This window comes from Mycobacterium sp. SMC-14, from assembly GCF_046250075.1.
Classification (GTDB): Bacteria; Actinomycetota; Actinomycetes; order Mycobacteriales; family Mycobacteriaceae; genus Mycobacterium.
In genome coordinates this window covers 2,570,028-2,795,403 of sequence record NZ_CP176429.1, presented here as the reverse complement: position 1 = coordinate 2,795,403, position 225,376 = coordinate 2,570,028, and the positions used below count along the sequence as shown (strand labels likewise).

221 protein-coding genes, 4 tRNA genes and 2 pseudogenes (2 of these 227 only partly in view) are annotated in these 225,376 nt (G+C 67.9%); 153 read left to right on the top strand and 74 right to left on the bottom strand.

The genetic code is table 11. The features are described 5' to 3' along the window. The 9 genes from ACKY0W_RS13090 to ACKY0W_RS13050 form a co-directional block, all read left to right on the top strand. Window positions 1–459, top strand: partial view of a DMT family transporter gene (locus tag ACKY0W_RS13090; RefSeq protein WP_409434399.1) — the 3' portion only. 420 nt of this gene lie to the left of the window's left edge; 459 of the gene's 879 nt are visible here — the last part of the coding sequence; its start codon lies beyond the left edge, outside the window; it ends in the stop codon at window positions 457–459. Between the two features lie 57 nt (window positions 460–516). After that, complete coding sequence (locus tag ACKY0W_RS13085) at window positions 517–1,434, top strand: DMT family transporter (RefSeq protein WP_409434398.1); 918 nt, start codon at window positions 517–519, stop codon at window positions 1,432–1,434. Window positions 1,435–1,444: 10 nt separating this feature from the next. Further along, on the top strand, window positions 1,445–2,113 hold the full coding sequence (locus ACKY0W_RS13080; RefSeq protein WP_409434397.1) for a hypothetical protein: 669 nt from the start codon (window positions 1,445–1,447) through the stop codon (window positions 2,111–2,113). After that, window positions 2,110–3,015, top strand: a complete 906-nt coding sequence (gene miaA, locus ACKY0W_RS13075; RefSeq protein ID WP_409434396.1) for a tRNA (adenosine(37)-N6)-dimethylallyltransferase MiaA — start codon at window positions 2,110–2,112, stop codon at window positions 3,013–3,015. The genes ACKY0W_RS13080 and miaA overlap by 4 nt, the downstream gene beginning before the upstream one ends. A gap of 4 nt (window positions 3,016–3,019) precedes the next feature. Next, entirely contained in the window at window positions 3,020–3,898 is an 879-nt protein-coding gene (gene dapF / locus ACKY0W_RS13070; RefSeq protein WP_409434395.1) for a diaminopimelate epimerase, read from the top strand. Further along, window positions 3,895–5,316, top strand: coding sequence for a GTPase HflX (gene hflX, locus ACKY0W_RS13065; protein ID WP_409434394.1), 1,422 nt, complete (start codon window positions 3,895–3,897; stop codon window positions 5,314–5,316). Before dapF ends, hflX begins: the two co-directional genes overlap by 4 nt. A 213-nt stretch (window positions 5,317–5,529) precedes the next feature. Continuing rightward, complete coding sequence (locus ACKY0W_RS13060) at window positions 5,530–6,903, top strand: DEAD/DEAH box helicase (RefSeq protein WP_409434393.1); 1,374 nt, start codon at window positions 5,530–5,532, stop codon at window positions 6,901–6,903. A gap of 81 nt (window positions 6,904–6,984) precedes the next feature. After that, a complete protein-coding gene (locus ACKY0W_RS13055; RefSeq protein ID WP_406759111.1) occupies window positions 6,985–8,145 on the top strand; it encodes an acyl-CoA dehydrogenase family protein in 1,161 nt (386 codons plus the stop codon). Between the two features lie 280 nt (window positions 8,146–8,425). Further along, window positions 8,426–10,375, top strand: a complete 1,950-nt coding sequence (locus tag ACKY0W_RS13050; RefSeq protein ID WP_409437773.1) for an LGFP repeat-containing protein — start codon at window positions 8,426–8,428, stop codon at window positions 10,373–10,375. Here ACKY0W_RS13050 and ACKY0W_RS13045 read toward each other — a convergent pair whose 3' ends face one another. Together ACKY0W_RS13045 and lexA are read right to left on the bottom strand one after the other, a co-directional pair. Beyond that, on the bottom strand, window positions 10,376–10,825 hold the full coding sequence (locus ACKY0W_RS13045; protein WP_409434392.1) for a nuclear transport factor 2 family protein: 450 nt from the start codon (window positions 10,823–10,825) through the stop codon (window positions 10,376–10,378). Between the two features lie 2 nt (window positions 10,826–10,827). Next, the gene (gene lexA / locus ACKY0W_RS13040) at window positions 10,828–11,514 is read right to left on the bottom strand and encodes a transcriptional repressor LexA (protein WP_406781382.1); all 687 of its coding nucleotides are present in this window, start codon (window positions 11,512–11,514) and stop codon (window positions 10,828–10,830) included. Between the two features lie 213 nt (window positions 11,515–11,727). Here lexA and ACKY0W_RS13035 point away from each other — a divergent pair, with 213 nt between their 5' ends. The 3 genes from ACKY0W_RS13035 to ACKY0W_RS13025 all read left to right on the top strand — a co-directional run bounded on the left by ACKY0W_RS13035 (window position 11,728) and on the right by ACKY0W_RS13025 (window position 13,359). Further along, window positions 11,728–12,228: a LysM peptidoglycan-binding domain-containing protein gene (locus ACKY0W_RS13035; RefSeq protein WP_409434391.1), complete on the top strand. Its 501-nt coding sequence runs from the start codon at window positions 11,728–11,730 to the stop codon at window positions 12,226–12,228. A 145-nt stretch (window positions 12,229–12,373) separates the two neighbouring features. After that, window positions 12,374–12,838: a transcriptional regulator NrdR gene (gene nrdR / locus ACKY0W_RS13030; protein WP_406759107.1), complete on the top strand. Its 465-nt coding sequence runs from the start codon at window positions 12,374–12,376 to the stop codon at window positions 12,836–12,838. A 35-nt stretch (window positions 12,839–12,873) separates the two neighbouring features. Continuing rightward, window positions 12,874–13,359 (top strand): peroxynitrite isomerase, encoded by a 486-nt coding sequence (locus ACKY0W_RS13025; protein WP_409434390.1) that lies wholly within the window; start codon window positions 12,874–12,876, stop codon window positions 13,357–13,359. Between the two features lie 15 nt (window positions 13,360–13,374). Here ACKY0W_RS13025 and ACKY0W_RS13020 read toward each other — a convergent pair whose 3' ends face one another. Both ACKY0W_RS13020 and sthA read right to left on the bottom strand, forming a co-directional pair. Then, window positions 13,375–14,352, bottom strand: coding sequence for a proteasome assembly chaperone family protein (locus ACKY0W_RS13020; RefSeq protein ID WP_409434389.1), 978 nt, complete (start codon window positions 14,350–14,352; stop codon window positions 13,375–13,377). A gap of 174 nt (window positions 14,353–14,526) precedes the next feature. Continuing rightward, window positions 14,527–15,942, bottom strand: a complete 1,416-nt coding sequence (gene sthA / locus ACKY0W_RS13015) for a Si-specific NAD(P)(+) transhydrogenase (RefSeq protein WP_409437772.1) — start codon at window positions 15,940–15,942, stop codon at window positions 14,527–14,529. Between the two features lie 141 nt (window positions 15,943–16,083). Here sthA and ACKY0W_RS13010 point away from each other — a divergent pair, with 141 nt between their 5' ends. Beyond that, window positions 16,084–17,139, top strand: coding sequence for a DUF4192 domain-containing protein (locus ACKY0W_RS13010; protein ID WP_409434388.1), 1,056 nt, complete (start codon window positions 16,084–16,086; stop codon window positions 17,137–17,139). A 67-nt stretch (window positions 17,140–17,206) separates the two neighbouring features. On the opposite strand, the gene ACKY0W_RS13005 is transcribed toward ACKY0W_RS13010, so the two are convergent. The 3 genes from ACKY0W_RS13005 to ACKY0W_RS12995 all read right to left on the bottom strand — a co-directional run bounded on the left by ACKY0W_RS13005 (window position 17,207) and on the right by ACKY0W_RS12995 (window position 19,568). After that, window positions 17,207–17,899: a metal-dependent transcriptional regulator gene (locus ACKY0W_RS13005; RefSeq protein WP_406759102.1), complete on the bottom strand. Its 693-nt coding sequence runs from the start codon at window positions 17,897–17,899 to the stop codon at window positions 17,207–17,209. A gap of 149 nt (window positions 17,900–18,048) precedes the next feature. Further along, entirely contained in the window at window positions 18,049–19,014 is a 966-nt protein-coding gene (locus tag ACKY0W_RS13000; RefSeq protein WP_085263651.1) for a sigma-70 family RNA polymerase sigma factor, read from the bottom strand. A gap of 128 nt (window positions 19,015–19,142) precedes the next feature. Further along, a complete protein-coding gene (locus tag ACKY0W_RS12995) occupies window positions 19,143–19,568 on the bottom strand; it encodes a DUF3099 domain-containing protein (protein WP_409434387.1) in 426 nt (141 codons plus the stop codon). A gap of 65 nt (window positions 19,569–19,633) precedes the next feature. On the opposite strand from ACKY0W_RS12995, the gene ACKY0W_RS12990 reads away from it, so the two are divergent. Further along, window positions 19,634–19,873, top strand: a complete 240-nt coding sequence (locus ACKY0W_RS12990) for a DUF3039 domain-containing protein (RefSeq protein WP_036458716.1) — start codon at window positions 19,634–19,636, stop codon at window positions 19,871–19,873. Here ACKY0W_RS12990 and ACKY0W_RS12985 read toward each other — a convergent pair. After that, window positions 19,860–20,816: a YihY/virulence factor BrkB family protein gene (locus tag ACKY0W_RS12985; protein ID WP_409434386.1), complete on the bottom strand. Its 957-nt coding sequence runs from the start codon at window positions 20,814–20,816 to the stop codon at window positions 19,860–19,862. The genes ACKY0W_RS12990 and ACKY0W_RS12985 overlap by 14 nt on opposite strands. Window positions 20,817–20,891: 75 nt before the next feature. Continuing rightward, window positions 20,892–21,086, bottom strand: a complete 195-nt coding sequence (locus tag ACKY0W_RS12980) for a hypothetical protein (protein WP_046285837.1) — start codon at window positions 21,084–21,086, stop codon at window positions 20,892–20,894. Between the two features lie 119 nt (window positions 21,087–21,205). On the opposite strand from ACKY0W_RS12980, the gene ACKY0W_RS12975 reads away from it, so the two are divergent. Then, window positions 21,206–21,571, top strand: a complete 366-nt coding sequence (locus ACKY0W_RS12975) for a DUF952 domain-containing protein (RefSeq protein WP_409434385.1) — start codon at window positions 21,206–21,208, stop codon at window positions 21,569–21,571. On the opposite strand, the gene ACKY0W_RS12970 is transcribed toward ACKY0W_RS12975, so the two are convergent. The 5 genes from ACKY0W_RS12970 to cei form a co-directional block, all read right to left on the bottom strand. Continuing rightward, window positions 21,522–21,809 (bottom strand): hypothetical protein, encoded by a 288-nt coding sequence (locus ACKY0W_RS12970; protein ID WP_409434384.1) that lies wholly within the window; start codon window positions 21,807–21,809, stop codon window positions 21,522–21,524. The genes ACKY0W_RS12975 and ACKY0W_RS12970 overlap by 50 nt on opposite strands. 37 nt (window positions 21,810–21,846) lie before the next feature. Next, on the bottom strand, window positions 21,847–22,923 hold the full coding sequence (locus ACKY0W_RS12965; RefSeq protein ID WP_409434383.1) for a methyltransferase: 1,077 nt from the start codon (window positions 22,921–22,923) through the stop codon (window positions 21,847–21,849). Between the two features lie 9 nt (window positions 22,924–22,932). Next, window positions 22,933–24,423 carry an RNA polymerase sigma factor gene (locus ACKY0W_RS12960; protein ID WP_409434382.1) on the bottom strand — a complete coding sequence of 497 codons (1,491 nt, stop codon included), beginning with the start codon at window positions 24,421–24,423 and terminating at the stop codon, window positions 22,933–22,935. Between the two features lie 186 nt (window positions 24,424–24,609). After that, complete coding sequence (gene ppgK, locus ACKY0W_RS12955; RefSeq protein WP_409434381.1) at window positions 24,610–25,422, bottom strand: polyphosphate--glucose phosphotransferase; 813 nt, start codon at window positions 25,420–25,422, stop codon at window positions 24,610–24,612. Window positions 25,423–25,449: 27 nt separating this feature from the next. Beyond that, window positions 25,450–26,100, bottom strand: a complete 651-nt coding sequence (cei, locus tag ACKY0W_RS12950; protein ID WP_409434380.1) for an envelope integrity protein Cei — start codon at window positions 26,098–26,100, stop codon at window positions 25,450–25,452. Between the two features lie 170 nt (window positions 26,101–26,270). Here cei and ACKY0W_RS12945 point away from each other — a divergent pair, with 170 nt between their 5' ends. Then, the gene (locus tag ACKY0W_RS12945; protein ID WP_013829371.1) at window positions 26,271–26,573 is read left to right on the top strand and encodes a DUF4193 domain-containing protein; all 303 of its coding nucleotides are present in this window, start codon (window positions 26,271–26,273) and stop codon (window positions 26,571–26,573) included. 60 nt (window positions 26,574–26,633) lie between these two features. Here ACKY0W_RS12945 and ACKY0W_RS12940 read toward each other — a convergent pair whose 3' ends face one another. Next, window positions 26,634–27,119: a DUF3093 domain-containing protein gene (locus ACKY0W_RS12940; protein ID WP_409434379.1), complete on the bottom strand. Its 486-nt coding sequence runs from the start codon at window positions 27,117–27,119 to the stop codon at window positions 26,634–26,636. Between the two features lie 25 nt (window positions 27,120–27,144). Between ACKY0W_RS12940 and dut the strand changes: the two genes are divergently transcribed. Both dut and ACKY0W_RS12930 read left to right on the top strand, forming a co-directional pair. Next, window positions 27,145–27,609 (top strand): dUTP diphosphatase, encoded by a 465-nt coding sequence (gene dut / locus ACKY0W_RS12935; RefSeq protein WP_409434378.1) that lies wholly within the window; start codon window positions 27,145–27,147, stop codon window positions 27,607–27,609. Between the two features lie 39 nt (window positions 27,610–27,648). Next, on the top strand, window positions 27,649–28,461 hold the full coding sequence (locus ACKY0W_RS12930; RefSeq protein WP_409434377.1) for a DUF3710 domain-containing protein: 813 nt from the start codon (window positions 27,649–27,651) through the stop codon (window positions 28,459–28,461). Window positions 28,462–28,498: 37 nt separating this feature from the next. On the opposite strand, the gene ACKY0W_RS12925 is transcribed toward ACKY0W_RS12930, so the two are convergent. Next, window positions 28,499–29,200: an alpha/beta hydrolase gene (locus ACKY0W_RS12925; protein WP_409434376.1), complete on the bottom strand. Its 702-nt coding sequence runs from the start codon at window positions 29,198–29,200 to the stop codon at window positions 28,499–28,501. A gap of 111 nt (window positions 29,201–29,311) precedes the next feature. On the opposite strand from ACKY0W_RS12925, the gene ACKY0W_RS12920 reads away from it, so the two are divergent. Together ACKY0W_RS12920 and ACKY0W_RS12915 are read left to right on the top strand one after the other, a co-directional pair. Continuing rightward, a complete protein-coding gene (locus ACKY0W_RS12920; protein WP_024441567.1) occupies window positions 29,312–29,683 on the top strand; it encodes an OB-fold nucleic acid binding domain-containing protein in 372 nt (123 codons plus the stop codon). A gap of 28 nt (window positions 29,684–29,711) precedes the next feature. Then, window positions 29,712–30,386 (top strand): DUF3159 domain-containing protein, encoded by a 675-nt coding sequence (locus ACKY0W_RS12915; RefSeq protein WP_409434375.1) that lies wholly within the window; start codon window positions 29,712–29,714, stop codon window positions 30,384–30,386. Here ACKY0W_RS12915 and ACKY0W_RS12910 read toward each other — a convergent pair. After that, window positions 30,372–31,034, bottom strand: a complete 663-nt coding sequence (locus ACKY0W_RS12910; RefSeq protein ID WP_409434374.1) for a potassium channel family protein — start codon at window positions 31,032–31,034, stop codon at window positions 30,372–30,374. The two genes, ACKY0W_RS12915 and ACKY0W_RS12910, sit on opposite strands and share 15 nt — an antisense overlap. Further along, window positions 31,031–31,702 (bottom strand): potassium channel family protein, encoded by a 672-nt coding sequence (locus ACKY0W_RS12905; RefSeq protein WP_024441570.1) that lies wholly within the window; start codon window positions 31,700–31,702, stop codon window positions 31,031–31,033. The genes ACKY0W_RS12910 and ACKY0W_RS12905 overlap by 4 nt, the downstream gene beginning before the upstream one ends. A gap of 114 nt (window positions 31,703–31,816) precedes the next feature. Here ACKY0W_RS12905 and ACKY0W_RS12900 point away from each other — a divergent pair, with 114 nt between their 5' ends. Further along, window positions 31,817–33,808 (top strand): APC family permease, encoded by a 1,992-nt coding sequence (locus ACKY0W_RS12900; RefSeq protein ID WP_409434373.1) that lies wholly within the window; start codon window positions 31,817–31,819, stop codon window positions 33,806–33,808. 2 nt (window positions 33,809–33,810) lie between these two features. Then, window positions 33,811–34,986, top strand: coding sequence for a class I SAM-dependent RNA methyltransferase (locus ACKY0W_RS12895; protein WP_409434372.1), 1,176 nt, complete (start codon window positions 33,811–33,813; stop codon window positions 34,984–34,986). Between the two features lie 202 nt (window positions 34,987–35,188). Here the strand turns inward: ACKY0W_RS12895 and ACKY0W_RS12890 are convergent, their stop codons facing one another. Further along, window positions 35,189–36,478: an ArsB/NhaD family transporter gene (locus ACKY0W_RS12890; protein ID WP_409434371.1), complete on the bottom strand. Its 1,290-nt coding sequence runs from the start codon at window positions 36,476–36,478 to the stop codon at window positions 35,189–35,191. Window positions 36,479–36,486: 8 nt separating this feature from the next. After that, the gene (locus ACKY0W_RS12885) at window positions 36,487–36,930 is read right to left on the bottom strand and encodes a CBS domain-containing protein (protein WP_409434370.1); all 444 of its coding nucleotides are present in this window, start codon (window positions 36,928–36,930) and stop codon (window positions 36,487–36,489) included. Window positions 36,931–36,977: 47 nt separating this feature from the next. Between ACKY0W_RS12885 and dxs the strand changes: the two genes are divergently transcribed. Then, window positions 36,978–38,891: a 1-deoxy-D-xylulose-5-phosphate synthase gene (dxs, locus tag ACKY0W_RS12880; protein WP_409434369.1), complete on the top strand. Its 1,914-nt coding sequence runs from the start codon at window positions 36,978–36,980 to the stop codon at window positions 38,889–38,891. On the opposite strand, the gene ACKY0W_RS12875 is transcribed toward dxs, so the two are convergent. From ACKY0W_RS12875 to ACKY0W_RS12865, 3 genes are all read right to left on the bottom strand, one after another. Further along, a complete protein-coding gene (locus ACKY0W_RS12875) occupies window positions 38,888–39,304 on the bottom strand; it encodes a PACE efflux transporter (protein ID WP_409434368.1) in 417 nt (138 codons plus the stop codon). The two genes, dxs and ACKY0W_RS12875, sit on opposite strands and share 4 nt — an antisense overlap. Window positions 39,305–39,465: 161 nt before the next feature. Then, window positions 39,466–40,746, bottom strand: a complete 1,281-nt coding sequence (locus ACKY0W_RS12870) for an HRDC domain-containing protein (protein WP_409434367.1) — start codon at window positions 40,744–40,746, stop codon at window positions 39,466–39,468. 1 nt (window position 40,747) lies between these two features. Continuing rightward, window positions 40,748–41,329, bottom strand: coding sequence for a DUF3000 domain-containing protein (locus ACKY0W_RS12865; RefSeq protein WP_409434366.1), 582 nt, complete (start codon window positions 41,327–41,329; stop codon window positions 40,748–40,750). Between the two features lie 334 nt (window positions 41,330–41,663). On the opposite strand from ACKY0W_RS12865, the gene hemE reads away from it, so the two are divergent. Genes hemE through hemQ form a run of 3 tightly spaced genes read left to right on the top strand, consistent with a single transcriptional unit; the run spans window position 41,664 to window position 44,808 of the window. Further along, entirely contained in the window at window positions 41,664–42,713 is a 1,050-nt protein-coding gene (hemE, locus tag ACKY0W_RS12860) for a uroporphyrinogen decarboxylase (RefSeq protein ID WP_409434365.1), read from the top strand. Beyond that, the gene (locus tag ACKY0W_RS12855; protein ID WP_409434364.1) at window positions 42,710–44,071 is read left to right on the top strand and encodes a protoporphyrinogen oxidase; all 1,362 of its coding nucleotides are present in this window, start codon (window positions 42,710–42,712) and stop codon (window positions 44,069–44,071) included. Before hemE ends, ACKY0W_RS12855 begins: the two co-directional genes overlap by 4 nt. A 35-nt stretch (window positions 44,072–44,106) precedes the next feature. Continuing rightward, the gene (gene hemQ / locus ACKY0W_RS12850) at window positions 44,107–44,808 is read left to right on the top strand and encodes a hydrogen peroxide-dependent heme synthase (RefSeq protein WP_308483434.1); all 702 of its coding nucleotides are present in this window, start codon (window positions 44,107–44,109) and stop codon (window positions 44,806–44,808) included. A gap of 7 nt (window positions 44,809–44,815) precedes the next feature. On the opposite strand, the gene msrB is transcribed toward hemQ, so the two are convergent. From msrB to ACKY0W_RS12830, 4 genes are all read right to left on the bottom strand, one after another. Next, entirely contained in the window at window positions 44,816–45,226 is a 411-nt protein-coding gene (gene msrB / locus ACKY0W_RS12845) for a peptide-methionine (R)-S-oxide reductase MsrB (RefSeq protein ID WP_409434363.1), read from the bottom strand. Continuing rightward, window positions 45,223–46,497, bottom strand: a complete 1,275-nt coding sequence (gene aftC, locus ACKY0W_RS12840; RefSeq protein ID WP_409437771.1) for an arabinofuranan 3-O-arabinosyltransferase — start codon at window positions 46,495–46,497, stop codon at window positions 45,223–45,225. The genes msrB and aftC overlap by 4 nt, the downstream gene beginning before the upstream one ends. Before the next feature lie 69 nt (window positions 46,498–46,566). After that, window positions 46,567–48,150 carry an alpha/beta hydrolase gene (locus tag ACKY0W_RS12835; protein WP_409434362.1) on the bottom strand — a complete coding sequence of 528 codons (1,584 nt, stop codon included), beginning with the start codon at window positions 48,148–48,150 and terminating at the stop codon, window positions 46,567–46,569. A 10-nt stretch (window positions 48,151–48,160) separates the two neighbouring features. Beyond that, window positions 48,161–48,952 carry a pyrimidine reductase family protein gene (locus ACKY0W_RS12830; RefSeq protein WP_409434361.1) on the bottom strand — a complete coding sequence of 264 codons (792 nt, stop codon included), beginning with the start codon at window positions 48,950–48,952 and terminating at the stop codon, window positions 48,161–48,163. On the opposite strand from ACKY0W_RS12830, the gene zapE reads away from it, so the two are divergent. Continuing rightward, complete coding sequence (gene zapE, locus ACKY0W_RS12825) at window positions 48,951–50,042, top strand: cell division protein ZapE (protein ID WP_409434360.1); 1,092 nt, start codon at window positions 48,951–48,953, stop codon at window positions 50,040–50,042. The genes ACKY0W_RS12830 and zapE overlap by 2 nt on opposite strands. 113 nt (window positions 50,043–50,155) lie before the next feature. Here zapE and ACKY0W_RS12820 read toward each other — a convergent pair whose 3' ends face one another. The 3 genes from ACKY0W_RS12820 to ACKY0W_RS12810 all read right to left on the bottom strand — a co-directional run bounded on the left by ACKY0W_RS12820 (window position 50,156) and on the right by ACKY0W_RS12810 (window position 52,171). After that, window positions 50,156–50,692, bottom strand: coding sequence for a hypothetical protein (locus ACKY0W_RS12820; RefSeq protein WP_409437770.1), 537 nt, complete (start codon window positions 50,690–50,692; stop codon window positions 50,156–50,158). A 97-nt stretch (window positions 50,693–50,789) separates the two neighbouring features. Beyond that, window positions 50,790–51,536, bottom strand: coding sequence for a Clp protease N-terminal domain-containing protein (locus tag ACKY0W_RS12815; RefSeq protein ID WP_409434359.1), 747 nt, complete (start codon window positions 51,534–51,536; stop codon window positions 50,790–50,792). A 50-nt stretch (window positions 51,537–51,586) separates the two neighbouring features. Beyond that, window positions 51,587–52,171 (bottom strand): DUF4352 domain-containing protein, encoded by a 585-nt coding sequence (locus ACKY0W_RS12810; protein WP_409434358.1) that lies wholly within the window; start codon window positions 52,169–52,171, stop codon window positions 51,587–51,589. A gap of 185 nt (window positions 52,172–52,356) precedes the next feature. Between ACKY0W_RS12810 and ACKY0W_RS12805 the strand changes: the two genes are divergently transcribed. Next, complete coding sequence (locus tag ACKY0W_RS12805) at window positions 52,357–52,635, top strand: hypothetical protein (protein WP_409434357.1); 279 nt, start codon at window positions 52,357–52,359, stop codon at window positions 52,633–52,635. A gap of 65 nt (window positions 52,636–52,700) precedes the next feature. On the opposite strand, the gene ACKY0W_RS12800 is transcribed toward ACKY0W_RS12805, so the two are convergent. The 3 genes from ACKY0W_RS12800 to ACKY0W_RS12790 form a co-directional block, all read right to left on the bottom strand. After that, window positions 52,701–52,775 (bottom strand) — tRNA-Val (locus ACKY0W_RS12800). 17 nt (window positions 52,776–52,792) lie between these two features. Next, window positions 52,793–52,863, bottom strand: a tRNA-Cys gene (locus ACKY0W_RS12795). A 30-nt stretch (window positions 52,864–52,893) separates the two neighbouring features. Continuing rightward, window positions 52,894–52,966 (bottom strand) — tRNA-Gly (locus ACKY0W_RS12790). A gap of 158 nt (window positions 52,967–53,124) precedes the next feature. On the opposite strand from ACKY0W_RS12790, the gene ACKY0W_RS12785 reads away from it, so the two are divergent. Further along, window positions 53,125–53,196, top strand: a tRNA-Val gene (locus tag ACKY0W_RS12785). Between the two features lie 71 nt (window positions 53,197–53,267). Then, window positions 53,268–53,681 carry a hypothetical protein gene (locus ACKY0W_RS12780; RefSeq protein ID WP_409434356.1) on the top strand — a complete coding sequence of 138 codons (414 nt, stop codon included), beginning with the start codon at window positions 53,268–53,270 and terminating at the stop codon, window positions 53,679–53,681. Window positions 53,682–53,699: 18 nt separating this feature from the next. Here the strand turns inward: ACKY0W_RS12780 and ACKY0W_RS12775 are convergent. The 3 genes and pseudogenes from ACKY0W_RS12775 to ACKY0W_RS12765 form a co-directional block, all read right to left on the bottom strand. Continuing rightward, window positions 53,700–54,581: pseudogene (locus tag ACKY0W_RS12775) on the bottom strand (metal-dependent hydrolase). Between the two features lie 88 nt (window positions 54,582–54,669). Beyond that, window positions 54,670–55,290: a hypothetical protein gene (locus ACKY0W_RS12770; RefSeq protein ID WP_409434355.1), complete on the bottom strand. Its 621-nt coding sequence runs from the start codon at window positions 55,288–55,290 to the stop codon at window positions 54,670–54,672. 108 nt (window positions 55,291–55,398) lie between these two features. Continuing rightward, window positions 55,399–56,055, bottom strand: coding sequence for a DedA family protein (locus ACKY0W_RS12765; protein WP_406781394.1), 657 nt, complete (start codon window positions 56,053–56,055; stop codon window positions 55,399–55,401). A gap of 124 nt (window positions 56,056–56,179) precedes the next feature. Between ACKY0W_RS12765 and ACKY0W_RS12760 the strand changes: the two genes are divergently transcribed. Further along, window positions 56,180–57,847 carry an acyl-CoA synthetase gene (locus ACKY0W_RS12760; RefSeq protein ID WP_409434354.1) on the top strand — a complete coding sequence of 556 codons (1,668 nt, stop codon included), beginning with the start codon at window positions 56,180–56,182 and terminating at the stop codon, window positions 57,845–57,847. A gap of 18 nt (window positions 57,848–57,865) precedes the next feature. Here ACKY0W_RS12760 and ACKY0W_RS12755 read toward each other — a convergent pair whose 3' ends face one another. Beyond that, a complete protein-coding gene (locus ACKY0W_RS12755) occupies window positions 57,866–58,672 on the bottom strand; it encodes an enoyl-CoA hydratase/isomerase family protein (RefSeq protein ID WP_409434353.1) in 807 nt (268 codons plus the stop codon). Window positions 58,673–58,905: 233 nt separating this feature from the next. On the opposite strand from ACKY0W_RS12755, the gene fdxA reads away from it, so the two are divergent. The 5 genes from fdxA (at window position 58,906) to ACKY0W_RS12730 (ending at window position 61,731) form a co-directional block, all read left to right on the top strand. Next, entirely contained in the window at window positions 58,906–59,250 is a 345-nt protein-coding gene (gene fdxA, locus ACKY0W_RS12750) for a ferredoxin (protein ID WP_406759060.1), read from the top strand. Beyond that, window positions 59,247–59,981, top strand: coding sequence for a helix-turn-helix transcriptional regulator (locus ACKY0W_RS12745; RefSeq protein ID WP_409434352.1), 735 nt, complete (start codon window positions 59,247–59,249; stop codon window positions 59,979–59,981). The genes fdxA and ACKY0W_RS12745 overlap by 4 nt, the downstream gene beginning before the upstream one ends. Further along, window positions 59,978–60,403: a hypothetical protein gene (locus ACKY0W_RS12740; protein WP_409434351.1), complete on the top strand. Its 426-nt coding sequence runs from the start codon at window positions 59,978–59,980 to the stop codon at window positions 60,401–60,403. Before ACKY0W_RS12745 ends, ACKY0W_RS12740 begins: the two co-directional genes overlap by 4 nt. A gap of 33 nt (window positions 60,404–60,436) precedes the next feature. After that, window positions 60,437–60,775: a cupin domain-containing protein gene (locus ACKY0W_RS12735; protein WP_409434350.1), complete on the top strand. Its 339-nt coding sequence runs from the start codon at window positions 60,437–60,439 to the stop codon at window positions 60,773–60,775. 65 nt (window positions 60,776–60,840) lie between these two features. After that, window positions 60,841–61,731: an NAD(P)H-dependent flavin oxidoreductase gene (locus ACKY0W_RS12730; RefSeq protein ID WP_409437769.1), complete on the top strand. Its 891-nt coding sequence runs from the start codon at window positions 60,841–60,843 to the stop codon at window positions 61,729–61,731. 10 nt (window positions 61,732–61,741) lie between these two features. Here ACKY0W_RS12730 and ACKY0W_RS12725 read toward each other — a convergent pair whose 3' ends face one another. Beyond that, a complete protein-coding gene (locus ACKY0W_RS12725; protein WP_409434349.1) occupies window positions 61,742–62,245 on the bottom strand; it encodes a DUF1990 domain-containing protein in 504 nt (167 codons plus the stop codon). A gap of 64 nt (window positions 62,246–62,309) precedes the next feature. Between ACKY0W_RS12725 and ACKY0W_RS12720 the strand changes: the two genes are divergently transcribed. From ACKY0W_RS12720 to ACKY0W_RS12685, 8 genes are all read left to right on the top strand, one after another. Next, window positions 62,310–62,924, top strand: coding sequence for a PaaI family thioesterase (locus ACKY0W_RS12720; RefSeq protein ID WP_409434348.1), 615 nt, complete (start codon window positions 62,310–62,312; stop codon window positions 62,922–62,924). Window positions 62,925–63,015: 91 nt separating this feature from the next. After that, complete coding sequence (thrS, locus tag ACKY0W_RS12715) at window positions 63,016–65,103, top strand: threonine--tRNA ligase (RefSeq protein ID WP_409434347.1); 2,088 nt, start codon at window positions 63,016–63,018, stop codon at window positions 65,101–65,103. After that, window positions 65,100–65,672, top strand: a complete 573-nt coding sequence (locus ACKY0W_RS12710) for an HIT family protein (RefSeq protein ID WP_409434346.1) — start codon at window positions 65,100–65,102, stop codon at window positions 65,670–65,672. Before thrS ends, ACKY0W_RS12710 begins: the two co-directional genes overlap by 4 nt. Continuing rightward, window positions 65,669–66,343 carry a phosphatidylinositol phosphate synthase gene (gene pgsA / locus ACKY0W_RS12705; protein ID WP_409434345.1) on the top strand — a complete coding sequence of 225 codons (675 nt, stop codon included), beginning with the start codon at window positions 65,669–65,671 and terminating at the stop codon, window positions 66,341–66,343. Before ACKY0W_RS12710 ends, pgsA begins: the two co-directional genes overlap by 4 nt. A 17-nt stretch (window positions 66,344–66,360) precedes the next feature. Further along, window positions 66,361–67,284, top strand: a complete 924-nt coding sequence (locus tag ACKY0W_RS12700) for a phosphatidylinositol mannoside acyltransferase (RefSeq protein WP_409437768.1) — start codon at window positions 66,361–66,363, stop codon at window positions 67,282–67,284. Then, complete coding sequence (locus ACKY0W_RS12695) at window positions 67,284–68,408, top strand: glycosyltransferase family 4 protein (protein WP_409434344.1); 1,125 nt, start codon at window positions 67,284–67,286, stop codon at window positions 68,406–68,408. The genes ACKY0W_RS12700 and ACKY0W_RS12695 overlap by 1 nt, the downstream gene beginning before the upstream one ends. Then, entirely contained in the window at window positions 68,408–69,457 is a 1,050-nt protein-coding gene (locus ACKY0W_RS12690) for an NUDIX hydrolase (RefSeq protein WP_409434343.1), read from the top strand. Before ACKY0W_RS12695 ends, ACKY0W_RS12690 begins: the two co-directional genes overlap by 1 nt. A gap of 61 nt (window positions 69,458–69,518) precedes the next feature. Further along, entirely contained in the window at window positions 69,519–70,532 is a 1,014-nt protein-coding gene (locus ACKY0W_RS12685; protein WP_409434342.1) for an alcohol dehydrogenase catalytic domain-containing protein, read from the top strand. A gap of 21 nt (window positions 70,533–70,553) precedes the next feature. Here the strand turns inward: ACKY0W_RS12685 and ACKY0W_RS12680 are convergent, their stop codons facing one another. After that, window positions 70,554–71,342, bottom strand: a complete 789-nt coding sequence (locus ACKY0W_RS12680; protein ID WP_409434341.1) for a Coq4 family protein — start codon at window positions 71,340–71,342, stop codon at window positions 70,554–70,556. Window positions 71,343–71,436: 94 nt separating this feature from the next. Here ACKY0W_RS12680 and ACKY0W_RS12675 point away from each other — a divergent pair, with 94 nt between their 5' ends. The 6 genes from ACKY0W_RS12675 to ACKY0W_RS12650 all read left to right on the top strand — a co-directional run bounded on the left by ACKY0W_RS12675 (window position 71,437) and on the right by ACKY0W_RS12650 (window position 76,798). Further along, window positions 71,437–72,084, top strand: coding sequence for a helix-turn-helix domain-containing protein (locus ACKY0W_RS12675; RefSeq protein WP_406781399.1), 648 nt, complete (start codon window positions 71,437–71,439; stop codon window positions 72,082–72,084). A gap of 69 nt (window positions 72,085–72,153) precedes the next feature. Beyond that, complete coding sequence (gene pdxS, locus ACKY0W_RS12670) at window positions 72,154–73,071, top strand: pyridoxal 5'-phosphate synthase lyase subunit PdxS (protein WP_406759045.1); 918 nt, start codon at window positions 72,154–72,156, stop codon at window positions 73,069–73,071. Between the two features lie 42 nt (window positions 73,072–73,113). Beyond that, a complete protein-coding gene (gene tesB / locus ACKY0W_RS12665; RefSeq protein ID WP_409434340.1) occupies window positions 73,114–73,959 on the top strand; it encodes an acyl-CoA thioesterase II in 846 nt (281 codons plus the stop codon). After that, entirely contained in the window at window positions 73,956–74,552 is a 597-nt protein-coding gene (gene pdxT, locus ACKY0W_RS12660) for a pyridoxal 5'-phosphate synthase glutaminase subunit PdxT (protein WP_409434339.1), read from the top strand. The genes tesB and pdxT overlap by 4 nt, the downstream gene beginning before the upstream one ends. Window positions 74,553–74,628: 76 nt before the next feature. Beyond that, the gene (locus ACKY0W_RS12655) at window positions 74,629–75,990 is read left to right on the top strand and encodes an ABC1 kinase family protein (protein WP_406759042.1); all 1,362 of its coding nucleotides are present in this window, start codon (window positions 74,629–74,631) and stop codon (window positions 75,988–75,990) included. 52 nt (window positions 75,991–76,042) lie between these two features. Next, window positions 76,043–76,798, top strand: coding sequence for a YebC/PmpR family DNA-binding transcriptional regulator (locus tag ACKY0W_RS12650; protein WP_409434322.1), 756 nt, complete (start codon window positions 76,043–76,045; stop codon window positions 76,796–76,798). 22 nt (window positions 76,799–76,820) lie between these two features. Here the strand turns inward: ACKY0W_RS12650 and ACKY0W_RS12645 are convergent, their stop codons facing one another. Further along, window positions 76,821–77,432 (bottom strand): TetR/AcrR family transcriptional regulator, encoded by a 612-nt coding sequence (locus ACKY0W_RS12645; protein WP_409434338.1) that lies wholly within the window; start codon window positions 77,430–77,432, stop codon window positions 76,821–76,823. Between the two features lie 908 nt (window positions 77,433–78,340). Here ACKY0W_RS12645 and ACKY0W_RS12640 point away from each other — a divergent pair. From ACKY0W_RS12640 to ACKY0W_RS12580, 13 genes are all read left to right on the top strand, one after another. Continuing rightward, window positions 78,341–78,652: a PE family protein gene (locus ACKY0W_RS12640; protein WP_409434337.1), complete on the top strand. Its 312-nt coding sequence runs from the start codon at window positions 78,341–78,343 to the stop codon at window positions 78,650–78,652. Beyond that, window positions 78,649–80,229 carry a PPE domain-containing protein gene (locus ACKY0W_RS12635; RefSeq protein ID WP_409434336.1) on the top strand — a complete coding sequence of 527 codons (1,581 nt, stop codon included), beginning with the start codon at window positions 78,649–78,651 and terminating at the stop codon, window positions 80,227–80,229. The genes ACKY0W_RS12640 and ACKY0W_RS12635 overlap by 4 nt, the downstream gene beginning before the upstream one ends. A gap of 141 nt (window positions 80,230–80,370) precedes the next feature. Next, entirely contained in the window at window positions 80,371–81,954 is a 1,584-nt protein-coding gene (locus ACKY0W_RS12630; protein WP_409434335.1) for a PPE domain-containing protein, read from the top strand. A 45-nt stretch (window positions 81,955–81,999) separates the two neighbouring features. Then, a complete protein-coding gene (locus tag ACKY0W_RS12625; RefSeq protein WP_409434334.1) occupies window positions 82,000–82,293 on the top strand; it encodes a type VII secretion protein EsxS in 294 nt (97 codons plus the stop codon). A 17-nt stretch (window positions 82,294–82,310) separates the two neighbouring features. Further along, a complete protein-coding gene (locus ACKY0W_RS12620) occupies window positions 82,311–82,598 on the top strand; it encodes a WXG100 family type VII secretion target (RefSeq protein ID WP_409434333.1) in 288 nt (95 codons plus the stop codon). Between the two features lie 124 nt (window positions 82,599–82,722). Beyond that, window positions 82,723–83,688: a TauD/TfdA dioxygenase family protein gene (locus ACKY0W_RS12615; RefSeq protein WP_409434332.1), complete on the top strand. Its 966-nt coding sequence runs from the start codon at window positions 82,723–82,725 to the stop codon at window positions 83,686–83,688. Window positions 83,689–83,738: 50 nt separating this feature from the next. Then, window positions 83,739–85,580, top strand: coding sequence for a type VII secretion AAA-ATPase EccA (eccA, locus tag ACKY0W_RS12610; protein ID WP_409434331.1), 1,842 nt, complete (start codon window positions 83,739–83,741; stop codon window positions 85,578–85,580). Continuing rightward, window positions 85,577–87,196 carry a type VII secretion protein EccB gene (eccB, locus tag ACKY0W_RS12605; protein WP_409434330.1) on the top strand — a complete coding sequence of 540 codons (1,620 nt, stop codon included), beginning with the start codon at window positions 85,577–85,579 and terminating at the stop codon, window positions 87,194–87,196. Before eccA ends, eccB begins: the two co-directional genes overlap by 4 nt. Next, a complete protein-coding gene (gene eccCa / locus ACKY0W_RS12600; protein ID WP_409434329.1) occupies window positions 87,193–91,152 on the top strand; it encodes a type VII secretion protein EccCa in 3,960 nt (1,319 codons plus the stop codon). The genes eccB and eccCa overlap by 4 nt, the downstream gene beginning before the upstream one ends. 40 nt (window positions 91,153–91,192) lie before the next feature. After that, window positions 91,193–92,584 carry a type VII secretion integral membrane protein EccD gene (gene eccD / locus ACKY0W_RS12595; protein WP_409434328.1) on the top strand — a complete coding sequence of 464 codons (1,392 nt, stop codon included), beginning with the start codon at window positions 91,193–91,195 and terminating at the stop codon, window positions 92,582–92,584. Further along, window positions 92,581–93,999 (top strand): type VII secretion-associated serine protease mycosin, encoded by a 1,419-nt coding sequence (gene mycP / locus ACKY0W_RS12590; protein ID WP_409434327.1) that lies wholly within the window; start codon window positions 92,581–92,583, stop codon window positions 93,997–93,999. Before eccD ends, mycP begins: the two co-directional genes overlap by 4 nt. Then, window positions 93,996–94,991 (top strand): type VII secretion protein EccE, encoded by a 996-nt coding sequence (eccE, locus tag ACKY0W_RS12585; protein ID WP_409434326.1) that lies wholly within the window; start codon window positions 93,996–93,998, stop codon window positions 94,989–94,991. Before mycP ends, eccE begins: the two co-directional genes overlap by 4 nt. A 202-nt stretch (window positions 94,992–95,193) precedes the next feature. Continuing rightward, complete coding sequence (locus ACKY0W_RS12580) at window positions 95,194–95,946, top strand: LpqN/LpqT family lipoprotein (RefSeq protein ID WP_409434325.1); 753 nt, start codon at window positions 95,194–95,196, stop codon at window positions 95,944–95,946. On the opposite strand, the gene ACKY0W_RS12575 is transcribed toward ACKY0W_RS12580, so the two are convergent. Beyond that, entirely contained in the window at window positions 95,943–98,171 is a 2,229-nt protein-coding gene (locus ACKY0W_RS12575) for an arylsulfatase (protein ID WP_409434324.1), read from the bottom strand. The two genes, ACKY0W_RS12580 and ACKY0W_RS12575, sit on opposite strands and share 4 nt — an antisense overlap. A 140-nt stretch (window positions 98,172–98,311) precedes the next feature. After that, a complete protein-coding gene (locus ACKY0W_RS12570) occupies window positions 98,312–99,226 on the bottom strand; it encodes a bile acid:sodium symporter family protein (RefSeq protein WP_409434323.1) in 915 nt (304 codons plus the stop codon). Window positions 99,227–99,943: 717 nt separating this feature from the next. Between ACKY0W_RS12570 and ACKY0W_RS12565 the strand changes: the two genes are divergently transcribed. The 6 genes from ACKY0W_RS12565 (at window position 99,944) to ruvB (ending at window position 105,219) form a co-directional block, all read left to right on the top strand. Further along, window positions 99,944–100,699, top strand: coding sequence for a YebC/PmpR family DNA-binding transcriptional regulator (locus ACKY0W_RS12565; RefSeq protein ID WP_409434322.1), 756 nt, complete (start codon window positions 99,944–99,946; stop codon window positions 100,697–100,699). 11 nt (window positions 100,700–100,710) lie between these two features. Further along, window positions 100,711–101,520: a sulfotransferase family protein gene (locus ACKY0W_RS12560; RefSeq protein WP_409434321.1), complete on the top strand. Its 810-nt coding sequence runs from the start codon at window positions 100,711–100,713 to the stop codon at window positions 101,518–101,520. 26 nt (window positions 101,521–101,546) lie between these two features. Then, entirely contained in the window at window positions 101,547–102,911 is a 1,365-nt protein-coding gene (locus tag ACKY0W_RS12555) for a DUF2252 domain-containing protein (RefSeq protein ID WP_409434320.1), read from the top strand. Between the two features lie 105 nt (window positions 102,912–103,016). Continuing rightward, complete coding sequence (gene ruvC, locus ACKY0W_RS12550) at window positions 103,017–103,574, top strand: crossover junction endodeoxyribonuclease RuvC (RefSeq protein WP_409434319.1); 558 nt, start codon at window positions 103,017–103,019, stop codon at window positions 103,572–103,574. Further along, window positions 103,571–104,161, top strand: a complete 591-nt coding sequence (gene ruvA, locus ACKY0W_RS12545; RefSeq protein ID WP_406781411.1) for a Holliday junction branch migration protein RuvA — start codon at window positions 103,571–103,573, stop codon at window positions 104,159–104,161. The genes ruvC and ruvA overlap by 4 nt, the downstream gene beginning before the upstream one ends. After that, window positions 104,158–105,219: a Holliday junction branch migration DNA helicase RuvB gene (ruvB, locus tag ACKY0W_RS12540; RefSeq protein ID WP_409434318.1), complete on the top strand. Its 1,062-nt coding sequence runs from the start codon at window positions 104,158–104,160 to the stop codon at window positions 105,217–105,219. The genes ruvA and ruvB overlap by 4 nt, the downstream gene beginning before the upstream one ends. Before the next feature lie 6 nt (window positions 105,220–105,225). Here the strand turns inward: ruvB and gabT are convergent, their stop codons facing one another. Then, on the bottom strand, window positions 105,226–106,575 hold the full coding sequence (gabT, locus tag ACKY0W_RS12535) for a 4-aminobutyrate--2-oxoglutarate transaminase (RefSeq protein WP_409437767.1): 1,350 nt from the start codon (window positions 106,573–106,575) through the stop codon (window positions 105,226–105,228). Between the two features lie 41 nt (window positions 106,576–106,616). Beyond that, window positions 106,617–106,937: a hypothetical protein gene (locus ACKY0W_RS12530; RefSeq protein ID WP_406759245.1), complete on the bottom strand. Its 321-nt coding sequence runs from the start codon at window positions 106,935–106,937 to the stop codon at window positions 106,617–106,619. A gap of 181 nt (window positions 106,938–107,118) precedes the next feature. Between ACKY0W_RS12530 and yajC the strand changes: the two genes are divergently transcribed. The 6 genes from yajC to ACKY0W_RS12500 all read left to right on the top strand — a co-directional run bounded on the left by yajC (window position 107,119) and on the right by ACKY0W_RS12500 (window position 115,570). After that, window positions 107,119–107,427 (top strand): preprotein translocase subunit YajC, encoded by a 309-nt coding sequence (gene yajC / locus ACKY0W_RS12525; protein WP_406759246.1) that lies wholly within the window; start codon window positions 107,119–107,121, stop codon window positions 107,425–107,427. A 193-nt stretch (window positions 107,428–107,620) separates the two neighbouring features. Next, complete coding sequence (gene secD, locus ACKY0W_RS12520; RefSeq protein ID WP_409434317.1) at window positions 107,621–109,603, top strand: protein translocase subunit SecD; 1,983 nt, start codon at window positions 107,621–107,623, stop codon at window positions 109,601–109,603. 4 nt (window positions 109,604–109,607) lie between these two features. Continuing rightward, window positions 109,608–110,918 (top strand): protein translocase subunit SecF, encoded by a 1,311-nt coding sequence (gene secF / locus ACKY0W_RS12515; RefSeq protein WP_409434316.1) that lies wholly within the window; start codon window positions 109,608–109,610, stop codon window positions 110,916–110,918. 6 nt (window positions 110,919–110,924) lie between these two features. Next, on the top strand, window positions 110,925–112,583 hold the full coding sequence (locus ACKY0W_RS12510) for an ABC transporter substrate-binding protein (protein WP_409434315.1): 1,659 nt from the start codon (window positions 110,925–110,927) through the stop codon (window positions 112,581–112,583). Then, window positions 112,580–113,122 carry an adenine phosphoribosyltransferase gene (locus ACKY0W_RS12505; protein ID WP_409434314.1) on the top strand — a complete coding sequence of 181 codons (543 nt, stop codon included), beginning with the start codon at window positions 112,580–112,582 and terminating at the stop codon, window positions 113,120–113,122. Before ACKY0W_RS12510 ends, ACKY0W_RS12505 begins: the two co-directional genes overlap by 4 nt. 129 nt (window positions 113,123–113,251) lie before the next feature. Beyond that, window positions 113,252–115,570, top strand: a complete 2,319-nt coding sequence (locus tag ACKY0W_RS12500; protein ID WP_409437766.1) for a RelA/SpoT family protein — start codon at window positions 113,252–113,254, stop codon at window positions 115,568–115,570. Between the two features lie 98 nt (window positions 115,571–115,668). Here ACKY0W_RS12500 and ACKY0W_RS12495 read toward each other — a convergent pair whose 3' ends face one another. Continuing rightward, a complete protein-coding gene (locus ACKY0W_RS12495) occupies window positions 115,669–116,556 on the bottom strand; it encodes a peptidylprolyl isomerase (RefSeq protein WP_409434313.1) in 888 nt (295 codons plus the stop codon). Window positions 116,557–116,665: 109 nt separating this feature from the next. On the opposite strand from ACKY0W_RS12495, the gene ACKY0W_RS12490 reads away from it, so the two are divergent. The 4 genes from ACKY0W_RS12490 (at window position 116,666) to ACKY0W_RS12475 (ending at window position 120,223) form a co-directional block, all read left to right on the top strand. Beyond that, the gene (locus tag ACKY0W_RS12490; protein ID WP_406781415.1) at window positions 116,666–117,343 is read left to right on the top strand and encodes an MBL fold metallo-hydrolase; all 678 of its coding nucleotides are present in this window, start codon (window positions 116,666–116,668) and stop codon (window positions 117,341–117,343) included. Then, window positions 117,340–118,602, top strand: coding sequence for a histidine--tRNA ligase (hisS, locus tag ACKY0W_RS12485; protein ID WP_409434312.1), 1,263 nt, complete (start codon window positions 117,340–117,342; stop codon window positions 118,600–118,602). Before ACKY0W_RS12490 ends, hisS begins: the two co-directional genes overlap by 4 nt. Before the next feature lie 80 nt (window positions 118,603–118,682). Continuing rightward, the gene (locus ACKY0W_RS12480; RefSeq protein WP_409437765.1) at window positions 118,683–119,606 is read left to right on the top strand and encodes a hypothetical protein; all 924 of its coding nucleotides are present in this window, start codon (window positions 118,683–118,685) and stop codon (window positions 119,604–119,606) included. 62 nt (window positions 119,607–119,668) lie between these two features. Next, window positions 119,669–120,223, top strand: coding sequence for a hypothetical protein (locus tag ACKY0W_RS12475; protein WP_409434311.1), 555 nt, complete (start codon window positions 119,669–119,671; stop codon window positions 120,221–120,223). A gap of 10 nt (window positions 120,224–120,233) precedes the next feature. Here the strand turns inward: ACKY0W_RS12475 and ACKY0W_RS12470 are convergent, their stop codons facing one another. Next, window positions 120,234–120,575 (bottom strand): gamma-glutamylcyclotransferase family protein, encoded by a 342-nt coding sequence (locus tag ACKY0W_RS12470; protein WP_409434310.1) that lies wholly within the window; start codon window positions 120,573–120,575, stop codon window positions 120,234–120,236. Continuing rightward, window positions 120,572–121,093: a helix-turn-helix domain-containing protein gene (locus ACKY0W_RS12465; RefSeq protein ID WP_409434309.1), complete on the bottom strand. Its 522-nt coding sequence runs from the start codon at window positions 121,091–121,093 to the stop codon at window positions 120,572–120,574. The genes ACKY0W_RS12470 and ACKY0W_RS12465 overlap by 4 nt, the downstream gene beginning before the upstream one ends. Window positions 121,094–121,176: 83 nt before the next feature. Here ACKY0W_RS12465 and ACKY0W_RS12460 point away from each other — a divergent pair, with 83 nt between their 5' ends. Continuing rightward, entirely contained in the window at window positions 121,177–121,962 is a 786-nt protein-coding gene (locus ACKY0W_RS12460) for an aldolase (protein ID WP_409434308.1), read from the top strand. A 13-nt stretch (window positions 121,963–121,975) separates the two neighbouring features. Next, entirely contained in the window at window positions 121,976–122,848 is an 873-nt protein-coding gene (locus tag ACKY0W_RS12455; protein ID WP_409434307.1) for a dihydrodipicolinate synthase family protein, read from the top strand. A 7-nt stretch (window positions 122,849–122,855) separates the two neighbouring features. Here ACKY0W_RS12455 and ACKY0W_RS12450 read toward each other — a convergent pair whose 3' ends face one another. Then, window positions 122,856–123,731, bottom strand: coding sequence for a neutral zinc metallopeptidase (locus tag ACKY0W_RS12450; RefSeq protein ID WP_409434306.1), 876 nt, complete (start codon window positions 123,729–123,731; stop codon window positions 122,856–122,858). A 492-nt stretch (window positions 123,732–124,223) separates the two neighbouring features. Here ACKY0W_RS12450 and ACKY0W_RS12445 point away from each other — a divergent pair, with 492 nt between their 5' ends. The 4 genes from ACKY0W_RS12445 (at window position 124,224) to ACKY0W_RS12430 (ending at window position 126,405) form a co-directional block, all read left to right on the top strand. After that, window positions 124,224–124,523, top strand: a complete 300-nt coding sequence (locus ACKY0W_RS12445) for a PE family protein (protein WP_409434305.1) — start codon at window positions 124,224–124,226, stop codon at window positions 124,521–124,523. Window positions 124,524–124,537: 14 nt separating this feature from the next. Then, entirely contained in the window at window positions 124,538–125,728 is a 1,191-nt protein-coding gene (locus ACKY0W_RS12440) for a PPE family protein (protein ID WP_409434304.1), read from the top strand. Between the two features lie 81 nt (window positions 125,729–125,809). Beyond that, window positions 125,810–126,106 (top strand): WXG100 family type VII secretion target, encoded by a 297-nt coding sequence (locus tag ACKY0W_RS12435; protein ID WP_047317297.1) that lies wholly within the window; start codon window positions 125,810–125,812, stop codon window positions 126,104–126,106. A gap of 14 nt (window positions 126,107–126,120) precedes the next feature. Further along, window positions 126,121–126,405, top strand: coding sequence for a WXG100 family type VII secretion target (locus ACKY0W_RS12430; protein ID WP_047317298.1), 285 nt, complete (start codon window positions 126,121–126,123; stop codon window positions 126,403–126,405). 185 nt (window positions 126,406–126,590) lie between these two features. Here the strand turns inward: ACKY0W_RS12430 and ACKY0W_RS12425 are convergent, their stop codons facing one another. Further along, window positions 126,591–127,688, bottom strand: a complete 1,098-nt coding sequence (locus ACKY0W_RS12425) for a hypothetical protein (RefSeq protein ID WP_409434303.1) — start codon at window positions 127,686–127,688, stop codon at window positions 126,591–126,593. A 108-nt stretch (window positions 127,689–127,796) separates the two neighbouring features. On the opposite strand from ACKY0W_RS12425, the gene aspS reads away from it, so the two are divergent. Next, complete coding sequence (aspS, locus tag ACKY0W_RS12420) at window positions 127,797–129,566, top strand: aspartate--tRNA ligase (RefSeq protein WP_409434302.1); 1,770 nt, start codon at window positions 127,797–127,799, stop codon at window positions 129,564–129,566. Between the two features lie 46 nt (window positions 129,567–129,612). Next, window positions 129,613–130,026 (top strand): PaaI family thioesterase, encoded by a 414-nt coding sequence (locus ACKY0W_RS12415; protein ID WP_409434301.1) that lies wholly within the window; start codon window positions 129,613–129,615, stop codon window positions 130,024–130,026. Window positions 130,027–130,029: 3 nt separating this feature from the next. On the opposite strand, the gene ACKY0W_RS12410 is transcribed toward ACKY0W_RS12415, so the two are convergent. Then, entirely contained in the window at window positions 130,030–130,458 is a 429-nt protein-coding gene (locus ACKY0W_RS12410) for a transglycosylase family protein (protein WP_406759265.1), read from the bottom strand. A gap of 361 nt (window positions 130,459–130,819) precedes the next feature. Between ACKY0W_RS12410 and ACKY0W_RS12405 the strand changes: the two genes are divergently transcribed. Then, window positions 130,820–131,659: a DUF3097 domain-containing protein gene (locus ACKY0W_RS12405; RefSeq protein WP_409434300.1), complete on the top strand. Its 840-nt coding sequence runs from the start codon at window positions 130,820–130,822 to the stop codon at window positions 131,657–131,659. 6 nt (window positions 131,660–131,665) lie between these two features. Here the strand turns inward: ACKY0W_RS12405 and ACKY0W_RS12400 are convergent, their stop codons facing one another. Next, window positions 131,666–131,917, bottom strand: a complete 252-nt coding sequence (locus ACKY0W_RS12400; protein WP_409434299.1) for a type II toxin-antitoxin system RelE family toxin — start codon at window positions 131,915–131,917, stop codon at window positions 131,666–131,668. Next, window positions 131,914–132,186: a type II toxin-antitoxin system Phd/YefM family antitoxin gene (locus tag ACKY0W_RS12395; RefSeq protein ID WP_409434298.1), complete on the bottom strand. Its 273-nt coding sequence runs from the start codon at window positions 132,184–132,186 to the stop codon at window positions 131,914–131,916. Before ACKY0W_RS12395 ends, ACKY0W_RS12400 begins: the two co-directional genes overlap by 4 nt. A 90-nt stretch (window positions 132,187–132,276) precedes the next feature. Between ACKY0W_RS12395 and ACKY0W_RS12390 the strand changes: the two genes are divergently transcribed. Beyond that, the gene (locus ACKY0W_RS12390) at window positions 132,277–133,386 is read left to right on the top strand and encodes an NDMA-dependent alcohol dehydrogenase (RefSeq protein WP_409434297.1); all 1,110 of its coding nucleotides are present in this window, start codon (window positions 132,277–132,279) and stop codon (window positions 133,384–133,386) included. 50 nt (window positions 133,387–133,436) lie between these two features. Further along, window positions 133,437–134,774: a replication-associated recombination protein A gene (locus ACKY0W_RS12385; protein ID WP_409434296.1), complete on the top strand. Its 1,338-nt coding sequence runs from the start codon at window positions 133,437–133,439 to the stop codon at window positions 134,772–134,774. 1 nt (window position 134,775) lies between these two features. Here ACKY0W_RS12385 and ACKY0W_RS12380 read toward each other — a convergent pair whose 3' ends face one another. Then, window positions 134,776–135,834: a histidine phosphatase family protein gene (locus ACKY0W_RS12380; protein ID WP_409434295.1), complete on the bottom strand. Its 1,059-nt coding sequence runs from the start codon at window positions 135,832–135,834 to the stop codon at window positions 134,776–134,778. A gap of 135 nt (window positions 135,835–135,969) precedes the next feature. After that, entirely contained in the window at window positions 135,970–136,629 is a 660-nt protein-coding gene (locus tag ACKY0W_RS12375) for a GntR family transcriptional regulator (protein ID WP_409434294.1), read from the bottom strand. A 67-nt stretch (window positions 136,630–136,696) separates the two neighbouring features. Between ACKY0W_RS12375 and ACKY0W_RS12370 the strand changes: the two genes are divergently transcribed. The 3 genes from ACKY0W_RS12370 to ACKY0W_RS12360 are packed head-to-tail and all read left to right on the top strand — an operon-like array spanning window position 136,697 to window position 140,173. Further along, entirely contained in the window at window positions 136,697–138,052 is a 1,356-nt protein-coding gene (locus tag ACKY0W_RS12370; RefSeq protein WP_409434293.1) for an LLM class flavin-dependent oxidoreductase, read from the top strand. 8 nt (window positions 138,053–138,060) lie between these two features. Beyond that, entirely contained in the window at window positions 138,061–139,245 is a 1,185-nt protein-coding gene (locus ACKY0W_RS12365) for a CaiB/BaiF CoA transferase family protein (protein ID WP_409437764.1), read from the top strand. Between the two features lie 25 nt (window positions 139,246–139,270). Further along, window positions 139,271–140,173, top strand: coding sequence for an HpcH/HpaI aldolase/citrate lyase family protein (locus tag ACKY0W_RS12360; protein ID WP_409434292.1), 903 nt, complete (start codon window positions 139,271–139,273; stop codon window positions 140,171–140,173). Window positions 140,174–140,222: 49 nt separating this feature from the next. Here ACKY0W_RS12360 and ACKY0W_RS12355 read toward each other — a convergent pair whose 3' ends face one another. Continuing rightward, window positions 140,223–140,843, bottom strand: coding sequence for a hypothetical protein (locus ACKY0W_RS12355; protein WP_409434291.1), 621 nt, complete (start codon window positions 140,841–140,843; stop codon window positions 140,223–140,225). A gap of 215 nt (window positions 140,844–141,058) precedes the next feature. Between ACKY0W_RS12355 and ACKY0W_RS12350 the strand changes: the two genes are divergently transcribed. The 11 genes and pseudogenes from ACKY0W_RS12350 (at window position 141,059) to aroQ (ending at window position 151,368) form a co-directional block, all read left to right on the top strand. Continuing rightward, window positions 141,059–141,457, top strand: coding sequence for a secondary thiamine-phosphate synthase enzyme YjbQ (locus ACKY0W_RS12350; protein WP_409437763.1), 399 nt, complete (start codon window positions 141,059–141,061; stop codon window positions 141,455–141,457). 84 nt (window positions 141,458–141,541) lie between these two features. Continuing rightward, complete coding sequence (gene alaS, locus ACKY0W_RS12345) at window positions 141,542–144,235, top strand: alanine--tRNA ligase (protein WP_409434290.1); 2,694 nt, start codon at window positions 141,542–141,544, stop codon at window positions 144,233–144,235. Beyond that, window positions 144,232–144,765 carry a Holliday junction resolvase RuvX gene (ruvX, locus tag ACKY0W_RS12340; RefSeq protein ID WP_409434289.1) on the top strand — a complete coding sequence of 178 codons (534 nt, stop codon included), beginning with the start codon at window positions 144,232–144,234 and terminating at the stop codon, window positions 144,763–144,765. The genes alaS and ruvX overlap by 4 nt, the downstream gene beginning before the upstream one ends. A 76-nt stretch (window positions 144,766–144,841) precedes the next feature. Further along, a complete protein-coding gene (gene mltG, locus ACKY0W_RS12335; protein ID WP_409434288.1) occupies window positions 144,842–146,032 on the top strand; it encodes an endolytic transglycosylase MltG in 1,191 nt (396 codons plus the stop codon). Continuing rightward, window positions 146,010–146,846 carry a shikimate dehydrogenase gene (locus tag ACKY0W_RS12330; RefSeq protein ID WP_409434287.1) on the top strand — a complete coding sequence of 279 codons (837 nt, stop codon included), beginning with the start codon at window positions 146,010–146,012 and terminating at the stop codon, window positions 146,844–146,846. The genes mltG and ACKY0W_RS12330 overlap by 23 nt, the downstream gene beginning before the upstream one ends. A 10-nt stretch (window positions 146,847–146,856) precedes the next feature. After that, the gene (locus tag ACKY0W_RS12325) at window positions 146,857–147,285 is read left to right on the top strand and encodes a prepilin peptidase (protein WP_409434286.1); all 429 of its coding nucleotides are present in this window, start codon (window positions 146,857–146,859) and stop codon (window positions 147,283–147,285) included. A gap of 185 nt (window positions 147,286–147,470) precedes the next feature. After that, on the top strand, window positions 147,471–147,854 hold the full coding sequence (locus ACKY0W_RS12320) for a hypothetical protein (protein ID WP_406759277.1): 384 nt from the start codon (window positions 147,471–147,473) through the stop codon (window positions 147,852–147,854). 123 nt (window positions 147,855–147,977) lie between these two features. Then, complete coding sequence (gene aroC / locus ACKY0W_RS12315; protein WP_409434285.1) at window positions 147,978–149,195, top strand: chorismate synthase; 1,218 nt, start codon at window positions 147,978–147,980, stop codon at window positions 149,193–149,195. Between the two features lie 3 nt (window positions 149,196–149,198). Then, window positions 149,199–149,714 (top strand): annotated as a pseudogene (locus ACKY0W_RS12310) (shikimate kinase); the annotation flags it as partial. A 101-nt stretch (window positions 149,715–149,815) separates the two neighbouring features. Further along, a complete protein-coding gene (aroB, locus tag ACKY0W_RS12305) occupies window positions 149,816–150,922 on the top strand; it encodes a 3-dehydroquinate synthase (protein WP_409434284.1) in 1,107 nt (368 codons plus the stop codon). Beyond that, the gene (gene aroQ / locus ACKY0W_RS12300; RefSeq protein ID WP_406759280.1) at window positions 150,919–151,368 is read left to right on the top strand and encodes a type II 3-dehydroquinate dehydratase; all 450 of its coding nucleotides are present in this window, start codon (window positions 150,919–150,921) and stop codon (window positions 151,366–151,368) included. Before aroB ends, aroQ begins: the two co-directional genes overlap by 4 nt. Here the strand turns inward: aroQ and ACKY0W_RS12295 are convergent. Further along, window positions 151,329–152,051, bottom strand: coding sequence for a B-4DMT family transporter (locus tag ACKY0W_RS12295; protein ID WP_409434283.1), 723 nt, complete (start codon window positions 152,049–152,051; stop codon window positions 151,329–151,331). The two genes, aroQ and ACKY0W_RS12295, sit on opposite strands and share 40 nt — an antisense overlap. A gap of 33 nt (window positions 152,052–152,084) precedes the next feature. On the opposite strand from ACKY0W_RS12295, the gene ACKY0W_RS12290 reads away from it, so the two are divergent. From ACKY0W_RS12290 to ACKY0W_RS12230, 13 genes are all read left to right on the top strand, one after another. Then, window positions 152,085–153,188 carry a M24 family metallopeptidase gene (locus tag ACKY0W_RS12290; protein WP_409434282.1) on the top strand — a complete coding sequence of 368 codons (1,104 nt, stop codon included), beginning with the start codon at window positions 152,085–152,087 and terminating at the stop codon, window positions 153,186–153,188. A gap of 15 nt (window positions 153,189–153,203) precedes the next feature. After that, entirely contained in the window at window positions 153,204–153,767 is a 564-nt protein-coding gene (gene efp / locus ACKY0W_RS12285; RefSeq protein WP_024442176.1) for an elongation factor P, read from the top strand. A gap of 2 nt (window positions 153,768–153,769) precedes the next feature. Further along, window positions 153,770–154,327, top strand: a complete 558-nt coding sequence (gene nusB / locus ACKY0W_RS12280; protein ID WP_409434281.1) for a transcription antitermination factor NusB — start codon at window positions 153,770–153,772, stop codon at window positions 154,325–154,327. A gap of 40 nt (window positions 154,328–154,367) precedes the next feature. Then, window positions 154,368–157,106 (top strand): aminotransferase class I/II-fold pyridoxal phosphate-dependent enzyme, encoded by a 2,739-nt coding sequence (locus ACKY0W_RS12275; RefSeq protein WP_409434280.1) that lies wholly within the window; start codon window positions 154,368–154,370, stop codon window positions 157,104–157,106. Between the two features lie 172 nt (window positions 157,107–157,278). Beyond that, complete coding sequence (locus tag ACKY0W_RS12270; protein WP_409434279.1) at window positions 157,279–158,019, top strand: GntR family transcriptional regulator; 741 nt, start codon at window positions 157,279–157,281, stop codon at window positions 158,017–158,019. Next, on the top strand, window positions 158,016–158,243 hold the full coding sequence (locus ACKY0W_RS12265; RefSeq protein WP_406759286.1) for a ferredoxin family protein: 228 nt from the start codon (window positions 158,016–158,018) through the stop codon (window positions 158,241–158,243). Before ACKY0W_RS12270 ends, ACKY0W_RS12265 begins: the two co-directional genes overlap by 4 nt. Before the next feature lie 24 nt (window positions 158,244–158,267). Continuing rightward, the gene (locus ACKY0W_RS12260) at window positions 158,268–159,629 is read left to right on the top strand and encodes an ABC transporter substrate-binding protein (protein ID WP_409434278.1); all 1,362 of its coding nucleotides are present in this window, start codon (window positions 158,268–158,270) and stop codon (window positions 159,627–159,629) included. After that, window positions 159,626–160,474 carry an ABC transporter permease gene (locus ACKY0W_RS12255; protein ID WP_409434277.1) on the top strand — a complete coding sequence of 283 codons (849 nt, stop codon included), beginning with the start codon at window positions 159,626–159,628 and terminating at the stop codon, window positions 160,472–160,474. The genes ACKY0W_RS12260 and ACKY0W_RS12255 overlap by 4 nt, the downstream gene beginning before the upstream one ends. After that, window positions 160,471–161,202, top strand: coding sequence for an ABC transporter ATP-binding protein (locus tag ACKY0W_RS12250; RefSeq protein ID WP_409434276.1), 732 nt, complete (start codon window positions 160,471–160,473; stop codon window positions 161,200–161,202). The genes ACKY0W_RS12255 and ACKY0W_RS12250 overlap by 4 nt, the downstream gene beginning before the upstream one ends. After that, window positions 161,199–163,910 (top strand): fumarate reductase/succinate dehydrogenase flavoprotein subunit, encoded by a 2,712-nt coding sequence (locus tag ACKY0W_RS12245; RefSeq protein WP_409434275.1) that lies wholly within the window; start codon window positions 161,199–161,201, stop codon window positions 163,908–163,910. Before ACKY0W_RS12250 ends, ACKY0W_RS12245 begins: the two co-directional genes overlap by 4 nt. 6 nt (window positions 163,911–163,916) lie before the next feature. After that, window positions 163,917–164,495 carry a TetR/AcrR family transcriptional regulator gene (locus tag ACKY0W_RS12240; RefSeq protein WP_409434274.1) on the top strand — a complete coding sequence of 193 codons (579 nt, stop codon included), beginning with the start codon at window positions 163,917–163,919 and terminating at the stop codon, window positions 164,493–164,495. Between the two features lie 42 nt (window positions 164,496–164,537). Continuing rightward, window positions 164,538–165,689 carry an acyl-CoA dehydrogenase family protein gene (locus ACKY0W_RS12235; RefSeq protein ID WP_409437762.1) on the top strand — a complete coding sequence of 384 codons (1,152 nt, stop codon included), beginning with the start codon at window positions 164,538–164,540 and terminating at the stop codon, window positions 165,687–165,689. A 16-nt stretch (window positions 165,690–165,705) separates the two neighbouring features. Further along, window positions 165,706–166,344, top strand: coding sequence for an FMN-dependent NADH-azoreductase (locus ACKY0W_RS12230; RefSeq protein WP_409434273.1), 639 nt, complete (start codon window positions 165,706–165,708; stop codon window positions 166,342–166,344). A 164-nt stretch (window positions 166,345–166,508) separates the two neighbouring features. Here the strand turns inward: ACKY0W_RS12230 and ACKY0W_RS12225 are convergent, their stop codons facing one another. Then, window positions 166,509–167,711 carry a serine hydrolase domain-containing protein gene (locus ACKY0W_RS12225; RefSeq protein ID WP_409434272.1) on the bottom strand — a complete coding sequence of 401 codons (1,203 nt, stop codon included), beginning with the start codon at window positions 167,709–167,711 and terminating at the stop codon, window positions 166,509–166,511. Window positions 167,712–167,897: 186 nt separating this feature from the next. Here ACKY0W_RS12225 and pyrR point away from each other — a divergent pair, with 186 nt between their 5' ends. Genes pyrR through pyrF form a run of 7 tightly spaced genes read left to right on the top strand, consistent with a single transcriptional unit; the run spans window position 167,898 to window position 176,549 of the window. Continuing rightward, entirely contained in the window at window positions 167,898–168,470 is a 573-nt protein-coding gene (gene pyrR / locus ACKY0W_RS12220; RefSeq protein ID WP_409434271.1) for a bifunctional pyr operon transcriptional regulator/uracil phosphoribosyltransferase PyrR, read from the top strand. Next, on the top strand, window positions 168,467–169,447 hold the full coding sequence (locus ACKY0W_RS12215) for an aspartate carbamoyltransferase catalytic subunit (RefSeq protein WP_409434270.1): 981 nt from the start codon (window positions 168,467–168,469) through the stop codon (window positions 169,445–169,447). The genes pyrR and ACKY0W_RS12215 overlap by 4 nt, the downstream gene beginning before the upstream one ends. Further along, on the top strand, window positions 169,444–170,736 hold the full coding sequence (locus tag ACKY0W_RS12210; RefSeq protein WP_409434269.1) for a dihydroorotase: 1,293 nt from the start codon (window positions 169,444–169,446) through the stop codon (window positions 170,734–170,736). Before ACKY0W_RS12215 ends, ACKY0W_RS12210 begins: the two co-directional genes overlap by 4 nt. Next, window positions 170,733–171,251: a transporter gene (locus tag ACKY0W_RS12205; protein ID WP_409434268.1), complete on the top strand. Its 519-nt coding sequence runs from the start codon at window positions 170,733–170,735 to the stop codon at window positions 171,249–171,251. Before ACKY0W_RS12210 ends, ACKY0W_RS12205 begins: the two co-directional genes overlap by 4 nt. Continuing rightward, complete coding sequence (carA, locus tag ACKY0W_RS12200) at window positions 171,248–172,369, top strand: glutamine-hydrolyzing carbamoyl-phosphate synthase small subunit (RefSeq protein ID WP_409434267.1); 1,122 nt, start codon at window positions 171,248–171,250, stop codon at window positions 172,367–172,369. Before ACKY0W_RS12205 ends, carA begins: the two co-directional genes overlap by 4 nt. Beyond that, a complete protein-coding gene (carB, locus tag ACKY0W_RS12195) occupies window positions 172,369–175,713 on the top strand; it encodes a carbamoyl-phosphate synthase large subunit (protein ID WP_409434266.1) in 3,345 nt (1,114 codons plus the stop codon). The genes carA and carB overlap by 1 nt, the downstream gene beginning before the upstream one ends. A 2-nt stretch (window positions 175,714–175,715) precedes the next feature. After that, entirely contained in the window at window positions 175,716–176,549 is an 834-nt protein-coding gene (gene pyrF / locus ACKY0W_RS12190; protein ID WP_409437761.1) for an orotidine-5'-phosphate decarboxylase, read from the top strand. 61 nt (window positions 176,550–176,610) lie between these two features. Here the strand turns inward: pyrF and ACKY0W_RS12185 are convergent, their stop codons facing one another. Further along, window positions 176,611–177,045, bottom strand: coding sequence for a hypothetical protein (locus tag ACKY0W_RS12185; RefSeq protein WP_409434265.1), 435 nt, complete (start codon window positions 177,043–177,045; stop codon window positions 176,611–176,613). Window positions 177,046–177,818: 773 nt separating this feature from the next. Between ACKY0W_RS12185 and mihF the strand changes: the two genes are divergently transcribed. The 7 genes from mihF to metK all read left to right on the top strand — a co-directional run bounded on the left by mihF (window position 177,819) and on the right by metK (window position 183,879). Next, a complete protein-coding gene (gene mihF / locus ACKY0W_RS12180; protein WP_003932123.1) occupies window positions 177,819–178,136 on the top strand; it encodes an integration host factor, actinobacterial type in 318 nt (105 codons plus the stop codon). Window positions 178,137–178,143: 7 nt separating this feature from the next. Continuing rightward, window positions 178,144–178,746, top strand: a complete 603-nt coding sequence (gene gmk / locus ACKY0W_RS12175) for a guanylate kinase (protein ID WP_406781431.1) — start codon at window positions 178,144–178,146, stop codon at window positions 178,744–178,746. A gap of 69 nt (window positions 178,747–178,815) precedes the next feature. After that, a complete protein-coding gene (gene rpoZ, locus ACKY0W_RS12170; RefSeq protein ID WP_067972944.1) occupies window positions 178,816–179,136 on the top strand; it encodes a DNA-directed RNA polymerase subunit omega in 321 nt (106 codons plus the stop codon). Window positions 179,137–179,165: 29 nt separating this feature from the next. Next, window positions 179,166–180,413, top strand: coding sequence for a bifunctional phosphopantothenoylcysteine decarboxylase/phosphopantothenate--cysteine ligase CoaBC (coaBC, locus tag ACKY0W_RS12165; protein WP_409434264.1), 1,248 nt, complete (start codon window positions 179,166–179,168; stop codon window positions 180,411–180,413). 83 nt (window positions 180,414–180,496) lie between these two features. After that, window positions 180,497–181,855: a hydroxysqualene dehydroxylase HpnE gene (gene hpnE, locus ACKY0W_RS12160; protein ID WP_409434263.1), complete on the top strand. Its 1,359-nt coding sequence runs from the start codon at window positions 180,497–180,499 to the stop codon at window positions 181,853–181,855. Between the two features lie 26 nt (window positions 181,856–181,881). Continuing rightward, complete coding sequence (locus ACKY0W_RS12155) at window positions 181,882–182,466, top strand: TetR/AcrR family transcriptional regulator (RefSeq protein ID WP_409437760.1); 585 nt, start codon at window positions 181,882–181,884, stop codon at window positions 182,464–182,466. Window positions 182,467–182,667: 201 nt separating this feature from the next. Beyond that, window positions 182,668–183,879 (top strand): methionine adenosyltransferase, encoded by a 1,212-nt coding sequence (gene metK / locus ACKY0W_RS12150; RefSeq protein ID WP_406759304.1) that lies wholly within the window; start codon window positions 182,668–182,670, stop codon window positions 183,877–183,879. 75 nt (window positions 183,880–183,954) lie between these two features. Here the strand turns inward: metK and ACKY0W_RS12145 are convergent, their stop codons facing one another. From ACKY0W_RS12145 to ACKY0W_RS12135, 3 genes are all read right to left on the bottom strand, one after another. After that, entirely contained in the window at window positions 183,955–185,457 is a 1,503-nt protein-coding gene (locus ACKY0W_RS12145) for a flavin-containing monooxygenase (RefSeq protein WP_409434262.1), read from the bottom strand. Between the two features lie 69 nt (window positions 185,458–185,526). Further along, window positions 185,527–185,913 (bottom strand): VOC family protein, encoded by a 387-nt coding sequence (locus tag ACKY0W_RS12140; RefSeq protein ID WP_409434261.1) that lies wholly within the window; start codon window positions 185,911–185,913, stop codon window positions 185,527–185,529. Between the two features lie 4 nt (window positions 185,914–185,917). Beyond that, the gene (locus tag ACKY0W_RS12135) at window positions 185,918–186,844 is read right to left on the bottom strand and encodes an alpha/beta hydrolase (protein WP_409434260.1); all 927 of its coding nucleotides are present in this window, start codon (window positions 186,842–186,844) and stop codon (window positions 185,918–185,920) included. Here ACKY0W_RS12135 and ACKY0W_RS12130 point away from each other — a divergent pair. After that, a complete protein-coding gene (locus ACKY0W_RS12130; protein WP_409437759.1) occupies window positions 186,843–187,565 on the top strand; it encodes a lysoplasmalogenase in 723 nt (240 codons plus the stop codon). The two genes, ACKY0W_RS12135 and ACKY0W_RS12130, sit on opposite strands and share 2 nt — an antisense overlap. Before the next feature lie 13 nt (window positions 187,566–187,578). On the opposite strand, the gene ACKY0W_RS12125 is transcribed toward ACKY0W_RS12130, so the two are convergent. Further along, window positions 187,579–188,928, bottom strand: a complete 1,350-nt coding sequence (locus tag ACKY0W_RS12125; protein WP_409434259.1) for a DUF4226 domain-containing protein — start codon at window positions 188,926–188,928, stop codon at window positions 187,579–187,581. A 158-nt stretch (window positions 188,929–189,086) separates the two neighbouring features. Here ACKY0W_RS12125 and ACKY0W_RS12120 point away from each other — a divergent pair, with 158 nt between their 5' ends. After that, complete coding sequence (locus ACKY0W_RS12120) at window positions 189,087–191,030, top strand: primosomal protein N' (RefSeq protein ID WP_409437758.1); 1,944 nt, start codon at window positions 189,087–189,089, stop codon at window positions 191,028–191,030. Between the two features lie 19 nt (window positions 191,031–191,049). On the opposite strand, the gene ACKY0W_RS12115 is transcribed toward ACKY0W_RS12120, so the two are convergent. Continuing rightward, on the bottom strand, window positions 191,050–191,958 hold the full coding sequence (locus tag ACKY0W_RS12115) for a DUF732 domain-containing protein (protein ID WP_409434258.1): 909 nt from the start codon (window positions 191,956–191,958) through the stop codon (window positions 191,050–191,052). A 498-nt stretch (window positions 191,959–192,456) separates the two neighbouring features. Between ACKY0W_RS12115 and ACKY0W_RS12110 the strand changes: the two genes are divergently transcribed. The 6 genes from ACKY0W_RS12110 to ribD all read left to right on the top strand — a co-directional run bounded on the left by ACKY0W_RS12110 (window position 192,457) and on the right by ribD (window position 199,025). After that, a complete protein-coding gene (locus ACKY0W_RS12110; RefSeq protein WP_409434257.1) occupies window positions 192,457–193,341 on the top strand; it encodes a universal stress protein in 885 nt (294 codons plus the stop codon). Window positions 193,342–193,411: 70 nt separating this feature from the next. Continuing rightward, on the top strand, window positions 193,412–194,917 hold the full coding sequence (locus ACKY0W_RS12105) for an AAA family ATPase (protein WP_409434256.1): 1,506 nt from the start codon (window positions 193,412–193,414) through the stop codon (window positions 194,915–194,917). 9 nt (window positions 194,918–194,926) lie between these two features. After that, a complete protein-coding gene (gene fmt / locus ACKY0W_RS12100; protein WP_409434255.1) occupies window positions 194,927–195,859 on the top strand; it encodes a methionyl-tRNA formyltransferase in 933 nt (310 codons plus the stop codon). Next, window positions 195,856–197,262: an RsmB/NOP family class I SAM-dependent RNA methyltransferase gene (locus tag ACKY0W_RS12095; protein WP_409434254.1), complete on the top strand. Its 1,407-nt coding sequence runs from the start codon at window positions 195,856–195,858 to the stop codon at window positions 197,260–197,262. The genes fmt and ACKY0W_RS12095 overlap by 4 nt, the downstream gene beginning before the upstream one ends. A 4-nt stretch (window positions 197,263–197,266) precedes the next feature. Beyond that, window positions 197,267–197,944, top strand: coding sequence for a ribulose-phosphate 3-epimerase (gene rpe / locus ACKY0W_RS12090; RefSeq protein WP_409434253.1), 678 nt, complete (start codon window positions 197,267–197,269; stop codon window positions 197,942–197,944). 49 nt (window positions 197,945–197,993) lie between these two features. Then, window positions 197,994–199,025 carry a bifunctional diaminohydroxyphosphoribosylaminopyrimidine deaminase/5-amino-6-(5-phosphoribosylamino)uracil reductase RibD gene (gene ribD, locus ACKY0W_RS12085; protein ID WP_409434252.1) on the top strand — a complete coding sequence of 344 codons (1,032 nt, stop codon included), beginning with the start codon at window positions 197,994–197,996 and terminating at the stop codon, window positions 199,023–199,025. Between the two features lie 13 nt (window positions 199,026–199,038). On the opposite strand, the gene ACKY0W_RS12080 is transcribed toward ribD, so the two are convergent. Next, entirely contained in the window at window positions 199,039–200,577 is a 1,539-nt protein-coding gene (locus ACKY0W_RS12080) for an MFS transporter (RefSeq protein ID WP_409434251.1), read from the bottom strand. After that, a complete protein-coding gene (locus ACKY0W_RS12075) occupies window positions 200,577–201,275 on the bottom strand; it encodes an LppX_LprAFG lipoprotein (protein ID WP_409434250.1) in 699 nt (232 codons plus the stop codon). Before ACKY0W_RS12075 ends, ACKY0W_RS12080 begins: the two co-directional genes overlap by 1 nt. 215 nt (window positions 201,276–201,490) lie before the next feature. On the opposite strand from ACKY0W_RS12075, the gene ACKY0W_RS12070 reads away from it, so the two are divergent. From ACKY0W_RS12070 to whiA, 8 genes are all read left to right on the top strand, one after another. Next, entirely contained in the window at window positions 201,491–202,099 is a 609-nt protein-coding gene (locus ACKY0W_RS12070; protein WP_409434249.1) for a riboflavin synthase, read from the top strand. Between the two features lie 96 nt (window positions 202,100–202,195). After that, window positions 202,196–203,473, top strand: coding sequence for a bifunctional 3,4-dihydroxy-2-butanone-4-phosphate synthase/GTP cyclohydrolase II (locus tag ACKY0W_RS12065; protein WP_409434248.1), 1,278 nt, complete (start codon window positions 202,196–202,198; stop codon window positions 203,471–203,473). After that, window positions 203,474–203,956 (top strand): 6,7-dimethyl-8-ribityllumazine synthase, encoded by a 483-nt coding sequence (ribH, locus tag ACKY0W_RS12060; RefSeq protein ID WP_406759320.1) that lies wholly within the window; start codon window positions 203,474–203,476, stop codon window positions 203,954–203,956. Next, the gene (locus ACKY0W_RS12055) at window positions 203,953–204,432 is read left to right on the top strand and encodes a PH domain-containing protein (protein ID WP_409434247.1); all 480 of its coding nucleotides are present in this window, start codon (window positions 203,953–203,955) and stop codon (window positions 204,430–204,432) included. The genes ribH and ACKY0W_RS12055 overlap by 4 nt, the downstream gene beginning before the upstream one ends. An 84-nt stretch (window positions 204,433–204,516) precedes the next feature. Then, window positions 204,517–206,475 (top strand): excinuclease ABC subunit UvrC, encoded by a 1,959-nt coding sequence (gene uvrC, locus ACKY0W_RS12050; protein WP_409434246.1) that lies wholly within the window; start codon window positions 204,517–204,519, stop codon window positions 206,473–206,475. Continuing rightward, window positions 206,472–207,407, top strand: coding sequence for an RNase adapter RapZ (gene rapZ / locus ACKY0W_RS12045; RefSeq protein WP_409434245.1), 936 nt, complete (start codon window positions 206,472–206,474; stop codon window positions 207,405–207,407). Before uvrC ends, rapZ begins: the two co-directional genes overlap by 4 nt. Further along, window positions 207,404–208,483, top strand: coding sequence for a uridine diphosphate-N-acetylglucosamine-binding protein YvcK (gene yvcK, locus ACKY0W_RS12040; protein ID WP_409434244.1), 1,080 nt, complete (start codon window positions 207,404–207,406; stop codon window positions 208,481–208,483). Before rapZ ends, yvcK begins: the two co-directional genes overlap by 4 nt. Continuing rightward, the gene (whiA, locus tag ACKY0W_RS12035) at window positions 208,480–209,457 is read left to right on the top strand and encodes a DNA-binding protein WhiA (protein ID WP_024443533.1); all 978 of its coding nucleotides are present in this window, start codon (window positions 208,480–208,482) and stop codon (window positions 209,455–209,457) included. Before yvcK ends, whiA begins: the two co-directional genes overlap by 4 nt. A gap of 26 nt (window positions 209,458–209,483) precedes the next feature. On the opposite strand, the gene ACKY0W_RS12030 is transcribed toward whiA, so the two are convergent. Beyond that, entirely contained in the window at window positions 209,484–211,016 is a 1,533-nt protein-coding gene (locus ACKY0W_RS12030) for a glycosyltransferase family 39 protein (protein ID WP_409434243.1), read from the bottom strand. Window positions 211,017–211,221: 205 nt separating this feature from the next. Between ACKY0W_RS12030 and ACKY0W_RS12025 the strand changes: the two genes are divergently transcribed. Further along, window positions 211,222–213,000, top strand: coding sequence for a DUF3556 domain-containing protein (locus tag ACKY0W_RS12025; RefSeq protein ID WP_409434242.1), 1,779 nt, complete (start codon window positions 211,222–211,224; stop codon window positions 212,998–213,000). 50 nt (window positions 213,001–213,050) lie between these two features. Here ACKY0W_RS12025 and ACKY0W_RS12020 read toward each other — a convergent pair whose 3' ends face one another. After that, window positions 213,051–213,455, bottom strand: coding sequence for an STAS/SEC14 domain-containing protein (locus ACKY0W_RS12020; protein WP_409434241.1), 405 nt, complete (start codon window positions 213,453–213,455; stop codon window positions 213,051–213,053). A 114-nt stretch (window positions 213,456–213,569) separates the two neighbouring features. Here ACKY0W_RS12020 and gap point away from each other — a divergent pair, with 114 nt between their 5' ends. From gap to secG, 4 genes are read left to right on the top strand one after another with little or no spacing between them, the layout of a single operon-like run. Then, window positions 213,570–214,592, top strand: a complete 1,023-nt coding sequence (gap, locus tag ACKY0W_RS12015) for a type I glyceraldehyde-3-phosphate dehydrogenase (protein WP_406781444.1) — start codon at window positions 213,570–213,572, stop codon at window positions 214,590–214,592. Between the two features lie 7 nt (window positions 214,593–214,599). Continuing rightward, complete coding sequence (locus tag ACKY0W_RS12010; protein WP_409434240.1) at window positions 214,600–215,835, top strand: phosphoglycerate kinase; 1,236 nt, start codon at window positions 214,600–214,602, stop codon at window positions 215,833–215,835. After that, the gene (tpiA, locus tag ACKY0W_RS12005; RefSeq protein WP_046283014.1) at window positions 215,832–216,617 is read left to right on the top strand and encodes a triose-phosphate isomerase; all 786 of its coding nucleotides are present in this window, start codon (window positions 215,832–215,834) and stop codon (window positions 216,615–216,617) included. Before ACKY0W_RS12010 ends, tpiA begins: the two co-directional genes overlap by 4 nt. Before the next feature lie 43 nt (window positions 216,618–216,660). Then, window positions 216,661–216,894, top strand: coding sequence for a preprotein translocase subunit SecG (secG, locus tag ACKY0W_RS12000; RefSeq protein WP_308483296.1), 234 nt, complete (start codon window positions 216,661–216,663; stop codon window positions 216,892–216,894). A gap of 130 nt (window positions 216,895–217,024) precedes the next feature. On the opposite strand, the gene ACKY0W_RS11995 is transcribed toward secG, so the two are convergent. The 6 genes from ACKY0W_RS11995 to tkt are packed head-to-tail and all read right to left on the bottom strand — an operon-like array spanning window position 217,025 to window position 223,882. Next, window positions 217,025–217,423, bottom strand: coding sequence for an ATPase (locus ACKY0W_RS11995; protein WP_406781446.1), 399 nt, complete (start codon window positions 217,421–217,423; stop codon window positions 217,025–217,027). Next, entirely contained in the window at window positions 217,423–218,166 is a 744-nt protein-coding gene (pgl, locus tag ACKY0W_RS11990; protein ID WP_409434239.1) for a 6-phosphogluconolactonase, read from the bottom strand. The genes ACKY0W_RS11995 and pgl overlap by 1 nt, the downstream gene beginning before the upstream one ends. Next, window positions 218,163–219,074: a glucose-6-phosphate dehydrogenase assembly protein OpcA gene (opcA, locus tag ACKY0W_RS11985; protein WP_409434238.1), complete on the bottom strand. Its 912-nt coding sequence runs from the start codon at window positions 219,072–219,074 to the stop codon at window positions 218,163–218,165. Before opcA ends, pgl begins: the two co-directional genes overlap by 4 nt. A 1-nt stretch (window position 219,075) precedes the next feature. Beyond that, window positions 219,076–220,632, bottom strand: a complete 1,557-nt coding sequence (gene zwf, locus ACKY0W_RS11980; protein ID WP_409434237.1) for a glucose-6-phosphate dehydrogenase — start codon at window positions 220,630–220,632, stop codon at window positions 219,076–219,078. Between the two features lie 4 nt (window positions 220,633–220,636). Continuing rightward, window positions 220,637–221,749: a transaldolase gene (gene tal / locus ACKY0W_RS11975; protein WP_409434236.1), complete on the bottom strand. Its 1,113-nt coding sequence runs from the start codon at window positions 221,747–221,749 to the stop codon at window positions 220,637–220,639. Between the two features lie 33 nt (window positions 221,750–221,782). Continuing rightward, window positions 221,783–223,882, bottom strand: coding sequence for a transketolase (gene tkt, locus ACKY0W_RS11970; protein WP_409434235.1), 2,100 nt, complete (start codon window positions 223,880–223,882; stop codon window positions 221,783–221,785). Window positions 223,883–224,088: 206 nt separating this feature from the next. Here tkt and ACKY0W_RS11965 point away from each other — a divergent pair, with 206 nt between their 5' ends. Further along, window positions 224,089–225,012: a heme o synthase gene (locus ACKY0W_RS11965; RefSeq protein ID WP_409434234.1), complete on the top strand. Its 924-nt coding sequence runs from the start codon at window positions 224,089–224,091 to the stop codon at window positions 225,010–225,012. On the opposite strand, the gene ACKY0W_RS11960 is transcribed toward ACKY0W_RS11965, so the two are convergent. Beyond that, window positions 224,987–225,376, bottom strand: partial view of an NUDIX hydrolase gene (locus ACKY0W_RS11960; RefSeq protein ID WP_409434233.1) — the 3' portion only. The gene runs 111 nt beyond the window's last position; 390 of the gene's 501 nt are visible here — the last part of the coding sequence; its start codon lies off the right edge, out of view; it ends in the stop codon at window positions 224,987–224,989. The genes ACKY0W_RS11965 and ACKY0W_RS11960 overlap by 26 nt on opposite strands.

Sequence of the window (225,376 nt, the reverse complement as noted above, 5' to 3'; positions counted from 1 at the left end):
GTCGCCGTGCTGGCGCCGACGGTGTTGCTGTGTCTGATCGGGGCGCGGGCATACGCCGGGCGGGTGGCGGCCGTGCTGCTGGCTGCGGTGTCGGCCATCTCGTGGGGAATCTTCGCGGTGCTGACCAAGGGAGTGGTCGACCTGATCGGCCACGGCCCGCGAGCCTTGTTCGCCGCACCGGAGCTCTACGCCTGGTGTGCCGTCGCGCTGGCCGGCGCGGTGTACCAGCAGTCGTCGTTTCGGGCCGGCGCCCTGACGGCCTCGCTGCCGACGATCACGGTGCTGGAACCGGTGGTGGCCGCGACGCTGGGCATGGTCGTGCTCGGCGAGGTGCTCAAGCCCGACCGCGATGCGGTGTTCACCCTGGTCCTGGCAGTGGCCACGCTGGTCGCCGCGGTCGTGGCGCTCTCGCGTGATCAGGCGACCTCCGCCGGCGAGCCGGCTGTCGCCGTGGCGTAGCGGTTATCCAGCGGGAAGGTGAACAGCGGGTATCGTTTCCCGTCTGAGGAGGGGGTCATGTCGACAGGGAATTTCCTAGCGGCGTTGCTCGCGTTGTGCGCCGCGTTGGCGTCCGCGATCGGCGACGTGATCCGGCAGCGGTCGGCCCAGGAGATCACCGACCAGCAGGTGGGCCATCTGGAGCTGTTCTGGCTGTCGCTGCGCGACCCGCGGTGGTGGGGCGGCGGTGCAGCGGCGGTGGCCAACTACGCCCTGCAGGCGGTGGCGCTGGCGGTCGGCTCGGTGATGCTGGTGACCGGTTTGCAGGTGACCGCGCTGCTGTTCGCGCTGCCGATGTATGCCTGGCTGACTCATCGTCGGGTGACCAACTGGGAGTGGATGTGGGCCATCCTGCTGGCCGCGGCGCTGGCAGTGGTCGTGATCGTGGGGGATCCGACCGAAGGTAAGCAACACGCGCCGGCGGCTACCTGGATCATCGTGTCGGTGGTGCTGGCGGCGGGGCTGGTGGGTTGCGTGCTGGCCGCCCGGATCTACAAGGGCAAGCCGGCGGCGGCGGTGCTGCTGGCGGTGGTGGCCGGTACCTCGCTGGCGGTGTTCGCCTTGCTGACGAAGGTTCTCGTGGAGGTGCTCAAAGCCGACGGCTTCGCCGCGGTGCTGCGGGCGCCCGCATTGGCGCCCTGGCTGGTGGCGACGCTGGCCGGGATGATCTTCCAGCAGTCGGCGTTTCGTGCCGGTGCGCTGACCGCGTCTATGCCGACGATGACCGTGGCCAAACCGCTGGTGGCCAGTGCGCTGGGCGTGCTGCTGCTCAACGAGACCATTCAGGCCGGTGGGACAGAGGACGTCGCCGTGATCATCGGGGTGGTGCTGATCGTGATCGCCACGGCGGCACTGGCCCGCGGTGAGGCCGCCACCATCGTCGCTGATGCCGGCGCCGACCTGGCCGAGCCGGTGGCTGCGCCCACCACCAGCTAGTTTGGGTGCCGTGCTGGGACCGATCGCGATCATGCCGTCGGCGCCGGTGCTGGTGCCCGAGCTGGCCGGCACCGCCGTCGAAGCCGCCGAGTTGCGGGCCGCAGCGCTGGCCGCTGCCCAGGCGCTGCCGGCGCGCTGGGTGGTCCTGGGGGCCGGACCCGATGCGGTGTACGGACCCGACAGTGCCGGCAGCTTCGCCGGTTTCGGCGCCGACGTCGCGGTGGGGCTGGCACCGGGCGCCCAGCAGTGCGTTGATCTGCCGTTGTGCGCGTTGGTCGCCGGGTGGGTGCGCGGGCAGGTGGCGCCGGACGCCGAGGTGGTGGTGCACTCCTGCGCCGATCCGGGCGCGGCGCTGGAGGCCGGCCGCCGGGTACGCGCCGAGATCGACCACGCCGGTGAGCGCACCGGTGTGCTGGTGCTTGCCGACGGCGCCAACACCGTGACCCCGGCGGCGCCGGGGGGATACCAGCCGGTCGACGTCGAATGCCAGCGCGCCCTGGACGATGCGCTGGCCCGCGGCGACGCCGCAGCACTGACCGGGCTGGGCCCGCAGGTCGTCGGCCGGGCGGGTTTCGCGGCCCTGGCCGGGTTGGTCGGGACGGCACCGCACAGCGTCACAGAGCTCTACCGCGACGCCCCGTATGGGGTCGGCTACTTCGTGGGGGTCTGGCAGCCGTGAGGCCGATCGCGGTTGTCGGGCCTACCGGCACGGGCAAATCGCAACTGGCGCTGGACCTGGCCGCGCGATTGGGCGGCGAGATCGTGAACGCCGATGCCATGCAGCTCTACCGCGGCATGGACATCGGCACCGCAAAACTGCCGCCGGGGGAGCGTGGTGGCATCTCGCATCATCAACTCGACGTGCTCGACGTCGTGCAGACCGCGACGGTGGCCCGCTATCAACAGGCCGCGGCGGCCGACGTCGAGGCGATCATGGATCGTGGCGCGGTGCCGATCATCGTCGGCGGGTCGATGCTCTACCTGCAGGCCCTGCTCGACGACTGGTCGTTCCCGGCCACCGATCCGGTGGTGCGGGCCCGCTACGAGCAGCGGTTGGCCGAGGTCGGGGTTGCCGCCATGCATGCCGAGCTGGCCGGCGCCGACCCTGCTGCCGCCGCGGCGATCCTGCCCACCGACGGCAGGCGGATCGTGCGGGCCCTGGAAGTGGTGGAACTGACCGGAGCGCCGTTCGCCGCCTCTGCGCCGACCATCGGAGTGCCGCGCTGGGATACCGTGATCCTCGGATTAGACTGCGACACAGTCATTCTCGATGAGCGACTGGCCACCCGCACCGACACGATGTTCGCCCAGGGGCTGGTCGCCGAAGTCCAGCGGCTGCTGGAGTCGGGATTGCGGGACGGCGTCACCGCCGCCCGAGCGCTGGGCTACGCCCAAGTGATCGCTGATCTCGATGCCGGAGGCGACGGTGCGGGCGCGCGGGAACCGACGTTCATCGGAACCCGGCGCTATGTGCGCCGGCAGCGTTCCTGGTTCCGCCGCGACCACCGCACCCAATGGCTCGATGCCGCCGCCGGCGGCCTGCTCGACGCGGCGCTGACAGCGCTGCGGCACGTATCCTGAGCACATGCTTTTCGCCAAGGGCCACGGCACCCAGAACGACTTCGTGTTGTTGCCGGATCTGGACGTGGCCCTGGAGCTGACCCCTGCCGCGGTGGCCGCGCTGTGCGACCGCCGCCGCGGCCTGGGCGCCGACGGTCTGTTGCGGGTGACCACCGCCGGCGCGGCGGCCGACGCGGGGGTGCTTGACCAGCTGCCCGAAGGTGTGGGGCCCGGCGACTGGTTCATGGACTACCGCAACGCCGACGGCTCGGTGGCCGAGATGTGCGGCAATGGTGTCCGGGTGTTCGCGCACTATCTGCGCGCCGCGGGCCTGGAATCGGCCGACGAATTCGTCGTCGGCTCACTGGCTGGGCCGCGACCGGTGATCGTGCACCACGCCGACGACGTGCACGCCGAGGTGACCGTCGACATGGGCAAGCCGAACCTGCTGGGGAGCTCCGGACCGGCATTCGAGGCGCTGGTCGGCGGGCGGCGGTTCGCGGGCCTGGGCGTCGACGTTGGCAACCCGCACCTGGCCTGTGTGGATCCGGGGCTGTCCGATGCAGATCTGGCCGCCCTGGATGTCGGTGCGCCGGTGTCGTTCGACACCACGCAGTTTCCGAACGGGGTGAACGTGGAGATCCTGACCGCTGTCCACGACGGCGCGGTAGCGATGCGGGTGCATGAGCGCGGTGTCGGCGAGACCCGCTCGTGCGGCACCGGCACGGTGGCCGCCGCCGTGGCGGCCCTGGCGCATAGTGGGGCCTCGACCGGCACGCTGCGGGTCGACATCCCCGGCGGGCAGGTCTTCGTCACCGTCACCGACGCCGGCAGCTACCTGCGGGGGCCGTCGGAACTGGTGGCCCGCGGCGACATCGCACCGAGGTGGTGGGCGGCGCAGTGAGCTATCCCGACTCGAGGCCGCAGCCCAGCACCGGTGAGCTGAACCTCGACGACCGCGCAGCGCTGCGCCGCGTCGCCGGGCTGTCCACCGAACTCGCCGACATCTCCGAGGTCGAATACCGCCAACTGCGCCTGGAACGGGTGGTGCTGGTCGGCGTGTGGACCGACGGAACCGCCGCCGAGGCCGACGCCAGCATGGTGGAGCTGGCGGCGTTGGCCGAAACCGCCGGCTCGGAGGTGCTCGAGGGCCTGATCCAACGTCGAGATCGGCCCGACCCGTCGACCTACATCGGCTCCGGCAAGGCCCACGAGTTGCGGGAGATGGTGCTGGCCACCGGTGCCGACACCGTCATCTGCGATGGCGAGCTGTCGCCGGCGCAGCTGAACGCGCTGGAGAAAGCGGTCAAGGTCAAGGTGATCGACCGCACCGCCCTGATCCTGGACATCTTCGCCCAGCACGCCACCAGCGCCGAAGGCAAGGCGCAGGTGGCGCTGGCGCAGATGCAGTACATGCTGCCGCGGCTACGCGGCTGGGGTGAATCGATGTCACGGCAGGCCGGCGGGCGGGCCGGTGGCGCCGGCGGCGGGGTCGGCACCCGCGGTCCCGGTGAGACCAAGATCGAAACCGACCGGCGGCGGATCCGGGAACGGATGTCCAAGCTGCGCCGCGAGATCAAGGCGATGAAGCAGGTGCGCGACACCCAGCGCAGCCGGCGTCGGCACAGTGACGTCCCTTCGGTGGCGATCGTCGGCTACACCAACGCCGGCAAGTCCAGCCTGCTCAATGCCCTGACCGGCGCCGGCGTGCTGGTTCAGGATGCGCTCTTCGCCACGCTGGAACCCACCACGCGCCGTGGGCAATTCGACGACGACCGCCCCTTTGTGTTGACCGACACAGTCGGTTTCGTGCGGCATCTGCCCACCCAGTTGGTGGAGGCGTTCCGTTCCACCTTGGAGGAAGTCGCCGACGCTGACCTGCTGGTGCATGTGGTCGACGGCTCCGATCCGGCGCCACTGGCGCAGATCAGCGCGGTGCGCGAGGTGATCTCCGAGGTCATCGCCGAACACGATTCCGGACCGAGTGGTCAGCGTGCTCCGGAACTGTTGGTGGTCAACAAGATCGACGCCGCCGGTGATCTGGCGTTGGCCCAGCTGCGACGTGCCTTGCCCGAAGCGGTGTTCGTCTCAGCGCACACCGGTGAGGGCATCGACGCGCTGCGTCAACGGATGGCGCAGTCGGTGGCGCCCGTCGACACCGCAGTCGATGTCGTCATCCCTTACGGTCGTGGCGATTTGGTGGCCAGGGTGCATGAGCACGGTCGGGTACAGCAGGCCGAGCACGGCGAGGGCGGCACCCGAATCCGCGCGCGGGTTCCGGCGGCATTGGCGGCCAGTCTGCGGGAATTCGCCGCGTTTTAGGCATTGCCGCACCGGTGCGATAGGCTGGTGCTCACGCGTCGTGGAACGCTTACTCACCGCCGTCCGGCCCCTGGTGCCGATTCAGCTGGCGTGTGAAGCTCTTCTCGCGGCGAAAGTTATTGCCAACAGGCAATTTCGCCAACCCCTGTGTTGCAGACAGATGGGCGCCGTCGTGGCGCCTCTGCCGCACGGCCGATGCCGGAAAGGCATGTCATGACCACCAATTCATTCGCCGAACTCGGCGTGCCCTCTGCACTTGTCAGTGTGCTCGCCGATCGCGGCATTGCTGCTCCCTTCCCCATTCAGGTCGCGACCCTGCCGGACAGTCTGGCCGGCCGTGATGTGCTGGGCCGCGGCAAGACCGGCAGCGGCAAGACGCTGGCCTTCTCGCTGCCGCTGGTCGCACGGCTGGCCGGCGAGAAGCGCCACCGCGCCCGGCCCAGTGGCCTGGTACTGGCGCCCACCCGGGAGCTGGCCACCCAGATCACCGCAACCCTGGAACCGCTGGCGGCGGCGAGCGGCCTGAAGGTGACCACCATCTTCGGCGGGGTTTCGCAGAACCGTCAGGTGAGCGCGCTGGGCGCCGGTGTCGACATCGTGGTGGCCTGCCCGGGCCGGCTTGAGGACCTGATGAAGCAGCGGCTGATCACGCTGGACGCGGTACGGGTCTGCGTGCTGGATGAAGCCGATCACATGGCCGACCTCGGCTTCCTGCCCGGGGTCACCCGCATTCTGGCCGCCACTGCCGAAACCGGTCAGCGACTGCTGTTTTCGGCGACGCTGGACAACGGGGTCGACAAGCTGGTCCGGCGTTTCCTGCGCAATCCGGTGTCGCACTCCGTCGATGAACTCGATGCGCCTCCTCCGGCGATGACCCATCACGTGTTCCACGTCGCCGGCCTGCAGGACAAGAAGGACCTGGTGCAGTTGCTGGCGTCGGGCACTGGGCGGCGAATCCTGTTCTTGCGGACCAAGCATCAGGCCCGGAAGCTGGCCCGTCAGCTCACCGAGTCCGGTGTGCCGTCGGTGGACCTGCACGGCAACCTGTCGCAGCCCGCGCGCGAGCGCAATCTCGCGGCGTTCGCCGACGGTGACGTTCGGGTTCTGGTGGCCACCGACATCGCCGCCCGCGGCGTGCACGTCGACGAGGTCGAATTGGTGGTCCACGTGGACCCGCCCGCCGAGCACAAGGCGTACCTGCACCGTTCCGGGCGTACCGCACGCGCCGGCAGCGCCGGAGACGTCGTCACCGTCGTCCTGCCCGAGCAGCGCCGCGAGACCCAGGTGCTGTTGCGTCGCGCGGGCATCAGCGTCGCCCCGCAGCAGGTGGCGGCCGATTCCGCTTCGGTGCTCGAGTTGGTGGGGGAGGTGGCGCCGTTGCGGGCGCCCGCCCCGGTGGCCCCGAAGGTCGCCCCGCCGGCCCGCGCCAAGACTTCACCGGGCCAGACCTCACCGGGCCAGTCCGGCCGTCCGCGGCGCCGTCGTGGCGGCGGCAGCGGCGGTGCGCAGCCGGCCTCGCAGGCCGACGGCCGGCGCCGGCAGCGGGGCGGTACCGGAGCGCGTCGGCAAGGCGGGGTAGCGCGCTAGCGCCGACACCCACCACTGCGTCGCCCAACCATCCGGTTGGTCTATTCTCGTCGGAAAGATCAGTCGACCGGAGGTCAGGCAATGAGTGCCGCAATCAAGTACCAGCGAACCCTGTTCGAGGCCGAACACGAGCTGTTCCGGGAGTCGTTCCGCGCCTTCCTGGACCGCCACGCCGCGCCTTACCAGGAGGAGTGGGAGAAGGCCAAGATCGTCGACCGCTCCGTGTGGCTCGAAGCCGGCAAACAGGGTTTCTTGGGCATGGCGGTGCCCGAGGAGTACGGCGGCGGCGGCAACCCGGACTTCCGTTACAACACGATCATCACCGAGGAAGTCACCGCGGGGCGCTACAGCGGGCTGGGCTTCAGCCTGCACAACGACGTCTGCGCGCCGTATCTGCTGGAACTGTGCAACGAGGAGCAGAAGCAGCGCTGGCTGCCGAAGTTCTGCACCGGTGAGCTGATCACCGCGATCGCGATGACCGAGCCCGGCACCGGCAGTGACCTGCAGGGCATCAAGACCCGCGCGGTCAAGCACGGCGACCACTATGTGCTCAACGGTTCCAAGACGTTCATCACCAACGGCATTCACTCCGACCTGGTGATCGTCGTCGCCCAGACCGACCCCGACAAGGGCGCGCAGGGATTCTCCCTGCTGGTCGTGGAGCGCGGCATGGAGGGCTTCGAGCGAGGCCGTCACCTGGACAAGATCGGTCTGGACGCCCAGGACACCGCAGAGCTGTCGTTCACCGACGTGCACGTCCCGGTGGAGAACCTGCTCGGCGAGGAGGGCAAGGGCTTCATCTACCTGATGCAGAACCTGCCGCAGGAACGGATCTCGATCGCGATCATGGCCGCAGGGGCCATGGAGGCGGTGCTGGAGCAGACGATCCAGTACACCAAGGAGCGCAAGGCGTTCGGCAAGCCGATCGGCAGCTTCCAGAACAGCCGGTTCCTGCTGGCCGAGCTGGCCACCGAGGCCACCGTGGTGCGGATGATGGTCGACGAGTTCGTGAAGCTGCACCTGGACAAGAAGCTGACCGTCGAGCAGGCCGCGATGGCCAAGTGGTACTCCACCGAGAAGCAGGTGCACCTGATCGACCGCTGCCTGCAGCTGCACGGCGGATACGGCTACATGCGTGAATACCCGGTTGCGCGGGCTTATCTGGATGCCCGCGTTCAGACCATTTACGGCGGCACCACCGAGATCATGAAAGAGATCATCGGCCGCAGCCTCGGCGTCTAGCCGAGGCAATCGGGAACGATTTGGGCGCCCAGCGGGGCGCTGTCAGGGGCGCTACCAGCATGTTTGGTAGCGCCCCTCGTTCCGTTTACGGCAGCGGCTTTGGCATCAATTCAGCATCGGGTGGGTATCTGTTTCCGCAATATCGATGACATGGCTTCGAAATTCGGGCCGATTGCGGGAAAGTCTATGCCGGAAACATTTGCGTCGATAACGTCGATAATGATGCCTGGGAGGGCTGGTGACTAGTCGGAAAGATCGGTTCGGCAAGACGGCGGTGCGCATGGCGCTCGGCCTCGCGGCGACGGTCACCGTGCTCTTGTCGGTGCAGACCGCTGCGGCGACGCCCGACGGCGATGCCCACGACGCCATCACGGCGGCCTGGCAGGCCGCCGGGGGCGACGGGTCGCCGCTGGGTGCGCCCAAGGGTGACGTGCACCCCGCCGGCGTTGGGTTCGCCCAGGACTTCGCCGGTGGCACCATCTTCTTCACCCCCGAGACCGGCGCCAAGGCGATCTACGGCGCGATCCTGGACAAGTACGAAGCGCTGGGCGGCGCGGTCGACAACGGTCTCGGATTCCCCAGCAGCGACGAAGTGCCCGGCTTGGTCCCCGACAGTCGGGTGGCCATCTTGTCCGGTGCCGACAACCCGGTGATCTTCTGGACGCCCGAGCACGGCGCTCACGTGGTGCGTGGACCCATCAACGCAGGCTGGGACAAGCTGGGCAGCTCCACCGGTGCGCTCGGCGTCCCGGTCGAGGACGAGAGCTACGACGGCGCCGTGGTCACCCAGAAGTTCAGCGGCGGGACGCTGTCTTTCGACAGTGCGACCAGGACGTTCACCACGGTTCCGCCGGAATTGGCGGCGCAGCTGGCTGATCTGCAGGCCCAGGTTGACCCGACCGCGGCCATCGACCAGGCCTGGCGCACCGCCGGCGGGCCCGCCGGAGCCCTCGGGGCCAAGCAGGGCGACCAGTACCCCGTCGGTGACAACGGCGGCGTGGGACAGGACTTCGCGCACGGCAAGGTCTATTTCAGCCCGGTGACCGGAGCCAACGCGGTGGTAGGCGACGTGCTGGCCAAGTACGAGTCGTTGGGCGGTCCGGCCGGCAGCGACCTGGGTTTCCCGATCACCAGCACGGCTGACGGAGCGATCTCTGGCAGCAGATTCAATTCGTTCGCCGCCGACGACGAACCGGTGATCTTCTTCAGCCCCGACAACGGTGCCTTCGTGGTGCGCGGCGCGATGAAGGAGGCTTGGGACAAGCTCGACGGAGCCTCCGGAAAGCTGGGTACCCCGGTGGGTGATCAGACCGTCGAGGGCGATGTGGTGTCGCAGAAGTTCACCGGCGGGTCGATCGCCTGGAACCAGGCCACCAACACGTTCAGCACGGAACCGGCCGACCTGGCGCAATCGCTGTCGGGCCTGCAGATTCCCGGGGCGAACCTGCCTGATGGCAGCAAGTCCACCTCGAATGGCGCAACCACCGAGTCGCACTGGAACTGGATGTGGGTGCTGATCCCCGTTGTGGTGCTGGCGGTGCTGGGAGCACTCGCCGGGGCCGCGATGTGGTGGCAGCGGCGGCGGCCGGCCGCTGTGCTGCCGGGCGCACCGGTTGCCGTGCCGCCGCCGGTAGCCGACGACTACGACGACGATGACGAGCAGTGGGCCCACCATGACCGGCACGAAGACCACCGTGAGAACGAGGGCACGGTCCGGCTGCCCAGTCGGTACGGCGCCTCGCCGTATGCGGCCGAGCCCGAACTGCCTGTTTCGTCGATCCCGGATGCTCCGTGGCTGCACTACGGCGAGCACGAGGCCGAAGCGGAAGCCGACGACGATGACGACACCGACACCGCCCCCACCCGGGTGGTGACCGAGGACGAGTTCGGTACCGGGCGGCATGCCGTGGGCCACGGAGGTGCCGGGTCGGACCCGCGCGCGTTCGGCTCTGCCGCGGAGCCCCGCAGGTTCGGTGGCGGCGCGGACACGCGTACGTTCGGCGGCGCCGCGGAAACACGCACCTTCGGCATGGACGAATCGGTACATCCGGTGATGCACCTGCCGCTGGACGACCCCTATCAACAGCCGACCGGCTACCCGATCAAGGCGAACATCGGTTCGGGGCTCTACTACACCCCGCAGAACGCGCTGTATGACGACACCCTCGCCGAGATCTGGTTCGCCACCGAGGACGCGGCGCGGCTCAACGGCTTCACCAGGGCCGGCTGATCACTGCAGCGGCAGTGACGCATCTTCGCGTTGCGGGCGCGGCCCGAAGATGCGTCGCTGCTCTGCGGTGATGGGAACATCGTTGATGCTCGACTCGCGGCGGCTCATTCGGCCGTCCGTGGCGAACTCCCAGAGCTCGTTGCCGTAACTGCGCCACCACTGGCCGGCCGCGTCGCAGCATTCGTACTGATAGCGCACCGCAATTCGGTCGCCCTGGTAGCACCACAGCTCTTTGCGCAGCGCGTAGTCGCGTTCGGCGGCCCACTTGCGTCGCAGAAATTCCTCGATCTCCGCGCGCCCGGTGATGAACTCGTCGCGATTACGCCACACCGAGTCCTCGGTGTAGGCCAGCGCCACCCGCGCGGGATCCCGGGTGTTCCAGGCATCCTCGGCGGCCCGCACCTTCTGGCGCGCCGACTCCTCATCGAAAGGTGGGCACGGCGCGACCATGGTCAGATCTTGCGGATGACGGTCACGACCTTGCCCAGCACCACCGCGTCATTGCCCGGGATGGGGTCGAAGATGGGGTTATGCGGCATCAGCCAGACCTGGCCGCCGGTGCGTTTGAAGGTCTTGACGGTGGCTTCGCCATCGATCATCGCGGCCACGATGTCGCCGTTGTCGGCGACGTTCTGCTGACGCACCACCACCCAGTCGCCGTCGCAGATCGCGGCGTCCACCATCGATTCGCCGACCACCTTGAGCAAGAACAGTTCCCCTTCACCGACCAGCTCGCGGGGGAGTGGGAACACATCCTCGACGGCTTCCTCGGCCAGGATCGGCCCGCCGGCCGCGATCCGGCCCAGAACCGGAACGAACGTGGGCTCCGGCAGTGCATCCGAACCGGCGAACTCGGTGCGCTGCGCGGCCTCGGCGGCGCCGGCCAGGTCCTCCTGGCCACGCACGTCGACAGCGCGGGGACGGTTGGGGTCACGGCGCAGATAGCCCTTGCGCTCGAGCGTGCGCAGCTGGTGAGCAACCGAGGAGGTCGAGGTCAGCCCGACCGCGTCGCCGATCTCGCGGATGCTCGGCGGGTAACCCCGTTCGTTCACCGAAGCGCGGATGACGTTCAGGATCGTGCGCTGCCGGGCGGTCAGCGCTGAGTCCGGGCCCGCCGCGTTACTGCTGCTGTCACTCATGGGGGCGAATCTAGTCGCATAGCTGCGATTAATCAAACATGTGTTCGAGGTGTGTCGCGCGGACGTTCGAACTTATCCTCGAGTTGTCGGACCCCTTCGCTAATGTTTTCGACAACGATTCGATCACATGTTCGGACATCGAACATACAATCGATTAGTATTCGAACAGTCGAGCGAACAGGGTCGCCGACGCCGAGTGAGGGAGAACCGCACATGATGCTCATCGACACGATCGCTCCGTCGTTCGAGCCGGCCGAGAACGAGCGGACCCGGGCGCATCACGGTCCCCGGACGTCGGGTCGCGCCTACCCGATCCGGACCCAGCCGGCACGGCTGGCCCGGCAGCGGCCAGGCGGTGCCCCGTTGCGCCACCGCGGTTCCGGCGTGCTGATGTCACGTGCGCCGCACCGGCCGCAGCCCGTCAAGGCCATCACCCCGGCGACCACCGTCGTGCTGGCCCTGATCGCCGCCGGGATCACCGTGTGGCTCGGGCTGATCGCCCAATTCGGCGCGGCCGCGGCCGGCAGTACCTCCGCCGTGCCCGACCAGCTCGGTGTGGTGCGCGTCCAGAGCGGGGAGAGCTTGGCGCACCTGGCCGCCCGGGTGGCACCGGACGCACCGGCCGGACAGGTCATCGAGCGCATCCGCGAGCTGAACAGCCTGGAGTCGGTGGCCCTGGACGCCGGTCAGACGCTGATCGCGCCGTTGGGCTGAGGTCGCAGTGTCGGTTCGGCCGCCGCTTGCGGCCACTGCGGGGCGCCGCCGGCAACCCGCGCAGGTACGCTCGCAGTTGTCCCAGTGGCCCACGGTGTCTCAGTTGTCTGAAGACCCGGGTTCCCGGCACGGCGAAGGAGCGGCAATGCACTGCCCGTTTTGTCGCCATCCAGACTCCCGGGTGGTGGATTCCCGCGAGGCCGATGAAGGCCAGGCCATCCGCCGCCGTCGTTCCTGTCCGGAATGCGGCCGGCGGTTCTCCACCGTGGAAACCGCGGTGCTCGCGGTGGTCAAACGCAGTGGCGTGACCGAGCCGTTCAGCCGGGAGAAGGTCATGCGCGGGGTCCGCCGGGCCTGCCAGGGCCGCCAAGTCGATGACGACGCGCTGAACCTGCTGGCTCAGCAGGTGGAAGACGCTGTGCGAGCCGCGGGTTCTCCAGAGATTCCCAGTCACGAGGTGGGGCTGGCGATCCTGGGTCCGTTGCGCGAACTCGACGAAGTGGCCTATCTGCGATTCGCCTCGGTGTACCGGTCGTTTTCCTCGGCCGCCGACTTCGAGCGGGAGATCGAGGCCCTGCGCGAACATCGCGAGATGCCCAGCACCGGTTGAGCCGTGCGGGCCCCACCGCGCACTACGCTGGCGGCATGGCACCCGAGTTGCATCCGAACCTTGTGGAGCTGGCCCCGCTGTTGGGCACCTGGTCAGGCCGGGGGTCCGGGGTATATCCCACGATCGCGCCATTCGACTACCTCGAAGAGGTGGTGTTCTCGCATGTCGGTAAGCCTTTCCTGGTCTACGGACAGAAGACGAAGTCGCCCAACGAAGGACTGCCGCTGCATGCCGAAACCGGCTACCTGCGGGTTCCGCAGCCGGGCCAGATCGAATGGGTGCTGGCGCACCCTAGCGGCATCACTGAGATCGAGGTCGGCAACTACACGGTCACCGACGACGGCGTGGAACTGCAGATGTCCGCACCGACGATCGGACTCGCACCGACGGCCAAAGAAGTGACGGTGTTAGGCCGCCACTATCGCCTCGCCGGCGACGAGTTGTCCTACACGCTGGACATGGGTGCGGTCGGCCAACCCGCGCAGAACCATCTCACCGCCACGCTGCGTCGAACCGGGTAGCCCGCGGCACCGATCTCAGTCGTCGCCGTCGAGGTTCTTCTTCGCCTCCTGCGCCAGGAACCGCTCGAACTCGGCGCCGAGCTCGTCGGCGCTGGGCAGCTCCTCGTCGCGGGAGAGCAGCGAGCGATTCTCCTGGGCGGTGATGAAGGCGTCGTACTGGCGTTCCAGCGCTGTGACCACTTGGGCTACTTCGGCGCTCGCCTCGACCTGCTGGTCGATCTTGGTCCGGATCTCGGCCGCCGAGTCGCGCAGCTCGGCGAGCGGCAACTCCAGTGCGCCGGTCTGGGCGGCCTGCTTGAGCAGCGCCTCGGCGGCCTCGGGATAGTCCGTCTGGGCAACGTAATGCGGTACGTGCACGGTGAAACCGACGACCTCGTGGCCGTGCTGCGCCATCCGGTATTCCAGCAGGTTGGACGCGCTGCCGGGAACCTGAACCTCGGTGATCCACGGGGTGAATTCACTGATCAGGTCACGGTTGTTGGAGTGTGCGGTGAGCGTCACCGGCCGGGTGTGCGGAACGGCCATCGGGATCGTGCCCAAGCCGATGGTCCGGCGCACCCCGAGCTGCTCGGCCAGCAGCCGTACGGCGGTGATGAACCGCTCCCATTTCAGGTCGGGCTCCATGCCCGCCAGCAACAGAAACGGGGTACCTGCACTGTCCCGCAACGCGTGCAGGCTCAGCTCGGGCTCGGCGTAGTGGGTGAAGTGGTCGGACTTGAACGTCATCAGCGGTCGCCGCGACCGATAGTCGAGCAGGTCATCGATCGCGAATGACGCCACCAACTCACTGTCCAGCTTGCTCTTGAGGTGCTTGGCCGCCAGCCGGATCGCGTGGCCGGCGTCGGAGAAGCCTTCCAGGGCATGGATCAAGACCGGCCCCTCGCCGTCCGCCGACATCACCTGGGGTGCCGGAATCTCCAGCTCGTACATGCCGCTCTGCTCGGGCTGGTATTGCCAGCCCCGGTCGGGACCGTTGTCCGGGTAGTCGGCCATCGCCGTCGCCTCCTCATTGTGCAGATCGCAAGGGATCGCACCGTCTATTTTCCCCCACCGGGGGCCACGCCGGAAAACCGCGCGCGCATGTGGTGGACAACGTACGCGGGCGCCGGGGGATTCCACGGCGCTGACGGCGTTCGCTGAGCGGTGAAATGGCTCCCGGCGGAGCCGCTAGCCGCGGAATTGCTGCAGGGCACGCATTTTATTCATGACGTCCAATGCAGCGTTCTTGTATGCCTCGGAGAAGGTCGGATAGTTGAATACCGCGTCCACCAGGTATTCCACCGTTCCGCCGCACCCCATGACGGCCTGGCCGATGTGCACCATCTCGGTCGCGTTGGTGCCGAAGATGTGCACGCCGAGCAGCGTTAGATCGGTCGTCGACACCAGCAGCTTGAGCATTCCGTAGGAGTCACCGGCGATCTGTCCGCGGGCCAGCTCCCGATAGCGGGCCACGCCCACCTCGTAGGGGATCGCGCTGCGGGTGAGCTCCAATTCTGTTGCCCCCACGTAGGAGACCTCCGGGATCGAGTAGATCCCGATCGGCTGCAGGTCGGTGATCCCGTCGGTCGGCTCGCCGAAGGCATGGTAGGCGGCCAGCCGGCCCTGCTCCATCGAGGTTGCGGCCAGCGCGGGGAAGCCGATCACGTCGCCGACCGCGTAGATGTGATCCACCGACGTCTTGAACGTGGTATCGACGACGATGCGGCCGCGCTCGTCGCTGTGCAGACCGGCTTTGGTCAGATCGAGGTGGGCGGTGTGACCGTGGCGGCCGGCTGAGTACATCACCGTCTCGGCGGGGATCTGCTTACCGCTGGCCAAGGTGGTGACGGTGCCGCTCGAACTGACGTCCACGGCGGTCACCTCTTCGCCGAACCGGAAGGTGACGGCGAGGTCGCGCAGGTGAAAACGCAGGGCTTCGACCACCTCTGGATCGCAGAATTCCAGCATCGAGTCCCGTTTCTCCACCACGGTCACTCGTGTTCCCAACGCCGCGAACATCGACGCATACTCGATACCGATCACGCCGGCGCCGACTACCACCATTGACGCCGGAATGAACTTCAGATCGAGGATCCCGTCGGAGTCGAGTACGCGCTCCTCATCGAACGTGACCCCCGGCGGCCGAACGGGTTCTGTTCCGGTGGCGATGACGACGTAGTCGGCTGTGACGGTTGTGGTCTCGTTGCCGTTCTGTCCCTCGACCACGATCGTGTGGGGATCGATGAAACGCCCGTGGCCGACCAACAGGTCGACACGGTTGCGCATCAGTTGGTTACGTACGACCTCCACTTCCCTGCCGATCACATGTTGGGTGCGGGCGAGCAGATCGGCGGGGGTGATCTTGTCCTTGACCCGGTAGCTGGCTCCGTACAGGTCGCGCTGATTCATCCCGGTCAGGTAGATCACGGCCTCGCGCAGGGTCTTTGACGGAATGGTGCCGGTATTGACGCAGACCCCACCGATCATGCGGCCGCGTTCGACCAGGGCGACAGATTTGCCGAGTTTGGCCGACGCTATGGCGGCCTTCTGTCCGCCTGGGCCCGAGCCGATCACGATGACGTCGTATTCCCTCTTCGAATCCATGACACTGACACTTACGCGCTTTCGGCCGGTCGTGCATCTTGAAGGCTCATCGATGCACAGTTGCGGGTCCATCCACAATGCGAGGGCCTGTGCCGAGCTGGTGCGCCCTTGATGACGGTGACGGTCGTCACTGTTGCTGCCATGACGACCAAGCAACCGGAATTCACGCTGAATCGGCCCGGAGCACTTATCGCTGCGCTGCCGGCGATCCTAGGCTTCGTGCCGGAGAAATCCCTGATCCTGGTGTCGCTCGACGGGGGTGAACTGGGCTCGGTGCTGCGGGTCGATCTCTCGGAGGCGCTCGTGGACACCGTCGGCCGGCTCGCCGACGTCGCCGCGGCCGCCGCTCCGGCAGCGGCCATCGCGGTGATCGTCGACGCGGCGGGGGCGTGCTGCCCAGTCTGCAACGAGCAGCACCGCCGACTGGTCGCTGCGCTGGCCGAGAAGTTGTCGGGCCACGGCATCGTGCTGCTCGGTGCGCATGTGGTGGACCAGGTGGCCCATGGCGGGCGTTGGCGCTGTGCCGACGGCTGCGGCGTCGGTGGTCCGGTCGACGATCCGGAGGCCTCGCCGCTGGCAGCCGCAGCGGTGTTGGAGGGCAGGCGGCTGTATGCCCGGCGTGCCGACCTGCAGGCGGTGATCGCCCCCGATGACGCGGCACGCTGTGCCGCGGTGGCCGCGGAGATCGCCGACTGTTCGGCGCAGTGGGCGGTGGGGGAGAGCAACAGCGTGGATCGGGTCCGTCGCGACGTCGAGCAGGTGCTGGCCGCTCTCGTTGCGCTGGCGGGCGGTCGGGAACCGACCGTTGCGGAGCTGGCCCGGCTCGGTTGCCCGCTCGCCGACGTACGGGTCCGGGACACCCTGTGCGGGTTGGCAATCGGTGAACGCGCCGCCGACGCCGAGCGGCTCTGGTCGGTGTTGGCCCGGACCCTGCCCGAGCCGTGGCGAGCCGAGGCATTGGTGCTGCTGGCGTTCAGCGCCTACGCACGCGGAGACGGGCCGCTGGCCGGGGTCTCACTGGAGGCTGCCCTGCGCGGCGAGCCCGGACATCGGATGGCCGGCCTGCTCGATACCGCGTTGCAGTCGGGGCTGCGGCCGGAGCGCATCCGCGGACTGGCAGACACCGGCTATCGGCTGGCGCAGCAGATCGGGGTGCAGCTACCGCAGCGGCAGGGGTTCGGTCAGCAAGCCGGCTGAGCCGGCGGTTCAGCGAGGTTCGACGGAGGAGAGGCGAAGCTGGGACCTCCGCATGACGCGGTGGCCTTCAGACCTTCTGGACCTTGACGGCGTGTGCCATCTCGAAGGGCAGGCTCACGTCGGCATGGCCGGGGATCACGATGGTCACGCCGTCGTCGCCATCGGCCTGCACGGTCACCCTGGCGTTGGGCACCACGCCGGCTTCCTTCAGCCGAGTGATCAGGTCGATGTCGCCCTGGACGTGCTCGGTGAGCTGGCGCACCACCACTGCCACCGGCGAACCGGCCGGCAACTCGGTCAGCCGCACCAAGTCGGAATCCCAACCGGCGGAGCCGGCGCCGAAGCCGAGGTCGGGCAGGCCGGGGATGGGGTTGCCGAACGGCGATGTGGTCGGGTTGTCGAGTACTTGAACCAGGCGACGCTCGACGTCCTCGCTCATCACGTGTTCCCAGCGACAGGCCTCGGCATGCACTTCTTCCAGCGGCAAGCCGATGATGTCGACGAGCAGCCGCTCAGCCAGCCGGTGCTTGCGCATCACGGACACGGCCAGGGTGCGGCCCTTCTCGGTCAGTTCGAGGTGACGGTCGCCGGCCACTTTGAGCAGGCCGTCGCGTTCCATCCGGGACACCGTCTGGCTGACGGTCGGACCACTTTGTTCCAGTCGCTCGGCTATCCGCGCACGCAGCGGGGTGACACCCTCTTCCTCAAGGTCGTAGATCGTCCTGAGGTACATCTCGGTGGTATCAACCAGGTCATTCATTCCGCACCTTCCGTCGCAGCTGAGTCTACTTCGGCAGCCGAGTACACGGTTAGCGAGCGACGCTCGGCGCTGCGGCTACAACATAGCTCCGGCGGGCCACCGAGATCGGCGGCCCGCCGGAGCGGGGGACAGGCGGCCCGAAGCCGGCGTCAGCTGGCGTACGAGCGCAGCCGGTCGGCGCGCTCGCCATGGCGCAGTTTGGCCATCACCTCGCGCTCGATCTGGCGGACCCGCTCGCGAGACAGGCCGAACAACTTGCCGATCTGGTCCAACGTGCGGGGCTGGCCGTCGTCGAGGCCGAACCGCAGTCGGATTACCTGGTGCTCGCGCTCGTCGAGGGTGGCCAGCACGCTGCGGATGTCGGTGTGCAGCAGCTCCGAGATCACCGCGTTCTCTGCCGACATCGCCTCGGAGTCCTCGATGAAGTCGCCCAGCGGGGCCTCCTCGTCGGAGCCGACGGGCATGTCCAGGCTGACCGGGTCGCGGCTGTGCTCGAGCAGGTCGTTGATCTTCTCGGCCGGGATGCCGGATTCGGCGGCGAGTTCCTCGTCGGTGGCCTCGCGGCCCAGCTGCTGGTGCATCTCACGCTTGATCCGGGCCAGCTTGTTCACCTGTTCCACCAGGTGGACCGGCAGCCGGATGGTACGGCTCTGATCTGCCATCCCTCGGGTGATGGCCTGGCGGATCCACCAGGTCGCATAGGTGGAGAACTTGAAACCCTTTGCGTAGTCGAATTTCTCCATCGCGCGGATCAACCCCAGGTTGCCTTCCTGGATCAGGTCCAGAAGTGGCATGCCCCGCCCGGTGTAGCGCTTGGCCAGTGAGACCACCAGACGCAGGTTGGCTTCGAGCAGGTGCCGACGGGCGGCCTCGCCGTCTCGTACCACCGTCGCCAGTTCGCGCTTGCGCTTCTCGCCGAAGCGCTTGCGGGTGTCGAGCAGATGCTGGGCGTACAACCCTGCCTCGATCCGTTTGGCGAGCTCTACCTCGTCGGCGGCATTGAGCAATGCTGTCTTGCCGATTCCGTTGAGGTACACGCGCACCAGATCTGCGGCTGGGCTCTGCGCGTCCAGATCGCCGTCGATCCGACTGGTGGTGGCATCTGCCTTTGCCATTGCGGCCTCCCGTTGATCGGCTTCAGCTGTCACACGTGTCAACGCCCGACACGCGTGCAGAGTTCCCGGCCGATCGCGTTTCCACACCACCTGACGTGCGGAAATACGGCAATGACTTTGAGAATGTGCTAAGAACCGGTACCGTACGGCGCTTCGCCGGTGGTGTTGCCGCCCGAATCCGGGGGCATGCGCCGCTCCAGGGCGGGGCGGGTGCCGGTGGGGAACAGTGGCGTACGAGTGGGTGCCGCTTCATATCGGCGGGGTTCCTCGGCGCTGCGGGGAGGCCGGTCGTTGGCGATCAGCACCGCGATCCACGGCAGCGGTATCGACGCCACCAGGATCAGCAACGAAATCAGCCCGTTGTGCCATTGTCCATACGCGAGCGCAGCCAGGATCAGTGCAGGCACCCGGAACGCCATCAGGGTCAGGTACTTGCGTACCCGTTCGCGGTGCTGCTGCTCGAAGGACGGGGCGGCCGCAGTGATCAGGACCGGTCGGCCGTCGTCGTCGAAACCCAGCTCGGGGCCGTGCTTCATTACTCCACTGTCCCACACGAACGATTCGGTGGCACGAGGGGTTTTGGATCATCCCGGGTTCTGGGCACAATGGGGAGATGGGCATACAGACCGACACCCTCGAGCGCACCGATTCCGAGGAACGCGTCGATGACGGGACCGACGGCGATACCCCGAAGTATTTCCACTACGTCAAGAAGGACAAGATCGCCGAGAGCGCGGTCATGGGCACCCACGTGGTGGCGCTGTGCGGTGAGGTCTTCCCGGTGACCAAGTCGGCCAAGCCGGGCTCGCCGGTCTGCCCGGACTGCAAGAAGATCTACGCGACCCTCAAGCAGGCCTGACCGGATCGGTGGCGCCATCGTCGGGGTCGGTTCGGCCCCGCCCCGACACCACCCAGGTACGCAGCTGGTGCAGATGGGTAGCCTGCGCGGGCCACTCCTCTTGAACGGCCGCGTTCAGTTCGGCGCCCAGCATGATGGCGAAGCCGAGCAGGAACGCGAACAACAGGAACGCGATCGGCGTCGCCAGTGCCCCATAGGTGTAGCCGGTGCTGGTGATGTAGCGCAGGTAGATCCGCAGCCCCATCGTCGCCACCACGAACACCGTGGTGGCCAGCAGCGCGCCGAACACCAGCCGATGTGAGGGCAGCGGCTTGGGCAGCGACACCCGATAGAGCACGGTCACCGCCAGTAGCAGGCCCAACACCAGCGCCGGGTAGTAGCCGAACCGCAATACGTCGGTCCACTGCGCCGGCAGGTGCTCGGCGACCGCATGCGGACCCAGCGCGGCCAACGGTGCCGTGGCCACGGCGATCACCAGCATCGCGACATAGAGGCCCAGAGCAAAGAAGCGTTGGCGCACCGGATGCCGCAACGGAGTTTGATCGTGCGCTTCGACCACCGAGTCGACGAACGCCGAGATCGCCGAGGATCCGGCCCACAGCGAGATCACGAATCCCAGCGAGACCACTTCGCCGCGAGCATTGGCCACGATGTCCCGCACGGTCGGCTCGATGATCTCCACCACGACGTTCTTGGAGAAGAAACTGCTGGCCATGCCGATCAGCCGGTCCTGGATGGTGGCCAACGTGTCCGGCCCGAACAGCGGGGCTACGTAGGACAGGCTGCCCAGCATCCCCAGCAGCAGGGGTGGCAGCGACAACACCGACCAGAACCCCGCCTGCGCCGATTCGGCGAAGATCGAATCGTCCCAGCTCTTGACCAGGGTGCGACGTGCAATGCGGAGCAGGTGGTGACGGGAAGGTTTGGGGATCTGGTCATTCATGACCAGCCCAGCATTCCTGACGCGTGCTGCTATTGCACAATCGGCGCAGACGGGCGTGTTGCGTGCCGGCTCTGGTTACGCCTCAGTCGCTGCGCTGACCTGAATCACGGCCGCCAACTCGATCAGCTTGGCCTCGTGCTCGTTGGCGTGATGCTGGCAAAACAGAAGTTCGGCACCGGAGGGCAGCGTGGCTCGTACCCGTGCGGCAGCACCGCACCGGTCGCATCGATCAGCCCGAGTGAGTTCGGGACTGGTCAGAGTCGCGTTCATGGGCTCCTCCGTTCTCGCGGTTGTTCTCAAGTGTGTCAGACGCTTGCGCGTTCGGCGTTGTTCCCCGGTTCGGCTGTGTCGTGTCTCACCCCTGCGGTCGGTGCGGCAGGATCGGTGACATGACGCAGTTCGGTAACCCGTCCGATGCCCTGGTGCACCTGTGCAGCGCCGGCGACTGGGAGCAGGCGCAGGACTCCGGGGCGCTGCGTCCAGAGTCGTTGGACAGCGTGGGATTCGTGCACATGTCGACACCGCAACAGGTGCACCTGCCCGCGAATCGGCTGTACCGAGGCTGCACGGATCTGGTGTTGCTGCAGGTGGATCCGGCCAAAGTCGGTGCCCCGGTGCGCTGGGAGCCGGGCGTCCCGAGCGACCCGGAGGCGATGTTGTTCCCGCATCTGTACGGGCCGTTGCCCACCTCGGCGGTGACCGGTGTCAGTGATTATCGGCCCGGCCCGGACGGTGTGTTCGGCCCGGCCGGCTGAGGTTGATCGGGGTTGTCGGCTTGGCTGCGGACGCCCGGGTGAGTTCGCTACGGGCGAACGTGGTTTGCGCCTTGTTGATCAAAACAGCGGGCACTCGCGGCCATGCGGCGGCGACCGCGTTGATCGCCTCGAGCACAGCGGGATTCAGATCGGCCTCGGGCGGCACCCGGTGGCCGTGGGTGGCCGCGCGCTTCAACAACGCAGCGAAGGTCGCCGGTGACGCGTCATCCGTCGGCATGCTGGGCGATCCTACGCCGTAGCGCCGGGCACGGGTCCTAGACGGCCCGTGCCTCGACGATCGCCAGGGGGCTGGTGGTGGGCACCACCCGCTGCAGCTTGAATCCCGCCTGGGACAGCAGTTCGGCGTACTCCTGGCGGGTACGTTCCTGTCCACCGGCGGCAACCAGCATCTCCAGATCGAGCAACAGACCCAGGTGGGCGGGAGCGCCTTCGGGCAGCACCATCTCGAACAGCAGCACCTTGCCGCCGGGGGCGATGGCGGCCCGGACGTTGCGCAGAATCGCCAACGACTGCTCGTCGTCCCAGTCGTGGATGACGGTCTTGAGCAGATAGGTGTCGCCGCCGGCGGGGACCGAAGAGAAGAACGACCCGCCCTGGATGTCGCAGCGTGACGCCACATCCGCCACCGTCGCGTCGGCGCCGGCCACCACCTGCGGCAGGTCGAACAGCACGCCGCGGGCGTCGGGCGCCTGACGCAACACGGCAGCCAGCAGCGAGCCGTGACCGCCACCCACATCCACGATCAGCTTGCTTTTGCTGAAATCGTATGCAGGAACCGCGCTTTCGATAGCGACGGACGATGCTCCGGTCATGGCTTCGTTGAAGACCTGCGCCAGCTCGGGGTTGGTGTCGGTGTACTCAAAGAACGACATTCCGCGAACCTTGCTGACAGCGGTCTCACCCGTCCGTACCGAGTGCTCGAGGTTCGACCAGTGTTCGCGGTGCGCCGGGTGGCCGATGAACGTGACCATGGGGGCCACACTGTTCGGGTTGTCGGAGACCAGTGCTCGTCCGGTGCGGGTCAGCGCGAACCGGCCGTCGCGGCGCAGCTTGAGCACGGAGTTGCTGGCCAGTGCGCGCATCAGCCGGTAGGTGGCACCGGGGTTGGTGCCTACTCGCTGGGCGACCTCGTCGGCGGTCAGCGGACCGTTGGAGAGCACGTCGGCAATGCCCAGTCGCACCGCGGCGCTGAGCGCCTGGGTGAGCCATCCGCCGAACCCGAGCTCCATGATGGCTACGGGTGCCGGGACGGTGGCCTGGCGCAGCCGCTGCAGGCCACCACGAAACGCGTTGACGGCACTCAGTACTGCCGACGGAGGTGTCTTGGCCATGTCGGCGCGCTAGTCGAGGTAGTCGCGCAGGACCTGGGACCGGCTGGGGTGCCGGAGTTTCGACATCGTCTTCGACTCGATCTGACGGATGCGCTCCCGGGTGACGCCGTAAACCTGGCCGATCTCATCGAGCGTGCGCGGCTGGCCGTCGGTGAGGCCGAACCGCAGCCGCACCACGCCGGCTTCGCGCTCGGAGAGCGTCTCGAGGACCGACTGCAGCTGGTCCTGGAGCAGGGTGAACGAGACCGCGTCGACGGCGACCACGGCTTCACTGTCTTCGATGAAGTCGCCGAGCTGCGAGTCGCCCTCGTCGCCAATGGTCTGGTCCAGCGAGATGGGCTCCCGGGCGTACTGCTGGATCTCCAGCACCTTCTCCGGGGTGATGTCCATCTCCCGGGCGAGCTCCTCGGGGGTGGGTTCGCGGCCCAGGTCCTGCAGCAGCTCGCGCTGGATGCGGCCGAGCTTGTTGATCACCTCGACCATGTGCACCGGAATACGGATGGTGCGCGCCTGGTCGGCCATGGCGCGGGTGATGGCCTGGCGGATCCACCAGGTGGCGTAGGTGGAGAACTTGTAGCCCTTGGTGTAGTCGAACTTCTCCACCGCGCGGATCAGACCGAGGTTGCCCTCCTGGATCAGGTCCAGGAACGCCATTCCGCGGCCGGTGTAACGCTTGGCCAGCGACACCACCAGCCGCAGGTTGGCCTCGAGCAGATGGTTCTTGGCGCGGTCGCCGTCGCGGCAGATCCACGCCATGTCACGCCGGTAGGCAACCGCCAGCTTCTCGCCCTTTTCGGTGTGCTCGGCCATCTTCTGGGTGGCGAACAGGCCGGCCTCGATGCGCTTGGCCAGCTCGACTTCCTCTTCGGCGTTGAGCAGCGCCACCTTGCCGATCTGCTTGAGGTAGGCGCGCACCGAGTCGGCCGACGCGGTGAGCTCGGCGTCCTTGCGGGCCTGCCGCAGCGCTTCGGACTCCTCTTCGTCCCAGACGAAGTCGCCTGAGGCTTTGTCCTTCTCGCTGGGTTCGGCGATCTCGTCTTCTTCTTCGTCGGCCGCCCCGCCGGCCGCGACGGCTGCCGGGCCCGGCGCGGCGTCGTCGGAGTCGTCATCTTCCATGTCGTCGATGGCCAGGTCGGTGTCCTCGATGTCGCCCTCACCGGGCTCACCGTCCAGCTCGGTATCGGTGTCGAGATCCTCGGGCGCCAAGTCACCGTCGGCGTTCTTCGCGCCGGCCTTGGTGGCCTTGGCGGCCTTCTTCGCCGGGCCCCGGGTCGCGGGCTTGGCGGCGCCGTCAGCGGCAGTGCGGGCCGTCGACTTGGTGGCCTTCTTGGCGGGCGCTGCTGCCTTGGTGGCCTTGGCCGCGGTCCGCTTGGCGGGCGCTGCCCCGGCAGACTTTGCGGGAGCCTTGGCAGGCGACTTCACGGCGGCTTTGGCGGGCGCCTTGGTGGCGCTGCCCTTCTTGGGCTCCTCAGTCGCCGGTTGTGCCTTGCTCGCTGCCACGTCCACCCCTTCGGTCGGACTGACTTTCGGGTTGCAGCGTCGTGCGCAACCGAAAGTGTCGGGTATGTCGAATGTCGGCTCTATTTCAGTTGGTGATCAACTGGGATAGTCGCCGCTATCGGTTAGGCGGCCGCCGTCGACCATTGTAACGACAGGGCGGGGCAGTAATCGCCGAGCGGGCGTTATTCAGCGGGTCACGTCGGTCGACGACGCCATCGCGGCCCCGACAATCCCCGCGGTGTTCTGCAGTGTCGCGGCGACCACCGGAGTCCGGTTGCCCAGCAGCGGCACCCACCGATCGGCTTTGCGGCTGATGCCGCCGCCGACGATGATCAGGTCCGGGCAGAGCGCGTCCTCGACCGCCATCAGCACCATGGTCACCTGCTTGGCCCACTTCTCCATGGACCAGTTCCTGCGCTCCTTGACCGAGGCGGCGGCCCGGTGCTCGGCCTCTTTGCCACCCACCTCGATATGCCCGAGTTCGGTGTTGGGCAGCAGCTTTCCGTTGTGAATCACCGCCGAGCCGATTCCGGTACCGAAGGTGAGTAACACGACCACGCCGCTGTTGTTCTTGCCTGCCCCGAAGCGCTCCTCGGCGAGTCCGGCGGCGTCGGCGTCGTTGAGGATGACGACCCGCTGGCCATCGAGTTCGGCGGCGATCGCCTGCTGCGCGTTCATCCCGATCCAGGACTTGTCGACGTTGGCGGCGGTCTGCACCACGCCGTCGACCACCACGCCCGGATAGGTGACACCCAGCGGGCCGGTCCAGCCGAAGTCCCGGACCACCGCGGCGACGGTCTGGGCGACCAAGACCGGTGTGGCGGGGCTGGGTGTGGGCAGCTTGAACCGTTCACCGATCAGTGCGCCGGTGTCCAGATCGACGACGCCGCCCTTGATGCCACTGCCGCCGACGTCGACACCGAAGCCGCGTCGCTGCCGCCGTGCGCCGGCGATCGGACGGTCCTCGATCGGGGAAGGGGCGGGTTCGGTGCCGGTCATCGGATCTCCTCTTCGGCGATTCGGTCGTCAGCAGGTGCCGGAATGAATCTTGGTCAGCAGCGCAGGGTCGGGCAATCCGGTGGCGTCCGGACGCAGGCCGGCCAGCGCCGCCTCGATGTCGTCGCTGTGGGACAGGCTGACGAAGTCGCTGCCGACCGCCAGATCCACCGAATCGTCGGCACGGTCGTCGCGGAACAGTTCCGTGCACGGCGCCACCAGCCAGAGTGCCGCAGCGGCGGCTTGGCCCGCGGGGCCGAACCGGATCTGGCCCTGGCAGTCCAGCCGGTCCTCGGCGTAGACGGGGTCGTTGGCGGCGGTCGGCTGGGCGAAGCCGTCGTCGCGCAGCGCATCGGCGACGTCGGCGGCCTGCCCGGCACGGCCGCTGGCATTGAGGACCCGAGCTTTGATGTCGGCCAGCTTGGCCGGGGTGGTGCTGATCATCGCGGCGCGCGGCACCTGAGTGCCCAGCTTCGGCTGGTCCGGCTCGGACGGCGGTGGCGGGGCATTGCACACCGCGACTTCATGGACGTCGGCCGGGCGGGTGAGCGCCACCGTCCATGCCACGGCGGTCAACAGCGCCAGCGCGGCCAAGGCGTAAGCGGCCGGTCGGTTGTTGCGTCGCCGGAACGGCCGACCGTGTTTGTCGAACTCGGAACCGGTAGTGATTTGCGCGACCACGTACGCACTCTAGAGGGCGCCCGCGGGGGCGATGACCGTGGTCAGCAACCTAATGTGACGCAAATCACACTTGATCTGACGGCGATCCGGGCACGAATCATTTGGTGGATGCGTTCGACGCTGGTACAAAGCTCGCGCAGGGTTTCGAGGGGACTTGAGGGGAGAAGACCATGGCTACCGATTACGACGCCCCACGGCGCACCGAGACCGACGACGTTTCCGAGGATTCGTTGGAGGAACTCAAGGCGCGACGTAACGAGGCGCAGTCCGCTGTGGTCGACGTCGACGAGTCCGAATCGGCCGAGTCGTTCGAGCTGCCCGGCGCCGACCTGTCCGGCGAAGAGCTGTCGGTGCGTGTCGTTCCGAAGCAGGCCGACGAGTTCACCTGCTCGAGCTGTTTCCTGGTGCAGCACCGCAGCCGTCTGGCCAGTGAGAAGAACGGTGTGATGATCTGCACCGACTGCGCGGCCTGACCGGGCCCGTCCCGCTCGATCCTGCTTAGCTCGATGGCGACGACCCGCTAGCGATCATCGCTAGTTCTGCAATGCCGCCAGCATCCGCTGCGGATTGCGGCAGCTGACCAGCCAGTACGGCGTCGGGTCGTCGGGATCGTCGACGACGGCCAAGATCATCGGCCCCACCCACCCGCGATGGACGACGTATGCCGCCGGGTCGAGCTGGCGGCCCAATGCCGCGGATTTGGCTGACCGCGGGACCTCGGCGCAGCGTGCGATCGCGGTGGTGGGCAGGTGCGCGTCGCCGGCCCACAGCTGCGTTTCGCCGCCACTTTCGATAACGCGCACCTTGATGCGTCCCAGCCACAGCAGAGCGCCGACGGTGATCGCGAAGAACACCGCGAACGGCAGCCAGCCGGGCAGCGTGCGCAGGCCCAAGCGGACTTCGTAAGCCATCAGCCCGTTGCCCAAGAACCCCAGTGGCCACCACCACCACGGCACCCACAGCTGTTCGCTGTAGCGCACTGTTTGCGATGCCCGATGGTTCAGGCGCGATCCCGACATCCGGCTAAGAGTAGTCTTGCGCCTCGTGTCGCCCAGTCTTGCGGTTGTTCGCCTAGATCCGGATCTGCCCCTGCCGAACCGTGCTCACGCCGGTGATGCCGGCGTCGACCTCTGCAGCGCGATCGACGTCGAGCTGGCTCCGGGTCAGCGTGCGCTGGTACCCACCGGGATCGCGGTGGCAATTCCCTTCGGCATGGTCGGCCTTATCCACCCTCGATCGGGTTTGGCTGCGCGGGTGGGTCTTTCGATTGTCAACAGTCCCGGAACCGTCGATGCGGGCTATCGTGGTGAGATAAAGGTCTCGTTGATCAACCTTGACCCGGCGACGCCGATTGAGATCAGCCGCGGCGACCGGATCGCCCAGTTGCTGGTGCAGCGGGTCGAGCTTCCGGAACTGGTCGAGGTGGCCTCGTTCGACGAGGCCGGGCTGGAACCAACGACTCGTGGTTCCGGTGGACACGGGTCCTCGGGTGGGCACGCGAGCTTGTGATGGCTTGTGACGGCAGAGCGATGAAGATGGGCGGCTGTGATGGCATTCGGTAGGGGTAAAGGCAAAGGCGAGGCCGACGAGCCGACGAGCGCCGGGCCGGAAGCCTCCGGAGCAGCGGACGGGTTCGTGTCCGAGTCGGAGGAGCTGGACGGCCCCTTCGACATCGAAGATTTCGACGACCCCGCGGCGGCGGCGACGGCCCGACTCGACCTGGGTTCGGTGCTGGTGCCGATGCCGGCCGGCGCCCAGGTCCAGGTCGAATTGAGCGAGGCGGGAGTCCCTAGCGCGGTGTGGCTGGTGACGCCCAACGGCCGGTTCAACATCGCCGCCTATGCCGCGCCCAAGTCGGCGGGTCTGTGGCGTGAGGTGGCCGGTGAGCTGGCCGACGCGCTGCGCAGGGACAACGCGATGGTCAGCATCGTCGACGGTCCGTGGGGCCGGGAGGTGCTCGGTTCGGCGACCGGCGCGGTCCGGTTCATCGGTGTCGACGGCTACCGCTGGATGGTGCGCTGCGTGATCAACGGTCGGCCCGAGACCATCGACGTGCTCGCCCAGCAGGCGCGCGAGGCGCTGGCGGACACGGTCGTGCGGCGCGGCGACACGCCACTGCCGGTGCGTACCCCCTTGCCGGTGCGGCTGCCCGAGCCGATGGCCGAGCAGTTGCGCGCTGCCGCGGCACAGCAGGCCGCGGCGCAGCAAGCGGCGGCCGAGCAGGCCGCAGCCCAGCAGGCAGCCGCGCTGCAGCAGGCCGCCATGTTCGGCGGAGGCGGCGACGTACCGCCGGCGCCGGCCGCCCGCCGCAGCGTGGAGGGATCCGCGATGCAGCAGTTGCGCACTATCACCGGCGGTTAGCGAGGCTCGAATCGACCCCGGCAGCTAGCGAGGCCGCTCAGCCGGCGGCGATCGTCAGCGCGTTCACGCAGGCGGTGCCCAAGGCGGTCGGGTCGGCGCCGATCTGGTCCAGGGTGACGGTGCACAGCGCCGCGCGCGGGGCCGCGGCGGCCCATTCAGAGGCCGTCTGCAACGGATGAACTGCGTCGTCGACCGCCGCGGTCACGCCCATCGGCACTGCCAGGTTCGCCAGCTCGGCGTGCGTTGGTGCGAGGTAGGCCGCAGCCTCCTCGAGTGCGTCGGGAAGTTGCGGCCACTGCGCGGTCCACGATCGGGTCAACTCGTCACCCAGCCACGGCGGGCTCGATGCCCGCATCTGGGCCACCACCGCCGCCAGACCCTCGTTGCGCAACTGCTCGGCGCTGTAGCGTGCGGCATGGGCCGCCGGTGCGTCATCGGGGGCGCCGGTCCAGGCGGGCAGCGCGGCCAACACCCCGAGCACTCGCTCGGGATGGCGCAGGGCCCACGCGGCGGCTACCGCCGCACCGATCGACACCCCGCCAACGACGATCGGGCCGGACCGGGTGGCCGCTGCGTCCAGCGCCTCCAGATAGCCCTCAATGAGTCGGCCGGGCTCCGGGCGATGCGTGACCAATTCGGCACCCACCTGCTGCAACGGGCGGGAGAACGCTCGGCGGATGTAGTCGTCGTCGGAGCCGGTCCCCGGCAGCAGGACGGCCGTCGCGCCGCGCAGAACCATGCCACCTCTTGATCGTGTCGGGTGTTGTCAGCCACCCCGTAGGCAGGTCGTGTGGCATTAGGTATTCAACAGGTCTACCGTAGCGTGCGCATACGAGTAAGGGAGAGGGCAATGGCTGCTCCGAAAGGGTACCTGCGCCGGCTGACTCGGCGATTGACGGAAGACCCCGAGCTGCGTGACGTCGAAGAGTTGTCCGATGAGGCGCTCAACACCGGCGCGCAGCGGGCGATCGACTGCCAACGCGGCCAAGAGGTCACCATGGTCGGGGTACTGCGCAGCGTCGAAGCCAACGCCAAGGGCTGCGTGGGCGGCGTCCGCGCCGAGCTGTTCGACGGCACCGACACGGTCACGCTGGTGTGGCTGGGGCAGCGACGCATTCCCGGAATCGACTCCGGCCGCACCCTGCGGGTGCACGGCCGGCTGGGCAAACTCGAAAGCGGCTGCAAGGCCATCTACAACCCGCACTACGAAATCCAGCAGTGATCGCGCCTCCCATCGGGTCGGCGCAGCGATGAGCGAGGTCTACAGCGCCGAGGGCGCACAGGGGCCGCAGCGACTCCTGGAGCAGATCGGCGGGGTGGCCGGGGTGATCTACTCCTCGCTGCCGATCGTGGTGTTCGTGCCGGCCTCCAATCTCTTCGGACTGCGGGTCGCGGTGCTGGCGGCGCTGGGAGTGGCCGCGGCGGTGCTGGTGTGGCGCCTGATTCGCCGGCAATCCAGCCAGCCCGCCATATCCGGCTTCATCGGGGTGGCCGTCTGCGCCCTGATCGCGTATCGGACGGGCGACTCCAAGGCGTATTTCCTGCTCGGAATCTGGACGTCGCTGGTGTGGGCGGTGGTGTTCGCCGCCTCGATGGTGATCCGCCGGCCGGTGGTCGGCTACATCTGGTCGTGGGCCAGCGGCCAGCCCCAGGCCTGGCGTGAGCTGCGGTCGGCGATCTACGCCTACGATCTGGCGACACTGACCTGGGTGCTGGTCTTCGGCTCGCGTTTCGTGGTCCAGCGACTGCTTTACGACGCCGATCAGACCGGCTGGCTGGGAGTGACCCGCATCGCCATGGGCTGGCCGCTGACGGCGGTCGCGGCGGTGGTCACCTATCTGGCGGTCAAGTACGTGCAGCGTGCGCTGGATGAGCGGCCTGCCGAGGGCGAGGCCGAGCGCGAACCCCGGTCAGTGAGCCGGTAGCAGCAGCGCGCGCAGTTCGGTCTCGACGCCGTTGGACGCGACGAACAGCAGCTCGTCCCCGCCTTCCAGGGGTTCGTCGTCCTGGGGGACGATCACCCGTGTCCCGCGCAGGATCGTTACCAGCGCGGCGTCGCGGGGCAGGGTGAGCTTGCGTACCGGTTTGCCGCCCCACGGGGTGTCGTCGGGCAGGGTGATCTCCAGCAGATTGGCCTGGCCCTTGCGGAATTCCATCAACCGCACCAGGTCGCCGACTGCGACAGCCTCCTCAACCAGCGAGGCCAGCATGCGTGGCGTGGACACCGCGACGTCCACCCCCCAGGCATCGGTGAACAGCCACTCGTTGCGGGGATCATTGACCCGGGCCACCACCCGGGGCACCGCGAATTCGGTCTTGGCCAACAAGGACAGCACCACATTGGCCTTGTCATCGCCGGTCGCAGCGATCACCACATCGAAGGACTCCAGGTGCACCGACTCCAACAGGCTCAGCTCACAGGCGTCACCGAGATGCCACTGCGCATCGGCGATGTCCTCGGTGTCGACGTGCTCCGGGTTGCGCTCGATCAACGTCACCTGGTGATCGCTGTCGAGCAGCTCGCGTGCAATCGACCGTCCGACCGCGCCCGCGCCCGCCACCGCTACTTTCATTTGTCCAGATCCTCGCTGGGCGGCAGGGCGGCGATCGCGATCGCTTCGGCGACCCGGCCCGACACCGCGACGATGTACACCTGATCGCTGGCCTGGATCACCGTCTTGGGCTCGGGCAGGATGCCGGTGCCGAAGCGGATCAAGAACGCCACTCGGGCATTGGTGGCCGCCTCCAGATCGGTGACGGGGCGGCCGATCCAGTCCTCGTGCAGGACGACCTCGGCGACAGCGACCGTGCCGGTGGGGTCCCGCCACTTGGTGGTCTCGCTTTCCCGGGTCAGGGCGTCGAGCAGCCGGTCGGTGGTCCACGGCACGGTGGCGATGGTCGGGATGCCCAGACGTTCGTAGACCGCGGCCCGCTTGGCGTCGTAGATACGGGCGACCACCCGCGAAACGCCGAACGTCTCCCGGGCCAGCCGCGCCGCGATGATGTTGGAGTTGTCGCCCGAGGACACCGCGGCGAACGCAGCGGCCTCCTCGATGCCCGCTCGCAGCAGCACATCGCGATCAAAGCCCATACCGAGCACTCGCTCACCGTTGAACTCCGGGCTCAGGCGGTTGAACGCGGTGCTGTCGCGGTCGATGATGGCAACCTCGTGGCCGATCCGGGACAGCCCGTCGGCGAGTGAGGCACCCACCCGGCCGCAACCCATGACAACTACCCGCACGTGCTGTGTCCTTTCAGGCCCTCTGGGCCGACTTTCGGCTGGTTATCGACTGCGATAGTGCCCGTATTCGGTGAACGCTACCGCCAATGCCCGCCTGGCTTACCCTTGGCTCTCGTGTCGAAGATTTCCACCGCTGCGCGGCGCCTGGTTCTGGGCCGGCCCTTTCGCAGCGATCGGCTCAGCCACACGCTGCTGCCCAAACGCATCGCCCTGCCGGTGTTCGCCTCGGACGCGCTGTCCTCGGTGGCCTACGGACCTGAAGAAGTCTTTCTGGTGCTGTCGGTGGCGGGCCTCGCGGCCTATCGGATGACCCTGTGGGTCGGCCTGGCCGTCGCCTTCGTGTTCATCACCGTGGTGGCCTCCTACCGCCAGAATGTGCACGCCTACCCCTCCGGTGGTGGCGACTACGAGGTGGTCACCACCAACCTGGGCGCTACCGCAGGCCTGACTGTGGCCAGCGCGTTGATGGTGGATTACGTTCTGACGGTTGCGGTCTCGATCTCGGCGGGGATCGCCAACATCGGCTCGGCGATACCTTTCATCGCCGACCACAAGGTCGTGTTCGCGGTGGGCACCGTTGTCGTGGTGGCGGCAATCAATCTGCGAGGCATCCGCGAATCCGGTACCGCGTTCGCCTTCCCGACGTATGCGTTCATGATCGGCGTCTTCGCCATGCTGGGCTGGGGGCTCTTCCAGATCTTCGTGCTGGGCCACCCACTGCAGGCCGAGTCGGCGGCGTTCAAGATCCACTCCACCCAGGGTGAGGTGGTCGGGGTGGCCCTGGTGTTCCTGGTGGCGAAATCGTTCTCGTCGGGATGTGCCGCGCTGACCGGGGTGGAGGCGATCAGCAACGGCGTGCCGGCGTTCCGCAAACCCAAGTCGCGCAACGCGGCCACCACGCTGCTGATGTTGGGTGTGATCGCGGTGACCCTGATGATGGGCATCATCGTGCTGGCCCGCGAGACCGGAGTGAAGATCGCTGCGCGTCCGCACGAACAGCTGATCGGGGCGCCGGCGGACTACGACCAGAAGACCTTGCTGGCCCAGCTGGCCGAGACGGTGTTCCGGGGCTTTCCGCCGGGTCTGTGGATCATCGCCGGGGTGACGGCGCTGATCCTGGCGCTGGCCGCCAACACCGCGTTCAACGGTTTCCCGGTGCTGGGTTCGATCCTGGCGCAGGATCGCTACCTGCCGCGCCAGCTGCACACCCGTGGCGACCGGCTGGCCTTCTCCAACGGCATCGTGTTCCTGGCAGTGGTGGCCATCGCCTTCATCGTGGCGTTCGGGGCGGAGGTGACCGCACTGATCCAGCTCTACATCGTAGGGGTGTTCGTCTCCTTCACACTGAGTCAGATCGGCATGGTGAGGCACTGGAACCGGTTGCTGCGCAACGAAACCGACCTCCAAGCCCGAGTCAAGATGATGCGTTCCCGGGTGGTCAACACCATCGGGTTCGTCGCTACCGGAGCGGTGTTGGTCGTGGTGATCGCCACCAAGTTCGTGGCCGGCGCGTGGATTGCGATCGTCGCGATGTCGGTGCTGTTCGCCGTGATGAAAATGATCCGCCGGCACTACGACACCGTCAGCCAGGAGTTGGCCGAGCAGTCAGCCGCGCTGGACGACCAGGCGGTGCTGCCCAGCCGCAACCACGCCCTGGTCCTGGTGTCCAAGCTGCATCTGCCGACCCGCCGCGCGCTGGCCTACGCGCGGGCCACGCGACCTGACGCCCTGGAGGCGATCACGGTCAACGTCGATGACACCGAAACCCGCGCCCTGGTGCGCGAGTGGGAAGATAGCGAGATCACCGTCCCGCTCAAGGTGATTGCATCGCCGTATCGTGAGGTCACCCGGCCGGTGCTCGACTACGTCAAACGCATCAGCAAGGAGTCGCCGCGCACCGTGGTGACCGTCTACATCCCCGAATACGTGGTGGGCCACTGGTGGGAGCAGTTGCTGCACAACCAGAGTGCGCTGCGGCTCAAGACCCGCCTGTTGTTCATGCCGCAGGTCATGGTCACCTCGGTGCCTTGGCAGCTGGTCTCCTCGGAGCGGCGCAAAGTCATGGAGCCGCACCACGCGCCCGGCGACACCCGGAGAGGTTTTTAGCAGTGATCGATCAAGAGCTGACCCTGGTCACCGGGGCACCGGCGAACGGCGGCAGTTGTGTGGCCCGCCACGACGGCCGGGTCGTCTTCGTGCGGTATGCGCTGCCCGGTGAGCGGGTGCGAGTGCGGATCACCGCCGAGCGGGGCTCGTACTGGCACGGTGAATGTGTCGAGGTCCTCGAACCCGCGGCCGGCCGGATCGAGTCGCTGTGCCCGATCGCCGGGGTGCACGGTGCCGGCTGCTGCGACCTGGCGTTCGCCGACCCGGCCGCGGTACGCGCGATCAAAGGCGAGGTGGTCTCCAACCAGCTGGCCAGGCTCGGCGGCCACGAGTGGCGGGGCGAGGCCGAAGCGCTCGGCGACGACGGCCCGACCGGCTGGCGCAGTCGGGTCCGCCTGGAGGTGGGCGCCGATGGCCAGGCCGGGTTTCACCGCTATCACAGCGATGAACTGGTCACCGACCTGCGCTGCGGTCAGCTGCCGACCGGGATGACCAAAGGCCTGGCCGAACAGAGCTGGCGGCCCGGCGATCACGTGCACGTGGTGGCCGACGACGACGGGGTCCGCCACGTGGTCAGCACCGGACGTGAGCACCGCCCGGAGGTCGTCGAGGGCGACTACCACTCCACCCAGTGGGTGGGCCGGCGCCGCTGGCAGATCCCGGTGACCGCGTTCTGGCAGGCGCACCGCCGCGCGGCCGCGCTCTACAGCGCGCTGATCGCGGAGTGGGCGCAGCCCGACGCCGGAAGCATCGCCTGGGACCTCTACGGCGGGGCGGGGATCTTCGCCGCGGCGCTGGCCGAGCCGGTGGGGGAGTCCGGCCGGGTGATCAGCGTCGACACCTCGCGGGCCGCGACGGGGGCCGCGCGGGCGGCGCTGGCCGACCTGCCGCAGGTCTCGGTGCGCACCGACTCGGTGCGCCGGGTGTTGGGCGCAGAGCGCGCCGCGGCCGGCGTCGCGGTACTGGACCCGCCGCGCGCCGGGGCCGGCCGCGAGGTGATCGACCTGCTGGCCGCCGCGGAAGTGCCGCGGGTGGTGCACATCGGTTGCGAGGCGGCAGCCTTCGCTCGCGACATCGGCCTGTACCGCGGGCACGGGTACACCGTCGAGCAGATCCGGGTGTTCGACGCATTTCCACTGACCCATCACGTGGAGTGCGTGGCGCTGCTAACCCGCTGACTGCTGGCGCCAGCGCTCCAGCAACTCTGGGATCTCGGCAAGTAGGAACGTGTAGAAGTCCCGCATACGGGTGAGCCGATGGTGGGCCGGGTGGTCGTCTGCGGTGGCCCTATCTGCTGGGAGGGGTGATCTACAACCTGGCCATCGCGGTACCGCTATACCGCCGCTTCATTGCCAAGAACATCGGCATGTCGACCGAGACTCAGCCAAAGACGAAGTAGCGCAACCACAGGTAAACGGCAGACAACGTCACCGAGACGATGGTGACCAGAATGCCTTTGCGGGTGAACTCCCAGAATGAGATGGGATTGCCTGCGCGGCGGGCGATTCCGAGCATCACCACATTCGCGCTGGCACCGACGGCGGTCAGGTTGCCACCGAAGTCGGCACCCAGCGCCAGCGCCCACCACAGCGCGTCGGGGTGCAAGTTGGTGGGCAGGGTGGTGCTCAGCTCGGCCACGATCGGCGTCATGGTCGCGACGTAGGGAATGTTGTCGATGATCCCGGACACCGGCGCGGACACGCCCAGGATCCCCAATGTGGTCAGCAGTGCGTTGCCGCCGGTCAACTCGGCGGCGGCGTGGGCCAGGGCGGCGATGGCACCGGTGTCGACCAGGGCTCCGACCATCACGAACAGGCCGGCGAAGAACAGCAGTGTCTCCCATTCGACCCCGGCCAGGTAGTCCGAGCGCTCCATCTTGGAGATCACGATCAACACCCCGGCACCGAGCAATGCCACCACCGACGGTTCCAGGTGCAGCGCCCCGTGACCGAAAAACCCGGCGAAGACCGCGGTCAGCACCACACCGCACTTGATCAGCAGACCGCGGTCGCGGATCGCCTCGCGTTCCTCGAGGGCCATCACATCGGCGACCCGGTCGGCGTCGACGGTGAACGATCCCGGAAACAGCCACCGCAGCATGACGGTGAACACGATCAGCACGATGACCACAATCGGCAGCATGTGGACCAGAAATGCGTTGAAGGTCAACCCGGCCCGGCTGGCGATGATGATGTTGGGTGGATCGCCGACCAGGGTGGCGGCGCCCCCGATGTTGGAGGCGAACACCTCCGCCATCAGGAACGGCGCGGCGTTGATCTCGAGGCGGTCGCAGACCAGCAGCGTGACCGGGGCGATCAGCAGCACCGTGGTGACGTTGTCCAGCAGTGCCGACGCGACGGCGGTCACCAGCACCAGCAGGATCATGATTCGCAGCGGAGAACCGTTGGCGCGCTTGGCGGCCCAGATCGCGATGTATTCGAATACCCCGGTCTGGCGCAGCACGCTGACGATGATCATCATGCCCAGCAGCAGGAAGATGACGTCCCAGTCGATCCCGGTTGTGTGCGAGTAGAAGATGTCGTCGGACGAGATGACGGGCAGGATGACGACGGCGGCTGCGCCGGTCAGCGCCACCAGGGTCTTGTTGACCCGGTCGGCGGCGATGAACGCGTAGGCGATCAAGAAGACCGCTACGGCGAAATAGGCCATCCGCGGGATCAGACCTGCAGCGCTGTGGCCAGCAGACGCGACGCGGTTATCACGCCGTGCAGTTTACCGTTCTTGACGACGGCGACCAGCGGGCTGCGCAGCCGGGCCATGGTGGAGGCGACTTCGATCACGGTGTCGGCAGCGCCGGCGATCGGCACCTCCGGCAGGTGTTCGGGCAGCATGGCGCGCACCGCCTTGCCGCGCAGTTTCTCGGCGGAACTGTCGGCCATGGACTCGCTGAGCACCCCGGCCAGAGCGGGGTCGTCCTGGATGTAGCCCGGCACGATGAAGCGCACCACCTGGGAGGCCGGCAGCACCGCATACGGCTTTCCGGCGGCGTCGGTGACAACGATGCCGGGCAGTCGATGCTCGGCCAGCAATTTCGCAGCGGCCAAGGCGTCGGAGTCGATGGCCACCACCGGGAATTCCTCAGCGATCTGTTCGGCGTGCACATGACGACGATACGGTGGGTGCCCCCCGCCATGCGTAGACTGGCCGGATGCTTGAAGGGATCCGCGGCCCCGCCGATCTGCAGCACCTCACGCAGGCTCAGCTGACCGACCTGGCGGCGGAAATCCGTGAGTTTTTGATCCACAAGGTCGCCGCGACGGGCGGGCATCTGGGGCCCAACCTGGGTGTGGTGGAGCTGACCTTGGCGCTGCACCGGGTGTTCGATTCCCCACACGACCCGATCATCTTCGATACCGGGCACCAGGCCTACGTGCACAAGATGCTGACCGGGCGCTGCCCCGATTTCGACACCCTGCGCAAGAAGGGCGGGCTGTCGGGTTACCCGTCGCGCGCCGAGAGCGAGCACGACTGGGTGGAGTCCAGCCACGCCAGCTCGGCGCTGTCCTACGCCGATGGCCTGGCCAAGGCCTTCGAGCTGACCGGACACCGCAACCGGCATGTGGTGGCCGTCGTCGGCGACGGCGCCCTGACCGGTGGGATGTGTTGGGAGGCGCTCAACAACATCGCCGCCGGCAACCGCCCGGTGGTGATCGTGGTCAATGACAACGGCCGCAGCTATGCGCCCACCATCGGCGGGTTCGCCGACCACCTGGCCGCCCTGCGGCTGCAGCCTGCCTACGAGCGGCTGCTGGAGCGGGGCCGCACCGCAATCCGCGGCGTACCGGTCGTCGGGGAGCTCGGCTACCAAGTGATCCACAGCTTCAAAGCGGGCCTCAAAGATGCACTGGCGCCGCAGGCGCTCTTCACCGACCTGGGCCTGAAGTACCTGGGCCCGATCGACGGTCATGACGAGGCTGCGATGGAGTCCGCGCTGCGTCGCGCGCGGGGATTCGGCGGGCCGGTGATCGTGCACGTGGTCACCTGCAAGGGAAAGGGCTACGGCCCCGCCGAGAACGACGAGGCCGAGCAGATGCACGCCTGCGGGGTGATCGATCCGCTGACCGGCTACGCCACCGAAACCGCCGGGCGCGGCTGGACGGCGGTGTTCTCCGACGCACTCATCGAATACGGCACCAAGCGCCGTGACGTCGTCGCGATCACCGCTGCGATGCCCGGCCCCACGGGACTTGCGCCGTTCGGGCAGCGCTTTCCGGATCGGATGTTCGACGTTGGGATCGCCGAACAACACGCACTGACTTCCGCGGCCGGGCTGGCGATGGGCGGCCTGCACCCGGTGGTGGCGGTGTATTCGACATTCCTCAACCGCGCCTTCGACCAGCTGGTCATGGACGTCGCACTGCACAAGCTGCCGGTCACGCTGGTTTTGGACCGGTCCGGGATCACCGGGCCCGACGGGGCCAGTCACAACGGCATGTGGGACCTGTCGATCCTGGGGATCGTGCCCGGTATCCGGGTGGCCGCACCGCGTGACGGCATCCGGCTGCGTGAAGAGCTCGGCGAAGCGCTCGACGTCCATGACGGGCCCACCGCGTTGCGATTCCCGAAGGGGGATGTGGGCGAGGACATTCCCGCCATCGAGCGACGCTCCGGGGTGGATGTGCTGGCCGTCCCGGCCGACGGGTTGCCCCAAGACGTCCTGCTGGTCGCGGTCGGCGCGTTCGCGCCTATGGCGCTGGCGGTGGCCGACCGGCTGCACAACCAGGGCATCGGGGTGACGGTGATCGACCCGCGTTGGGTGCTCCCGGTGCCGCCGGTGCTCGTCGAGATGGCCGGCGCACACAAGCTGGTGATCACGTGCGAGGACAACGGCGTGGCCGGCGGTATCGGCTCGGCGGTCTCGGCGGCGCTGCGGCGTGCCGAGATCGACCTGCCCTGCCGCGACGTCGGTCTGCCGCAACGTTTCTACGACCACGCCTCGCGCGGTGAGCTGCTGGCCGAGGTCGGCCTGACCGCACAGGATGTGGCCCGCCAGATCACCGGCTGGGTGGCGGCGATGGGCGCCGCCAACTGCGTCGATGAAGTCAGCGAGCGGCTGGACTAGCTCACGCCGGAGATCGGCGGCCACATCACGTCGAACAACCAGGCGAACACGAACGTGTAGACCAGGAAGAACGCCAACAGGCCGATCTCGAGACCGAACGCCTGCACCAGCGACACCTTCAACAGCGCGGCCACGATCGGCAACAGCAGCACGACCAGGCCACCTTCGAAGCCGATAGCGTGCACGATCCGGCGACTCACCGTGCGAGTCGGGGAGTCCTGCCGCCGCTCCCATGCCTCGAACACGGTGGTCCAGACGTAGTTCCACACCACCGCGACGGTGGACGCCGCCACCGCCACGGCGCCTGAACTGCCGCCGCCGAACCCCAGGACGGTCAGGCCCAAGGTGGTCAGCGCGACGGCGACAAGCTCGTAGCTGACGACGTAGACGATCCGGCGAAAAATTGGTGACACGAGGTCCTCCCGGGAAAATCAACCATGGGAAGTCCTTGACGGTTCGCGTCCACGGTTTGCGTGACGTGAGAAGCACTGGCCGAACACGCAATACGGCTGCTCCCCGGGCAGTCTAGCAACAGCCGTGTCGCAGCCTCACGCGCAAGGCAGCGGCTCGCCGGTCAGTCAACAGTGCTGGGTGGAGCCGCGCCGCCGGGGGCCCCGAGGGCCGCCATCAGCGCCGGCACCGCCAGCGTACGTTGCCAGGGACGTGCGCCGCCGGAGGTCAGGAACTCCTCGATTACCACCGCTGCATCCGATGTTGCCGGTTTCCAGTCCCAGCACAGCCTGCGCACCAATTCGGGGGTGAGCAGGTTCTCGGTCGGTACGTGCACCTGTTCGGACACCGCACTCAGCGCGGCACGGGCTGCCTCCAGTCGAGCGGCGGCGTCGGGCTTGCGCCGCGCCCAGCGCGATGGCGGCGGTGGGCCGGTGGTGGATTCGCCGGCTTCCGGCGGTTCCGGGTTGTCGCGGGCCGCAGCCAGCGCGGCCAGCCAGGTCGCCGCGCTGCGGCGTTGTTTGGGCCCGCCGAAGACCGGCAGGGCGAGCAGCTCTTCGACGGTGGTCGGGTTGGCGATCGCCGCGGCGATGATCGCCGCATCAGGCAGGATCCGTCCGGGCGCGATGTCACGGCGTGCTGCGATCTGGTCGCGTACCGTCCAGAGCTCTCGGACGGCGGCCAGGCCGCGCCGATCGCGCACCTTGTGCATGCCCGAGGTGCGCCGCCAGCGGTCCCGGCGCGTGGTAGTGGTGAAGTCGGTGACCCGAAGGTGGTTGAACTCCTGTGCCGCCCAGTCGGTTTTGCCCTGCTCGGCCAGGACGTCGGCGACCGCCTGGCGCAGTTCGATGAGCACCTCGACATCGAGTGCCGCATAGTTGAGCCAGTCCGCGGGCAGCGGCCGCTTCGACCAGTCGGCGGCACCGTGCCCCTTGGCCAGACCCAGACCCAACAGTCGCTGCACCATCGCGGCCAGGTTGACCCGCTCGAAGCCGGCCAGCCGCCCGGCCAGTTCGGTGTCGTACAACGCCTTGGGCCACATGCCGACCTCGGCCAGACAGGCCAGGTCTTGGTCGGCGGCGTGCAGAATCCATTCGTCGTCGTCCAGCACCTCGGCAACCGGGCGCAGCAGGGCAGCCGGGTCCTCGCCGGCGCCGACCGGATCGATCAGGACGGTCCCGGCGCCGGCGCGACGGATCTGAATGAGGTAGGCCCGGTTGGAGTAGCGGAAGCCCGACGCCCGCTCGGCGTCTACCGCGAACGGGCCCCGACCGCCGGCCAGCAGATCGGCGGCGGCACCGATCTGCCTGGGGGTGACCGACACCTCCGGCACCCCATCGGCGGGATGCGGCAGCGGCGTCGGCTCGGGCTCTTCGGTGGCCGGTTCGGTGGTCTGCTCAGACATTTCAGACGCGGGTTCGCGAGCTCAGATCGGTGATCCCGACCGGTGGTAGGCCCGCGGCGTGTTCCAGAACCTCGCAGAACGCCTGGACGTGGCTGCCCAGCTCCGGGGTGGTCGCGGTCCACGACGCGCGCAGTTCCAACTGGTGTCCGCGCGGCGGGCCGGAGATGTCGCCGTACCGAACCGAGGTGGTGGCGGTGACGGTCCCGCCCAAGGCGGTGACGTGCTCGGTGCGGGCGCCCAGCGCCTCGACCAGCCAACTCCACGCGACCTCGGGCAGCAGCGGGTCGATCGCCTCGTGCGGATCCAGGTCGGCTTGGATGAAGGCGACCATCCGCATGGTGCCGTCCCATGCGACAGTGCCGTCGGGGTCGTAGAGCAGGATCAGCCGGCCGAAGGCGTCGCCGTCGGAGTCTTCCGGGATGACGTCGGTCTCGGGATGCTTGACCTCGGCGCCCAGCGCGTAGCTGTAGGGCGCCAGGCGCTGCGGCGGCCTGATCGGGCCCAACTCGATCTCCGACCGTACGGTTGCGGCGTGCATCGTTGCCACCGCTTCCCGGAATGGGGCAGGCTCGGCTGATGTCACGGGTGCCGCTCCTTAACTGATAGCTGTGCGCCGCGGCGACAGCGGCCGGCACCCAGAGTCCTGTTGTGCACCGCCGCGACGCGGGTCACCGAATCTCACGCTAACCCCCGGTGCCGGTCGGTGCAGACAGGCGCGCCGAATAGGCGGTTCGGCGAGGCTCGCCGGAGGTGGCCCGGAGGGGCGGCGGAGGTGAGGGGAAGCCGGGACCGCCGCAGGAAACGGCGGGGTTCGGCGAGGCTCGCCGGAGGTGGCCCGGAGGTGAGCCGAGGCAGGAACCGACACGTGAAACGGCACGATTCGGCTGCCTTAATCAGGCGTGGCAGCATTGAGCACGATGAGTGCCCGTCGTGAACTGCCTGATTCCCCGTACCTGACCGCCGCCGCCGGCCGGCAACCCAGCCGGGTGCCGGTCTGGTTCATGCGCCAGGCCGGCCGGTCGCTGCCCGAATACCGCGAGCTGCGCGCCCAGCACAGCATGCTGGCGGCCTGTTTCGACCCCGAACTGGTTTGCGAGATCACCCTGCAGCCGGTCCGCCGCCATGACGTCGATGCGGCGATCCTGTTCTCCGACATCGTGGTGCCGCTACGCGGCGCGGGGGTGGATCTGGACATCGTCCCCGATGTCGGGCCGGTGATCGCCAACCCGGTGCGCAGCGCGGCCGACATTGCCGCCCTGCGGCCGTTGGACCCGCAGCAGGTGACTGCCGTCGCCGAGGCGGTATCACTGCTGGTGGGCGCGCTCGGGACGGTGCCGCTGATCGGCTTCGCCGGAGCGCCGTTCACCATGGCCTCCTATTTGGTGGAGGGCGGGCCCAGCCGGACCCATGCCCGCACGAAGGCGATGATGCTGGCCGATCCGGACAGCTGGCATGCGTTGATGACGCGGCTCACGGACCTGACCATCGCGTTTCTGACGGTGCAACTCGACCACGGCGTGGACGCCATTCAGTTGTTCGACTCCTGGGCCGGAACGTTGTGCCTGGCCGACTACCGGCGCTTCGTGGCGCCGCACAGCGCCCGGGTGTTCGCCGCGCTCGCCGACCGGGACGTGCCGATGACGCACTTCGGGGTGCAGACCGGCGAGCTGTTGGGCGAGATGGCGACCGCCGGCGCCACGGTTGTCGGGGTGGACTGGCGTACCTCGCTGACCGACGCCGCCGCCCGGGTGGGCGCCGGTAGGGCCTTGCAGGGCAACCTGGATCCGGCGGTGCTGCTGGCGGGCTGGCCGGCGGTGGAGCGTGCCGCCAGGGCCGTGGTCGCCGACGGCCGCGCCGCTGTTGCCGCCGGGGCTTCGGGGCACGTGTTCAACCTGGGGCACGGCGTGCTGCCGGAAACGGATCCCGGGGTGCTGACCGACCTGGTATCGCTGGTTCATTCGTTGTGACCACGTCGTACTGCGTCGTCGGGGGCGGCATCTCCGGTCTAGCCGCCGCCCACCGGCTGCGTGCGACGCTCGGCGACGCAGTCGACATCACCGTCTTCGATCCGGCCGACCGGCTCGGCGGGCTGCTGCGCACCGAGACCCTGGGCGGGATCGGCGTGGACGTGGGCGCCGAGGCATTCGTCGCCCGTCGGCCCGAGGTACCGGCCCTGTTGGCCGAGCTGGGTTTGGCCGATCGGCAGCGCAGGACCACCGGGGTGCGGCCGTTGTTGTACAGCCGCCGGTTGCTGCATCGGTTGCCGCCGGACACCCTCAGCGGGATTCCGTCGTCGCCGGAGTCGATGGCCGGGCTGGTCGATTCCGAGACCCTCGCTCGGATCGCGGACGAGCCCACCCGCCCGTTGGCGTTCGAACCGGGCAGCGATCCGGCGCTGGGAGAACTGGTGGCCGACCGGTTCGGTGCACAGGTGGTCACCTGTTCGGTGGATCCGCTGATCGGCGGGGTGTATGCGGGTTCGGCGGCGACCGTCGGGTTGCGCTCGGCGGTCCCTGGCCTGGCTACCCTGCTCGATGAGGGCGTGCCCAGCCTGACCGAGGCGGTGCGGCGGGCACTGCCCACGGCCACCGGCGTGCCGGTGTTCGGCGCGATCACCGGCGGGTATCAGGTTCTGGTCAACGCGTTGGTGCGCAGCGCCCGGCTGCGCTGGGTGCAGTCGGCGGTGACCCAGATCGACCCGGCCGGTGACGGATGGCTGTTGCGGGACGCCAGCGGCGGCCATCATCGCGCTGACCGGGTGGTCGTCGCGGTGCCCGCCCCCGTGCTGGCCCGGCTGGCTACGGGATTCGCGCCGCGTGCGGCGGCGGCGGCCAGTCGGATCGGCAACGCATCGTCGGTGGTGGTGGCGATGGCGGTTCCCGTCGGCGCGGCGATTCCGGACAACTCCGGGGTGCTGGTTGCCACCGGGGAACGGCTGCACGCCAAGGCGATCACCCTGACGTCGCGCAAATGGGGCGACCGGGGATACGGCGGCAGGGTCGAGGTGCTGCGGCTGTCCTTCGGCCGGTTCGGCGACCCCCGCACCAGCGCCTCCGATGCGGAGCTGGTGGCGTGGTCGGTGCAGGACTTGGAGGCCGTCTTCGGCGTCACGGTGGACCCCATCGACGTACGCGTGCAGCGCTGGCCTGCGGCGATGCCGCAATATCGGTCCGGCCACGCCGCCCTGGTCAACGGACTGCGCGCCGCGTTGCCGCCGACCGTGGCGGTCGCGGGCAACTATCTCGACGGCATCGGGGTACCGGCCTGCATCGCCGCGGCCGACCGGGCGGTGGCGGCCGTGATCAGCGCCACCCCGGCGCCGTAGGACTCTTCGCGGCGCATCGTGGCAGCATAGGGGCCATGGCGCACCTCGACTACGACAAGCTGAACTCCACTCTCCGCTACGTGATGTTCTCGGTGTTCTCGGTGAATCCGGGTGGACTCGATGAGGGTTCGCAGACCCGCGAGGAGATAGCCGACCAGGTGGCCACCTATTTGAAGCAGCAGGAAGAGCGCGGCGTGGTGGTCCGCGGGGTGTACGACGTCGCTGGGCTGCGCGCCGACGCCGACTTCATGATCTGGACTCACGCCGAGCGCATCGAGGACCTGCAGGCCACCTACTCCGGGTTCCGCCGCACCGCGCTGGGGCGGGCCTGCGACCCGGTGTGGAGCAGCGTGGCGTTGCATCGGCCGGCGGAATTCAACCGGAGCCACGTCCCGGCGTTCATCGCCGGCGAGCCGGCGGGCGCCTACGTCTGCGTGTACCCCTTCGTGCGGTCGCTCGAGTGGTATGTCCTGCCCGAAGAGGACCGCCGCAGGATGCTGGCCGAGCACGGGATGGCGGCCCGGGAGTACAAGGACGTCCGCGCCAACACGGTGCCCGCGTTTGCGCTGGGTGACTACGAGTGGATTCTGGCGTTCGAGGCGCCCGAACTCGACCGGATCGTCGACCTGATGCGCGACCTGCGTAACACCGAGGCCCGGTTGCACGCCCGGGAGGAGACGCCGTTCTTCACCGGCCCCCGGGTCGAGGTCGAGCAGTTGGTGGCGTCGCTGCCGTAGCGGCCCGCTAGGACGACGGCGGCACCAGCCGCAGACAAATGCTGTTGATGCAGTAGCGCTGGTCGGTGGGGGTGGGGTAGCCCTCGCCGGTGAACACGTGGCCCAGGTGACTGTGGCAGGAGGCGCACAACACCTCGGTGCGCCGCATCCCCAGAGAGTCGTCCGAGCGCAGGATCACAGCGTCGGAGTCGGCCGGGTCGAAGAACGACGGCCACCCGCAGTGCGAGTGGAATTTCTCTGTGCTGCGGAACAATTCGGCGCCGCACGCCCGGCACTCGTACACACCTTCGGTGGTGATCTCGGTGTATTCGCCGGTGTTCGGCGGCTCGGTACCGGCGCGGCGCAGCACCGCGAACTCTTCGGGGGTCAGTTTCGCGCGCCACTCGTCGTCGGTGAGCGACACCTTGGGAGAGGTCATGCTTCCACGTTAGCCTTCGCAGGCTCGGCCGCTAGCCACTCCGGATCGATCCCGTCGTCCAGGCGGTCCTGTTCGCGGGCATCGAGGTAGCGGTAGCACAGCACCGTGCAGATCACGATCAGCAGCAGCGACCAGCCGTAGGTGATCTTGAGGTAGTCCAGCGGCCGCCCGATGTTCATCCACCGGAAGATCAGCCACTTGTCCAGCGTCATGAAGCCGTAGATGCCCAGCCACGCCGGCCAGTTGCGCAGCACCGAGTTCGGCAGCACCACGGTCATCAGGAACGGGAACAGCACGATCGAGTAGTAGCCCTGTCCCAGCGACAGCACCAGGAACGACGCGGTCAGCAGCACACCCGAGGAGGTCAGCATCCAGAACCGGGGGTCGCGGGTGCGGTAGTAGCGGTAGAGCAACCACAGGCTGACCGCGGCCAATACGGTGAACAGCACCCGCAGGAACAGGATCAGACCCGAGGGCAGCCCGAAGAACACCCCGTTGCCCAGGATCGAGGAGTTGAAGTAGTCGCGGGTGCCCATGATGTAGGGCACGGTCTGGGTGAAGTAGCTGTTCGGGTCGCTGGCCAGTGGGTAGGCCGCCAGGTTGAACAGCACCGGTACCGCGATCGCCCCGACGAATGGCCGCCACTGTCGGCTCAGCAACGGCAAGAGCAGCAGCGGTGCCAACACGGGTTTGACCACCAGCGTCAGCCCGATCGCGACACCGGCCCACCACTGGCGGCTCTTTCGGCCGTCGAGCAGCCAGCGGAAGAACAGCACCTCGGCCAGCAGGATCACGCCGTTGATGTTGGTGAACACCAGTGTGCTGCTGACACTCTCGGTGAGAAACATGGCCGCCAGCAGGGCCGGGGCCGCGACTGAGGACAGTCCGAACCCGAACATCCGCAACAGCAGGTAGGCGGCGAGCACGATCGCGACCGTGTTGGTCGCGATGAATGTGTACCGCGACAGGGTCTCCGGCAGATAGCCGAACGGCGACATCAGCAGGGTGCCGCCGGGGGAGTACAGGTAGTGCGGATCGACGTAGTCGAAGTGCTCGTTGTAGATGTCCAGGCCGTGCCGGAAGTTGAGCACCGCCCGATACACCGGTTTGAAGTCATCGGTGATGTTGCCGTTCAGCGGCAGCACGATCGCGCGATGGATCAACGACATGATGGCCACCGGCCACAACACCGAACGCAGTATGGTCGCGGTGCTCGGCGGGGACGTGGGAGGCCGGAACGCGGCCTGTAGGGCGGTGCCCGCCCGGTGCATCAAGGAGTCGGCTGCCGTCACCAGCGAACCGTACCCCGGACCGGTCCTACAACTCTGGATCAGGCTGGGTCAGGCCGGGCAGTAGACGTCGGTGTCGGGCAACTTGCCGCTGTCGAGGTAGCCGATCAGCGGCGGCAGCGTGCACGCCGAATACACCGCGGCACCGTGACCGATGCCCTGCCACATCACCCGCTTGCTGGCCGACCCGGCGTTGATGACGGCCGCGGCGGTGGCCGCGACGCCCTCCTCACCGACGATCGGATCGTTCTGCACTCCCAGCAGCAGCACGTCGATCTTGAGTTCCTTCGGCAGTTCGGGGGTGCTGCTGCTGGGCCAGCTCAGGCACTGCGCCATGTCCAGGGCACCGACCATGCCGAACTGTGGGTACTCCTTGCCCCAGGCGACCACCAGCTCGCGGACCCGATCGGGCGTGGGCCGGTTGAGTGCGTCGGCGCACGAGTTGATGAAGCGGCCGTCGCTGCCGGTGGTGCCCTGGGCCCGGTTGATCAAGTTCGTCAACAGATTGGCGTCGCCGGAATTAGCCGAGGCCAGCGCCTTGGCCAACTCGTTGGTGGTGTTGACGCGGTCGCCGGTGGGATAGCCCAGCGCCGTGACGATCGCGTTGGTCACCGCGGCCACCGAGGCGCCACCCGGACCATGCCCGGAGCGGGCAGCGTCCAGTACCGCGTCGACGGCTCCCTTCGGATCCGGGCCCAACGCACAACCCACCGCGACGCACTGCGCGGCGAACGCCTCGAAGGCCGCCTCTTGGCCCTTGACCCGCTCCTCGGCGGCAGACTCGGCGGCCACCCCGAGCGGGATCGGGGAATCCAGCGCCAGCCGGGCCACCTTGCCCGGATGAGAGCCCGCATACGCCAGGGCGATCTGAGCTCCGTTACCGATACCGATCAGCGACAGCGCCGGGATGTCCCAGATGCTGCGCAGCCGTTCGAGATCGGTGGCGGCATGGGTGTTGTCGTAGGAGGACTCACCCGGCGAGATGGAGTCGGTGCAGTCGGTGGTGGCCTCCTGGGTGACGGTGCCCAGGCTGGCCACCGGGTCGTCGCCGGGGGCGAACTGCGCCTGATTCCACATCTCGTCGCGCTGGCTGCGATCGCGGCAGTCCACCGGGCTCGACATGCCGATGCCGCGCCGGTCCACGGCGACGATCGGGTGGCTCTTGAGCACGTCCGCGCCGGCCCGTGCCAGCCAGATCGGCAGCTGCAGCGACGACGGCAGATCCCAGCCGGTGGTGAACACCACGGGGCCGGCATCGCCCGGGGTCTGCACGGACCGAGCCCGTACCACGCCGATGCTGATCGACCCGGAGCCACCACCGAGTGGGTCGACGTCGGCGTCGTAGCTGGCGCAGTCCAGCCGGACACCGGGTGTGGCGGGCGCCGCAGCGTCGCCGAAGACCCGGGCGGTGCAGTCATGCCACGGCAGGTCGTTCTTGGGCACCTCGACCGCCGGCGGTCCCGCCTGGTCCGAGGTGGACTCGGGTTGCCCCTGGGGTCCGGCGCCGGAGTTGGTGGCGAAACGCGGGTCGGCGGCCAGCCCGGGCGCGCAACCGGCCAGCAGGGGCGCGGACCCGGCCAGTACGGCCGCAGCCGTCACCACCGCGATCCGGGCGAACCTCGAATAGCTGGTCATGCCTGTCACCTTATAGGCGCGGTAGGCGTGGGCTTTTGACGTAGCGGCCGTAGAGGTAGCCCGATTCGTCGGCGAGCAGATGTGCACAGCGCATCGGCGTGGTCAGCTCGCCCGGACCGGTGGCGATGCGGCGGGCCAGGCCACCGACCAGATACGGGGCCATGGTCAGGCACAACTCGTCGAGCAACTCGTGTTCGATCAACGATCCCAGCAGGGTCGGTCCGCCTTCGGTGAGCACCCGGTACTGCTCGCGCTGGGCCAACGCGGCCAACAGCACCGTCTCGTCGACGCGTGCGGGGTCATCGCCCGAGCAATCCAGAACTTCGGCGTGCCCGGCCAGCCGCCGCCGGGTGTCGTCGGCAACCGCGGAGCAGGTCAACACCAGCGGCGCCAATTCGGTGTCGTTGAAGACCCGCATGTCCCGGTCCAGCTGCCCGGACTGGGTCACGATCGCCAGTCGGGGCACCTCGGACTGTCCGCGGTCGCGCCGGTCCTGGCGTTGGGCGACGCTCAGGCGCGCGCCGCCGTAATTCTCGACCCGGACCGTGCCCGCTCCGACCATGACGACGTCGGCCAGTGCCCGCAGCAGCATGAACACCGACCGATCGCCGGGTCCGGCCAGCCCGCCGGAGGTGCCGGCCACCGTTGCGCCGCCATCGATGCTGCCGATGAAATTGGCCCGTACCCACACCCGTGGCTCGTCGGTTTCGGGGTAGGCGTACAGCCGGCCCAGTTCGGCGTCGTCGACTGGCGCCGTGGAGCCCAGCAGGGTGAATCCGGGGTCTGCGCTGAGGTCGGACATGGCCTCGATTGCACCATGTGACTACAGTTCGTGCGTGTCCAATCCCGCCGCTGAGTCGATCGAGCACCTGGTGGACCGGCGTCCGGCGGTCTCCCCGGAACGGTTGATCGCGCAGCTCAAGCCGCCGCCGACGTTCGCTGGTGCCAGCTTCGCCAGCTACCGGCCAGACCCCGCGCAACCCAGCCAGGCGGCCGCCGTGACCGCGTGCACCGCATTCTGCGGGCAGGCGCTGACCCGGCGGGCCGGGCGGCGCAAGCTGCTGGGCAAGCGCGAGGTGTTGCCCGGCGTGGGCATCTATCTCGACGGCGGATTCGGTGTCGGCAAGACTCACCTACTGGCCTCGATCTACCACACGATCACCGATACCGGCAGCGGCCATGGCGCAGCCCAGGAGCCTGGCACGGCGTTCGCGACGTTCATGGAGCTGACCCAGCTGGCCGGTGTGTTCGGCTTCACCGAGTGCATCGAATTGCTCGGCGGCTACACGGTGGTGTGCATCGACGAGTTCGAACTCGACGATCCGGGCAACACCACTTTGGTGTCGCGGCTGTTGTCCGAACTGGTGGCGCGCGGGGTCTCCATAGCCGCCACATCGAACACGTTGCCCGAGCAGCTCGGCGAGGGCCGTTTCGCTGTACAGGATTTTCTGCGCGAGATCAGTGCGCTGGCAAGCATTTTCACGCCGGTACGGGTTGATGGACCCGACTATCGGCACAGGGACCTGCCGCCGGCCCCCGAACCGCCCTCCGCGCAGCAGGTCACCGAGCGTGCGGCGGCGTGTCCCGGAGCGACGCTGGACGACTTCGACGGGCTGTGCGCCCACCTGGCCACCATGCATCCGTCGCGCTACCTGACGCTGATCGAGGGCGTCACCGCGGTCTTTCTCACCGGTGCGCACCCCATCGAGGACCAGAATGTGGCGCTGCGGCTGGTGGCGCTCACCGACCGCCTCTATGACGCGGGTGTCCCGGTGGTGGCTTCCGGTGCCAAGCTCGACCACATTTTCAGCGCCGAGATGCTGGCCGGCGGCTACCGCAAGAAGTACCTGCGCGCCACCTCGCGACTGCTCGCGCTCAGCAGCGGGGGTTAGCGAGGCTCGACGAAGGAGAGTCGAAGCTGGACCACCGCATCAAACCCGGGGGTTAGCGAGGCTCGACGAAGGAGAGTCGAAGCTGGACCACCGCATCAAACCCGGGGGTTAGCTCACAGATTCCACTGCGCCAGGCGCAGTCCGGTGTTGCGCGACAACATCACCACGTGGGTGACCAAGCCGCGGTACACATCCCAGTAGACGCCGCCGTCGACGGTGGAACCCGCGGGAGCGTTGGTCAGCACCGCGTCCAGGGTGGTGGGGTCGTCGGTGTGCTTGGACACGTAGGCGTCGCCGCCGGGCGTGACTCCGTCGAAGGTGACCGACGCCGCCATGATGTAGGGGTTGGGCACCGAGATCGGGTGGATGGTCACGTTCGCCCGCCACGGACCGCCCTGGTTGCGCCAGCGGGGCGTGCCGTTGGCGCCCCAGCCCGGGGGGATCTCGCTGGGTACCACGTCGTGCACGGTGACATCGGCGACGATCGGGCCGAACGCCTCGTCGTGGTATTGGATGCGCAGCGTGTCGCCGAGGCGCCCGATCGGCGCCTCCGCCGTGGTGGTGGGCGTGGCGTGTCCGGCGGCCGGCGTCATCAGGGCTGCCAGCGCGGTGACGACGGAAGTAATCAGGGCCAGAATCCAGCGATGCATCATGTCCTCTTCGTTTGCTTCTGGGCATGATGGCACATCGCGATCGCGGGTGCAGCAGCCTTGGCCGGGCAGGTTCACAGACGGGTGGTTCCGCGGGTCAGTTCGTGGTTTCAGAACCGGGGGCGCCCAGGTTCGCGGTGATCGCCTCCAACGCGGTGGCCAGATCGGCTTCCACCCGGCCCCGATCCACACCGGCGCGATGCAGCGGGCCGGCGCCATCCTCGGCTTCCAGCAGCGCCAGCAGTAGGTGCTCGGTACCGATGTAGTTGTGGCCGAGGCGAAGTGCGGTGCGGAAGGTCAATTCCAGTGCTTTGCGGGCCGGACCGTTGAACGGGATCAGAGCGGGCGGTTCGGTGTTGCCGGGCTCAAGGGCGACGGCGGCGGCAACGGCTTGGGGGTCGATGTGCTGCGCGGTGAGCAGCGCGGTGGCGAGCGCGCCGGGATCGTGCAGGAGCCCCAGAACCAGGTGATCGGGGGTGATCTCGGTGTGGCGTGCCCGGTGGGCCGCGTTCTGGGCCGCCACCACGGCACTGCGTGCCCGCGGGGTGAAGCGCGCGAAGCCCTGCTCGGGATCGAGCGCGGCGGTCTCAGGGCGCGGGACGAACTTCTTCTGCGCGGCCTGCTTGGTGACGCCCATGCACGTGCCGATCTCGGTCCAGGAGGCGCCTGATCGGCGCGCCTGGTCCACGAAGTGCCCGATCAGATGGTCAGCGACCTCGCCGAGGTGTTCGGCAGCCAGCACGGCATCGGTCAACCGCTCCAGGGGGTTGTCGTGCACGCCGGTGATGGCGTTGATCAGGTCGTCGAGGCGGACGGACTGGGTGAGCAGGGTGGGATCGGCCATGTCGTCAACTCTAGGTTGACGCCATGGGTAGCGTCAACTGTCGGTTGACGCTAGGCGGAGGGCGGTGCGGCGCGGCTCGGTGACGGGAGCAGCCATTCGCCGAAGCCTTCGGCGAACCCCGACGAGGGGGCGTACCTGACTTTCGTCGGGCTGACACCGGCCGGCAGCGCGAAGACCACGCAACCGATCGCGGACTCGCCGGGGGCAATGTGGAACATGCCGGAGTCGAAGTTCGTGCACTCGCCGACATCTTTGAGGTCCGGCGCGTAGCGCCGGCCGTCGGAACCAAATGCCCAGACGTTGGTGTTGACGTCGCCGTTCATGGTTTCGGTTCCCGGGTTGGCGATCGTGAACTGCGTTGCGATGTAGGTGGCGCCCGGATCGCCGGGGCCCGGCGTGATGGTCGCCGGGTTGATCACCTTCTCCAAGGTGACGGTGACAGTGCTGCCGTCGACTCGGGTGAGGGTCAGGGTGTCGCCGGTGTGGCCGGCCGGTTTCGGGGTTGCGGTGTCCGATCCACCGGACGTGGCGGCCGCCGCCGGCCCGCTCGTCGGGTCGGTGTGGCTCGAACATGCCGCCGAGAGGGCGGAGGCTGCCAGGGTGAACACCGCCAGGGCGACGATGGGTCGATTCATGGGGCCACCTTTCGCGATTCCCGCTTCGTTACTACCGATTGTGGTACTTAGCTGCTCAGGGCCTCGGCCCGGCCCGGGATTCCGATAGATCTCCGCAAATGCGGCTTGGTGAAGTGTGGCCTTCGTTATAACTGTCCTGTAGGCGCAGCTAACCCAGCGGCGCAACGTCGGCAAAGAAGTACACCATGCTCGAATCGCTGATCGCAGGAGCAATCGGGGGCGCGCTCGGGGGCAAAGGCGCCGACATGTCGGCAAAGATCCCCAGCCCGGGCGGGCTCGGGAGTTTGATCAGTGGCGGCCTCGGGGGTCTGGCCGGCGGGGGACTGCTGAACAGCATTCTTGCCAGCGGTGCCTCCGGCGGGTTCGACCTCGCCAATGCGGCCGGCAGCCTGGTCGGCGGCGGTGTGCTGGGTACGGTCGTCACCGCGCTCGTGGGCATGGTGCTCAAGGCGAACAAGGCTTAGTTTTCCGAAACGGAAAAACCCCTGTCGTCACGCGGTGGCGGCAGGGGTTTTTGCAACGTTGAGCCTGGTGCGCGGTACTGGGATTGAACCAGCGACCTCTTCCGTGTCAGGGAAGCGCTCTCCCGCTGAGCTAACCGCGCTTAGAGCCTTGGGACGGAGGTGGAGACGGGAATCGAACCCGTGTGCACGGCTTTGCAGGCCGTTGCCTCACCACTCGGCCACTCCACCGCAAGGGGTTGATGCCACTTGACACCCTCGAGCGGATGACGGGATTCGAACCCGCGACCCTCACCTTGGCAAGGTGATGCGCTACCAACTGCGCTACATCCGCGTGCCTCGGGCGAGATCGTCGCCCGGTGCCTGCAGAACATTAGCGGAGACATGTGAGACAGCACAACTCTGCATGTCAGCGCGGCGATTCGCCTGAAAAGCGGCCTGCGCATTGATACTTAGCGGGTTCGGCGTGCTAGTGTTCGTCCTCGTTCATCCGGTCTCGTAGCTCAGGGGGAGAGCGTCCGCCTCACACGCGGAAGGTCGCTGGTTCGATCCCAGCCGGGACCACAAGAAAGCCACCTGCACAAGCTAGGTGGCTTTTCTCGTTTTCGGGCTCACGCCAGACGTAGGCTGCCACGATGACCATGTCGACGAGGGTTCCCAAGTCATTGCGTGTTGCTGCCGCGGTTCTCGGTCTGTGCGCCGCGGTCGCGGTCGGCTCGCCGGTGACTGCTCAAGCGGCGTTCTCGTCGGTATACCAGGTCAAACGGGCCCCTGCCGGATCTCCGGTGGGTACCGCGACCATGAAGGTTCTCGGGACCGCTGACGTGCCGGTCAGCATCACCTATCGGATCAACGGCGGTCCGCAGCAGACCGAGTCAAACGTGAGCCTGCCGTGGGAGAAGAGCTACCCGGTCTACGACGAGGTCGAGACTTCGGTCACCGCGGACGCCGGGGATGCGGCGCTCAGTTGCACCATCACCATGGACGGCATGCTGGCGGCGTTCAAGACCGAAGCGCGCCCCACATGTAGCTTCGCCTACTACGGATGATCCGCGGCGCAGGGGTTTTCAGCGCAAGTGATCGTTGAGGGTGCCGTCGGCGCCGAACAGGTGTGAACGCCAATAATTAAGCAGCGCAACAGTATCCACATTATCGGGGTGAAATCCTGGGCGTAGGTACACAGCCGCGTCCCGTAGAAATCCTCGAAAGAAAGGACCCCGGTACAGTGCGGCGATTCCGCGCAACGTCCGGAATGGCTGCCGCCGCGCTGATGGGTCACCGGCCAGCGAAAAGACAAGCCCGAGTGCGATAAACGGAACCGTGGCTGCGATCACCACCGCCATCGCCACGATGCGGACCGCCTCGGAGCCGCCGACGGCGCGGTAGAGGTCGAAGGCCACTGACTTGTGTTCAAGTTCTTCCACCGCATGCTAATTCAGCAGATTCCAGACCTCCGGCGTGCCCGGAATGGCCTGGATCTCAGCGGTGGAGAGAATGCGCTCCGCCAGGACCGCGGTGTAGTGCTCCAGTGCCGCGGTCTGAGCCAAGTGCACCAGGGCAGGAGTGCGCTCTTCGGCGCGAATTCTCCAGCGGTGCACGGATTCTGAGTCCTGCCATCGGATCGGGTAGCCCTTGGCTGCGAGCATCGCATTGAGTCGGCGGTGCTCCTGGCCATGGGTGGACTCCTGGCCGATGAACCCCGCCACCTGCTTCTTCAGCACCGGGTCGGTGACGCGATCGGCGAAGCGGCGCACCGAACGGATGAAAGACTCCTCGCCGGCGGGAAAGCCACCGGACAAGCCGGCCAGGAAATGACTGAGCACCATGTCGCCGTCGGCGAAGTACTTGCCATGGGCGTCGTTGTTGTCGAAGTCGTCGTCGAAGCGGAAGCGGATTCGCCGGGTCTTCGGATAGCTCGGGGTCGAGCGCGTTCGACGCTGGCCTCTCATGCAGCCGAGCGTATCGATCCCGCCGCGTTTTGGACACGGCGATCAGGCGCGCTCGACGAGGGGCGCCGAACGGTCTCTACGGGCCGGTTCAGGCCATCTCGGGCACGTTCAGATGGGCGATAGCCAAATCGAACTCCGCGACTTCGAGCACCTCGGCACCGGCGTCATTGACGGCCCGGGCCCAGATCGCCTGCTCGCTGCTGCGACTGGCCACCAAAGCCGCCCGGTCGTCGAAGCTGACCGACGACACCGCGCGTCCCGAATGCCGGTCCACCAGCAGAGTGGTGCTGCAGAAACCGCGTAGCTCCTCCAGCTCGGGCATCAGCGCCAGCTTGTAGGTGTCGATCATCCGCTCGCAGCCCGCCGGGTCGGTCCGCAGCCAGGTGACACGCACCCCTGCGTGGCGCCGAGACCGGTGATCGCGGCGCACCGCGGAGATCTCCCACCGGGTGATCTCGGCGGTGGCGTGGAAGATCTCCGCGGCGCGGTCGCACATCTGCTGAGCGCCGGGCTCGCTGGCCCGCAAGGTGTCTTCATCGAGCCAGGAGGAGGTGACGATGCACCGGCCGGCGTCGCGGTCGACCAGCATGGACATACCCGCGCAGCCGTCCATATCGGCCAGGGCCGGCATCACCACGCCGCGGACGTGGGTGATCCCCTCATCGAGGAAGGACGGATGGGCGTGAATGGTCGTTGCGCGCGCGAACATGGGGGCCTCCGAGTGATCGGTGCGACGCCCCGGCGGCGCCGCCGGTCCCTTCCACCATGCTCCGGCTTCGGTGCGGGGACAACCCTTATTCGCCCACGAATTCGCTGGCTATTCGGTAGCCGGCTCCGGATCGGGCCGATGCTGGGCCCCCAATTCCGCGATCTGGGCGCCGACGCGACCCCGCAGCGCGAGGGCGGCGATGAGGCCGCCGAGCAGCGCTACCAGCAACGCCACCCAGGAGAACCGGGACAGCCAGTGCTCGGCCGCGACCCCGGCGTAATACACCAGGGCAGTGGTTCCACCGGCCCAGAAGATCGCGCCGGTCACGTTGGCGACCAGAAAGTGCGGGTAGCGCATCTTCAAGGCCCCGGCCAGCGGGCCGGCCAGGATGCGCAGCAGCGCCACGAATCGGCCGAAGAACACCGCGCTGGCACCCCAACGGCCGAAGGACCGTTCGGCGAACGCAACGTGGCCGGGGCCGAAGTGATTCGGAAAGCGCCGACCCAGACGGTCGAAGAGCGGCATACCGAATCGTCGGCCGATCGAATAGCCGATTGAGTCACCGATCACCGCGCCGATCACCGCCGCCACCGCGACTCCGACCGGATCGACCGCCAATTCGTGCCGCGACGACAGCAGCGCGGCCCCCACCAGCATCAGCTCGCCCGGCAACGGGACGCCCAGGCTCTCGATCCCGATAACCGTGCCGACGAGCAGATAGACCAACACGGGGGGGATCGAGTAAAGCAGGACATCTACCGACATGCGGCCAAGCATGCCTGACGTTGGGCAGGAAAGCCCGTCGCGACCGTGGACGGCCGGATATGCGTCGCCTAGTAGCGTTACCTCGGCGCATGGCCCGGCGGTGTGATCGAATCGAGGAGCGGTAGTGGAATTCAACCTCGCCCAAGTGTTCTCGGCAGTGGCGGCGGAAATCCCGGACCGGGATTGCATCGTCTTCGGCGATCGGCGATTCAGCTATCAGCAGATCGAGGACCGGTCCCGCCGGCTGGCGCGGGCACTGCACGAGCGCGGCCTAGGCGTGCGCCGCGAGCGCTCCGAGCTGGACCCCGACGAATCCGGCCAGAGCCACCTCGCGCTGTATCTGGCCAACGGCAACGAATATCTGGAAGGCATGCTCGGGGCTTACAACGCCCGCGTCGCGCCGTTCAACGTCAACTACCGCTATGTCGCCGACGAACTGGTCTACCTGCTGACCAACGCCTCCACCGAGGCGATCATCTACCACGCCCGGTATGCCCCCACGCTGGCCGACGCGCTGTTGCAGGCCGGCGACCGGCTGCCCGCGATGCCGCTGATCCACGTCGACGACGACTCGGGCAACGAGCCGCTGCCCGGCGCGGTGCGCTACGAGGAGCTGCTGGCCGCCACGTCCGCCGACCCGCTGGATCTGGCGCTGTCCCCGGACGATCTCTACCTGCTCTACACCGGCGGCACCACCGGTATGCCCAAGGGCGTGTTGTGGCGCCAGCACGACATCTTCGTTGGCGCGATGGGCGGCCGCGAGTTCGGCACCGGCGCCGTGCCCACCACGTTGGAGGAGATCGTCGAACGCGTCCGGACGGCAGCGGCCGCAGGCTCGATGACGGTGGCGCCGCTGATGCACGGGGCCGCCCAGTGGGCCGCGTTCATCACGCTGCTGGGCGGGCGGCCGTTCGTGATGTCGGCGACCACCGACCGGTTCGACCCGGTCGGGACCTGGGAACTGGCGGCCAAGGAGCGAGTCATTTCGCTGTCGATCGTCGGCGATGCCTTCGCACGTCCGCTCGCCGATGCTCTGGAAGCCGGCGGCCCTGGGCTGACTGACGACTTGTCGGGGCTGTTCGTGCTGGCCAGCGGGGGTGCACCGCTCACCGTGCCGATCAAGGAACGGATCTTGGATCTGCTGCCGCAGCTGTCGATCCTCGATGCCGGCGGCTCTTCGGAGACCGGCGCGCAGATGGGCCAGACCACCAGCCGCGCTCAGGCTTCGACCGGCCGCTTCACCCCGAACCCGGGGGCCGTCGTGGTCAGCGAGGATATGAGCCGCATTCTCAAGCCCGGCGACGACGAGATCGGCTGGCTGGCCCAGCAGGGATATGTGCCGTTGGGCTACCTCGGTGACCCGGAGAAATCCGCGCGCACTTTCCCGGTCATCGAGGGGATCCGGCATTCGGTCCCCGGTGATCGGGCGCGCTGGGACGCCGACGGAGGCATCGAACTGCTGGGCCGGGACTCGGTGACGATCAATTCCGGCGGCGAGAAGATCTTCGCCGAGGAGGTCGAAGCCGCCATTGCGCACCATCCCGCCGTCTACGACGTCGTGGTGGTGGGCCGGCCCAGTGAGCGGTGGGGCAACGAGGTCGTCGCGGTGGTGCAGCTGGCGCAGGGCGCCGACGCCGGGGTGGACGACATCGTCACCGAGGCCGCCAACTACATCGCGCGCTACAAGCTGCCCAAGGACGTGGTGTTCTGCGCCCAGGTGCAGCGCTCGCCGTCGGGCAAGGCCGACTACCGGTGGGCCAAGGAACAGGCGCTCGCCGCGCAACGGGTCTGAGCGCTACGGCCGGCCGGCTCAGCCGAACTGCGGCTTGCGCTTCTCCCGGATGGCGGCCAGGCCTTCATGCACGTCGGGGCCGGAGAAGCCGAGGAACTCCAGCCCCAGCGCGGTCTCGAACGCCGGCGCGAACTGCCGATACCAGTAGTTGAGGCTGTGCTTGGTGAAGCGGATCGCGTCTTGGGCGCCGTGCGCCAGGTCGTCGGCGATGCGGGTCGCGGTGGCCAGCACCTCGTCGTCGTCGACGCACTTGGACACCAGGCCGATCCGCTCGGCCTCCTCGCCGTGCAGCGTCTCGCAGGTCAGCAGGTAGTACTTGGCCTTGGCCATCCCGACCAGCAGTGGCCAGCAGATCGCCGCGTGATCCCCGGCGGCCACACCGAGCTTGGTGTGGCCGTCGATCAACCGGGCGGTGCGCCCGGCCACCGAGATGTCCGAGAGCAACGCCACCACCAGGCCCGCTCCGACGGCGGGCCCATTGATCGCCGAGATCACCGGCTTGGAGAAGTTGACCATGTTCAGCACCAGATCGCGGGCCTCCCGCAGCACCTGCATCCGTCCGGCGTGGTCGCCGACGATCTTCTCGATCAGCTCGAAGCTGCCGCCCGCGGAGAAGGCCTTGCCCTCGCCGCGGACCAGTACCGCCCGCACGTCGTCATCGCGGTCGATCGCCGGCCACACGTCGGCCAGGTCACGGTGCATCTGCGGTCCCACCGAGTTCAGGCCCGGCGAATCCAGCACCAGGTGAAGCACGCCGTTTTCGCCGGGCTCTAGCCGAAGGCTGGGAAAGTCTGAGGAGGCACGGTAACGGGGGGCGTCAGTCATCATTCGTTTCTACTCGACCGCCCCGCGCCACCGCAGCCCGACCGGAACTGTCCGGCTCGGGGAAAGCGCTCCCTGCGCGAGCCCCTGATATTCGTGAATCATCAACGATCGCAACCGTTCTCGGGACGGTGAAGTCGCCGCAGCGGGGGAGGGCCGCGGCGCCGCCTTGGGCCCCCGAGATTTAGGTTTGCCTTTCTAGTTTCTACAAAATCCCTTGTGTAAACTCTCTGCCCATGGCATATGTGATCGGGAAGCCGTGCGTTGACGTGATGGACCGGGCCTGCGTGGAGGAGTGCCCGGTTGACTGCATCTACGAAGGCGGACGAGCCCTTTACATCCACCCGGATGAGTGTGTGGACTGCGGAGCCTGCGAGCCGGTGTGCCCGGTCGAGGCCATCTACTACGAAGATGACCTCCCGGAGGAGCTCCAGCCGCACTTGGCCGACAACGCGGAGTTCTTCACCGAGGCCCTGCCCGGGCGCGATGAGGCGCTCGGCTCACCCGGCGGTGCCGCCAAGATCGGCCCGCTGGGCATCGACACCCCGCTGGTGGCCAGTTACCCACCCCAGGGGGAGTGAGCGACATCGCCAAGCCGCCTGTGCCACCTGGAGGACGTCGCCTCGACGTTCTGCGGCTGGTACAGGCCGCCGATGAACCGCTGAGCATCGCGCAGATCGCCGACGAGTTGGGGGTGCACCCCAATACGGTGCGCTTTCACCTGGACACCCTGGTTGAGGAAGGCCGCGTCGAGCACACCGAACCCGACCACAAGGGACGGGGCCGGCCTGCGCTGATGTTCCGGGCCATCCGGCAGATGGATCGTGGCGGAACCCGGCGGTTCCGGCTGCTCGCCGAGATCCTCACCATCGGTTTGGCCGCCGACTCCGATCCCAGCGGCAAAGCACTGGCCGCCGGCCGGGCGTGGGGCCATCGGCTGCGGCCCCTGCACCAACCGTCTGGGCCCGTCGACGCCGAGGAATCCACCGACCATCTGCTCGAGATGCTCGATGAGCTGGGTTTCGAACCCGAACGCCTGGCACCCGATACCACCGGAGAAGAACAACTCGGGTTGCGGCACTGCCCCTTCCTGGAGCTCGCCGAAACCTCCACCCAAGTGGTCTGCCCGATCCACCTGGGGCTGATGCAGGGAGCGCTGGAGGCCTGGGATTCGCCGGTGTCCGTCGAGCGACTGGACCCGTTCGCCAAGCCCGATCTGTGTGTGGCGCACCTGAAATCGGCGACCCTCAACGGAATCCCGGTTGACCCCTCGCCCCCCGCCACGGTGCGGGTGGAAGGGACCACGGGGTGAGTGCCGGCGCCTCGGTTGCGATCGCTGCGACATTCGTCTGGCTCGGAATGGTGACCGCGATTTCGTTCATGGAGGCGCCGCTGAAGTTTCGGGCGCCCAACGCGACCATCCCGATCTGTCTCGGCATCGGAAGACTGGTCTTTCGGGCCCTCAACACCGCCGAATTCCTGCTGGCCGCGGTCATCGCGGTCGCGTTCGTGAGCGAGCCGCCGACGGCCGGCATCGCGGTGTCCTACGTGGTCGCGGTGGCGATGCTGGCAGCTCAGGTGTTTGCGGTGCGCCCGGCGCTGGGCCGCCGCGCCGATCAGGTGCTGTCCGGACTGGAAGCACCCCGGTCGCGTGCGCACTACGCCTATGTCGCACTGGAGCTGATCAAGGTCGCCGCGCTGCTGCCGTTGGGCATTCTGCTGCTGTCTCGCTGAACCGTTTCACCCACCGAGTGAGAAGGAGTACCGATGGAATCGACCTCGCTGAATGTGTTGGCCGACGAGAAGCTTGCCGAGGCCACCCAACACCACAGCGGTCGCGCCGCCCACACCATCTACGGCGGTTCGGTGCATCACCTGCGCCAGACCCTGGTCGCCTTGCAGGCCGGCCAGTCGCTGGCCGAACATGACAGCCCGGGGGAGTCGACCCTGCAGGTGCTGCGCGGCCGGGTGCGGCTGACCGCCGGCGACGACAGCTGGGAGGGGGTGGCCGGCGATCTCGTCACGCTGCCACGCACCCGCCACGCGCTGGAGTCGCTGGAGGACTCCGTGGTGCTGCTGACCGTCGCTAAGAGCGCCTCGCACTGAGCGTGCCGCTGAGCACACCCTGGTCGCAGGGGGCGGGTCTGCGGTTGCCCATCCTCAACGCCCCGATGGGTGGGGTGGCCGGTGGCCGGTTGGCCGCCGCCGTCACCGCGGCGGGCGGGCTGGGCATGGTTGGCATGGGCAGCGCCGCCACCGCGGCGTCGCTGGCCACCGAACTGACCGCGCTCGGGGCCGCACCGCGGTTCGGGATCGGTTTGGTGGACTGGGTGATCCGCGATCAGCCGGACCTACTCGAGGCCGCATTGGCTGCCGGTCCCACGCTGCTTTCGGTCAGCTTCGGAACCGACCTGTCCTGGGTGCAGCGTGCCCACGCGGCCGGAATCCTGGCCGTCACCCAGGTCTATGACGCCGAGACGGCCCGCCGTGCCCAAGACGCCGGGCTGGACGCGCTGGTGGCGCGCGGCGCCGAGGGCGGCGGCCACGGGGAGATCCGGCTGGCCACGCTGCCACTGCTCGACGCGGTCCTGGACGCCGTCGAGGTTCCAGTGCTGGCCGCCGGCGGGATCGCAACGCCGCGCAGCCTGGCCGCCGTGTTGGCCGCAGGTGCCGCCGGGGCGTGGCTGGGCACCGTCCTCTCGGCGTGCCCCGAAGCGCTGACCGGTGAGGCTGCCCGCCGCGCGCTGATCGCGGCCGCCGGCACCGACACGATCACCACCCGGGTCTTCGACGTCGGACAGCGGCTGGACTGGCCGGCGCGGTTCCCATCGCGGGTGCTGCGCAACGAGTTCACCGGCCGCTGGGGCGGTCGCGAGGACGCGCTGGCCGGCGATCGGGAGGCGGGTGCGGAACTGGCCGCCGGGATCGCCGCCGGCAACCAGCGCGTCGCGCCGGTCGATGCGGGGCAGGGCGTGGGAATGCTTACCGACAGCCGGCCGGTGGCGGTGGTCCTCGACGAACTGTGCGCCGGGGCGCAACGCCTGCTGGCGCGCTGGAGCTGACCAGCGGGGGTCAGACCGCCCGCAGATACCGTTTGGCGATAGTGCGCTGGGTCAGCCGCCCGACCGGGCCGCCGACTTTCGTCCACCAGGTGGCGGGCCGGGAGAACGCCCGAACGTGGGCGTAGACCGTCTCATCGGCCGGGTCGTAACGCGCCGAGAACAGCTCCTCACCGGACTCAGGATGCCCCTCCAGCGTGCCGTAGGCGAAGCCGCGCCGGTCGGGCTCGTTCACGACATAGACCACCCGGCACGGTGCGCTCATAAGACCGAGGCGTACCAGTGCCACCGTGTCCACCTCGGCGACATCGCTGTCGGCGTCCACCCGCACGCCCACGCCTGCGCCGCGTTGCATTCCCCAGCGCAGTACCGCGTCGGCGGCCTGCTCAAAACGCTGACGGCCCCGACCGATCGGCGCGGTCAGGTCGAGGTGGTGATACCCGGCGGGCAGTGCTCCGGCAGTGGCGCCCACTTCGGCATAGGTAAGCGGCAACCCGCGCAGCGTGCTCAAGTCCACGGCCCAACCTTGCCATCGCGGGCGTGCCGCCGACACCGCAATCGCCGGAACGTTAAATAGGGGGGTGAATGCCCCACACGCCGGCGGCGGCTTTAATCCGCCCGAACCGACCGAGAGGGGCGGGCCGGACTACGGTCGGTTCCTGGAGACCATGCGCGCGCTGCAGGACCACGCCCGCGCCGTCGACGCTCCGGCCGAGGTGATCACTCGGGCGGCCGACGCGCTGCAGGAGGTCTGCGACCTGCTGGCCCCCTACGACACCGACGAATGGTCGTCTCCGTCCGGGCGCCGGTTGGACCTGCCGATGCGCGGCAATCTGTTGCCGGTGCCGATGAAGCTCAAGAAGCACGACGACGGGCGACTGCGCGGCTGGGCTAGGTTCCGCAGATTCCACCTGGGTCGCAACGGTGCGGCGCACGGCGGCGCTATCGGGCTGCTGTTCGACTCGGTGCTGGGCACAGCGTCCTGGATGCTGACCGGGGGGCCCTATCAGCGCACCGCCTACCTGCACCTCAACTACCGTCAGATCGTCCCGATCGACAAGGAACTGCAGGTCGAGGCGTGGGTCAGCCGGACGGAGGGCCGCAAGATCTACGTCGAGACCCGACTGTGCGACGGCGACACCGTCCTGACCGACGGAGAGGCATTGTTCGTAGTGCTCAAACCCGGCCAACCATGACGCCGTGTACTCGCGAATTGTTCGCCACCAGCGCCCCGATAGCATGGTCGCGGACGTTTCTAGCCCCTAGCACCCCCTTGGAGACCACGTCATGACCGCGCCCGCCATCCCCGCCCCGGCAAGCCCGATCCGGGTGGCTGCCGGGACAACCGCGGCCGCAGCGGTACGCGCGGCGGGCCTGCCCGACCGGGGAGCCCCCAATGCCATCGTGGTGGTACGCGACGCCGAGGGCCGACTGCGCGACCTGAGCTGGATTCCCGAGGCCGACGCCGACGTGACCCCGGTGGCCGCAGACACCGACGACGGCCGCAGCGTTATCCGGCACTCGTGCGCCCACGTGCTGGCCCAGGCGGTCCAAGACCTGTTCCCGGCCGCCAAGCTCGGCATCGGCCCGCCGATCACCGACGGGTTCTACTACGACTTCGACGTACCCGAGGCGTTCACTCCCGAGGATCTGGCCAAGCTGGAGAAGCGGATGCGCGCCATCATCAAGGACGGGCAACTGTTCTCCCGGCGCGTCTACGAGTCCAAGGATGCTGCTCGCGCGGAGTTGGCCGGTGAGCCCTACAAGCTGGAGCTGGTCTCGGAAGATTTTGGCAAGTCCAATGACCCGGACATCATGGAAGTCGGCGGGGACGAGCTCACCGCCTACGACAACCTGAATCCCCGTACCCGGGAACGGGTTTGGGGTGACCTGTGTCGCGGCCCGCACATCCCGACCACCCGATTCATCCCCGCGTTCAAGCTCACCCGCTCCTCGGCCGCCTACTGGCGCGGTGACCAGAAGAACGCCAGCCTGCAGCGTGTCTACGGCACCGCATGGGAATCGCAGGAGGCGCTGGACAGTCACCTCGAATTGATCGAGGAGGCGCTGCGCCGCGACCACCGCAAGCTCGGCGTCGAGCTGGACCTGTTCAGCTTCCCCGACGAAATCGGTTCGGGCCTACCGGTTTTCCACCCCAGGGGCGGAATCATCCGCCGCGAGCTGGAGGAATACTCGCGGCGCAAGCACATCGAGGCCGGCTACCAATTCGTCAATACCCCGCACATCACCAAGTCCGAGCTCTACGAGACCTCCGGCCACCTGGAGTGGTACCGCGAGGGCATGTACCCGGCAATGCACATCGACGCGGAATTCGCCGAGGACGGAACCCTGCGCAAGCCGGGCCAGGACTACTACCTCAAGCCGATGAACTGCCCGATGCACCACCTGATCTTCCGGTCGCGTGGGCGCTCCTACCGGGAACTTCCCTTGCGGCTCTTCGAGTTCGGCAGCGTCTACCGCTACGAGCGTTCCGGCGTGGTGCACGGGCTGACCCGGGTGCGCGGGATGACCCAGGACGACGCGCACATCTACTGCACCCGCGAAAGCATGCGTGACGAGCTGGCCTCGTTGCTGCGCTTCGTGCTCGACCTGCTCGCCGACTACGGGCTGGACGACTACTTCCTGGAGCTGTCCACCAAAGACCCGGAGAAGTACGTCGGCTCCGACGAGGTGTGGGAGGAGGCGACCGACACCCTGCGCGAGGTCGCCGAGGCGTCCGGATTGACCCTGGTGCCCGACCCGGGCGGTGCGGCCTTCTACGGGCCGAAGATCTCGGTGCAGGTCAAGGATGCTCTGGGCCGCAGCTGGCAGATGTCGACCATCCAGCTTGACTTCAACATGCCCGACCGCTTCGAGCTGGAGTACACCGCCAGTGACGGAACCCGCCAGCGGCCGGTGCTCATCCACCGGGCGCTGTTCGGCTCGATCGAGCGCTTCTTCGGTGTGTTGACCGAGCATTACGCCGGTGCTTTCCCGGCATGGCTGGCGCCGGTCCAGGTGGTCGGCATCCCAGTTGCCGACCAGCACGTGGCCTACCTGGACGACCTCGCGGCGCAATTGCGCCGCAACGGCGTGCGGGTCGAGGTCGACGCCAGCGACGACCGGATGCCCAAGAAGATCGTCAACCACACCAACCAGAAGGTGCCGTTCATGCTGCTGGCCGGCGACCGCGATGTCGAGGCGGGCGCGGTCAGCTTCCGGTTCGCCGACCGCACCCAGATCAACGGGGTGCCGCGCGACGAGGCGGTGGCGGCCATCGCCGGTTGGATTGCCGCACGCGCCAACACCGTGCCGACCGCGGAGGCGCTCAAAGCGGGCCTTGAGGCGGGCCCCAGAACGGGCGAGGCGCAGTGAGCGGCGACCAGGCCGGCGGGGAGGCGATCGTCGACACCGGCGCCGGTGAGCCCGACCGACTGGAGCGACTCTGGACGCCCTACCGGATGACCTACCTGGCCGAGGCCCCGTTGAAGCGTGCGGAATCCGGATCGGCGCGCTCCACCCAACCGTTTACCGACATCCCCGCGCTCTCAGATGAGGACGGGTTGGTGGTGGCGCGCGGTGCACACGTCTATGCGGTGCTCAACCTCTACCCCTACAACCCAGGGCATCTCATGGTGGTGCCCTACCGGCGGTTCTCGGAGTTCGAAGACCTCACCGACGACGAGGGCGCTGAGCTGATGGCCTTCATTCAGAAGGCGATCCGCGTCATCAAGGCCGTGTCACGCCCGCACGGGTTCAACGTCGGGATGAACCTCGGCGAGTCGGCCGGCGGTTCGCTGGCCGAGCATCTGCACGTGCATGTCGTGCCGCGCTGGGGCGGTGACGCGAACTTCATCACGATCGTCGGCGGTTCCAAAGTGATCCCGCAGTTGCTGCGCGACACTCGCCGGCTGCTCGCCGACGAGTGGGCCACGCAGCAATGAGCAGACTGCCGTTCCTGTCGCGGGCGACGTTCGCCGGCATCACCACGCCGGTGGCACGAGTCCTGTTGCGAGCCGGCCTCACCGCAGACATCGTCACGATGGTGGGCACCGCCGGTGCGGTGCTGGCGGCGCTGACACTGTTCCCGACCGGCCAGCTGTTCGCCGGAACCTTGATCGTCTGGTTCTTCGTGCACTTCGACATGGTCGACGGGGCAATGGCCCGGCAAAGCGGCGGTGGCAGCGCGTTCGGCGCCGTCCTGGACGCCACCTGCGACCGCATCAGCGACGGCGCGGTGTTCTGCGGGCTGGCCTGGTGGGCGGCGTTCGGCCTGAACAACCCCCCGCTGGTGGTGGCCACCCTGATCTGCCTGGTCACCTCGCAGGTGATCTCCTACATCAAGGCCCGTGCGGAGGCCAGCGGACTGCGTGGTGACGGCGGCTACATCGAACGTCCCGAACGGCTGATCATCGTGCTGGTGGGCGCCGGGTTGTCCGACCTGCCGGTTTTCCCGCTGCCGTGGGCGTTGCCGGTGGCGATGTGGCTGCTGGCGGTGGCCAGCCTGATCACCTGCGCCCAGCGGCTGCACACAGTCCGGACCTCGCCAGGAGCGGTGGAGCCGCTGCCGCAGATGTCCGACGGCTCCGACGGTCAGGAAACCACGGGCCCGTGACCTTCATCCCGAACGGCCTGCGAGTTCCCGGGCTCAGTCAGCTCGATGCCTGGGCCACCGACGCCGGATTCGCGGCGGGCTGGATGTTGGTGCGCGCGATGCCCGAATTCGTCGCCCGCAACGCGTTCGACGCCGGTGCCCTGTTCGCCTCGCGCGGCGGGGGACCCGAACAGCTGCGCAAGAACTTGGCCCGCGTCATCGGGGTGAGCCCGCCGCAGGTGCCGGCGGAGCTGATGCGCGCCTCGTTGGCGTCCTATGCCCGGTACTGGCGGGAGGCTTTTCGGCTGCCCACCATGGATCACGCAGCACTGGCGGCGCAGCTGCACGAATCGGTGCGGGGGCGCGACAATGTCACCGCGGCACTGACGGCCGGCCGCGGGGCGGTGCTGGCGTTGCCGCACAGTGGCAACTGGGATATGGCCGGGGTGTGGATGGCCCAGACCCACGGCGGGTTCACCACCGTCGCCGAGCGCCTCAAACCCGAGTCGCTCTACCGGCGGTTCCTGGCGTTTCGGGAGAGCCTGGGTTTCGAGGTACTGCCGTCGTCGGGTGGTAGCCGCCCGCCTTTCGAAATACTGACCGAGCGATTGTCCGACAACGGGCTGGTATGTCTGATGGCCGACCGCGACCTGAGCCGCAACGGGGTGACGGTCGACTTCTTCGGTGAGCCCACCCGGCTGCCGGCCGGCCCGGCCAAACTCGCGCTGGCAACCGGCGCGGCCCTGTTGCCGGCGTACTGCTGGTTCGACGGCGCGGGATGGGGCGTGGACATCGGTGCCCCGCTGGACTGCAGCAGTGGGGATGTCGGCGTGATCACCCAGGCGCTGGCCGACAAGTTCGCCGAGGGTATTGCGACTTACCCGCAGGACTGGCACATGATGCAGCCGCAATGGATCGCCGACCTTCCCGAATCGCGACGGGCGCGCTTGGGGGAGACCTGATGCGGATCGGCATGGTCTGCCCCTACTCGTTCGATGTACCGGGCGGGGTGCAGGCACATGTGCTGCAACTGGCGGAGGTGCTGCGCGCCCGCGGACATCACGTCAGCGTGCTGGCGCCTGCGTCGCCGGACGTCGCGCTGCCCGAGTACGTGGTATCGGCCGGCAAAGCCGTCGCGATCCCTTACAACGGCTCGGTCGCCCGGCTGCAGTTCAGCCCGGCGGCATATCGCAAGGTCAAACGGTGGCTCATGCAGGGCGACTTTGAAGTGCTGCACCTGCACGAGCCGAATGCACCCAGCCTGTCGATGCTGGCACTGAACGTGGCCGAAGGCCCGATCGTGGCGACGTTTCACACCTCGACGACCAAATCGCTGACGCTGAGCGTGGTGCAAGGCCTGCTCCGGCCGATGCACGAGAAGATCATTGGCCGCATCGCGGTCTCGGATCTGGCTCGGCGCTGGCAGATGGAGGCCCTGGGCTCTGACGCGGTGGAGATCCCCAACGGGGTCGACGTGGCCGCATTCGCCACGGCGCAGCCCCTGCCGGGCTATCCGCGCGCAGGGCGAACGGTGCTGTTTCTCGGTCGCTACGACGAGCCTCGCAAGGGGATGGCGGTGCTACTGGGGGCACTTCCGGCGTTGGTTGAGCAGCACAGCGACGTTCAGGTGTTGATCGTCGGCCGCGGCGATGAGGACGAATTGCGCCGTAGCGCAGGGAAATTGGCTAGCCACCTGCGTTTCTTGGGGCAGGTCGACGACCCCGAGAAGGCGTCGGCCCTGCGCAGCGCAGACGTGTACTGCGCACCGAACACCGGCGGGGAGAGCTTCGGCATCGTGCTGGCCGAGGCGATGGCCGCCGGCACCGCGGTGGTCGCCAGTGACCTGGACGCCTTCCGTCGGGTGCTGAGCGACGGGGAGGCCGGCCGGCTGGTGCCGGTCGATGACCCCGCGGCGCTGGCCGCCGCCCTGATCGAGGTCCTCGATGACGAGACGCTGCGGGCGTCGTACGTGGCGGCCGGGGCCGAAGCGGTACGCCGCTTCGACTGGCCGGTGGTTGCCGACCAGATCATCCGGGTCTACGAGACGGTCGCCGGGGTTGGCAGCAAGGTCACGGTGGGCGACTGATGGAACTGACCATCGTGGCGACAGTGCTGGTCCTGGTCGGGGTGGCGGTGCTGGCCGCCGCTGTCGCCTGGGCATACCAGACCGCGAACCGGCTCAACCGGCTGCACGTGCGCTGCGACCTGTCCTGGCAGGCGCTGGACGGGGCGCTGGGGCGCCGAGCGGTGGTGGCCCGGGCCGTGGCGATCGACGCCTACGGGGACCAGGTGGCCGGCCGGCGGCTGGCTGCCCTGGCCGATGTCGCCGAGCGGGCTCCGCGCCACGAGCGTGAGGCCGCCGAGAACGCTTTGTCGGCCGAGCTGGCGATGGTCGATGCCGAGTCGCTGCCCCATGTGATGGTCGCCGAGTTGGCGGACGCCGAAGCCCGAGTGCTGTTGGCACGCCGGTTCCACAATGACGCGGTCCGTGACACGGTGGCACTGCGTGAACGTCCGTTGGTCCGAGCCCTCCATCTCGGTGGCACCGCTCCGATGCCGACGTACTTCGAGATCGTCGAGCGAGCAGGCATGGCTGCCCACGGTGGTCGCGGCGTGCTGGATCCGCGCGTTTCGGCGCGAGTGGTGCTGCTGGACGAAACCGGATCGGTACTGCTGCTATGCGGCCACGATCCGGCCCTGCCCGATGATGCGGCCAACCCGGCGCCGCGCTGGTGGTTCACCGTCGGCGGGCAGGTGCTGCCCGACGAGCCGCTCGCCGAAGCGGCGGCGCGCGAACTGGCCGAGGAGACCGGTTTGCAGGTCGCCCCGGGCGAGCTGGTCGGACCGATCTGGCGCCGCGACGCCGTGTTCCATTTCAACGGTGAGCGTCTCAACAGCCAGGAGTTCTTCTTCGCCTACCGCACTGCGCGCTTCGAGCCGTCCGGGGCCGGCCGCACCGGGCTGGAGCGTCGTTATCTGCACGGGCATCGTTGGTGTGACACCGCAGAGATCACGGCGCTGGCCGCCGACGGTGAAAAGGTCTACCCAGTGCAACTGGGTGATCGTCTCGCCGAGGCCGCCCGGTCGGCCGACGGTGGCACAGGAGAAGATGGAAGTCTTCGCCGGATTTCCTGACCTGCGCGGCTTAGGCTGAACACGCCTCGGGCGAATCATCCTCGCTACCCAGGGAGCCGCCATGCCAACACATCGCGCTGTGCACGTAGCGGAAGTTGATGCGCCACTGACCCTTGTCGATGTCGACACCTCCCCGCCGGGCCCCGGTCAGGTCCGTATCGCCGTGGCCGCCTGCGGTGTCTGCGGCACCGACCACGCCTTCGTCAACGGTGGCTTCCCTGGAATGACCTGGCCGGTGACACTGGGACACGAGATCGCCGGCACGATCGCCGAACTGGGGCCGGGAGTGACCGACTGGCATCTGGGTGAGCGGGTTGCGGTGGGCTGGTTCGGGGGGCACTGCAACCACTGCATTCCTTGCCGCAAAGGCGATTTCATCCACTGTGCCAATGGTCAAGTGCCCAGCTGGCACTACCCGGGCGGATACGCCGAATCGGTGACCGTTCCGGCCAACGCGCTGGCCCGGATCCCCGACGAGTTGTCCTTCGTCGAAGCCGCTCCCATGGGCTGCGCGGGCGTCACCACCTACCACGCGCTGCGGTCTACCCGGGCGCGACCGGGGGACCGGGTCGCTGTGCTCGGGCTGGGTGGTTTGGGGCACCTGGGCGTGCAGTTCGCCCGGGCGATGGGTTTCGAGACGATCGCGATCGCACGTGGAGAAGGCAAGGAAGCCGATGCGCTCGCGCTCGGTGCCCACCACTACATCGACTCGACCGCCGGCGACGTCGCTGCGGCGATGGCGGCGCTGGGCGGTGCGTCGGTGGTGCTGGCCACTGCGGCCAATTCGCGAGCGATGGCCGACACGCTGGGCGGGTTGGCACCGAGGGGGGAGCTGGTGATCATCGGGGTCACTGGCGAGCCGCTGCCGATCGCCCCCGTACAGCTGATCACCCCCGGGCTCAGCGTCACCGGCCACCCGTCGGGCACCGCCCGCGATGTCGAGGAGACCATGGCCTTCGCGGTGCTGTCCGGGGTTCGGGCCCGTGTCGAGGAGCGTCCGCTGGCCCAGGCCGCCGAGGCCTACGCCGCCATGGAGCAGGGCCGGGCGCGCTACCGCATGGTCCTGACCGTCTGACCAACTGACCGACGTGCGGATTCAGGCGGCAGGAAGAGTCGCGTCGTAGTCCCAGCGGGTCGGCGGTTTCATGCCTGGCGGCATCCAGCCGATGAACAGGTGGCCGCCGGGGTGGGCGCTGCGCGTGGGCATGACACCCAACGCCTCCCGCACCTCCCTGATGGGCTTATCCAGCAGCTCTTCGTAGGGGGCTGCCATCAAGTTGTCGGCGCGCTGGCCGCGGCGGACCGCTTCACGGAAGTATCGGATCTTGCGCCACGGCGAGGCCGGTATGACCGGTCCGAGCAGCCCGAGGGTCAGCGTCTTGAGGGCGCCGGACGGTTCCATCTGGCCGCAGTGGAAGCCCAGGTTGCCGAACTCTCCGCCCATGTCCGGGCCATAGCCGCCCAGGGTGTGGAACATGTCGTGCAGGGCGGTGCCGCGCCGCATCATGTAGAAGAAATCGTCGTCCCAGCCGCGGCGCTCGGCGATCGGCCGGATCACCGTGTCCACGTCGAAGACGCCTGCATCCAATCGATTGGTGCGCAGAAACGATCGGTAGGCATGGCCGAGCGAGCCGTGCGGCAGCGAGGCCAGATAATCGTCGTCACCGAGCAGCGCCAACAGGTCCGGCTTCTCGGCGAACAGGCGCCGGCCGTTGGGATGCGCCCGCAACTGGTGATAGCTGCGGGCCAGGATCGGAGCCGCCAGGCCGACGATCAGTTCGAACGCCGAGCCGCCGTTGCGGCCTGGATCGGCCAACAGACGCCACGAGCCGAACACGGCCTGCCAGTCTCGTTGCTCGGGAACACCGGCAATCGTTGCGGCCATGCGACGAACCCTCCCTCGGAAAGCGCGGGGAATCCAGTGAGGCTAATAATAGACAGATGAGTTGGAATGTCCATATATTCCGCGCGGATCGGGTATGACGGTGCGCGGGCGGGGCCGACCGCCCGGTGGGGGCAATCCGCCCGAACACGCGCGAGAGCTGCTCCTGGACGCCGCCGAGCGGTCCTTCGCCGACCGTGGCTACCGGGCCTCCACGATGCAGGTCATCGCGCGGGAAGCCGGCTACACCCGCGCGGTGATCTACCGCCACTTCGCCACTCGTGACGAGCTGTTGGACGCGTTGGTGGTCCGGGTGGCCGGACGCAAGATCGCCGAGATCACCACCCGACTGCACGCAGTGGCCGGGCCTGGGGATCTGGTGACGGAGTCGCTGGTGATCGTGGCCACCGAAATCGGCCAGGACCCGCTGCTGCGGGTGATCTCCGAGCACACAGATGAGGGGAACGTCGCGGCGCTGATCGCCCGGTCGGCGACGCTGGGTGAGCTGCTGGCCGGGCTCTATGAAGCGGGATTCCGGCAGGCCGGCCCACAACTGCGGGCCGGCCTGTATTCGGGCGATGCAGCCCGGTTCGTGCTGTCGACCGCACTGGGATTACTGCTGGGCCTCATCCCCGGTGTACATGACGCCGACCAGGTCCGCCGCTATGTCCGGGTGTTCGTGTTGCCTGCGCTGCTCGCCGATCCACCTCGGGCGGAGCCCGTGTTCACGGCGCAGCGGCAATGAGCGGGAAAACCGCTGGCGTCGGCCCACTACACTGAGCGGGTATTACAGGCCAGCAAGGAGAAGCATTCAGTGGACAGCGCGGCGCAGAACGGTTCGGCACCCGACGGACAAACGGGTACTGCGCGAGTAAAGCGTGGCATGGCCGAGATGCTCAAGGGCGGCGTCATCATGGACGTCGTCACCCCGGACCAGGCCCGCATCGCTGAGGCCGCCGGCGCCGTCGCGGTGATGGCACTGGAGCGGGTGCCAGCCGACATCCGTGCCCAGGGCGGGGTTTCGCGGATGAGCGACCCGGACATGATCGAGGGCATCATCGCCGCGGTCACCATCCCGGTGATGGCCAAGGTACGCATCGGGCACTTCGTCGAGGCGCAGATTCTGCAGAGCCTCGGGGTGGACTACATCGACGAGTCCGAGGTGCTCACCCCCGCCGACTACACCCACCACATCGACAAGTGGCAGTACACCGTGCCGTTCGTATGCGGGGCGACCAACCTGGGCGAGGCGCTGCGCCGGATCACCGAGGGCGCGGCCATGATTCGCTCCAAGGGGGAGGCCGGCACCGGTGATGTCTCCAACGCCACCACCCACATGCGGTCCATCGGTGGCGAGATTCGCCGGCTCACGTCACTGTCTCAAGACGAATTGTTTGTTGCCGCAAAGGAACTGCAGGCACCATACGAGCTGGTCGCGGAGGTCGCCCGGGCCGGCAAGCTGCCGGTGACGCTGTTCACCGCGGGCGGCATCGCCACCCCGGCGGATGCGGCCATGATGATGCAGCTGGGCGCCGAGGGTGTGTTCGTCGGTTCCGGCATCTTCAAGTCCGGTGACCCCGCCGCGCGTGCCGCGGCGATCGTCAAGGCCACCACCTTCTACGACGACCCAGACGTGTTGGCGCGGGTATCGCGCGGGCTGGGCGAGGCGATGGTCGGCATCAATGTGGAGGACATCGCGCAACCGCACCGGCTTGCCGAACGCGGCTGGTAGAGGTGGCGATGAGCGCTTGCGCGAAGAGCAGACGGTCATAGCGTGGCGATCGAAGAGATCCTTGATCTCGAACAGCTCGAGGTCAACATCTACCGCGGGAGTGTGTTCAGCCCGCTGTCCGCGGACAACCAGCGTACCTTCGGTGGGCACGTAGCCGGTCAGGCCCTGGTGTCGGCGGTGCGCACCGTGGATCCGCGCTACCGGGTCCACTCGCTGCACGGATATTTCCTGCGTCCCGGAGATGCCAAGGCGCCCACCGTGTTCACCGTGGAGCGGGTCCGCGACGGCGGTTCGTTCTGTACGCGGCGCGTCAACGCCATCCAGCACGGTGAAACCATCTTCAACATGTCGGCCTCGTTCCAGACCGAACAACAGGGCATTGAGCATCAAGATGTGATGTCTGAGGCACCAGACCCTAAGGACCTGCCCGACATCGCCGCGATGAAGGCCTTCGACGACGAGGGCTTCAAGGCGTTCGCCGAGTGGGATCTGCGCCGGGTGCCGCGTGAGCAGCTGCCGCACATCCCGGGCAAGGTCGCCGAGCAGCAGGTCTGGTTCCGTCATCGCGACCGGCTGCCCGACGATCCGGTGCTGCACATCTGTGCGCTGGCCTACATGAGCGACCTGACCCTGCTGGGCACCTCCTGGGCGATCCACCCCGGCGAGCGTGACCACCTGCAGGTGGCGTCGCTCGATCACGCGATGTGGTTCATGCGCCCATTCCGGGCCGACGAATGGCTGCTCTATGACCAGTCGTCGCCGTCGGCGGGCGCCGGCCGGGCGTTGACCCAGGGCAAGATCTACAACCGGTCCGGGGACATGGTGGCTGCCGTCATGCAGGAGGGGCTGACCCGATACCCGTCCGGATACCACCCGACGGACCAGTGAGCGGCCCGCGCATCGGCGTGCTCGCATTGCAGGGCGACGTCCGTGAACACCTTGCCGCGCTGAGCGCTGTCGGTGCCGATCCGGTGCCGGTACGCCGCCGCCGCGAACTGGATGAGGTCGACGCGCTGCTGATTCCCGGTGGCGAGTCGACCACGATCAGCCATCTGCTGCGTGAGCTGGAGCTGGTAGACCCGCTGCGGGCCCGGTTGGCAGACGGGATGCCGGCGTACGGTTCCTGTGCGGGAATGATTCTGCTGGCCAGTGAGATCCTCGATGCCGGTGCGCAGGGGCGTGCCGCGATTCCGTTGTCAGGGATCGATATGGCCGTGCGGCGCAACGCTTTCGGTCGCCAGGTCGATTCTTTCGAGGGTGACGTCGATTTCGACGGATTGGACGAACCGGTGCACGCGGTGTTCATCCGAGCACCCTGGGTGGAGCGAATCGGCCCCGGCGTTGCGGTGCTGGCCGAGGCCGCCGGCCATCCGGTCGCGGTGCGGCAAGGTCGCGTGCTGGCCACCTCATTTCACCCGGAGGTGACCGGCGACCGGCGTATTCACCGGCTGTTCGTCGATATCGCCTCGGGCCAGGCCTGACCGTCGCGCCCGCGGCCGGCCGCCCGTTGGGTGACCGGGAATGCGGTCGCCCAGACCGGCCAGGCATGATGTCCGCATGGCAGATCTCGCGCGGGGCGGATTTCGCCGCGCTGTAAAACTGGCGAGCCTCCCGGCCGGAGTCGCAGGCCGTGCAGCGCTCGGTGTGGGCAAGCGGATGACCGGCAAGACCAAAGACGAGGTCAACGCCGAGCTTCTGGAGAAGGCCGCCGACGAGATGTTCAAGGTGCTCGGCGAGCTCAAGGGCGGCGCGATGAAGGTCGGCCAGGCGCTGTCGGTGATGGAGGCCGCGATTCCTCCGCAGTTCGCCGAGCCGTTCCGCGAGGCGTTGGTCAAGCTCCAAAGCGAGGCCCCGCCGCTGCCGGCCGCCAAGGTGCACCGGGTGCTCGACGCCCAGCTCGGCACCAAATGGCGAGAGCGTTTCGCGTCCTTCGACGACACCCCTGCCGCCTCGGCGAGCATCGGGCAGGTACACCGGGCGGTCTGGAAGGACGGCCGCGACGTCGCGGTGAAGATCCAATACCCCGGTGCTGACGAGGCGCTGCGCGCCGACCTCAAGCTGATTCAGCGGTTCAACTGGGTCGCCAAGCAGGTCGTTCCGGGCGCTGATGTGGACCGACTGGTCTCGGAGATCAACGACACCCTGGAAGCGGAGCTTGAATACCGCCAGGAGGCCGACAATCAGCGGGCCTTCGCCAAGGCCTATGCCGATGACCCGAAGTTCTTCGTGCCGGCGGTGATCGCCAGCGCGCCGAAGGTCATCGTGTCGGAGTGGATCGAGGGCCGGCGCCTGTCGGCGATCATCAACAGTGGCACGAGGCAGGAGCGAGACTCCGCGTGCGCGCTGCTGCTGGAGTTCACCTTGAGCTCACCAGCGCGGGTGGGGCTGGTGCATGCCGACCCGCACCCGGGCAACTTCATGATGCTGCCCGACGGTCGGCTGGGCGTCATCGACTTCGGCGCGGTAGCCGAACATCCCGAGGGCATCCCGCCGGGGTTTGCCGAACTGTTGTGCTGGGCGCGTGACGAGCAGTGGGACGAGGCGATCCGGCTGCTCAAGCAGCTCGGGTTCATGCCGGCCGACTATGACCTGAGTGCCGATCAGCTGGTGGAGTACATCCAGCCGCTGTGGCCCTACATCGACCCGCTGCGGTCGGGGGAGTTCCACTTCACCCGCAAGTGGTTCCAGAAGTCTGCGCTGGTCACCACGGATCCGATGGCGGAAGGCTTTGCCGACCGATTCAAGATGGCTCGCCGGCTGACTATTCCGGCTGGTTACGTCATGTTGCTGCGTACGCTGGGCGGCCTGCTCGGAGTAGCGGTACAGCTGGACGCGCACGTCGACTACGCCGCACTGATCGAGCGATGGGCACCCGGGTTCTTCCCGCCCGAGCAGCCCCCGGCGCGCGAGCAGAACTGACACGTAGAATCGTCGGGCAAAGTTTTGATGCAACAGTGAGGTGGGGCAACCGATGAGCGGCCATTCCAAGTGGGCTACCACGAAGCACAAGAAGGCCGTCATTGACGCTCGTCGTGGGAAGAATTTTGCGCGGTTGATCAAGAATATCGAGGTCGCGGCGCGGGTGGGTGGTGGGGATCCGTCGGGCAATCCGACGTTGTATGACGCCATTCAGAAGGCGAAGAAGAGTTCGGTTCCCAACGACAATATTGAGCGGGCGCGTAAGCGTGGTGCGGGTGAGGAGGCTGGCGGGGCGGATTATCAGACCATCACCTATGAGGGTTACGGGCCCAATGGGGTGGCGGTGTTGATTGAGTGTTTGACCGATAACCGTAATCGGGCTGCCAGTGAGGTGCGGGTGGCGATGACGCGTAACGGCGGTCAGATGGCTGATCCCGGCTCGGTCGCTTATCTGTTTAGCCGCAAGGGCACGGTGACCCTGGAGAAGAACGCGTTGACCGAGGATGACGTGTTGGCGGCGGTGTTGGATGCTGGTGCTGAGGATGTCAACGATCTGGGGGAGAGCTTCGAGGTCATCTCCGAGCCGGGGGATTTGGTGGCGGTGCGCAGTGCGCTGGTGGAGGCGGGGATCGACTACGACTCGGCTGAGGCCAGCTTTCAGCCGTCGGTCAGCGTCCCGGTCGACGTCGAGGGTGCCCGCAAGGTGTTCAAGCTCGTCGAGGCTCTTGAGGACAGTGACGACGTGCAGAACGTGTGGACCAACGTGGACCTGTCCGACGAAGTCCTCGCCGCACTCGACGCCGAATAAGCGATCTCGGCCGACGCCTGTTTTAGCTCACCGGGAATGCAATCCGGTACACGTCTGTGGGGCTGGCTTTCAGCATTCGCGCGATCTCACCGCTAAGACTTTGCCTTAGGTCGGCCGACGATAGATCTTCGATCCCCGTCGCTGAACGCAGGAACGGCTCGAACAACTGCCAACCCAATTGCAGTGCAATCACATTGGCGGCGGCGAGACGGCCGGTGAGCTCGTCGTCATAGCTGCGTTGCACGTGCTTCACCAGATTTGCTGCGATGGGGAATCGCTCCTGGAGCTGCCCGACCGGAAAACCGTCGAGGATGGCGCGGGCCAGCACTCGCCACTGCAGCTCGGTCTTGGCCGCGATCACCTCCGCCGACGCGCCGGCCTGCACCGCTGTGGAAACCTCGTCCGCCAGATGGTTCAGAACCGCCTTGACCAGCTGATCTTTGGTCCCCAGGTACCGGAACACCAGTCCGTGGTTCACCCCAGACCGAGCGCCGATGTCCCGAATCGAAGTAGCCGCCGGCCCACGCTCGGCGAACAGGTCGGCCGCATGGATCAGCACCGCGGCAGTGGCTTCTTCGCGGGCCGCCGAAGCGTTCTCGTCGATCTGGGCGCCTGTTGCATCGTTGTCAGCCACATAGCTACGCTAGCCGCACTACCTCGGTGTAGTCGCTTGACTAGCGGGCGCGCGTCGCGGCGGGCTCGACATGTTGATCCACCAATTCACGGAGGTCCTGATGGCCGCTCCCATGCAGGCCGCCGGCCGAGTGGTGCCGGGCTGCCAGGAATCGCGGGATCGTCAGCGCAGCCGCCAGGGGCGATGTCGCTCCTGCTTCCTGTGACACCACGGGGCTGATTGCACGTTCGGCGACCGCGCAGCGGGCACCCGCCAACATTGCCACGGTCGGTACCCCACCTCTTGGCCGTGCATCTCTACTTCCTACCGTCTGTCGCGGCTGCTACGTTCGCCGCCGATTGTCGCGGTCTGCCGGCCGGCTCGACTGACGGCGAAGGTAGTCGGATCCTCCTATTGGCTGCTGAGTTCGCGGCGCTGCGCAGTTCCTCGGCTCGAATCGTCCGGTCGTCGAGGGCATCATGCTTTCAAGCGACGCGCGCGTGCGAATCCGCATGCTCTGACCAACCGCTGCATCGATGGTAAGGCGCTGTGTTGCAGTGTAATTCGATGCCTTCTGCATCTGGATGTCTCGCCCAACGACTCGGTAGTGGCCGCCTTTCGTCGGCGTACGTGCTCAGCGACACCCGCCTTTCTCGTCCGATGTTTAAGTGCCGGTGCACCTTTCGGAACCTGCTGATTCAAACCCAATGCGAGATCCTTTCTGGGATTAACATATCGTCATGGTGCGCTGAAGATCGTTGCTGCACAACCTAATTCGGAGACGCTCTGTGTAATCGCGATGCTCTCCGCTAGCTGTTGTCGCGCAGTGCGCCTCAGGGTGGTGGTCGACACGTGTTCGGCCCTGGTGGTCCTATGAGTACCCACAAGCAGTTGCGAGGTTCTGCCCCCAGTTCGGAAGGAGATTGGCCATGCCGCTACATGTCGTCCCCGAAGGACTGGCCGCTGCCTGCGCACGCGTGGAAGCACTGACCGCCAGGCTCGCGGCGGCGCACGCCGGCGCGGCGCCGGTGATCACGGCGGTGGTTCCTCCTGCTGCTGACCCGGTATCCCTGCAGAGCGCGACTACGCTCAGCCTCTTCGGCGGCCGCCATGAAGTGGTGGCGGCACAGGGCACAGCCGAACTCGGCCGATCAGGGATCGGAGTGGGCGAGGCCGGCATCAACTACGTCGTGGGTGATGCCGCCGCGGCATCGGTGTATCCGCACGGGCGACTGACGTGACCGCGCCGGCCTGGATGGCGTTGCCGCCGGAGGTTCATTCAGCGCTGTTGAGCAGTGGGCCGGGTTCCGGCCCGGTGTTGGCAGCAGCTGGGACTTGGAGCTCCTTGAGCGCCGAGTATGCCTCGGCGGCCGAAGAACTCAGCGAGGTGCTGGGGGCCGTAGAGAGCGGGGCGTGGCAGGGCGAAAGCGCCGAATCGTATGCGGCAGCGAACGCGCCCTACCTGGCTTGGCTGACCCAGGCCAGCGCCAACAGTGCCACGGTGGCCGCCCAGCATGAGACGGTGGCCGCCGCCTACACAGCTGCGTTGGCGGCAATGCCGACACTGGCGGAACTGGCCGCGAACCACACGGTTCACGGGGTATTGCTGGCGACGAACTTCTTCGGAATCAACACCGTCCCCATCGCACTCAACGAAGCGGACTACACGCGGATGTGGGTTCAGGCCGCCACGACGATGAGCACCTACCAGGCGGTCGCGGGCTCCGCTGCGGCGTCAACACCGGAGACCCCGCCGGCGCCGCCGATCCTCAAGTCAGCGGGATCGGCCGAGACCTCGGATCCGGCGGACCCGTGGGGCCCGGCCCATACCTGGACTGATCCCTTCCTGGAGGGCGTTGCGCAGGTGCTGCGGTATCTGGGGGTCAACTGGGAGCCCGGGTCCGGCACCATCAACGGGCTGCCGTACTCGACATTTACCAATCCACTGACCGGGTTGTACTGGGTCAAGAACACCGTGACTCTCATCCAAGAGGTCGACTACGTCATTGCGAATGTCGGGGCTCACCCGGAAGTCGCCCTGCTGCTGCTCAACCCGGCGACCCTCTCGACGTTCTTGATCGCGCACCCGCTGGTCGCCATCGAGCTGGGTGCCGCAATAGCCTCGACCCTTACCGCGCCCTTGGCGAGCCTGAGCGCGTTCGCGGCGCTGGCAGCCCTGCCATGGCCGTCCGACGTGCCCATAATGGTCGACTCAATTCCCGAAGCCACCTCGGCGCCTGACTCGGTTACGGCGGTCTCCAACCCGCACCTGGTCAGCGTTGCCGGGTCGGTGCCCGCTTCGGGATCCCCTGCGGCCGGGCTTCCGGCGAGCGCCTCTGCCGGTGCAGGGGCGCCGGCACCGGCGCCCGCGGCAGTCGGGGGAGCGGGAATCGCGTTCCCCTACGTGATCGGATTCGGTGGCGGTCCTGGGATTGGCTTCGATTCGAGCAACAAGACCGGAAGCGGCACGGGTGCACGAGCGCAGAGCCCGGCATCGGACTCGGCGGCAGAAGAATCCGCCGCGCGTCGGCAGGCACGCAAGCGCCGCCGCCGGAGGACGCAGCTGCACGATCACGGCGACCAGTTCGCCGACATGAACGTCGACCCCGAATGGGCGTCGCCAGACGACAGCCCGAGTGCTTCGCAGGGCAATGCGGGACAGCTCGGGCTCGGCGGCGGCGTTGTCAAACACGATGTGCAAGAAGCGGGTTTAACCACTCTCACCGGTGATTCGTTCAGTGGTCTTCCGATCGAACCGTTGATGCCGAGTACCTGGACCGGGCAGTCGAACGAAGGGGCGGATCACCGCGGGAGATAACTGACCGTCGGTGAACGCAAGGCAATCGATGTCGAATTGGAGATGGACCGTGAGGGTGTTAGATGCGCCTGTTCCGCAGTTGGCGGAGTCGGCGTTCGGGGTCCGGGGGCGGGCTGAACTATCCGGACTGGGGTGGTCAGCGTGACCGCGCCGGCGTGGATGGCGGTGCCGCCGGAGGTCCATTCGACATTGCTGAGCAGTGGGCCAGGCCCGGGCTCGGTGTTGGCTGCGGCCGTGGCATGGAACACCTTGAGTGCCGAGTACGCATCGGCGGCTGTGGAACTCAACGAGGTGCTGACATCGGTGGAGGCAGGGGTATGGCGAGGGACTAGCGCGGAAACCTACGTGGCAGCCAATGCGCCCTACCTAGCGTGGCTGACGCAGGCCAGCGTCGAGAGCGCCGCGGCGGCCGCCCAGCACGAGACCGTGGCGGCTGCCTACATCACCGCGTTGGCAGCGATGCCGACGATGGCTGAATTGGCCACCAATCACGCCGTTCACGGCGTACTGCTCGCGACGAACTTCTTCGGGGTCAACACCGTCCCGATTGCGATCAACGAGGCCGACTACGTGCGGATGTGGGTTCAGGCCGCTACCACGATGAGCACCTATCAGGCGGTTGCGGGCTTGGCCGCCTCGTCACTCACGCCGCCCCCAGCGGGGCCGGCGATCCTCAAGTCCGAGGCATCGAGGTCCGCGGATTCGTCGGACCCGTGGGGCCCTGCCCACACCTGGACCGACCCTTTCCTTGAAGGCCTCGCGGACTTCCTGGATTCGGCCTTGGGTCTGCGCTGGGACCCCGTGACCGGCACCATCGACGGACTGCCGTATACCGCCTACACCAACCCGTTGACGTTGGCGTACTGGCTCAAGAACACGTTGACTCAGATCCAGGAGATCGACTACATCGTCGCCAATCTTTCGACGAACCCGGAAGTGGGCCTGCTGCTCCTCAACCCGGTGACCCTCGCACCGTGGTTGCTCGCGCATCCGCTGACCGCCATCGAGCTGGGTGCCGCGATCTCCTCCAGCCTTGCCGCGCCTTTTGCCAGCATGAGTGCACTTGCGGCACTGGCAGCTCTGCCAAGGCCTTTCGAGCTGCCTGTTCTGGCCGCGGCTCCCGAATTCGCGGCGGCGCCCGCCGCTCCGGTCACGCCGGGGGCGAACGTGCACGTGGTGAGTGTGGCCGGGTCGATGCCGGCCACCGGATCCCCCGCAGCAGCCCCGCCGGCCAGCGTTCCCGGCGGTGCGTCACCGCCGGCGCCGCCTGCGCCCGCCCCAGCCCCGGCATTCGCCTTTCCGTACGTGACCGGATTCGGCGGAGGTCCCGGTGTCGGATTCGATTCGAACAACAGGACTGGTAGCGGCACCGGCTCACAGGCAAAGAGCCCGGCATCGGACTCCGCGGTAGAGGAGTCGGCCGCCCGACGAGCGTCGCGATCGCGGCGCCGACGGCGGACGCAGCTTCGTGAGCACGGCGAGCAATACGCCGACATGAACGTCGAAGTGGACGCCGAATGGACGCCGGGCGGCGGACCGATCGCATCGCAGGGCAGCTCGGGCGGTCTCGGTTTCGGCGGAAATGTCGTCAAACACGGTGTGCGAGAAGCCGGGTTGGCCACCCTGGCCGGCGACTCGTTCAGTGGCGTCCCGATTGAGCCGCTGTTACCGGCCAGCTGGACCGGTCAGTCGACCGAAGGAGTGGGAGACAACGCAGAGAGCTGATCGTCGGTGAACACAAGGCAATCGATGTGGATAGGGAGATAAGCGATGAGTTTGTTGGATGCACACATTCCGCAGTTGGTGGCGTCGGAGTCGGCGTTTGGTGCCAAGGCGGCGTTGATGCGGTCGACGATGGCGCAGGCGGAGCAGACGGCATTGTCGGCGCAGGCTTTTCACGTGGGTGAGGCGGCCGCGGCGTTTCAGGGGTCACATGCCCGGTTCGTGGCTTTGGCGGCGCGAGTGAATGCGTTGCTCGACCAGGCGCAGGTCAATTTGGCGGATGCGGGCAGTACCTACGTGGCTGCCGACGCGGCCGCGGCAAGCACCTACACCGGATTCTGACGAGAAGGGATTGTGTGATGTCACAGATTCTGTACAACTACCCGGCGATGCTGTCGCATGCCGCGGAGATGAACGGGCACGCAGCCACGTTGCAGGCCGTGGGTGCCGATATCGCCAGTGAGCAGGCGGCGTTGCATGCGGCGTGGCAGGGCGATACCGGATTGACGTATCAGGCCTGGCAAACGCAGTGGAATCAGGCGATGGAGGAATTGGTGCGGGCCTATCACGCGATGGCCACGACCCATGAGACCAACACGTTGGGGATGCTCGCTCGCGACACCGCCGAAGCCGCCCGCTGGGGCTGACGCCCGCACCTGACCGAAAAGAACTCTGCCGACACAAATGCGGCAGTTCGACGCGTGAAATCGAAATCAGCGCGCCGGCTCGAACCCACTCATGAACCAGCCAGATCAACAGAGGAGAAGTCTCATGTCCAGCCAATCGCTTTCCGCCCGCTCCGACTTGGACGTGGTGAAACTCGGCGAATACATCGGCGCCCGGATCGACGGAGTCCAGTTGGGCGGTGACTTGGACGAGGAGACCGTCACCGCGATCAACGACGCATTGGTGACCCACAAGGTCATCTTCTTCCGTGGGCAGCACCATTTGGACGACGTCAGCCAGTTCGAGTTCGCCCGGCTGCTGGGTACCACGACGGCCCCCCACCCGCTGTTGCAGGGCGAGGGCGCCATTCTTCCCATCGACTCGTTCGGCGGCACCGCCGCGAACAGCTGGCACACCGACGTCACGTTCGTGGATCGGGCTCCCAAGGCGTCACTGCTTCGGGCCGTAGAGCTGCCGCCCTACGGTGGAACCACCCTGTGGGCCAACACCGTTACCGCCTACGAGCAGCTGCCCAATCCGCTGGCCCGGTTGGCGGACGAGCTCTGGGCGGTGCACAGCAACGCCTTCGACTACACGCAGCTCGACCTGACGGACTCCAAGCAGCTCGAGAAGTACGCGGACCTTCTGCAATCCGAAGAGTTCCAGCAGTACATCCAGACGTTCAACTCCACCACGTACGAGACGCAGCACCCCGTGGTCCGGGTGCACCCCGAGAGCGGAGAGCGCTCTCTGCTGCTCGGCAACTTCGTGCAACGAATCGCGGATGTCAAGCACTCCGAGTCGCGTGTGCTGTTCCAGCTCTTCCAGGAGCGGATCACCCGGCCGGAGAACACCATCCGGTGGAACTGGCAGCTGGGGGACCTGGCGATCTGGGACAACCGCGCCACCCAGCACTACGGAGTCTCCGATTTCGGTCAGGCGCACCGGCGTTTGCACCGCATCACCCTTGCCGGCGACATTCCGGTCAGTGTCCACGGTGAACGCAGCCGCGTCATCCAGGGCGACGCTTCGGCGTACTCCGTCATCGGAGAGCCGCGAGCGGTGGCGTAAGCCACCGTTCGCCCCGGGCCGTGCACCATTGAGTGGGAAGTGATTCGAGGATGAATAACCGTGACGTGGGCGTGCTGGAGGCACGTACCCGCACAACCCGGGTGGACGCCGACATAGTCAGCCGGTTTGCCACCTGCAGTCGGGCGCTGGGTATCGCGGTCCACGGTCGGAAACGGCCCGCCGACCTGGCCGCGGCCCGTACCGGCTTCGCCGCGCTGACCCGGGTCGCCCACGAGCAATGCGATGCGTGGGTGGGACTGGCCGCTTCCGGCGATACGTCGGCACGGGTAGTGGAGGCGGTCTGGACTACCGCACCGACGGTGGGTGCGCTGCAACGGCAGCTCGACCTGCAGCACGGTGCCTTGGGCTTCCATTACGACTCTGGCCTGTATCTGCAGTTCCGTGCCACCGAACCCGACGACTTCTCACTGGCGTACGCCGGCGCGCTGGCAGCGGCCGGCCGATACGGCGAGGCGTACCGGCTCGTCGCCGAGATCGCCGAGCGCCGACCGGGTTTTCGCGATGCCCGCTGGCTCGCCACGGTGATCCACTATCGCGCCGAGCGATGGTCGGATGTCGTCAAGCTGTTGACCCCGATCGTCAATGACCCGGAGTTGGACGAGCTGTTCACCCACGCTGCCAAGATCGCCCTGGGATCTGCGCTGGCGCGCCTGGGCATGTACGCCCCGGCGTTGTCTTACCTGGAGGAGCCGGAGGGGCCGATCGCGGCAGCGGCCACCGACGGGGCGTTGGCCAAGGGATTGGTCCTGCGCGCGCAGGACGACGAGGAATCTGCCGCCGAGGTGCTGCAGGATCTCTATGCGGCCAACCCGGAGAACGAACAGGTTCAACATGCCTTGTTGGACCACAGCTTCGGGATCATCACGACCACCGCGGATCGGATAGCGGCGAGAACCGACCCGTGGGACCGCGGCACCGAGCCCAACGAAGCCGATTTCATCGACCCTGGCGCGCATGAGCGCAAGGCGGAGCTGTTGGCCGAAGCGGAGCGTGAACTCGGCGAGTTCATCGGTCTCGACGAGGTCAAGGATCAGGTGCAGCGGCTGAAAAGTTCGGTGGCGATGGCCATCCGGCGTGAGCAGCATGGTCTGGCCGTGGCCCAGCGCGCCCATCACCTGGTCTTCGCCGGGCCTCCCGGGACTGGTAAGACGACCATCGCTCGTGTGGTGGCGAAGATCTATTGCGGCTTGGGACTGCTGAAGAAAGAGAACGTGCGCGAGGTGCACCGTGCCGACCTGATCGGTCAGCACATCGGTGAGACCGAGGCTAAGACCAACGCCGTCATCGACAGCGCTCTTGATGGCGTGCTGTTCCTCGACGAGGCGTACGCGTTGGTGGCTACCGGAGCCAAGAACGACTTCGGGCTGATCGCCATCGACACGCTGCTGGCGCGAATGGAGAACGACCGTGACCGGCTGGTGGTGATCATCGCGGGTTACCGGGCTGACCTGGATCGGTTCTTGGACACCAATGAAGGTCTGCGGTCACGCTTTTCTCGCAGCATCGACTTCCCGTCCTACACGGCGGGCGAATTGGTCGAGATCGCCACTGTGATGGCCGAACACCGCGACAGCGTCTTCGAACCGAGCGCGCAAGAAGACTTGCAGGCGCTGTTCGGTCAGCTGGCCGCTGCCTCGCACCCCGATGCCAACGGCGTCGACCGGCGCAGCCTGGATATCGCCGGCAACGGCCGGTTCGTGCGAAACCTCGTCGAACGCTCCGAGGAGGAACGCGAGTTCCGGCTCGATCACTCCGAACAAGCCGGCACCGAGGCATTTACCGATGAGGAGCTCATGACCATTACGGCCGAAGACGTTCGTAACTCGGTGGCGCCGTTGCTGCGTGGCCTGGGTCTGGAGGCCAAGGTATGAGCGCACATTCGGACCGGTCCGATCTGACCGAAGACGGGCGGCGCTCGTTCGCCTCGCGTACCCCGGTCAACGAGAATCCCGAACGAGTCGAGTACCGACGCGGTTTTGTCACCAAGCACCAGGTCAGCGGCTGGCGATTCCTCGTGCGGCGGATTGCCTCGGGTCTTGCCCTGCATGACACCCGGATGCTGGTGGAGCCGCTGCGCACCCAGTCCCGTTCGGTGTTGATGGGGGTGGTCCTACTGGCCACCGGAGTCGCCGGCAGCTTTGTCTTGTCGTTGATCCGACCGGGTGGATCAGCCGGCAACGATCCCGTGTTGGCTGACCGCTCCACCTCGGCGCTGTATGTGCGGGTCGGAGATGAGCTGCACCCGGTGCTGAACCTGACCTCCGCTCGGCTGATTGCCGGTCGTCCGGTGAACCCCACCGCGGTGAAAGCCGCCGTGTTGGACAACTTTCCGCGTGGCAACCTGCTGGGCATTCCGGGCGCACCGGAGCGGTTGGTGCAAAGCACAGACACCGACGCGAACTGGACGGTGTGCGACGCGGCGTCCGGCAGCGCCACGGGCGTGACGCTGATCGCCGGGCGGTTGGACACCGACGGAAGTCGCGCTGACGCCTTGGGAGCGCAGCGCGCGGTGCTGGTCGACAACGGTGCCGGTGCCTGGCTGTTGTGGAATGGCAGGCGCAGCCGAATCGACCTCGGCGATCGGGCCGTCACCGCCGCGCTGGGATTGGACGGTGCAGCCAAACCACGGCCGATCGCCACGGGGTTGTTCAACGTGATTCCGGAGGCGCCCGCGCTGGTGGCGCCGGTGATCCCCGAGGCGGGCAGCCCGCTGCCTTTCGCATTGCCGGTGCCGGTACCCATCGGCTCGGTGGTGGTCGCGCACGAGATTGACGACAGTTCCGACACAGCACTGCGTTACTACGCCGTGCTATCCGATGGCTTGCAGCCGATTTCTGGGGTGGTGGCGGCGGTGTTGCGTAATTCTGATTCGCAGGGTTTGGATCGGCCGCCGGTGTTGGGTGCTGATGATGTTGCGCGGTTGCCGGTTTCGCGGTTGTTGGATGTGTCGCGTTTTCCGGAGCAGCCGGTGAAGGTGGTTGATGCGGTGTCGGCTCCGGTGACGTGTGCGCATTGGAGTAGGCCTGCGGGGGCGTCGACGAGTTCGTTGTCGTTGTTGTCGGGTTCGACGTTGCCGTTGCGTGAGGGTGTGCGCACCTTGGATCTGGTGGGTGCGGGTGTGGGTGGCACCGCCGCACGCGTCGCGCTGGCCCCGGGGTCGGGCTACTTCGCCCAGAGTGTCAACAGTGATCCGGCGGCCAACGCCAATGCGGGCCCGCTGTTTTGGATCTCGGACACCGGTGTGCGCTATGGCATCAACACCGAGGCCGGCACCAATGGTGGCGACGGAGACACGGTGTCTGCTCTTGGTTTGGGTGAGCCGGCGTTGCCGATTCCGTGGTCGGTGTTGTCGCAGTTTGCTGTTGGTCCGACGTTGTCGCGTGGTGATGCGTTGTTGGCGCATGACGGGTTGGCGCCCGATGGGCGTGCGGGTCGTCGTGTGGCGTCGGAGTTGGGTGGCGTTTCTAGTGTTGGGGAGTCCCGATGAGTCGTTTGATTTTTGAGGCCCGTCGCCGGCTTCCGGTGCCGCCTGTTGATCGGGGCACGATCACCGTTGAGCCGCCGCCGGAGTTGCCGCGGTTGGTTCCGGCGTCGTTTTTGCAGCGGGCGTTGCCGGTGGTGATTGTGGTGTTGATTGTGGGCATGGTGATTGCCATGGTCGCGACGGGGATGCGGTTGGTGTCGCCGGTGATGTTGTTCTTCCCGTTTGCGTTGTTGGTGGCGGCGGCGGGGATTTATCGGGGTGGGGATAAGAAGGCCCGCACGGTTGAGGTGGATGCTGAGCGGGCGGATTATCTGCGGTATTTGTCGGTGGTTCGGGACAATATTCGGGGGTCGGCGGCGAAGCAGCGGGCGGCGGCGCTGTGGTCGCATCCAGATCCGGAGGATTTGGCGGCGGTGCCGGGTTCGCGTCGGCAGTGGGAACGCGATCCGCATGATGAGGATTTCTTGGTGGTGCGCACGGGCCGGCATGCGGTGGCGTTGGCCAGTGCGGTGCGGGTGAGCGACACTGCGGATGAGATTGATTTGGAGCCGGTGTCGCACAGTGCGTTGCGCAGCCTGCTTGACACTCAGCGCACGGTGCGTGATGTGCCGGTGGGTGTGGATGTGACGAAACTGTCGCGGGTCACGGTGCTCGGTGAGGGCGATGATGCGGCCGCCGAGGTGCGGGGTGCGTTGCGGGCGTGGGTGGCCCAAGCTGTGAGCTGGCATGACCCGACGATGTTGGGGGTGGCGGTGGCGTCGCCGGAGTTGGAGTCGGCGGCATGGAGCTGGTGCAAGTGGTTGCCGCACACTGATATCGCCGGCCAGGCTGATGGGGTGGGCCCGGCCCGCTATCTGGCGGGCAGTGGTGAGGAACTGGCGGCATTGTTGGGCCCGGTGCTGGCGGCACGCCCGCCGTTTACCGGTGAGGCCGGTGAGTCCGGGCGGCATCTGTTGGTGATCATCGATGACCCCGATTTTGATGTGGCGGCTTCGGTGTTGGGTTCGGCCCGTGCCGGAGTGACCATTGTGCAGCGCGGTGCGGTGGCCCCGAGCCGGGAGCAGTATTCCGATCCCGAACGCCCGATTCTGCGGATCACCGCGGGTGGGGTGGCGATTGATCGGTGGCAGTCGGGGGGCTGGGCGCGTTATGTCGATGCCGCCGATTCGTTGGGTGCTGCGGAGGCGGCGCATCTGGCGCGGCGCTTGTCCCGCTGGGATTCGAACCCGACGCATGCCGGGTTGCGTTCGGCCGGCACCCGCGGGGCCACCTTCACCACACTGCTGGGCATCAATGATGCTTCCCGCCTGGATGTGCCGGCGTTGTGGTCGCCGCGTAGCCGTGAGCAGGAGTTGCGGGTCCCGATCGGGGTGACCGCGACCGGCGAACCACTGTTCTTCGATCTCAAGGATGAGGCCGAGGGCGGGATGGGTCCGCACGGGTTGATGATCGGGATGACCGGATCCGGTAAGTCGCAGACGTTGATGGCGATCTTGTTGTCGTTGTTGACGACGCATTCGGCGGATCGGTTGATCGTGATCTACGCCGACTTCAAGGGGGAGGCCGGCGCGGATATCTTCCGGCATTTCCCGCAGGTCGTCGCGGTGATCTCGAACATGGCCGAAAAGCGCTCGTTGGCGGATCGGTTCGCGGACACGTTGCGTGGTGAGGTGGCGCGGCGGGAGTTGTTGCTGCGCGAGGCGGGCCGGGCGGTGCAGGGCAGTGCGTTCAATTCGGTGACCGAGTATGAGGCGGCGATCGCCGCCGGCCATGATCTGGCGCCGATCCCGACCTTGTTCATTGTGGCTGATGAGTTCACCTTGATGTTGGCTGATCATCCCGAGTATGCCGAGTTGTTCGACTATGTGGCGCGTAAGGGCCGCTCGTTCCGGATCCATATTCTGTTTGCGTCGCAGACCTTGGATGTCGGCAAGATCAAGGACATCGACAAGAACACCTCGTACCGGATCGGCCTGAAAGTCGCGAGTGCGAGTGTGTCTCGGCAGATCATCGGGGTCGAGGACGCCTATCACATCGAATCGGGCAAAGAACATAAAGGTGAGGGCTTTTTGGTGCCCGCTCCGGGGGCGGCGCCGATCAAGTTCCGCTCCACCTATGTCGATGGGATTTATGACCCGCCGCGGGCGTCGCGGGCGGTGGTGATGCATGCGTTGCCTGAGCCGAAACTGTTCACCGCCGCTGCGGTCGACGCCGGGCAGGACACCACCGTCATCGAGGCCCCGGAGGAGGTGTTGGGTCCGCCGCGCAAGCTGATCGCCACCATCGGCGATCAGTTGGCCAACTACGGCCCCCAGGCCCCGGCGTTGTGGTTGCCGCCCCTGGATGAGCCGATCCCACTCGCCACGACGTTGGCCGAGGCCGGAATTTCCGAGCGGCAGTTGCGGTGGCCGTTGGGTCAGATCGACAAGCCCTTTGAGATGCGCCGGGATCCGCTGGTCTTCGATGCCCGTTCGGCGTCGGGGAACCTGCTCATTCACGGTGGCCCCAAATCCGGTAAGACCACCGCACTGGCGACGTTCATCCTCTCGGCCGCGAGCCTGCATTCGCCGCGGGAGGTGACGTTCTACTGCCTCGATTACGGCGGCGGGCAGTTGCGGGCCCTGGAGGGGTTGGCGCATGTGGGCAGTGTCGCCTCGGGGTTGGAGCCCGAGAAGATCCGCCGCACCTTCGGCGAACTCGAACAACTGTTGACCGCACGTCAGCAGCGTGAGGCGTTCCGTGATGGCAGCATCGGTTCGCTCAACGACGGCTACGGTGAAGTCTTTTTGGTCATCGACAACCTGTATGCGTTCAGCCGCGACAACACCGACCAATTCAACACGCGTAACCCGCTTTTGGCGAAGGTCACCGAACTGGTCAACGTCGGCCTGGCCTACGGCATCCACGTGGTGGTGACCACGCCGAGCTGGCTGGAAGTACCGTTGGCGATGCGCGACGGGCTTGGCCTGCGCCTGGAACTCAAGCTCCACGATGCCCGCGACAGCAACGTCCGCGTCGCCGGGGCCCTCACCCGGCCGGCCGAAGCGGTGCCCGCCAACCAGCCGGGTCGGGGTTTGACGATGGCCGCCGAGCACTTCCTGATCGCGGCACCCGACCTGGGTCAGATCGAGGCGATCAATGCGCGTCATCCGGGGTTGGCGGCGCCGCCGGTGCGGCTGTTGCCGACCAACCTGGCGCCCGAAGAAGTCGGTGTGGCCTATCCCGCTATCGATCATGTGGTGATCGGGGTGCGGGAAGAGGACCTGGCCCCGGTGCAGGTGGACTTCACCACCAACCCGCTGCTGCTGGTGCTCGGGGACGCCAAATCCGGCAAGACCACCTTGCTGCGGCACATCATCCGCACAGTGCGGGATCACTCCACGGCCGATCAGGTGGCGTTCACCGTCATCGACCGGCGCCTGCACCTCGTCGACGAACCCCTGTATCCGGACAATGAGTACACCGCGAATGTGGATCGGGTCATCCCGGCCATGCTGGGCCTGTCGGCGTTGATCGGATCACGCCGGCCCCCGGCAGGATTGTCGGCCGCGGATCTGGCGGCTTGGAGCTATCAAGGCCACACCCATTACCTGATCATCGACGATGTTGATGCCATCCCCGACACCCCGGCCCTGACCGGCCCGTATGCCGGGCAGCGGCCGTGGACCACCCTGATCGAACTGCTCTCCCAAGCAGGCGATCTCGGATTGCGGGTCATCGTCACCGGACGGGCCACCGGCTCCGCACACGCCCTGATGACCAACCCCCTACTGCGGCGGCTCAACGACCTACAAGCCACCACCCTGATGCTCTCAGGCAACCCCGCCGACAGCGGCAAAATCCGCGGCCAACGCTTCGCACGCCTGCCCGCAGGACGAGCAATCCTACTAGCCGACAACGACGAACCCACCTACCTACAACTAGTCAACCCAACATTCAGCCAGACCTTGACGCACTAGGAGAAGAACACATGTCCCTTCTGAAGCTGAGGACCCCGTGATGGCCAACGCCGTGATACCGATCGTGCGGATTGCCGTGCTGGCCGAGAGCCGGCTGACGGAGATTGCGTTGCCGGCGGACCTGCCACTGCGCGAAATCCTGCCCACCGTACAGCGTTTGGTCGTGCCGACCGCTCCCGATGAGACCCAGGACAGTGCCGGCGACACCCACCGGCTCAGCCTCGCCCCGATCGGCGGCGCACCGTTCAGCCTCGACGCCAGCCTGGACACCGTCGGCGTGGTCGACGGGGACCTGCTGGCCCTGCAGCCGGTGCCTTCCGGACCCTCGGCCCCCGGCATCGTCGAGGACATCGCCGATGCCGCGGTGATCTTCTCGGCCTCCCGGCGCAAGCCTTGGGGACCGCGGCACATCGGGACCGGTGCGCTCGCGGCCGCCGCCGGATTGATCCTGGCGGCAACGGGTCTGGCCGTCACCTACCGGGTGGTCACCGGAGCGCCGGCAGGGCTGTTCGCGGCCGGCGCGATCGCCGTACTTGCTGTGCTCGCCGCGCTGGTCACACGCCCACCGTACGACGGGCCGTTGTCCATCGCCGCGCTGGCGCCGATCGGCGCGGCACTGGCCTTGGTGGTGCCGGGGCAGTTCGGACCGGCACAGCTGACGCTGGGAGCAGCCGGCATTGCGGCGTGGTCGTTGATTCGCGTCATCGGCTCGCGCCGCGACCTCGGATTCTTCACGGCAACAACCGTGGTCGGTAGCGGCGTTGCCCTGGCGGCTGCGGTCGAGGCACTGTGGCCGCTGCCACTGCGCAGCATCGGCGGCGGCCTGGTCGTGCTGGCCCTGTTGCTCACCGTCTCGGCTCCGCAATTGTCTGTGCTGTGGGCACGGTTGCCGCTGCCGGTCATCCCCGCGCCAGGAGATCCGACACCCGCAGCGCCATCAGTGCGGGTATTGGAGGACCTGCCGCGTCGGGTACAGGCCGGCGAAAAGTACCAAACCGGATTCGTCGCCGGTGGTGTACTGCTCGGCACCCTGGGTTCGTTTGCGATTGCCGCGCAGCCCGAATCGGTTCCGGCGTGGGGATGGTATGTGGTGGCGGCCAATGCGGCGGCGGCTGCGCTGCGCGCACGAGTGTGGGATTCGGCCACGAGCAAATCCTGGCTGCTGGCCCAGCCTTACCTGGTGACAGTGGCGCTGCTGGTGTTCTACGGCGCAACGAGCCGCTACCTTGCCGCGCTCATCGCGGTAGCGGTGCTCGCCGTGCTGGTATCAGCATGGGTCTTGGCCTCCGTGGTTCCGGCAGTCGCCGAACCGCACAGCTATTCGTTGCCGGCGCGCCGGCTGGTCGGCTTCCTTGCCTCGGGGTTGGATGCATCGCTGATACCGGTAATCGCCTACTTGGTCGGCATTTTCGCCTGGGTCCTCGATCGATGAGCCGTTCTCGACCCGTCTCGGTACCGGCGTTCTCCAGGGCGATCCGGCTCGGCGGCGCGGCCGGGGTCCTGGCCGCGGCGCTGGGGACATCCCCGCCGGTGTTGGCGATCACCCCGCCGAGCGTTGAGCTGGGTGCCGTCCCTCCCAGCGGGACTCCGGGGCCGGTGCAGGCTACCCAGCAGAACGGCGAGTGCAGCACCACCGGGCTCATCGGCGGGGCGGATATTTCGGCTCCCGCTCCCGGGCAGCGACAGCTTGATCTGCCCGCGGCGTGGCAGTTCTCCCGCGGCGACGGCCAAACGGTGGCCGTAATCGACACCGGGGTGCGGCCCGGCCCGCGCCTGCCTGCCGTCGAGCCCGCCGGCGACTACATCGGCACCACCGACGGCCTCACCGACTGCGACGGGCACGGAACGCTGATCGCGGGGCTCATCGCCGGTCAACCCGGCGACGACGGATTCGCCGGCGTCGCACCGGCGGCACGGCTGCTGTCGCTGCGCGCCACGTCCGCCAAGATCACACCGGCAACCTCCAACGGTGATCCGGAGTTGGCGCAGGCAGCCTTCAACGTGACGGCCCTGAGCCGGGCGATCGTGCATGCCGCGGATCTCGGTGCGCGAGTGATTGCTGTCTCGGCAGTGCACTGCGTACCCGCCGATCGCAACGTCGACCAGTCTGAACTCGGTGCGGCCATTCGCTATGCGGCAGTCGACAAGGACGCCGTTGTGATCGCCGCCGCCGGTGACAGCGGCGCCACCGGGCCGGCCGGCGGCGGAACCGGTTGCCAGTCCAACCCGCTGACCGACCTGAGCCGCCCCGACGACCCGCGCGGGTGGGGGACCGTTGCGTCGGTGTCGATCCCGTCGTCCTGGCAGCCGTATGTGCTGTCTGTGGCATCGCTGGCGCCCAACGGTCAGCCGTCGAAATTCACCACGGCCGGCCCGTGGGTCGGCGTCGCCGCGCCGGGCGAGAACATCGTGTCGTTGAGTAACCGCGAGGATGGTGGTCTCGCGAACGGGCTTCCGGGCGCTCGCCAACAGTTGGTGCCACTGGCCGGCACCGGCTACGCATCCGGGTACGTGGCCGGTCTCGCAGCGCTGGTCCGGAGCCGGTATCCGGAACTGAGCGCGGCGCAGGTGATCCACCGGATCACCGCCACCGCGCACAACACCGCGCGGGCACCATCGAACATCTTGGGCGCCGGATCCGTTGACCTCGTTGCTGCCCTGACATGGCAGCTGCCCACCGGGGCCGTCCCGAGCCCAGAGCCGGCGAAGCGGGTAGCCCCGCCGCCGCAACCGGCACCGAAGGACCACACGCCGCAGCTCGTCGCATTGGGCGGCACCACGGCGCTGGCATTGGCAGTCGGGGGCGCCGCAATCGTGACGCGCCGTAGAAAGGAGAGCACCCTGTGAGTACCTACCGATCAGCATTGCCCGGTACGGGGCGAATCACCCTGGTGCTGTTGGCCGTTGTGGCAGCGGCCACGGCCTACCCCTGGCACTCGGCGCGCGAGCGCTGGGTGTTGGGCATGGGCGTTGTCATCGTGGTCGCCTTGTCGGCGCAGTGGCGTGGACTGCCCTTGACAACTCTTCTGCGACGCCGGGCAACGATCAACAGCACCAAACACGGCGAGCGCAGGGCACTCAGGCCCGTCGCCGACCCGCGGGTCACCGCGCTGCTGCATGTCGCAGCGCCGCAGGAAGACCCCGACCTGCTTCCACTGCCGCTCATCGCCCGCTACCTGGACCGCTACGGTCTGCAGGCCGACACGATTCGGGTCACCAGTCGAGACGTCGGTGAACATGCCGGTGCGCGTGAGCGGACAACCTGGATCGGCCTGACGTTCGCCGCTGTCGACAATCTCGCGGCGCTGCAGGCGCGTTCCCCGGAGATTCCGCTGCACCAGACCGCCCTGGTTGTGGCACGCCGCCTTGCCGATCATCTCCGCGAATCCGGCTGGGTGACCAACGCTGTCGAGCCCGACAACATCCCAAGGCTGGACGTCGGAGATTCCCGAGAGACCTGGCACGGTCTTGTGCAGGAGGGCGGGGATTACCTTGCGGCATACCGGCTTGCGCCCGGACAGGACTTGCCCGAGCTGCTCACGAAGGTCTGGTCCTATCCGGCGCCCGAAACATGGACGGCCCTGGAGGTCGCCGGCGCCGGCGACCATCAGACGCTGGCGTTCGCGACCGCATTCCGCACCGGTGGCCGGCCCGCTGGCGTCCCCGTATCCGGTCTGAGCCCGCAACCTGGGAATCAGCGGGTGTCGTCGGAGGTGCTGCACCCGTCGTCGGTACAGCGGCTCGACGGCCATACCGTTGCACAACGCGACGTATTGACCCGGCTCCGGTGGCCGAGCAGCACCGTGCGGCGTTCGCCGGTTGACGCCACCGCGGGCTGAACAGCATCGATCCTTGGGTGGGCTGTGGAATGCATTGGTGATTCTGCCCATTCAATCCGAATGCAGGCCGAAATGCCGCGAAGGTTCACTATTCGCTACGGCTGAATTCCCACTTCAGCGGACCATCGCGCAATACCGCCGAGCGGCCACCTAGTCGGTCGGCCCTGGCCTGGAGGCAGACGGGGGTGGCTATTCTTTGCCGATGGACAGCCAAACATCCGGCAGCCAAGGGTCATCCTTCGAGGATCCGCCAGAACAGCCGGCAAGTGACGCTGCCACCCCGCCTACACGCTCATGGCTTCCGGTGGCCATTGCTGTCGCCGCCCTTGTCATGGCCATTGCTCTGATCGCCGCTGCACTGGTCGCCGCTGCGCTGATTATGAGTCGCCGCGGTCATGAGCCCGAGTCGTTTGATCCATCAAAGAGCGGAGCGCCTGACAGCTCGTTGTCGAGCAGATGCGGCCCAAGCACGGTGCCGCTCGCCAACCTCGATCGCCGCACTGCCGACGAGCCCAGGCTGGCGCTGCCCCGACCGCCCGGCTGGGCTTTGGACCTCGCACAGAGACCGCCAGCAGTTCGGGCGGTGATGCAAGGCCCGGGGGCTGAGGTCGACCGTTACCAGCCGAACGCCGTTGTCACACTGGAGAACCTCACCGGGACGGTCAGAACTCCACAAGAAGCGCTCGATCGGGAAATCGAGGGGTTATCCAAGATTGGCGTCCTTGTTAACCGCATCCCCAGCACTGTTTGCGGCTACCCCGCCGCGATGCTTACCTACGACATGGGCCTGCTCAATCACGCGGCTACCTGCCTGATCGTTGCGGGTCTGGACAGCGACGGCAAGCTCTGGGCGGCCTTGGTTACCGTTCAGGCTTTCTATCCCAATAACCCGGACTACGTGAGTGAAAAACACGCAATCCTCAGTGGCTTCCAGTTCGCCCTCGCCGGCGACTAATCGGATTGCAGGGCGATGCGCAACGCGTCGATCTGGTCGAGCTCGGCTTGCCCGGCCTGTACGTGGACCGCATGCAGAGCGCCATTCCAGGGGAACGGGGGCTGGTAGTCGTCAGCAACCGGCAGGCCGCGGTCGTAGCCGAGGGTGAGGTGTGTGCCCCCGTGCTGCCAGATGAACGGAAGCGCATGGTCGGTCGCAGCGGTCGCGACAACGGAGTCGTCGACCACCGCGTCGATGGCGACGCCGCCGGACGCCAGCCGCAGCACGCAACCGACGAGGTGGCGTCCCGCGGGCAGTTGCTGGTCGGACCGCAGCTGCAGGGTGCCACTGGGCAGGGCCACGGCAACGTGGAGCTTGCCGTCCACGACGTAGCCGGCCAGGCCTCCGTTGCGGTCGCCGATAGCGAACAACACCCCACTGGGCGGCTCCTCCGGCGACACCTCCACATCGGCGAGGATGTGACCCCCGCCGGCCAACATCGGCAGTGCCTCGTCGAGCACCGGACCGGCCTGTGGATAGAGCGTGACCTTGAGGCCGACCGGATACTGCGGCGGCGCTGCGGCAGTCAGCCGCCCGATCAGTGAGTCAAGCAGCGGCAGAACATTGTTGGCGGCAGCTTCGTTTGACCACTGGTCGGCCAGTTGCGCGACGACCTCGGGGTGTTGGTCTGCGAGGTCGTGGAACTCCGAGAAGTCCTCGTCGAGGCGGAACAGCGACCACCGATCGGTGTCGAAGTCGCGGCTGCCGGTCAGCAGCAGGTCCTCGTCCATCACGCCGACCGGAACGTGATCGGTGGTGGCCTTCCAGCCGTCGGCGAAGATCGCTCGCGAACCCATCATCTCGAAGTACTGCACCGAACGTGGGTTGGGTGCCGCAGGATCGGTGAACGAGGGCAGCAGGCTGGCCCCCTGAACGGGCTGCTGTGCGATCCCGTCGACGGTCTCCGGGACGGCTACGCCGCACGCGTCGAGGACCGTCGGAAGGACGTCGATCGCATGGGCGAACTGCCCACGAACGCCACCGCCCTCGCGAATCCCCTTGGGCCAGTGCGCGATGAACGGAACCCGGGTACCGCCCAGCCACGTGTAGCGCTTCCACAACCGAAACGGCGTATTGCCGGCCCACGCCCAGCCCCACGCGTAGTGCGGGTAGGTCAGCGGTCCGCCCCAGTCATCGAGCTGCGCGAGGTTCTCGGCGAGATCGTCGCGCACCCGATGGGTGAACCGATGCTCGTTGACGGTTCCGGACACACCGCCCTCGGCGCTGGCGCCGTTGTCGGACATCAACAGGATCAAGGTGTTGTCCAGCACCCCAATGCGTTCGAGGGTGTCGACCACCCGGCCGATCTGTGCGTCGGTGTGGCTGAGGAATCCGGCGTAGACCTCGTGCATGCGGGCATACAGCCGGCGCTCGTCCGCGCCGAGGTCATCCCAGGCCGGTACCCAGGGCGGGCGGGGAGTGAGGGCAGTGGTAGCCGGGACGACACCGGACTCCACTTGGCGAGCGAACAGTTGGTCGCGCCACCGATCCCATCCGACGTCGAACTTGCCGGCGTAGGCGTCGGCCCATGAGCGCTCCACGTGGTGCGGTGAGTGCATCGCGCCCGGGGTGAAGTACAGGAAGAACGGCTTGCCGGGGGCGCTGGCCTGTTGACTGAGCACCATCCGAATCGCTTCGTCGGCCAGGTCTTCGGTCAGGTGGTAGCCCTCGTCGGGCCGGGCCGGTGCCTCGACGAACGAGTTGTCGCGCACCAGTTCCGGCGCCCATTGGTTAGCGTCGCCCCGGAGAAATCCGTAGTAGCGTTCGAACCCCTGCCCCAGCGGCCACTGGTCGTAAGGCCCTGCCCCGCCACGTTCGCCGCGCGGAACCAGATGCCACTTGCCGGTTGCCAGCGTGCTCCATCCCGCGTCGCGCAGGATTCGTGGCAGGGTGGCCGCCGAGCGAGGAATGTGTGCGGTGTAGCCAGGATGAGTGGTGGGCAGATCGGCGAGGAATCCCATGCCGACCGCGTGGTGGTTGCGACCGGTCAGCAGTGCCGCCCGAGTCGGCGAGCACAGGGCAGTCACGTGAAAGCGGTTGTAGCGCAATCCTCCGGCGGCCAGCCGGTCGATGTGCGGTGTCGAGATATCTGAACCGTAGCAGCCGAATTGAGCGAAGCCGAGGTCGTCGAGCAGGATCACCACGACATTGGGCGCGTCCTGTGGCGGGCGCTGGGGCTGGCTCATCTCGGTGTCGCCTTTCGCTATGACCTGCATGTAGTCAAGTGACTACATCTGTTGAGAACATTATTGAGCGATCTAGTGGATCGCAAGGTGCAGAGGGAAATTCGCCTGATCAATGGGTGATCACGGCCCGCTGGGGCGGCCTAGCCGGCCACCGCTTGGCCGGCTCCGGCTACGGCCGTGGCAACGGACCGGCGGTCCGAGCGGTAGGCAGGGTCGAAGCGGCGGACCGTCACGACGAGCAGCAGGGCGATAACGGGCGCGATGACGCCGTACAGCGCCGGCACAGTGCCGATCTCGGCGCTGTCGAGGAGTTGCGGACTCAGGGCAATCGCAGTGGCCACCATCGCGTTGTGCATCCCGATTTCGAGGCTGATGGCAATCGCCTGCCGCGGAGCGAGTTTCATCCACCGGGGCACGAGGTAGCCGACGGTCAAGCTGACGGTGGCGAACGACGCGACCGCGCCGGTGAGCATGCCGAGGTTGTTGAGCAGTGTCGATTGCCCCCCGACGATCGCCGCTATGGAGATAGCGACCAGCAGTGAGGCCGCGGCGACCCGCACCGGCCGTTTCAGGCGACGGGCCAGCTCGGGGACGCGTTCGCGAATGACGACACCGATTGCGGTGGGAATGAGGACCAGTCCGACTACTGCGACGAACTTGTCCAGCTGCAGCGGGATACTCCTGCCTTCGCCGGTGAACCAGGTGATTGAGAACGCCAGGATCGCCGGTAGGGAGGCGATCGAGATCACGGCATTGACACCGGTCAGCGTGAGATTGAGTGCCAGGTCGCCATTGACCAGGTGGCTGAATACGTTGGCCAACAGGCCACCGGGTACGGCCGATATCAACATGAGACCGACCGCCAGCTTCGGTGGGAGGTTGAATGCTTCGGCGATCAGGAGGCAAAACGACGGCAGCACGATCGCCTGGCAGACCAGGGCGACCGCCAGCGGGCGCCTCAGTGCAGCGGCTCGGCGGAAGTCGGCGACGGTGAGGGTCATTCCCAGGGCGAGCATGGCCGTCACAACGACCAATGGGAAAAACCGGTTATCCATGATTGCTCCGCGGTGTTCGTGCGCAGATGCCATGACGACTAAGGAGTTCCGGGCGCCAGCGCGATGATGCAGTGATTGCTCAGCTTGCCGCAATCCATCGAAATCCGGCCCGCGCATCGGCGCCTCCGCAGGGCTGCGCGCTGCGCCGAATCGACGCGCTGAGCAAACGGGTTCAGGGCTGCGCCCAGCCCTTGGGTGTCGATAGGAATCGCCTCGATTTGCTTACGGCGGCCACCTGGCCGACCACCGCGGCGCTACCGTACGTCATGGCTGCTCATCGTCGCTGAGACTGCGCCTCACGTGGAATCGCTCGTTTGCGGATCGGTGTAACCCACGGCGGCGCAAGACAATTCCGAGATCCATCTACCGACGATGCTGGGTAGGATGTCGCATGGCATGTCGGCACGGACACGCGGTCTTCCCGCGCCGTATCGTCTCGCCGACCCGAAGCGGCGGCTCCGGATCGACGATCGCGACGGCCGGCGGTCGCTGGCATCCCGATGCTGTGGGCCATCGGCTGGCTACACCCGTCCTGACCGCGTCAACAGGCTGGAATCTATTTGAGCCGAATCAGTGCCGTGGCGCCGAGGTGAGCCGCCTGCGTCCAGGGGCGAGAACCCACAGCGGTTTTCCCGACATTGTGCGCGGGCATTTCCCCGGGGCCCGCGTAGACTCACCGGGCGAACTTTCATCAGAAACAGTGAGGTGGGGCAACCGATGAGCGGCCATTCCAAGTGGGCTACCACGAAGCACAAGAAGGCCGTCATTGACGCTCGTCGTGGGAAGAATTTTGCGCGGTTGATCAAGAATATCGAGGTCGCGGCGCGGGTGGGTGGTGGGGATCCGTCGGGCAATCCGACGTTGTATGACGCCATTCAGAAGGCGAAGAAGAGTTCGGTTCCCAACGACAATATTGAGCGGGCGCGTAAGCGTGGTGCGGGTGAGGAGGCTGGCGGGGCGGATTATCAGACCATCACCTATGAGGGTTACGGGCCCAATGGGGTGGCGGTGTTGATTGAGTGTTTGACCGATAACCGTAATCGGGCTGCCAGTGAGGTGCGGGTGGCGATGACGCGTAACGGCGGTCAGATGGCTGATCCCGGCTCGGTCGCTTATCTGTTTAGCCGCAAGGGCACGGTGACCCTGGAGAAGAACGCGTTGACCGAGGATGACGTGTTGGCGGCGGTGTTGGATGCTGGTGCTGAGGATGTCAACGATCTGGGGGAGAGCTTCGAGGTCATCTCCGAGCCGGGGGATTTGGTGGCGGTGCGCAGTGCGCTGGTGGAGGCGGGGATCGACTACGACTCGGCTGAGGCGAGCTTTCAGCCGTCGGTCAGCGTCCCGGTCGACGTCGAGGGTGCCCGCAAGGTGTTCAAGCTCGTCGAGGCTCTTGAGGACAGTGACGACGTGCAGAACGTGTGGACCAACGTGGACCTGTCCGACGAAGTCCTCGCCGCACTCGACGCCGAATAGGAGCCACGTCGTTGTCGACCATCCATTTCATCTCCGGTCTGCCGCGCTCAGGTTCGACCCTGCTGGCCGCGCTCCTGCGGCAGAACCCGCGCTTTGAGGCCGGGATGTCGGGTCCGTTGGCAGGGTTGTTCGGCGCGCTGCTCGGCGAGATGAGCGCCCGCAACGAGTTCTCGGTGTTCATCGACGACGCGAAGCGGGAACGGATCTTGCGCGGCCTGTTCGAGAGTTTTTATGCCGATTGCGCCGCCGAGGTCACCTTCGATACCAATCGGGCGTGGTGCGGCTGGATGCCCGCGGTCTCGCGACTGTTCCCGAACGCCAAGATCATCGCCTGCGTACGCGAGCTGCAGTGGGTGGTCGACAGCATCGAACGATTGATCCAGCGCAACGTGTTCACCCCGTCGTCGATCTTCGGCTTCAACCCCGGCGGCACTGTCTACACCCGCGCCAACGAGATTGTGGCGCAGGACGGAATGGTCGGGGCCCCGTACGACATGCTCAAACAGGCTTGTTACGGCGCGGAGCGGGACCGGCTGCTGGTCGTGCAGTACGAGACGCTGACGACCGACCCGGCGACCACCATGCGGGCCATCTACGACTTCATCGGCGAGCCGGTGTTCGATCACGACTTCGCTCATGTCGACTACGACGTCACCGACTTCGATGAACGGGCCGGCACGCCGGGCTTGCACACCGTGCACGGCGAGGTCCGGGCCACGCCCCGGGAGTCGATACTGCCGCCGGACTTGTTCAATCGGTTTATTCACGACGCGTTCTGGCGCGACCCGCGGGCCGTACCCGCTGGTTTGCGGGTGGTTTAGCCGAACAACGGTTCTAAACTGACGCCGTGTCGGCGAGGGAGCGGCAAGAGCTTGGCAGGTCCCGACGGAAGGCGCTGCCGCGGTCCGGGCTCGGGGAGTATGTGCCGTCGCCGCGGCGCCCCGATCCGGTAGCGCTGCTGGAATCGCAATCCAGAACCCGAGTACCGGAGCTGGTGCCGATCCGATACGCCCGCATGTTGGCGTCGCCGTATGCCTTCTTCCGGGGCTCGGCGGTGATCATGGCGGCCGACCTCGCCGCGGGCCCGCACACCGGACTACAGGCACAGTTGTGCGGGGATGCGCACCTGTCGAACTTCGGGATGTTCGCCTCCCCGGAGCGACAGCTGATGTTCGACCTCAATGATTTCGATGAGACGCTGCCCGGACCGTGGGAGTGGGACGTCAAACGGTTGGGGGCCAGCGCAGCGGTCCTATGCCGCAGCAGAGGATTCGGCCGCGCCAAGCAGGAATCGGTCGTATCGGCCTGCGTCGAGGCCTACCGCACTCAGATGCGTGAACTGGCCCGGCTAGGCGAGCTCGATGTCTGGTACGCGCAATCGGTCATCGACTCCGAACTGCTGGCCGCCGTGGAACCGGTCTACGCCAAGGCTATCCGGCGTACCGCGGTCGGTGCGCTTTCCCGCGGACGGCAGCAGGCCGTCGACAAACTCACCTGGTCGCAAAACGGCCGCCTGCGCTTGATCAGCGATCCGCCCCTGATCGTGCCGGCCGGCGACTTGGTCAGCGACGCCGTGGCGCAGCTCTACAACAAGTACATGCGGAAACTGATCAAGGACTACGTTTCCAGCCTTCCCGATGACCGGCGGGTGCTCGCACGGCGATTCCGCTACGTGGAGGTGGCCCGCAAGGTGGTCGGTGTCGGCAGCGTCGGAACCCGAACCTGGATCGTGCTGTTTGAGGGCGTCGGCAGCGCAGACCCGCTGCTCATGCAGGTCAAGGAGGCACGCACCTCGGTGTTGGAAGCCCACCTCAAGCGCAGCCGATATTCCAATGCCGGTGAGCGTGTCGTGGCGGGGCAGCGGCTGATGCAGGCCACCAGCGACGTCCTGCTGGGCTGGCTGCACGCCATCGGCCCCGACGGGCACCATGGCGACTACTACGTGCGTCAACTGTGGGACATGAAGGGATCCGCCGACGTCGAATCGATGAGCCCCAAGGTGCTGACCGCCTATGTGCAGGCGTGCGGGCATGCGCTTGCCCGGGCGCACAGTCGTTCTGGCGACCGGGTCGCGATCGCGGCCTATCTCGGCAAGGGAGATAACGCCGACCGGGCGCTGACCCGGTTCGCCTTGGCGTACGCCGAACAGAACCAGTGCGACTACGAGGCGCTGCAGACCGCCGCGGACAGCGGCCGGATCACCGTCGCGTGATGATCGGGCCGGGGGAGAGGGCGCGGCGGCAGCGTGTCGCGCCCGCCGGTGTCAGCTGCCCCCTCTAGACTGTCGAACAGTTGTTCGGTACTGGAGAGGATTCCGATGCGGGTGATGGGCGTCGACCCTGGACTGACGCGGTGCGGTCTGTCGGTGGTCGAAGGCGGGCAGGGCCGTCAGGTCACCGCTTTGGATGTCGATGTGGTGCGCACCCCGGCCGATCAGCCGCTGCCGCAACGGCTGCTGACCATCAGTGACACCGCCGAGCACTGGCTCGATACCCACCGCCCCGACGTCATCGCGATCGAGCGCGTGTTCGCCCAGCAGAACGTCTCCACCGTGATGGGCACCGCGCAGGCCGGCGGCGTGATCGCGCTGCAGGCCGCCCGCCGCGGCATCACCGTGCATTTTCACACCCCCAGCGAGGTCAAAGCCGCGGTGACCGGCAACGGTTCGGCCGACAAGGCACAGGTGACGACGATGATCACCCGCATCCTCGGGCTACAGCAGAAGCCGACACCCGCCGACGCCGCGGATGCGCTGGCGCTCGCGATCTGCCATTGCTGGCGGGCCCCGATGATCGCCCGAATGGCCGCAGCCGAGGCACTGGCCGCCGAACAGCGGCGTAAGTACACCGCCAAGCTCAAGACGGCCCGGGCATGATCGCGTCGGTACGTGGCGAGGTCATCGATATCGCGTTGGACCATGCCGTGGTCGAGGCGGCCGGGGTCGGCTACAAGCTGATGGCCACGCCGGCGACTCTGTCGACGCTGCGCCGCGGCAGCGAATCCCGGTTGATCACCGCGATGATCGTGCGGGAAGACTCGATGACCCTTTACGGATTCCCCGACGGTGAGGCACGCGATCTGTTCCTCACGCTGATCGGGGTCTCGGGTATTGGGCCCAAGATCGCCCTGGCGACTCTGGCGGTCTATGACGCGGCCACCCTGCGCCGGGCGCTCGGAGACGGGGACGTCACCGCATTGACCCGGGTGCCCGGGATCGGCAAGCGCGGGGCCGAGCGGCTGGTATTGGAACTGCGCGACAAGATCGGTGCGGTGACCGCATCCGACGGCGCCGTGTTCGGCGGTCACGCGGTGCGCGCTCCAGTGATCGAAGCCCTGATCGGTCTCGGTTTTGCCGCCAAGCAGGCCGAAGAGACCACCGACAAGGTGCTGGCCGACGCTCCCGACGCGACCACCTCCGAAGTGCTGCGTACCGCGCTGAGCCGACTGGGGAAGACCAAGTGAGCCAATCCGGTGAACCCGGTGATCTTGAAGACCGTGAGGTGTCCCCGGCGCTGACCGTCGGCGAGGGAGACATCGACGCCGGGCTGCGCCCGCGCAGTCTGGCCGAGTTCATCGGGCAGCCGCGGGTACGCGAGCAGTTGCAGCTGGTGATCGAGGGCGCCAAGAACCGCGGCGGCACACCCGATCACATCTTGCTGTCCGGTCCGCCAGGGCTGGGCAAGACGTCGCTGGCGATGATCATCGCCAGCGAACTGGGCAGCTCGTTGCGGGTGACCTCCGGGCCGGCGCTCGAACGTGCGGGGGACCTGGCAGCGATGTTGTCGAATCTGGTCGAGCACGACGTGCTGTTCATCGACGAGATCCACCGCATCGCCCGCCCGGCCGAGGAGATGCTCTACCTGGCGATGGAGGACTTCCGGGTCGACGTGGTCGTCGGGAAAGGCCCTGGGGCGACGTCGATTCCACTGGAAGTGGCGCCGTTCACCCTGGTCGGCGCGACGACTCGATCCGGTGCGCTGACCGGCCCGCTGCGCGACCGGTTCGGCTTCACCGCGCACATGGACTTCTACGAGCCGGCCGAACTGCAGCGGGTGCTGGCACGCTCGGCGAAGATCCTCGGAATCGAACTGGGGGCCGAAGCGGCTGCAGAGGTCGCGCGGCGCTCCCGCGGTACGCCGCGCATCGCCAACCGATTGCTGCGCCGGGTGCGTGACTACGCCGAGGTCCGCGCCGACGGGGTGATCACCCGCGACGTCGCCAAAGCCGCACTGGCGGTCTACGACGTCGACGAGCTGGGCCTGGACCGACTGGACCGCGCGGTGCTCTCGGCGCTGACCCGAAGCTTCGGCGGCGGCCCGGTCGGGGTCTCCACGCTGGCGGTCGCGGTGGGGGAGGAAGCTGCCACCGTCGAAGAGGTCTGCGAGCCGTTCCTGGTACGCGCCGGGATGGTCGCGCGCACTCCGCGGGGTCGCGTCGCGACGCCGGCGGCTTGGACGCACCTGGGTATGGTGCCCCCGGCAGGGGCCGGGGGATTGGGCCAACAGGGGTTGTTCGAGTAGGTCGGGCTACAGCTTGCCCAGCTCGGCCGCCAGCACGTCCAAACCTTCCGACAGCAGGGCGTCGCTGATGGTCAGCGGCGGCAACAGTCGCACCACATTGCCGAACGTTCCGCAGGTCAACACGATCACACCCGCCCGGTGACATGCCGCCGCCAGGGCGCTGGTCAGGTCCGGGTCCGGCTCGCTCGTGTCGGGCCGCACCAGCTCGACGGCGATCATGGCGCCGCGGCCTCGCACATCGCCGATGCGGTCGTCGTCGGCTTGCAACCGGCCCAGCCGTTCGAAGACAAGGCGCTCGATCTGCCGGGCCCGGCCCACCAGGTCGTCCGCCTCGACGGCGGCCAATGCCCCCAACGCTGCGGCGCAGGCCACCGGATTGCCACCGAATGTGCCTCCCAGCCCGCTGACGTGCGGGGCGTCCATGATGTCGGCGCGCCCCGTCACCGCCGCCAACGGCAGGCCCCCGCCGATTCCCTTGGCGGTGCAGATCAGGTCCGGCGCCATCCCGGTCGGGCCCTCATGGTCACAGGCGAACATCGCCCCCGTCCGCGCGAAGCCCGTCTGTACCTCGTCGGCGATGAAAACCACGTTGTTGTCGCGGCACCAGGCCAGCAACGTGGGCAGAAAGCCGGGTGCCGGAACGATGAATCCGCCCTCGCCCTGAATCGGTTCGATCACCAGCGCGGCCAGATTGTGGGCGCCGATCTGGTTCTCCAGGACGCCGATCGCCCGATCGGCAGCCCGTTCCCCGTCGCTGCCCAATTCTTTGTCGATCAGGCTGTCGCGGTAGGGGTAGGACGCCGGCGCGCGATAGATGTCGGGAGCGAACGGGCCGAATCCGCTCTTGTAGGGCATGGACTTGGCGGTGAGCGCCATCGTCAGATTGGTGCGGCCGTGGTAGCCGTGGTCGAACGCCGCCACCGCGGTTTTGTGCGTGTAGGACCGGGCGATCTTGACGGCGTTCTCCAGGGCCTCGGCGCCGGAGTTGAGCAGTACCGATCGCTTCTCGAATTGACCCGGGGTGATCCGGTTCAGCGCTTCAGCGACGGCCACATAGCCCTCGTAGGGCGTCACCATGAAACAGGTGTGGGTGAACTCGGCGACCTGCTGCTGCACCGCGTCCACCACCCGCGGCGCGGAGTTGCCCACGGTGGTCACCGCGATCCCCGAGCCCAGGTCGATCAGTCGATTGCCGTCGACGTCTTCCACGATGCCGCCGCCGGCCCGAGCCGCGTACACCGGCAGCGTGCTGCCCACCCCGCGGGCCACGGCCGTCGCGCGCCGGCGCGCCAGCTGTACCGAGCCGGGCCCGGGGATCTCGGTGGCCAAGTGACGGCTCTGCAGCAGCGGCGGCACTGACATGTGGGGCGGGCCTCCTTAGCGGTGCTTTCCGCGGCTCAGATCTGGCCGAGTGGCCGACACGCGTTGCCGAAGGGCTGCCAATATTCGCCGGGCGGGCAGTCCAGCGGCGTCGGGCCTTGGCCGAGCGGCATGCAGGTATTGGTGCTCGGCTCCCAGTACTGTCCGCCGGGGCAGGCGAGCGGCGTCGGGCCTTGGCCGAGCGGCATGCAGCTGTTGGTGCTCGGCTCCCAGTACTGTCCGCCGGGGCAGGCGAGCGGCTCCGCGGATCCGATGGCGGGCATGGCGATCGCTCCCACCGCCAGGGGCGCCGCTGCCAGGGCAACGGCGGTCGCCAGACCACACGCGAAATTTTTCATCGGCCAACTTTCCCTTGAGAATCCTGACCCCCTGTCACCGACAGCCTAGGGGGTGGACGGCGGTACCGAAGCACGGTCGCCGGACTCAGTGGCACACTGTTGTCATCACAGTGGCCCGCCACACCTCAAGTGGTCCGGTGCCGAAGACTCATTCGAACAAGTCGAAAGATCGGTTGTCGTCATGGAAAACATGGTTGCCTTCCTGCCGCTGCTCCTTGTCATGGGTGCGTTTATGTTCTTCGCCTCGCGCCGGCAGAAGCGTGCGATGCAGGCCACCATCGACCTGCATGAATCGTTGCAGGTGGGCGACCGGGTGCACACCACCTCGGGGCTGCAGGGCACCATCACCCGCATCACTGACGACGACGTCGACCTGGAGATCGCGGACGGTGTGGTGACCACCTGGATGAAGCTGGCAGTGCGCGACAAGATCGAGCCCGAAGAGCTGACGGCCGAGGCCGCAGTCGAAGAGGCCGTCGAAGGCGCATAGCGGCTCGCCGCCTTCGGGCTGGCCGGCTGACACGCCCGACGCGCGGAACGCCCGCCCAACGATCGTCCCGGCCAGCCGGGCACGTACCCTTTTGCGGGTGCAGTGGTACTGATCGCTGCGGGCGGCCCGCGCACGGGCCAGCCTCGACGATCACGAGAGCGCATTGCGCAATGAGCGAAGGAGACTCAACAACGTGGCATCGCCTTCGGCGCCGGTGCACCCTGCCCGCAACCTGGCGGTGTTCCTGGCATTGCTCATCGGCGTCTACCTGCTGGTATTCCTGACCGGAAACAAGCTCGCCGAACCCAAACTCGGTATCGACCTGCAGGGCGGCACTCGCGTGACGCTCACCGCGCGTACTCCGGATGGCTCCACGCCGACCCGTGACGCGCTCAACCAGGCGCAACAGATCATCAGCGCCCGGGTCAACGGACTCGGTGTGTCGGGCTCTGAAGTGATCATCGACGGCAACAACCTGGTCATCACGGTGCCGGGCAGCGACGGCAACGAGGCCCGGACTCTCGGCCAGACGGCCCGGCTCTACATCCGCCCGGTGATCAACGGTGTGTCGGTGCAGGAAGCTCAGGCAGCTGCCCGGATGCCCGGCCTCGGTGGTGGCGGCATGCCCGGCGTCCCAGGCTTGCCGCCCGGCGCCGGTGGTGGTGTTCCTGGTCTGCCTCCGGGTCTTGGCGGTGGTGGTGTTCCTGGTCTGCCTCCGGGCGCCGGCGGGTCCGTCCCGCAGCAGCCGCTGACTCCGCCGGCCCAGCCGCGGCCCTTCCCGCAGGAGCCGACCCCGACCCCGGGGACCACCTCTTCGAGCCCCGACTCCGAAAACACCAGCGACACCGCCACGCCCGGCACCTCGACTGTTCCGGCGCCCACGGCGCCCGGATCGCCTGCCGAGGCGCCCGGGGCCGGTCCCCAGATGCCCGCCTTGCCGGGGCTGCCTGGCCTGCCGGGTCTGCCCGGGTTGCCTGGCCAGGGGGATCAGGCCCAGGGCTTGGCCGCCCGCATCGCCGCCGAGAAGCGGTTGCGCCAGAGCGACAACAAGGTGGTCCAGGCGCTGGCTCTGCAGATCCAGGCCGGACGGTGCGACAAGGAAGACATCCTCGCCGGCAACGACGACCCGGACCTGCCACTGGTGACCTGTTCGCAAGACCAGCAGACGGCCTACCTGTTGGCGCCGTCGATCATCAGCGGCGACCAGATCGCCGACGCCAGCTCGGGCATGGACCAGCGCAGCGGCGCCAACATCGTCCAGGTGCAGTTCAAGAGCGGCGCGGCCGACACCTGGGCAGACTTCACCGCCGCCCACATCGGCACCCAGACCGCGTTCACCCTGGACTCGCAGGTGGTCAGCGCGCCGCAGATCCAGGAAGCCATCCCGGGCGGCCGCACCCAGATCACCGGTGGTTCGCCGGGATTCACCCAGGACGGTGCGCGCCAGCTGGCCAACGTCTTGAAGTACGGATCGCTGCCGCTGTCGTTTGAGGCCTCCGAAGCCGAAACCGTCTCGGCCACACTGGGAATGACGTCGCTGAAGGCGGGTCTGATCGCCGGTGCGATCGGTCTGGCACTGGTGCTGATCTACTCGCTGCTCTACTACCGCGTCCTCGGCGTGCTGACCGCATTGTCACTGGTGGTGGCCGGAGCCATGGTGTACGCGATCCTGATATTGCTGGGTCGCTACATCAACTACACGCTCGACCTGGCCGGTATCGCTGGTCTGATCATCGGTATCGGGACCACCGCCGACTCGTTCGTGGTGTTCTTCGAACGCATCAAGGACGAGATCCGCGAGGGCAAATCGTTCCGCTCGGCGGTGCCGCGCGGGTGGGCGCGCGCCCGCAAGACGATCGTCTCCGGCAACGCGGTCACTTTCCTTGCTGCGGCGGTGCTCTACTTCCTGGCGGTCGGCCAGGTGAAGGGCTTCGCATTCACCCTGGGTCTGACCACGATCCTGGACCTGGTGGTGGTGTTCCTGGTGACCTGGCCACTGGTCTACCTGGCGTCGAAGTCGCCGACGCTGGCCAAGCCGTCCTACAACGGCCTCGGCGCGGTTCAGCAGGTCGCGCGCGAGCGGCGGGCGGTCGCCAAATCGGGAGGCGCAACGGGCGGCAAGTCCGGGGCCAAAGCGCGCACGCGGGTAACCGCCCAGTCGACGGAACAGGGATAGCCAGATGGCCAAACCGAGCACCAGTAGCGGCACGAAAGCCGCGAAAACCGACGCCGCCGCCGGCGAACTCACCAAGAGCCGCAGCGCCGTGGAGGCGAAGCCTCGCAAGACCGCGGGAAGCACCAAGGCGCCGAAGCACAGTTTCCTGTCACGGCTCTACACCGGCACCGGCGCATTCGAGGTCATCGGCAAGCGGCGGCTGTGGTACGCGGTCAGCGGTGCCATGGTCGCCATCGCCATCGTCAGTATCCTGATCCGCGGCTTCACCTTCGGAATCGACTTCGCCGGCGGCACCAAAGTGTCGTTCCCGCGCGGCGACACCAGCGTCACCCAGGTCGAAGAGGTGTTCCGCAAGAGCGTCGGCAGCAGCCCCGAATCGGTGGTCGTGGTCGGCAACGGCAACTCGGCGACGGTGCAGATCCGTGCCGAGACGCTCACCAACGAGCAGACCGAGAAGCTGCGCGACGACCTGTTCGACGCGTTCCAGCCCGTCGGCCCGAACGGTGAGGCGAGCAAACAGGCGATCAGTGACTCGGCGGTCTCGGAGACCTGGGGCGGGCAGATCACCCAGAAGGCCGTGATCGCGCTGGTGGTGTTCCTGCTCCTGGCGTCGCTGTACATCACCGTGCGCTACGAGTGGTACATGACCATCTCGGCGATGATCTCGATGGTCTTCGACATCCTCGTCACCGCTGGGGTGTATTCGCTGGTCGGATTCGAGGTCACGCCGGCCACTGTCATCGGACTGTTGACCATTCTCGGGTTCTCCATCTATGACACCGTCATCGTGTTCGACAAGGTGGAGGAGAACACCAGCGGCTTCGAGCACAAACCCAAGCTGACTTACGCCGAACAGGCCAACCTGGCCATCAACCAGACCTTCATGCGATCGATCAACACCAGCCTGATCTCGGCGTTGCCGATCATGTCGCTGATGGTGGTCGCCGTGTGGCTGCTGGGTGTGGGGACGCTGCAGGACCTCGCGCTGGTGCAGTTGGTCGGTGTTGTGGTCGGCACCTATTCGTCGATCTACCTGGCCACTCCGCTGCTGGTCAGCCTGCGGGAGCGCACCGAGCTGGTGCAGAACCACACCCGCCGGGTGATGCGGCGGCGCAACGCCGCGGCCGGTTCGAAAGCGGCAGCGGCCGGCACGGACGTCGCGGAGGACCTCGAAGGCACCGAAGACACCGTTGCCGGCGGAGATGAGGGCGCGGCGGCGACCGCGTCGGGCGCCCCGGCTCCCGGCGCAAAGCCGGTCCGCCCCACCAGCCGGCGCAGCCAGCGTCCGACCGGCAAGCCGGGCGCCGGTCGGTAACCGGCGATGGCGGCCCGCTGTCGGCACGCTGCGGCGTGGGTGGTGGCGATCATCACCGGCCTCGGCGCCTGGTCGGTGTCGGCGTGCACCAGTGCCACCGTCGATCAGATCGACTACGCCGTCGACGGCGGTCTGATCACTTACAACAGCACCACCGTGGCCGGTGCGGCGTCGGCAGGACCGCAGGCGTTCTCCCGCACCCTGATCGGCTTCGGCTACCACGGTCCGGACGGCCAGATCGTCACCGACCACGACTTCGGCAGCATCTCCGTGGTGGGCCGCGCCCCGCTGGTGCTGGACTATCAGATCGCCGACGCGGCGGTGTACTCCGACGGCAAACCCATCACCTGTGACGACCTGGTGCTGGCCTGGGCGGCCCAGTCGGGCCGCTTCCCGGGTTTCGACGCCGCAAGCCGAGCCGGCTACCTCGACATCGAGAACATCGAGTGCCAACCCGGTGAGAAGAAGGCGCGGGTGTCGTTCTTCGCCGACCGCAACATCGTCGACTACGAGGAACTGTTCACCGCGACCTCGATGATGCCGTCGCACATCATCGCCGACAAGCTCGGTGTGAACACCACCGACGCCGTGCTGGGCAAGCTCGGGCCCGCCGACGAGGTTATCGCCAAGATCGCGCAGGCCTGGAACACCACCTGGCAGCTCGGCCGCGACGCTGACCTGCGGCACTTCCCGTCGTCGGGGCCCTACAAGATCGACTCGGTGCTCGAAGGTGGCGCCGTGGTACTGGTGGCCAACGACCTGTGGTGGGGTGCCAAGCCGGTCACCAAGAGGATCACGGTGTGGCCGCAGACCGCCGACATCGCCGACCGGGTCAACAAACGCGTCATCGAGGTCGTCGACGTGGCGACCGGATCCGCGGGGTCGCTGATCACCCCGGACGACTACCAGAGCAGTGACAGTCCCTCGGGCGGGATCGAGCAGCTCATCTTCGCCCCGTCCGGCCCGCTGTCGGAGACTCCCGCGCGCCGAGCGGTGGCCTGGTGCACCCCGCGCGACATCATCGCCCGCGATGCGGGGGTCCCGGTGGTCAATTCCCGGCTCAACACCGCCATGGACGACGCATTCGACCAGGCCGAGAACGTGCCCGAGGCCGAACAGTTCGCTCGGGCAAACCCCGATGCCGCCCGCGACGCGCTGGGCGGGAAGCCATTGACGGTGCGCATCGGCTACCGCGGTCCCAACACTCGGCTGGCCGCGGTGATCGGGGCGATCACCAGCTCATGCGCGCCTGCCGGCATCACCGTCACCGAGGTGGCCTCCGACAGCATCGGCCCGCTGGCACTGCGGGAAGGACAGATCGACGTGTTGCTCGCCAGCACCGGGGGATCTACCGGTAGCGGGTCGAGCGGATCGTCGGTGGTGGACGCCTACGAGTTGTTCAGCGGCAACGGCAACAACCTGTCCGGTTACCACAACGACCAGATCGACGGCGTCGTCTCCGCGCTGGCTGTCACCGCCGATCCCGCGGAGATGGTCCGGCTGCTCGGCGAGAGCGCTCCGGTGTTGTGGGCCGATATGCCGACGCTGCCGCTGTACCGCCAGCAACGGACCCTGTTGTCGTCGAAGAAGACCTACGGCGTCGCTGCCAACCCCACCCGGTGGGGCGCGGGCTGGAACATGGACCGCTGGGAGCTGCAACAGTGAATCAGGCCGGGCCTGCGGCAGGCGCCGGTGAGATCATCGCGTCGCTCATCCGCGAGGTCGCGGACTTTCCCACGCCGGGAATCGCTTTCAAGGACCTGACCCCGGTCTTCGCCGACGCGGCGGGACTGGCCGCGGTCACCGATGCGCTGGCTCGGGCCGCCGCCGGTGCGGATCTGGTGGCCGGTATCGACGCGAGGGGATTTCTGCTGGCCGGGGCGGTCGCCGACCGGCTAGGGGTTGGTGCGCTGGCGGTCCGCAAAGGCGGCAAGCTGCCGCCGCCGGTGCTCTCGGAGCGCTATCAGCTCGAGTACGGCAGCGCCGTGCTGGAGATACCGGCCGACGGGCTCGAGCTGGCCGGGCGCCGGGTGGTGATCCTCGACGACGTGCTGGCCACCGGCGGTACCCTGGCCGCGACGCAACGTTTGCTGTGTCGGGCAGGAGCCGAGGTGGTTGCGGCGGCAGTGGTGCTGGAGCTGGCGGGGCTGGGCGGACGCGCCGCCGTGGCGCCGTTGCAGCTGGCCAGCCTGCACCTGATTTAGTCGATATTCTCGTGGTCGGAGGTGAACACAGTGGGCCCTGAACAAGGCTTGGAGCAGGGCCCTGAACAACGCTCAGATCAGGGTTCAGGCCCCGAGCGGTACAGCGCTGACGCCAGCCAGCCGGCGGCGGTGTCGGAGGCGGTTGCCCAGGACGCGCCCTCCGAGCGCACCGATCTGCTGAAGGTCCCGACCAGCGCCTCCCGGCGGGTGCGGGCCCGGATCGCCCGGCGTATCACCGCCCAACGCGGTGCGCTGAGCCCGGTGCTGGAGCCGCTGGTGGCGGTGCACCGGCAGTACTATCCCAAAGCCAACCTGGCACTGCTCCAACGTGCCTACGAGGTCGCCGAGCAGCGGCACGCCTCCCAGCTGCGTCATTCGGGGGATCCGTACATCACCCACCCGGTGGCTGTCGCCACCATCCTGGCCGAGCTGGGCATGGACACCATCACGCTGGTGGCCGCGCTGCTGCACGACACCGTCGAGGACACCGGCTACACCCTGACCGCGCTGGGTGCCGAGTTCGGTGACGAGGTTGCTCACCTGGTCGACGGGGTGACCAAGCTGGACAAGGTGGTGCTGGGCACCGCCGCCGAGGCCGAGACCATCCGCAAGATGGTCATCGCGATGGCGCGTGACCCCCGGGTGCTGGTGATCAAGGTCGCCGACCGGCTGCACAACATGCGCACCATCCGCTTCCTGGCGCCCGAAAAGCAGGCCCGCAAGGCGCGCGAGACACTCGAAGTCATTGCGCCGCTGGCACATCGGCTCGGTATGGCGAACGTCAAATGGGAGCTCGAGGATCTGTCATTCGCGATCCTGCACCCCAAGCGCTACGAGGAGATCGTGCGGCTGGTGGCCGACCGCGCGCCGTCCCGCGACACCTACCTGGCCAAGGTGCGCGCCGAGATCGTCAACACGCTGGCGAAGTCGAAGATCACCGCGACCGTCGAGGGCCGACCCAAGCACTACTGGTCGATCTATCAGAAGATGATCGTGCGCGGCCGCGACTTCGACGACATCTACGACCTGGTGGGACTGCGGATCCTGTGCGACGAGATCCGGGACTGCTACGCCGCGGTCGGCGTCGTGCACTCGCTGTGGCAGCCGATGGCCGGCCGGTTCAAGGACTACATCGCCCAGCCGCGCTACGGGGTCTACCAGTCGCTGCACACCACGGTGATCGGCCCGGAGGGCAAGCCGCTGGAGATCCAGATCCGCACCCGGGAGATGCACCGCACCGCCGAATACGGCATCGCCGCGCACTGGCGTTACAAAGAGGCCAAGGGCCGCAACGGTGTTCCGCACCTGAACACCGCCGCCGAGATCGACGACATGGCCTGGATGCGCCAGCTGCTGGACTGGCAGCGGGAGGCGGCCGACCCGGGCGAGTTCCTCGAGTCGCTGCGTTACGACCTGGCGGTCAAAGAGATCTTCGTGTTCACCCCCAAGGGCGACGTGATCACACTGCCCACCGGCTCCACGCCGGTGGACTTCGCCTACGCCGTGCACACCGAGGTCGGTCACCGCTGTATCGGTGCGCGGGTCAACGGCCGGCTGGTGGCGTTGGAGCGCAAGCTCGAGAACGGGGAAGTGGTCGAGGTTTTCACCTCGAAAGCACAGAACGCCGGGCCGTCGCGGGACTGGCAGCAGTTCGTGGTGTCGCCGCGGGCCAAGGCCAAAATCCGCCAGTGGTTCGCCAAGGAGCGGCGTGAGGAGGCCCTGGAGTCCGGCAAGGACGCGATGGCCCGCGAGGTGCGCCGGGCGGGTTTGCCGCTGCAACGCCTGGTCAACGGCGAGTCGATGGCGGCGGTGGCCCGCGAACTGCACTACAGCGATGTGTCCGCGCTCTATACCGCGGTCGGCGAGAACCACATCTCGGCGCACCACGTCGTGCAACGGCTGGTGGCCCAGCTCGGCGGCGTGGACCAGGCCGAGGACGACCTGGCCGAGCGTTCCACGCCGCTGACCATCCCGCGCCGCGAGCGCCACACCGACGACGTGGGTGTCGCGGTGCCCGGCGCCACCGGGGTGCTGACCAAACTGGCCAAGTGCTGCACCCCGGTGCCCGGCGACGAGATCATGGGTTTCGTCACCCGCGGCGGCGGGGTGTCGGTACACCGAACCGACTGCACCAATGCCGACGCGCTGCGCCAACAGGACGAACGGATCATCGAGGTCAAATGGGCGCCGTCGCCCTCCTCGGTGTTCCTGGTCGCCATCCAGGTCGAGGCACTGGACCGGCACCGGCTGCTGTCGGACATCACCAAGGTGCTCGCCGACGAGAAGGTCAACATCTTGTCGGCCTCGGTCACCACCTCACGCGACCGGGTAGCGATCAGCCGGTTCACCTTCGAGATGGGCGACCCCAAGCACCTGGGCCACCTGCTCAACGTGGTCCGCAACGTCGAGGGCGTCTACGACGTCTACCGGGTGACGTCAGCGGCCTGACCGGGCTCCAAACCCGCAGCGAGCGTGCGCAGTCGTACGCGTGACGACGGCGTGTCTTGTACAGACGCGCACGCTCGCGGCAGACGGGGCTGGCCCGGCTAGTCGGCCCGCACCGACTTGACGGTCACCTTGGTGGCCGGCGGGCCGTCTTCGCCGCCGCCCTGCACGCCGGCCGCGGCTATCTTGTCCAGGGTGGCCAGACCGTCGTCCTGGATCTTGCCGAACACGGTGTACTGCGGCGGCAGCATCGAGTCCTTGTAGACCAGGAAGAACTGGCTGCCGTTGGTGCCGGGGCCGGCGTTGGCCATCGCCACCGTGCCGCGGGGGTAGGTGACGGGCTGCTGAGCGGCCCGGTCACCCAAGGAGTACTGGTCGGTGGGGTATTCGTTGTCGAACTCGTAGCCCGGGCCGCCGGTGCCGTCGCCGGCGGGATCCCCGCATTGCAGCACGCTCAGCATCGGCGACGTGGTGAGCCGGTGGCACTGAGTGCCGGAGAAGAAGTCCTTGGCCGCCAGGCTGATAAAGCTGTTGACGGTGCAAGGGGATTGGGCGTTGGTGAGCATCAATCCGATGGGGCCCTGGTCGGTCATCATCGAGACGCTGACCTCGGCCGGGTCCGTCGGGACCTTGCCGGACCGCGGCGGCTCGACGGGCTTGGTGGCCGGACGCGCCTTGGGGTACTGGCAGTCGGCGCCCAGCTGAGGCGATGCGGTGAACTTCGGCAGCTGACCCGCTGCCCCCGCCGGTGCTGCGGAGGAGTCCGCGGACTCTGAGGTGCTCGATTCTGACGAGCCGCCCGCGTTGACGTTGCCCGGATCGTTGTCGCGCAGCACGACGAACACCACCCCGGCGATCAGCAGCACCGCCGCCACGGCGCCGACGATCATCAGCAGTCGGCGCTGCTTGCGGGCTGCCTCGGCACGTTGCTGCACCTGTTGGTCCAGATTGCGCTTGGCGGCGGCACGCCGCTCTGAATTCGTGGGCACCGGCGGGAACCTCCTGGCTCGCTGACTGAGTCGGCCCTCAAGTCTGCCAGAGCGCGCCTGCGCGGCCCGCGTCACCGCCGACCGGGCGTGCAATGGGAAACTGGTCGGCGTGTTGGTCACCGGATTCCCCGCTGGGATGCTGGCGTGCAACTGCTACGTGCTGGCGCAGCGGCAGGGCTCGGACGCGATCGTCGTCGACCCCGGGCAGCGTGCGATGACCCGGCTGCGTCGTGTTCTCGACGAGAATCGGCTGACGCCGTCGGCGGTGCTGCTCACGCACGGCCACATCGACCACATCTGGTCGGCACAGAAGGTCTCCGACACCTACGGCTGTCCTACCTACATTCACCCCGAGGACCGATTCATGCTCACCGACCCGCTGCGCTCGCTCGGCACGGTGCCCGGGCAGGCGTTGTTCGGTGTGCTGAGCAAGGCGATGTTCTCCGAGCCCAGGCAGCTGATCGAACTGGATCGCGACGGTGACAAGATCGGCCTGGGCGACACCACCGTCACCGTCGACCACACACCCGGGCATACCCGCGGTTCGGTGGTCTTCCGGGTCGAAGGTGATGCGGCCGAGGTGGTGTTCAGCGGCGACACCCTGTTTCAGAATTCGGTCGGCCGCACCGACCTGCCTGGCGGCAGCGGCCGCGATCTGCTGACCTCGATCGTCGATAAGCTGCTATGTCTTGACGACGGATGCGTGGTGCTGCCCGGCCACGGACCCAAGACCACCATCGGCGCCGAGCGCCGTTACAACCCGTTCCTGGAAGGGCTCAGTGCGTGAGCACGTTTGCCGCACCCAAAGGGGTGCCCGACTACATTCCGCCGGCCTCGGCCGGCTTCATCGCGGTGCGTGACGGACTGCTGGCGGTCGCTCGCCGCGCCGGTTACGGCGATATCGAGCTGCCGATCTTCGAAGACACCGCACTGTTCGCCCGTGGGGTGGGGGAGTCCACCGACGTGGTCTCCAAAGAGATGTACACGTTTGCCGATCGCGGGAGGCGTTCGGTGACGCTGCGGCCCGAGGGCACCGCGGGCGTGATGCGTGCGGTGATCGAGCACGGTCTGGACCGCGGTCAGCTGCCGGCCAAGCTCTGCTATTCGGGGCCGTTCTTCCGTTATGAGCGCCCGCAGGCCGGCCGCTATCGGCAGCTGCAACAGGTCGGGGTCGAAGCGATCGGGGTGGACGATCCGGCGCTGGACGCCGAGGTGATCGCCGTCGCCGATGCGGGCTTCCGCTCCCTGGGCCTCGACGGTTTCCGGCTGGAGATCACGTCCCTGGGCGACGACACCTGCCGCCCGGCGTATCGAGAGCTGCTGCAGCAGTTCCTGTTCGGGCTCGACCTCGACGAGGACACCCGCCAGCGCGCGCAGCTCAACCCGTTGCGGGTGCTCGACGACAAGCGCCCGCAGGTGCGTGAGATGACCGCTGACGCCCCGGTCATGCTCGACCATCTCTCGGACGCCGCCCGGACGCACTTCGACACCGTGTTGGCACACCTGGATGCGCTCGGGGTGCCGTATGTGGTCAACCCGCGCATGGTGCGCGGCCTGGACTACTACACCAAGACCACTTTCGAATTCGTGCACGACGGGTTGGGCGCGCAGTCGGGGATCGGTGGTGGCGGCCGCTACGACGGGCTGATGCGCCAGCTCGGTGGACAAGACCTGTCCGGGATCGGCTTCGGCCTCGGAGTGGACCGCACCCTGCTCGCGCTGGCCGCCGAAGGCAGGACCGTGGGGCAGACCGCCCGGTGCGAGGTGTTCGGGGTGGGTCTGTCCGAAGCGGCCAAGCTGCGGCTGGCGGTGATCGGCGCGCAGTTGCGGGCCACCGGGGTGCGAGTGGACCTGGCTTACGGGGACCGCGGTCTCAAGGGCGCGATGCGCGCCGCCGACCGCTCCGGGGCGGTCATCGCGCTGGTCGCCGGGGACCGCGACCTGGAGGCAGGCACCGTGGGCGTCAAGAACCTGGCCACCGGGGAACAGGTCGACGTGCCGATCGACGACGTTGTCGCCGAGGTGCTGCGCCGAATGTCGCCTTAATGCACGGTTATCCACAGAACGGGTGACACAAGTCGACACTCGGCACTCGGATGACGGCCCGAGGCGGCACTGTGACTGCCATGCCGACCTTCATTCCGGATTCCACGTGGCCCTTCCTCGGCACTGAGGCGTTGGCGACAGGCAGCGTGACGCGGCGGACGTTACGCAGTCGGTATCGGTCGATCTACCGCAACGTCTATCTGCCGAACGGCCAAGAGCTCACGCCGGTTACGCGTGCGGTGGCAGGCTGGCTGTGGTCGGGCCGGACGGCGACGGTGGCCGGCTTGTCCGCGGCGGCCCTGCACCGATCACGGTGGCTCGATGCGCGGTTGCCGGCGGAACTGAACCGGAAGGCCGCCTCTGACGCCGAGGGGATTCTCATCCATCGCGAGCGGCTGGAACCCGACGAGACATGTCTGATCCGAGGGATACCGACCACCACAGCCGCACGGACCGCTTTCGACCTGGGCCGCAACAAAGGGCTGACCGGTGCCGTCATCCGCCTCGATGCCCTGGCGAATGCGACGAGGCTGGTCGCGGACGACGTTTCCGCGCTGGCGCAACGCCACAGGGGTGCTCGCGGCCTGTTGCAGTTACGGCGCGCGATCACGCTGATGGACGGCGGCGCGGAATCCCCGCAGGAAACCCGGACGCGGCTGTTGCTGATGCGCGGTGGATTCCCTCGCCCGATGACCCAAATCGTCGTGCGAGACGGCTTCGGCCGTCCCTTCGCTCGCATTGATATGGGCTGGCCCGAATACCAGGTCGGTGTGGAATTTGACGGTGCCCAGCACTGGACCGACCCCCGGCAGCGGACCGCTGACATCGATCGCTACGCGGAGTTGTCCGTACGCGGCTGGGTGATCGTCCGGGTCAGCAGCGACCTCCTTCGGTATCGACCGGGTGTGGTGCTTGCGCGGGTCAGGGCTGCGCTCCGGGCTGCCGGATATACCGGGACTGAATTGAACGTCGACTTACTGCACACCCAGCGCCTCGGGGCGTGACGCAAACCGACACTCGGCAACGCAGGCCGGGCACTTGTGCCGCTCCGGTAGCGTGGCGCGGTATGACGATCATGCGGAACGTGACAGTCAAGTTCGGGGCGGTGCTGCTGACGGCCGCCGCCGGAGTGGCAGCCAGCCACGCGACGTCACTTGCGGACCCGGAGACCAGCCCAGCATCGCCAACCGAGAACCCGGCGGCATCGCCCACCGAGAATGCGGCACCCTCGCCGACGCCCACCCCCACGGAGAACGCGACCGAACCGTCGGCTGACGCCCCGAAGAAGAGCGCGACCGGCGGCCACGAGGTCACCTACACCATCACCGCCACCAGTGACCTGACCGGCAACATCTCCTACATCAAGACCGACCCGCCCAGCATGGCTGCCTACAACGCCAACTCCTCGGAGTACCTCGAGACGGTTCGGGTGCCGATCGGCGGGGGATCACCGGTGGTCTACACCACCACGCTGGCCGATCCGAGTCAGTGGGCGCTGGTCACCGCCAGCGGTGGCTTGCGGATCAACCCGGAGTTCCACTGCGAGATCGCCGTCGACGGCGAAGTGGTGGTGTCGCAGCAGGGCGGCAGCGGAGTGTCCTGCTCGACCCGGCCCTGGTGACGGATCCGGCTCAGTCGGCGAACACGTACACCCAGGCTTGCGCGCCCGAGCGCAGCGGCACCGAGATCCGCCGGTAGGCATCGACTTCGTACTCGTCGGCGGCCGCCAGGTCGGCGGCGCTGATCGCGAAGACCGTGCCAGGGACAGCCGCGTCATGCGCGTCTGACGGACGCAGGATCGGATGGCGGTCGCTGCCACTGACGGCCACCACGTGCGGATCGGTGATCGTCACGTAGTCCAGGGTGTAGCCGACGATCGCGTCGGGCCGGCCGTCGACTTCGCGCCCGAACGTGCTGCGTTGCACCTCCGGTAGCTGCAGGGTGCCGTAGGAGAACAGCAGTTCGGTGCTCACTGCGTTTCGGTTTCGGCGATTACGAGCACCTCGGCGGGATGCGGTCCGACCGTGCGGATGCGGTGGCTGATCGAAGCGTCGAAGTAGGCGCTGTCACCGGCCGTCAACGTCCAGGTCGCATCGCCGTATTCCAGGTGGATCGTCCCGGCATGGACGAACACGAACTCCTGACCGTCATGCAGGGCGTGCAGGGGATGAGCCTCATGGGTGGGGCGAACCATGAACGGGGACATCGACTTTCCCAGCATGTTCACGGCCATCGCCCGGTAGCGCTGCCGATCCTCACTGCGGTCCGCGGCCCGGTCCACGGCGATCTTGTCCTCGTCGCCGCGCTCGGAGAACAGTTGCGCCACATCGACGTCCAGGGCCTGCGCCACCTTGATGGCCACCGCAATGGACGGCGTGCTGCGACTGCGTTCGATCTTGGACAGGTAGCTCTTGGTCAGCCCGGTCTGCTCGGCGAGGCCTTCGAGGGTGAGGCCTCGCTGTTTGCGGACGGCGCGCAGCAGTTGCGTCATGCATCCATCATGACACAGGAGATGACACAAAGTGTCCTATCGGATATGGTCGTGTCATCTACTTCCGTCACCGAGGAGCTGCCATGGGCACCACGTTCGACGATTCCAAATCCGACCTGATGCATCGCGCGGAGCAACGTTTCGCGGAGAACTTCGCCGGAGGTCAGTGGTCCACGCGCCAGAAACTGGCGCTGACCTGCCGCGCGCTGTCCGACCGCGGTCATGACTCCGGCCTGGCCGGACAGATCACCGCCCGTGCCGAGGCGCCCGGGACCTACTACACCCAACGGCTCGGCCTGGGATTCGACGAGATCACCGACGCCAATCTCCTGCTCGTCGACGAAGACCTCAACGTGATCGAGGGTGAGGGGATGGCCAACCCGGCCAACCGATTCCACAGCTGGATCTACCGGGCCCGTCCCGACGTCCAGTGCATCGTGCACACCCACCCGTTTCATGTCGCGGCGCTGTCGATGCTGGAGACCCCGTTGATCGTCTCGCACATGGACACCACACCGCTCTACGACGACTGTGCTTTCCTGCCGCTGTGGCCGGGGGTCCCGGTCGGAAACGAGGAGGGCGAGATCATCTCCGAGGCCATCGGTGACAAGAAGGCGATCCTGCTGGCGCACCACGGCCAGATCGTGGCCGGCGCCAGCGTGGAGGAGGCCTGTTCGCTGGCGGTGCTGATCGAGCGGGCCGCCGCACTGCAGCTGGCGGCCATGGCCGCCGGGACCGTCAAGGAACTCCCGGAGAAGCTGGCCCGCGAAGCCCACGACTGGACGTTGCTGCCCAAGCGCAGCCAGGCCAACTTCGCCTATTACGCCCGCCGGGCTCTGGCCGGCCACCCCGACGCGATCACCCGATAAGAAGGAGTCCCACGTGGCAGCACAGTTATATGGAGTCATCGGCTACCCGGTGACGCCGTTCCGCGAAGGCGGAATCGATACCGCGGTCCTGACCACGGTCATCGACCGGCTCGTCACGGCCGGGGTGCATGCCATCGCCCCGCTGGGCAGCACCGGTGAACTCGCCTACCTCGATGAGGACGAGTTCGACGCCTGCGTCGACGCGTCCATCGCCGCGGTCGCCGGGCGCCTGCCGGTGCTGGTCGGGGTGTCGGATCTGACGACCGCGCGTACCGTTCGCCGCGCCCGCTATGCCGCGCAGGCCGGCGCCGACGCGGTGATGGTCTCGCCGGTGTCGTATTGGAAACTGTCCGACCGCGAGATCACCGCGCACTACGCGGCCGTCTCCGACGCCATCGACATCGACATCGTGGCCTACAACAATCCGGCTACCTCCGGGATCGACATGAGCCCAGAGCTGCTGGTGGCCATGTTCGAGGGCATCGAGCACGTGAACATGGTCAAGGAATCCACCGGGGATCTGAGCCGGATGCTGCGGATCGCCACGCTGTCCGACGGGCGGCTGCCGTTCTTCAACGGCAGCAATCCGCTGGTGCTCGATGCGCTGCGCGCCGGGGCGGCCGGCTGGTGCACCGCGGCACCCAACCTGCGTCCGCAGCCATGCCTGGATCTCTACGCCGCGGTCATCGCCGGTGAACTGGACAAGGCCCAGCAGCTCTACGACGACCTCAAGCCGCTGCTGGAGTTCATCGTGGCCGGCGGGCTGCCCACCACGGTGAAAGCCGGGTTGGACATGCTCGGGGTGCCGGCCGGGGAACCGCGTCGCCCGCTGCTGCCGCTCGACGAATCGGGCCGGGTCGAGCTGCGCGGGCTACTTTCGCTGTGACCGGGGGCTAACCCAGGTCAGCGGCGGCGAAGGTGTCGCACTGGTTGGGGTCGCCGGCCTGATAGCCGACGGTGAACCAGTGCTGGCGCTGGGCCGACGCGCCGTGGGTCCAGGACTCCGGATTGACCCGGCCGGTGGCGGCCTGCTGGATGCGGTCGTCACCCACCGACGACGCCGCGGACAGCGCATCGCGGATGTCCTGGTCGGTCAGCGGCTGCAGGAACGGCACCCCGGTGCTCTCCTGTTTGGTCACCGACGCGTAGTGCGCCCATACCCCGGCATAGCAGTCGGCCTGCAATTCGGTGCGGACTCCCGCACCGGTTGCGCCCTGCGCGCCGGTCTGGGCTCGGCCGAGTACGCCGAGCAGGTTCTGCACGTGGTGGCCGAACTCGTGGGCGACCACGTATTCCTGCGCGAGTGGCCCGCTACTGGAGCCGAACCGGTCGACGAGCACCTTGAAGAAGTCGGTATCGAAGTAGGCCGTCTTGTCCGCGGGGCAGTAAAACGGTCCGACCGCACTGCTGGCCGCCCCGCACGCGGTGGACGTCTGTCCGCTGAACAGTTCAACGCGCGGACGCGTGTAGCCGCGCAGCAGGTCCGACCACACCGCATCCACCGAGTTGGCCGTGGCAACCACCCGGCACTGCACGTAGGTGTTGGCGTCCTTGCCGGTACGGCATTTGTCGAGGTCGAAGCCCGGTGCCGTGTACTGGCCCGCATCGACCGGCTGCTGGCTGAGCACTTCGCCGGGGTCGGCCCCCAGCAACAGCGCCACCACCAGGATCACCAGTCCGGCAACGCCGCCGCCGATCGCAATCCCACGCCCGCCACCGCCTGAGGAGGTGGTGCTGGTATCGATCTGCATACCTTCGTTGAAGGTCATTGCACGCTCCGTGGGGTTGTCCGTAGTTGCTGTGGCCCGCCGACCTATGGGGCACCTTAGCTTCGCATACCGGCAGCCGCCTCGATGCCGGGTTGAGCCCGGTTGAACGCGACAAATCCCACGTCTTGGCTAAGTGAAGACAGCGTTGTCTGACCAGATCCCAAACCTTTACTGAATGTTTGTTGCGCCGCTGTACCGCGAGGTCGCGGCGGTGTTACGTTCTGCATCCGGCCGCAATGGGACGCTTCCTACGACGGCCGCCGCAGCTATCTGCCCTACATTCCAGAGAGGTCGTCTGCTCGGTGAACGTTTCAACTCGCGCCCGCAGGGCTCGCCGGTGCGCCGGCGACGAGTTGTCGTTCGCCTCGGGCGCCCCAGCTTTATCAGACCGTTATTACAACTGTCCGCTAGAGTGACGCACGTCAAATATTGACGCAGACTTCGAATGCCCAACAGTTCACCGAGACGCTTGCAGGCCCCCCAGGAGGAACAATGTCGTTCGTAACCGCTCAGCCAGAGATTCTGACGGCGGCCGCCGGAAGCCTTTCCGGAATCGGCGACTCGATGACCGCCGGGGTTACCGCCGCTGCTGTTCCCACCACGGGTGTGACCGCGCCTGCCGCCGACTTGGTGTCGGCGATGACTGCTGCCCAGTTCTCGGCTCACGGATCCCTGTTCCAGGAGGTCAGCGCGCAGGCGGCGGCGGTGCACCAGCAGATCGTGGCCACCTTGGGTGGCAACGCGAACGCTTACGCCTTCACCGAGGCTGTCAACGCCACGGCTGCTGGCTGAAGCGGGGCGCATCGATGAGTTTCAGCGTCTTTCCGCCCGAGATCAACTCCGGGCTTATCTATACCGGGCCCGGCTCGGGTCCGTTACTGGAAGCCGCGGCGGCGTGGTCCCAGCTTTCCAGCGAGTTGATGACGTCGGCGACAGCGACGCACTCGGTGATCGCCAACCTGGACTCGACCTGGACGGGAGCCGGCGCGGCTGCGGCGACGGCTTCGACCGCGCCGTATGTGGCCTGGCTGGAGCAGGCCTCCGCCACCGCCGCCACCAACGCTGCGCTGGCCACTCAGGCGGCCGGCCTGTTCGAGGCGGCGCGGGCCGCGTCGGTGCCCCCCGCGGTGATCGCGGCCAACCGGGCGATGCTGCTGGCACTGATCTCGACCAATTTCTTCGGTCAGAACACGCCGCTGATCCAGGCCACCGAGCACCAGTATGAAGTGATGTGGGCGACCGACGGCGCCGCGATGGACACTTACAGCGGGTCTGCCGAGGCCAACAACAACGCACTGCAGCAGGTGTCGAACCCGCCGCAGTCCGCGCAGGCGTCCTCGACGCCGGGATCCGCCGAGGGCGGTCCCAACCCCGGCACCGGAACTCCCACCCCCGGTACACCCGGCTATGACTTCGCCACCGTCGGTGGGCTGCTCGACGCGATGGGTCTCCAGTCGTCGATGTTCGGCGACAAGGTGGCGAACACCACGATCACCTCGGTGATGTCGCCCATCAGCTCGGCGAGTATGCCCATGATGATGTTGGTCAGGCTGCTGCCGATGCTGATGCAGTTCGCTCGGATGGGCGGCGCGGCCGGAGCGACGGGCGCGCTGGCCGGACAGACGGCCGCCGGGGGCGCCGGCACCCTGATGACCCAGATCGGCGACTTCGTCAACGACAAGCTGCAGGGTGCGGTCGGTGTGCTCGCCGGCCACTTCAGCTCGGCCACCAACGCCATCTCCGCCAAGCTCGGCCAAGCCGCCTCGATGGGCGCGCTGAAGGTGCCAGGAGCCTGGGCGTCGGCCGCCGACGGCATGGTCCGCGCCGCGCCGGTACTGCCCGCCACCACGGTCAGCGCCCCGATCCAGACCATGTCGGGAGGACTGCCGGGCGGCCCGTTCGGCCACGCCATGATGGGCGCGATGGCCGGACGTGGCATGGGCGCGATCGCCGCCAAGGCCCCCAAGGTTATGCCCCGTTCGCCGGCTGGCGGGTAGCGGAAGGGGCCTGAACACACACGTGTCCGCCGGGTCGGCGCCCGGCTACCACAACGAATTCGAGCAAGAGGGAGAAGAACCATGGCAACACGTTTTATGACTGATCCGGACGCGATGCGTTCGATGGCGGGCCGTTTTGATGTGCACGCGCAGACGGTGGAGGACGAGGCTCGTCGGATGTGGGCGTCCTCGACGAACATCTCCGGTGCGGGCTGGGGTGGTCTGGCGGAGCGGACCTCGATGGACACCATGGGTCAGATGCAGACCGCGTTTCGCAACATCGTGAACATGCTGCACGGTGTGCGTGACGGGCTGATTCGGGACGCGAACCACTACGAGCAGCAGGAAGCTGCTTCCCAGCAGATCCTGTCGAGCTAGAAGGAGAACCGCAGATGTCGATCAATTACCAGTTCGGTGATGTGGATGCCCACGGTGCGTTGATTCGTGCGCAGGCTGCTTCGTTGGAGGCTGAGCACCAGGCGATCGTGCACGATGTGCTGGCTGCCGGTGATTTTTGGGGTGGTGCTGGTTCGGTGGCGTGCCAGGAGTTTGTGGCGCAGTTGGGTCGCAACTTCGCGGTGATCTACGAGCAGGCCAACTCCCACGGTCAGAAGGTGCAGTCGGCCGGCAACAACATGGCCAACACCGACGCTTCGGTGGGCTCCAGCTGGGCCTGACCCAAGCCAATCTCAGTCAAGGAACCGGCGCAGCATGCAGGCTGCGCCGGTTCCTTGCGTTCTACCGGGAGTGAGAACGGCGCTGTCGGGTGTCGGGCCGGCGTGCGGGGCGGCCTGGGCGTAACCGGAAGCGGCCGGGGCGAGTTCTGCCCCGGCCGCTTCCGGCTTTGTCTACCGCGTTGTGGTCAGCCCGTGATCGCTGCCGACGAGCATGCGCCCAGCACCGTGGTGGACAGGAACGTCGCGGCATTGGCCAGATAGTTGTCGTTCGGGTCGTAGGTCGGCAGCGCCAACACGAACGCCCGCCGGTACTGCGCGGACAGCTCCGCGAAGTCCTGCAGGGTGGGGTTGTTGCTGCGGCGACCCAGTTGCTGCATCTTGTTGGCCAGGCTGATCATGATGGGCCCGACGGCCAGGTTGACCGCCTTCTGCTGCGGGTTCCAGTAGGTCCCCGGGATGCTGGGGTCGATCCCGTGCCATTCGGCGGCGTCGACACCGAACTTATCCAGCGTTGCCTTCCAGTCCGCGCAGACCGGATTAGATCCGGTCAAATAGCGCTGCGGGTTGGCGGGGTTGCCCGGCGAGGCCGTCTTGGTGGGTGAGGTCTGCGATTCGACGAGCGGCGCGCGGGTTGCCGCCGATCCGTTGTTGGCTGCCGCGCAGATCGCGGCCAGGGCCGAAGCGGCGCTGTGCGCGGTGCCGGCCAACGCGGCGTCCCGCTCGGTGTAGGTGGGAATGTGCTCGACGAAGGTCCGGGCATAGGCGATGAACTGCTCATAGAGTTCGCGCATCACCCGGTGTGGAGTCAGCTTCACCAGACCCACGGTCTGGGCGGCGGCGTTGCGGACCACCTGGCCGGCGGCCAGGTACTGCTTCTTCTGCTCGTCACTCCACGCCGAAGCCGGAATCGACTGATCGCGTTCATTCCACTTGCCCTGGCCCAGCATCGACAGCGTGCTGGACAAGTTGCCGCTGATCGATGTCCACGCGGTGCAACTGGGGTCATCCATGATGATCGAGACCGGACCGGTGTCGTCCGCGCTGGCGATGCCCGAGGTCGCCGCGCTGCGGCTGGAGGCCGAGCCGTCCAGCGAACCCTTGCCGGGGTCGCCGCCCAGCAGCACCACCGCTACCAACACCAGTGCGACCACGGCCAGCACGACTACCGCGGCCAACCCCCATTTGAGGCTCTTGTTCTGTTTGGGGGCAGCGGCTTCGTCGTAGTCCTCGTCTTCGTCCTCGTCGTCGTAGTCAAAGTCGAGGTCATCGGTGCCGTCAGTCACAGTGAGCCAGCTTAAAGCACCGACCGGCGCGGGGCAGTGTCACGAGGGGGCTCTAGACTTGGCGACGGTCGAACCGTTACCGAACAATCCGTCACCAAGGGGGTATTCGTGCTGCGCAGCCACGACGCCGGCTCACTGCGGGCCACCGACGCCGGGCGCAGTGTCACGCTTGCCGGTTGGGTGGCGCGCCGACGTGACCATGGCGGCGTCATCTTCATTGACCTGCGCGATGCTTCCGGGGTGGCGCAGGTGGTGTTCCGCGACTCCGCCGTGCTGGAACAGGCGCACCGGTTGCGGGCCGAGTTCTGCGTCGCGGTCACCGGTGTCGTCGAGGTCCGCCCCGAGGGCAATGAGAATCCCGATCTGCCCACCGGGGCCATCGAGATCAACGCGACCGGGCTGACGGTTCTCAACGAGTCTGCCGCCCTGCCGTTTCAGCTTGACGAGTCCGCCGGCGAGGAAGCCCGGCTCAAGCACCGTTACCTGGATCTGCGCCGGGAAGACGGACCCGGCGCGGCGTTGCGGCTTCGTTCGGCGGCCAACGCGGCAGCCCGTTCGGTGCTGGCCGAGCAGAAGTTCGTCGAGATAGAAACGCCCACGCTGACCCGCTCGACCCCGGAGGGCGCCCGCGACTTCCTGGTTCCGGCGCGGCTGCAGCCCGGCTCGTTCTACGCGCTGCCCCAGAGCCCGCAACTGTTCAAGCAGCTGCTGATGGTGGCCGGCATGGAGCGCTACTACCAGATCGCGCGCTGCTACCGCGACGAGGACTTCCGCGCCGACCGTCAGCCGGAGTTCACCCAGCTGGACCTGGAGATGAGCTTCGTCGACTCCGAAGACGTGATCGGCATCGCCGAACAGGTACTCAAGGCGCTGTGGGCACTGATCGGCTGCGACCTGCCGCTGCCGCTGCCCCGGATGACCTACGCCGACGCGATGCGCCGTTTCGGCTCCGACAAGCCCGACCTGCGATTCGGCCTGGAACTGGTGGAGTGCACGGAGTTCTTCTCTGGCACCACCTTCCGGGTCTTCCAGGCCCCCTACGTGGGTGCTGTCGTCATGCCCGGCGGGGCGTCGCAGCCGCGTCGCACGCTGGACGGCTGGCAGGAGTGGGCCAAGCAGCGCGGGGCCAAGGGCCTGGCGTACGTGCTGGTCGGCGAGGATGGCGAGCTGTCCGGTCCGGTGGCCAAGAACCTGACCGACGCTGAGCGCGCCGGGCTGGCCGGGCACGTCGGTGCCGCACCGGGGGATTGCATCTTCTTTGCGGCCGGGCCGGCCAAGGGATCCCGGGCGTTGCTGGGGGCGGCTCGTGGTGAGATCGCCCGTCGTCTGGACTTGATCGACCCGGATGCCTGGGCGTTCACCTGGGTGGTCGACCCGCCGCTGTTCGAGCCCGCCGGCGACGCCACTGCCGCCGGTGACGTAGCGGTCGGTTCCGGAGCCTGGACCGCGGTGCACCACGCCTTCACCTCGCCCAAGCCGGAGTACGCCGACAGCGTGGAGACTGACCCCGGCGCGGTGCTGGCGGACGCCTACGACGTGGTGTGCAACGGCAACGAGATCGGCGGCGGCTCGATCCGTATCCACCGCCGCGACGTTCAGCAGCAGGTCTTCCAGGTGATGGGGATCGACGAGGCGGCGGCGCAGGAGAAGTTCGGCTTCCTGCTTGACGCGTTCAGCTTCGGCGCACCCCCGCACGGTGGGCTGGCGTTCGGCTGGGACCGGGTGGTGGCATTGCTGGCCGGGGTGGAGTCCATCCGCGAGGTCATAGCCTTCCCGAAGTCCGGCGGCGGCATCGACCCACTGACCGACGCGCCGGCGCCGATCACCGCGGCGCAGCGCAAGGAAGCCGGGATCGACGCAGTGCCTCAGCAGCGCTGAGGCGGGCGCCTAGACAGCGGCGCGACTGTCGGCGAGGCTGGCAGGCATGGATTCGGCTGAGTTCGCCCGATTGGTCGTCGCCAACATGCCGTTCGCGGCGGCGCTGGAGATCGAGATCGCTGAACTGTCACCGCAAGAGGTGCGCGCGACCATGGCATGGGCCCCGGAGCGCTGCACCACCGGCGGGATGTTGCACGGGGGAGCGCTGATGGCGTTCGCCGACACCGCCGGAGCGGTATGCGCGGTGGTCAATCTGCCGCAGGGTGCGAGCACCTCGACCATCGAGTCGAAGACCAACTTCTTCCGCGCGGTGCGCGATGGCGCGGTCACAGCGACCAGCATTCCGCTGCACGTGGGGCGGACGACGATCGTCGTGCAGACCGACTTGAGCGACGGCAACGGCAAGCTGGTCGCCCGGGTCACCCAGACGCAGGCGGTGCTGTCGCCGAAGCCGCAGTAGGGCTCACCAGAACGGTTTGAGCAGCTGGCGCATGGCCGGCGGCACCCAGCCTTTCACCGACGACGGGAATACGCGTCCCGGTCCGCATTTCGGCCAGGCATACGGGCCCTGCTCATCGAGCACCCGAGTGGCGACGGCAATCTGTTCTTCCCGCGATGCCTTCGCCGGAGATCCCACACCGCCGAATGCGCGCCACGTCGATGGCTTGAACTGCAGGCCACCGTAGAAACCGTTGCCGGTATCGGCGGCCCAGTTGCCGCCCGATTCGCATTGTGCGACCGCATCCCAGCCCATCGCCATGTTGTCCGCATGGGCAACGCCTGCCGAGGACAGCAGCGTGCCCACAATCCCCCCGGTGATCAGCCCGGACGTGGCCCAAGTCAGTTGCCGCCGTCCAAGCTGCACGACACGCCGTGCCGTGTTCCGGTACATATCACAACCTCCGTGATAGGTGTCTATCAGTGAGGTTTCCGAGCATAACGCGATAAATGATGAAATTGCACATTTTGGTCACCTAAAGATGCAAATGAGTTTGTTGTTATAAATTGAGGCAAAAGTAAACAACAGTTGTTTGAGTTAACGAAGTTGTTATTGTTACGTATGTTGCGAGAGATCTCTTAGAAATTAAGAAAATTTTGAGTTACCAATGTTTCTGAAGTGACTATCGGGACTGCAGTGGTAGTTGGTACTCGGGGAGTGCGTACCCTCGGCCGCGGGCCGGCCGAGAAAAAATTGACGGAATCGCGCGCCCGGTTCCCCGGCGGTACGGCCGGACGCCCCTAGGCTGCCTCGGGTGGCCGACCGCTATGGAACCGACATCCTCGCCGAGAACCCGCACAGCGCCCGCAAGGTCCGCTCGGTCGAGGTGCCGGTGGAACGCGGCATGGTGGTCGAGGACGCCGAAAGCGGCTATGTCGGTGCCGTCGTGCGGGTCGCATACGGACGGATGGACCTCGAGGACCGGCACGGCCGCACCCGCGGATTCCCCGTCGGCCCCGGCTACCTGATCGACGGCAAGCCGGTGATTCTGACCGAGCCGCGCCCGACCGCACCTACGGCGCCGGCCAGGACGGCGTCGGGTTCGGTGGCGGTGCGCGGCGCGCGCGCGAAGGTCGCGCTGGCCAGCCGGATCTACGTCGAGGGTCGCCACGACGCCGAACTCGTCGAGCAGGTCTGGGGCGAGGATCTGCGCATCGAAGGTGTAGTGGTCGAATACCTCGGCGGCATCGACGACCTGGCCGGCATCGTCGCCGAATTCCAGCCCGGGCCCGGCCGACGACTCGGGGTACTGGTCGACCACCTGGTGGACGGGTCCAAGGAGACCCGCATCGCCGAGGCCGTGCGCCGCGGGCCGGGCGGTGCCCACACCCTGATCGTCGGGCATCCCTACGTCGACATCTGGCAGGCGGTGAAGCCGGGCCGGCTCGGCTTGCAGACGTGGCCGAAGATCCCGCGCAACGTGGAGTGGAAGCACGGGATCTGCGCCGCGCTGGGCTGGCCGCACGCCGGGCAGGCGGATATCGCCGCCGCCTGGCAGCGCATCCGGGGCCGGGTGCGGGACTGGACCGACCTGGAACCGGAGTTGATCGGACGGGTCGAGGAGTTGATCGACTTCGTGACTACGACGGCCTGAGGTTGATCAGCGGTAGGCGTCGCTGCGTTTGGCGACCGTGAAGATCGTGATCACGGCTGCGGCATCGTCGATCTGGTAGACGATCCGATACTGCCCGAACCGTACCCGCCAGTCATGGTGGCCACCGACCAGCTTTTTTGCCCGGGCCGGGTGCGGGCTGTCGGCGAGCCCGATGATCGTCGGCAGCGCGGTCTCGAACGCATCTCGCGGCAGCCGCTGCAACTGCTTGAGGACGTCGGGGTGGAAGGCGACCTTCACGACGCGACAAACGCCGCGGCGTCGACGCCGAGGGCATCGAGCATTTCACCCAGCGACATGGCGGTCAACGCCTTTGCTCGCAGGTCCTGCAGGCGCAGCGCGTCTGCGACGTCGGCGTGTTCATGCAGTCGCTCGTAATCGGCCATCGAGATGATCACCGCGATCTCGGTTCCGCTGTCGGTGATGATGGCCTCGTCGCCCGAGGTAGCGACGCCGCGCACGATGGCACCGAGCTGGGCCCGCAAATCACGAAGGCTGTGCGTACTCATGTTAAACATGTTACTCGGCAGACGGCCTCCAGTTTCGTAATCCGGCCGAACGGGGCCGGAAGGGACACCCGGGCGAGTTGGATGGCAGGCATGAAAACAATTGCCGCCGTGGCGCATGCGCCCAACCAGCCCTTCGAGATCATGGAGCTGGACCTGGACGGGCCGGGTCCGGGCGAGGTGCTGATCAAGTTCACCGCGGCCGGACTGTGTCATTCGGACCTGCACCTGGCCGACGGTGACTGGCCGTCCCGGTTCCCGATCGTCGGCGGGCATGAGGGCTCCGGGATCATCGAGGACGTCGGCCCCGGGGTCACCAAGGTCAAGCCCGGCGATCATGTGGTGTGCTGCTTCATCCCCAGCTGCGGCAGTTGCCGGTACTGCTCGACCGGACGGCAGAACCTGTGCGACATGGGGGCCACCATCCTGGAGGGCTGCATGCCCGACGGCACGTTCCGGTTCCACGCGGGTGGGATCGATTACGGCGGGTTCTGCATGCTGGGCACCTTCGCCGAGCGGGCGACCGTCTCGCAGCACTCGGTGGTCAAGGTCGATGACTGGCTGCCGCTGGAGACCGCGGTGCTGGCCGGCTGTGGGGTGCCCACCGGCTGGGCTACGGCCAACTACGACGGCGGGGTGCGCGCCGGGGACACCGTGGTCGTCTACGGCATCGGCGGGGTCGGCATCAACGCCGTGCAGGGCGCCGCGCATGCCGGCGCCAAGTACGTGGTGGCGGTCGATCCAGTGGAGTTCAAACGCGCGACCGCCCTGAAGCTGGGCGCCACGCATGCGTTCGCCACCGCGGACGAGGCGATGGCCAAGATCGCAGAGCTGACCTGGGGGCAGATGGCCGACCAGGCGCTGATCACCGTCGGCGACCTCGGTGAGGCCGTCACGACCGCCGCGATCAACACCGTCGGCAAGGGCGGCACCGTCGTCATCGCCGCGATGGCCCGCTTGGAGGACCTCGACGTGCAGGTCTCGGGCACCATGTTGGCGTTGTTCGGCAAGACGATCAAAGGGACGCTGTTCGGAGGGGCGAACCCGCAGTACGACATCGTGCGCCTGCTGCGCCTCTACGACGCCGGCCAGCTCAAGCTCGACGAATTGGTCACCCGCCGCTACACCCTGGAGCAGGTCAACGAGGGTTACCAGGATCTGCGTGACGGCAAGAACATCCGCGGGGTGATCGTGCACCGCTGACGCGGCGCCGCCGCCGGGGCGGGTAACAGCGGGCGGCGGGTGCGCGTGGTATGCCTGAAGTCGTGTCCGACGGACTGTTCGACCTCAGCGGTGCGCCGGCGCCCGAACCGAATGGGCCCGGCGCCGCCGCCACGCCGTTGGCGGTGCGGATGCGGCCCGCGTCCCTGGACGAGGTGGTCGGCCAGGATCACCTGCTGGGGCAGGGCTCACCGCTGCGCCGGCTGGTCGACGGCTCCGGGGCGGCCTCGGTCATCCTCTACGGTCCGCCCGGCACCGGAAAGACCACGCTGGCCTCGCTGATCTCCGGTGCTACCGGCCGCCGATTCGAGGCGCTCTCGGCGCTGAGTGCCGGGGTCAAAGAGGTGCGGGCCGTGATCGACACCGCGCGACGCGCGGCCGCGTACGGCGAGCAGACCGTGTTGTTCATCGATGAGGTGCACCGGTTCTCCAAAACCCAGCAGGACGCATTGCTGGCCGCGGTGGAGAACCGGGTGGTGCTGCTGGTGGCGGCCACCACCGAGAACCCATCGTTCTCGGTGGTCGCCCCACTGCTGAGCCGGTCGCTGATCCTGCAGCTGCGGCCGCTGGGTCCCGAGGACATCGCCAGGGTGGTGCGTCGCGCCATCGACGACGAACGCGGCCTGGCCGGCCGTATCGAGGTGGCGCCCGACGCCGTCGACCTGCTGGTCCGGCTGGCCGCCGGGGACGCCCGCCGGGCCTTGACCGCGCTGGAAGTGGCGGCTGAGGCGGGCCAGCGGGTGACCGTCGAGACCGTCGAGGGATCCCTGGATCAGGCCGCGGTGCGTTATGACCGGGACGGCGACCAGCACTATGACGTCATCAGTGCGTTCATCAAGTCGGTGCGCGGCTCCGACGTCGACGCTGCGTTGCACTACCTGGCGCGGATGCTGGTCGCGGGGGAGGACCCGCGGTTCATCGCCCGCCGGCTGATGATTCTGGCCAGCGAGGACATCGGGATGGGCGATCCGACCGCGCTGCAGACCGCGGTGGCCGCCGCGCAGACGGTCGCACTGATCGGTATGCCCGAGGCGCAACTGACCCTGGCGCACGCCACCGTGCACCTGGCGACCGCGCCGAAGTCCAATGCGGTGACCACCGCGCTGGGCGCGGCGATGGCCGACATCAGGGCAGGCAAAGCCGGGGCGGTTCCGGCGCATCTGCGCGACGGGCATTACGCGGGAGCGCAGTCACTGGGCAATGCGGTCGGCTATCGGTACGCCCACGATCATCCGGACGGCGTTGTGCCGCAACAATATCCACCCGACGATCTGGTCGGGGTGGACTACTACCGGCCGACCGGCAGGGGAGCCGAACGCGAGATCGCCTCTCGGTTGGCGCGGCTGCGGGCGATCATCCGGCGCCGCTAGCTCACCAGGTGCCGGCGGCGAGGTCGGCGAACAGGTTGTTCAGCGTGTCCGGAAGTGCTTCCAGCGCCGTGGAGATGCCGGTCAGGCCGTCCTGGAATGCCGCAGCCACCGCCGTCGAGTCACCCGAGATCAGGGCGTCGAGAACGTGATCGACTGCCACCTGCGGCGGCAGCACCAGGTCGCGCCAGATCAGGAACGCATCGCCCAGCACGCCCGGATTCTCCGGGACCTCTTGCCCGGCCCAACTGAGCAGCGTCCAGCCGTCCTCGGGGTTTCCCGCGAGCTGGATCAGCCCGGCGTTCGGGACCAGCCCGGGCGATCCGCCGTTCTGCAACGAGGAGATCAGCTCGTTGACCAGCGCCATCGGATCGGGGTTCTTCACGTTGAGCATGGTCCAGATCATCATCGACGCTTCGCTGGTGTAGCCCACGGCGGTGATGTTGCCGTCGTCACCGACCACCGGATTGGCCAGCGCGGCGGCATACATCGCGTTGATGGACTCGGTGTAGTTGTCGTTGACGACCACCCCGTTGTACTCGTCGGCGCCGGGAATCTGAAAGACGTTGACCAGGCCCAGCATCCACAGCACCACGGCCAGGTCGTAGTAGATGCCGCCCAGGCTCAGTACCGGTTGGTTGGCGAAGATCCCGCCGTCGACCTCGACCAGCCCGTTGAGGATCTGTGGGTCCATGCCCTGCAGCGTGGCGAATGGCACCGCGGTGTCCTGGGCATCGGTGTCCGGCCCGGAGAACAGTCCGGCGACGTGGCCGGGACCGCCGACCTGGCCGAAGATCAGGTTGGCGGTGTCGATGGCCTGCTGCTTGCCCAGATCGCTGATCCCCGCCCCGGGGAACTCCGGGGAGAACGGGATCCGTGAGTTGGCGGGCGCCATGTCCTCGGCGTGCCGGACGATATCGATGACGATGTCTTGGGCGGTCAGCGCGATGTCTGCGACGGCATGCGCCGGCAGCAGCGGCGGCGGAGCGGCTATCGGCGCGATCAGGCTGGCGCCCAGCAGCGTGATCCCGGCGGTGGTGCAGCAGTAGGACTTGTTGACCATCTCAAGCCTCCAACATCGCTGTACGCAGTGTCACGGAGTTCGCTCATGAAAAACCCAGGTGAGGGTAGCAATCCGGGTCGGCGACGGTCGCGGCTTTCAGTGGCTGCGGCGGCTTTTGCCAGCAAACGCGCAGAGTCAGCCGGCTGAGCCGGCCTGGCTCAGCCAATCGGCCAGCGAGCGTCCGGCGTCGAGGACGTGTTGCTCGGCGATGGCGCGCGATGCCTCCGCGTCACCAGCGGCCAGCGCCGCGACCAGCTTGCGGTGGTCTTCCAGTGAATGGTGCTCGTGTTCGGGGAACACCGTCAGGAAGTTCGTCGGTACCACCCGCGCCGCATGCCGGATCTGGATGAGCAGCTGCGGCGAATGCGCGGCCCGATGAATCTCCTGGTGGAACTCCCAGTTGGCGTCGCCGATGGCGTCCGAGCCGCGCAGCGCCTCGACTTCGGCGACCAGTGTGCGCAGGCGCTCGACGTCGGCGGGGGTGATCCGCTCGGCGGCCCAGGCCGCGGCCTGACCGGTCAGCACGCCCAGGATGGTGAAGCTGTCCAGCACGTCCTCGGGGCGGATGCCGATCACCGTGACGCCGCTGCGCGGCGCAACCTCCACCAGGCCCTCGTAGGACAACTCCAGCAGGGCCTCGCGCACGGGCGTGCGGCTGGTGGCGAATTCCGTGGTGATGGCGTCGAGGTCGAGGCGGGTTCCGGGCGCCAGCTCGCCGGTGAGGATGCGATTGCGCAGCTCGCGGGCCGCGCGCTCGCGCACGGTGCCCCCGATGTCGACATTGTTGGCCGCCACAGGCGAAGCCTACACGCTTTGAAATCCAATAGTTGATATCTGATATATCAGATGGTAGGTATGAGGCATGACGAAACGGACCGATCGGATGGCGCTGGTCGCCTTCATGCAAGCCGGCAACGCCTCGGTGTACGCCGGCTCGTGGCGCCATCCCGCCACCGAGCACGGCTACCTCGACGCCTCGTACTACGCCAAGATCGGTCGGCAGCTCGAAGAGGGCTGCTTCGACCTGATGTTCTTCGACGACAGGCTGGCGATGCCGGGCATCTACGGCGGTTCGGTAGCCGATGCGGTCCGCTACGGCGCGCGGCCGGTGAAGCTGGATCTGTCCGTCGTGCTCGGTGTTCTCGCCCAGGCGACCTCGAAGATCGGTCTGGGCGCCACGTACTCCACCACGTACTACCCGCCGTTCCACGTGGCCCGCACGTTCGCCAGCCTCGATCACCTGTCGGGTGGCCGGGCGGCGTGGAACGTGGTGACCTCGGTCAATGACAGTGAGGCCCACAACTACGGCCTGGAGAGTCATCTCAGCCACGACGAACGCTACGACCGCGCGGATGAGTTCCTCGACGTCGTCGCCGGGCTCTGGGAAACCTGGGAAGACGGCGCGATCGTGGCAGACCGGCAGGCCGGCATCTTCGCCGATCCGTCCAAGGTGCACGCACTCAACCACGTCGGCGAGTACTTCTCCTCGCGTGGCCCCTTGACCGTGCCGCGTACCCCGCAGGGCCGCCCGGTGATCCTGCAGGCCGGATCGTCAGGGCGGGGACGCGATTTCGCGTCCCGCTGGGCGGATCTGATCTTCACCGGAGACCCGGGCATCGAGGTCGCGCGCAGCCACTACGCGGATCAAAAGGAACGGATCGGTGAGTCGGGACGTGACCCGGCCACGGTGAAGCTCTGCCCGATGGCCTACGCGGTGGTCGGCGAGACCGAGGCGCAGGCCAAAGACCGCGAACAGATCCTGCTCAACGACCTGGTGCACCCCATGGCGTCGCTCACCTTGCTTTCGGAGCTGATGAACTACGACTTCGCGCAGCACAACCTCGACGATCCGGTCACCGACGAGTTGATCGCCTCGGTCTCGGGAATCCGCGGCCTGGTGCAGAACCTGCGCACCCACATCGGCGGTGACATCACACTGCGCGACCTGGCCGGGCATCGGGCCACGCTGCTGCAGGGCCCGCGTTTCGTCGGTACCGGGGCCCAAGTCGCCGATCAGATGGAGGAGTGGTTCCACGGCGGAGCCTGCGACGGATTCGTCTTGGCCGCAACGCATTCGCCGGGATCCTATGAAGACGTGGTCCGGATGGTGGTTCCTGAGCTGCAGCGTCGCGGACTGTTCCGCACCCACTATGAGGGCAGTACCCTGCGCGAGCATCTGGGCCTGCCCCGGCCCGCAGCGGCCGCCGTACCGGCATGACGGGGGAGATGCTGGCCGGCATCCGGGTACTCGACCTGGCCACCTTGGCGGCGGCGCCGCTGGTGGCCACCTACCTCGGCGAGTTCGGTGCCGACATCATCAAGGTCGAGCAACCCGGCTCCGGGGACCCGATCCGCAGCTGGGGCAACCAGCGTGACGGGGTCGGGCTGATGTGGAAGTCGGTGTCGCGCAACAAGCGCTCGATCACCTGCAACCTGCGGGTGCCCGAAGGCCAAGAGTTGGTGCGCAAGCTGGTGGCCGGCGCCGACGTGGTGATCGCGAACACCCGTCCGCAGACCCTGCGCGGCTGGGGGCTGGACTACGAGGCGTTGCGGGCGGTCAACGACCGCATCGTGATGCTGCACATCACCGGCTTCGGGCTTTCGGGTCCGAAGAGTGAACGGCCCGGCTTCGGGACCCTCGGTGAGGCGATGAGCGGATTCGCCAACATCACCGGTGAAGCCGACGGGCCGCCCACTCTGCCGCCGTTCATGCTGGCCGACGGCGTCGCGTCGCTGAACGCCGCCTACGCCGTGATGATGGCGCTGTACCACCGCGACGTGCACGGCGGGCCGGGGCAGCTGATCGACGTCAACCTCATCGACCCGCTGGCCCGGCTGCTGGAGCAGACCCTGCTGGGCTACGACCAGCTCGGGCTGGTGCCGACCCGGGCCGGCAACCGTTGGGACATCTCGGCGCCGCGCAACACCTACCGCACCGCCGACGGCCGCTGGCTGGCCATGTCGGGCAGTTCACCGGCATTGGCGCTGCGGGTGTTTCGGGCGATCGGGCGCACCGACCTGGTCGGCGACGCCGACTTCAGCGACCCGCAGCGCCGGCTCGCCCGCGCCGCCGAAGTGGACCAGGTGGTCGCCGACTGGGTGGCGACCAAGACCCTGGAGCAGGCCATGGCCGTCTTCGACGCCGAACAGGTCGCGGCCGCCGCGGTGTACGACATCACCGACCTGGTCGCCGACGAGCAGCTGACGCACCGCGGGGTCTTCGTCCAGATCGACGACGACGAACTGGGGGCCATGACGGTCCAGGCTCCGGTGCCGCGCTTCTCCGACGCGACCGGGCGTGTTGAACACCTGGGCCCGCGGCTGGGGGAGCACAACGCCGAGGTCTATCGCGAACTGCTCGGCCTCACCCCATCCGACATCGACGACCTGCACGCCCGCGGCGTGTTGTGACCCCCGAACCCAAGGAGATTCCCCGATGCTGTTGCGCCGTTCCGAGCTGGCCGTACCCGCCGCCAACGAGAACATGTTCGCCAAGGCGGCTGCTTCACAGGCCGACCTGGTCTTCCTCGACCTGGAGGATGCGACCGCGCCCGCCGAGAAAGTCGGCGCCCGCGCCAAGGTGATCACCGCGCTGAACGAACTGGACTGGGGACGCACCGCGCGGGCCATCCGGATCAACGGGCTGGACACGCAGTGGTGCCACGACGACATCATCGAGGTCGTCACGGCCGCGGGCCGCAACCTGGACACCATCGTGGTTCCCAAGGCCTGCACGGCCCGCGACGTCTGGTGGGTGGACCTGCTGCTCACCCAGCTGGAGGCCAAACTCGGTCTGAAACGCCAGATCCGTCTCGAGGTGCTCATCGAGGAGGTCGAGGGGCTGGCCAACGCCGAGGAGATCGCCAAGTCCAGCCCCCGGATCGACGCGCTGATCTTCGGGGTCGGCGACTTCTCACTGTCCCAGGGCGCGCGGGTGGACACCAACTTCGTCCCGATCTGGGACTACCCGGGCGACTTCTGGCACTACGCCCGCAACAAGGTGATGGTCGCGGCGCGCATCGCCGGCATCGACGCCATCGACTCGCCCTACCCCGACTACGGCGACCTGGACGGCTACGAGCGTGAGGCCCGCCGGTCTTCGCTGTACGGCTTCACCGGCAAGTGGGCAATCCACCCCACTCAGATCCCAGTCGCCAACACGGTGTTCTCGCCGACCGCCCAGGAGATCACACTCGCCGAACGCAACATGGCCGCCTACCGCGAGGGCGAGGCGAAGGGGTTGGGGGCGGTCGGGGTCAACGGGGTGCTGGTTGACGCCGCGCACGTGAAGATGGCGCAGCACACCCTGGCGCGGGTAGCCCTGATCAACGAGGCGTAATCCGCGGTGAGCTGTAGGTGCGACGTCGGACGGTCACGGGGTCGGCCCGCTACACCAGTTCGGGCACCCTCAAATGAGCCAGTGCCAGTTCGAACTCGCACTCGTCGAGTTCGTCAGCGCCGGCCTCCCGCATCGATTGGGTCTTGAGCTCGGCCGCCCGATCGCGGTTTCGCTCCATGGCCGCCTGGCTGTCGAAGGTGGCACACGAGACTGCGCGGCCCGATGCACGGTCAACCATGAGGCTCGCGCTGCTGAACCCGTCGAGGCCCTCGAGTTGCGGTAGAACCGATGACTTGTAGTACTCGATGCCTTCGTCCATCCGTTCCGGTGGCACCTTGACCCAGGTGGCCCGTACACACGACCCGGCGTGCGTGTGGTGATCGCGGTGCAGCACCGCAATATCCCATTCTTCGATGGTGGGCGATCCGCCGAACGTCATCGCGGCCCGGTCCCGAATCGGCCTGACAAGCTCTGCGCTGGCGTGCATCGCCTCCTCGGTCTCCCACGAACTGGTAGTGATGCAGCGGCCAGTCTGTCGGTCGACCAACAGCGACACACCCACACACCCATCGATCTGCTGGAGTGCAGGCATGGTCTCGTCGCGAATATGCGCAACCCCCGCGTCAAGCGGTAAGGATTGCGCGATCACGGTGGTGGAGCGTGCGTACACGATTTGCTCCTTTGAACGGGGCAGCGCCCCGGTGGCGCCACCGGCCCACGTACCACCCTCCTCCGCCGAACGGGGTGTGACAATAGGAAATTCGGCCTGTCTCGCGATGCGCGTCGACCAGAGGCCAACTCGCACAGCTGGACCCAAAGAGCGAGGTTGCGTCTGCTGACGGAGCCCGCGGGAACGTCCGTAGGCTTGCAGATATGAAGACCGAAGTGCTCGAGGTCGACACCGCCCGGCGTCGTACCGTCGACCTCACCGACCAGGTGCGGTCGTTCTGCGCCGGACACGGTGACGGCCTGTGCAATGTCTTCGTGCCGCATGCGACAGCCGGGGTGGCGATCATCGAGACTGGCGCCGGGTCAGACTCCGACCTGGTCGACACGCTCGAGCGGCTCTTACCGCGCGACGATCGCTACCGGCACGCCCACGGCTCGCCGGGACACGGCGCCGATCACGTGCTGCCGGCGATCGTCGCGCCCTCGATCACGGTGCCGGTGGCTGCCGGTGAGCCGCTGCTGGGCATCTGGCAGTCGGTGGTCCTGGTCGACCTGAACCGCGATAACCCTCGCCGAAGTGTGCGATTGAGCTTTGTCGGCGCCGGCGCCACCTGAGGATCCTTGCCTGCTGAGAACACGATCGGCAGCCCGGTACTGTAGTGCCGTCTAAATGGGCGAGACGGCGGGAAGCGATAGATAGTGCAGACACACGAGATCAGGAAACGCTTCCTCGATCACTTCGTGAAAGCGGGCCACACCGAGGTGCCGAGCGCATCGGTGATCCTTGATGACCCCAACTTGTTGTTCATCAACGCCGGCATGGTGCAGTTCGTGCCGTTTTTCCTGGGCCAGCGCACCCCGCCGTATGCCACCGCCACCAGCATCCAGAAGTGCATACGGACTCCGGATATCGACGAGGTGGGCATCACCACCCGGCACAACACCTTCTTCCAGATGGCCGGCAACTTCTCGTTCGGCGACTACTTCAAGCGCGGGGCGATCGAGCTGGCCTGGACGTTGCTGACGGGCAGCGTCGCCGACGGCGGCTACGGATTGGACCCCGAACGGATATGGGCCACGGTCTATCTCGACGACGACGAGGCCATCGCGCTGTGGCAGGAGATCGCCGGATTGCCGCTCGAACGGATTCAGCGCCGCGGCATGGCCGACAACTACTGGTCGATGGGCATCCCCGGGCCGTGTGGTCCGTCATCGGAGATCTACTACGACCGCGGCCCGGAGTTCGGTGTCGACGGGGGCCCGGTCGCCAACGAGGATCGCTACATCGAGATTTGGAACCTCGTGTTCATGCAGAACGAGCGCGGCGAGGGCACCTCCAAGGAGGACTTCGAGATCCTCGGGCCGCTGCCGCGGCAGAACATCGACACCGGGATGGGCATCGAGCGGGTCGCGTTCCTGCTCCAGGGCGTGCACAACGTCTACGAGACCGACCTGGTTCGCCCGGTCATCGATCTGGTCGCCACCCGGGCGCCGCGTGGCTATAACACCGGCAACGACGCCGACGACGTGCGTTACCGGATCATCGCCGACCACTCCCGCACCGCGGCCATCCTGATCGGCGACGGGGTGAGCCCCGGCAACGACGGCCGCGGCTACGTGCTGCGCCGGCTGCTGCGCCGGGTGATCCGCTCGGCCAAGCTGCTGGGCATCGACGACGCAATCGTCGGTGATCTGATGGCGACGGTGCGCGACGCGATGGGCCCGTCGTATCCGGAACTGATCACCGACTTCGACCGGATCAACCGGATCGCGGTAGCCGAGGAGACGGCGTTCAACCGCACCCTGGCCTCAGGCTCGAAGCTGTTCGAGGACGCCGCGGCAGCCACTCGGTCCGCCGGGGTCACGGTGCTGTCGGGCAGCGACGCCTTCGCCTTGCACGACACCTACGGTTTCCCGATCGAACTCACTCTGGAGATGGCCTCTGAGGCCGGCCTGCAGGTCGACGAGGCCGGCTTCCGCAGCTTGATGGCCGAGCAGCGCCAGCGCGCCAAAGCCGACGCCGCCGCGCGCAAGCACGCCCACGCCGACCTGAGCGCCTACCGGGAACTGATCGACGCCGGCCCCACCGAGTTCACCGGCTTCGACGAGCTCACCACCGAAGCGCGCATCCTGGGCATTTTCGTCGACGGCAAGCGAGTGCCGGTGGTGTCGCACGAGGACCAGAAGGGCATGGCCGCGGACAACGTCGAGCTGGTGCTGGATCGCACGCCGCTCTACGCCGAGGCCGGCGGGCAGATCGCCGACGCCGGCACCATCAGCGCCGGAACGGCCCGTGCGGCCGTCACCGACGTGCAGAAGATCGCCCAAACATTGTTCGTGCACCGGGTCAACGTCACCTCCGGCGAGTTCGTCGAGGGGGACACCGTCACCGCGGCAGTGGACCAGGCCTGGCGCAAGGGTGCCACGCAGGGCCACTCGGGTACACATATGGTGCACGCCGCACTGCGACAAGTATTGGGCCCCAACGCCGTTCAAGCCGGATCGCTGAACCGGCCGGGCTATCTGCGATTCGACTTCAACTGGCAGGGCGCGCTCACCGACGACCAGCGTCAGCAAGTCGAGGAAGTCACCAACGAGGCGGTCCAAGCCGACTTCGAGGTGCACACCTTCACCGAAGACCTGGAGAAGGCCAAGAGTATGGGCGCCATGGCGATGTTCGGCGAGAAATACCCCGAGAAGGTGCGGGTCGTCGAGATCGGCGGGCCGTTCTCACTGGAACTGTGCGGTGGTACCCATGTGCACAATTCGGCGCAGATCGGTCCGGTCACCATCCTGGGTGAATCGTCGGTGGGCTCCGGGGTGCGCCGTGTCGAGGCCTATGTCGGGCTGGAGTCGTTCCGGCATCTGGCCAAAGAGCGCGCGCTGATGGCCGGGCTGGCCTCCTCGCTCAAGGTGCCGTCGGAAGATGTGCCGGCCCGGGTGGCAAACCTGGTCGAGCGTCTCAAGGCCGCCGAGAAGGAACTTGACCGGGCCCGGCTGGCAAATGCCCGCGCCGCTGCGTCGAATGCCGCCGCCAGCGCCGAACAAATCGGTAACGTGCGCCTGGTGGCGCAGCGGATGACGGGTGGGATCGGCGGTGGCGACCTGCGTTCGCTGGTCGGCGACATCCGCGGCAAGCTGGGCGAGGAGCCCGCAGTGGTGGCGTTGATCGCCGACGGTGAGGACAGCGTTCCCTACGTAGTCGCCACCAACGCTGCCGCACAAGAGCTTGGGTTGCGCGCTGACGACCTGGTCAAAGACCTGGCGGCAGCGGTATCCGGACGCGGCGGCGGCAAAGCCGACCTGGCACAGGGCTCCGGTAAGGACTCCACCGGGATCGAAGCCGCGCTGGCGGCGGTCCGCGCGGCGGTCGCCCGGAGCACGCCGGCGTGACCTCACCCCACCATCGCACCCCGGACCGGCCCGGCGGGCCGGACGATCCCGGCCGCGGACGACGGCTCGGGGTGGATGTGGGCAGTGTGCGTATCGGGGTGTCGTGCAGCGACCCCGACGGACTGTTGGCGACGCCGGTGGAGACCGTGCGCCGACACGCATCCGGTTCGCACCTGCGTCGGCTGGCCGACCTGGCCGACGAGTACGACGTCGTCGAAGTGGTGGTGGGATTGCCCCGCACCCTGGCCAACCGAGCGGGCTCGGCCGCCGAGGACGCCATCGCGGTCGCCGACGACCTGGTCCGGGTGCTGGCCGGGCGCCGTCGGCTCGCCCCGGTGCGGCTGGCCGACGAACGCCTGAGCACCGTCAGCGCGGCGCGGTCACTGCATCAGGCCGGGGTGCGCTCCAAACGTCAGCGTTCGGTGATCGACCAGGCCGCCGCGGTGACGATCCTGCAGAGCTGGCTCGACCAGCGCCGGGCCCTGAACTCACCGGCCCCGGCTGTGCCGACGGAGGACGACGGTGTCTGACCAGCGACCCGGGACGGCTCACGACAAACCTGGGCACAAGGCCCAACCGGTAGCGGTCGGACCCCCGAGGCGCCGAATGAGTCGCACCGAGCGCGCGCGGGAGAACCGCCGGCGGCGCCAGCACAACCGGCACCGCCGGCTGGCCCGCGGACTTGGTGTCGCCCTGGTCGTCCTGGTCGGAATCGCCGGCGTTTTTCTGGCATCCAAGCTCTGGCACTCCAGCGGTCCCGTCGTCGACTTCACCGGCGAGGGCGGCCAGCAGGTACTGATCGAGGTGCACGAGGGCGACTTCACCACCGCGATCGCGGAAACGATGCTGGATGCCGGTGTGATCGCCAACGTCGGAACGTTCCTGCATGCCGCGCAGGGCAACGCCGCCATCGCGGCGATCCAGCCCGGCTTCTACCGGTTGCGGGCGGAGATCCCGGCCGCCACAGCGGTACAGCAGCTCACCGACCCGAAGAGTCGGGTGGGCAAGCTGGTGATTCCGGAGGGCCGTCAGCTCGACGACACCACCGACATGAAGACCGACCGGGTAACCCCGGGGGTGTTCACCCTGATCGCCGAGGCCAGCTGTTTGGACCTCAACGGCGATCGCACCTGTGTCAAAGCCCAAGACCTGCGTCGTGCTGCGGAGACCGAGACACCGCAGGCGCTGTCCGTGCCGGAGTGGGCGCTCGGGCCGGTCAGCAAGATGGGCCGTGACCACCGCCGCATCGAGGGGTTGATCACGGCGGGCACCTGGAACGTCGACCCGACCGCGCCGGCACCGACCGTGCTGGCGAAACTGATCAGCCAGAGCAGTGCGGAGCTGGATAGGTCCGGCCTTCCCGGCACCGCCGAGCAGTTGGGCATGACCCCCTACGAGATGCTGGTGGTGGCATCGCTGGTGCAACGCGAAGCCCTGCCGCATGACTTCGCCAAAGTCGCCAGGGTGATCGACAACCGGCTGGGGGAGCCGCAGCGGCTGGAGTTCGACTCGACGGTCAACTATCCGCTGGACCGCCAGGAGGTGGCCACCACCGACGCCGACCGGGCCAAGGTGACGCCGTGGAACACCTACGCCTCCGATGGTCTGCCCGCCACCCCGATCTGCTCACCGGGAACGGACGCGCTGCATGCCGCCGAGCATCCCGAGCCCGGCGACTGGCTGTACTTCGTGACGATCGACAAGGACGGCACCACTCTGTTCACCCATAACTATCAGCAGCATCTGAACAACATCGAGATGGCGCTGGACAACGGTGTCCTCGACAGCTCCCGCTGACCTCGGGCCGCGCCGGGCCGCGGTGCTGGGTTCGCCGATCGCCCACTCGCGGTCACCTCAGCTGCATCTGGCGGCCTACCGGGCGCTCGGCCTGCAGGGCTGGACCTATGAGCGCATTGAGTGCGGGGCCGAGGAGCTGCCGGCGCTGGTTGCCGGCTTCGGACCGGAATGGGTCGGCGTCTCGGTCACCATGCCGGGCAAGTTCGCGGCCCTGGCGTTCGCCGACGAACGCACCCGGCGCGCCGAGCGCATCGGCTCGGCGAACACGCTGGTCCGCACCGCAACCGGATGGTTGGCCGACAACACCGACGTCGACGGGGTGAGCGGTGCGCTCGCTTCGGCCGGTCCGGTGTCGGGGGCAGCGATCGTGCTGGGCTCTGGCGGCACCGCCCCGGCGGCGGTGGTGGCACTGGCCGAACTGGGTGCCGACCACATCACGGTGGCCGCCCGCAACGCCGACAACGCCGCCCGGGTGGTGGCGTTGGCCACAGAAGCCGGTGTGCCGGCTCGCGTCTGCGCACTCGATGGCCCCGGCCTGGCCGCGGCGGCCACCGATGCCTCGGTGCTGGTCAGCACCCTTCCGGCCGACGTCGCCGCCCGCTATGCGCCGGCCCTGGCCGGGGTGCCGGTGCTGCTGGACGCCATCTACGACCCGTGGCCGACGCCGCTGGCAGCGTCGGTGGCGGCCGCCGGCGGCACCGTGATCAGCGGCCTGCAGATGCTGTTGCACCAGGCGTTCACTCAGGTCGAGCTGTTCACCGGCCGGCCCGCGCCCCGCGCCGAGATGACTTGCGCGGTGGCCGACCTCGCCTGAGCATGGCGCAATGGAGGTGGTGGCGGCGGCTTCAGTGCTGGTGTGGCTGACCCTGCTGAGTGGCTACGACATCCGGCAGCGCCGGCTGCCGAATTGGTTGACGCTGCCCGCAGCGGTGCTGGTGCCGGCGGTGGCGGCCGGAGTCGGCAGAGGGCCCGCGGCGCTGGCCGGCGCGGCGACTCTCGCCGGGGTCTACCTGGTCGTTCACCTGATCGACCCGGCAGGATTGGGTGCCGGCGACGTCAAGCTGGCCGTCGCGCTCGGCGCGCTGACCGGCTCCTTCGGTGCCGACGTGTGGCTGCTGGCCGCGGTGTCCGCGCCCCTGCTGACCGGCCTGTGCGGGCTGGGCGTGGCCATGGCGGGCCGCGGGCGGGCGGTGCCGCACGGACCGTCGATGTGCCTGGCCAGCGCGGTGGCAGCGGTACTGGGGATGTCCTGAACCGGGTGCGTGCCGACCGCCGTTCGTGGGATAAAGCTCAGGGAACGCAAATTAACGTCGACTGTGACCTTGCCAGGAAACGTTTGCCGCTCAGCCCATTATTAGGTAGCATTGACCGTATTGAACTGCTGCTGACCGGTGCGTAGCCAGAGGGGGTGACCGTGAAGCGAGCTGTAGTTGGGGGCGTGGCAGCTGCTGTGGTTGCCGTCGGTGGGGGCATCGTTCTTGCCAGCAACATGGCATCACCGTCCTTGCCTGACGTGCAGGTTCCGGCGATTCAGCTGTCCAGTGCCGAAGGAAACGACGCCACCGTGCAGTGGCTGGACCTGTTTGCGCAGACCTCGGCCGCTAACGCGGACTCCTTCGGCGGCTACCTGCTCGACCCGAGTTCCGCTGTCCCGCCGGGTGAATCGCCGTTAGTGCTGATCGACCCGGAGACCTCCGCGGAGGACTTCGACCAGATCCTCGACGGGGTGGTCGGCAATGCGGGTAGTCAGCTCAATGCGGTGACCTCGCCGAGCAACGGCCCCGACGCCGTCACCTACCTGATCCTCAAAAACGGTTCCTGAACCCGGCTAACGGGTCGCGAACCGGATCGAATCCCGGTTGTCGCTGCGCTGAGCGGCCTGTGTGGGCAACCGTAAACTCCTCCAAGCCCGGGCGGGCCTGACCGGCATGGGAAGATGGGACACGTGTTGCGTTGGATAACCGCCGGGGAATCACACGGTCGCGCGTTGGTGGCCATGGTCGAGGGCATGGTCGCCGGAGTGGCCGTCACCTCGGCTGACATCGCCGATCAGCTGGCTCGCCGCCGCCTGGGCTACGGCCGCGGTGCCCGGATGAAGTTCGAGGCCGACGCGGTCACCGTGCTGTCCGGGGTACGCCACGGCATCACCCTGGGCGGCCCGATCGCCGTCGAGATCGGCAACACCGAGTGGCCCAAGTGGGAGACGGTGATGGCGACCGATCCGGTCGACCCGGCAGTGCTGGACAGCGAGGGCGGCGCCCGCAACGCGCCGCTGACCCGGCCACGGCCCGGCCACGCCGACTTCGCCGGCATGCTCAAATACGGCTTCGATGACGCTCGCCCGGTGCTCGAACGTGCCAGCGCACGCGAGACGGCCGCCCGCGTCACCGCGGGCACCATTGCCCGGGCATTCCTGGACCAGGCCCTGGGTGTTCAGGTGATCTCCCATGTGATCTCGATCGGCGCCTCCGACCCCTACGACGGTCCGGTGCCGCAACCCGCCGACCTGGCCGCTATCGATGCCAGCCCGGTGCGTGCCTTCGACGCGGGCGCCCAGGAATCCATGATCGCCGAGATCGAGGCGGCCAAGGCCGACGGCGACACCCTGGGCGGTGTGGTCGAGGTGGTCGTGTCGGGCCTGCCGATCGGCCTGGGCTCCTTCATCAGCGGTGATGACCGCCTCGACAGTCAACTGGCTGCGGCGATCATGGGCATCCAGGCCATCAAAGGTGTCGAGATCGGTGACGGTTTCACCACCGCCCGCCGGCGCGGCAGCGCGGCCCATGACGAGATGTACCCCGGCCCCGACGGAGTGGTGCGCTCCACCAACCGGGCCGGCGGGCTCGAGGGCGGCATGACCAACGGTCTACCGCTGCGGGTGCGTGCGGCGATGAAGCCGATCTCCACGGTGCCGCGGGCATTGGCCACCGTAGACATGGCCACCGGCGAGGAAGCGGTCGCGATTCATCAGCGCTCCGACGTGTGCGCGGTGCCCGCCGCCGGTGTGGTGGCCGAAGCCATGGTGGCGTTGGTGCTGGCCCGCGCCGCGCTGGACAAGTTCGGCGGCGACTCGCTGACCGAAACCCGGCGCAATATCGAGGCCTACCGACGTTCGGTCGCCGACCGCGTGCCCGCGGGCGACCAGGAACGGGCCTCGGGGTAGCCCATGGCGCCCAGAGCGGTTCTGGTGGGGTTGCCCGGGGCGGGCAAGTCCACGATAGGACGGCGCCTGGCCAAGGCCCTCGACGTTGAGATGCTCGACACCGATGCCGCCATCGAGGCTCGCACCGGTCGTACCATCGCCGACATCTTCGCCACCGATGGCGAACCCGAATTCCGTCGTATCGAGGAAGACGTGATTCGGGAGGCGCTGGACGAGCATGCCGGTGTGCTGTCGCTTGGCGGGGGAGCCGTCACCAGCCCCGGGGTGCGCGATGCGCTGGCCGGACACACGGTGGTGTTCCTGGAGATCAGTGCCGCCGAAGGCGTGCGGCGCACCAGCGGCAGCACGGTACGGCCCCTGCTCGCCGGTCCCGGCCGGGCCGAGAAGTTTCGCGAGCTGATGTCGCAGCGGGTGCCGCTGTACCGCAGGCTCGCGACGATCCGCGTCAACACCAACCGGCGTAACCCGGGTGCGGTGGTGCGCTATATCGTGTCTCGGCTGGAGGCCGGCGCACCCGCCGGCCGGACACACCCACAACCGGCGGCAACAGGCCCTGTCGCCCCGCCGGATACCCGGCCCACACCCGCCACCTTGGCCGCCCGACAGACCGGAGGACGCAAGTGACCGACATTCCCGAGCCGATCACCGTGACGGTGGCCACCGACCCGCCGTACCCGGTGGTGATCGGTAAAGGCCTGCTCGGTGATCTCGCCGGGTTGCTCGCCGGGCGTAACAAGGTCGCGATCCTGCACCAGCCGACCATGGAAGCGACCGCGGAGGGTATCCGAACGTTCTTGGCCGACAAGGAGATCGAGGCGCACCGCATCGAGATCCCGGACGCCGAGGATGGCAAATCGCTGCAGGTGCTGGGCTTCATCTGGGACGTGCTGGGCCGCATCGGCCTGGACCGCCGCGACGCCCTGGTCAGCCTCGGCGGCGGCGCCGCGACCGACGTCGCGGGATTCGCGGCGGCGACCTGGTTGCGCGGTATTTCGATCGTGCATGTGCCCACCACATTGCTGGCCATGGTGGACGCCGCGGTCGGCGGCAAGACAGGCATCAACACCGAAGCCGGCAAGAACCTAGTCGGTGCGTTCCATCAACCCGCCGCCGTCGTCGTCGACCTGGCCACCCTGGAGACGTTGCCGCAGCGCGAGATCGTCGCGGGCATGCCGGAGATCGTCAAAGCCGGCTTCATCGCCGATCCGGTGATCCTGGACCTGATCGAGGCCGATCCGGTGGCGGCGATGGATCCGGCGGGAGAGGTGTTGGGCGAGCTGATCAGGCGTGCCATCACCGTCAAGGCCGAGGTGGTCGCCGCCGACGAGAAAGAGTCGGACCTTCGCGAGATCCTCAACTACGGCCACACTCTGGCGCACGCGATCGAAGCGCTGGAGCACTACCAATGGCGCCACGGCGACGCGGTGTCCGTGGGATTGGTGTTCGCCGCCGAGCTGGCCCGCATCACCGGACGTCTCGACGACGCGACCGCGGACCGGCATCGCTCGATCCTGCTGTCGCTCGGGCTGCCGGTCAGCTACTACGAGGACGCGCTGCCGGCGCTGCTGGAATACATGATGGGGGACAAGAAGACTCGGGCCGGCGTACTGCGGTTCGTGGTGCTCGACGGTCTGGCGAAGCCGGGCCGGCTGGAAGGACCCGACCCGATGCTGCTGGCGGCCGCCTACGACGAGGTGGGACGGCGATTCCGATTGGAGCGGCGATGAACCGGATCAACGTCATCAACGGCCCTAACCTGCAGCGGTTGGGCCGGCGTGAGCCGGATGTCTACGGCAGCACCAGCTATGCGGACCTCGAGGCGTTGATCGAGCGGGAAGCGGCCGAACTCGGGGTCGACGTCGTGGTGCGCCAAAGCGACAGCGAAGCCGAGCTGCTGGAGTGGATTCATTCCGCGGCCGACGCCGCCGAACCGGTGATCCTGAACGCCGGCGGGCTGACCCACACCTCGGTGGCGCTGCGTGACGCCTGCGCTGAACTGCCCGCCCCGCTCATCGAGCTGCACATCTCCAATGTGCATGCCCGCGAAGACTTTCGGCGGCACTCCTACCTGAGCCCGATTGCCAACGGGGTGATCGTCGGCTTCGGGGTGCGCGGTTACCTTTTGGCGCTGCGCTACTTGGTCGAGTCGTCGGAGGGCGAGTCGTCCGACTGAGCTTCGGTGACGCCGTTGTCCTCGATCACGGGGATCTCGGTGGTGGCGTCGGCGTCGGCCGGGAATTCCTCGGTGGTGAAGCCCCCAGATAGACCGGCAGGGCTGCCCAGCGTCGCATCGACGGAAGGCGCGGCGGCCTCGGTCTGCGCGGCGCCGGCCTCTTCGGCGGCCAGCGCGGGAGCGCCGACGGTGGCGAACACGTCGGTCGCCGGCTGGCTCTCGGCCTCGGCGGCCGGGACCGGGCGGCGCTCGGGATGCTTCTCGTACTCCTTGTCGATGGCGCGGCGGCCCAGCGCCACGGCGGCCACTGCCACCACGAACACCAGCAGCGCGGTGAAGGCCGCGAAGCTGGTCAGCTCGTTGAAGAACGTGCTGATGTAGAGCGCCTTGACGACCTGGCCGATGAGCCATGAGACGAACCCGCTGAGCAGCCCGGCGACCAGGCCGGCACCCAGCCAGGTCATCGCGAGGTCATCGCGCCGGTCCGGATCGGCGTGGGCCTTGGCGTCCGCGCGGCCGTCGGAACGGCCCCAGACGAACACCGCGATCGCGAACAAGATCATCAACGTCAGGCTGATCAGACCGGCCTGCGCCTCGAAGGCGTTGATCAGCACCCCCTGGATGAGGCGGACCACGACCATCAGTGCAGCGAACACCAGCCCGCGCAGAAACCACTTGCTCATGGGGCCACAGCGTAGCGAGTACCGTCACACCGCGTGACACATTCCTCCCGTCGGGCGCGTCTGAGTGCCGAGATCTGCGCGGCAGACCTGGACGCGATGCTGGTCACCGACCTGATCAACGTGCGCTATCTGTCCGGATTCACCGGGTCGGCCGGGGCGCTGCTGGTCTATGCCGACGATCGGCCGTCGGTGCTGGCGACCGATGGCCGCTATCGCACTCAGGCTGCCCGGCAGGCCCCCGACCTGCAGGTCGCGATCGAACGGGCCGGGGCCCGATACCTGGTCACGCAGGCTGCGGCGGCTGGCGCGCGCCGGGTGGGATTTGAGGGTCACGTGGTCACCGTGGACGGGTACGAGGCGTTGTCGACTGCCCTGTGCGGGATCGAGGACGCCGTCGAGCTGGTGCGGGCCTCGAACACCGTGGAGGCGCTGCGCGAGGTCAAAGACGCCGGCGAGGTGGCCCTGTTGCGGCTGGCCTGCGAGGCTGCCGACGCGGCCTTGGGTGATCTGGTGGAGCGCGGCGGCCTGCGGCCGGGGCGCACCGAACGCGAGGTCCGCCGGGAACTGGAGGCCCTGATGCTCGACCACGGCGCGGACGCCGCGTCGTTCGAGACGATCGTGGCCACCGGCCCCAATTCGGCGATTCCGCATCACCGGCCCACCGATGCCGTGCTGGCCGCCGGTGACTTCGTCAAGATCGACTTCGGCGCCCTGGTGGCCGGTTACCACTCCGACATGACCCGCACCTTCGTGCTGGGGCCGCCCGCCGACTGGCAACGCGAGATCTACCGGGTGGTCGAAGCGGCGCAGCGGGCCGGTCGCGAGGCGTTGCAACCGGGTGCGGAACTGCGCGCGGTCGACGCGGCCGCGCGCACGGTGATCGCCGAGGCCGGCTACGCCGAGACCTTCGGCCACGGCCTCGGTCACGGGGTCGGGTTGCGGATTCACGAAGCGCCCGGAATCAATGCGGCGGCCGACGGTACACTGCTTGCCGGTGCTGTGGTGACCGTAGAGCCCGGCGTCTATCTGGCTGATCGTGGCGGGGTCCGTATCGAGGACACGCTCGTGGTCGCTGATACTGCCGGGCAGGCCCCGGACCTGCTGACTCGGTTCCCCAAGGAACTGACCATTCTCTAGGAGACGTGAACGACCGTGGCTTCAACTGCTGACTTCAAAAACGGGCTGGTGCTGGTGATCGACGGCCAGTTGTGGCAGATCACCGAGTTTCAGCACGTCAAGCCGGGCAAGGGTCCGGCCTTCGTGCGCACCAAGCTCAAGAACGTGGTGTCGGGCAAGGTCGTGGACAAGACCTACAACGCCGGCGTGAAGGTGGAGACCGCCACCGTCGACCGCCGCGACGCCACCTACCTGTACCGCGACGGCAACGACTTCGTGTTCATGGACAGCGAGGACTACGAGCAGCACCCGCTGCCCGAATCGCTGGTCGGTGACTCGGCGAACTACCTGCTGGAGAGCATGCTGGTGCAGATCGCGTTCCACAACGGGGTCCCGCTGTACCTGGAGCTGCCGGTCAGCGTCGAGCTGGAGGTCACCCACACCGAGCCTGGTCTGCAGGGCGATCGGTCCAGCGCGGGCACCAAGCCGGCCACCATGGAGACCGGCGCCCAGATCAACGTGCCGCTGTTCATCAACACCGGAGACAAGCTGAAGGTCGACACCCGCGACGGCAGCTACCTGGGACGGGTTAACTCCTGACCATGCCTGCTGGCAAGCCGGTTAAAGGCCGGCACCAAGCCCGTAAGCGTGCCGTCGACGTGCTCTTCGAGTCCGAAGCCCGGGGACTGACCCCGGCGCAGGGCGCGGAGCTGCGAACGGCGCTGGCCAGTGAGCAGCCCGACGTGTCACCGCTGCACCCGTACACCGTCACGGTGGCCCGCGGGGTGACCGAGCACGCCGCCCATATCGACGACCTGATCACCTCGCACCTGCAGGGCTGGAAACTGGAGCGGCTGCCGGCGGTGGACCGGGCCATTCTGCGGGTGGCGATCTGGGAGTTGCTGCACGCCGACGACGTGCCGGAGCCGGTCGCTGTGGACGAAGCGGTCAAGCTGGCCAAGGAGTTGTCCACCGATGAGTCGCCCGGGTTCGTCAATGGCGTGCTGGGCCAGGTGATGCTGGTGACGCCGCAGTTGCGGGCCGCGTCGCTGGCGGTCCGGGGGGCGACAGCGTCTCTCGACGCCGACACCGACGCCGACGCCGACGCCGACGCCGACATCGACGCTGACGACGAACCGGACTCCGACTCAGCGGACTGAACCGGCCCCCGCGTCGCCGCGGCGCAGGCACACTTGCCCTATGGGCGAGGGTTGGGACGCACCGAATCGGAGACTGCGGGTATCGGCGTTGGCGGCGGTGGCCAACCCGTCGTATTCGCGGGTCGATACCTGGAACCTGCTCGACGACGCCTGCCGGCAATTGGCCGAGGCCAACCGGGCCGGCCTGGACACGACGCACGAAGCGGCGCGGGTAAAGCGCCTACTCGACCGACTCGGCGCCTATGAGCGGTACTGGTTGTTCCCCGGCGCGGTGAACCTGGCTGCCTTCCGGAGCTATCTGGAGTCGATGGCGACGGTGTCGCTGACCGAGCGGGTGTCGCTGGTGGTGCGATTGCTGTCGGACTACGGCGATCGGGCGGCGCTGTTCGATCTCGGTCTGCCGCTGTCTGACCAGGAACTGGTGGCCCAGGCCCGCCAGCAGCAGTTCTACACCGTGTTGCTGGCCGACGACTCGCCGCCGGATGTGCCCGAGAGCCTGGCGGAAAGCCTGCGCCGACTGCGCAAACCCGACGACGACGTGCAGATCGAACTGCTCGTGGTGTCCAGCGTCGAGGATGCCGTCACCGCGGTCGCGCTCAACGGCGAGATCCAGGCCGCGATCGTGCGACACGACCTGCCGCTGCGGTCACGCGACCGGGTGCCCTTGATGACCACCCTGCTCGGTGCCGACGACGATCCGACGACCGTCGGCTGCGGCCGCGACGCCATCGAATGCGGTGAGTGGATGCGTCTGCTGCGGCCACACATCGATCTGTACCTGCTCACCGACGAATCGATCGCCGCCGACGCCGAAGACCAGCCGGACGTCTATGACCGAAGCTTCTACCGGCTCAACGACGTCACCGACCTGAACAGCACTGTGCTGGCTGGCATCCGGAAGCGCTACGCCACACCGTTTTTCGACGCACTGCGCGCTTATGCGTCCGAACCCGTCGGGCAGTTTCATGCGCTTCCGGTGGCGCGCGGCGCCAGCATCTTCAACTCTCGCTCGCTGCAGGACATGGGAGAGTTCTACGGCCGCAACATCTTCATGGCCGAGACCTCGTCCACCTCCGGTGGCCTCGACTCGTTGCTCGACCCGCACGGCACCATCCGGGTGGCGATGAACAAGGCCGCCAAGACCTGGAACGCCGACCACACCTATTTCGTCACCAACGGAACCTCGACGGCCAACAAGATCGTCGTGCAGGCCCTGACGCGGCCCGGTGACATCGTGCTGATCGACCGCAACTGCCACAAGTCGCACCACTACGGGTTGGTGCTGGCCGGCGCGTACCCGCTCTACCTGGATGCCTACCCGCTGGCGCCATTCGCGATCTACGGAGCGGTGGCGCTGCGCACCATCAAACGTGCCCTGCTCGACCTGGAAGCCGCCGGCCAGCTGCACCGGGTCCGGATGCTGTTGCTGACCAACTGCACCTTCGACGGCGTCGTCTACAACCCCCGCCGGGTCATGGAGGAGATCCTGGCGATCAAGCCCGACATCTGCTTTCTGTGGGATGAGGCGTGGTACGCGTTTGCGACCGCGGTGCCGTGGGCTCGGCAACGCACCGCCATGGTCGCCGCCGAAGGACTGGAGGCCAAGCTGGGCTCGGCGCACTACGCCAAGGAGTACCAGGCGTGGCACGACAGCATGGAAGGCATCGACCGCGACCAGTGGAGCGAGCACCGTCTGCTGCCGCACCCGTCGGCGCGGGTGCGGGTGTACGCGACACACTCCACCCACAAGTCGCTGTCGGCGCTGCGGCAGGCGTCGATGATCCATGTCCGGGATCAGGACTTCAACGCGCTGGCCCGCGAATCGTTCGCCGAGGCGTTTTTGACCCACACCTCTACCTCGCCGAACCAGCAGCTGCTCGCCTCACTGGACCTGGCCCGCCGACAGGTGGACATCGAAGGCTTCGACATGGTTCGGCGCGTCTACGACATGGCGTTGGTGTTTCGCCACCGGGTCCGCAAGGACCGGCTGATCAGCAAGTGGTTCCACATCCTGGACGAGAGTGATCTGGTGCCGGACCGATTCCGGGAATCGACAGTCAGCTCCTACCGGGAGGTACGCCAGGGTGCGCTGGCGGAGTGGAATGAGGCCTGGCGTTCCGACGAATTCGTCCTCGACCCCACCCGGGTCACCCTGAATGTCGGTAAGACTGGGATGACCGGCTACGACTTCCGCGAGAAGATCTTGATGCAGCGGTTCGGAATTCAGATCAACAAGACGTCGATCAACTCGGTGCTGTTGATCTTCACCATCGGCGTCACGTGGTCCAGCGTGCACTACCTGCTCGACGCGCTGCGCCGGGTCGCCGGTGAACTGGACCGCGCCTGGAACGCGGCCAGCACCGATGACCGCGCGCTGCAGCGCCGCCGGGTCACCGAGATCACCGAGGACCTGCCGCCGCTGCCCGACTTCAGCGCGTTCGCGCCGGCGTTCCGTCCCGGCGGCACCAGCCCGATCGGCGACATGCGTGCGGCGTTCTACGGCGGTTACGAAGAGGCCGACCGCGAGCACGTGCTACTCGGGGACGCCGGCCGCCGGGTCGCCGACGGCAAGACCCTGGTCTCGACCACCTTCGTCGTGCCGTACCCGCCCGGCTTCCCGGTGCTGGTTCCCGGTCAGGTGATCTCCAAGGAGATCCTGTACTTCCTGGCCGAACTCGACGTGAAAGAGATTCACGGCTACAACCCCGAGCTGGGGTTGGCGGTGTTCACTCCCGAGGCCCTGGCGCGCTATGGGCGGGCACCGGATGTGGCCGGTTAGCCTCACCGCGATTGTTACCAAGGCCGCGGGCGCCGCGGCGGCGCAATGCACCGACATCAGGAGGTTTCCGCTGGCAGCCCGCAGCGGGCGGGTGGCGCAATGAGTTTTAGCCCCCGATCAGCGGAATTCGCAGCTCTGGGGTCGCCGAGGCGGTGGCCCTTAGCGTGTCTGCATGGCCGGAACCCACGTCGCATCGCAGCCGATTCGCCGCGCGGATCGGGCCCGGCAGGTCGCCGACGTGCTGCGCCATCAGATCCATGCCGGCGCCTACGACGACGGCTTGCCCGGTGAACCGGAGCTGGCCACGGAATTCGTTGTCTCCCGCAACATCGTTCGTGAGGCACTGACGGCGCTGAAGGCCGAAGGACTGATCCACCGCGGTCCCAGAACCGGCACCCACGTGGCCCAGCACAAATACGACCACGGACTGGACTCACTGCGCGGCCTGCAGGAGACCTTTGATGCGCAAGAAGTGCGCAACGAGGTGCGGGTGGCGACGACGGTGGACGCTCCGCCGTCGGTCGCCCGGCGGCTGGGGCTGGGCGCCGGTGCCCAGGTGGTCTTCATCGAACGACTGCGCTACCTCGGTGACGTGCCGCTGAGCCTGGATCAGACCTATCTGGCACCCGATATCGGCGCTGCTGTGTTGGCCCACCCCTTGGAGTCCAATGACGTGTTTCCGCTGATCGAACAGATCAGCGGCCAGCGCCTGGGCGATGCGACCCTGGCGCTGGAGGCGATTCCCGCCGACCCGCACACCGCGGCGATCCTGCAGCTTCCCGGCGGCTCGGCCCTGCTGATGCTGGAACGGCTCACCAGCCTGGAGGACGGCCGGCCCGTCGATCTCGAATACATCCGGATGCGCGGTGACCGCGTCACCATGCGCGGCACCCTGACAAGGAGCTATCCATGACACTGGTCAACGGCCGTGCCGACGTCCCCGTGACGATCGATGAATCACTGTGCATCTCCGGCTGCACGCTGTGCGTCGACATCTGCCCGCTCGATTCCCTGGCGATCAACCCGGAGAACGGCAAGGCCTTCATGCACGTCGACGAGTGCTGGTACTGCGGGCCGTGTGCGGCGCGCTGTCCGACCGGCGCCGTAACCGTCAACATGCCTTATCTCATTCGCTGAATGCATTGACCATCAAGGTGTTTCATGAAGAGATCCCTCATTCTGCTGACCAGCGCCGTCCTCGCCCTGGCCGGATGCTCGCTGGATTCCCCGACGGCGGGTGATTCCGTCGACGTGGTGGTGGGTTATCAGTCCAAGACCATCAACACCGCGACCGCGGGCACGTTGCTGCGCGCTCGCGGCTACCTGGAGCGCCGGCTCGCGGACATCACCGACCGGACGGGAACTCGCTACCGAGTCGACTGGCAGGACTACGACACCGGGGCGCCGATCACCGCGCAGATGCTCGCCGAGAAGATCGACATCGGCTCGATGGGGGATTACCCCATGCTGGTCAACGGCGTCCGAACGCGGTCCAACGAGCAGGCCCGCACCGCGATCGTTTCGGTGACCGGATACCACCCCGCCGGTGCGCTGAACATGGTGGTGGTGGCCCCCGACTCCCGTGCGGACACCCTGGCCGACCTGGCCGGGGCCAAGGTGTCGGCCAGTGTGGGCTCGGCCGGCCACGGCACGCTGCTGCGCGCACTGGCCGGCACCGGAACCGGCGTCGAGGTGCTCAACCAGCAGCCGCAGGTAGGCGCCTCAGCGCTGGAATCCGGTCAGGTTCAAGGCCTGTCGCAATTCGTCGCCTGGCCCGGCCTGCTGGTGTATCAGGACAGGGCACGCCTGCTCTACGACGGCGCCGAACTGGGCTACCCGACCCTGCACGGGGTGGTGGTACGCCGAAGCTACGCGCGGGCGCACCCCGAAGTGCTCGACGCATTCCTGCAAGCCCAGCTGGATGCCACCGACTTCCTGAAACGTAAACCGCTGGAGGCGGCCCGCATCGTCGCCGAGGGCAGCGGGCTACCGCAGGAAGTCGTCTACCTCTACAACGGGCCGGGCGGCACCTCGTTCGACGCCACCCTCAAGCCGCAGCTGGTCGCCGCGTTGAAGAACGACGTGCCCTACCTCAAGTCGATCGGCGACTTCGCCGAGCTGGATGACTTCGACGTCGATGGGTTTGTCGACGATAGGCCGCTGCGCGCGGTGTTCGATGCGCGAAAGCTGGACTACGTCAAGACGGTCGCCGAGGTCGACAAACCCAGGACGGTCGGCGGCGAGCTCTGGCTGGATGGATCCGAAACCACCGTGGCGGTGCCGGATTCCGACGCGCTGCTGGACGCCGTGCGGGCCGCGACCGCGCGCGGCGATCGCCTGCGGGCCGCCTACGTCCACGATGCCGAACTGGGCACGCGATGGTTCGCCGACAAATCGGCGTGGGTTCGCGACGGTACGCACTACCTGCCCTTCGACACGACCGCCGGGGCGAGGCGCTATGTCGCCGCCCATCCGGGTGGCGTTGTGGTGGATTATCGGCAGGCCCTGGCGGGTGCGGCATGACCGCGGTCCTCACCGGCGCCCCGGCCGCGGCTGCCCCGGTCGGCGCGGTGCCGCGCCGGGTCCGGACACTACGGCGATCGTGGCTGCTGCGGCTGGTCTCGGTGGCGGCCGCACTGGGGCTGTGGCAGTTGCTGACCGTCGCCGACGTGCGGTGGTGGCTGCGGTTCGACACGCTGCCCACCGTCGATGAGGTCTTCACCACGCTGGTGCGCCGGTTGGGCACCGAGGCGTACTGGCTGGATCTGGCGCAGTCGCTGATCCGGATCCTCACCGGATTCGGCCTGGCCGCGACGGTCGGCGTCGCCACCGGCATCCTGCTGGGCAGATCGCGGGTGGCCGCCGACGTCGTCGGCCCGCTCACCGAACTGATCCGGCCGATCCCGGCCATCGCGCTGGTCCCGGTCGCGATCCTGCTCTTCCCGGCCAGCGAACAGGGCATTGTGTTCATCACGTTCCTGGCCGCCTTCTTCCCGATCCTGGTCAGCACCCGTCACGCGGTGCGTGCGCTGCCCACACTGTGGGAGGACTCGGTCCGGACCCTGGGCGGCGGACGCTGGGATGTGTTGAGCCAGGTGGTGATTCCGGGCATCCTGCCGGGCGTGTTCGGCGGGCTCTCGGTGGGCATGGGGGTGTCGTGGATCTGCGTGATCTCCGCGGAGATGATCTCCGGGCGCCTGGGCATCGGATATCGCACCTGGCAGGCCTACACCGTGCTGGCCTACCCGGACGTGTTCGTCGGCATCATCACCATCGGCGTGCTGGGGTTCGCCACCTCGGCTGCGGTGGAGACGGTCGGGCGTCGGCTTACCCGCTGGCTGCCGCGCAGCGAGGAGAACGGGCGATGACGGTCGGCATGAGCCTGACGCTGGACCGGGTCCGGTTGTCTTACACCGATTCTCCGGTGATCGACGAGCTGAGCCTGGCCGTGCGCTCCGGCGAGATCCTGGTGCTGACCGGTCCGTCCGGTTGTGGCAAGTCGACGGTGCTGCGCGCACTGGCCGGGCTGCTGCTTCCCGATCAGGGGCGGGTGCTGGCCGACGACGCCGAGGTCAGGACCACCTCGCGGGACCGTGGCGTGGTGTTTCAGGACAACGCGCTGCTGCCGTGGCGTTCGGTGCGCTCCAACATCGAGTTGGCGCTGCGGCTGCGCGGGGTGCCGCGCACCGGGCGGCAGGCCCAAGCCGACCGGTGGATCGCCGAGCTGGGACTGACCGGTTTCGGCGACTATCTGCCGAAAAGCCTCTCCGGCGGGATGCGGCAACGGGTTCAGCTGGCCCGCGGCCTGGCCGGGGCGCCCCGCGCGGTGATGATGGACGAACCGTTCGGGGCGCTGGACAGCGCCACCCGCGCTGCCATGCAGGCGCTGCTGATCGCCACCTGGCGATCCCACCCGACCACGATCGTGTTCGTCACCCATGACGTCGACGAGGCCTTGGCACTCGGAGACCGGGTGGCGGTGCTCGGGCGCGCCGGGCAGCCGCTGCGGGCGCTTGTCGAGGTTCCCGAACCCCGCAGTGGCCGAGCAGAACCCGGACTGCGTGCCGCCATCCTCACCGCATTGGAGCACTCATGACGCAGGACTTCCGGCAGATCCCGGATGTCGCGACACCGCAGCGGCTGGACTGCGATGTGCTGGTGATCGGCGGCGGCACCGCCGGCACCATGGCCGCGCTCACCGCCGCCGAGCACGGCGCCCAGGTGCTGCTGCTGGAAAAGGCCCACGTGCGCCACTCCGGGGCGCTGGCCATGGGTATGGACGGCGTCAACAACGCCGTGATTCCCGGTAAGGCCGAACCCGAGGACTACGTCGCCGAGATCACCCGCGCCAACGACGGAATCGTCAACCAGCGCACCATCTATCAGACCGCCACCCGCGGCTTCGCGATGGTGCAGCGGCTGGAACGCTACGGGGTGAAGTTCGAAAAGGACGAGCATGGCGAGTATGCCGTGCGCCGCGTACACCGTTCCGGCTCCTACGTGCTGCCGATGCCCGAGGGCAAGGACGTCAAAAAGGCGCTCTATCGTGTGCTGCGGCAACGCTCGATGCGCGAGAGGATCCGCATCGAGAACCGGCTGATGCCCGTGCGGGTGCTCACCCGGGACGGCCGGGCGGTCGGTGCCGCCGCATTGCACACCCGCACCGGCGAATTCGTGGCCGTCGGCGCCAAGGCGGTGATCCTGGCCACCGGGCCGTGTGGGCGCCTCGGGCTGCCGGCGTCGGGCTATCTGTATGGCACGTACGAGAACCCGACCAATGCCGGCGACGGTTACTCGATGGCTTATCACGCCGGCGCCGAGCTGTCCGGTATCGAATGCTTCCAGGTCAACCCATTGATCAAGGACTACAACGGGCCTGCCTGCGCCTACGTGGCCAACCCGTTCGGCGGCTATCAGGTGAACTCCCTGGGGGAGCGATTCGTCGACTCCGACTACTGGTCGGGACAGATGATGGCCGAGGTCAAATCCGAGATCGACTCGGCGCGCGGGCCGATCTACCTCAAGGTGTCGCACCTGCCCGACGAGACGCTCTCGGCGCTGGAGAACATCCTGCACACCACCGAGCGGCCCACCCGGGGGACCTTTCACACCAACCGCGGTCACGACTACCGCACCCACGACATCGAAATGCACATATCCGAGATCGGTTTGTGCTCGGGGCATTCCGCATCGGGGGTGTGGGTCGACGAGAATGCCCGCACTACGGTTCCGGGGCTGTACGCCGCAGGCGACCTGGCCTGCGTGCCGCACAACTACATGATCGGCGCGTTCGTGTTCGGCGACCTGGCCGGTGCGGATGCGGCAGCCACGCTGGGCGAGGTCGCGGCGCCGCAGGACCTGCCGGCCGACCAGCTTGCCGAGGCCCATGAGCTGATCTATCGCCCGTTTCGCCACCCCGACGGGCCCCCGCAGCCGCAGGTGGAATACAAGCTGCGCCGGTTCGTCAACGACTATGTGGCGCCGCCGAAGTCGGCTGCCAAACTGTCGCTGGCGGTGCAGACCTTCGAGCGGATGCGCGGCGAGATCGCCCAGATGGGCGCCCGCAACCCGCACGAGCTGATGCGCGCCGTCGAGGTGTCCTTCATCCGGGACTGCGCGGAGCTGGCCGCCCGCTCTTCGCTGACCCGTACCGAGTCCCGCTGGGGCCTCTACCACGACCGTGCCGACCTGCCCGGCCGTGACGACACTCAGTGGGGCTACCACCTCAACGTGCGCAAACGTGCCGACGGCGCCATGGAATTCCTCAAGCGGCCGGTTGCGCCCTACTTCGTGGCCGTCCCCGAACTCGATGGGCTGCCCCCGACGGATCAGTCGGTGCATGCGGTCTCGCAGCCGCCGTTGCTGGGGGGCCAGGCACCGGCGACCGCGGGGTCGCGAGTTGCGGCACCGGCTGCGGTGCACCCGCCGTCGCCGCGCATCGCGGCGGTCGTCGCACTCGAGGAGCCGACGCTGGCCGATCTGGCCGGCTTCCTCGCCGATCCCGATCCGGCGGTACGCCGTACCACGGTTGCCGCGCTGAGCGAGCACACTCCCGACGGCTACGCCGCTGCGCTGTTCGGCGCGCTCGCCGATGCTGACGCCGCGGTGCGCCGGACGGCTGCCGACGGAGCGCGTGAGCTCGTCGAAGTGGTTGCGGACCCGGAGTTGGCCGGTGCGCAGCGCAGCTCGCCGGATCCGGTGGTGCGGGCCTGCGTGGTGTACGTGTTGTCCAGCCGGCGGATCGGGGACCCGGCGCACTACCGGGCCGCACTGGCCGACCCCGACCACCGAGTGCGGATCGAAGCGGTGCGCGCACTGGTCTCGGTCGACGACGCGGTGACGGTGGCGATCGGCGCCGGCGACGGCAACCGCGAAGTGCGCATCGCCGCGGCCAACGCCTTGGCGACTTTGCGCGCCGGGGCCGATACCGTACGGGTCCTGATCGGCGACCCGGACCCGCTGGTCCGTGCGGCCGCGCTGGCCGCGCTCGGTGAGATCGGCTGCGGGCCGCAGGACCTCGCCGTCGTCACGCCGGCACTGCGCGAGTCGGCATGGCAGGTGCGGGTCGGCGCGGCCCGCGCGCTGGTCGGTGCGGACGCCGAGGCGGCGGTGCCGCTGCTGACCGTGGCACTGGAGGACCCGCATCTCGACGTGCGCAAGGCCGCCGTGCTGGGGCTGACCCGCTGGGCGGAATCCGACGTCGCCGCCCACGATGCGCTGGGGATCGCGGTCAAGGACAACGACGCTGACGTTCGCGCGTATGCGCGTCGGGCCTTGCAGGAGGCGGCCGGGTCAGTACGCTGACTGGCCATGGCCACGTCGGGCGCAGTTGGCGGGTCGGGTGGCAATCCCCGGCTGTCCGTGCAGGACTGGGTGCAGGCCGGTTTCCGGATTCTTTCCGAAGACGGGCTCAAGGCGCTGACCATCGACCGGCTGTGCAAGCGGCTCGGGGTCACCAAGGGCAGCTTCTACTGGCATTTCGCCGATATGAAGGCCTACCGGCAGGCGCTGGTCGACACCTGGGCCGCCGTGCGCGACGCCGACCGTGGCGACTTCGATGCGCTGTCGGAACTGCCGCCGCGTGAGCGGTTGTCGCGCATGATGACCGCGTTGGTGGGGCCCGCCCATTGGATGCTCGAACGCGCCATGCGCGAATGGGCGCGCTCGGAGGACAGCGTCGCCGTGGCGGTACGCAGCTCGGATCGGCGGGTGCTCAACGCGGTTCGGCAGGTGTTTCTCGACGACGGCTTCGACGCGGACGAGGCCGACATGCGTGCCAACGCAACATTCGCCGCCGGGATCGGGTTTCTGCATCTGTCCGGTTCCGCGCCGAGCTCACGGGCGGCGGGACGGCGGGAACAGTTCCTGGATGTCATGCTGCGACACTGACCTCCATACCAAAAGGTATGGTACGGTCCGGGCATGGCGACCATGACGGCACCCTTGGTGACCGAGGAATTCATCTCCCGACTGGCGCAACGCGCCGCGGCAGCCGAAGAGCTGCGCCGACTGCCGGCGGACACCGTCGAGGACTTCCACAAGTCCGGACTGGCCGGCCTGCTATTGCCGGCGCGCTATGGCGGCCGGCAGGCCGAGTTTCCCGACATCCTCGAGCCGATCCGGCGCATGGCGCATGGCTGCGCATCGAGCGCCTGGACGCTCGGGTTCTACATGCTGCACAACTGGATGCTGGCGCTCTTCGGTGAGCAGGCCCAGGACGAGGTGTTCGCTGCCGGGCCGGTGCTGTGCCCGGCGCCGTTGGCACCGACCGGGCGCGGCGTGCCCGACGGTGACGGAATCCGGCTGTCCGGGCGATGGTCGTGGGCGACCGGGGTCATGGACGCCGACTGGATCATGGTCGGGGCGATCTGCGGACCCGACGACGCTCCCTACCCGGCGCTGGTGCTGCTGCCGGCGGCCGACATTCGCGTCGAGGACGTCTGGCACACCGCGGGCATGCGGGCCACCGGTTCCAACGATGTCGTCATAGAGGATGTGGCCGTCCCGTCGCACCGGCTGGTCAAGGTCGTCGACATTTACTCCGGTACCGCCCCCGGCGCCGAGCTGCACGACGCGTCGGCGTACCGGTGGCCGATGGTCCCGGCGCTGGCCCTGGTCGCCGCGATGCCCGCCCTCGGGTCGGCCGAATGGGTCGCGGACCTGTTCTCCGAGCGGTTGGCCGAACGGGTCCTGGCGTATTCCGGTGCCGCGCAGAAGAACCAGCCGGCAGCCCAGATCCGCCTCGGCGATGCGCGGGTTCGGCTGCGTGCACTGCGCGGCCTGCTCGCCGACACCGTCGGCCGGATTCAAGACGCAGTGGAGGCGAGGGAGCGGATCGGCCGCCCGGTTCGGGCCGACGCCCGGGCGGCGGCCGCGCATATCGTGCACGAATCCCGGTCCGTGATCGCCGATCTGCTCGAAGCCTCCGGTGCCAGTGCGCAGTTCGTGAGCAACCCGCTGCAGCGTGCTAAACGCGATGTCGACGTGATCTGCGGGCACGTAGTCTTCGACTACGACGTGGCACGCGAGCTGTCTGGCGCACTCGAGGCCGGCGTGAAGATCTCACCGATCTCGATGATCTGACCGACGTAAGGACACCATGAAAACTCTGTGGGTGGAGGCGAGTCCGAAGCAAGAGCACTCGCTGTCCTCGGCACTGACCCAGGCCTTCCTGGACGCCGCGCCCGCGGCCGCGGTCGGCGAGGTCGAACGGTTCTCGGTGTGGACCGACGAGATGCTGGTGTTCGGGCGCGACGCGGCGTTCGCCAAGTTCGCTCCGCTCTACGGCGAACGCCGAACCCCCGAGCAGAAGCAGATCTGGTCGGACGTGCTGGCCGAAATCGAGCGGGTCCGCTCGTTCGATCGGCTGGTGGTGTCGTCGCCGATGTGGAATTGGCATGTGCCGCATGCGCTGAAGGCCTGGATCGACGTCATCGTGCAACCGATGGCCAGCTTCACGCTCAACGAGCGCGGCGAACACGTGGGCACGCTGGGGGAGGGCAAACCGCTGCAGCTCATCTTGACCCGCTCCAGCGCCTACGACGGCGACCGCGCCGACCTGCAGGATTTCCAGCGGCCCTACCTGGAGTACGTGTTCACCATGCTGGGCTACCGCGTCCAGACCCTGGTCTTCGAGCCGACCACGCGGTGGACCCCCGAGGAGCGCGCGCAGATGCGCGATGCCGCGCTGGAGAAGGCCCGCTGCGCGGGACAGCGGCTCGCGGGGGAGAGTCGCTAGCCCAGAGCTGCCCCGGCGTAGGTCGGCTTAGGGGAATAGGAGAGCTGCCCGCCTCTGAGCGACACGGGCGGGAGCGTGGACGAGCCCATTGCGATTTGTCGCTCGGAGCCAGACAACTATCCCTATGGGTTCCTGTCGAGAACGTGGCTGACCGCTCGCCCGGCTCACAAACCCAGGGCTGCGTAGGTCCGCCGGACGAACTTCGGTTGCGCCACCCGCAGTTTGGCGATCGAGGTATTGCCGGCGACCGCGACGGCCATGTCGGTGGACAGCGTCGGGGAGTTCTGCACCAGATAGATCAGGATCAGGTCCGCGGCCGGATCCGCCTGCCACCAGGTGCCGTAGGCGCCTGGCCAGCCGAACGCTCCCGCACCGCCCGGCCCGAACAACGGCTGGGACTTCGCCGGATCGGTCACCACCGATAGATTGAGCCCGAACCCGCGCCCGACCCAGAACGGGGCGCCCAGGAACGGGTGCCGCTTCTGGTCGTCGGTGAGCTGGTCGGTGCGCATCGCCCGCGCTGAGGAGGCCGAGAGCACCCGGGTGCCGTCGAACAGGCCGTCGGCCAGCAGCATGCGGGCGAATGCCAGGTAGTCGTCGGCGGTCGACATCAGGCCGCCCCCGGCGTTGGGAAACGCCGGCATCGCGATCGGCACCGGCCCCATGGCATCGTCGCGCAGCGTGTCCCCGTCGACGCGGTACATGGTGGCGCTGCGCCCGCGTGCCTGCGAAGTGACGCAGAAACCGGTGTCGGCCATCCCCAGCGGGCCCAGGATCCGTTCCTCGATTACCTGCGGCAGCGGCTTGCCCTCGATCCGCGACAGCAGCACGCCCAGCACGTCGGTGCCGTGGCCGTAGGTGACTCGCTCACCGGGCTGGTCCACCAGGGGAAGCGCAGCCAGTGCCGTCAGCCACGCTTCGGGTCCGCGTCCGAAGGGCAGCCGCTGGTACTCCCGCGCGATGGGGCCGGGAACGGAGAATCCGTAGCCGATGCCGCAGCGGTGCGTCATCAGATCCTCGACCGTGATTGCGCGCCGTGCCGCGGTGGTGGCCTCCAGCGAACCGGCCGGCTCCACCAGCACCCGCGGTGCGGCGAACTCCGGCAGCCAGTGCGCGATGGGGTCGGTCAGTCGCAGTAGGCCTTCGTCGACCAGCGTCATCGCTGCGGCGATGGTGACCGGCTTGGTCATGGAGGCGATCCGGAACACGGTGTCGCGGGTCATCGGCAGGCCGGCGCCGACATCGCGATGGCCGATCTCGTTGACCTGCAGCACCGTGCCGCGCTGCCAGACGAGTGTCACCACGCCGGCGAGTAGGCCGGTGTCGCAGGCCTCACGCAGCGGCGCCTGATTGGGGTCGAGGTTCACCGGAACAGGCTAACGGCGGGCTGCATGCCCCGAGCGTGCGTGTCTGGGGTCGACACGCCGCGGGCGACCGCGATTCTGCGCTCGCTCGCGCCGGACTACCCGCGGGCGGATGTTAGGCTACGCGGCAGTTCGACATCCTTTAACGATCCGTCCTGCGAGGCGGAGAAGGAGGTCCTGCGGTTTCGCATGGGCGCTGCCGGTAATTCCAGCACCGACCGGGAATTGATGTCCTCGGCGGATGTGGGTCGCACTGTTTCTCGGATCGCACATCAGATCATCGAGAAGACGGCTTTAGACGACCCCGATAGAGCTAACGCCCCGCGCGTCGTGCTGTTGGGTATTCCCACCCGCGGCGTCACCCTGGCCCAGCGGCTGGCCGGCAAGATCAGCGAATTCTGCGGTGTTGACGTCGCGCACGGCGCGCTGGACATCACCTTGTACCGCGACGACCTGATGCGTCAGCCCCCGCGGCCCCTGGAACCCACCTCGATCCCGTCCGGCGGTATCGATGACGCGTGCGTGATCCTGGTCGACGACGTGCTCTTCGCCGGTCGATCGGTGCGGGCCGCACTGGACGCACTGCGCGACGTGGGCCGGCCCCGGATCGTGCAGCTGGCGGTGCTGGTGGACCGCGGCCACCGCGAACTGCCGGTGCGCGCCGACTACGTCGGCAAGAACGTGCCGACCGCTCGCGGCGAAAGCGTGCACGTCTTACTGGCTGAACACGACGGTCGCGACCAGGTGGTGATTACCCGATGAGCACCAGGCATCTGTTGGCAGCCGGCGACTTGAGCCGCGATGAGGCCACCGCGATCCTCGACGACGCCGACCGCTTCGCCCAGGCGCTGGTGGGGCGCGAGGTCAAGAAGCTGCCCACCCTGCGCGGGCGCACCGTGATCACCATGTTCTACGAGAACTCCACCAGGACCCGGGTCTCCTTCGAGGTGGCCGGTAAGTGGATGAGCGCCGACGTGATCAACGTGTCCGCGTCGGGTTCCTCGGTGAACAAGGGGGAGTCGCTGCGCGACACCGCGTTCACCCTGCGGGCCGCCGGCGCCGACGCGCTGATCATCCGTCACCCGGCTTCGGGCGCGGCACACCTGCTCTCCGAATGGACCGGAGCCGCCGAAGACGGCGGTCCCGCGGTGATCAACGCCGGTGACGGCACCCACGAGCACCCCACCCAGGCGTTGCTCGACGCGCTCACGGTGCGTCAGCGCCTGGGCGGTATCGAAGGCCGCCGCGTCGTCATCGTCGGAGACATCGTGCACAGCCGGGTGGCCCGCTCCAACGTGAGCCTGCTGTCGACCCTGGGCGCCGAGGTGGTGCTGGTGGCCCCGCCGACCCTGTTGCCGGTCGGGGTGGCCGACTGGCCGGTGACGGTCTCGCATGACTTCGACGCCGAGTTGCCGGCCGCCGACGCGGTGTTGATGCTGCGGGTGCAGGCTGAACGGATGACCGGCGGATTCTTCCCGTCGACGCGGGAGTACTCGGTGCGCTACGGGCTGAGCGAGAAGCGCCGGGCGATGCTCGCCGACCACGCCGTGGTGCTGCACCCCGGCCCGATGCTGCGCGGCATGGAGATCTCCTCGTCGGTGGCGGACTCGTCGCAATCCGCGGTGCTGCAACAGGTTTCCAACGGTGTCCATGTGCGCATGGCGGTGCTGTTCCATCTGCTGGTGGGCAGTGAGTCCGCCGGGTCGGCGACGTCGTCGTCGGGGGAGGTGGAGCTGTGAGCGTGCTGATCCGCGGAGTGCGGTGTTACGGCGAAGGCGACCAGGTCGATGTCCTGGTGACCGACGGCCAGATCGCGCAGATCGGTACCGGTCTGTCCGTACCGGATGACTGCGAGGTGATTGACGCGCCCGGACAGGTGTTGCTGCCGGGCTTCGTCGACCTGCACACGCACCTGCGTGAACCGGGCCGCGAATACGCCGAGGACATCGAAACCGGCTCGGCGGCGGCGGCCCTGGGTGGCTACACCGCGGTGTTCGCGATGGCCAACACCGACCCGGTGGCCGACTCTCCGGTGGTCACCGACCATGTCTGGCAGCGCGGACAGCAGATCGGCCTGGTCGACGTACACCCGGTCGGCGCCGTCACGGTCGGACTGGGCGGCACCCAGCTGACCGAGATGGGCATGATGGCCGCCGGTACCGCGGGTGTTCGGATGTTCTCCGACGACGGCGTCTGTGTTGATCACCCCCTGGTGATGCGACGCGCGCTGGAGTACGCGACCGGACTGGGGGTGTTGATCGCCCAGCACGCCGAGGAACCGCGGCTCACTGTCGGCTCGGTCGCCCACGAGGGGCCCAACGCCGCCCGGCTGGGCCTGGCCGGCTGGCCGCGCGTCGCCGAAGAATCGATCGTGGCTCGGGACGTGCTGCTGGCCCGCGACGCGGGCGCCCGCCTGCACATCTGCCATGCGTCCACCGCCGGAACGGTGGAGCTTCTGAAATGGGCTAAGGCGCAAGGCATCTCGGTGACTGCGGAAGTCACCCCACATCACCTGATGCTCGATGACAGCCGACTGGCCGACTACGACGGAATGAACCGGGTCAACCCGCCGCTGCGCGAGGCCTCCGACACCGAGGCGCTGCGTCAGGCATTGGCCGACGGCGTCATCGACTGTGTGGCTACCGATCACGCCCCGCACGCCGATCATGAGAAGTGCTGCGAGTTTTCCGTCGCTCGGCCAGGGATGCTGGGCCTGCAGACCGCGCTGTCGGTAGTGGTGGCCACCATGGTGCAGACCGGCCTGTTGACCTGGCGTGACGTGGCCCGGGTGATGAGCGAGCGGCCGGCCCAGATCGTCGGTCTGCCCGACCAGGGCCGCCCGCTGGAGGTGGGCGAGCCGGCCAACCTGACCGTGGTCGATCCCGACACGACCTGGGTGGTCACCGGTGCGCAGCTGGCCAGTCGCTCAGACAACACCCCCTATGAAGAGATGACCTTGCCCGCGACCGTCACCGCGACCCTGCTGCGTGGCCGGATCACAGCCCGGGACGGGAAGAGCCCGATATGAACACCCCCACGTTGATCGGCTCGCTGGTCTTCGCTTTTCTGCTGGTGGTGCTGATCGGCGTGGTGATCCGGCTGATGATGCGCGGTTGGCGCCGCCGCGGCCAGCTGCAGGATGCGCTGATCGGGACACTGCCGACGGTGCCCGACACGGTGGGGGCGCCGACCGTGGCTGCCACCCGCGGGCAGTACCTGGGGTGCACGCTGGCCCCGAAATGGAACGACCGGGTGGTGGTCGGAGACCTGGGCTACCGCACCAAGGCCGTGCTGACGCGCTACCCCGAGGGAATCATGGTGCAGCGCAGCGGCGCCCGGCCGATCTGGATCCCCGCAGACACGGTGATCGCGGTCCGCACCGAACGCGGTATCGCCGGGCGTGCCATCCCCACCCGAAACCATGACGGAGTGCTGGCGATCCGCTGGCGACTGCCGTCGGGCACTGAGATAGACACCGGCTTCCGCGCGGACGACCGCGCCGAGCACAGCCGCTGGTTGGAAGAAGAGGAAGACGACAGATGAACTCGCGAGCGGTGCTGGTTCTCGAGGACGGCCGGACGTTCACCGGAACGCCGTTCGGGGCCGTGGGGCAGACCCTGGGTGAGGCGGTGTTCTCCACCGGGATGTCCGGCTACCAGGAGACCCTGACCGACCCCAGTTATCACCGGCAGATCGTGGTGGCCACCGCCCCGCAGATCGGCAACACCGGCTGGAACCTCGAGGACGGGGAGAGTCGCGACGAAAAGATCTGGGTGGCCGGCTATGTCGTGCGCGACCCGTCGCCGCGGGCGTCGAACTGGCGGGCCACCGGCACCCTGGACGACGAGCTGATCCGCCAGGGCATCGTCGGAATCGCCGGGGTCGACACCCGGACCATCGTGCGCCACCTGCGCAATCACGGCTCGATGAAGGCCGGGGTGTTCTCCGGTGACGCGCTGGCATCAACCGATGAGCTGGTGACCCGGGTCCGCGAGCAGCCGTCGATGCTCGGCGCCGATCTCGCCGGCCAGGTCAGCACCGACGCCGGATACGTGGTGGAACCCGAGGGCGCACACCGGTTCACCATCGCCGCCCTGGACCTGGGCATCAAGACCAACACCCCACGCAACTTCTCGCGGCGCGGAATCCGCAGCCACGTACTGCCGTCGTCGGTGGACTTCGCGGCGATCGCCGACCTGAAGCCGGACGGGGTATTCCTGTCCAACGGCCCCGGGGACCCGGCCACAGCGGAGGCGATGGTGGCGTTGACCCGCGAGGTGCTCGGTGCCGGAATCCCGCTGTTCGGAATCTGTTTCGGAAACCAGATCCTGGGCCGGGCGCTGGGGCTGAGCACCTACAAGATGACGTTCGGCCACCGCGGCATCAACATCCCGGTGATCGACCACGCCACCGGCCGGGTGGCGGTGACCGCGCAGAACCACGGCTTCGCACTGGAAGGCGAAGCGGGCCAGCGCTTCGACACCGACTTCGGCCCGGCGGTGGTCAGTCACACCTGCGCCAACGACGGAGTCGTCGAGGGCGTCAAGCTCGCCGACGGCCGGGCGTTCTCGGTGCAGTACCACCCGGAGGCCGCGGCCGGACCGCACGACGCGGAATACCTGTTCGACCAGTTCGTCGACCTGATGGCAGGGGAGAAGTAATGCCGCGCCGTAGTGACCTGCGCCATGTCCTGGTGATCGGCTCCGGGCCGATCGTGATCGGACAAGCGTGTGAATTCGACTATTCGGGAACCCAGGCCTGCCGGGTGCTCAAGGCCGAAGGCCTGGAAGTGAGCCTGGTCAACTCCAATCCGGCCACCATCATGACCGACCCCGAGTACGCCGATAACACCTACGTCGAGCCCATCACCTGGGAGTTCGTCGAAAAGGTGCTCGCTCAGCAAGCCGAGCGCGGCAACAAGGTCGACGCCCTGCTGGCCACCCTGGGCGGGCAGACCGCACTGAACACCGCGGTGGCCCTGCACGAGCACGGGGTGCTGGAGCGGTACGGAGTCGAGCTGATCGGCGCCGACTTCGAGGCGATCCAGCGCGGCGAAGACCGTCAGCAGTTCAAGGACATCGTCGCCAAGGTCGGCGGCGAGTCGGCGCGTTCCCGAGTCTGCTACACCATGGCCGAGGTCGAAGAGACCGTCGCCGAACTGGGGCTGCCCGTCGTGGTTCGCCCCTCCTTCACCATGGGCGGCCTGGGATCGGGACTGGCGGCCAGCCTCGACGAGGTCGCGCGGATGGCCGGTGACGGCCTGGCCGCCTCCCCGACGGCCAACGTCCTGATCGAGGAATCCATCTACGGGTGGAAGGAATTCGAGCTCGAGTTGATGCGCGACGGCAACGACAACGTCGTCGTGGTCTGTTCGATCGAGAACGTCGACCCGATGGGCGTGCACACCGGTGACTCGGTGACCGTTGCACCGGCGATGACGCTGACCGACCGCGAATACCAGAAGATGCGCGACCTGGGGATCGCGATCCTGCGCGAGGTCGGGGTGGACACCGGCGGTTGCAACATCCAGTTCGCGGTCAACCCGCAAGACGGCCGACTCATCGTGATCGAGATGAACCCGCGGGTCTCGCGATCCAGTGCGCTGGCGTCGAAGGCGACCGGCTTCCCGATCGCCAAGATCGCCGCCAAGCTCGCGATCGGCTACACCCTCGACGAGATCATCAACGACATCACCAAAGAGACCCCGGCCTGCTTCGAGCCGGCGCTGGACTACGTCGTGGTCAAGGCACCGCGCTTCGCGTTCGAGAAGTTCCCCGGAGCCGACCCGCGGCTGACCACCACCATGAAGTCGGTGGGCGAAGCGATGTCGTTGGGCCGCAACTTCATCGAGTCGCTCGGCAAGGTGATGCGCTCGCTGGAGACCGACCGTGCCGGGTTCTGGACCAAACCGGACCCCCAGGAAGACACAGCCAGCGCCGCCCTCGACCGGTTGCGGGTGCCCACCGAGGGCCGCCTCTATGACATCGAGCTGGCGCTGCGCCTGGGCGCCACTGTGGAAGCGGTCGCCGAGGCCTCCGGGGTGGACCCGTGGTTCGTCGAGCAGATCAACGGCCTGGTGGCGCTGCGCACCGAGGTCGTCGACACCCCGGTGCTCGATGCGGACCTGCTGCGCCGCTGCAAGTACAGCGGCCTGTCGGATCATCAGATCGCCGTGCTGCGCCCGGAACTGGCCGGCGAGGACGGGGTGCGGCTGCTGCGGGACCGGCTGGGCATCCACCCGGTGTTCAAGACCGTCGACACCTGCGCGGCGGAATTCGAATCCAAGACGCCGTATCACTACAGCACCTTCGAGCTCGACCCCGCCGCCGAGACCGAGGTGGCAGCCCAGGACGTCAAACCCAAGGTGCTCATCCTGGGATCCGGACCCAACCGGATCGGCCAGGGCATCGAGTTCGACTACAGCTGCGTGCACGCCGCGATCACCTTGAGCCAGGCCGGGTTCGAGACGGTGATGATCAACTGCAACCCCGAGACGGTGTCCACCGACTACGACACCGCCGACCGGCTCTACTTCGAACCGTTGACGTTCGAAGACGTGCTCGAGGTGTACTACGCCGAACAGCAGTCGGGCCAGGGCGGACCCGGGGTAGTCGGCGTGATCGTCCAGCTCGGCGGGCAGACCCCGCTGCGGCTGGCCCAGCGGCTGGCCGACGCCGGAGTGCCGATCGTCGGAACCAGCCCGGAAGCCATCGACCTGGCCGAGGACCGCGGCGCGTTCGGCGATGTGCTGACCACCGCCGGGCTGCCGGCGCCGCGGTACGGCACGGCGACGACCTTCGAGCAGGCCAAACGGATCGCCGCCGACATCGGCTACCCGGTCCTGGTGCGTCCGTCGTACGTGCTGGGCGGTCGCGGCATGGAGATCGTCTACGACGAAGAGACCCTGCACGGCTACATCACCCGGGCCACCCAGCTGTCGCCGGAGCATCCAGTGCTGGTCGACCGGTTCCTGGAAGACGCGATCGAGATCGACGTCGACGCGCTGTGCGACGGCAGCGAGGTCTACATCGGCGGCATCATGGAGCACATCGAGGAAGCCGGCATCCACTCAGGTGACTCGGCCTGCGCACTGCCGCCGGTGACGCTGGGGCGCAGCGACATCGAGAAGGTACGGCGTGCCACCGAGGCCATCGCCCACGGTGTCGGGGTGGTGGGGCTGCTCAACGTGCAGTTCGCCCTCAAAGACGACGTGCTCTACGTGCTGGAGGCCAACCCGCGGGCCAGCCGGACGGTGCCGTTCGTGTCCAAGGCCACCGCGGTGCCGCTGGCCAAGGCCTGCGCGCGCGTCATGCTGGGCACCACGATCGCCGAACTGCGGGCCGAGGGCCTGTTGGCCGCCACGGGGGACGGGGCCACGGTCGGCCCGAACGCCCCCATCGCGGTCAAGGAGGCGGTGCTGCCGTTCCACCGCTTCCGTCGCGCGGACGGCTCCGGCATCGACTCACTGCTCGGCCCGGAGATGAAGTCCACCGGTGAGGTGATGGGGATCGACCGCGACTTCGGCACCGCGTTCGCCAAGAGCCAGACCGCCGCCTACGGGTCGCTGCCGGCCCAGGGCACCGTCTTCGTGTCGGTGGCCAACCACGACAAGCGGTCGCTGGTGTTCCCGGTCAAACGGCTCGCCGACCTTGGCTTCCGGGTGCTGGCCACCGAGGGGACCGCGGAAATGCTGCGCCGCAACGGTATTCCGTGTGACGTGGTGCGCAAGAATTTCGAGGAGCCGAGCCCGCAGCGTCCGGTCCTGTCCGCGGTGGACGCGATCCGGGCCGGTGAGGTGGATCTGGTGATCAACACGCCGTACGGCAACTCCGGTCCACGGGTGGACGGCTACGAGATCCGTTCGGCAGCGGTCAGCGTGAACATCCCGTGCATCACCACCGTGCAGGGCGCGGCCGCGGCGGTGCAGGGAATCGAGGCGGGCATCCGGGGCGATATCGGGGTGCGTTCCCTGCAGGAACTGCACAGCACCCTCGGCGGGCAGTAGTGATACCGGGGTTCGGTGCGCGCCTGGCCGACGCGATGGCGGCCCGCGGGCCACTGTGCCTGGGCATCGACCCGCACCCCGAACTGCTGGCCGCCTGGGGCCTGCCCACGACGCCGGACGGGTTGGCGGCCTTCAGCGAGACGTGTGTGACGGCGTTCGCCGGGTTCGCGGTGGTCAAGCCGCAGGTGGCGTTCTTCGAGGCGTACGGGTCGGCCGGTTTCGCCGTGCTGGAGCGCACCATCACGGCGTTGCGCGAGGCCGGTGTGCTGGTGCTGGCCGACGCCAAGCGCGGTGACATCGGCTCGACCATGGCCGCTTACGCGGCCGCCTGGGCCGGACAGTCGCCGTTGGCCTCCGACGCGGTGACCGCCTCGCCCTACCTGGGCTTCGGGTCATTGCATCCGCTGCTGGAGACCGCCGCGCAGCATCGGCGGGGTGTGTTCGTGTTGGCGGCCACCTCGAACCCGGAGGGGGCGAGCGTGCAGCGGGCCCAGGTTGCGGACGGCCGCACCGTGGCGCAGGCGATCGTCGACGCGGCCGCGGAAGCGAACAAAGCCGAGGGTGCGGCGGGACTGGGCTCGATCGGGGTCGTGGTGGGCGCCACGCTGCGTGAGGTGCCCGATCTGAGTGCCCTGGGCGGGCCAGTGCTGGTGCCGGGCGTTGGGGCCCAGGGCGGCCGCCCAGAGGCCCTTGCCGGGCTCGGAGGGGCCGCTGCGGGCACTTTGCTGCCGGCGGTTTCGCGCGACGTGCTGCGGGTCGGCCCGGATGCCGGCGCGCTGCGTGCCGCCGCTGAGCGGCTGCGGGACGCCGTGGCCTACTTGGCCGCCGCGGGATAACTCGCGACAGGGCCTGCGTAGCCGCCCGACGAGGGCGCCCACGCAGGCCCTGGATTGCCAGTTACCTGCCGCCGAAGTTGACGCCCCCACCGGTGTTGGCGCTGTAACCGCCGCCGAAGGGCCCCATGTTGACGTTGGCGCTGTTGTTCTGGCCGCCGCCGGCGCCGATTCCGTTGGGGCCGAAGTTGAAGCCGCCGTTTCGGCCGACATCCATCCCGCCGCCGAACGGTCCCATGTTGACGTTGGCGGTGTTGTTTTGACCGCCGCCGGCGCCGATTCCGTTGGGGCCGAAGTTGAAGCCGCCGTTGTTGCCGGCATTCATACCGCCGCCGAAGGGCCCCATGTTGACGTTCACCCCGCCGTTGTTGCCGGCGCCACCGGTGACTCCATCATGGGGCTCGGCGCTGGCCGTGCCGATCCCGAAAGCGCCGAGGGCCAACACCGTGGCCGCCGTAAGAGCCCACCGGCCAGCACGGCCGACTGTCATCATCGTCATGAATTCCCACTTTCTCTACCGAAACGGTATTCAGCGGAAATGTTCATAGTCTTACCCCCCATAAACACCCCCGGGTGGACCTCCCACCTGGCCGGCACATTAAGCGGCTAATCCGCGACTTCGAACGTTCAAATGTAGAAACTCCCTGAATAGTTGCTGTCAGTGCATCGGGTTCCTGGATTCCTGTTCCGTGGCGCGCCACCATGCCCTCCGCGTAGAAATACCAGGCTCGCGGTTGCGGCGTTTTCAGCGCACGAAGCCGCGTGCGCCCGCGAAACGGACACGACCACCTCGGAGCCGCGTAGGTGGCGGAACAGGGTGATCGCCCACCTCCTCGGGGTGCCGGCGTTGGTCGATGGACCCCGATGGGAGATGGCGCCGGCTGTCCAAACTCGGCCTCGACACGCCCGACACGCCGCGAGGTGCGAAGTCACTGGCATGAATGTCCGGTCACATCGCAAACGCCCCTGCCGCGCCCACGGCGCGGGATCCGATCCGGCCGAACGAAAAGAGCAAAAGGCTAGCTCAGAGCGGTTTTTCGGGCCGGGTCGCCGGGGATCGCGACTCATCCGGGGCGGGCTGACCGATGGTGGCGGACTCGGCTTGGACGGCGCCGCGCCCAAACCCCATACGCTGGGCATTTGTAGCCGGAAACGGGGGGGTGGGGTTAGATTTCGTCAGACGGCGTGGGTACGGTCGTCGTCTCTGGCCGAAGTACCTGGCCGGGACAAGGAAAACATCGACGTTGTCGATGATGACGAGACGGAGGAATCGTGGCCCTTCCCCAGTTGACCGACGAGCAGCGCGCCGCCGCGTTGGAGAAGGCGGCGGCCGCACGTCGGGCCCGAGCGGAGCTCAAGGACCGGCTGAAGCGTGGCGGCACCAATCTCAAGCAGGTGCTCAAGGACGCCGAGACCGACGAGGTCCTTGGCAAGATGAAGGTGTCTGCGCTGCTGGAGGCGTTGCCGAAGGTCGGCAAGGTCAAGGCGCAGGAGATCATGACCGAGCTGGAGATCGCCCCCACCCGCCGCCTGCGCGGCCTGGGCGACCGGCAGCGCAAGGCGCTGCTGGAGAAGTTCGACTTCTCCTGACCCGGCAGTGACTACCGGTGGAGGGCCGGGCAGCGGAAACGCGGGACGCGTTGTAGTGCTGTCCGGCCCATCCGCGGTCGGTAAGTCGAGCGTGGTCCGGTGCCTGCGAGAGCGGGTACCGGACCTGTACTTCAGTGTGTCGGCCACCACCCGGGCGCCCAGGCCCGGGGAGGTGGACGGCGTCGACTACCGATTTGTTTCGCCGGCGGAGTTCGACCGGCTAGTTGAGAAAAATGAGCTGCTGGAGTGGGCCGATATTCACGGCGGCCTGCAGCGCTCAGGTACTCCGGCGGCCCCCGTCGTAGACGCCACGCGTTCCGGTCGGCCCGTTCTGATCGAGGTCGACCTGGCCGGGGCCCGGGCCATCAAAAAGGCCCTACCGGAGGCTGTCACGGTGTTTCTGGCCCCGCCGGACTGGGAGACGTTGCAGGCCAGACTGGCCGGCCGCGGCACCGAAACCGCAGAGGTCATGCAACGCCGATTGGCCACCGCACGCACCGAGTTGGCGGCGCAGGGAGACTTCGACGCGGTCGTGGTCAACGGTCGATTGGAAACAGCCTGCTCAGAATTGGTATCCTTGCTGGTGGATACCGCACCGGGCGCGGTCTGATTTACCCGGACGACAACCAGCAGGCGTGAACCGCCCCCCCAGCCAAAGAGCTTCAGGAGATTGTCTTAAGTGAGTACCTCGCAGACCGACTCGGCCGTGGTGACCGACGCCGACGAGTTCGACCCGGCGTCGATCGGCGGTTACGACACGCCCCTCGGCATCACCAACCCGCCCATCGACGAGCTGCTGCAGCGGGCGTCGAGCAAGTACGCGCTGGTGATCTACGCGGCCAAGCGTGCGCGCCAGATCAACGACTACTACAACCAGCTCGGTGAGGGCATCCTCGAATACGTCGGGCCGCTGGTCGAGCCCGGCCTGCAGGAGAAGCCGCTGTCGATCGCGCTGCGCGAGATCCACGGCGACCTGCTCGAATACACCGAAGGCGAGTAGCGCCGAGCCGGGCAGGACGGGTCATACCGATGGGCCAGAAACGGGTCGTCGTCGGTGTCTCCGGAGGCATCGCCGCATACAAGGCGTGCACCGTGGTCCGACAGCTGGCCGAGGCCGGCCATTCGGTTCGCGTCGTCCCGACCGAGTCCGCCCTGCGCTTCGTGGGGGCGGCGACCTTCGAGGCGCTCTCGGGCCAGCCGGTTGACACCGGGGTGTTCGATGACGTGCCCCGCGTCCCGCATGTGGCGATCGGCCAGCAGGCCGACTTGGTGGTGGTGGCGCCGGCCACCGCTGATCTGTTGGCTCGCGCCGTCGCCGGCCGCGCCGACGATCTGCTGACCGCCACCCTGCTCACCGCCCGCTGTCCGGTGCTGTTCGCCCCGGCCATGCACACCGAGATGTGGCAGCATCCGGCCACCGTCGCCAATGTGGCGACGCTGCGGGAACGCGGCGCGGTGGTCCTCGAGCCCGCGTCGGGACGGTTGACCGGCGCCGACACCGGCCCCGGCCGGCTGCCCGAGGCCGAAGAGATCAATACCTTCGCCTCGCTGCTGCTGGAGCGGGCCGACGCGTTGCCGCACGACCTGGCGGGACAGAAGGTACTGGTGACCGCGGGCGGCACCCGCGAGCCCATCGACCCGGTCCGGTTCATCGGCAACCGCAGCTCGGGCAAGCAGGGTTACGCGGTGGCCCGGGTGGCGGCCCAACGCGGCGCGGAGGTCACCCTGATCGCCGCGCACACCGCGGGGCTGATCGATCCGGCCGGCGTCCACGTGGTGCACGTCAGCTCGGCCCAACAGTTGCATGACGCGGTGTCCAAGCACGCCCCCGAGGCGCACGTGCTGGTGATGGCCGCTGCCGTCGCCGATTTCCGCCCGGTGCGGGTGGCGCAGTCCAAGATCAAAAAGGGTCCCGACAGTGCGGGGGAGCCCACCATCGAACTGGTCCGCAACGACGACGTGCTGGCAGGGGCGGTCCGTGCCCGCTCCGACGGGCAGCTGCCCAATATGCGGGCCATCGTCGGCTTCGCCGCGGAGACCGGCGATGAGAACGGCGATGTGCTGTTCCATGCCCGGGCGAAGCTGCGCCGCAAGGGATGTGACCTGTTGGTGGTGAACGCGGTCGGGGACGGCCGGGCGTTCGAGGTCGATCACAACGACGGGTGGCTGCTGGCCGCGGACGGAACCGAGTCCGCCCTGGAGTCGGGCTCCAAGACTTTGATGGCCAGCCGCATTGTGGACGCGATCGCGGCGTTCCTCGGCAGCAACCGCGGCTAAGGCGGCCCATTACATCGGATCGTTGACCGCTCATTCTTCCTGGACTAACTTTCAGATCGTAAGTTAGCTGAGAGGGGTCGGGCGTGGACGATCGTCGCTACGTGGTGATCGGGGGCGGCCTGGCCGGGCTCGCCGCAGCGGTCTGGTTGGCCGAGGCCGGCAAGAAGGTGACGCTGCTGGAGCGGCGCGGGCGCCTCGGCGGGCGCACCCAGGCGATGCAGGTGCAGGGGATAGCGGACCTCGCGGACAACGGCCAGCATGTGATCGCCAGCGGCTACGACCACCTGTTTCGCTACCTGACCAGCATCGGAACCCGATCGATGGTTGAGTTTCCGACCGGCGGAACGCTGCGTTGGCCCGGCGGGGCCGCCACCACCTTGGTGACCCGCGGACTGGGAGCGGTGCGGACGCTGTTCGGGCCACACCCCGACGCGAGCCTGCTGGACCGGCTGCGGACCGCCGCGGCGACGGTGCGCCTGACCGCGGAGGCGCTGTTCCAACCCGCCGATCTGCCCGATCTGACCACCGACCAGTGGCTCCGCCGCGTCGGGATGCCGGCCCGGGCCCGGGAGGCGGTGTGGGACTGGCTGGCCCTCGGGATCGCCGCCGAGCCGGTGGACCGCGGTTCGGCCAAAGTCTTCGCCGATGTCCTTGCCACCGGAATCCGACTCGGCCTGCGCCATCGGAGTGCGGTGACGATCGGTTACCCCACCACCGATCTCGACACGCTCTATATCTCCGGCGCACTCGCCGTTTTCGATCGGCTCGGCGTAGACGTGCGTTACCGCGCGGTGGCCCGCCGAATCGTGGTGGAGGACAATGCCGTTCGCGCCGTCCAGTTGGTAGACGGCACTGAGGTGCCGGCGGATGCGGTGGTGTGTGCGGTGCCCAACTCGAACATCGCCGGCTTGCTCGACGACCTGCCCGAGCACGCCGAAATTTACGCCGCGGCAGAAAAATTGCACTACACACCGATCGTCAGCACCAACCTCTACCTGGACCGGCCGCTGGGTACCGAGGCGGCGATGGAATCGGTGATCGGCGGCACGGGCGTCATCGATGAGGTGTTCGACCGCCAGCGGATGCAGCGCCGCGATCCAGGCGGCGCCTGGCTGTATTGCCTGACCACCAGCGGCGCCTACGAACAGATTCACCGGTCCAACGAACAGATCGTGGCCGAACAGATGGACATGCTTCGCCGCTACTATCCGGCCGCGGCCGAGGCGAACGTGGTGGCCGCGCAGGTGGTCAAGATGCCCAAGGCCACCTTTTCGCAGGTTGTGGGCACTGACGGGCTGCGCCCGGATCAGCGCACCTCGGTGCCGAGCCTGGTGCTCGCCGGAGACTGGACCCGTACCGACTGGTCGGCGACCATGGAGAGCGCCGCGCAGAGTGCGGCCCGCGCGGTGGAGTTGCTGCTCGAGCTGCCGGCGTCCACGTGAGCGCGCAGCCGGAGCCGAGACGGCGGATGTCGGCGCAGGCCCGGCGGATGCAGTTGCTCGACTACGCCCGTGACATTGTCGCGGCCGAGGGTTTCGCCGCGGTGACCTTCGAACGGGTGGCCCGCTCCGCGCAGGTGACCCGGACCGTGGTGTACCAGAACTTCGGCGACATGGCCGGACTGATGACGGCCCTGCTCGACCGGGAAGCGGCGATCGCGTTTGCCGGAATGCGCAGCGTGGACGGTCCGGTCGGCGACGACCCGGACGCGCTCGGCCGCGGCATCCTGGCCTATCTGCATGCGGCGCCAACGAGTTGGCGCATCATCCTCAGCCCGCCCGCCGGCGCCCCGCCGCAATTGGCGGCCCGCACCGAAGCGGGCCGTCGCTATGCGCGGACCATCGCCGCACGGCGGCTGTCCCGGTTAGCCGGCCACCCTATCGATGCCGACGGTGTGACCATGCGGCTGCTGTTGTCCGGATTGGAAGAACTGGCCCTGCTCCATCTCACCGACCCGCACACCCACCCGGATGAATTGGTGCTGACTTATCTGCGGTCACTGGTCGGCTGGGCAGTCCGGGTCGAGACGGCGACGCCGGCGACTGGTCGGTAGAGTAGGCGGTCGCAGGGCCGAGTCGTTCTCAGATTCTCGTCGTGGGGGATGTTGTCGAGAACCTTCTGGGCGCGGGGCAGCGCAGCCATTTCCCGGCCCATGGCGCGGGGGGTGGGCACCGGGCTGCCAAGCTCTCCCGAGGACCGCACGGCTATATTAGCCCGAGCTAACTTTTGGATCGATTACCCGGAAGGCGACATTGTGAGCGAAAAGGGACGGCTGTTCACCAGCGAGTCGGTGACTGAAGGCCACCCCGACAAGATCTGTGACGCCATCAGCGACTCGGTGCTCGACGCACTGCTCGCCGATGACCCTCGCTCACGTGTCGCGGTGGAGACCCTGGTCACCACCGGCCAGGTGCACGTGGTCGGTGAGGTGACGACCAACGCCCGCGAGGCGTTCGCCAACATCACCAACACCGTGCGCGAGCGCATTCTGGAGATCGGCTACGACTCGTCGGACAAAGGCTTTGACGGCGCGAGCTGCGGGGTCAACATCGGCATCGGCGCACAGTCGCCCGACATCGCCCAGGGCGTCGACACCGCGCATGAAGCCCGCGTCGAGGGTGCGGCCGACCCGCTGGACTCCCAGGGCGCCGGCGACCAGGGCCTGATGTTCGGCTACGCGATCGCCGACACCCCGGAGCTGATGCCGCTGCCCATCGCGCTCGCCCACCGGCTCTCGCGGCGGCTGACCGAGGTCCGCAAGAACGGCACACTGGACTACCTGCGCCCGGACGGCAAGACCCAGGTCACCATCGAGTACGAAGACGACGTCCCGACCCGGCTGGACACCGTGGTCATCTCCACGCAGCACGCCGAGGGCATCGACCTGGTCAAGACCCTGGACCCCGATCTGCGGGAGCACGTGATCTCCACCGTGCTTGCCGAGCTCGCCCACGAGACCCTGGATTCCTCGTCGACCCGTGTGCTGATCAACCCGACCGGCAACTTCGTCGTCGGCGGCCCGATGGGCGATGCCGGCCTGACCGGCCGCAAGATCATCGTCGACACCTACGGCGGCTGGGCTCGCCACGGCGGCGGCGCCTTCTCCGGTAAGGACCCGTCGAAGGTGGACCGCTCGGCCGCGTACGCGATGCGCTGGGTGGCCAAGAACATCGTCGCCGCGGGCTTGGCGCAGCGCGTCGAGGTCCAGGTTGCCTACGCCATCGGCAAGGCCGCGCCGGTCGGTCTGTTCATCGAGACCTTCGGAACCGCGACGGTTGACCCGGTCAAGATCGAGAAGATCGTGCCCGAGGTCTTCGACCTGCGCCCGGGCGCGATCGTGCGGGACCTGGACCTGCTGCGTCCGATCTACGCACCGACCGCGGCGTACGGTCACTTCGGCCGCACCGACATCGAACTGCCGTGGGAGCAGCTGGACAAGGTCGACGACCTCAAGCGCGCCATCTAACTCCGCCTAGCAGACACAAAATCGCACCCGCGACCACCGCGGCGTGCGATTTTGTGTCTGCTCGCGGGGTGAAACCTAGGCGCTGAACCGGTAATCGTCGAGGTCGAAGCGCCGGCTGCGCCAGTAGGCCTCCACCGTGGTGGTGGGCCGCAACGGGACATCGCCGTGCTTGTCGAAGTAGTAGCTGTTGGCCGACTTGCAGCTGTCCTGCCAGAACACCTGCCGGTGGCGTTTGCGCATCATCTCGTCGAAGTAGCGGGCGTTGGCCGCCTCGGAGATCTCGATCCGGGTCGCCCCGCGGCCGCGAGCGCTCGTCAGGCACCGCACGATGTGGTGGGTCTGCGCTTCGACCAGCGCGAAATACGACGACCCGACGTAGCCGTAAGGGCCGAAGACGCTGAACAAGTTGGGGAACCCTGGGATGCTGACCCCCTCGTAGGCCTGCAGCCGATGCTCGTCCCAGAACTGGGTCAGCGTCTGACCCCCGGCCCCGGTGACGGCGAAGGTGGGAATGTTGTCGCTGTCCATCACTTTGAACCCGGTGGCCAAGATCAGCACGTCGACCTCGTGGGACGTCCCGTCGGCGGTGACGACGCCGGTGGGGGTGATCCGGTCGATGGGGTCGACCACCAGATGGACGTTGTCGCGGTTGAACGTCGACAGGTAGGTGTTGTGGAATCCGGGGCGCTTGCAGCCGACGGCGTAGCGCGGGGTGAGCTGCTTACGCAGTTCCGGATCGTGCACCTGCCGGCGCAGGTACGCCCGTCCGGCCGACTCCATCCGCTTGGCCAGTGGAAACACCGTGAAGTACTGCGCCGCGATGGGGAAGGTCGCCTCGACGTAGGCCTGACTGGCCAGCCGTTGCAGCGCCTTGCCGCCGGGAATCCGCATCGCCCAGCGGATCGGAGCGGCCAGCGGCACATCGAACTTCGGGAAACACCAGATCGGTGTCCGCTGAAAGACGGTGAGCGAGGAGACCTTCGGCGCGATCTGCGGGATCACCTGCACCGCAGAGGCCCCGGTGCCGATCACCGCCACCCGCTTGCCGGTCAGGTCTTGCGAGTGGTCCCAGCGGGCGGTGTGGATCGTCACCCCGGCGAAGGTGTCGACACCGGCGATGTCAGGCAGGTTCGGTGTGGTCAGCACGCCGCTGGCATTGATCAGAAACCGCGCCGTGAGCTCGCGGCGCTCATGCGGTGCGCCGGCGGAGTCGGTGTGCACCCGCCACCAGCCGTTTTCCTCGTCGAACTCCGCGGCAAGCACCTTGGTGGCGAACCGGATTCGCGAGCGCAGACCGTACTTGTCGACGCAGTGCTCGGCGTAGGCCTTGAGCTCCCCGCCGGGCGCATACGTGCGCGACCAGTCCGGGCTCTGCTCGAACGAGAACTGGTAGGAGAACGACGGGATGTCCACGGCGATACCCGGATAGGTGTTCCAGTGCCAGGTGCCGCCGACCCCGTCGCCGGCCTCGATGATCACATAGTTCGTCATCCCGGCACGGTCGAGGTTGATCGCCGCCCCGATGCCGGAGAATCCGGCGCCGACGATCAGAATCTCGTGGTCGGGTTCCTCGCTCACCGTCTGCTCCTCGTCACTGGTATCGATCGAGGTCGACGGTAGCGCGCGCACCGGGGGACCGCGGTCGGGTTACGGCAAATCCTGTGGCGGTAGGCGCCACGGCGGATTGCGGCGGGCTTCGCCGGCGTGAAACAGGCAAAGTGGGTGGCCGTCGGGATCGTTCAGCCGGGCCTCGCGCCACAGCCACGGCATGTCGGTCGGTGGCTGGGTGAACTCAACCGAATTGCGCAACCGCTGGTATTGCTCGTCCAGATCGTCGGCCTCGAAATAGATAGTCACCTGCTCACCGACGGCGACGTCGCTGACGCGCTCCAGCGAAAAGGTGCTGTCGCCGTCCGGGCACTCGAACCGCAGGTAGTCGTCCGTCTTGACGATCAGCCGCAGACCCAGCAGCAGGTAGAACCGCTCGGCGCGGTCCAGGTCGGTGCTGCCGACGGTGACCTGGTTCAGCCGCATCGCGTCACGCCAGGGCAGCGCGCAAAGCGGCCAGCCCGCGGTCGGCGGCCTCGGTGGCCACCGGGATCACTCCGGCGTAGCCCAGGTAACCGTGAACCAGGGTCTCGGCGTTATGCACCTGCACCGGAACCCCGGCGGCGGCCAGCAACTCGCCGTAACGGATGCCGTCGTCGCGCAACGGGTCGTGGCCGGCGACCGCGATGTAGGCCGGTGGCAGGTCGGCCAGATTCTCGGCCCGCGCCGGGGCCAGCATCGGCGGCGGGTTGCTCAGGTCGAGGTCCCCGGCGTAGGCGCGCGTCAACGCGGCGATCGCAGCGCTGTCGATGATCGGCGCGTGGGCGTTCTCGGTGAACGACGGCAGGCTGCCGTCATACGTGGTGGCCGGGTACCACAGCAGCTGGAACGCGATCGCCGGGCCGCCGGCGTCACGGGCCAGCTGGCACACCACCGCGGCCAGGTTCCCGCCCGCCGAATCCCCGGCCACCGCCAGCTTCGACGGGTCCACGCCCAGCTCGGAGGCGTGTGCCGCCACCCATTCGGTGGCCGCCATCGCGTCCTCGACAGCGGCCGGGAACAGGTTTTCCGGCGCCAACCGGTAGTCGACGGACACCACCACCGCGCCCGCGTCGGCGGCATGCATGCGCGCGGTGCCGTCGTGGGTGTCGAGGTCGCCGGCGACGAAGCCGCCGCCGTGAAAGAACACCACCACCGGCGCGGCACCCGACTCGGTGCTTGCCGGCCGGTAGATGCGTATCGGCAGGTCGCCACCCGGTCCGTCGATCACCCGGTCCTCGCTGGGCAGCTCCGGGTGCACCGGCCGATGGGGCAGGTCGCGCATCGCGCGACGCGCTGCTTCGGCGCCGTCGTCCAGTGTCAGTCGGAACGGGATGGCTTCCAGTACCTTCAGCACTATGGGGTCGATTGCTGGCATAGAAACACCGTACGCAACCAGACGAGTCTTCACCGGCTGGGCAGCGGCGGGATGGCTCGGAGTGGCTTACGGGATCTTCCTGACGGTGGTGGCGTTGCGCTCTGGGCCGGGGGAGGCGCTGACCGGGCAATGGGTCGGGCAGCCGGCCTTCAAGGCGGCGATGGCGGTGCTGTTGGCCTTCGCCGCGGCCGCCCACCCGATCCTGCGGGAGGCGCGCTGGCTGATCCCCGCCCTGATCTTCTCGGCGACCGGCGACTGGCTACTGGCGATCCCGTGGTGGGAACCGTCCTTCGTCGCGGGTCTGGCCGCGTTCCTGGTGGCGCACCTGTGCTTTTTGGGCGCGCTGCTGCCGTTGGTGGTGGTCTCGCGCGGCCGGCTGGCCGGGGCGGGGCTGGTGGGGGTGAGCTGCCTGGTGTTGTTGGCGTGGTTCTGGCCCGGCATGGCCCGTGAGGGCATGACGCTGCCGGTGACGGTGTACGTCGGGGTGCTCGGTGCGATGGTGTGCGTCGCGCTGCTGGCGAAGCTGCCCACGCCCTGGACTGCGGTCGGCGCGGTCTGTTTCGCGGTATCGGACGCCATGATCGGAGCCAGCCAGTTCGTGTTGGGCAATGAACTGCTGGCGGTGCCGATCTGGTGGGCCTATGCGGCGGCACAGCTGCTGATCACGGCCGGATTCTTCTTCGGCCGGTCCGCCGACGCCGAGCAGGCGGCGTCGGACTGACATTCGCCGCCGATCAGTGCCGGTGGCCGCCGGTTCCGGGGCGCAGTCGTTCCGGATCGAAGGCGGGCAGTCGACGGCGATGTGGGGCGGTCATGTGGTGGTTCGCCAGCGCATCGCCGTGGCCCGAGGCGATGTCGCCGATGCTGAACAGCGACTCACCGTGGGGAGTGAAGTAGGAGCTGTGGCCGCTCAAAGGCCACGCCACGCCGCGGCTTTCGGCCTTGAACCGGGTGGATCCGTAGCCCTCTGCGGCCGGATCGGCGCCGAGCCCGACCGTCGTTGCCTGCAGGGGTAATTGCGGCTGGCCACCGAAACCGGTGATCGGATCCGACGATGCCGCCCCCACATACACATGGCCTCCCGCGGGCAGGTGAAAGTCGTTGGCGCTGTGGGCCAGGTCGGTTCCCGGTGAGCCCACGAGCACTACGTCGTCGGCGCACAACCCCGCCGAGGCCGCGGCGTCGGCCACCGTTGTCGACCCATAGGAGTGCCCGATCACGGTGACGTGCGAGGCGCCGACGTGCGACGCCGCCAGGGCGCGGACGTCGGCGGCCAGCAGCCGGCCCCCGGCCCGAGCGGCGGCCGGTTGGGTCACCGCCGGATCGAACAGGCTGTCCGGCGCGCGATAGCCCATCCACACCACGACCGAATTGCTGCGGCCGGGATCGGACCCGACCACCTCGCGATAGACATTGTGCCCGTCCGGGTGCGACAGGTAGCCGTCGCGGACGCTGCTGTGCGCGCCGGGCACCACGATGGTGATGTTGTCAGCGACGTCGGGGTCACCGATCGCGATCGCGGCCCGTCCGCGCCCGCCGAACGCTGCCGGTTCATAGGTGAGTAGCAGCGCGGGGGCCGCGCCGGCGGAGTTGGCTGCCAGCCCGTCGCGGACCCGCAGCGCGTTTTCGTAGCGCACGATCTCGGCGGCACTGACCGCCGAAGTCGCGTTGACCACCCGGCGAATGTCCTCGTCCAGTGCCTGGCGGTTCCGTCGGTCGCGGACTCGAGCCGGAACGCCGTAGCCGGCACCGGCCGAGCGCAACAGCGCCACCTGGAGCCGGTTGTCAGCGGCGGCGTCGGCGAGCACCCGGCGGATCTCTCGGGCCTTGGCGGCCAAAAAGAGCTGGAACTGGCGGACGCCGGCCGGGGTGTCCCACACCAGTGTCCACTGATCGGCCAGCGCGTCACGGATCTCGCCGTGGATGGCATCGAGGTGGCGGCGGCCCGCGCGGGCGTGATCGGCGGCGGCGCGCACCGTGGCGGCCAGCACGTGATCGGTCAGTTGGGCAGTCTGCATCCGCGAGGCAAGGTCCGTTTCACGGTCTCGTGCCGTGACCGCGTGGGCCCCGCGCTGTTCGGGCATACCGCAGCAACGTAATTCAGCGCAGCTGGGATCGTCCCCGCCGATCCACAGCCCGCTCCGCCTGTGATCCGCCGTCGGCCGCGGTCGGCGGTGTCTGCTAGACCTGCGTGGTGAGTGTCGACGGTGAACCCAACGAGCCCATCGCTCGGGTGCTGCCGATGCTCTCGGTGCCGCACCTGGACCGTGAGTTCGACTATCTGGTCACACCAGAGCAGTCCGAGGGCGCTCGACCCGGGGCGCGGGTGCGAGTGCGCTTCCACGGCCGGCTGGTTGACGCCTTCGTCTGGGAGCGTCGCGCCGACACCGACCATGTCGGTCGGCTGGGCAGGCTGGAGCGGGTGGTCTCGGCCGAACCGGTGCTCACCAGCGAGGTCCGCCGGCTGGTGGAAGCGGTGGCCGCACGCTACGCCGGCAGCCGGGCCGATGTACTACGGCTGGCCGTGCCGCCGCGACACGCCCGGGTGGAACGCGAAGCGGTGACGCCGCCCGAACCGCCAGTCATCGCCTCGGTCGACCCCGCGGGCTGGCAGCGGTACGGGGCGGGCGGATCGTTCCTGGCCGCGCTGGGCGAAGGCCGGGCGGCGCGGGCGGTGTGGCAGGTGCTGCCCGGCGATTCGTGGACCGACCGGTTCGTCGACGCTGCCGCTGAGACGATTCGCGCCGGTCGCACCGCCCTGGCGATCGTGCCCGACCAGCGCGACGTCGACGCGCTGTGCCGGACCGCGACGGCCCGAATCGACGAATCGGCGGTCGTGGCACTGTCCGCGGGACTGGGCCCGGCCACTCGTTACCGGCGCTGGCTGTCGGTGCTGCGTGGCGGGGCGCGGCTGGTGATCGGCACGCGCAGTGCGGTGTTCGCCCCGCTGGCAGACCTCGGTCTGGTGATGGTCTGGGATGACGGCGACGACTCCCTGGCGGAGCCGCGGGCGCCCTATCCGCACGCCCGTGAGGTGGCGATGCTGCGGGCCCACCTGGCGGGTTGCGCTGCCCTGATCGGCGGGTACGCCCGCACCACCGAGGCGCACGCTTTGGTGGGCAGCGGGTGGGCGCACGACGTGGTGGCATCGCGGGCGATGCTGCGGACGGCCGCGCCGCGGGTGGTGGCCCTCGACGACACCGGATATGCCGAGGAGCGCGACGCCGCGGCGCGCAGCGCCCGACTGCCGACGGTCGCCCTGCAGAGCGCGCGCAGCGCCCTCGCCGCCGGGGCGCCGGTCCTGGTGCAGGTGCCCCGGCGGGGCTACGTGCCGTCGCTGTCCTGTGGGCGCTGCCGCACGATCGCCCGCTGTCGGCACTGCACCGGACCGTTGTCGCTGCCGGAGCGCGGTGGTACGGCCCTGTGCCGCTGGTGCGGACGGGCCGACCCGGCGCTGCGGTGTGCGCGCTGCGGGTCGGATGCCGTGCGTGCGGTGGTCATCGGCGCCCGGCGCACCGCCGAAGAACTTGGTCGTGCCTTTCCGGGCACCCCGGTCGTCACCTCCGCCGGTGACACCATCGTCGACTGCATCGAGGACGGCGCGGCCCTGGTGATTGCCACGCCCGGCGCCGAACCCCGCGCCCCGCACGGCTACGGGGCGGCGTTACTGCTGGACAGCTGGGCGCTGCTGGGCCGCCAGGATCTGCGCGCCGCCGAGGACACGCTGCGGCGCTGGATGGCAGCGGCGGCGCTGGTGCGCGACCGCGGGTCCGGCGGGCTGGTGACCGCGGTCGCCGAATCGTCGATTCCGACGGTGCAGGCCCTGATCCGGTGGGACCCGATCGGCCACGCCGACGCCGAGCTGGCCACCCGAGCCGAGGTGGGGCTACCGCCCGCGGTGCACATCGCGGCCCTCGACGGTGATCCGGAGTCGGTGATGGCGCTGCTGGAGCAGGCGCGGCTGCCCGACGGCGCCGACCTGCTCGGACCGGTGCCGCTGCCGCCGGGGGTGCGGCGTCCGGCCGGTGTCCCCGACGAACTGAATGTCATCCGGATGCTGGTCCGGGTGGGACGCGATCACGGCCTGGTGTTGGCCTCGGCGCTGCGCCACAGCATCGGGGTGCTGAGCGCGCGTGGGTCGCACCACCCGGTGCGGGTGCAGATCGATCCGCTGCACATCGGTTAGCCAGCGGGCCGGGCCGGCCTCACCACGGCACGAGTTGGATCATGCCGGGCGCCCGGGGCGGTGCCGGCGCGGGTTCTGCGGGACCGCCATTGTCGCCGTTTCCACCGTCGCCTTCGCCGCCTGGACCGCCGTTCCCACCGCCGCTGCCGCCAGTGGCACTGCCCGGCTGCGGACCTGCGGGTGCCGGCGGGCCTTGCGGTGGCGGCGGTGGCTGCTGCGGTAGCGGGGGCGGTAGCTGCTGCGGTGGCGGCGGCTGCGGCGGCGCCTCTGGGGGAGGCGGTGGTGATTGCTGTGGTGGCGGTGGCGGCTGTTGTCGGGGCGCTGGTTTCGGGACGGCGCCGGGCGAGCGGGGGATCTTCGCCTTTGGTGCCTTGGGCGGCGGAATCTTCGGCGGTTTCGGCTGCGACGCGTCACCCCTGGCTATGTCACCGACCGGTGAGCTGAGCACTGCACCAAAAACGTCGACGGTGTTGCCACCCGAGACGGTCGTTCGGTAATTCGCCACCACCACCAGAGGGGCGGGTCCATGGGATTGCCGAGTGCGGCTGGCCGCCAACGAAGCAATCTTGCCTTGATCGCCCGGACAGTAGACCTGCACCGCCGCCGCGATGAATCGGCTCATGGTGGCCGACAGGCGATCTGACTGTTCGCGTAAGTCCGGGTTCATTCCGTAGGCATCGTTGTTCAATCCGTCCAGCACGGTCTGTGCCGGTATGCCGTCGTCGAGTTTGAGGCAGACCTTATGACCGGCGGCGACGACGGTCGCAATGTTGTCCATGGCGGGAATTTGTTTCTCTTGGAGCACCGCCAGAAATTGATCGTCCTGACTCGGATCCGCTGCTGCAACGCCGTACGGCAGCATTGCGACGGCGATCGCCGTCGCCGCGACGGTCGTGACGGCGTGGCACGTGGTGCTCGGAGTGAACATGGCACGGTCCTCCGTTCGTGTCCGGACCGTGCCCGTCACCGGCCGTTGGGTGGGGAGGCCGCCACCGTTGCCTGAATTGACAATTGACCCAGGCAGAGGAAAACGGGCGGGGCGGTGGACGTTGTCTCCGCCGGAACTGTTTGTCGCTGCTGCGTGTGGTTCCCGGTCCGCGTCAGAGCGCAGCATGGGCATCTCGCAGAACTAGGCGAGAACCTGCGCGTCGCTACGTGGGCTTGCCGCGATGGAACATCTGTTGCGCCTCCGTTTGATGGGCGGTGGCTGTCGACTCGGCAGCTGCCGTATTAAATCGTATACCGATATTTCATCACCGGAATCGGTATTGCCGCAAGAGTTTGTTGGTCGTCATCTCGCGAGAAGAGGTCGAGGAAGCGGAGATTGAGGCCCAACGGCCCTGCCGAATCGCCCCGTTTCGCAGTAATTTTGAGGGTGAGTCGGCTAGCCGGCTGGCCGGCCGATCAACATGGTTGGAGGGCTGTGATGTCACAAGTCAGAACGACACCCGGAATCGTGGTGGGTGTAGACGGATCGCCTGAATCCGACGCGGCGGTGGCTTGGGCGACGCACGAGGCGATCATGCGTCAATTGCCGATCACATTGCTGCATGTAGTGACGCCCCTGGAGACCGGCTGGCCCCCTGGGCCGGTGGTCGAGGGGATGCCCAGCTGGCAGGCCGACGAGGCGAACAAAATCCTGACGCGGGCCCGCAACGTGGTCGACGCCAGCCGGGGCGACGCCGCGTCGCCCGTGGTGCACGCCGAAATGGCCTACGCCCAGGTGGTCTCGACGCTGATCGGTGTCACTCGAAGTTGCTGGTTGACTGTCGTCGGCTCAACGGGATTGGGCGCGATCGGTCGCCTGCTGCTGGGCTCGGTGAGTACCAGCCTGATTCACCATGCACAGGGTCCGGTCGCGGTCATTCGCACCGATCGGGCTTGCGCGACAGATGCGCCCGTGGTGGTGGGTATCGATGGTTCGCCGGCCTCGGAGCGAGCAACGGCGCTGGCCTTTGACGAAGCTTCGTGCCGCGGAGTGCCGCTGGTGGCATTGCACGCCTGGAGTGACGTCGGAGTCATGCCGATCCTCAACGTGGACCGGCGCGATTACGAAATCCAGGGACACGAGGTTCTCGCCGAACGCCTTGCGGGTTACCAGGAGCAATACCCGGATGTCTCGGTCGAGCGACGGGTGGTCTGTGACCACCCCGCCCGCTGGTTGATCAAGGCGGCCGAGCAGGCTCAGCTGGTGGTGGTCGGCAGCCGCGGTCGTGGTGGATTCGCCAGTCAGCTCTTGGGTTCGGTCAGTTCGGCGGTGGTTCAAGCCGCAGGGATTCCGGTGATCGTGGTCCGTCCCGCCTCGACATGACCGTCGGCCACGCCGGGGGCGGTCCGTTGCCCGCCCCCACACCCGGCCGCGATGGTTAACACTGGATGCCATGGAGTTCGCCAACCACGGCGACGCGGGTGCGCCGAAAGCGACGCCCTACGTCGCGGCCCACGAAACGCACTCCGGCGTGGTCGTCTTGGCCGGCGATCGCGCCTACAAGGCCAAGAAACCGGTGCAGACCGACTTTCTGGACTTCCGGACGGTCGAGCAGCGCGAAGAGGCATGCACGCGGGAAGTTCAACTCAACAGCCGAATTGCCGCCGACAGCTACTTCGGGGTTGCCCACCTCAGTGGCGTTTCCGGAGCGGCACCCGAACCGATCATCGTGATGCGGCGCTACCACGACGACGACCGGTTGGCGTCGATGGTCAAGCGCGGCACACCCGTCGAAGCGGTGCTCGACAGCATCGCCCGGGTACTGGCCGACTTCCACGATCGTGCCGATCGCGGCCCGCGAATCAGCCTGCAGGGTAAGCCCGAGGCCATCTACCAACGGTGGTTCGACAACTTCCCCACACTGCACCGCCATGCCGACACGGCGGTGCCCGCCGAGTCGGTGCGGCGCGTTGAGGACCTCGCCGCCGCGTACCTTGCCGGCCGGGCGGATCTGTTCGCTCAGCGCATCGACGAGGGTTGCATAGTCGATGGCCATGCCGACTTGCTCGCCGACGACATCTTCTGGACCGACAACCGACCGGTGCTGCTCGACTGCCTGGAGTTCAGTGACGACCTGCGCTTCGTCGACCGCGTCGACGACGCCGCGTTCCTTGCCATGGATCTGGAGTTCCTCGGACGCAAGGATCTTGGCGACCACTTCCTGGACCGCTACGCCGGCTATTCGGGCGACACCGCGCCGTCGTCGCTGCGGGATTTCTATATCGCCTACCGTGCGGCCGTGCGGGCCAAGGTCGATTGCGTGCAGCTGACCCAGGGCAAGTCCGGGGCCGAGGCGGCGGCGGCGCGCCACCTGGCCATCGCGTTGAGCCATCTGGAGAGCGGCGCCATTCGGCTGGTGCTGGTCGGTGGCGGTCCCGGAACCGGGAAGTCGACGCTGGCCCGAAAACTCGCAGAAAAGGTTGGGGCTGTGACGCTGTCCACCGATGACGTGCGTAAGGAGCTGCACGAGTCCGGCCAGCTCAGCGGGGAGCCCGGTTCCCTCGGCACCGGTTTGTACGCACCGGCCAATGTCGATGCGGTCTACCGGGCGATCCTGAACCGGGCGGGCCGGTGCCTGGCCGGCGGTCAGTCGGTGATCCTCGACGGGACCTGGCGCGATCCGCAGGTCCGCGCCGAGGCGCTCCGCTTGGCGGCCGACAAACACGCCGCGACCACCGAGATCCAGTGCGTGGTTCCGGTTGAGGTCGCCGCTGACCGAATCAGAAGCAGAGCACCGGGCAACTCCGATGCGACACCGCAGATCGCGGCGGCGCTGACTGCTCACGACTTCGAGTGGGACACCGCGCACCGCGTCGACACGGCGCGACCGCTCGAAGAGTGCGTGCGCGCGGCCGAGGAGCTGTGGCGCGCTGCGATCTCGCGGCCGCGACTTCCCTAAACTGTCCCGGTGCGCATTGTCTTCACCGGCACCCCGGACACCGCGTTGCCGTCGTTGCAACGGCTGATCGATTCGCCGCGCCACGACGTGGTGGCGGTATTGACCCGGCCCGACGCGGCGTCCGGCCGGCGGGGGAGTCCGCAGCCGTCTCCGGTGGCTCGCCTGGCCCTCGACCACGGCATTCCGGTGCTGCGGCCGGCCCAGCCCAACGCACCTGAGTCGGTGGCGGAGCTGACCGAACTGGCGCCGGAGTGCTGCCCGGTGGTGGCCTATGGGGCGCTACTGCGCGACGCGTTGCTGGCGGTGCCGACGCGCGGCTGGGTCAACCTGCACTTCTCCCTGCTGCCGGCCTGGCGTGGTGCGGCCCCGGTGCAGGCCGCGATCGCCGCCGGTGACGAGGTGACGGGTGCGACGACGTTTCAGATCGAGCCGGAACTGGACTCCGGGCCGGTCTACGGGGTCGTGACCGAGACGATCCGGGCCGATGACACCGCGGGTGAACTGCTGGGCCGGCTGGCGGTTTCGGGTGCCGAACTGCTGGCGGCGACCCTCGACGGCATCGCAGACGGAGCGCTGCACGCGGTGCCGCAACCGAGCGATGGGGTCAGCTACGCATCGAAGATCAGCGTCGATGACGCGCGGGTGCGCTGGGAGCTTCCGGCCGCGGTGATCGAGCGCCGAATCCGCGCCGTCACTCCGAATCCGGGTTCTTGGACCATGATCGGTGACCTGCGCGTCAGAGTCGGTCCCGTCGGCCTTGTCGATGATGGGCCAGCAGGACTGTCCCCCGGGGACATTCATGTCGACCGGCGACACGTGTGGGTCGGTACCGGCTCGGTTGCGGTGCGGTTGGGTCAGATCCAGCCACCCGGAAAGAAGCTCATGGAAGCCGCGGACTGGGCGCGCGGCGCCCGGCTCGACGCCGAGGTGCGGGCGTCATGACCGGACCCGGGCGCGGCCAGCGTCGGCCACAGCGTCCCCAGGACGGCCCACGCAAATCCCGCCGCAAGCCCCTGGACCCGGCTCGCCGCGCCGCATTCGATGTGCTTCAGGCGGTTTCCCAACGCGATGCCTACGCCAACCTGGCGCTGCCGGCGCTGCTGGCCGAACGCGGAATCACCGGCCGCGACGCCGCTTTCGCCACGGAACTGACCTATGGCACCTGCCGGGTGCGTGGACTGCTCGACGCCATCATCGGCGCGGCGGCGCAGCGCGAACCCGAGACGATCGACCCCGTGCTGCTGGATCTGCTGCGGCTGGGCAGCTATCAGCTATTGCGGACCCGAGTCGAGCCGCACGCCGCGGTATCGACCACAGTCGATCAGGCTGCCCTCGAATTCGACTCCGCGCGAGGGGGTTTCGTCAACGGCGTGCTGCGTACCATCAGTACGCGCGACGAGCAATCCTGGACCGCGGAACTGGCACCGCACGCCGACAGTGACCCGATCGGCCACGCCGCCTTCATCCGTGCCCATCCCCGCTGGATCGCGCAGGCGTTCGCCGACGCGCTGGGGGCCGCTGCCGGTGAACTTGACGCGGTGCTGGCCAGTGACGACGAGCGCCCCCGGGTGCACCTCGCGGCGCGACCGGGCGCCCTGACCGCGGCCGAGTTGGCCGCCGAGGTGGACGGCGAGATCGGCCGGTATTCGCCCTACGCCGTCTATCTGCCTGGCGGTGACCCCGGGAAGCTCGAGGCGGTGCGTGCCGGTCAGGCCCTGGTCCAAGATGAGGGCAGCCAGCTGGTGGCACGCGCGCTCGCGCTGGCCCCGGTCGACGGTGACACCGGCCGGTGGCTGGACCTGTGTGCCGGACCGGGCGGCAAGACGGCGCTGCTGGCAGCGCTCGGTGCACAGACCGGGGCGCGGGTGAGCGCGGTGGAGCAGGCCCCGCATCGGGCCGCGCTGGTCGCCGAGAACACCCGCGGCCTGGACGTGGAGGTGCTGACCGCCGACGGCCGCGATTCAGGCCTGCACCCCGGCTTCGACCGGGTGCTGGTCGACGCGCCCTGCACCGGCCTGGGCGCCCTGCGTCGACGGCCCGAAGCCCGTTGGCGCCGTCTGCCTGCCGACATCCCGGTACTGGCGAAACTGCAGCGTGAGTTGCTGGCCGCGGCGATCGGACTGACCCGGCCGGGGGGAGTGGTGCTGTACGCGACTTGCTCGCCGCACCTGGCCGAAACGGTCGGTGTGGTGGCCGACGCGCTGCGTCGACACCCGGTGCGCGCGTTGGATACCCGGGAACTGTTCGCGCCGGTCGAGGAGCTCGGAGACGGGCCGCACGTCCAGCTGTGGCCGCACCGGCACGGGACCGACGCCATGTTCGCTGCGGCGCTACAAGTAATCTGAGCGCATGTCACGAGCCATGATCGCGCCGTCGATCCTGTCGGCCGATTTCGCCCGCCTCGCCGATGAGGTCGCCGCTGTGAAGGGCGCGGACTGGCTGCACGTCGATGTGATGGACGCCCATTTCGTTCCGAACCTGACCCTGGGTCTGCCGGTGGTGCAGAGCCTGCTGGCGGCCACCGACATCCCGATGGACTGCCATCTGATGATCGAGGATCCGGGTCGCTGGGCGCCGCCCTACGCCGAGGCCGGCGCCTACAACGTCACCTTCCACGCCGAGGCCACCGACAACCCCGTCGCCGTGGCCCGCGACATCCGCGCCGCGGGCGCCAAAGCCGGACTCAGCATCAAGCCCGGCACGCCGCTGGAGCCCTACCTGGAGATCCTGCGGGACTTCGACACCCTGTTGGTGATGTCGGTGGAGCCCGGTTTCGGTGGGCAGTCCTTCATCCCCGAGGTGCTGAGCAAGGTGCGCGCGGTGCGCAAGCTGGTCGATGCCGGGGAGCTGAGCATCCTGGTGGAGATCGACGGCGGCATCAACGCCGACACCGTCGAACAGGCCGCCGCGGCTGGGGTCGACTGCTTTGTCGCCGGCTCGGCCGTCTACAGCGCCGCTGACCCCGGCGCGGCCGTTGAAGCATTGCGCCGTCAGGCATTGGCGGCGTCACCGCACCTGCGCGCATGAGCATCGAAGGCGACGGCGAGAGAGGGACGACCGAGCAAGGAGTCGAGGCATGAGCGCTGCGTCGGCCGCCGAGCATTTCGTCGACCATGACGCCGCGATGCTCCTGGCGATCGAGCAGGCGCAGCGGGTCAAGGGCAACACCTACCCCAATCCACCGGTGGGCGCGGTCATTCTGGATCGCGACGGCCGGGTGGTCGGCGTCGGGGGGACCCGTCCGACCGGTGAGGCGCACGCCGAAGTGGTGGCGCTGCGCCGGGCCGGGGAGCTGAGCGCCGGCGGCACGGCGGTCGTCACCCTCGAGCCGTGCAGTCACCACGGCAGAACGCCACCATGCGTGGATGCGCTGCTGGCCGCAGGGGTGGCGCAGGTGGTCTATGCCGTTGCGGACCCCAACCCGGACGCGGGGGGCGGGGCGGCAAGGCTGGCCGATGCGGGCGTGCAGGTGATCTCCGGGGTACAGGCCACGGCCGTGAGCACCGGGCCGTTACGGGAATGGCTGCACAAGCAGCGCACCGGCCGGCCGCACGTCACCTGGAAGTACGCCACCAGCATCGACGGTCGCAGCGCGGCCGCCGACGGTTCCAGCCAGTGGATCACCAGCGAGGCGGCCCGGGCCGACCTGCACCGCCGTCGGGCGGCGGCCGATGCCATCGTGGTCGGCACCGGCACCGTACTCGTCGACGACCCCACGCTGACCGCACGGCTGCCCGACGGCGCCCTGGCCGACCGTCAGCCGCTGCGGGTGGTGGTGGGCCAGCGGGAGATCTCCGCGGACGCGCACGTGCTCAACGACGACTCGCGCACGATGGTGATCCGTACGCACGACCCGGCCGAGGTACTGCGGGCGCTTTCAGACCGCACCGATGTGCTGCTCGAGGGCGGCCCCACGTTGGCCGGGGCATTCCTGCGGGCGGGAGCGATCGACCGCATCCTGGCCTACGTGGCGCCGATCCTGCTGGGCGGACCGGTCACCGCCGTCGACGACGTGGGCGTGCCCAACATTGCCCGGGCATTGCGCTGGCGATTCGACACCATGGAGCAGATCGGCCCCGATCTGCTGCTCAGCTTGGTGCCGCACTAGCGGCCAGCACCGCTCACCGCGAGATGGCGGCCTCCGGCTCGGGCACCTCGGGATCTTCGGCGTGAACGTCGTTGCTGCCGATGAACAATCCGAGCACCGCGCCCACCACACAGATGATGGCGGTGATCCCGAAGATCTCGCCGTACATCATCGCGAAGGCCAACTTGGAGTTGGCAGCAGTGCCGGCCATCTTCTCGGCCAAGCTGCCGCCGGGCATCTTGGGCAGGCCGGCCAGGATCTGGTTGAACCGGTACAGGCCCCACGCCGACAGGGCGGCCATGCCGATCAACATCCCGGTCATCCGGGCCACCACCACGCCCGCCGCGGCGATGCCGTGCTCCCGCGGCGGCACCACGCGCATGACCGCTGAGGTCAGCGGGCCGATCACCAGGCCCAAACCGAAGCCGGCCAGGATCTGGTCGGTGTGTGCCGCCGGAAGGCTCATGCCGAGCACCTCGTGGTGGTAGGCCATCAGGTCCACCGGCCACTTCGAGATCAGCCAGTAGCCCCCGGCGGCGATCAGCAGCCCGACGAACGTCACCAGCCGGTCACCGACCGTGGTGGCTATCGCACCGCCCACCACGGCGCCGATGGGCAGTGCTGCCAGGAACCACAGCAGCAGCATCGCCGCCTCGTTCTGGGTCTTTCCGAGCACGCCCTGGCCGAACAGTTCGACGTCGACCAGGGTGACCATCAGTGCGGCGCCGGCACACAGCGAGGAGCCCAATGCGGCCAGAAACGGGCCCATCCGGGCGCCGGCCGGGTCGAGCAGCTTCGTCGGCGATTTGATCTCCCAGACCACGAACGCCACCAGCGCGATCGCCGCAACCAACAGGTACGCCGCACCGTGGTTGGGCAGCGCCTGCTTGGCGCTGGGGTCGGGGTTGTACAGGCCGATCGTCAGCAGACCCAGGATCACCGCCAGCAGCAATCCGCCGACCACATCGACACGCTCTCGGGGGCCGTCGGTGGACTGCGGCGGCAGACTGAAGTGGATCAACACCATGGCCAGCACGGTCAGCGGCACGTTGATCCAGAACACGTCTCGCCAGCTGGTCAGCGCCCAGACGATGAAGATGCCGTACAGCGGACCCAGCACGCTGCCCAGTTCCTGGGCGCCGGCGATCCAGCCCAACACCGCCGACCGGCGGCGCTGCGCCCACAGGTCGGCACCGAGAGCGAACGTCACCGGCAACAGCGCCCCGGCCGCGACGCCCTGGATGGTGCGGCCGACTACCAGCATCGTCAGGTCGGTCGACATTGCCGTCACCACCGAGCCGATGGCGAATGTGGCCAGGCTGACCTGCAGCAGCAGCTTGCGGCCGAACCGGTCGGAGGCCCGGCCCAGCAACGGCATCGCTGCGATGTAGCCGAGCAGATAACAGGTGATGATCGGCGTCAGCTGCTGGATCTTGTTGATCGGGATGCCCACACCCGCCGGCTGCGGCGCCATGATGTCGCGCATGATCGTGACCACGACATAGGTGTCGAGGGCCCCGAGCAGGACGGCGAGGCTACCCGCGCCGATCGCCAGCGTGCGGTTGACCCGCATTACGCTCCCGCCGGCTTCTCAATCGTGACCGGTGCGTTCCAGTTCGACAGGGTCATCTGGATGGAGTTGCCCGCACTGGGGTTGAGCTGGGCCTGGACCAGCTGGTGGTCGCCATCCTCTTGGATCCACACCGTGGCCGGCGTCGGCGCGGTGGCCTTCAACTGCGGCGCGAGGGCGTTCACGGCGTCGACGGACGCGTTGCCGGTGACCCGGACGGCCTTCTGGCCGTTGATGGTGTCGCGGCCGGCGGCCTTCGCGTCAGCCAGGTTGGACAGCATGTTGGCCAAGCCCTTCTCCGGGCTCAGAATCGCGGCAACGTCGTAGATCTTGTCGGCGGAGCCGTAGTTGTCGTAGTCGTCGCCGGTGATCGCCGCGTAGAGGTCGCCATCGATCACGATGAACTTAGCGTCGACATCCGAGCCCAGCATCATGATGGTCGCGCTGCCCTTGGCCGCGGTCGTCGGCTGGGTGGTCAGGTCACCCTCGAGGGTCTTGACCGGGAGGTTCTTGATCTGGCCGGTCACCGAGAGCGCCAGGTGCGCGCTCTTGAGGTTGGCGGTGGTGGTGGCCGATTCCTTGACCAGCGTCGTCGCTTCCGGCAACGGTCCGCCGGCATCCTTGGAAGAACAGCCGGCGAACAGCGCGGCGGCAGTGGTCGCGGTGGCCAGGGCGATGAGAAGTCTGCGCATGGGGGACATCGTATAGAGGCCGCCGGATCGAGGTAGGGCAGCGTAGACATTGTTCGACGGCGCCGACCCACTGCGCCCGACTTCGTCGCGCTTGTGATCGGCTGGGGCCTATGGCGCCGACCCACTGCGCCCGACTTCGTCGCGCTTGTGATCGGCTGGGGCCTATGGCGCCGACCCACTGCGCCCGACTTCGTCGCGCTTGTGATCGTCGCTAGCCTGTTGTGATGTTCACCGGAATCGTCGAGGAACTGGGCGAGCTGGTCGGCCGGGAGGATCTCGCCGACGCTGCGCGCCTGGTCATCCAGGGTCCCACCGTCACCTCCGACGCACGCCACGGCGACTCGATCGCCGTCAACGGCGTGTGCCTGACCGTGGTCGATGTACAACCCGGTGGCCAGTTCAGCGCCGACGTGATGCGCGAGACGCTGGAGCGGTCCAGTCTGGGATCGTTGCAGGTCGGCAGCCCGGTAAACCTGGAACGTGCGGCCGCGCTGAACAGCAGGCTGGGCGGCCACATCGTGCAGGGCCACGTCGACGGGACGGGACAGGTCCTGGCCCGCACCCCCGGGCAGCATTGGGAAGTGGTGCGGATCGGGTTGCCGGCGTCGCTGGCGCGCTACGTGGTGGAGAAGGGCTCGATCACCGTGGACGGGACCTCGCTGACGGTGTCCGGGCTGGGTGCTGACCCTGACGATTTCTTTGAAGTCTCGCTGATTCCGACCACGCTGGAGCTGACCACCCTGGGACGGGCGCCGGTCGGCACGGTGGTCAATCTCGAGGTGGACGTGATCGCCAAGTACGTCGAGCGGCTGGTGACAAAGCCCACGGAATGAGTCCACGGCGCGAACCGTGGGTCCGGGGTGGTTCATACTGGATGGGCGGGTTGCGCCGACGGGGCGCTTTCCGACGGCGAAACCAAGGTGGCATAGATGACGAAGTTGGACACCGTCGAGCGGGCGGTTGCCGACATCGCGGCCGGCAAGGCCGTCGTCGTCATCGACGACGAAGACCGCGAGAACGAAGGCGATCTGATCTTCGCCGCCGAGAAGGCCACCCCCGAGTTGGTGGCGTTCATGGTCCGCTACACCTCCGGCTATCTGTGCGTGCCCCTGGACGGCGCCATCTGCGACCGGCTGGGCCTGCTGCCGATGTATGCGGTGAACCAGGACAAGCACGGCACCGCCTACACCGTCACCGTTGACGCGAAAAACAACGTCGGGACCGGGATTTCGGCATCGGACCGGGCCACCACGATGCGTCTGTTGGCCGACCCGGGCAGTGTCGCCGACGACTTCACCCGCCCGGGCCACGTGGTCCCGCTGCGGGCCAAGGACGGTGGGGTACTGCGCCGGCCCGGCCACACCGAGGCCGCCGTCGACCTGGCCCGGATGGCCGGCCTGCAGCCCGCCGGCGCGATCTGCGAGATCGTCAGCCAGAAGGACGAGGGCGCCATGGCTCAGACCGAAGAGCTGCGGGTCTTCGCCGATGAGCACGGCCTGGCCCTGATCTCGATCGCCGACATGATCGAGTGGCGGCGCAAGCACGAAAAGCACATCGAACGGGTCGCTGAGGCCCGCATCCCGACCCGCCACGGCGAGTTCCGGGCGGTCGGCTACACCAGCATCTACGAGGACGTCGAGCATGTCGCGCTGGTTCGCGGCGAGATCGCCGGGCCGAACAACGACGGCGACGACGTGCTGGTTCGCGTGCACTCGGAGTGCCTGACCGGCGATGTTTTCGGCTCCCGGCGCTGCGACTGCGGTCCGCAGCTGGACGCGGCACTGGCGATGGTCGCGCAGGAGGGCCGCGGGGTGGTGCTCTACATGCGTGGCCACGAGGGCCGCGGCATCGGGCTGCTGCACAAACTGCAGGCCTACCAGCTGCAGGACGCCGGCGACGACACCGTCGACGCCAACCTCAAACTGGGGCTGCCGGCCGACGCCCGCGACTACGGAATCGGAGCGCAGATCCTCTCCGATCTGGGTGTTCGTTCGATGCGGCTGCTCACCAACAACCCGGCCAAGCGCGTCGGGCTGGACGGCTACGGCCTGCACATCATCGAGCGGGTGCCGCTGCCGGTGCGAGCCAACTCCGAGAACATCCGCTACCTGCTGACCAAGCGTGACCGGATGGGTCATGAACTGACCGGCTTGGAGGATTTCGACGACTCCTCCCACCTGCCGGATGAATTCGGCGGGGCGCTGTAGATGAGTCCAGCCGCAGGAGTGCCGGATATGCCGGCGCTCGACGCCTCTGGTGTGCGCCTGGCGATCGTGGCCAGCACCTGGCACACCCGTATCTGTGACGCACTGCTGGCCGGGGCACGCAAGGTGGCCGCCGACGCGGGCATCGCCGAACCGACGGTGGTCCGGGTGCTCGGGGCGATCGAGATCCCGGTGGTGGCGCAGGAAGTGGCCCGAAACCATGACGCCGTGGTTGCTCTGGGAGTCGTGATCCGCGGCGCCACACCGCATTTCGACTATGTGTGTGACGCAGTGACCCAGGGCCTGACCCGGGTGTCGCTGGACGCGTCGACCCCGGTGGCCAACGGCGTGCTCACCGTCAACGATGAGGCGCAGGCGCTGGACCGCGCCGGATTGCCCGACTCGACCGAGGACAAGGGTGCTCAGGCAGCTGCCGCAGCGCTCAGTACGGCGCTGACCCTGCGCGAGCTTCGCGCCGCGCTGTGACGCCCGCGGCCGGATCCCCGCGCTGGGATCTTCAGGTACGTCCGCGCATGATGCGCTTTGGCGTATGGATCGTCGCGATCCTGATCGTGACCATCCACGTCGTGGTGAGCGTGTTGCTGACAATCCGCGCCAGCGGCGTGATCTTTCGTACCTATGACCGGGTGGCGGTCGTGGTGCTGGGGCTGATCGTGGCCGGCGCGCTGCTGCTGTTGACGCGGGCCCGCGTGCGGGCGGGCGAATCCGGGGTATCGGTCCGCAATGCGCTCGGGGACCGGTTGATTCCCTGGTCCCAGGTCGTCGGCGTGTCCTTCCCAGCGGGAAAGCGCTGGGCCCGGCTGGAGTTGCCCGACGACGAATACATTCCGCTGGTGGCCATCCAGTCCGCCGACAAAGAGCACGCCGTGCAGGCCATGCGGGAGCTGCGGGCCCTGGTCTCGCGCTATCGGCCCGCGCCACCGCCTTCCGGCCGGATCTGATGGCGACGACCCGTCCCCCGCGAGCGGGAGGTGCCCCCAGCGCCCGACTCCGTCGCGCTTGCGAACGTCGCTAGCCTGGTTAACGTGCCAGACCCTGCGACCTATCGTCCGGCGCCCGGCTCCATTCCCGTCGCGCCCGGCGTCTACCGGTTCGTTGACCCGCACGGCCGGGTCATCTACGTGGGCAAGGCGAAAAGCCTGCGGTCGCGGCTGACGTCGTACTTCGCCGACATAGCCGGCCTGCACCCGCGGACCCGCCAGATGGTGACCACCGCCGCCAAGGTGGAGTGGACGGTGGTGGGCACCGAGGTCGAGGCACTCCAGCTGGAATACAACTGGATCAAGGAGTTCGACCCGCGGTTCAACGTCCGCTACCGCGACGACAAGACCTACCCGGTGCTGGCGGTCACCTTGAATGAGGAATACCCGCGGCTGATGGTCTACCGCGGGCCGCGCCGCAGGGGGGTGCGCTACTTCGGGCCGTACTCGCACGCCTGGGCGATTCGCGAGACCCTGGACCTGCTGCTGCGGGTCTTTCCGGCGCGCACCTGTTCGGCCGGTGTGTTCAAGCGCCACCAGCAGATCGGCCGGCCCTGCCTGCTCGGCTACATCGGCAAGTGCTCGGCGCCGTGCATCGGCCGGGTCAGCGCACCAGAGCACCGGCGGATCGTGGACGACTTCTGCGACTTCCTGGCAGGCAAGACCGACCGGCTGGTCCGCAGTCTCGAGCAGCAGATGTTGGCTGCCTCCGATGAACTGGACTTCGAGCGGGCCGCACGCCTGCGTGACGACGTCGCCGCGCTGAAACGTGCCCTGGAGAAGCAGGCCGTGGTGCTCGGCGACGGCACCGACGCCGACGTGGTGGCATTCGCCGACGATGAGCTGGAAGCAGCGGTTCAGGTGTTTCACGTGCGCGGTGGACGGGTGCGCGGCCAACGCGGCTGGATCGTTGAGAAGCCCGGCGACCCCGGCGATGCCGAGAGCTCGCTGGAACAGCTGGTCGAGCAGTTCGTCACCCAGTTCTACGGCGACCAGGCCGAATTGGAAGGCGCGGCCGACGAGCCGACCAACCCGGTACCGCGCGAGGTGCTGGTGCCCTGCCTGCCGGCCAACGCCGACGAGCTGACCAGCTGGCTGTCTGAGCTGCGGGGCTCACGGGTCTCGCTGCGGGTGCCGCTGCGTGGCGACAAGCGGGTTCTGGCTGAGACCGTCGAGCGCAATGCCAAAGATGCGCTGCAGCAACACAAGATGAAGCGGGCCGGAGATTTCACGGCCAGATCTGCTGCACTGCAGAACATTCAGGAGTCCCTGGGTCTGCCCGACGCTCCGTTGCGTATCGAGTGCGTCGACATCAGTCATGTGCAGGGCACCGACGTGGTCGGGTCGCTGGTGGTGTTCGAGGACGGATTGCCCCGCAAGTCGGACTACCGTCATTTCGCGATTCGGGAGGCCGCCGGCGAGGGGCGCTCCGATGATGTGGCCTCGATCGCCGAAGTGACCCGTCGTCGGTTCCGCCGGCATCTGGACGCCGAAGTTCTTGCCCCGGAAGGAAAATCGCGTAAGTTCGCCTATCCGCCCAATCTCTACGTGGTGGACGGCGGTGCCCCGCAGGTCAATGCCGCAGCGGCGGTGCTGGCCGAGCTGGGCATCACCGACGTCGCGACCATCGGCCTGGCCAAACGGCTGGAGGAGGTGTGGGTGCCCTCCGAGCCGGACCCGATCATCCTGCCGAGACAGAGCGAAGGGCTCTACCTGTTGCAGAGGATTCGGGACGAGGCGCACCGGTTCGCCATCACCTACCACCGAAGTAAGCGGTCCAAGCGGATGACGGAGTCGGTGCTGGACGCGGTGCCTGGGCTCGGCGAGCATCGGCGCAAGGTGCTGATCTCCCATTTCGGTTCGGTGGCGCGACTGAAAGGCGCTACCGTCGAAGAGCTCACCTCCATCCCGGGAATCGGCGCGGCGACCGCCGCCGCTGTTCTCGAGGCGCTGGGAGCCGACGGTGCGGCGGGCGCCGCTGAACAGCAACGGATGTCGGGATGACCACGGACTCACCGAACGGCGTGCGGGAGCGCGATGTTGGCGGCCCTGGAGACGGCGCCGGTATCGACGTTGTCTTGGTGACCGGACTGTCCGGAGCGGGGCGCGGCACCGCGGCGAAGGTACTGGAGGACCTCGGCTGGTACGTCGCCGACAACCTGCCACCCGACCTGATCACCCGCATGGTGGATCTGGGGCTGGCGGCCGGTTCCCGGATCACCCAGCTGGCGGTCGTGATGGATGTGCGCTCGGCCGGTTTCACCGGCGACCTGGACTCGGTGCGTACCGAACTGGCCACCCGCGGCATCAACCCGCGCGTGCTGTTCATGGAGGCCAGCGACGACGTACTGATCCGCCGCTACGAGCACAACCGCCGCAGTCACCCTCTGCAGGGTCAGCAGACCCTCACCGAGGGCATCGCGGCCGAGCGGATCATGCTGGCGCCGGTGCGCGCGGTCGCCGACCTTGTCATCGATACCTCGGTGCTCAGTGTGCGCGAACTGCGCGAGAGCATCGAGGAGATGTTCGGCGGTGACGCCGTCATCGCACCCACGTCCATCACGGTGGAATCCTTCGGTTTCAAATACGGCCTGCCGATGGACGCCGACATGGTCATGGACGTGCGGTTCCTGCCCAACCCACACTGGGTCGACGAACTACGTCCGCACACCGGGCAGCATCCGGCGGTGCGCGACTACGTGCTGAGCCAGCCGGGCGCCGATGAGTTCCTTGCCGGCTACCACCGGTTGCTGGCACTGGTGGTCGGCGGCTATCGACGAGAGGGAAAGCGGTACATGACCCTGGCCATCGGGTGCACCGGCGGAAAGCACCGCAGCGTGGCCATCGCCGAGGCGTTGGCGCGGCTGTTGGATGCCCAGGATGACAACGACGAGTTGTCGGTGCGGGTGCTGCACCGGGATCTGGGCCGCGAATGAGCGTTGAGCCCGCGAATGGCAATCCGAGCATCGTCGCGCTCGGTGGTGGGCACGGCCTGTACGCGACGCTGTCGGCCGCCCGCCGGCTGACACCTCACGTCACTGCGGTGGTGACCGTTGCCGACGACGGTGGCTCCTCGGGCCGGCTGCGCGGTGAACTGGACGTGGTGCCGCCCGGGGACCTGCGCATGGCACTGGCGGCGCTGGCCTCGGACACCCCGACGGGCCAGCTGTGGGCGACCATCTTGCAGCACCGCTTCGGCGGCAGCGGCGCCCTCGCGGGGCATCCGATCGGCAACCTGCTGCTGGCCGGCCTCAACGAGGTGCTCGCCGACCCGGTCGCCGCACTCGACGAACTGGGCCGGATGCTGGGCGTCAAGGGGCGGGTGCTGCCGATGTGCCCTATCGCGCTGCAGATCGAAGCCGACGTGGCCGGGCTGGAAGCCGACCCGCGACTGTTCCGGCTGATTCGGGGCCAGGTGGCCATCGCGACCACCCCGGGGAAGGTGCGCCGGGTGCGGCTGCTGCCCGGCAATCCGCCGGCGACCCGCCAAGCGGTGGACGCCATCATGTCTGCGGACCTGGTGGTGCTCGGCCCGGGCTCGTGGTTCACCAGCGTGATCCCGCACCTGCTGGTGCCGGGATTGGCGTCGGCGCTGCAGAACACCACCGCCCGCCGCGCCCTGGTGCTCAACCTGGTGGCCGAACCGGGGGAGACCGCGGGGTTCTCCGTGGAGCGCCACCTACATGTGTTGGCGCAACATGCGCCCGGTTTCACCGTGGACCACATCATCATCGATGCAGGCCGGGTGCCCAGTGAGCGCGAACGCGACCAGCTGCGACGTGCCGCCACGTTGTTCGCTGCCGAGGTTCGGTTCGTGGACGTGGCCCGACCTGGTACACCTTTACATGACCCAGGAAAGTTGGCGGCGGCGCTGGACGGGGTTCGGAGCATCGACGCATCGACGTTGACCGTTCCGACACCGGTCGCGACGCAGGCCGAGGGCGGGGGCCGGCAATCCGGCGTGAGTGGACCGAGCGGGCTCGGGCCGGGAGGTGACAAGCCGTGGCGATGACGGCCGAAGTCAAGGACGAGCTGAGCCGTCTCGTGGTCAGTTCGGTGAGCGCGCGTCGCGCCGAGGTCGCGGCACTGCTGCGCTTCGCCGGCGGGCTGCACATCGTGGCTGGTCGAGTCGTGGTCGAAGCCGAGGTGGACCTGGGGGTCATTGCGCGGCGGCTGCGCAAGGACATCTTCGACCTGTACGGCTACAACGCGATCGTGCATGTGCTGACGGCCAGCGGGATGCGCAAGAGCACGCGTTATGTGCTGCGCGTGACGAAGGACGGCGAAGCGCTGGCCCGCCAGACCGGGTTGTTGGACCTGCGCGGTCGCCCGGTGCGCGGTCTGCCCGCCCAGGTCGTCGGCGGCAGTGTCGCCGATGCCGAAGCTGCCTGGCGGGGAGCGTTTTTGGCGCACGGATCCCTGACCGAGCCCGGTCGCTCGTCGGCCCTGGAGGTTGGCTGCCCGGGCCCGGAAGCTGCCCTGGCGCTGGTCGGCGCGGCGCGGCGGCTCGGGGTCAGTGCCAAGGCCCGCGAGGTGCGCGGCGCGGATCGAGTGGTGGTGCGCGATGGCGAGGCGATCGGCGCGCTGCTGACCCGGATGGGCGCTCAGGACACCCGGCTGGTCTGGGAGGAGCGCCGGATCCGCCGCGAGGTGCGGGCGACCGCCAACCGGCTGGCCAACTTCGACGACGCGAACCTGCGCCGCTCCGCGCGGGCGGCCGTGGCGGCGGCGGCGCGGGTGGAACGGGCACTGGCGATCCTCGGCGACACCGTGCCCGATCACCTGGCCTCGGCGGGAAAGCTGCGGGTCGAGCACCGGCAGGCCTCCCTGGAGGAACTGGGCCGGCTGGCTGACCCGCCGATGACCAAAGACGCGGTGGCGGGGCGCATCCGGCGGCTGTTGTCGATGGCCGACCGCAAGGCCAAGCAGGACGGTATTCCCGACACCGAGTCCGCGGTCACCCCGGAGTTGTTGGAAGACGCCTAGCCAAGGTGGCGCTTGGGCGATAGCCGTCAGTGGAAATGACTGAGTGACGGCCACATTTCGGCCCAGCTACCGCGCGGCTGCTGACACAGATAGATCGTGCGGTCGGTTTCCCAGGAGTGTCTGCCGTCGTCTGCGATGACAGTCGCCAAGGGTGTGACCTGCGACCAGTAGTTCAGCAGGTAACTGCGCGGGAAGTCGCCGACGCAGACCACGGTGTCCGGGCGGCCCTTCGGCGGACCCCACAGGGCGTAGTTGTTATGTGCGCTGTAAACCGGGTGCCGAAGGTCGGCGGCGGGCCCGAGGATGGTCAATGCACCGGCTTCGGTGTAGTAACCGGTGAAGATCGGAACGCGGGCGGGCAGGGAGGACGTTGCGGCAACCACCTGTTTGGCGAACTGCGGCCAGCCGTAAGTCGAGGCAAGCCATGGGTTGATCTGGCGCAATGCCTGGGCAGTCGAGACCGGAAGCACCGGCAGGCACAGGAGCACCGCGCCCACGAAAGACACCGCGAGCGTGGCAGCCCATCGCAGTGGCGGCCAGGCGCTTTCGCCCGGCTGGTCGGGACGCGAGCGGGCCATACGCGCGGATTCGACATACACCGCCCCGGCCGCGAACAGCACCGCGAATACCGGGGCGGCGTAGTAGGGCCTGCCGCTGGTGCAGGTGAAGACGACCACGGCCACGGCGACCACCGCCAATGCCCACCGATGCTCACGCCGGGCCGGTGAAACCAGCCACCGGATCCCCGATACCCACAGCACCACCAGCAGCGGGCCGGCCAGTCCGATGGTCAGCAGCGGCAGTTGAACCAGCGAATCGAGAGTGTCGCGCGAATGCTGCGAGATCATCCGTGCGAACTGCAGATTCGGCCACCCATGCGCGGCCATCCACCAAAGATTCGGAGCGGCCAGCAGCAACGTAACACCGGCGGCAAGCCAGGGGCCCGGCGTACGCAGCGCCGCACGTCGAAACATCACCAGGCCCACGGCGATTCCGGCAATCAGTACTACGGCGGTGTGCTTGTTCTCCAGCCCGATGCCGGCGACCGCGCCGGCAAGCAGCCACGGGGCCGCGGTGCCCAGGCGCAGTGCTCGCGCGACCAGTGCGAGCGCGGCCAGCCAGAGCAGTTGATCGGTGACCGTCGGGCCGAAATACATGGACAGGCCGACGAATGCCGGACAGGCTGCCACCGCAGCGGCGGCGATGACCTGTGCCAGACGCCGGCCGCCGAATTCCGCCGTCAGCAGTGCCGCCGACACGATGCAACCGACGTGTGCGGCGATGGCGAACAACCGCAGCGTCAGCAGACCACCGCCCGGGACCGCTTCGGCGATGTGCGCCAGCAGGGGCACCAGCGGGGGTTGGTCGACAAATCCCCACGCCAGGTGGCGACCGCAGATGACGAAATAGAACTCGTCGGGGAACCAGCCATATCTGGTCGCTACCGCCAGGTGCACGGCGGCGGCCGTGGCCGCGACGATCGCCACCGGCAGTCGGGCCATCTTCGGCACCGGCTGCTGCGCCACCGCCAGGGAACCCGCACTCGTTGAATCGCTCACTGACCTGCCGCCGTCGACTGATACAGCGCACATCAGAGGATGCCCGCGGATGGAAGAAATTCTCTGACGCCAGATCCTAAGCCGGATACCGCGGCCGATAGGCCATGGCCGGGCGGTTCGCTGCGTCCAGCGAACCGAAACTCCCATCCCGCGGCTGCGCCGACCGCTATAACTGAACGCGGCACACGCAGGGAGTGAGGACACTATGGGGTTCATCAAACCGTCGGTTCCCGACGTCGACCCCGAAACGTGGCGCGCCACCGGTTGGGCGACCCGGATCCAGGTCTGCAGCAGGCACTGGGCCGAACAGGGCTTCGGCACCCCGTCGGGGGTCTACCTGATCTACCTGCTCAAGATCGCGGCCTACGTCGTGGGCGCTGCGGCGGTCATCGCGCTGACGCCGGGCCTGGGCGAGCTCGGCCGCATCGCCGATTGGTGGACGCAGCCGATCGTCTATCAGAAGCTTGTCGTCTTCAGCCTGCTGTTCGAGATTCTGGGCCTGGGCTGCGGCTCCGGTCCACTGACCGCGCGGTTCTGGCCGCCCATCGGCGGCATCCTGTACTGGTTGCGGCCCAACACAATCCGGTTGCCGCCGTGGCCCGGCAAGGTCCCGTTCACCCGCGGCGACACCCGCACCGTGATCGACGTCGCGCTGTATGCCGCGGTGCTGGGCTCCGGAATCTGGGCGTTGCTGTCAGGTGGGCAGGGCGACCCTGGCCCGGCGGGCCTGCTCGACCCGATGCTGGTGGTGCCGATGATCGTCGCCCTGGTTCTGCTGGGCCTGCGGGACAAGACGATCTTCCTGGCCGCCCGCGCCGAGCACTACGGTCTGACGCTGCTCGTCTTCTTCTTTCCCTACGTCGACCAGATGGCCGCGTTCAAGCTCATCATCCTCGGGTTGTGGTGGGGTGCGGCCACATCCAAGCTCAACCACCATTTTCCCTATGTGGTTGCGGTGATGACGAGCAACAACGCCCTGCTGCGCTCGAGGATCTTCACCGGCCTCAAGCACCTGATGTACCGCGATCACATCAACGACCTGCGGCCCACCCGAATACCGCAGCTGATGGCACACGTCGGTGGCACCACGGCCGAATTCGTCGTGCCGGCGCTGCTGGTGCTCGTCGCCGGAGATCACCCGTGGCGGTGGTTCCTGATCGCCTTCATGGTGATCTTCCACCTCAACATCCTGTCCAACCTCCCGATGGGAGTCCCGTTGGAATGGAACGTGTTCTTTCTCTTCTCCCTGTTCTTCCTGTTCGGACAGCACCCCGAAGTCAGCGTCTACGATCTGCGGTCGCCGCTGTTGGCGGCCATCCTGTTCGCCGGCCTGATCGCGATTCCGGTCGCCGGAAACATGTTTCCGCAGCAGATTTCGTTCCTTCCGGCCATGCGCTATTACGCCGGAAACTGGGCGGCGAGTTTCTGGTGCTTCCGCGCCGGTACCGAGGACATCGTGGAGGCCAATGTGGTCAAGAGCTCGGCACTGGTCATCAACCAGTTGGCGAAGTTCTACGACCAGGCCACCGCCGATCTGGTCGCCGACAAAGTCCCGGGGGCATTCCGTGCCATGCACCTGCAAGGCCGGGCGCTGAACGGACTACTGCCCCGAGCGGTGGACGACGTGACCGACTACAACATCCGCGACGGCGAGATCATCGCCGGTCCGCTGATCGGGTGGAACTTCGGTGAAGGCCACCTGCACAACGAGCAGCTGCTCGCGGCCGTGCAGCGTCGCTGCCACTTCGCCGAGGGGGACCTGCGGCTGATCGTGCTCGAAGGCCAACCCATCCATCGCAAAGAGCAGGCCTACCGGATTGTCGACGCCAAATCCGGGCTGATCGAAGCCGGTTATGTGGCGGTTGCCGACATGCTCAGCCGCCAGCCGTGGCCCGAACCCGGCGACGAGCTCCCCGTCCGGATCACGTCACAGGGGGCGCCGCGGCGGCTAGCCCCCGGGGTGATTGAGTCGCGAGAAAATTAGTGGGCCCAGGCTCGCGACTGCAGCTGCCACGCCACCGAGGTAGGCCTTCGTCATCGCGCCGATCGACACAGGAGGGCACTCCGGAAGTGATGTGAGCCAAGTGACCGCAGCGTCGCGCTGCCGGTCCGGGTATACCCGGACCGGACAGGGCATGTACTCGCCGATGCGCGGGCAGGCGTCGCGATCCAGCCGATGTCGCTGACCACCGCGCAACCTTCCAGCAGTTGCGCGTAGGTCAAACCCAGCCGGGTGTCGGCCCACAGCGCTCCCGGCGTGATGCGCGCGAAGTCCGGACCGAATTGGTAGAGCAGCCGTATTCGGCGTCCCGAAGTACGCGCTTGCTCAACCAGTGGCGCAAACACTCGTCGGTAATCGTCGGCCGTCACGGTCCCGACGGCTTCGAGAACGTCGATGGAGGCGGTGCGGTCGGTGAGTTGTTTGAGCACAAGAATCACCCCCCGCGCCACGCTACCTCCGGCAACTGGTCAGGGCCCGTGCGGTCGCGAAACGGTGCCCACTAGGCTGGCTGTCGGCGTACATCAAACATTGAGTGACACGAGGAGAGACCAGTGACGGTCCGGGTAGGCGTGAACGGCTTCGGCCGCATCGGGCGCAACTTCTTCAGGGCATTGGACGCACAGAAAGCCCTGGGCAACAACACCGACATCGAGATCGTCGCGGTCAACGACCTGACCGACAACGCCAGCCTGGCGCACCTGCTGAAGTTCGACTCGATCCTGGGCCGGCTGCCCCACGACGTCAGCCTCGAAGGCGACGACACGATCGTCGTCGGCAACACCAAGATCAAGGCCCTCGAGGTCAAGGAAGGCCCGGCGGCCCTGCCCTGGGGTGACCTGGGCGTCGACGTCGTCGTCGAGTCCACCGGTATCTTCACCAACGCCGCCAAGGCCAAGGGCCACCTGGACGCGGGCGCCAAGAAGGTCATCATCTCCGCGCCGGCCACCGATGAGGACATCACCATCGTGCTGGGCGTCAACGACGACAAGTACGACGGCAGCCAGAACATCATCTCCAACGCCTCGTGCACCACGAACTGCCTCGGCCCGCTGGCCAAGGTTCTCAACGACGAGTTCGGCATCGTCAAGGGCCTGATGACCACCATCCACGCCTACACCCAGGACCAGAACCTGCAGGACGGCCCGCACAGCGACCTGCGTCGCGCCCGCGCCGCCGCGGTCAACATCGTGCCCACCGGTACCGGCGCCGCCAAGGCGATCGGCCTGGTGCTTCCCGAGCTGAAGGGCAAGCTGGACGGTTACGCGCTGCGGGTGCCGATCCCCACCGGCTCGGTCACCGACCTGACCGCAGAGCTGGCCAAGTCGGCGTCGGTCGCTGACATCAACGCCGCCATGAAGGCCGCCGCCGAGGGGCCGATGAAGGGCATCCTGAAGTACTACGACGCCCCGATCGTGTCGAGCGACATCGTCACCGACCCGCACTCGTCGCTGTACGACTCCGGCCTGACCAAGGTCATCGACAACCAGGCCAAGGTGGTCTCCTGGTACGACAACGAGTGGGGTTACTCCAACCGTCTGGTCGACCTGATCGCCCTCGTCGGCAAGTCGCTGTAACGCGATCGTGGCCGTCAAGTCAGTCGAAGACCTGATCGCCGAGGGTGTTTCGGGTCGGGGCGTGCTGGTGCGCTCCGACCTGAACGTCCCGCTCGACGATGGAAAGATCACCGACCTGGGCCGGATCACCGCATCGGTGCCCACGCTGCGTGCGCTGGTCGACGCCGGCGCCAAGGTCGTGGTGACCGCCCACCTGGGCCGCCCCAAGGACGGCGCCGACCCCAAGCTGTCGCTGGCGCCGGTCGCGGCCGCGCTCGGCGAGCAGTTGGGCCGGCACGTCCAGCTGGCCGGTGACGTGGTCGGCACCGACGCCCTGGCCCGCGCCGAGGGCCTGACCGACGGCGACGTGCTGCTGCTGGAGAACATCCGCTTCGACCCGCGGGAGACCAGCAAGGACGACAACGAGCGTTTGGCTCTGGCCCGGGCGCTGGCCGAGCTGGTCGCCGCGCCCGATGGCTCGCCGGGGGCGTTCGTCTCCGACGGATTCGGTGTGGTGCACCGCGAGCAGGCCTCGGTCTACGACATCGCCACGTTGCTGCCGTCGTACGCCGGGACCCTGGTCGCGGCCGAGATCCAGGTACTGCAGCAGCTGACCGAGTCCACCGAGCGGCCCTACGCCGTGGTGCTGGGCGGGTCCAAGGTCTCCGACAAGCTGGGCGTGATCAAGTCGCTGGCGACCAAGGCCGATTCCATCGTGATCGGCGGCGGTATGTGCTTCACCTTCCTGGCCGCCCAAGGCCTTCAGGTCGGGACCTCGCTGCTGGAGGCCGACATGGTGGACATCTGTCGGCAACTGCTGGATGACTACGCCGACGTGCTGCGGCTGCCGGTGGACATCGTCGTCGCCGAGAAGTTCGACGCCGCCGCCACCGGCGAGATCGTCGCTGCGGACGCCATTCCGGACGGCAAGATGGGCCTGGACATCGGCCCGGGTTCGGTGGAGCGGTTCGCCGCACTGCTGTCCAACGCCAAGACCATCTTCTGGAACGGCCCGATGGGCGTGTTCGAATTCCCGGCGTTTGCGGCCGGCACCAGGGGAGTGGCCGAGGCGATCGCGGAGGCCACGGCTAAGGGCGCGTTCAGCGTTGTCGGTGGGGGCGATTCTGCCGCGGCGGTACGGGCTCTGGGTCTGCCGGAGGACGGTTTCTCGCACATCTCCACCGGCGGCGGGGCGTCCTTGGAATACCTTGAGGGCAAAGCACTGCCGGGCCTGCAGGTCTTGGAAACCGGAGGAGCGTCATGAGTCGTAAGCCGCTGATCGCCGGCAACTGGAAGATGAACCTCAACCACTTTGAGGCCATCGCCCTGGTGCAGAAGGTGGCTTTCGCGCTGCCGGACAAGTACTTCGACAAGGTCGACGTCACGGTGCTGCCACCGTTCACCGACCTGCGCAGCGTGCAGACCCTGGTCGATGGGGACAAGCTACGGCTGACCTTCGGCGCCCAGGACGTCTCGCAGCACGACGCGGGCGCCTACACCGGCGAGGTCAGCGGGGCGTTCCTGGCCAAGCTGGGCTGCACCTTCGTCGTCGTCGGGCACTCCGAACGGCGCAGCTACCACGGTGAGGACGACGCGCTGGTCGCCGCAAAGGCCGCCGCCGCACTCAAGCACGGCCTGACCCCGATCATCTGCATCGGCGAGCACCTGGAGATCCGGGAGGCCGGCAGCCACGTCGAGCACTGCCTGGAGCAGTTGCGCGGCTCCCTGGCCGGACTGAGCGCCGAGCAGATCGGTGCGAGCGTCATCGCCTATGAACCGGTATGGGCCATCGGCACCGGCCGGGTGGCCGGTGCGGCCGACGCGCAGGAGGTCTGCGCGGCCGTGCGCGCCGAACTGGGCAAGCTCGCCTCGCCCAAGATCGCCGACACCGTCCGGGTGCTCTACGGCGGTTCGGTCAACGCCAAGAACGTCGGCGAACTGATCGGTCAGCCCGACGTGGACGGCGGCCTGGTCGGCGGAGCCTCGCTCGATGGCGAGCAGTTCGCGATGCTGGCGGCGCTGGCCGCCGGCGGGCCCCTCCCTTGACCCGGCGCCCGGGCCGGTCCAGGGCGAACGGTAGGGTATCGACATGATCTTGACGCTGCAGATTCTCTTGGTGATCACCAGCCTGCTGGTGATTCTGCTGGTGCTGCTGCACCGCGCCAAGGGCGGCGGCCTGTCGACCCTGTTCGGCGGCGGCGTGCAGTCCAGCCTGTCCGGCTCGACGGTGGTCGAGAAGAACCTGGACCGGCTGACCTATTTCGTCATCGCCATCTGGCTGATCTCCATCATCGCCGTCGGCCTGCTCATCAAATACCAGTAAGCCGGACGAGCCGGCTCACGCGGCTGTCCCCGAGATTGCATTGATGCAGGTTTTCCCTCGGATTTTCCTGCGTCAGTGCAATCTCGCGGCTCAACCAGCTCAACCCCGGCTCAACCAGCCCAACTCTGGCTCAACGCACCACCCGGTTACGCATCGCGTTGAACATGCCGCGCACCGCATTCTCGGTCGCCGCCAGCGGGGACATGGCCGTCTCGCCGACTTCGACCAGGTAGTCGATCCGGTTGACGATGGCCTCCACCGGCTCGATCAGCGTGACCAGGCGACGGGCCAGATCATCCAGGCCCGCCATGGTCTCCTCAAGATGGTCCAGACCGCCGCCGAGGCGTTCGATGGTGGAGTTGAGATTCGCCAATGAGCTGTTGAGTTCATTCATGGTGTTACCCAGCCCGCCGAGCACATCCTCGAGTTGCCCGACCGTCACGTCGGCGTTCAGCGCCGCCTGAGCCAAGGTCTTGAGCCGCTTGCGTTCCGTGCCGGTACCCGAGTTTCTGTCTGCCATAGCGCTCATTATGACGTGGCGGGCAACCGCGCGGCCGCCGCCTCGTCGAGCAGCCACACCGTCTGCTCGCGCCCGGTCGCACCGGCGGCGGGCACCGCGACCGGGTCGGCGCCGGCGACAGCGGCGGCGACCGCCTCGGCCTTGGACTCCCCGGCCACCACCAGCCACACCTCCCGGGAGCGCCGGATCGCGGGCAGTGTCAGGGTGATTCGGCGCGGGGGAGGCTTGGGCGAATCGGGCACCCCGACCACCAGTCGGGTGGTCTCCTGGACCGCCGCGGTGTCGGGAAACAGCGAGTTGATGTGGCCCTCGGCACCCATGCCCAGCAGGTGCACGTCGAAATCGGGCGCGGGCTGGCCCGGTTCGGCGTTGGCCGCCAGTACTTCCTGGTAGCCCTGCGCGGCGGCGTCGAGGTCGTCGCCGTATTCACCGTCGCTGGCCGGCATGGCGTGCACATTGGCGGCCGGGATCTCGATGCGGCCCAACAGCACTTCGCGTGCCTGCTTGTCGTTGCGGTCGGCGTCGGAGGCCGGAACGAAGCGGTCGTCACCGAAGAACAGATGCACCTTTGTCCAGTCGATCCGCGCGGCATGCTCGCCGAGGCGATGCAGCAGCGCGATGCCGTTGCCGCCGCCGGTCAGCACCACCAAGGCCCGCCCCCGGGCGGCGATGGCCGACTCGACGGCGTCGGCCAGCCGATCACCGGCGGCGGCGACCAGTGCGTCGGCGTCGGGATAGGTCGCAACGATCACAGGTACTCCACTTCTTCCAGGCCCGTCAGCGCGGCGCCGTATATGACGTCGGGATCCAGGCGGCGCAGATCTTCCGCCAGGCACTCCGCGGTCACCCGGCGAGGCAGCGGCACCAGGCCCGCGGGCTTCCCCGTGCGGCTCAAGGTGGCGGTGACCCCCTCCTGCGGCCGGCTCAGCGCCACGGTCTCACTGTCGCGCGTCAGTTCGATCTTCAGTTCGCCGACCGCGCGTCGCACCGGGCCGTCGATGCGACTGGCCAGCCATCCGGCCAGGATGTCCAGGGCCGGCTCGGTGGCCAGCCCGGAGACCACCGCCGAGCGAATCGGCTCGTACGGCGGCTGATCGAGCGCGGAGGCGAGCAGGGCCCGCCAATAGGTGATGCGACTCCATGACAGGTCGGTGTCGCCGGCGGTGTAGCCGTCGCGGCGACTGTTGATCGCTGCCCGCGGATCGGGGGCATTGGTGGCGTCGGTGATCCGCCGCAACGCCAGCGCCCCCAGCGGGTCGGTGGCCGGTGCCGCCGGTGCGACGTCGGGCCACCACGCGACCACCGGGATGTCGGGCAGCAAGAAGGGTACGACGACGGCGTCGGCGTGTCCGGCCAGCGGGCCGTACAGCCGGAGTACCACCACCTCACTGGCGCCGGCGTCGCCGAACATCCGCACTTCGGCATCCAATCGGGACTCACCGGCATCGGGGTCTCCGCTGACCACCGCGATCACCCGGCTCGGGTGTTCCTGGCTGGCGATGTTGGCCGCCGCGATGGATTCATCGAGCAGGGCATCAGTTTCCAATGCGATGATCAGCGTCAGCACCCGGCCCGTGGTCGCCGCACCGACCTGCTCACGGATCGCGTTGAGCTTCTTGTTGATCGCGGTGGTGGTGGTGTTCGGCAGCTCGATGATCACGTCAGGGCCTCCGCCATTCCCGGCCGGAACGCTCCAGCATCTCGAACGCCGACTGCGGCCCCCAACTCCCGGCCACATACGGTTCGGGCTTGCCGTGCTCGGCCCAGTTCTCCAGCACCGGATCGAGTATCTCCCAAGACAATTCGACCTCGGCGTTGACCGGGAACAACGACGGCTCACCCAACAGCACGTCCAAGATCAGACGCTCGTAGGCCTCCGGCGAATCCTCGGAGAAGGTCGATCCGTAGGAGAAGTCCATGTTGACGTCGCGGACCTCCATCAGGTGCCCGGGCACCTTGGACCCGAACCGCAGCGTGATTCCCTCGTCGGGCTGCACCCGGATCACCAGCGCGTTCTTGCCCAGTTCGTCGGTCATGGTGTCGTCGAACGGCAGGTGCGGTGCGCGCTTGAACACCAGCGCGATCTCGGTGACCCGCCGCCCCAGGCGCTTGCCGGTGCGCAGGTAGAACGGCACGCCGGCCCAACGCCTCGTGTCGACCTCCAGGGTGATCGCCGCAAAGGTCTCGGTCCGCGAATCGTGGGCGAACCCCTCCTCGTCGAGCAGGCCCACGACGTGCTCGCCGCCCTGCCACCCGGCGGCATACTGGCCGCGGGAGGTGGTCTCATCCAGTGGCTGCGCCAGCCGGGTCGCCGAGAGCACCTTGATCTTCTCGGCCTGCAGTTCGGCGGGGGAGAAGTTCACCGGCTCCTCCATCGCGGTGAGCGCCAGCAACTGCAGCAGATGGTTCTGGATCACGTCCCGGGCCGCGCCGATGCCGTCGTAGTAGCCGGCTCGCCCGCCCAAGCCGATGTCTTCGGCCATGGTGATCTGCACATGGTCGACGTAGTGGGCGTTCCAGATCGGGTCGAACAGCTGGTTGGCGAAGCGCAGCGCCAGGATGTTCTGGACCGTCTCCTTGCCCAGGTAGTGGTCGATCCGGAACACCGACTCCTCGGGGAACACGCTGTTGACCACGCCGTTGAGTTCGACCGCACTGGTCAGGTCGTGACCGAACGGCTTCTCGATCACCACCCGGCTCCACCGGCCATCGCGCGGCCGGGCCAGTCCGGTGGAGTGCAGCTTCTCGCAGACCACCGGGAAAGCGCCGGGCGGGATCGACAGGTAGAAGGCGTGATTGCCGCCGGTGCCGCGCTCGGCGTCGAGGTCCTCGAGGGTCTTTGCCAACCGGGCGAAAGCCTCGTCGTCATCGAATGTGCCGGTGACGAAACGGAATCCGGACGCCAGCCGGTCCCACACCACCTGACGGAACGGGGTCCGGGCGTGCTCTTTGACGGCCTGGTAGACCACGTCGGCGAAGTCCTCGTCCGCCCAGTCCCGGCGGGCGAACCCGACCAGCGCAAAGGTCGCCGGCAGCAACCCGCGGTTGGCCAGGTCGTAGATGGCCGGCATGAGCTTGCGCCGGGCCAGGTCGCCGGTGACCCCGAAAATCACCACGCCGCAGGGGCCGGCGATGCGGGGCAGGCGTTTGTCTCGCTTGTCTCGCAGCGGGTTCTGCCACCCCGAGGGGGTGTTTCGCGCTGCCCCGGCGCTGGCCATCAGATCACTTGGCCTCTTCGAGCTGTGTTGCCGTGGCGTCCAGCAGTTCGCCCCAGGACGCCTCGAACTTCTCGACGCCCTCGTTCTCCAGCACCACGAACACGTCGGTCAGGTCGATGCCCACCGCGGCGAGTTGGTCGAAGACCTGCTGGGATGCCGACGCGGTTCCGGCTATGGTGTCGCCGGTGATGTCCCCGTGGTCGGCGACGGCGTCCAGCGTCGGTTCGGGCATGGTGTTGACGGTGTGCGCCGCAACCAGTTCGGTGACGTACAGGGTGTCCGGATAGTCCGGGTTCTTGACCCCGGTGGACGCCCACAACGGGCGCTGTACCCGGGCACCGTCGGCCGCCAGGGCGGCGAAGCGCTGGCCGCCGAAGACCTCTTCGTAGGCGGCGTAGGCCAGCCGGGCGTTGGCGAGACCGGCCTTGCCGCGCAGCGCCAGGGCCTCTCCCGAGCCGATCTTCTCCAGCCGGGCATCGATCTCGGTGTCCACCCGGGACACGAAGAACGACGCCACCGAGTGGATCTTGGCCAGGTCATGCCCGGCGGCCTTGGCGGCCTGTAGGCCGGCCAGGTAGGCGTCCATCACCTCGCGGTGCCGCTCGACGGAGAAGATCAGCGTGACGTTGACCGAAATCCCTTCGGCCAGTACCGCCGTGATGGCCGGCAGGCCCGCCTTGGTGGCCGGAATCTTGATGAACAGGTTCGGCCGGTCGACGATCTTCCACAGTTCGACGGCCTGGGCCACGGTCTTGTCGGTGTCATGAGCCAGACGCGGATCGACCTCGATCGATACCCGCCCGTCCACGCCGTCGGTAGCCTCCCACGCCGCAGCGAGCACGTCGCAGGCGTTGCGGACGTCGTCGGTGGTGACGGTGCGGATCACCGCGTCCACGTCGGCGCCGCGAGCGGCCAGCTCGGCCAGCTGCTTGTCGTAGGCATGGCCCTTCTCCAGCGCCTTCTGGAAGATGGTCGGGTTGGTGGTCACCCCGACCACGCTGCGGGTGGCAACGAGCTCGGCCAGGTTGCCCGACGTCAGCCGGTCGCGGGACAAGTCATCAAGCCACACCGACACGCCAGCGGCGCTCAGAGCGGCAAGCTTCGGGTTCTGAGTCATGTTGCGCTCCTTCTCAATCGGATTCGATTGACGTCAGTTTTCCAGGGTTCTCGTCGCTGCGGCGACGACGGCCTCCGCGGTCAGACCGAACTCACGGAACAGCGTTTGGTAGTCGGCGGATTCGCCGTAGCGCTCGATCGACACGATCTCGCCGGTGTCGCCGACGATCTTGTGCCAGCACTGTGCGATACCGGCTTCAACCGCCACCCGAGCGGACACCGACGGCGGCAACACCGCGTCGCGGTAGTCGGCCGGCTGCGATTCGAACCACTCCAGACACGTCATCGACACCACGCGGGCGTTGATGTCCTGGGCCGCCAAGAGTTTCTGCGCCTCGACCGCGAGCTGCACCTCCGAGCCGGTGGCGATCAGCACCACGTCGGGGTCGTCGGCACCGGCGGCGTCGAGGCCGCCCAGCACGTAGCCTCCGCGTGCGACGCCTTCGGCGTCGGTGCCCTCGAGGATCGGCACATTCTGCCGGGTCAGGATCAGTCCGACCGGCCCGCTGCTGGCCCCGCGGGCCAGTACGGTGCGCCACGCGTAGGCCGTCTCGTTGGCGTCCGCCGGGCGTACCACCGACAGCCGGGGGATGGCCCGCAATGCCGCCAAGTGCTCGATCGGCTGGTGCGTCGGACCGTCTTCGCCGAGCCCGATCGAGTCGTGCGTCCACACGTAGATCGGGTCGATGTCCATCAGCGCCGCCAAACGCACCGCGGGCCGCATGTAGTCGGAGAACTGCAGGAACGTGCCGCCGTAGGCGCGGGTGGGCCCGTGCAGCACGATCCCGGACAGGATCGAGCCCATCGCGTGCTCACGGATGCCGAAGTGCAGGGTGCGGCCGTAGGGGTCGGCGGTGTACTCGCCGGTGGAGATCGACGCCGGTCCGAACGACTTCACGCCGTCCATCGTCGTGTTGTTGCTGCCCGCCAGATCGGCTGAGCCGCCCCACAATTCGGGAAGCTTCGCGCCCACCGCGTTGAGCACCTTGCCGGAAGCGGCGCGCGTGGCAACGGCCTTGGATCCGGGCTCCCAGTGCGGCAGCTCGGCGTCCCAGCCGTCGGGCAGTTCACCGGCGAGCAGGCGGTCCAGCAGCGCCTTGCGTTCCGGCTCGCGGGCTGCCCACGATTCGAACTGCGCCTGCCAGTCGGCGTGGGCCTGCTTGCCGCGCGCCACCAGCCCGCGGGTGTGGGTGATCACGTCTTCGCGGACGTCGAATGCCTTGTCCGGGTCGAACCCGAGCGCGGTCTTGGTGGCGGCCACCTCGTCGCCGCCGAGCGCCGAGCCATGGATGGCACCGGTGTTCATCTTGCCCGGGGACGGGTAGCCGATGATCGTGCGCAGCGAGATGAACGACGGCTTGTCGGTGACGGCCTTCGCCGCCGCGATCGCCTCCTCGATGCCGGACACGTTCTCGCCGCCCTCGACCTCCTGGACGTGCCAGCCGTAGGACCGGTAGCGGGCCGCGGTGTCCTCGCAGAGTGCGATCGCGGTGTCGTCCTCGATGGAGATCTTGTTGTGGTCGTAGAACACGATGAGGTTGCCCAGCTGCTGAACGCCGGCCAGCGAGGAGGCCTCACTGGTGACGCCCTCCTGGATGTCGCCGTCGGAGGCGATCACGTAGACGAAGTGGTCGAACGGGCTCTCGCCAGGCGCGGTGTCGGGGTCGAACAGCCCGCGCTCGTATCGTGCGGCCATCGCCATGCCGACCGCCGAGGCCAGGCCCTGACCGAGCGGGCCGGTGGTGATCTCCACACCCTTGGTGTGGCGGAACTCCGGATGGCCCGGGGTCTTGGAACCCCAGGTGCGCAGTGCCTCGATGTCGGCCAGCTCCAGTCCGAAACCGCCCAGGTAGAGCTGGATGTACAGGGTCAGGCTGGAGTGTCCACAGGACAGCACGAACCGGTCGCGGCCCAGCCATTCGGTGTCGGAGGGGTCGTGGCGCATCACCCGCTGAAACAGCGTGTAGGCCAGTGGCGCCAAGCTCATCGCGGTTCCCGGGTGGCCGTTGCCGACCTTCTGCACCGCGTCAGCCGCCAGCACCCGGGCGGTGTCGACTGCGGTGGAGTCGATCTCGGCCCAGTCTGCGGGGTGGTGCGGTTGGGTAAGAGCGGAGATCTCTGCAGCAGTGGTCACGAACGTCGGGTCCTCATCTTCGAGATAGGTCTTCAAAACAAGCCGGGCTGATTCTCACCCTAATGCGGGCATGTGCAGTGTTGCAGGTCCGGTCGCCGTGTGGATTCGCCGTGAATTGACCCTGCGATTCGGACGACCTGGCCAGGCGGTCTACCATCGTCCGTAGTAGAAGCTGCCGTCGCAGCTGCCATCCTAGGAGTCTTCACGTGAGTATTCGCGAGCGCGCCCAGCCGCGCCGAATACGCGCTGTGCGCAACACGTTGTTGGCGTACCTGTCGCTGACCAAGCCGCGGATCATCGAGTTGCTGCTGGTCACGACCATTCCGGCGATGCTGTTGGCCGACCGCGGCACGGTGAATCCGTTGTTGATCTTCAACACGCTGATCGGCGGGATGCTGGCCGCCGCCAGCGCCAACGCGCTGAACTGCGTGGTCGACGCCGACATCGACAAGGTGATGAAGCGCACCGCGCGCCGTCCGCTGGCTCGCGACGCAGTGCCGACCCGCAACGCCCTGTTGTTCAGCCTGGCACTCGGTGCCGGCTCGTTCATGTGGCTGTGGCGTACCACGAACTTGATTTCGGGCCTGCTGGCCACGGCCACCATCGCGTTTTACGTGCTGATCTACTCGATGATGCTCAAGCGACGTACCTCCCAGAACGTGGTCTGGGGCGGGGCGGCCGGCTGCATGCCGGTGGTGATCGGCTGGTCCGCGGTCACCGGCACCGTCGGCTGGCCCGCGCTGGTGATGTTCTTGGTGATCTTCTTCTGGACGCCGCCGCACACCTGGGCGCTCGCGATGCGCTACAAGGAGGACTACGCGGCGGCGGGGGTGCCCATGCTGCCGGTGGTCGCCAGCGAGCACGTGGTCACCCACCGGATCGTCGTCTACACCTGGGCGACAGTGTTGGCGACGTTGGCGCTGGTACCCGCCGCAGGCTGGCTGTATGCGGCGGTGGCCGTCCTGGCCGGCGCGTGGTTCCTGGCTATGGCCCACCAGCTGTACGCGGGCGTACGTCGCGGTGAGCCGGTCAAGCCGCTGCGGCTTTTCCTGCAGTCGAACAACTACCTCGCGCTGGTCTTCTGCGCGTTGGCGGTGGACTCGGTCATCGGCCTGCCCACGCTGTTCTAGAACCCTCGCTCCATTCGAAGCGGGTTTCCCGGCCCGCACCGAACGCCGCGCTGATCCGCATCCGCATCCGCTCCGGCATCTCGGGCAGCGCGGTGCGCAAATACCAGCGCGCGTCGGTGCTCTCGTCGTCGGCGGCGTAGGGCTCACCCGCTAGCCACCGCATCACGAAGACGTGGTCGAGGTACTGCGCCTGGTCGCCGTTGACATGCGTGACGGGCGGGGTGGCGTGCACCCAGGCCAGTCGCTCGGGCGCCGCCGTGACACCGGTCTCCTCGGCGACCTCACGCACGGCGGCGTCAGCCGGCTCTTCGCCGGGGTCGACGATCCCGGTCACCGGCGCCCAGATGCCATTGTCGGCGCGTTC

Coding starts and splice junctions, on each gene's coding strand:
- ACKY0W_RS13085 (WP_409434398.1), top strand. CDS start 517: ATGTCGACAGGGAATTTCCTAGCGGCGTTGCTCGCGTTGTGCGCCGCG.
- dapF (WP_409434395.1), top strand. CDS start 3,020: ATGCTTTTCGCCAAGGGCCACGGCACCCAGAACGACTTCGTGTTGTTG.
- ACKY0W_RS13060 (WP_409434393.1), top strand. CDS start 5,530: ATGACCACCAATTCATTCGCCGAACTCGGCGTGCCCTCTGCACTTGTC.
- ACKY0W_RS13055 (WP_406759111.1), top strand. CDS start 6,985: ATGAGTGCCGCAATCAAGTACCAGCGAACCCTGTTCGAGGCCGAACAC.
- ACKY0W_RS13050 (WP_409437773.1), top strand. CDS start 8,426: ATGGCGCTCGGCCTCGCGGCGACGGTCACCGTGCTCTTGTCGGTGCAG.
- ACKY0W_RS13045 (WP_409434392.1), bottom strand. CDS start 10,825: ATGGTCGCGCCGTGCCCACCTTTCGATGAGGAGTCGGCGCGCCAGAAG.
- lexA (WP_406781382.1), bottom strand. CDS start 11,514: ATGAGTGACAGCAGCAGTAACGCGGCGGGCCCGGACTCAGCGCTGACC.
- ACKY0W_RS13035 (WP_409434391.1), top strand. CDS start 11,728: ATGATGCTCATCGACACGATCGCTCCGTCGTTCGAGCCGGCCGAGAAC.
- nrdR (WP_406759107.1), top strand. CDS start 12,374: ATGCACTGCCCGTTTTGTCGCCATCCAGACTCCCGGGTGGTGGATTCC.
- ACKY0W_RS13025 (WP_409434390.1), top strand. CDS start 12,874: ATGGCACCCGAGTTGCATCCGAACCTTGTGGAGCTGGCCCCGCTGTTG.
- ACKY0W_RS13020 (WP_409434389.1), bottom strand. CDS start 14,352: ATGGCCGACTACCCGGACAACGGTCCCGACCGGGGCTGGCAATACCAG.
- sthA (WP_409437772.1), bottom strand. CDS start 15,942: ATGGATTCGAAGAGGGAATACGACGTCATCGTGATCGGCTCGGGCCCA.
- ACKY0W_RS13010 (WP_409434388.1), top strand. CDS start 16,084: ATGACGACCAAGCAACCGGAATTCACGCTGAATCGGCCCGGAGCACTT.
- ACKY0W_RS13005 (WP_406759102.1), bottom strand. CDS start 17,899: ATGAATGACCTGGTTGATACCACCGAGATGTACCTCAGGACGATCTAC.
- ACKY0W_RS13000 (WP_085263651.1), bottom strand. CDS start 19,014: ATGGCAAAGGCAGATGCCACCACCAGTCGGATCGACGGCGATCTGGAC.
- ACKY0W_RS12985 (WP_409434386.1), bottom strand. CDS start 20,816: ATGAATGACCAGATCCCCAAACCTTCCCGTCACCACCTGCTCCGCATT.
- ACKY0W_RS12980 (WP_046285837.1), bottom strand. CDS start 21,086: ATGAACGCGACTCTGACCAGTCCCGAACTCACTCGGGCTGATCGATGC.
- ACKY0W_RS12975 (WP_409434385.1), top strand. CDS start 21,206: ATGACGCAGTTCGGTAACCCGTCCGATGCCCTGGTGCACCTGTGCAGC.
- ACKY0W_RS12970 (WP_409434384.1), bottom strand. CDS start 21,809: ATGCCGACGGATGACGCGTCACCGGCGACCTTCGCTGCGTTGTTGAAG.
- ACKY0W_RS12965 (WP_409434383.1), bottom strand. CDS start 22,923: ATGGCCAAGACACCTCCGTCGGCAGTACTGAGTGCCGTCAACGCGTTT.
- ppgK (WP_409434381.1), bottom strand. CDS start 25,422: ATGACCGGCACCGAACCCGCCCCTTCCCCGATCGAGGACCGTCCGATC.
- ACKY0W_RS12945 (WP_013829371.1), top strand. CDS start 26,271: ATGGCTACCGATTACGACGCCCCACGGCGCACCGAGACCGACGACGTT.
- ACKY0W_RS12940 (WP_409434379.1), bottom strand. CDS start 27,119: ATGTCGGGATCGCGCCTGAACCATCGGGCATCGCAAACAGTGCGCTAC.
- ACKY0W_RS12930 (WP_409434377.1), top strand. CDS start 27,649: ATGGCATTCGGTAGGGGTAAAGGCAAAGGCGAGGCCGACGAGCCGACG.
- ACKY0W_RS12925 (WP_409434376.1), bottom strand. CDS start 29,200: ATGGTTCTGCGCGGCGCGACGGCCGTCCTGCTGCCGGGGACCGGCTCC.
- ACKY0W_RS12920 (WP_024441567.1), top strand. CDS start 29,312: ATGGCTGCTCCGAAAGGGTACCTGCGCCGGCTGACTCGGCGATTGACG.
- ACKY0W_RS12915 (WP_409434375.1), top strand. CDS start 29,712: ATGAGCGAGGTCTACAGCGCCGAGGGCGCACAGGGGCCGCAGCGACTC.
- ACKY0W_RS12910 (WP_409434374.1), bottom strand. CDS start 31,034: ATGAAAGTAGCGGTGGCGGGCGCGGGCGCGGTCGGACGGTCGATTGCA.
- ACKY0W_RS12890 (WP_409434371.1), bottom strand. CDS start 36,478: ATGGCCTATTTCGCCGTAGCGGTCTTCTTGATCGCCTACGCGTTCATC.
- dxs (WP_409434369.1), top strand. CDS start 36,978: ATGCTTGAAGGGATCCGCGGCCCCGCCGATCTGCAGCACCTCACGCAG.
- ACKY0W_RS12870 (WP_409434367.1), bottom strand. CDS start 40,746: ATGTCTGAGCAGACCACCGAACCGGCCACCGAAGAGCCCGAGCCGACG.
- hemE (WP_409434365.1), top strand. CDS start 41,664: ATGAGTGCCCGTCGTGAACTGCCTGATTCCCCGTACCTGACCGCCGCC.
- hemQ (WP_308483434.1), top strand. CDS start 44,107: ATGGCGCACCTCGACTACGACAAGCTGAACTCCACTCTCCGCTACGTG.
- msrB (WP_409434363.1), bottom strand. CDS start 45,226: ATGACCTCTCCCAAGGTGTCGCTCACCGACGACGAGTGGCGCGCGAAA.
- aftC (WP_409437771.1), bottom strand. CDS start 46,497: ATGCACCGGGCGGGCACCGCCCTACAGGCCGCGTTCCGGCCTCCCACG.
- ACKY0W_RS12835 (WP_409434362.1), bottom strand. CDS start 48,150: ATGACCAGCTATTCGAGGTTCGCCCGGATCGCGGTGGTGACGGCTGCG.
- zapE (WP_409434360.1), top strand. CDS start 48,951: ATGGCCTCGATTGCACCATGTGACTACAGTTCGTGCGTGTCCAATCCC.
- ACKY0W_RS12830 (WP_409434361.1), bottom strand. CDS start 48,952: ATGTCCGACCTCAGCGCAGACCCCGGATTCACCCTGCTGGGCTCCACG.
- ACKY0W_RS12820 (WP_409437770.1), bottom strand. CDS start 50,692: ATGCATCGCTGGATTCTGGCCCTGATTACTTCCGTCGTCACCGCGCTG.
- ACKY0W_RS12815 (WP_409434359.1), bottom strand. CDS start 51,536: ATGGCCGATCCCACCCTGCTCACCCAGTCCGTCCGCCTCGACGACCTG.
- ACKY0W_RS12810 (WP_409434358.1), bottom strand. CDS start 52,171: ATGAATCGACCCATCGTCGCCCTGGCGGTGTTCACCCTGGCAGCCTCC.
- ACKY0W_RS12805 (WP_409434357.1), top strand. CDS start 52,357: ATGCTCGAATCGCTGATCGCAGGAGCAATCGGGGGCGCGCTCGGGGGC.
- ACKY0W_RS12780 (WP_409434356.1), top strand. CDS start 53,268: ATGACCATGTCGACGAGGGTTCCCAAGTCATTGCGTGTTGCTGCCGCG.
- ACKY0W_RS12770 (WP_409434355.1), bottom strand. CDS start 55,290: ATGTTCGCGCGCGCAACGACCATTCACGCCCATCCGTCCTTCCTCGAT.
- ACKY0W_RS12765 (WP_406781394.1), bottom strand. CDS start 56,055: ATGTCGGTAGATGTCCTGCTTTACTCGATCCCCCCCGTGTTGGTCTAT.
- ACKY0W_RS12755 (WP_409434353.1), bottom strand. CDS start 58,672: ATGACTGACGCCCCCCGTTACCGTGCCTCCTCAGACTTTCCCAGCCTT.
- fdxA (WP_406759060.1), top strand. CDS start 58,906: ATGGCATATGTGATCGGGAAGCCGTGCGTTGACGTGATGGACCGGGCC.
- ACKY0W_RS12735 (WP_409434350.1), top strand. CDS start 60,437: ATGGAATCGACCTCGCTGAATGTGTTGGCCGACGAGAAGCTTGCCGAG.
- ACKY0W_RS12730 (WP_409437769.1), top strand. CDS start 60,841: ATGGGTGGGGTGGCCGGTGGCCGGTTGGCCGCCGCCGTCACCGCGGCG.
- thrS (WP_409434347.1), top strand. CDS start 63,016: ATGACCGCGCCCGCCATCCCCGCCCCGGCAAGCCCGATCCGGGTGGCT.
- pgsA (WP_409434345.1), top strand. CDS start 65,669: ATGAGCAGACTGCCGTTCCTGTCGCGGGCGACGTTCGCCGGCATCACC.
- ACKY0W_RS12695 (WP_409434344.1), top strand. CDS start 67,284: ATGCGGATCGGCATGGTCTGCCCCTACTCGTTCGATGTACCGGGCGGG.
- ACKY0W_RS12690 (WP_409434343.1), top strand. CDS start 68,408: ATGGAACTGACCATCGTGGCGACAGTGCTGGTCCTGGTCGGGGTGGCG.
- ACKY0W_RS12685 (WP_409434342.1), top strand. CDS start 69,519: ATGCCAACACATCGCGCTGTGCACGTAGCGGAAGTTGATGCGCCACTG.
- ACKY0W_RS12680 (WP_409434341.1), bottom strand. CDS start 71,342: ATGGCCGCAACGATTGCCGGTGTTCCCGAGCAACGAGACTGGCAGGCC.
- ACKY0W_RS12675 (WP_406781399.1), top strand. CDS start 71,437: ATGACGGTGCGCGGGCGGGGCCGACCGCCCGGTGGGGGCAATCCGCCC.
- ACKY0W_RS12655 (WP_406759042.1), top strand. CDS start 74,629: ATGGCAGATCTCGCGCGGGGCGGATTTCGCCGCGCTGTAAAACTGGCG.
- ACKY0W_RS12650 (WP_409434322.1), top strand. CDS start 76,043: ATGAGCGGCCATTCCAAGTGGGCTACCACGAAGCACAAGAAGGCCGTC.
- ACKY0W_RS12640 (WP_409434337.1), top strand. CDS start 78,341: ATGCCGCTACATGTCGTCCCCGAAGGACTGGCCGCTGCCTGCGCACGC.
- ACKY0W_RS12625 (WP_409434334.1), top strand. CDS start 82,000: ATGAGTTTGTTGGATGCACACATTCCGCAGTTGGTGGCGTCGGAGTCG.
- ACKY0W_RS12620 (WP_409434333.1), top strand. CDS start 82,311: ATGTCACAGATTCTGTACAACTACCCGGCGATGCTGTCGCATGCCGCG.
- ACKY0W_RS12615 (WP_409434332.1), top strand. CDS start 82,723: ATGTCCAGCCAATCGCTTTCCGCCCGCTCCGACTTGGACGTGGTGAAA.
- eccA (WP_409434331.1), top strand. CDS start 83,739: ATGAATAACCGTGACGTGGGCGTGCTGGAGGCACGTACCCGCACAACC.
- eccB (WP_409434330.1), top strand. CDS start 85,577: ATGAGCGCACATTCGGACCGGTCCGATCTGACCGAAGACGGGCGGCGC.
- eccCa (WP_409434329.1), top strand. CDS start 87,193: ATGAGTCGTTTGATTTTTGAGGCCCGTCGCCGGCTTCCGGTGCCGCCT.
- eccD (WP_409434328.1), top strand. CDS start 91,193: ATGGCCAACGCCGTGATACCGATCGTGCGGATTGCCGTGCTGGCCGAG.
- mycP (WP_409434327.1), top strand. CDS start 92,581: ATGAGCCGTTCTCGACCCGTCTCGGTACCGGCGTTCTCCAGGGCGATC.
- ACKY0W_RS12580 (WP_409434325.1), top strand. CDS start 95,194: ATGGACAGCCAAACATCCGGCAGCCAAGGGTCATCCTTCGAGGATCCG.
- ACKY0W_RS12575 (WP_409434324.1), bottom strand. CDS start 98,171: ATGAGCCAGCCCCAGCGCCCGCCACAGGACGCGCCCAATGTCGTGGTG.
- ACKY0W_RS12570 (WP_409434323.1), bottom strand. CDS start 99,226: ATGGATAACCGGTTTTTCCCATTGGTCGTTGTGACGGCCATGCTCGCC.
- ACKY0W_RS12565 (WP_409434322.1), top strand. CDS start 99,944: ATGAGCGGCCATTCCAAGTGGGCTACCACGAAGCACAAGAAGGCCGTC.
- ruvC (WP_409434319.1), top strand. CDS start 103,017: ATGCGGGTGATGGGCGTCGACCCTGGACTGACGCGGTGCGGTCTGTCG.
- ruvA (WP_406781411.1), top strand. CDS start 103,571: ATGATCGCGTCGGTACGTGGCGAGGTCATCGATATCGCGTTGGACCAT.
- ACKY0W_RS12530 (WP_406759245.1), bottom strand. CDS start 106,937: ATGAAAAATTTCGCGTGTGGTCTGGCGACCGCCGTTGCCCTGGCAGCG.
- yajC (WP_406759246.1), top strand. CDS start 107,119: ATGGAAAACATGGTTGCCTTCCTGCCGCTGCTCCTTGTCATGGGTGCG.
- secF (WP_409434316.1), top strand. CDS start 109,608: ATGGCCAAACCGAGCACCAGTAGCGGCACGAAAGCCGCGAAAACCGAC.
- ACKY0W_RS12510 (WP_409434315.1), top strand. CDS start 110,925: ATGGCGGCCCGCTGTCGGCACGCTGCGGCGTGGGTGGTGGCGATCATC.
- ACKY0W_RS12480 (WP_409437765.1), top strand. CDS start 118,683: ATGCCGACCTTCATTCCGGATTCCACGTGGCCCTTCCTCGGCACTGAG.
- ACKY0W_RS12475 (WP_409434311.1), top strand. CDS start 119,669: ATGACGATCATGCGGAACGTGACAGTCAAGTTCGGGGCGGTGCTGCTG.
- ACKY0W_RS12465 (WP_409434309.1), bottom strand. CDS start 121,093: ATGACGCAACTGCTGCGCGCCGTCCGCAAACAGCGAGGCCTCACCCTC.
- ACKY0W_RS12460 (WP_409434308.1), top strand. CDS start 121,177: ATGGGCACCACGTTCGACGATTCCAAATCCGACCTGATGCATCGCGCG.
- ACKY0W_RS12450 (WP_409434306.1), bottom strand. CDS start 123,731: ATGACCTTCAACGAAGGTATGCAGATCGATACCAGCACCACCTCCTCA.
- ACKY0W_RS12445 (WP_409434305.1), top strand. CDS start 124,224: ATGTCGTTCGTAACCGCTCAGCCAGAGATTCTGACGGCGGCCGCCGGA.
- ACKY0W_RS12440 (WP_409434304.1), top strand. CDS start 124,538: ATGAGTTTCAGCGTCTTTCCGCCCGAGATCAACTCCGGGCTTATCTAT.
- ACKY0W_RS12435 (WP_047317297.1), top strand. CDS start 125,810: ATGGCAACACGTTTTATGACTGATCCGGACGCGATGCGTTCGATGGCG.
- ACKY0W_RS12430 (WP_047317298.1), top strand. CDS start 126,121: ATGTCGATCAATTACCAGTTCGGTGATGTGGATGCCCACGGTGCGTTG.
- ACKY0W_RS12415 (WP_409434301.1), top strand. CDS start 129,613: ATGGATTCGGCTGAGTTCGCCCGATTGGTCGTCGCCAACATGCCGTTC.
- ACKY0W_RS12410 (WP_406759265.1), bottom strand. CDS start 130,458: ATGTACCGGAACACGGCACGGCGTGTCGTGCAGCTTGGACGGCGGCAA.
- ACKY0W_RS12395 (WP_409434298.1), bottom strand. CDS start 132,186: ATGAGTACGCACAGCCTTCGTGATTTGCGGGCCCAGCTCGGTGCCATC.
- ACKY0W_RS12390 (WP_409434297.1), top strand. CDS start 132,277: ATGAAAACAATTGCCGCCGTGGCGCATGCGCCCAACCAGCCCTTCGAG.
- ACKY0W_RS12385 (WP_409434296.1), top strand. CDS start 133,437: ATGCCTGAAGTCGTGTCCGACGGACTGTTCGACCTCAGCGGTGCGCCG.
- ACKY0W_RS12380 (WP_409434295.1), bottom strand. CDS start 135,834: ATGGTCAACAAGTCCTACTGCTGCACCACCGCCGGGATCACGCTGCTG.
- ACKY0W_RS12370 (WP_409434293.1), top strand. CDS start 136,697: ATGACGAAACGGACCGATCGGATGGCGCTGGTCGCCTTCATGCAAGCC.
- ACKY0W_RS12365 (WP_409437764.1), top strand. CDS start 138,061: ATGCTGGCCGGCATCCGGGTACTCGACCTGGCCACCTTGGCGGCGGCG.
- ACKY0W_RS12360 (WP_409434292.1), top strand. CDS start 139,271: ATGCTGTTGCGCCGTTCCGAGCTGGCCGTACCCGCCGCCAACGAGAAC.
- mltG (WP_409434288.1), top strand. CDS start 144,842: ATGAGTCGCACCGAGCGCGCGCGGGAGAACCGCCGGCGGCGCCAGCAC.
- ACKY0W_RS12325 (WP_409434286.1), top strand. CDS start 146,857: ATGGAGGTGGTGGCGGCGGCTTCAGTGCTGGTGTGGCTGACCCTGCTG.
- aroQ (WP_406759280.1), top strand. CDS start 150,919: ATGAACCGGATCAACGTCATCAACGGCCCTAACCTGCAGCGGTTGGGC.
- ACKY0W_RS12295 (WP_409434283.1), bottom strand. CDS start 152,051: ATGAGCAAGTGGTTTCTGCGCGGGCTGGTGTTCGCTGCACTGATGGTC.
- nusB (WP_409434281.1), top strand. CDS start 153,770: ATGCCTGCTGGCAAGCCGGTTAAAGGCCGGCACCAAGCCCGTAAGCGT.
- ACKY0W_RS12275 (WP_409434280.1), top strand. CDS start 154,368: ATGGGCGAGGGTTGGGACGCACCGAATCGGAGACTGCGGGTATCGGCG.
- ACKY0W_RS12270 (WP_409434279.1), top strand. CDS start 157,279: ATGGCCGGAACCCACGTCGCATCGCAGCCGATTCGCCGCGCGGATCGG.
- ACKY0W_RS12265 (WP_406759286.1), top strand. CDS start 158,016: ATGACACTGGTCAACGGCCGTGCCGACGTCCCCGTGACGATCGATGAA.
- ACKY0W_RS12260 (WP_409434278.1), top strand. CDS start 158,268: ATGAAGAGATCCCTCATTCTGCTGACCAGCGCCGTCCTCGCCCTGGCC.
- ACKY0W_RS12255 (WP_409434277.1), top strand. CDS start 159,626: ATGACCGCGGTCCTCACCGGCGCCCCGGCCGCGGCTGCCCCGGTCGGC.
- ACKY0W_RS12250 (WP_409434276.1), top strand. CDS start 160,471: ATGACGGTCGGCATGAGCCTGACGCTGGACCGGGTCCGGTTGTCTTAC.
- ACKY0W_RS12245 (WP_409434275.1), top strand. CDS start 161,199: ATGACGCAGGACTTCCGGCAGATCCCGGATGTCGCGACACCGCAGCGG.
- ACKY0W_RS12240 (WP_409434274.1), top strand. CDS start 163,917: ATGGCCACGTCGGGCGCAGTTGGCGGGTCGGGTGGCAATCCCCGGCTG.
- ACKY0W_RS12235 (WP_409437762.1), top strand. CDS start 164,538: ATGACGGCACCCTTGGTGACCGAGGAATTCATCTCCCGACTGGCGCAA.
- ACKY0W_RS12230 (WP_409434273.1), top strand. CDS start 165,706: ATGAAAACTCTGTGGGTGGAGGCGAGTCCGAAGCAAGAGCACTCGCTG.
- pyrR (WP_409434271.1), top strand. CDS start 167,898: ATGGGCGCTGCCGGTAATTCCAGCACCGACCGGGAATTGATGTCCTCG.
- ACKY0W_RS12215 (WP_409434270.1), top strand. CDS start 168,467: ATGAGCACCAGGCATCTGTTGGCAGCCGGCGACTTGAGCCGCGATGAG.
- ACKY0W_RS12205 (WP_409434268.1), top strand. CDS start 170,733: ATGAACACCCCCACGTTGATCGGCTCGCTGGTCTTCGCTTTTCTGCTG.
- carA (WP_409434267.1), top strand. CDS start 171,248: ATGAACTCGCGAGCGGTGCTGGTTCTCGAGGACGGCCGGACGTTCACC.
- carB (WP_409434266.1), top strand. CDS start 172,369: ATGCCGCGCCGTAGTGACCTGCGCCATGTCCTGGTGATCGGCTCCGGG.
- ACKY0W_RS12185 (WP_409434265.1), bottom strand. CDS start 177,045: ATGACGATGATGACAGTCGGCCGTGCTGGCCGGTGGGCTCTTACGGCG.
- coaBC (WP_409434264.1), top strand. CDS start 179,166: ATGGGCCAGAAACGGGTCGTCGTCGGTGTCTCCGGAGGCATCGCCGCA.
- ACKY0W_RS12155 (WP_409437760.1), top strand. CDS start 181,882: ATGTCGGCGCAGGCCCGGCGGATGCAGTTGCTCGACTACGCCCGTGAC.
- ACKY0W_RS12140 (WP_409434261.1), bottom strand. CDS start 185,913: ATGCGGCTGAACCAGGTCACCGTCGGCAGCACCGACCTGGACCGCGCC.
- ACKY0W_RS12135 (WP_409434260.1), bottom strand. CDS start 186,844: ATGCCAGCAATCGACCCCATAGTGCTGAAGGTACTGGAAGCCATCCCG.
- ACKY0W_RS12125 (WP_409434259.1), bottom strand. CDS start 188,928: ATGCCCGAACAGCGCGGGGCCCACGCGGTCACGGCACGAGACCGTGAA.
- ACKY0W_RS12120 (WP_409437758.1), top strand. CDS start 189,087: ATGCTCTCGGTGCCGCACCTGGACCGTGAGTTCGACTATCTGGTCACA.
- ACKY0W_RS12115 (WP_409434258.1), bottom strand. CDS start 191,958: ATGTTCACTCCGAGCACCACGTGCCACGCCGTCACGACCGTCGCGGCG.
- ACKY0W_RS12110 (WP_409434257.1), top strand. CDS start 192,457: ATGTCACAAGTCAGAACGACACCCGGAATCGTGGTGGGTGTAGACGGA.
- ACKY0W_RS12105 (WP_409434256.1), top strand. CDS start 193,412: ATGGAGTTCGCCAACCACGGCGACGCGGGTGCGCCGAAAGCGACGCCC.
- ACKY0W_RS12095 (WP_409434254.1), top strand. CDS start 195,856: ATGACCGGACCCGGGCGCGGCCAGCGTCGGCCACAGCGTCCCCAGGAC.
- rpe (WP_409434253.1), top strand. CDS start 197,267: ATGTCACGAGCCATGATCGCGCCGTCGATCCTGTCGGCCGATTTCGCC.
- ribD (WP_409434252.1), top strand. CDS start 197,994: ATGAGCGCTGCGTCGGCCGCCGAGCATTTCGTCGACCATGACGCCGCG.
- ACKY0W_RS12080 (WP_409434251.1), bottom strand. CDS start 200,577: ATGCGGGTCAACCGCACGCTGGCGATCGGCGCGGGTAGCCTCGCCGTC.
- ACKY0W_RS12075 (WP_409434250.1), bottom strand. CDS start 201,275: ATGTCCCCCATGCGCAGACTTCTCATCGCCCTGGCCACCGCGACCACT.
- ACKY0W_RS12070 (WP_409434249.1), top strand. CDS start 201,491: ATGTTCACCGGAATCGTCGAGGAACTGGGCGAGCTGGTCGGCCGGGAG.
- ACKY0W_RS12065 (WP_409434248.1), top strand. CDS start 202,196: ATGACGAAGTTGGACACCGTCGAGCGGGCGGTTGCCGACATCGCGGCC.
- ribH (WP_406759320.1), top strand. CDS start 203,474: ATGAGTCCAGCCGCAGGAGTGCCGGATATGCCGGCGCTCGACGCCTCT.
- rapZ (WP_409434245.1), top strand. CDS start 206,472: ATGACCACGGACTCACCGAACGGCGTGCGGGAGCGCGATGTTGGCGGC.
- yvcK (WP_409434244.1), top strand. CDS start 207,404: ATGAGCGTTGAGCCCGCGAATGGCAATCCGAGCATCGTCGCGCTCGGT.
- whiA (WP_024443533.1), top strand. CDS start 208,480: ATGACGGCCGAAGTCAAGGACGAGCTGAGCCGTCTCGTGGTCAGTTCG.
- ACKY0W_RS12025 (WP_409434242.1), top strand. CDS start 211,222: ATGGGGTTCATCAAACCGTCGGTTCCCGACGTCGACCCCGAAACGTGG.
- tpiA (WP_046283014.1), top strand. CDS start 215,832: ATGAGTCGTAAGCCGCTGATCGCCGGCAACTGGAAGATGAACCTCAAC.
- secG (WP_308483296.1), top strand. CDS start 216,661: ATGATCTTGACGCTGCAGATTCTCTTGGTGATCACCAGCCTGCTGGTG.
- ACKY0W_RS11995 (WP_406781446.1), bottom strand. CDS start 217,423: ATGAGCGCTATGGCAGACAGAAACTCGGGTACCGGCACGGAACGCAAG.
- zwf (WP_409434237.1), bottom strand. CDS start 220,632: ATGGCCAGCGCCGGGGCAGCGCGAAACACCCCCTCGGGGTGGCAGAAC.
- tal (WP_409434236.1), bottom strand. CDS start 221,749: ATGACTCAGAACCCGAAGCTTGCCGCTCTGAGCGCCGCTGGCGTGTCG.